Source organism: Stenotrophomonas sp. NPDC047960 (assembly GCF_043204395.1).
Lineage (GTDB): Bacteria > Pseudomonadota > Gammaproteobacteria > Xanthomonadales > Xanthomonadaceae > Stenotrophomonas.
Genome location: NZ_JBIDBX010000007.1, coordinates 114126 through 335353, shown reverse-complemented (window position 1 = coordinate 335353; position 221228 = coordinate 114126). Strand labels below are relative to the sequence as shown.

Sequence of the window (221228 nt, the reverse complement as noted above, 5' to 3'; positions counted from 1 at the left end):
CCCCGGGGCCCTGCGCCGCGCAGGCAGCACTGGAGCGGGGGGTCGATCCCCTTGCGGGTGTGGCGGAGGCGCAGCAGGTAGCGGTCCTAAAGGGTACGCAGGCCGAAGTAATCGAAGTTCAGGTCCAGCGAGATGTCGATGGCATCGTTGAGCTTGCGCGCGTTGGTCTGCACGAAGTTCAGCAGGCGGTCGTTGATCAGGCCCACTTCGTGGCCACGGCCGACCGACTGCGAGAAGGCGTGGATTTCCTGCCCCGACACTTCCTTGGCGATGTAGTTGGCGAGCAGGCGCGCGGCCAGGCGGCCGTACTCGGGCTCTTCACCGATCAGCAGGGCGGCGGTGCGGATGGACAGCTCGTCCAGTTCCTGGGTGGTGGCGCCGTTGTACAGGCCGGAGATGGTGCGGGTGGCCACGCGCATCGGGTCGACCGAGTGCAGGCCTTCAGCCGAACGCTGCACCGCGCGCACGATCTTGTTCAGATCCACCAGCTCGGTCGTGCCGTTGCGCTTGGTCACGCTCATGGCGGTCGCGGTCGGCGGCGAGGTCAACAGGAATTCGCTTTCCTGGTCGGTGGCTGCGCTGGTTTCGGTGCTCACGGCGTTTTCCTCTTGGCGTGATTTGGGGTGGTGCAGGGTCACCTGCGGGGCAGGCGTGGGCCGGTGCGCTCAGCGCTCAGGGTGGACCATCGGTGTCGCATGGGACGCGACCGGCGCGATGGCGCTGCGGACGATCCCCTTGCGTCACCGGTCATCTCCCCCCGGAGACTGGTGCTGCCAGCGCCGCACCCTGTACGGCATGCGGTTGTCGGTGGGCGTTGGCCCCGTTGGACCCTTCGACTTGTGGTCGAAGAGACCGACGGCCACAAGATAGTGGGGGTGTAGGGGGCCGTCAACGCCAAATGTAGGGAATCAGGGCAATCCCTTGCGGCGCAAGGATTCGGTGTCGGGGGTGTCCGACGAACGGTCGCGACCTGTAGAAAGCGAGTGCGCAGTCAAGGGTTGGGGGCGACTTTTCGTGCGATTCAAGCGTTCGAAAAACGGAACGATGGGCGTCACGCGGACGTAACAATTGCGGGCGGTCTGGCACCACGTGGACACGCCTGGCGTGTCCCTGCGACCGGGTGACAGCCGGTTTCCTCGATCACGCCCGGTGGGGCGTGCCGAGGTATTCGGCGCTTTGCATTTCTATGAGGCGCGAGGCGGTCCGCTCGAAGGCACCCTGCAGGCGGGTGCCGGTATAAAGGGCTACCGGCGCGTCGGTGGCGGTGCAGACCAGGTTGACGTGGCGGTCGTAGAGCTCGTCGATCAGGTTCACGAATCGGCGCGCGGCGTCTTCATTCATCCGGTCGAAATGCGGGATGTCGCCCAACAGCACCGTGTTGAACTCGCGGGCGATCTCGATGTAGTCCGAGGGGCCGCGGGGGCCTTCGCACAGGGCCTTGAAGTCGAACCAGACGATGCTCTTGCCACGGGCGCGCACCGGGATCTTGCGTGCTTCGATCTCGATGTTGCCCGGCTTGGGCGGCTGGCCGCCGCTCAGCGCGGCCCAGCGGCTGGCCAGCCAGGCGTCGCTGTGCTCGTCGCGCGGGGCCTGGTAGACCGGCGAGTGGGTCAGCGCGCGCATCCGGTAGTCTTCAGTGCCCTCGGCGTACAGCTCCACGCAGTAGGTCTGCAGCAGGCTGATGGCAGGCAGGAAGCTGTCGCGCTGCAGCCCATTCAAGTACAGGTTCTCCACCGCCGTGTTGGAGGTGGTGACCAGGGTGACCCCTTCGGCGAACAGGCGCTCGAGCAGGCGCGCCAGCAGCATGGCATCGCCGATGTCGGTGACGAAGAACTCGTCCAGCACCAGTACGCGCAGCTTGGCGCGCCATTCCTGGGCGATGCGGGCCAGTGGGTCGCTCTGGCCCTGGTGCTCGCGCAGGCGCTCGTGGATGCCGCGCATGAAGCGGTGGAAATGGGTGCGGTACTTCTGCTCGATCGGCAGCCCGTCGTAGAACAGATCCACCAGGAAGGTCTTGCCGCGCCCTACCCCGCCCCAGAAGTACAGGCCCTTGACCGGGTCCGGCTTCTTCCAGAAGGCCGAGAGGCGGTCCAGCCAGCCGTCCTGGGCGCTGTCGACCAGGGCCAGGTGGATGCGGTCCAGCTCGGCCAGGGCGGCGTGCTGGGCCGGGTCGTTCTGCCATTCGCCCCGGGCCACGCCTTCGGCGTAGCGCTGCGACGGGGTCAGTGCGGTATCACTCATGCGGTGGCGCTTTCCGGGTTCGGCAGCCAGCCCTTGACGCCGTGGAGCACCGCGCCGCGCAGGTCGATCAGCTTGCGGTGGAAGAAGTGGCTGGTTTCGGGCATGCGCACCAGCTCGTGCGGGGCGCCCAGGCTGTCCAGCCAGTTGTAGACGGCCTGCGGATCGACAATTTCGTCGGCCTCGCCCTGGATGACCAGCCAGTTGGCCGGCGGCTGCACGCCGTCGAAGTCCCAGCGCCCGGCGGGCGGAGCAATCGAGACCAGGACCTGCGGCTGCAGTTCGGCGGCCGCGCGCAGGGAGACGAAGGCGCCGAAGCTGAAGCCGGCCAGCCACAGGGTGGCGTCGGGGCGCTGTTCGCGGACCCAGGCCACCACGGCCTTGAGGTCGTCCTGCTCGCCCACGCCCTGGTCGAATTCGCCGGCCGACGTGCCGACGCTGCGGAAGTTGAAGCGCACGGTGGCAATGCCCAGCTCGCGCAGGGTGGTGCCGACCATGGTCACCACCTTGTTGTGCAGGCTGCCGCCCTCCGTGGACAGCGGGTGGCAGATGACCGCCACCACCGGCTGCGCGGGCACATCGGCCTTGGGCAGGTCGACCGCCACGTCCAGCGCGCCGACCGGGCCGGCCAGCTGCAGAGTGGTGCTTTCATTGGGAAAAGGGGGATTGTGCATGGCGTCATAATACCGCTCCCCCGCGGGCTGCACTGCCGCGCCTGCCTGGAACCCCATGTTCTATCTGCTTTTCAGCGTGGTCTGCAGCGTGTTGGTGTCGGTGCTGCTGAAGCTGGCCGCGCGCCGCCAGCTGGATGTCGCCCAGATGGTGACCTGGAATTACCTGGTGGCCGCCGGGCTTACGGCCGGGGTGCTGCGGCCGCCGCTGGAGGCGCTGCAATCAAGCCATGCGCCGTGGCCGGCGCTGCTGGTGCTGGCGGTGGTGCTGCCTTCGCTCTTCCTGGTGCTGGGCCGCACGGTGGCGGTGGCCGGGATCGTGCGCACGGATGTGGCGCAGCGGTTGTCGCTGTTGCTGTCGTTGTTGGCTGCGTTCCTGTTCTTTGGGCAGAGTGCCACCCCGCTCAAGCTGCTTGGCCTCGGGCTGGGGCTGGTGGCGATGCTGGGCATCAGCCTGCGCCCGCGTGGGCCAACGGTGGCCAATGAGGCGGGCAGCTGGCGCTGGCTGCTGGCGGTGTGGGTGGGGTTTGCCCTGGTGGATGTGCTGCTCAAGCAGGTTGCGCTGTCGGGGACGCCGTCGATGGCGGCGCTGCTGGTCTGTTTCAGCATCGCCTTTGTGTTGATGCTGGGGATGCAGCTGTGGCGGCACTTCAGTGGGCGCAGCCGGTTGCGCGCGCGTAACGCGGGTGCGGGGGCGCTGCTGGGGCTGCTCAACGGCGGCAACATCCTGTTCTACGTGCATGCCCACCAGGCCATGCCGGACAGCCCGGCCACGGTGTTTGCCGGGATGAATATCGGGGTGGTGGTGTTGGGAGCGCTGGTGGGGGTGTTTGCGTTTGGCGAGCCGACCACGCGGTGGAACCGCGCGGGGCTGGTGTTGGCGGTGGTGGCGATCGGATTTATCGCCTGGGGCTGAGACCACGCGCAGTGCCGACCAACGGTCGGCACCTACCGGCGCGATGTCGGGGCGTTACTTGTCGAAACCCAGGATCAACGGGTCGTGGTCGGAACTGCGCCACGGGCCGGCTTCGTTGCGGTCGCGGTAGCCGATGTCGTCGGCTTCGTCGGCATTGATATGCCATTCGGCCGCGCCGCGCAGGCGCTTGGCCATGCCCGGGCTGAGCAGGGCGTGGTCGAGGCGGCCGGTCATGCCGTTGTAGACATAGCTGTAGGGACGCTCGACCTTGGCCACGGCGAAGGCGTCGCGCCAGCCGGCGTCATGCAGGGTGCGGATCGGGGCTTCCATCGCATAGGCGTTGAAATCGCCCAGCAGGATCGCGTCGGTGGTGCCGGCGCCGGTCGGGTCGGTACCCAGCCACTGGTTGAGCAGCCGCGCCGATTCGACGCGGGTGGCGTTCCAGCAAGCCTGGCCGTCGTTCTGGTCGGCATCGGCGCCGGCCGCTTCCGAGCAGCCCTTGGACTTGAAGTGGTTGGCCACCACCACGAACGGCGCGCCCTTGCCGGCGCGGAACGCCTGGGCCAGCGGTACCCGGCTGTGCGGGCCGAACGGGGCGGTGTCCAGCACGGCGGGGGCGCCGACCGGGGCCACCCGCGCGCTGCGGTAGATGATGCCCACGCGGATCGGGTTCTCGCCCGGGCCCTTGCCGGCGTCGATGAAGCGCCAGTCCGCGCCCTTGCCAAGGTTGGCATTGAGCGCGGTGACCAGTTCGGCGATCGCCGAATGCGGGCCGTAGCCGTCGTTCTCCAGTTCCATCAGCGCGGCCACGTCGGCGCCGAGCGCGTTGACGGTGGCCACCAGCTTGGCGGTCTGGGCCTGGTGTTCGGCCAGGGTGCGGGCGCCGCGCAGGGTCGGGTAACCGCCGCCCTGGCCGTCGCCGTTGAAGAAGTTTTCCAGGTTGAAGGCAGCCACCTTGAGCGCGCCGGGCACCACCGGGGCGGCCGGTCGGTTCAGCGCCGGCAGCTTCAACGGGGTGGTGACCTGCAGGCGCGGGGTGCCCTTTGCGTCCACGTGGACGATGCCTTCGACGTTGCGCAGCACGGTGCCGGTGCGCAGGGTGGCGCCGGCCGGCAGGTAGGCGACCGGGCCGGGGTCGCGCGCGCTGCTGCCGTCATCGAGCAGCAGGCGGCGGCGCTGGTTGTCGGCGATCACCCTGGCGTGGGCGTCGGTGCCGGGGGCGGCCATTTCGCTGGGCTGCCAGAGGCGGCCATCGAAGGCAACGGTGAGTTCGCCGAAGCGGGCCAGGCCGTCGGTGCCGGCCAGGGTCAGTGGGGCGGCAATGCGCACGTGCTGGCCATCGAGCGCGCGCCAGTCGGCGGGCGCGGCGGTGAGGGTGACGGGGGCGGACGTCGCCGGGGTCGATGCGGTCGGCCGTGCCTGCGGCTGGGCCTGGGCGAAGGCGGTGGCGGGCAGCAGCAGCGACAGGGCAAGAGCGAGGGTGCGACGGCGCATCGACGGCAATTCCGGAAACGGGTGCACAGGGTAATGCGGAATTGTGGCGGGAAGCGGTCGCCGGTGGGATTTGGGCGGGTTTGGCAAAGCCGCGCCGGGTTGGGTCCACGTGGGACACCCATGGGGGCGCGGCGCCCCCCGCCGGTTATTTCAGGTTCGCCAGCATCCAATCCACGGTGGCGTGGATCTGCTCTTCGCTCAAGGCGGGGTTGCCGCCTTTGGGCGGCATGATCCCGCCATCCGGGCCGGTGTAGCCCTCAATGGCGTGCTTGTAGAGGGTGTCCTTGCCCTGGGCCAGGCGTGCATCCCAATGGGCGTGGTCCAGGGTCGGCGCCTGGCCGACGCCGGTGGTGTGGCAGGCGGTGCACAGGTTGTCGAAGATCACCTTGCCATCGGTGGTGCCACCGTAGGCCACCTGCGAGGCGGCCTTGGCCATCGCCGCGGCCTTGGCCGCAGCCTGGTCGGCAGCACCGGTGGCGCCGGCATACACGGCACCGGCCGGGGCAATGCGCAGTTCGGTGCGCTTGGCGGCCTGGGGCGAGACCTCAGGAGGAATGCGGGTGTGCAGGTACGCAGCGAACAGGATCAATCCGAGCGTGATGGCCATCAACAAGGCAATGACCATGGAAAAGCGTTTCAGGAACTCGAGGTCGTAATTCCGCACTCTCTGTTACCCCTGGCTGGTAGTCGTTGGACCACGGCTTGTCGGCCGAGTATGACCAGCGTGTGCGGCGCTCTGCAAGCCGCCTCCCACTACCGCAATGCAGCATCAGACTTGGGGGGCCCCTGCAGCACGCAGGCAGAAAACGCAGATGGATTCGACCAGTGCGGTCTGGTCGCCATGTGCATCGCGGCTGGGCGCGGTCGGCCCGACCAGTGCTTCGGTGAACGCGCCGACGATGCAGGCGGCGGCCACATCGGTGTCCTGCGCAGGGAAACTGCCGGCTTCAATGCCATCGGCCACGATGCGGCGGAACACGTCACCGAACAGGCGGCGGCAGCGGATGCGCTCGGCTTCCACCTCCGGGTCCACCGGTTCGGCGATGAAGGCATAGGCCAGCCCCGGGCCAGCCAGTGCGCGGCGTACGAATGCGGTGATCGCCCGGCGCAGCCGCTCGGGTGCGGGCAGCGGTTCGGCGGCAATGGCCTCGAAGATGCGCAACTCGTGTTCGACCGCGTCGGTCAGCACCTCCACGAACAGCTCAGCCTTGGACGGGAAGTGCCGGTAGATCAGCCCGGTGGACACGCCCGCTTCGGCCGCCACTGCAGTCACCGGGGCATTGCGGTAGCCGCCGGCGGCCACCAGGCGGCGGGTGGCCAGCAGGATCCGCTCGCGGGCTCCGGCCAGGCGTTCTTCCATCAAAGCTGAGCGTTTATAGGCCATTTGTTGATTCTATGTTCAATTTTTGAATTTGTGTTCACTTTTACCTCCGGGAGGACTAGGCTGGGAGCCTTCGATCCCTTCCAGCCGTTGCGGAGCCGCCTCATGCACGTCCCCACCATGAACTTCGACCTCGGCGAAGAGATCGACATGCTCCGCCAGAGCGTGGCCCATTTTGCCTCGGCCGAGATCGCGCCGCTGGCGGCCAGGGCCGACGAGGAAAACCTGTTCCCACACCCGCTGTGGCGCAAGCTCGGCGAACAGGGCCTGCTCGGCCTGACCGTGGAAGAAGAATACGGCGGCAGCGGCATGGGCTACCTGGCCCATGTGGTGGCGATGGAAGAAATTTCGCGCGCCTCGGGCGGCATCGGCCTGTCCTACGGCGCGCACTCGAACCTGTGCGTGAACCAGCTGCGCAAGAACGGCACCGAGGAGCAGAAGCAGCGCTTCCTGCCCGGCCTGTGCAGTGGCGAGAAGGTGGGTGCGCTGGCCATGAGCGAACCGGGTGCCGGTTCGGACGTGGTGTCGATGAAGCTGCGCGCGGACAAGCGCGGCGACCATTACGTGCTCAACGGCAACAAGATGTGGATCACCAACGGCCCGGATGCCGACGTGCTGGTGGTGTACGCCAAGACCGACGTCGAAGCCGGCGCCAAGGGCATCACCGCCTTCCTGGTCGAAAAGGGCATGAAGGGCTTCTCCACCGCGCAGAAGCTGGACAAGCTGGGCATGCGTGGCTCCAACACCTGCGAGCTGGTGTTCGAGGAGTGCGAAGTGCCCGAAGCGAACGTGCTGGGCGCAGTCGGCGGTGGCGTGAACGTGCTGATGTCCGGGCTGGATTTCGAGCGCGTGGTGCTGTCCGGTGGCCCGCTGGGCCTGATGTCGGCCGCGATGGATGTGGTGATGCCGTACGTGCATGAGCGCAAGCAGTTCGGCCAGGCGATCGGCACGTTCCAGCTGATGCAGGCCAAGCTCGCCGACATGTACGTGGGCCTCAACGCCTGCCGCGCGTATGTGTATGCGGTGGCGCGCGCCTGCGACCTGGGCCGCACCACCCGCCAGGATGCGGCCGGTGCGATCCTGTATTCGGCCGAGAAGGCCACCTGGCTGACCGGCCAGGCGATCCAGATCCTGGGCGGCAACGGCTACATCAACGAATACCCGACCGGGCGCCTGTGGCGCGATGCCAAGCTGTATGAAATCGGCGCGGGCACCTCGGAAATCCGCCGCATGCTGATCGGCCGCGAACTGTTCCAGCGCACCAAGTAAGGACGATGCCATGACGGTACTGAGCACCCAGCTGCAACCGGGCAGCGAGACCTTCGAGGCCAACCGCACTGCGTTGCAGGCGGTGGTCGACGACCTGCGCGCCACCCTGGCGCAGACCGCGCTGGGCGGTACCGAAGCTGCGCGGCAGAAACACACCGCGCGCGGCAAGCTGCTGGTGCGCGATCGCATCGATGCCCTGCTCGACCCGGGCAGCGCGTTCCTGGAGATCGCACCGCTGGCCGCGCACGGCATGTACGACGACCCGATTCCCAGTGCGGGCGTGGTGGCCGGCATCGGCCGCGTTTCCGGGGTGGAATGCGTGATCGTGGCCAACGATGCCACGGTCAAGGGCGGCACCTATTACCCGATGACGGTGAAGAAGCATCTGCGCGCGCAGGAAGTGGCCGAACAGAACCGGCTGCCGTGCATCTACCTGGTGGATTCCGGTGGCGCGTTCCTGCCGCTGCAGGACGAGGTGTTCCCGGACCGCGACCATTTCGGCCGGATCTTCTACAACCAGGCCAACCTGTCGGCGCAGGGCATTCCGCAGATCGCCTGCGTCATGGGCTCGTGCACCGCCGGCGGTGCGTACGTGCCGGCGATGAGCGATGAAACGGTGATCGTGCGCGAACAGGGCACCATCTTCCTGGGCGGCCCGCCGCTGGTGAAGGCGGCTACGGGTGAAGTGGTCACCGCCGAGGAACTGGGCGGTGCCGATGTGCACACGCGCATTTCGGGCGTGGCCGACCACATGGCAGACAACGACCTGCAGGCGCTGGCGCGGGTGCGCGCGATCATTGCCCAGCTCAACTGGCGCAAGCCCGAGCCGGCGTTGGCGGTGCAGGCTCCGGTAGAACCGCGCTACGCCGCGCAGGAACTGTACGGGGTGATCCCGGCCGACACCCGCAAGCCCTACGACGTGCGCGAAGTCATCATGCGCCTCGTGGACGATTCGCGCTTCGACGAATTCAAGCCGCGCTACGGCAACACGCTCGTGACCGGCTTCGCGCACCTGCACGGCTACCCGGTGGGGATCATCGCCAACAACGGCATCCTGTTCTCCGAATCGGCACTCAAGGGCGCGCACTTCATCGAGCTGTGCACCCAGCGCGGCATTCCGCTGGTGTTCCTGCAGAACATCACCGGCTTCATGGTGGGCCGCAAGTACGAACACGGCGGCATCGCCAAGGACGGGGCCAAGCTGGTGATGGCGGTGGCCTGCGCCAAGGTGCCCAAGTTCACGGTGGTGATCGGCGGTTCGTTCGGCGCCGGCAACTACGGCATGTGCGGCCGCGCCTATTCGCCCAACTTCCTGTGGATGTGGCCGAACGCGCGCATCGGCGTGATGGGTGGCGAGCAGGCGGCCAGCGTGCTGGCCACGGTGAGGCGCGATGGCATTGAAGCCAAGGGCGGGCAGTGGTCGGCGCAGGACGAAGACACCTTCAAGAGCCCGATCCGCGACCAGTTCGAGCAGCAGGGCCACCCCTACTACGCCAGCGCGCGGTTGTGGGATGACGGGGTGATCGACCCGGCCGACACCCGCCGCGTGCTGGGCCTGGCCTTGTCGGCCAGCCTCAACGCCCCGGCCCGCAAGACCGATTTCGGCGTGTTCCGGATGTGATCCGGCCCCCTGGCATGCGCAACGAGACTTCCATGTTCACCAAGATCCTGATCGCCAACCGTGGCGAAATCGCCTGCCGCGTCATCGCCACCTGCCAGCGCCTGGGCATTGCCACGGTGGCGGTGTACTCCGACGCCGACCGCGACGCACGCCATGTGCGCCTGGCCGACGAGGCCGTGGGCATCGGCCCGGCGCCCGCGCGCGAAAGCTACCTGCGCGCCGATGCGATCCTGGACGCGGCACGCCGCACCGGTGCACAGGCCATCCACCCCGGTTACGGCTTCCTGTCCGAGAACGCGGACTTCGCCCAGGCCTGCGCCGAGGCGGGCATCGTGTTCATCGGCCCCTCCGCTGCGGCGATCCGCGCGATGGGCGACAAGAGCGCGGCCAAGGCGCTGATGGCGCAGGCCGGGGTGCCGCTGACCCCGGGCTACCACGGCGATGCGCAGGAACCGGCGTTCCTGCGCGAACAGGCCGACGGCATCGGCTATCCGGTGCTGATCAAGGCCAGCGCCGGCGGCGGTGGCAAGGGCATGCGCAAGGTGGACGACAGCGCGGCCTTCACCGAGGCGCTGGCCAGCTGCCAGCGCGAGGCGCGGTCCGCATTCGGCAATGCGCACGTGCTGGTGGAAAAGTACGTGGAGCGCCCGCGCCATATCGAAATCCAGGTATTCGGCGACAGCCACGGCAACGTGGTGTACCTGTTCGAGCGCGACTGCTCGGTGCAGCGCCGCCACCAGAAGGTACTGGAAGAAGCGCCCGCGCCGGGCATGACCGCTGAACGCCGCGCCGCCATGGGCAAGGCCGCGGTGGATGCCGCGCGTGCGGTGAACTACGTGGGTGCGGGCACGGTGGAGTTCATCGCCGGGCCCGATGGCGATTTCTATTTCATGGAAATGAACACCCGCCTGCAGGTGGAGCACCCGGTCACCGAGTGCATCACCGGCACCGACCTGGTGGAGTGGCAGCTGCGCGTGGCCAGCGGCGCACCGCTGCCGCTGCAGCAGGAACAGCTGCAGATCAACGGCCATGCACTGGAAGCGCGCCTGTACGCCGAAGATGCCGACAAGGGCTTCCTGCCCTCCACCGGCACCCTGCACCACCTGCGGCTGCCGGCTGGCAGCGCGCACGTGCGTGTGGATGCGGGTGTGGAACAGGGCGATGCGATCACCCCGTTCTACGACCCGATGATTGCCAAGCTGATCGTATGGGACGTGGACCGCCATGCGGCGCTGCGCCGCATGCAGCAGGCGCTGGCCGAGTGCGAAGTCGTCGGCGTGACCACCAACGCGGCGTTCCTGCGCCGGCTGGTGATGACCGATTCGTTCGCCAACGCGAAGCTGGATACCGCGTTGATCGAACGCGAGCAGGCCGCGCTGGCGCCGCACCAGGGCGATACCGATCCTGCCCTGTGGGCGCAGGCGGCCGTAGCTGCGATGGCCACCGACGCAGCAGCTTCGGTGGATGCGCGTGACCCGCACTCCCCGTGGCAGGCGCGCGATGGCTGGCGGCTGGGCCAGCGTGCCGCGCGGCGGCTGACGCTGGAGCATCGTGGCCAGCAGCAGGTGCTGGCCGTTGAAGGCCATGGCGAGGCGTGGTCCATCGAGGTGGGCGGCAGCACGGTATCGGTGCAGGGCCGGATGGAGGGCGAGCGGCTGGCGTTGCAGGTAGGAGAGCGCCTGCACCGCGCCCGCGTGGTACGCGATGGCAGCGAGCTGTACTTGTTCGGCACTGAAGGCGTACAGCGCTTCACCCTGCATGATCCGGTCAGCGAAGCCGACCACGCTGTAGCGGACGCCGGCAGCCTGGTGGCGCCGATGCCGGGCCGCATCGTGGCCACGCTGCTGGCACCGGGCACGCAGGTGGTACGCGGCACCCCGCTGCTGGTGCTGGAAGCGATGAAGATGGAGCACACCCTGCAGGCCCCGGCCGATGGCACGGTGCAGGGCTATCGGGTCAAGGCCGGCGACCAGGTCGCCGACGGCGCGGTGCTGATCGACTTCGACGCCACGTCATGACCGGGCCCAGACCACGCCATTGGGATCGAACTCTGCGGTATCCGGCGTATCACCGCGCCAACCGATGCCCACCACGGCGATGGGACTCTGGGTAACGCCATCCAGGGCAAATACCGCTTCGGTGTCCACCTCATTGATGGCCGCGGTGACAAACGCGGCCAGGCCGCACTCAGTTGCCGCCATGTACACGGCCTGCGAAATGTGGCCCACGTCCAGCAACAGTGCGCGGTAGGCCTTGGCGTGGTTGCGGTACTTCCAGTTGGTACGTGCAAAGCGCGGCACCAGCACAAGGTGGGCGGCCGCGTTGGCGAACCAGTCCTGGCCGGACAGCATGGCCAGAGCCACCTCGTGCAACGGACGCCCGCACTGGCGCGGCAGTGCAACGAGGGCATGCCGTACCGGATGATAGTGGTAGAGGCCCGGCGCCAGTCCGTCCACGCGCTGCACCAGCAGATAGGTTTCGGTAGGGTGCAGCCCACCGCCGGATGGCACGTTCTTCTTCAGAAACGCGGTATCGGCTTCCACCTGCACCACCGCCTGCGCCTTCACCGTGCGCTGCAGCAGCTGCGCCAGCTGTCCGCACGCGATGCTGCGCGCTGCATCGAAGTTGCGGCAGGTGGTGCGGCGTTCCAGCATCCGGTCGTAGTCGGTGGCGTCCACGGCAGGGAGCGGCTGATAGGTGCCCGGGTGGATCTGTACCGCCGGCGGCGGCGCACCCAGCTGCCGGCGCAGATCCCTGGCGGTGACCATGTTGCTGTCGCGCATCTGCGCGGCGCTGTTCACACCACTCCAGCGGGCATGCCGGTGGACCAGCGCCGCCAACGGCCACCAGTGGCCGTCGCGCATGCCTTCGTCGCGGAGGCGATGCGTGGCGTGTTGCTCGTCATCGGCGATCAGCAGCCCGGCCTCGAGCAGCGCCCGCCAGTCACCCGGGGCACCCCGGATGTCGCCTGCGTCGGTCCACTCACTGGAACCCACCGAACCCAGCAGTTCCCGCTGTGCGGCACTCACCGGCACGGGCTGTTCCAGGTGTGCGGCCAGCGCAAACCAGGCAATCGTGGTGGACAGCTCCGTACGCCCGGCAAGCATCGCGTTGAAGTCGACGCTGACCTCTTCGCGCGGCTCGAACATCAGGATGGTGCAACGGCGCAGTTTCATTCGGGGCCGACCGTGGAGGGACCCGGACATTCTAGCCGGGGCACCTTGGCTTCCGTGGTGCGTGGCCGGTTGCCGACGTAACCTGCGTGCTGCTTCGCACCGCGCGTTGGCCGGGCCGGGCGCTACATTCCCGCCCGGCCCGGCCGATAACCCTCACTTCACCCACTGGATCGAGCGCAATGAGCAACGACAAACCGGAAACGAACAAGATTTCCCCTGAAATCGCCGCGCGGCTGGTCAGCAGGTTGATCGACGACCCCGCTTTCCGTGAGTTGTTCCAGCAGGATGCGCAGCAGGCTCTGACCGAGTTGGGGTTGAGCACCGAGGTCCAGCCACTGTGCTGCGATATCCAGCAGCTGGCCAGCGTGGAAGAACTGCGCGCGGTGCAGGCCCAACTGGAGAAGTACCTGAGCACGTCGTACCAGGCGATGCTGGTGCCGCACTGCTTCGAGGCGGGCAAGGCCGCCGACTCGCTGGAGTGACGACCCCGCCAGCCTCGGCCCAACCTAGTTGGAACGCAGGCTGGCGTCGGCCAGCATGTCATGCAGGCTCAGCGGCTGCATCAGCTGCATGGAAGCCAGTTCGGCAATCGCGCGACCCCGGTGGGCATACAGCCATTCGTTCTGCTGGTGGAATGCCTCTGCATTGCCCAGCTTGCGCTGCACCTCCCGCAGTGCCACCCGCGCCTGCACCGGTTCGGTACCGTCCAGGATCGGCCGCAACAGCGCCTCGGCCTGCGCCGGCTGGTTGCGGCCGAGCTGCTGCATGGCGAGCACGATGGCGTGCCACTTGCCCACCACCGGGCTCTTCATCGAGGCGATCAACGCCGCGTGGTCACGCAGCAGCGTATCGGCACGCACGCTATCGCCTTGGCGCTGCGCCAGGTACACCAGCGACAACAGGCGCAGCACCCGGTCGGACAGGTTCGGGTCGTTGCGGTCCTTGAGCAGCGGCAGCAGCTGGCCTGACACAGCGGCCAGTGCAGCGGGATTGCGCTGCTCGCACGCGGTGTCCACCACCGCGTGCATCAGCAGCACATGCGTACGGAAGTCGACCGATTCGGCAGGCGGCTCCTGGCTGGCCAACGCTTCGGTCATGCCGGTGCAGTCGTCCTGATCGGCGGCGAGCAGGACGCGGACGCGCTGGTACATGATGGTCTGCAGCTCATCGCGCGCGGTGGGCAACTGTGCCAGCAGTGCTTGTGCATCCTTGTAACGGCGCTGGGCGATCAGCACGTCCACGCGGGTGTCGCTGGCGCTGCGGTCTGTCAGCTGCTCGGCCTGCTGGAAACTGCGCAGCGCCTCGTCATACCGGTTGGTGGCGAGCTGGACCCAGCCGGTGTAGCCGATGGCGTATGCGCGCAGGGGCGCCTGCGGTACCGACGCTGCGCGCGCGTAGCGCTCCGCCTCTTCGTAGCGGTTGTCCATCAACAGGAACCCGGCGGTATTGGCCTGCCCTGCAAACGAGTCGGGATAGACTTCGGCCAGCACGCGCCAGTCTTCCAGCGGCCAGCCCTCCGGGCGCAGCTCGCTGCTCCAGGCCTTGAGGTAGAGGCGCTCGCGGTGCGGCAGGCGATCCTTGAGGGCCAGTGCCCGCTTCAGGTGAGGCAGGGCGTCGGCACGGCGGTCGATCCGCACCAGCAGCCTGGCCAGGCCCATGTGCGCCATGGCGAAGTCCGGATCTGCATCCAGTGCCGCCTCATACAACTTGGCTGCCTCGGCGAAGCGCGCCCCGCCCACGGCCCGTTCGGCAAGCGCGAACGACTTGAGTGCCTGGAGGTTTTCGGTGGATGCCTGCGGCAGTGGCATCGACTGCTGCAGCGAGGCCACGGTTTCGCCCAGACCTGCGCGCAGGCGCCGCACCACGTCATCGACGGCGGCCAACACGTCGTCAGGGGCGCGGGCGTCGGCGTGGTAGGAACCCACGACTGCGCGGCTGGCCGGGTCCATCAGGTCCACGGCCACCACGTACTGACCTGCGGCACGATGAATGCTGGGCACCAGCACCATGCGCGCGCCCTCGCGCGAGGCGACGTCGCCGGCCACGTCGCGGTCCAGCGCGCGCGCGGGGGGCACCCGCAGCAGTTCGCGCGATTGCTTGACCATGCTGTCCGACAGCACGTTGACGTAGCGCGACTGTTCCAGACCCAGCAGCAGGGCACGCTGCAGGCTGTCGTCGAACAACGCCTCACCACTGGTATTGTCGACGTCGGCCAGCACCACCCAGTCGCGCTCGGCAAAGGCGATGGCCGGCTCGGGGCGCAGCAGCATCCAGCCGCCGATACCCAGTACCGCCAGCAGGGCAACTTCGGCGGCCAGCGCGGCCGGCCGGCGCCAGATCGGCAGTTTGCGCTGCGCCTTGGGATGCGCCTTGGGCATGCGCAGCGGCGCGAAGCCCGGTTCGCCGACCTCGAACACCTCCTGGGCGGTGGGAATGCCTTTGAACAGCCACGGGCCGTGCGCGCGCCACTGAAGCGCTTCAGCACGCTCGCCCAGTTCGCTGCTGGCACGGCGGGTCAGCGATTCGGCCACGGCCGAGAGCAGGATCTGGCCGGGACGCGCCAACCCCATCAGGCGCGCGGCCATCGGCTTGGCCAGGCCTTCCACTTCCACCGGCTTGGCACCGGCCTGGATCGCTTCGCGGCTGTTGTCCCAGATCAGCACCTCGCCCACATGCAGACCGGCGCGGGCGCGCAGCGGCACATTGCGGCGCTTGCCCAGCTCGTGCAGCTCCCGTTGGTAGTCCAGGGCGAAGCCGAGCCCATCGATGGCGCGGTCGAACAGCAGGAACAGGCCATCGGAGCGGTCGATCTGCTGCCCGTTCCATTGCTGCTGGAGCGCGAGCACCAGTCTGTCGTGCTGCTGGAACAGCTCGGCCGCGGCGGCATCGCCGATGCGCTCGACCAGCACCAGCGAGTCGCACAGATCAGTGAACAGCAGCGCCCGCAGCAGCGGCAGCTGGGTCGACGTTCCGTTGTCGCCGTTCATTCGAATACCCCGTCAGGGCGTGGCGGTCGCGGCACGCGACCAGTGCAACCGGTTGCCGCCCAAGCGCTTGGCCTGGTACAGCGCATTGTCGGCGCGGGCGTACCAATCGCTCCAGTCGCTGTTCGGTTCGAGCAGGCTCACGCCGATGCTGACCGGGCAGACATGCGGCTGGCCGCCCGGCCGGCCCATCAGGCCGTGGACCGCGCTGAGGATGAATTCGGCCGCGTGCTGCAGGCTGTCGGAGTCTGCTTCGCGCAGCAGCAGGCAGAATTCGTCACCGCCCAACCGACAGGCCCGGTCGTTCTCAGTGGCCACCGAGCGCAGGATGTTGGCCACGCTCTGCAGGACGCGGTCGCCGGCCTGGTGGCCGTGCTCGTCGTTGACCTGCTTGAAGTGGTCGCAGTCGATCAGCAGCAGGCCCTGCGGCGCACCGTCTTCGTGGCTGCGGCATTCCTGCAGGTACAGCGCCAGGCCGCGGCGGTTGTGCAGGCCGGTCAACTCGTCGGTACGCACCAGTTCGCGCGTGTGGGTGAGCTGGTGGGTGGTGACGTAGAGGTTGTCCAGCGCGGTTTCGAGATCATGGTTGCGGCGGCGCAGCTGGCGGATCAGCACCTGCTCGTTGCTCACCACGCGCATGATCGTGCGGCGCAGGAAGTACGCCACCAGGCCCGGGTCACGGTCGACCAGGCGCTGGAAATCGGTGTGGTCCAGTTCGAGCACCAGCGAATCGGTGGTGGCGCGGGCGTCCGCACTGCGTGGGTGGTCGCCGATCAGCAGGCCCAGTTCGCCGAAGAATTCATGCTGGCCCAGTGTCTTGACCACCAGGTCTTCGCCGAAATCCAGCTCGATGGCACCGGTGACGATGACATACATGGTGCTGCCGGCCTGGTTGCGCAGGAACAGGTGCTCGCCGGCACGCAACGCGCGGTGCTGGCCGAATTCGGCGAACAGGGCGAATTCGCCTGCGCTCAGGACGGCGTGCACGATCTCAGCCATCGCGGTCTGCGCGATGTCTGACGCTCGTTCGCACACATTCGTCGCAAGCTTGCCGGTCATTCCCGTACACCCGCTTCCCAGCGTTCCCCGGTGAGCGAATGAGGATAGCACCCCTTAAAAGTGTGCGCCTCATCCCATTTCCATGCCCCGGCGCCCGGATCTATCCGGCGCTCCGGCCCAAACATCCCCAACGCGGCAACCGGCTGAGACCGGCCATCCCGTACCGCATGGTGCCCTTTTGCGGACCGTAGCATCTGGCGGGGGCATATAAAAGAACGGCCGCCCCTGCCGGGCGGCTCTGGTCGGTTGGAGGGGTGCCCGGGAATCCGGCCAATGGCCGGGGTTACCCGGGCGCCGCCACCGCGCTGCGGGGGCGGCAGCGCCGATTCCGGCCGTCAGGCCGCCCGGAATTGCTCCTCTTCGGTCGAACCGGTCAGGGCGGTGGTGGAAGACTGGCCCTGCTGGATGGCCTGGGTGACCGCGTCGAAGTAGCCGGTGCCGACCTCGCGCTGGTGCTTGACCGCGGTAAAGCCCCGGTCGGCGGCGGCGAATTCGGCTTCCTGCAGTTCCACGAAGGCGCTCATCTGGCGGCGGGCATAGCCGTGGGCCAGGTTGAACATGGAGTAATTAAGGGCGTGGAAGCCGGCCAGGGTGATGAACTGGAACTTGTACCCGTAGCTGGCGATTTCCTTCTGGAACTTCGCAATCGTGGCGTCGTCCAGGTTCTTCTTCCAGTTGAAGCTGGGCGAGCAGTTGTAGGCCAGCAATTTGCCCGGGTACTTCGCATGGATGGCTTCGGCAAACTTGCGCGCGAACTCCAGGTCCGGCTTGCCGGTCTCGCACCAGACCAGGTCGGCGTAGGGTGCATAGGCCAGGCCGCGGCTGATGGCCTGGTCCAGGCCGTTGCGGGTCTTGTAGAAGCCTTCCACGGTGCGCTCGCCGGTGGCGAAGGGCTGGTCGTTGGCGTCGATGTCGCTGGTCAGCAGGTCGGCGGCTTCTGCGTCGGTGCGGGCCACCAGCAGGGTGGGCACGCCCAGCACGTCGGCGGCCAGGCGCGCGGCGTTCAACTTCTCGACGGCCTCGCGGGTGGGCACCAGCACCTTGCCGCCCATGTGCCCGCACTTCTTCACCGAGGCCAGCTGGTCTTCGAAATGCACGCCGGCCGCGCCGGCTTCGATCATGGCCTTCATCAGCTCGAAGGCGTTGAGCACGCCGCCGAAGCCGGCTTCGGCATCGGCTACGATCGGCTGCAGGAAGTCGATGTCGTCCTTGCCTTCGGCGTGGTGCAGCTGGTCGGCACGCAGCAGGGTATTGTTGATGCGCTTGACCACGGCCGGCACCGAATCGGCCGGGTACAGCGACTGGTCGGGATACATCTGGCCGGCCAGGTTGGCGTCGGCGGCAACCTGCCAGCCGGACAGGTAGATGGCATTGAGGCCGGCCTTGACCTGCTGCATGGCCTGGTTGCCGGTGAGCGCGCCGAGTGCGTTGACGAAGTCCTTTTCATGCAGGTACTTCCACAGTTTCTCCGCGCCCAGCCGGGCCAGCGAATGCTCCACGTGCACGGTGCCGCGCAGGCGCACCACATCGGCGGCGCTGTAGTTGCGCTGGATGCCGGCCCAGCGCGGGTCGGTGTTCCATTCGTGCTGGATCTGTTCGGCGGTCGGCAGCTTGCTCATGTCGTTTCTCCAGGAAAGGTCAATCGATCCGGTCGTAGGCCGGCAGGGTCAGGAAATCGGTCAGTTCGTTGCGGCGGCTCAGCTCCCCGAGCAGCGCGATGGCCTCGTCGATGCGGGCCCCGCCCGGCAGCGCGCTGCGCTCGCCCAACCGTGCCGGCAGTGCGGCCAGGGTGGCGTCGAGCAGGGCCAGGTCGATGGCAGTGCCGTCGTCCAGATGCTGGCCGGGCATGTGCAGCCACTGCCACAGCTGGCTGCGGCTGATCTCGGCGGTGGCCGCGTCTTCCATCAGGTGGTGGATCGGCACGCAGCCGTTGCCGTCCAGCCAGGCGGCCAGGTAGCGCACACACACCTCCACGTTGCCCTCGAACCCGGTGCGGGTGATGGTGCCGGTGGGCGCGGCAATCAGCTCGTCGCGGCCCACCCGCACATCGCGGCGCAGCACCGCGTGCTGGTTGGGGCCGGGCATGTGTGCGTCGAAGATGGCCTGCGCCACCGGAATCAGCGCCGGGTGCGCCACCCAGGTGCCGTCGTGGCCGGCGGTGACTTCGCGCAGCTTGTCGGCACGCACCCGTGCCATCGCCTGTTCGTTGGCCGCGGCATCGTGGTTGATCGGGATCTGCGCGGCCATGCCGCCCATCGCATGCGCGCCACGGCGGTGGCAGGTCTGGATCAGCAGTTCCGAATAGGCCTTCAGGAACGGCTGGGTCATGGTCACCTGGCCGCGTTCGGGCAGCACCTTGTCGGCGTGCTTACGGAAGGTCTTGATGTAGGAAAAGATGTAATCCCAGCGGCCGCAGTTCAGCCCGACGATGCGGTCGCGCAGCGCATGCAGGATCTCGTCCATCTCGAACACCGCCGGCAGCGTCTCGATCAGCACGGTAACCTTGATCTGGCCATGCGGCAGGCCGAGCATGCCTTCGATGTGCGACAGCGCGGTTTCCCACAGCGCGGCCTCTTCCATCGACTGCAGCTTGGGCAGGTAGAAGTACGGGCCGCGCTGGCGGCACATCAGGGTACGCGCGTTGTGGAAGGCGAACACCGCCGCGTCGAACAGGCCGCCGGCCAGCGGCTGGCCATCGATGCGCACGTGCTTCTCATCCAGGTGCCAGCCGCGCGGGCGCACGATCAACACTGCCTGTTCGTCGAGCGGGCGCAGCGTGTAGTGCTTGCCGGGCTTGCCGTCCGCGCCGGGCGCGGTGTAGGTGAGGTCGCCGCGCACCGCGCCGATCAGCGCCTGCTGGCCAGCCAGCAGGTTGCGCCAGGCCGGGGCGGTGGAGTCCTCGAAGTCGGCCATGAACACCTTGGCGCCGGAGTTCAGCGCATTGATGACCATCTTCGGGTCGGTCGGGCCGGTGATCTCGACGCGGCGGTCCTGCAGCGCTTCCGGGATCGGCGCCACGCGCCAGTCTTCGCTGCGGATCGCGGCGGTGTCGGTGCGGAAGTCCGGCAGGCCGCCGCCGTCGAAAAAGGCCTGGCGCTCACGGCGGGCCTGCAGGCGGCGCTGGCGTTCGGGTTCCACCGCGCGGTGCAGCGACACCAGCAGCGCCAGTACCCCTGCCGGCAGCAGGGCCGACTGGCCGGCAAGCTGGGTGGTCAGTGCGATGCCCGGTGTGGCCGGAGCATCGGCCGGGGTGGGCTGGGCGGTGGCGAAAGCGGCGACAGCGGACATGTCCAACTCCTGCGTTGCGGGTGATGCCACCGTGCGCCGGAGTGTGGTATTTGACAAAACAGTTATCGCAATGCTTTACATAACTTGCGCTTATATTCGTTACGCCATGCCCACACCCAAGTCGCCAAGTCCCCGTTTTTCCTACAAGTCTGACCGGCTCAAGCCGCTGCGGGCGTTCTGCCAGACCGTGCGCCTGGGCTCAGTCTCACGCGCGGCTGAGGCGCTGTTCGTCAGCCAGCCGGCGATCAGCCAGCAGTTGCAGGCGCTTGAACGGGAGTTGGGGGTGGGTCTGTTCGAGCGCAGCGGGCGGCGGCTGGTGCCCAGCCGCGAGGGCCAGCTGCTGTTTGAAATGGCCCAGCCGCTGGTGGAAAGCCTGGACGGGTTGGAGGCCAGCTTCCGCGACAAGGTGAAAGGGCTGGATGCGGGCGAGCTCAACATCGCCGCCAACAGCTCCACCATCCTCTATCTGCTGCCGCGCATCGTGGAGCGCTTCCGCCAGCGCCACCCGGACGTGCGCCTGACCCTGCACAACGCGATCAGCGCCGACGGTACCGACCTGCTCCGCAGCGATGCGGCCGACCTGGCGGTGGGCTCGATGACCGATGTGCCGGCCGACCTGAGCTATGCACCGGCCTATCGCTTCGAGCAGGTGCTGATCGCCCCGCCCGACCACCCGCTGGCCACCGCGCCGGAGCTGACCCTGCAGGCCATTTCGGCCTACCCGCTGGTGCTGCCCCCCAAGCGCCAGATTACCTACCGGCTGGTGGACCAGGTGTTCCAGCGCCAGCGCGTGCCGTACACGGTGGCGCTGGAGGTCGGCGGCTGGGAGGTGATCAAGCAGTACGTGGCGATGGGCATGGGCATTTCGATCGTGCCGGCGCTGTGCCTCAACGATACCGATCGCGGCCGGCTGGTGACACGCTCGATGAGCGCCTGGTTCCCCGAGCGCAGCTACGGGGTGATCGTGCGCCGGGGCCGCTTCCTGTCGCCGCAGGCACGCGCCTTCATCGAGCTGATCCAGCCGGACCTGTTCAGTCCGCGCAGCTATGATGAAAGCGGTCATTCCGAACGCTGATGCGCTGCCATGTCGATTGAACTGCGCCACCTGCGCTACTTCCTGGCGGTGGCCGATACCCTGCACTTCGGGCGCGCGGCCGAGCGGCTGGGCATGTCGCAGCCGCCGCTCAGCCAGCAGATCCGGCAGCTGGAAACGCTGCTGGGCGCACGCCTGTTCCTGCGCAGCAACCGCCGGGTGGAGCTCACCGAGGCCGGGCGTGTGCTGCAGGTGCAGGCCACCGAAGCGTTGGCGCGGGTTGACCAGGCCATTGAACTCACCCAGCGCGCGCAGCGCGGCGAAACCGGCGAGCTGCGTATCGGGCTCACCCGTGCCACCCCGCTGTCCACGCAGATTCCGCGCGCGATCTTCGCCTACCGCCAGCAGTTCCCGCAGGTGCAGTTGAAGCTGCGCGAAATGAACACGCTGCAGCAGATCGATGCGCTGGTCGCCAACGAGCTGGACGTGGGGCTGATCCGCAAGCGCGCGCTGCCCACGCCGTTGATGTCACGCAAGCTGTTCAGCGATCCGCTGGCGCTGGTGGTGCATGACCAGCATCCCCTGATCCGCGACCTGCCCACGGGTGCGCCGGTGGCGCTGCGCCAGTTCGCGCATGAGCCCTTCGTGGGGTTCCTGCGCGAGGTGGGGGCCGGCATCCACGATCATTTCATCGCGCTGTGCCGTGGGGCCGGGTTCACGCCGCGCATCATCCAGGAGGCTGGCGAGGCGTCCACGCTCATCAGCCTGGCCGCGTCCGGGTTGGGGGTGACGGTGTTGCCGGCCTCGTGCAGCCACATCCATGTGGAAGGCGCGCGCTTCGTGCCGCTGAGCGATCGGGCGGCCAGTTCGGAAGTGCACGTGGCCTACCGGCGCGGCGGGCCATCGCCGTTGATCACCCACTTCACCCGCTTGCTGCAGGGCGGTTTCAGCGGCTGAGTGCCAGCGCGGCCGGCTGCGGTTGTGCGCGGCGGCCCAGCCGCCAGGCGATGCCGGCGCCGATCGCGGTAAGCACGGCGGTGAAGGCACACACGCCCCACCAGTCCCAGTGGGTGTAGAACACGCCGCCGACCGCACCGGCCAGGCTGGAGCCGAGGTAATAAGCGAACAGGTACAGCGCCGAGGCTTCGGCACGCATCATCCCGGCGCGGCTGCCGACCCAGCTGCTGGCGACCGAATGGCCGCCGAAGAAACCGAAGGTGACCAGCGCGATGCCTGCCGCCATGCAGCCCAGCCACGGCAGCGTGAGCAGCACGATGCCGAACGCGATCAACCCGTAGCAGATGCCCAGTACGCGGCCACGGCCATGCCGGTTGGCCTGCTGGCCCATCCACGCCGAACTGAAGGTGCCCACCAGGTACACGCTGAAGATCAGCCCGACCACGGTCTGGCTGAGCCGGTACGGCGGCGCCAGCAGGTGGTAGCCGAGGTAGTTGTAGAGGGTGACGAACACGCCCATCAGCACGAACGCGGTGGCGAACAGCGAGGGCAGGCCAGGATCGGCGAACAGCTGGCGCCAACGCGCGGGCAGTTCGCGCAGGCCACCCCGGCGGCTCTGGAAATGGCGTGACGGCGGCAGCTGCACCCACAGCAGCACGGTGCTGAGCACGGCGATCAACGAGACCACGCCGATGCCCCAGCGCCAGCCCCAATGGTCGGCGACGATGCCGGCAATCAGGCGGCCACTCATGCCGCCGACCGCATTGCCGCCTATGTACAGGCCCATGGCCAGGCCGAGCGCGCGGCTGTCCATTTCCTCCACCAGGTACGTCATCGCCACGGCCGGCACGCCGCTGAGCGCGATGCCGAGCAGGGTGCGCAGGATCAGCAGCGTGGCCCAGTCGTCGACCACGGCGCTGGCGGCCGAGAGTACGGTGGAGGCCAGCAGTGCGGTGATCATCACGCCACGGCGGCCGACCCGGTCGGAGATCAACCCGGCCACCAGCATCGACACGGCCAGCAGGCCGGTGCTGAGCGACAGCGCCAGCGCACTGTTGGCGGCGGACACGCCGAAGTGGCGGCTGAACTCGGGCAGCAGCGGCTGCACGGTGTAGAGCAGGCCGAAGGTGGAGAAGCCAGCCAGGAACAACGCCGCCGCAGTGCGCCGGAAGGCGGGCGTGCCCTGCTCGATATGCTGCGAGCGGGCGGGCATCTGGCTGGAGGAACTGCGCTCGGTCAGCGCTGCGGTGTCGCCGTTCATTGCGTCTGGGCCCGTGGGGCGGGCCGGTGCGTATGGATCAGCGCTCAGGATAGGGAGCAGGTACAGGTCGATCCATAACCTGACGGGTCTGGATTGAGACGTTTTATGTATCAATCAAGGTTTGCGCGAAAGGCGTACCCACCCACGGTGGGCACCTGCCGGATGGATCGCGCTCGTGCTTAGAGCGCCTGCCAGGTGAACCCCTGGCCGCGGCGGTAGTACACGCGCGCTGCCTTGCCATACAGGGCCTTGGCATCGACCAGCCCGAAGTAGCGGCCATCGGCGCTGTTGCCGCGATGGTCGCCCAGCATCAGCACCTTGCCGGCCGGTACGGTCAGGCCGTCGATGTCCGGGCCGCCGCCCTGGCCCAGGTCGAGCTGGGCCAGGGTGCGGCCGAAGTCTTCCACGTCATCGGTGCCCACCTGGCCGAGCGGATGGCCGTTGATGCTGAGGTGGCCTTCATGCAGGTCCACGCGGTCGCCGCCGACGGCGGCGATGCGCTTGATCAGGCGGGTGCCGTCCTGCGGTGAATCGAACACCGCCACCTCGCCGCGCTGCGGCACGCCGGTATGCAGCAGTTCCACCGAGGTGAACGGCAGGCGCAGGCCGTAAGCGCGCATGTCCACCACCACCCGGTCGCCGGGCATCAGGGTGTGCTGCATGGAGCCGCTGGGCACCTGGTAATGGTTGGCCAGGCTGTCGCGCGCGGCGGCGAGCAGGCCGAGCATGACCAGCAGCGGCAGGGCTTCCTTCTTCAGCCAGTAGAGCAGGCCTTTGGAGCGGGGTTCGGCAGCAGCTGCGGTCATGGTGGCGGTCCTTGCGGGCGTGAGTGGGGTCTGACCGTTGCGGCGTTCCGGAGTTCCGAAAAAACTACACGTTGTTTACGCGCCCCGGGCATCCGGGTCATCGCCTCTTTATGGCCGGCGCGCGCATCGTGTCGACACCGCGCCCCCGGGCGCTTTGTCGAGGTGTTCCATGACCATCCTGTTGCTCCGGCGGCCATCGCCGGACCCGCTGCCGGTGCCGGCCCAGCTGGCCGGCCACGCCGTGTACTGCCAGGACTGCGCGACGCTGCCGGCGCTGCTGCAGTGCCTGCGCCAGGCCCGGGAAAGCCAGCCGGCATGGGTGCTGATCGAAGCCGGCGCCGCCGAGCCGGCGCAATGGGCCGCGCATGGCCGCGAACTGTGCGCGGCGCTGGAGGCGTTGCCGGCGCCCTACATCGAGATGGCGGCCAACGATGACGATGGATTGGATGCGCACCTGCACCCGCTGCACGCACCGGTGGCGCGGGTGGTGTGCAGCAGTGGCCGCGAGGATGCGTGCCGGCTGTCGCTGGCGATCGCCGCGCGCCGGTTGCAGACCGTTGCAGGGAGTGCCTGAGCCATGTCCATTTTCATCATTCGTGGCCCGGAGGCGAGCGGGCAGTTGATCCGTACGGCGCAGCCGCTGCCGGCACCGGTGCTCAAGGCGCTGGTGCATCGGGCGATCGATGCGGGCACCACGGTGGCGATCCGTGCGTGTGGGTCGGAGCAGGAGTTGCTGGATGCGCTGCGCGTGGCCGACCACAGCCGCGGCGAGGTGACGCTGCTGGATCCGGGTGCGTGCGTGGGCAGTCCGCGGTTGCAGCGGTTGCTGCCGCATCTGCACAACGTGTACGTGGAGGTGCATGACGATGACGCGGGCGCCCCGGAGGACTGCCTGCCGGCAGACGTGGGCCAGCGCATCGGCGTGGCGCACGGCTACTGCGCGCAGAGTTACATGCATGCATTGGAGATCGCGCTGGATCACCTGGGATGCAGCGAGGTGGGGTGTCGCGTGGGAACGTAACCGGCGTCCAGATACGCGAACGGCGGGGTTTCCCCCGCCGTTCGTTGTTACATCGACCGCATTATTTCAGGCCGCGGTTGACCAGCAGCGGTTCGACCGACGGATCCTTGCCGCGGAATTCGCGGTACAGGTCCGCCAGTTCCACGCTGTTGCCGCGCGAGAGGATCTTGTCGCGGAACACCTGGCCGTTTTCAGCGGTCAGGCCACCGTGTTCCTTGAACCACTCGAACGAGTCGTGGTCCAGCACTTCGGCCCAGAAGTAGGCGTAGTAGCCGGCCGAGTAGCCGCCGCCCCAGATGTGGTCGAAGTAGCTGGTGCGGTAACGCGGCGGCACCTGGGCCAGGTCGACCTTGTACTTCTTCAGCGCGGCCGCTTCAAACGGCGCCACGTCCTGCAGCTTGGCGTCCGCCGGCTGGGTGTGCCAGGCCAGGTCGAGCAGTGCGGCCGACAGGTACTCGGTGGTGGCGTAACCCTGGTTGAAGGTACGCGCCTTGAGGATCTTGTCGACCAGCGCCTGCGGCATCGGCTCGCCGGTCTTGTAGTTCTTGGCGTAGTTGGCGAACACCTTCGGGTCCAGCGCCCAGTGCTCGTTGAACTGCGAGGGGAACTCGACGAAATCGCGCGAAGTGCTGGTGCCGGCGATCGACGGGTACTTCACGTTCGAGAACATGCCGTGCAGCGCATGGCCGAACTCATGGAACATCGTGGTGACATCGTCGAAGCTCAACAGCGCCGGCTGCCCGGCAGCGGGCTTGGTGAAGTTGCAGACGTTGTAGACCACCGGCTTGGTGCCGGTCAGGCCGTTCTGCTCGACGAACACGTCCATCCAGGCGCCGCCGGACTTGCTGTCGCGCTTGAAATAGTCGGTGTAGAACAGCGCCAGCGAGGTGCCGTCCTTGTCGAAGACTTCATACACCTTCATGTCCGGGTGGTAGGTCGGAATGTCGGTGCGCGGCTTGAAGGTGATGCCGTACAGCTGGGTGGCGGCGTAGAAGACGCCGTTCTGCAGCACGTTGTCCAGTTCGAAGTACGGCTTGATCTGCGATTCGTCCAGGTCGTACTGCGCCTTGCGCACCTGTTCGGCGTAGAAGTCCCAGTCCGATGCGGCCAGCTGGAAACCACCCTTCTGCGCGTCGATCACCTTCTGCATCTCGGTGATTTCGCCGCGTGCCTTGCTGGTGGCGGCCGGCACGGTATCGGTCAGCAGCTTGAGCGCGGCGGCCGGGGTCTTGGCCATCTGGTCGGCCAGGCTGTAGGCGGCGTAGTTCTCGAAGCCGAGCAGCTTGGCCTTCTGCGCCCGCAGCTGGGCCAGGCGCTGGACCGTTTCGCGGGTGTCGTTGGCATCGCCGCGCTCAGCGCGGGTTTCCGAGGCCTTGAGCACGGCGGCGCGCTGGTCGCGGTTGCTCAGCGAGGCCAGCACCGGCTGCTGGGTGGTGTTCTGCAGCGGCAGCAGGAACTTGCCTTCCAGGTTGCGCGCCTTGGCATCGGCAGCGGCGGTGTTGATTTCTTCCTCGCTCAGCCCGGCCAGCTTGGCCTTGTCGTCCACCACCACCGCAGCGGCGGCGGTGGCAGCGACCAGACGGGTATGGAACTTGGTGGCCAGCGTGGTTTCTTCCACATTGAGCTTGCGCAGGGCCGCCTTGTCGGCGTCGCTCAGCTGCGCACCGGCGCGGACGAATTCCTGGTAGTCGCGTTCGACCAGGCGGGTCTGCACCGGGTCCAGGCCCAGCGAGGCGCGCTGGTCGTAGATGGTCTTGATGCGCGCGAACAGCTTCGGGTCCAGGCTGATTTCGTCCTGGTGTTCGGCCAGCTTCGGGGCGACTTCTTCCTGGATCTTCTGGCGCGCTTCGTTGGTATCGGCCTGGACCAGGCCGAAGAACACGCGCGACACGCGGTCCAGCGTTTCGCCGCTGCGCTCAAGCGCTTCGATGGTGTTGTCGAAGGTGGCCGGTTCGGCGTTGTCGGCGATCCTGCGCACTTCGGCCAGGTGCTGCTTCATGCCTTCATTGAAGGCCGGCAGGTAGTCACTGTCCTTGATGCGGTCGAACGGCGGGGCCTGGAACGGCAGCGTGCTGGCGCTCAACAGGGGGTTGGTGGAGGCGTCGGCCGGCTGCGGCGCGGCGGGGGTCTGGACGTCGGACACGGGGGTGGACTCCTTGCCGGAACAGGCCGCCAGCGCCAGGCTGATGGCGGCGGCCAAGATAACGGTACGCGACATGAAAACGGGCTCCTGGAATGAGGTGAAGCGGCACACGACCGCAGCCGGTCACCCTACTCCCATTGCCCGCGCCCGGCATGTGCCGGACGTGGCGCCTGGCCTTGCTTCAGACGGTGCCGCGGTTCTTGCCCTGCCAGGGGCGGTAGTACGCGCGGATGGCGGCCATGTCGGCCACATCGTCGCCGGTGGAATAGAACAACGGGCCAATGCCGATGGTCTTTTCCGGGTAGTGGAAGTAGCAGGCCAGTACCGGGACGTCAGCCATCCGGGCGATCTTCAGGAAGCCGGCCTTCCAGTGGGTGACCGCCTTGCGGGTGCCTTCGGGGGTAATGGCATACCACAGGCGATCGGAGTTGCGCAGCAGGCTGACCGCCTGCTCCACCGTGCCCTGCGGCGAGCTGCGATCCAGCGGGATCACGCCCAGGGTGCGCAGCAGCGGCGACAGCGGCCACCAGAACAGCGAGGCCTTGCCGAGCACCTTCACCTGCATGCCGAGCGCGATCTTGGCCGCCATGCCCCAGAAGCCGTCCCAGTTGGACGAGTGCGGGGCGACGATGAAGACCAGCTTGGGCACGTCCGGGAAGGTGCCGGTGACTTTCCAGCCGCCCAGGCGCAGCGTGCAGCGCGCCAGCCAGCGCAGGAAACGGTTCGGTTTGACCTGCGGCATGCTGGGCGGCACGGCCGGCAGCAGCGGACGTTGGTTCTTCAAGCAATCACTCCCAATTGCGTGTGGTACGGCCGCGCTTGATCTGCGCGCGACCCTTCTTTTCATCCAGCCGGCGCAGCTTGGACCCATGCGAGGGCTTGGTGGCCACGCGCGGCTTAGGCACGCTGAGGCTGGCCTGGATGAAGGCGGCCAGGCGCTCGCGCGCATCGTCGCGGTTGCGGTCCTGGGTGCGGAAACGCTGGGCATCGATGACCAGCACGCCCTCGCCGGTCATGCGCCGGTCGCGCCGGGCCAGCAGGCGCGCGCGCAGCGGCTCGGGCAGCGAGGGCGAGCCGGCCACGTCGAATCGCAGTTCAACGGCGCTGGAGACCTTGTTCACGTTCTGTCCCCCGGCTCCGCTGGCGCGCACGAAGCGTTCAACGATCTCCGTGTCCGGAATCGCCAGATGCGCGTTGATGGTGACAGGCCCGTTTCCCATGGGCGGCATTGTAAAGGCAGGACACGCCCCTGAGGTGACCGCAATGTTCACCAATACCGCCGATAACGTGCATAAAAGCACGGCTGCTTGACGGTGTCGCGGGTATGCTCGGCCTTCCACGCAACGCAGGATGCACCTCCATGATGTCGACCCGTTCGCCGGCCCGCCGTGGCCTGACCCGCCTGGCCCTGACCCTCACGCTGGGCTTGGCCGCCATTGCCCCGGCGCTTGCCGCACCGCCGTCGGATGCGGACATCAACCGCCTGCTGGCCGCCTCGCGCGCGCAGAGCATGCTCGACACCATGCTGCCGCAGATCGAAGCGATGCAGCGCCAGCAGTTCCAGCAGGTCGCCCAGCAGCGCCAGCTGGATGATGCCAAGAAGGCGCAGCTGCAGCGCATCGAACAGCGCACCAACCAGACCATCCGCCAAGCGTTGTCATGGCAGCAGCTGCGGCCGATGTACGTGGATCTCTACAAGAAGACCTTCAGCAAGGAAGACGTGCTGGCCATGGCCGAGTTCTACGAGAGCTCGGCCGGGCAGAGCCTGCTCGACAAGACCCCGGCGCTGATGCAGAACGTGATGGTGGCCATCCAGGACAAGATGCAGCCGCTGTTCGTGGACCTGCAGAAGGACCTGGAGGCGATCGTGAACGAAGAAGCCGCACCGGCGGCACCGGCTCCAGCCAGGAAATGATGCGCCATCGGTAGCGCACGACCGTTGGTCGTGCGCCCCCCGCTACCACCCAAAGAGATCCATCGCCTTTCGGAACTCGCCTTCCACCGGCGCGCTGACATCCATCAGCGTGCCGTCCGGATGCGGGAAGCGCAGGCGTTCGGCGTGCAGCAGCATGCGGTGGATGCCCTGCATGCGGAAGCTGCGGTTGTGGCGCCCATCACCATGGCTGGTGTCACCGATCAGGTGGTGTGAGAGGTGCTTGAGGTGCCGGCGGATCTGGCGGAAGCGCCCGGTCTGCGGCTGGCAGCGCAGCAGCGCGTAGCGCGAGGTGGCGAACTCGCCGACCGGCACCGCGATTTCGCCCACGGCCACACGTTGGAAATGGGTGATGGCCTGTTTCTTCACCGGCTTGCCGGGGCCGCCATCCAGGTCGTGGTCGACCGTGAACGCTTCTTCGGCCGGCCAGCCCCGGCAGATCGCCAGGTAGTCCTTGATCACGTCTCCAGCCATCAGCGATTTGCCCAGCCCGCTGGCACTTTCGCGATCAAAGGCGAGCAGCAGGCAGCCACTGGTGGCACGGTCCAGGCGGTGGACCAGGAAGATCGGCCTGCCCAGCTGCTCACGCAGGCGGTCGGCCAGAAAATCATCTTCGCCGCGGGCCAGCTTGCTGTCATGGACCATCAGCCCGGCCGGCTTGTTGACCACGGCCAGGCGCTCGTCCACGTGCAGCAGCTGGAGCGGCGGCAGCGCCAGCGGCGCCTCGACCGTGGCGCCGGCTGGGGTGTCGATATCGGTCACCGCCGCCACCACGCGCTGGCCAGCGAGAACAGGCCCGCTGCCCCGCTCACCCAGCTCCACACCGGCGCATCGCCGAAGTACCAGCCGCCCGGCTGCATGCCGTACAGCACGGCCGCTACGATGAGCAGGCCGACGCCGGCGATGGCGGCCACGGCGCGCTTCTGCAGCTTCTGCAGATTCGTGTTGAGCGCCACCAGGTCCTGCGAGCGCATCGACAGCTCATGCCCGCCTTCCACCTGCTGGCGCAGCCAGGCGTGTACCAGGCGCGGCATGTCAGGGGTGTGGGTCATGATTTCCGGCAGGCGCTTGCGCAGTTCCTTGAACACCCGGCGCGGGCTGTAGCGTTCGCGCAGGATGCGTTCCAGCACCGGCCGCGCCACTGCCCAGATATCCAGTTCCGGATCCAGTTGGCGACCCACGCCTTCGATGTTGAGCAGGGTCTTCTGCAGCAGGATCAGCTGCGGCTGCAGGGTGAGCTCGTAACGCTGGGCCACGCGGAACAGCTTGATCAGCACTTCGGCCAGCGAGATCTGCGACAGCGGGCGGGTGAAGTACGGTTCGCATACCGAACGCGCGGCCGCTTCGAGTTCATCGATGCGCACGTTGTTGGGCATCCAGCCGGCTTCGACATGGAGCTCGGCCATGCGCCGGTAGTCCTTGTTGAAGATGGCCATGAAGTTCTCGGCCAGGTAGTACTGATCTTCTTCGGAGAGCTGGCCCATGATGCCGAAATCCAGCGCGATGAAGCGCGGGTTGTCGCGGCGCGCGGGATCGACATCGACCCAGATGTTGCCGGCATGCGCATCGGCGTGGAAGAAGTTGTCGCGGAATACCTGCGTGTAGAACACGCGCACGCCCTTGGCCGCGAGCGCCTTGCGGTCGATGCCGGCCTTGTCCAGCGCGGCGATGTCGTCTGAGGGAATGCCCCACACCCGTTCCAGGGTGAGCGCGCGTTCGGCGGTGTGGCTCCAGATCACCTCGGGCACGTACAGGTCGTCCGAGTCCACCCAGTTACGGCGCAGGACGCTGGCATTGGCGCCTTCGCGCTGCAGGTCCAGCTCGGCGGCGAGGGTGTTTTCGACTTCGGCCACTACTTCGCGCGGTCGGATCTTGTCGGCGCGCGGGTGGGTGCGTTCGACCAGCGCGGCGGCCGACTGGAGCAGCGCGATGTCGGCGTCGATCTGCTTTTCGATATCCGGGCGCAGCACCTTGACCACCACCTGGCGGCCATCGGCCAGCGTGGCCGCGTGCACCTGGGCGATCGAGGCCGAAGCCAGCGGTTCCAGATCGAAACTGGCGAACGCCTCACTGACCGGGCGGCCGAGCGCGGCTTCGACGATGCGCTGCGCGGTGGCGCCATCGAACGGCTTGACCCGATCCTGCAGCAGGGTGAGTTCGTTGGCGATGTCGGCCGGGATCAGGTCGCGGCGGGTGGACAGGATCTGCCCGAACTTGACGAAGATCGGGCCGAGGTCCTGAAGCGCCAGGCGCAGGCGCGCGCCACGCGACTGCACCGCGATATCGGCCGAGGCACGCGGCACGAACGGCTTGGCCAGGCGCAGCCAGCCTTCCAGCGGGGTGCCGTCAAGCAGGTCATCCAGGCGGTAGCGCAGCACAACCCGACCAATGCGGCTGGCCCGGAACAGCGCCTTCATGCGCGCACCTGGGCAAGGCGCTGCACGCGGGCGGCGATGCGTTCAACGTCGTCGCGCATCACGTCCACATCGTCATGGAAGGCATCCAGTTCGGCTCGGGCTACCACGTCGCGCGACTCCTCGGTGACAAAATCGGCGGCGCTGTGCGCCAGGTCGGACGCGCCACGGCGCGCATGCTGCAGGGCCGAACGCAGGGCGTTGGCGATTTGTACGCCCAGCACTTCGCCGAACACCCGCACGAACGGCTGCTGCCAGTCCGGATCGAAACGGCTGGCCAGCTGCTGCAGGCGGCGCGCCAGTTCGGCGTCGCCCGATACTTTGACCCGCCCGGCCGGGGCATCGCCGCTGCGGCGTGCGTTGGCCAGAAACGGCAGCTGCGCCAGCACCCCACCGAGCGTGCTGCGTACGGCCAGGTCCGGTTCCTGCTGCGGGTCCACCGGGCCCACCGTGAGGCGCTCGCCCTCCACACCGATCCGCATCGCCAGCGCGGGCGATTCCAGGGTCAGGGCGATGTGGCGGCCATCCAGCGCGACCAGCGCGCGGCGGGTGTCGGGATCCAGCGCCAGGGTGCGGTTGAGCGCGAGCTGCAGCGCATTGCCGGCCAGGGGCTTGAGGGAGGAGAGCAGGGAGCGGGGCATCGACGCATTCTACCTCGGCCCGGTTGCGGGCCGATCACGGTGCAGCCACGCAGGGTGGTGGTCTGCCGGACCCATATGCAACGACGGCCCGGCGCTCTTGCGAGCGCCGGGCCGTCGGAGACTGCGCTGGATCCGGCGTGCCCGGAGAGAGGGGGCGCGCAGGACCCTGCGCTACTACCCTCGCTTACGGAACATCGAAATGATCGCCAGGATCAGGAACACCACAAACAGGATCCAGGCAATGTTGCTGGCAGCGCCGGCGATGCCGGAGAAGCCGAGCACCGCCGCAATGATGGCGATGACAAAAAAGATTACGGCGTAGTGCAGCATGTCGATCCTCGCGTCGTGCGTGCCGGATTGGCGTGCTGCCATCTTCACCAACCCCCGGTGTTCAGGAAGTGATGGATTCCTCGCCGCGCGATGAAGCCTTCAGCCTCGTGAGTCCTTCGTCAATGCTGACCTGCGGCACGTAGCCGAAGTCGCGTCGCGCCGGCTCCATGCTGTACCAGTGCGGCGTGCAGAGCTGCTCGGCGAGGAACCGGGTCATCGGCGGTTCGCCGCGCAGGCGCAGCAGCGGCCACAGCCGTTCGGCCACCGCGCCGATGCGGTAAGCAGTCTTGAAGCTGATCGACTTCTCCACCGGCGGCGCGCCGACGGCGGCCATCAGTTTGTTGAGCAGTTCGCGCATCGGCAGCGGTTCGCCGTTGGAGATGAAGTACGCCTTGCCGGCGCACGCTGCGCCCGGGGCCAGGTGTTCGAAGGCCAGGAAGTGCGCCAGCGCGGCGTTGTCGATGTAGGTGGTATCGACCAGGTTGGTGCCATCGCCGACGAAGCGCAGGCGGCCGGCGCGCGCGCGCTCGGCCAGGCGCGGCACCAGCTGCTGGTCGCCCGGGCCCCAGATCAGGCGCGGGCGCAGTGCGACGGTGGCCAGGGTGGCGTCGTTGGCGGCCAGCACGCGTTGCTCGGCGAGGGTCTTGGTGGCCGCGTACGGGGCCTGGAAGTTCTCACCGTAGGGCACCTCGTGGGCGCCCAGCCCTTCCACCGGATGGGTGGCGCGGTGGGTGACGCTGGGCGTGGAGGTGTACACCAGCGTGCGCACGCCGTTGCTGCGGCAGGCGGCAATGACGTTGTCGGTGCCGACCACGTTGGCCAGGTGGTAGCTCTCGTAGCTGCCCCACGCGCCGGCCTTGGCGCCGTTGTGGAACACCGCATCCACCCCGGCCACCGCGTGGCGCACGGCGTCGGCGTCGGCCAGGTCGCCGCGGATCTGGCCCACGCCCAGCGCAGCCAGTGGCGGGTAGTCGCCGCGGTTGAAACTGAGGACCTCATGGCCGCGTGCGACCAGGCCACGGCACAGCGCCTGGCCGAGGAAACCACCACCACCGGTGACAAGGATCTTCATGCGGGTTGTTCCATTCGGGTTGCCGCCCAGAGCGCGAGCTTCTCGCGGCCGATCTTGGCGTTGTGGCGGATATCGACCGGGAAGCCGGGGTGCAGCAGGAAGCGTTCGATGCGCAGCGTGCCGGCATGTGCGGCGGCTTCATCGCGCAGCCGCTGATGCAGGGCCGGTGAATCGGCGGTGCCCGGCTGCAGTTCATAGCAGAGCACCGGCAGCTGCCTGCCAACAGGGCCCACGCCGACCAGGGCGGTGCGGGCGATGCCGTCGAGTGCGTTGAACACCGGTTCCACCTGTTCGGTGTACAGCGGGCCGTGCGCGGTTTCCAGGCGCTGGGTCTTGCGCCCGCAGAACCACAGCCGGCCGTCTGCATCGAAGTAGCCGACATCGCCCATGCGGTGCACCACGCGGGCGCTGCCGTCGGCGCGCGTTTCAGTGATCTTGGCCGCGGCGGTGGCCTGCGGGCGATTGAAGTAGCTGTCGGTGGCGGTCGGGCCGGCCACGGTGATTTCACCGACCACGCCCTGCGCGACTTCGCGCGCCTTCGACCAGTGCGGCAGCGGGGCGTCGTCGATGGCGATGATGCGCACTTCGTTGGGCGCCACCACGCGGCCCACGCAGGTTCCGGCGCCGGCTTCGGTGGCCTGGCGGGTGCTTTCCAGTTCGCGGCCTTCGATCACCGCCACCGGCAGACACTCGGTGGCGCCATAGGGGGTCCAGAACTGGGCGTCGTCGGGCAGCAGGCGGCGAATGCGGGCCACCACGTCCGGCGGCACCGGCGCGCCGGCCGAGGTCACCCGGCGCACGCCCGGCAGCGGCTGGCCATGGTCGGCCAGCACCCGCATCAGCGCGGGCGAGCCGAACAGCTGGGTCACGCCGAAGCGGGCGATGGCATCGTGCAGCCTGCGCGGGTCGGCCTTGGCCGGGCGGGTCGGGTCCATGTCCGGAATGACCGAGGTCAGCCCCAGCGCCGGGTCGAACAGCGCGAACGGCGGGAAGGTGGGCAGGTCGACCCCGCCGGCTTCCATGCCGAAGGCCGAGCGCAGCAGGTCCACCTGGCCGACGAAATGGCGGTGGCGGTAGACCACGCCCTTGGGCACGCCGGTGGAGCCGCTGGTGAACAGGATGGCGGCGACATCCTCGCCGTCGGTGGCGGCCATCGGCTGCGGCTGGCGCGCGCCCTGCGCTTCCAGCTGGTCCAGGGTGGTGCCACCCCAGCCCCAACGGCGGCCGACCGTGACCAGGCGCGTGGCGGCCGGGCACCAGCGCAGCACCAGCCGCGCCACGTGGGCCAGGCCGATGCCGATGAAGGCGTCCGGCTGGGCCTCGTCCAGGCACTGCTTCAGCGCGCGCTTGTCGATGCCCGGGTCGACCAGCACCGGCACCGCGCCGTTCTTGAACAGCGCAAACATCAGCAGGAAGAACTCCGGCGAGGGCCGCACCATCACTACCGCACGCACGCCGCGGCCGATGCCATAGGCGGCCAGACCGGCGGCCATGGCGTCGCTGCGGGCGTCCAGGGTGCGGTAATCGAGGGTCACGTCATAGCGCGCCATCCCCCCGGGGCCGGGCCGGCCGGGGCAGCGGATGGCGATCTGGTCGGGGCGTTCACGGGCCAGTTCGGGCAGGCGCGCGGCGATGTTGATCGGGCTGTTCATCCGTTCATTGTCGCCGCTGCAGAAAATTCTTGCGCGGCGGCCGCAGGCGTGGAAAATTCGCGCCTCGCCTTTCCATCCCCTGCCGCCCGAGGCGGCCCGCCCATGTCCCATCCCTGCATGACGTGCGGCGCCTGCTGCACCCAGTACCGCGTGGCCTTTCACTGGATGGAATCGGACGAGGTCACCCCCGGCGGCGTGCCGCATCAACTGACCGAACCGCTCGACCCGCATCGCCTGTGCATGCGCGGCACCCATTCCAAGCCGGTGCGCTGCGTGGCGCTGGATGCGGAAATCGGGGTGTATTCACGCTGCAGCATCCACCCCAACCGCCCCAGCGTGTGCCGCGAGGTGGATGCGTCGTGGGAGTTCGGCAAGGCCAGCCCTCAGTGCGACAAGGCGCGGGCGATCCATGGGCTGCCGGCGTTGAGCCTGGAGAGCTGGGCCTGGCGGGATGGCGCGGACCACCCCGACGCGGCGTGACCGGTGCGCGTGACGACCAACGGTATGCCCGCCTGCGGCGGGCACGCTTCGGGCCGTCGACGAGCGACGTTGGCAACGGCGTTGCCGCTGCCTGCGTCACCTACCGCCTCGGGGTAGGTACCGACCGTTGGTCGGTACTCCGTTAAATCGGGTTCTGGTCCAGGAAAGCTCGGATTTCAGGCACCAGCACTTCGTGCTTGTCTTCCAGCACGTAGTGCCCGGCATCCTCGAACGCGTGCACCTGCGCCTGCGGCAGCGCCGCCTGGAAGCCTGCCAGGAAGTGGTGGTCGAACACGAAGTCGCGCAGGCCCCAGCCGATGAACGCCGGGCGGTCGGCGAACGACGGCAGCGCCTTGCCGGCGCGTTCCAGCAGCGACCAGGCCTTGTCGGCCGGGCTCAGCGGAATGTCCTGCATGAAGCGGATGGTGCTGATCCGGTTGGCATAGCTGTTGTACGGCGACACGTAGGCACGGCGCACGTCGGCCGGCATCCTGCGCTCCACGCCCAGCCACGAGGCACCGGACGAGAACGCGTTGAAGCTGCGGATGATCCACTCGCCGATCTTCCAGTGCCGGCCCAGCGCGATCTGCCACGGCATCTGCTTGGCCGCCGGCATCGGGAACGCGGCGGTGTTGAGTACCACCAGGCGCTTGACCTGGTCATGGTGCGACAGCGCCCAGCCAAAGCCGATCATGCCGCCCCAGTCGTGCACGGCCAAGGTGACCGGGCCGGTGATGCCCAGGTGCGCCAGCAGCGCGTCCAGGTCGTCCACGCGCGACTGCAGGGTGTATTCGTAGTGCGCGTCATCGGGCTTGTCCGACAGGCCCATGCCGATGTGGTCGGGCACGATGCAGCGGTAGCGGTCCGACAGCCCGGCCACCAGCGTGCGCCAGTAGTAGCTCCACGACGGGTTGCCGTGGACCATCACCACCACCTCGCCATCGCGCGGGCCTTCGTCGAGGTAGCCCATGGTCAGGCCGGGGCGGACTTCGAAGCGCTGGGGATGGGCGGGGTAACCGGGAAGCTTGGGCATGGAAGCGCACCTGTGAAAAGGGCCGGTAGAACCGGCCCTCGAGTATGGGAAGAACCGCGCAGCGGCGCGGAAGTGGCCGCTTACCAGACCACTTCGGCCATCGAGCAGTTCAGGCCCGAACCGATGCCGAGCAGCGCGATGCGGTCGCCCTTCTTCAGGCGGCCCAGCTCCTTGAGCTTGCTCAGCACGATCGGCACCGAGGCCGGGCCGATGTTGCCGTGCTCACCGAAGATGGTCATCACCTTCTTCGGGTCGATCCCGAAGTTCTTGATGAAGGCGGCGGTGTGCGGCTGGCTGACCTGGTGGATGACGAACTGGTCCAGTTCCTCCACCGCCCAGCCCAGTGCTTCGCGGGCGGCCAGGAAGGTCTTCTGGGCCAGCTTGATGCCTTCGATCAGCAGCATGCGGGTGTCGGTGACCATGCGGTCCAGGTTGCCACGGCACAGCTGGTTCCACTCGGTGGCCGAGCGGGTCACGCCACCGCGGTAACGCGGCGCGTCGGGCACCAGTTCGGTGCGCGCCATGACCATGGCGGCAGCGCCGCAGCCCAGGGTCAGGGCGGCCATCTCGTTACGGAAGTCGTCGGCGGTCACGCCCGGCAGGGCCATGCGCTCGAGGGTCTTCTCGTAGACGAGGTTGGCGGTCTCGCCATCGACGATCAGCGCATAGTCGATCTCGCCGCGTTCAAGCATGCGGGCGGCGATGTCCATGCCGTTGATGAAGGCCAGGCAGGCATTGGCGACATCGAAGGTCATGCACTGGTCGCTGACGCCCAGGTTGCCCGAGACGATGCTGGCCGTGGACGGCTCCAGGTAGTCGCGGCTGACCGAGGTGTTGACCAGCAGGCCGATCTTGTCGGCGCCGATGCCGGCGTCGTCCAGCGCCTTGCGCGCAGCCAGGGTGGCAGCGTCGGAGGCGAGCATGTCCGCATCCCACAGGCGACGGGCGTGGATGCCGGCGATATCGCCCAGCACGTCGGTACGGATACCCAGGCGATCCAGCGTCGGCTGCAGACGTTCGTTGATTTCCTTGGACGTCAGCGTGTGCGGCGCGTCGATGTGCGCCAGGCCGGCGATCGATACATTCTTGAAGAGCATCAGTTAGCGCCAAGGCTCAGGCAAAGGGGGCGCTATTGTAAGCCCCCTGCGCCTTCACCGCACCTTTACGAATTCACGTCCGGGCGTATGGTTGCGGCCCGGACCTGACGGGTTCAGCGTGGCGGGCACTGGAAGGCAGCAAAGCGCTGGCTGCCATCAGCCGGCAGGCCCGAGGCCTGGACGGCATTCGCGCCGGCGCTGGGGGCCTCGTTGCGGGCCAGGGTTTCCAGTTCTTCCTGCACCCGCAACGGGTTGCGGTTGTAGAAGCCGACCTTGTCCTTCACGGTGACCACCACCTCTCCCTTGGTCACGCAGCCTGTGGGAACCGGGCCGGACGGCAGCACGCGGACGGTCTTGCCCACCGGTTCGATCGGCACCCAGGTGCAGGCAGTGGCACTGAGGGTCAGAACGGAAAGCAGCAGAAGGCGCATGGCGGGGAGGCTCGTGAAGGTCATTGGGGCGATTCTGCCTGAACAGGCTGAATCGCGGGTGCACAGACACCGAGGAGCCGGGCAGAGCCCGGCTCTACGGGGTGACCTTTATTTCACCGGCTTGCCGTCGGCATCGATGATGGTCACCTCGCCCAGGTTCAGCGCGCGCACCGGGGCTTCGGTCTGCTTCAGGTCGCCTACCACCACCCAGGTCAGGGTCTTGGGATCCAGCGTGGCGGCCGCCTGCTGCACCTGGGCCGGGGTCATCGCTTCGATCTCGGCCTTGCGCTTGAACACGTAATCGTCCGGGCGCTGGTAGCGGACGATGCCGCTGATGGTGCCCATGACGGCACTGGCAGTCTCGTAGGCGCCCGGCAGGCTCAGGTTCTGGATGTTGCGGATGCGGGTGACCTCGGCCGGGGTGATCGTCTCGGCACCGGAGGCGAAGTCGGCAATCTCCTTCTGCATTTCCTTCATCGCCTCGGCGGTCTTGTCGATCTGCACCGGGGCCACGGCCATCCACGGGCGCTGGCCCAGGGTGCTGCTGGCCATGGTGCGGGCGCCGTAGGACCAGTGCTTCTCCTCGCGCAGGTTCATGTTCAGGCGCGAGGTGAAGTCGCCGCCCAGCACGCCGTTGGCAATGTCGAAGCGGGTGGCGCCCGCGTCGATGGTGGACGGCACCACCTGCCCAGCGAACAGGTTGGCCTGCACCGCGCCAGGCTGGTCGATCAGGTAGACGCGGGCCGTGGTCGGGCGCGCGACATCCACCGGCGGCTTGGCCTGAGGTGCCGGGGTGCTGCTCTTCCAGTCACCGAACTGGCGCTCCAGCAGCGGCACGATCTCCTTCAGGGTGGTGTCACCGACCACGATCAGGGTGCCCTGCTCCGGGCGCAGCCAATCGCGGTGGAAGTCAACCAGGTCCGCACGGGTCAGCGACTGGATGTCGGCTTCGTTGCCGCTACCGGTGAACGGAATGGCGTACGGGTGGCCGGCCCCATACAGCAGGGTGGGCAGCACCCGCATGGCCGAGGCGTTCGGGTTGACCTTCTCCTGCTGGATGCCGGCGATCCAGGTGGCCTTGACCCGGTCGATCTCGGCCTGGTCAAAGCGCGGCTGGCGCAGCATGTCCGCGTACAGGGCCAACGACGGGGCCAGGTTTTCCTTCAGCGCCGACAGGTACACGCTGGCGCTGTCCAACGAGGCGGACGCGCCCAGGCTGGCGCCCAGGGCGTCAGCCGCATCGGCAAACGGCAGCGCGCCCAGCTTGCCCGCGCCCTCGCCCATCAGGTCCATGGTGAAGTTGGCGGTGCCCGACTTGCGGCCCTGGTCGGCGGTGAAGCCCCCGGGGAATTCATAGCTGAACTGCACCACGGGAATGTCATGGCGCTCGGCCAGGATCACCTGGGTGCCGTTCTTCAGCGTTGCGCGGTGCAGCTGCGGGAACTTCAGTTCCGGGAAGCTCCGGGTCTGCGGCACGCCAGTGCTGCGGTCCACCCCGGTCGGGCTGGTGCTGAACTTCGGGTCCACGGGCGGCACGGTGAACGGCTTGGGCGTGGCCGACGGCAGTTCGGGCAGCGCCACGCGCGCGCCCGGTTCCACCACGAGGGTATGGTCGCCCACGCCCAGCCACTTGGCGCCGGCCGCGCGCACGTCGGCGGCGCTGGCGGCGTCGATGTTGGCCAGCGAACGGCGGAAGCAGCCCGGGTCACCTTCGAACACGGCGCACTCGGCCAGCGCGTCGGCCTTGCCGCCGAACCCGCCGATGCGCTCGATGCCACGGATGAACCCGGCGCGGAACGCGGTCTTGCCGCGGCTCAGCTCATCGGCGGTGGGGCCGTCCTTGACCAGGCGGCGCACTTCCTCATCGATGATCGCTTCGACCGTGGCCGGGTCCACGCCCTGCTTGACCGTGGCCATGATCACGAAGTTGGAGCCCAGCTGCGAGGTGTAGGCACCGGCGCTGATGTTGTCCACCAGCTTGTCCTGATGCAGCAGGCGCTGGTCCAGGCGCGAGGACTTGGCCCCGCCCAATACCTGCGCGAACAGCTGCAGCTGGTCGATGTCGGTGGTGCCGGTCTGTGCGACGTTCCACACGCGGTAGATGCGCGCCTGCGGCACCTTGTCGGTCATGGTTTCGCGGGTGGATTGCCCGCGCTTGGCCACGTTGACCGCCGGCTGGGCCATGCTCGGGCCGGCCGGGATGTCGCCGAAGTAGCGGGCGACCTTTTCCCTGGCGGTGGCCACGTCGATATCGCCGGCCAGTACCAGCACCGCGTTGTTGGGGCCGTACCAGGTGCGGAACCAGTTCTTGACGTCGTCCAGCGAGGCCGCGTTGAGGTCATTCATCGACCCGATCACGCCGTGGTGGTACGGGTGGCCTTCGGGGTACATGGAGCGGGTGAGCTTGTCCCACACCTGCCCATAGGGCTGGTTCTCGCCCTGGCGCTTTTCGTTCTGCACCACGCCGCGCTGTTCGTCGAGCGCGGCCTGGTCGATCGCGCCGAGCAGGTGGCCCATGCGGTCCGATTCCATCCACAGCGCCATGTCCAGCGCGGTGGTGGGCACGTTCTCGAAGTAGTTGGTGCGGTCGGTGTTGGTGGTGCCGTTCTGGCCGGTCACGCCGACCTGCTTGAACGGTTCGAAGTATTCGCCGGCGTGGTTTTCGCTGCCCTGGAACATCAGGTGCTCGAACAGGTGCGCAAAGCCGGTGCGGCCGGCCGGTTCGTCCTTGCTGCCCACGTGGTACCAGATGTTCACCGCCACGATCGGCGCCTTGCGGTCGGTGTGCACTACCACGCGCAGGCCGTTGGGCAGGGTGAACTCTTCAAACGGAATGTCGACCTTGGCGACCTGCGCCGGCCTGGCCATCGCCGGCGCCGGGACGAAGCTGCCCAGGGCGGCGGAAAGCGCTACAGCCAGCAGCGCGGCACGCGGTCGAAGTTGGGCGGTCATTCCGTTTCCTTGGTCATGAAAGTGAAGGGGGATGCTAGCCCGGGACCACGGGTAAAGGCATCGGCCAACAGTCACTCCCTTTGTCAGGGAACTTTCCAGGCGCGTCGCTGACCGCCGCGGCGCCTTCTGCCGCCACCTGAACCCCTGTCCGGACAGTCGCGCAGCCCCTGATCGGACAGGTGTCCGGACAGCGGACACTCCGAGCACCGCATAAAACCCTTTCAAATCAACAACTAAAAGTTGGCACGGGGCCTGCTTATACCCACGTGCGGAAAGGACACGATCAAACCAAAGCTGACTGATCGCTGAACACAACACGAAATCTGAAAATTTCTCTTGCACTCCCAGATTCGGTGTACTACCTTACTACCACACCACTGCTCACCAACACTAAACAGGCCCCGTCATGAACACCAAGACCATCGCAATTGCCATCGCCCTCGCTGCCGGCTCCGCGTTTGTTTCGAACGTGCATGCCGCTTCCGCCATCACCACCCTGCCGACCGTGCAGGTCCGCCCCTCCGCCGACCAGCTGGCCCAGGCCGAGGTGGAACGCACCAGCAGCATTCCGACGCTGGCGCTGGTGGAAGTCCGCCCGACCGCCGGCCAGATCGCCGAATACCGTGCCGAACTGGCCAACAGCCAGCGCGTCACCACCCTGGCCGCCGTTGAAGTCCGCCCGACCGCCGAACAGCGCGAAGCCCTGGCTGCCGAGCAGAACGACCGCAGCACCGATTACATGGGTGCCCTGGCTTCCGCCGCCGGCACGATCGCCCGTGACGTGATCATCAACCTGCCGACCCTGCAGGTGCGCCCGTCGCCGAACGACCTGCAGGCCTTCGCGGTTGAAACCGCTTCGGTTCTGGTTCGTCCGTAACGGCAGGTATCGACCAACGGTCGATACCTACCAGAGGGTCGCGGCGTAAACTGTACGGATGACCGCCACGCCTACGTTCCATGTTGTGTTGTTCCAGCCGGAAATTCCTCCGAATACCGGCAATGTGATCCGGCTCTGCGCCAACACCGGCGCGCGACTGCACCTGATCGAGCCGCTCGGTTTTGACCTGAGCGACAAGCAGCTCAAGCGCGCCGGCCTGGATTACCACGAGTACGCGCGGCTGCAGGTGCATCCGGACCTGGATACCGCCCTGCAGGCCATAGCCCCCAAGCGCCTGTTCGCCCTCAGTACCCGCGGCAGCGTGCGGTATGACACCCAGCAGTTTGAAGACGGAGATGCGTTCCTGTTCGGCCCGGAAACCCGAGGCCTGCCGCAGGACGTGCTCGACGCGTTGCCGCACGGCCGCCGCCTGCGCCTGCCCATGCAGCCGGACAACCGCAGCCTCAACCTCTCAAACACGGTTGCTGTGGTGATGTACGAAGCATGGCGGCAATCCGGTTTCGCGGGCGGGGCGTGAAGCATATCGACCAACGGTCGATACCTGCCGAACGCGTATCGACCAACGGTCGATACCTACCGAACGCGTATCGACCAACGGTCGATACCTACCGAACGCGTATCGACCAACGGTCGATACCTGCGGGTAGCGCACGACCGTTGGTCGTGCGTCCGTCAGAACGCGTTGATGCCGGTCAGTTCGCGGCCGATCACCAGCTGGTGCACGGTCTCGGTCCCCTCGTAGGTGATCACCGATTCCAGGTTCAGCGCATGCCGGATCGCCACGTGCTCGGTGGTGATCCCAGCGCCGCCAAGCAGGTCGCGGCACTCGCGCGCGATGTCGATCGCCATGCGGCAGTTGTTCCATTTGGCCAGGCTGACCTGCTGCGGCTGCAGCTGGCCGGCATCCTTCAACCGCCCGAGCTGCAATGACAGCAGCTGCGCGGTAGTGATGCGCCGGGCCATGTCGGCCAACTTGATCTGGGCGCTCTGGGTGGCGGCCACCGGGCGCCCGAACAGCACGCGTTCCTTGGTGTAGTTCAGCGCTTCGTCCAGGCAGGCCACGGCCGCGCCGATAGGGCCCCAGCTGATGCCGTAGCGGGCCTGGTTGAGGCAGCCCAGTGGGCCCTTCAGGCCCTGCACGTTGGGCAGCCGGTTACGCTCGGGCACGCGCACGTTGTCGAAGAACAGCGCGCCGGTGAGCGAGGCGCGCAGGCTCATCTTGTGCTTGATTTCCTGCGTGGTGAAGCCGGCCATGCCCTTTTCCAGCACGAAGCCCTGGATGCCGTCTTCGGTATGCGCCCAGACAATGGCGATATCGGCCACGGGGCCGCTGGTGATCCACATCTTGCTGCCGTTGATCACCCAATCGCCGCCGTCGCGCACCGCACGCGTCTTCATCGCGGCCGGGTCCGAACCGCCGTGGGCTTCGGTCAGGCCGAAGCAGCCGATCACCCGCCCGGCCGCCATGTCCGGCAGCCAACGCAGGCGCTGCTCTTCACTGCCGTAGGCAAAGATCGGGTACATGCACAGTGAGCTCTGCACGGAAACGAAACTGCGCAGTCCCGAATCGCCCCGCTCCAGCTCCTGGCAGATCAGCCCGTAGCTGACCGCGTTGAGCCCGCCGCCGCCATAGGTGTCGGGCAGGCTGGAGCCGAGCAGGCCCAGCGACGCGATCTCCGGGATCAGTTCATCGGGGAAGCGGCCCTGGTCAAAGGCGTCACCGATGATCGGCAGCACGCGTTCATCGGTGAAGCGCGCCACCGTGGCCTGCACCGCGCGTTCCTCTTCGGTTAGCAGCGAGCGGACATCAAACAGATCGTACGGATTGAGGGCCATGGCGGCGACGTCGCGGGCAGTAACAGGACCCCCATTGTGATGCCTGGCCCGGAACCGGCCAAGGCACGCCGCAGCACGCCCGTATGATGGCCGCCTACCACCGCACAGGTCACCGCACATGCAGATCCGCAGCGAGCATCCCGGCGACGCCGACGCCATCCATGCCCTCACCCGCAACGCGTTCGCCGATGCGCCGCACAGCAGCCACACCGAGCAGTACATCGTCGACGCGCTGCGCGATGCCGGTGCGTTGGCGGTGTCGCTGGTGGCGGTGGACGCCGAGGGCATCGTGGGGCATGTGGGGTTGTCGCCGGTGAAACTCAGTGACGGCAGCCAGGGCTGGTATGGGCTGGGGCCGATTTCGGTGGCGCCGGGGCGGCAGGGTGAAGGCGTGGGCAGTGCGTTGATGCAGGCCGCGATGGAGGCTCTGGACGCGCGGGGTGCCGCAGGCTGCGTGCTGCTGGGCGATCCGGGCTACTACGGCCGGTTCGGGTTCGAGGCCGTGCCGCACCTGCGGCTGGCCGGAGTGCCTGCGGCGTATTTCCAGGCGCGGTTGCTGCGCGGGGAGTGGCCGGATGCAGAGGTTGAATATCACGCAGCGTTTGGGGCCAGCGGCTGACGGCGGCGGGGCGTGGGCAGGACCACGCGGTGTCGGCGCGCTGGTTTGATGCAATGCAGCATGCGGCAGCCCACGTCTTCGAGCTAGGCGGAAACCGCGCGTGCCGGTACCCTGATGTACTGATCCAGTAGTTGCGCAGTGACACGTCGCGCGATTCCCAGGCAACCGCCGCCGGCTCCGGCCGGGACGGCACTACCCACGAGTTACGCACCCCCATGAGCGAAGAAACCACTGCCCTGCCCCCGCGTGAAGCCATGGAATTCGACGTGGTGATCGTCGGCGCCGGCCCTGCCGGCCTGGCCACCGCGATCCGCCTGCGCCAGCGCGCCATTGAGGCCGGGCGCGAACTGTCGGTGTGCGTGCTGGAAAAGGGCTCCGAACCCGGCGCCCACATCCTGTCCGGCGCGATCATGGATACCCGCGCGCTGACCGAACTGTTTCCGGACTGGGCCGAGCGCGGCGCGCCGCTGAAGCAGAAGGTCACCCGCGACGAGTTCCTGTTCCTCAGCGCCGACGGCGCGCGCAGCACCCCGCATGCGCTGCTGCCGGAGTGCTTCCACAACGAAGGCAACTACATCATCAGCCTGGGCGAGGTCACCCGCTGGCTGGCGCAGCAGGCCGAAGCGCTGGAAGTGGCGATCTTCCCCGGCTTTGCCGCCGCCGAAGTGCTGTACGACGAGAACGGCGCGGTGATGGGCGTGGCCACCGGTGACATGGGCATCCGCAAGGATGGCTCGCACGGCCCCAACTTCGAACGTGGCATGGAACTGCATGCCAGGTACACGATCTTCGCCGAAGGCTCGCGCGGCCACCTCGGCCGCCAGTTGATCGCGCGCTTCCAGCTCGACGCCGGCAAGGACCCGCAGGCGTACGGGATCGGCATCAAGGAGCTGTGGCAGATCGACCCGGCCAAGCATGAGCCGGGCCTGGTGGTGCACACCGCCGGCTGGCCGCTGGACAGCGATACCTACGGTGGTTCGTTCCTGTACCACGCCGACGGCGGCAAGGTCGCAGTGGGCTTCGTGGTCGGGCTGGATTACCGCAACCCATGGATGAGCCCGTTCGAGGAATTCCAGCGCTTCAAGACCCACCCCTCGATCCGCAGGCACCTGGAAGGCGGCAAGCGCATCGCCTACGGCGCGCGCGCGATCACCGCCGGCGGCCTGCTGTCGCTGCCCAAGACGGTCTTCCCCGGCGGTGCGCTGGTCGGCTGCGAAGCCGGCTACCTCAACGCCAGCCGGATCAAGGGCAGCCACGCGGCGATCAAGACCGGCATGCTGGCTGCCGATGCCGCCTTCGATGCGCTGGCGGCCGATCGCCAGCGCGATGAGCTCAGTGCCTACCCGGCCGCGTTCGAAAGCAGCTGGCTGCACGATGAGCTGAAGCAGTCCAAGAACTTCAAGCAGTGGTTCAAGAAGGGCCGCAGCGTGGCCACGCTGATGACCGGGATCGAGCAGTGGCTGTTGCCCAAGCTGGGCATCCGCAACCCGCCGTGGACCCTGCGCCACAGCAAGGCCGACCACGAGTGCCTGGAACCGGCGTCGCAGCACACGAAAATCGTGTACCCCAAGCCGGACAACGTGCTCACCTTCGACCGGCTCAGCTCGGTGTTCCTGAGCAGCACCAACCACGAAGAAGACCAGCCTTCACACCTGACCCTGAAGGACGCGAGTGTGCCGGTGCGGGTCAACCTGGCCGAGTACGCCGGGCCGGAGGCGCGCTACTGCCCGGCCGGGGTATACGAATTCGTCGGCAGCGAAGGCCACGAGCAGCTGCAGATCAACGCGCAGAACTGCGTGCACTGCAAGACCTGCGACATCAAGGACCCCACCCAGAACATCGTGTGGGTGACTCCGCAGGGCGGCGGCGGGCCGAACTACCCCGCGATGTGATGTCGCTGCCGCGCGTTTTCCTGGTGATGCTGTGCGGCCTGCTGCTGGGCGCCTGCGAGCGTGCGCCGCAGACGCCGGAGCAGGCCCGGGAACGGGAGCGCCAGCGCGCGTTCGCGATCTGCGGCGGTTGCCACACAGTCAACGCCGGGGGCGTGCATCGCTTCGGCCCGAACCTGCACGGCGTGATTGGCCGCCGCGCAGGCAGCGTGGCCGGATATCCCTACTCACCGGCGATGCAACGCGCCGACCTGGTGTGGACCGAGCAGACGCTGGATGCGTTCCTGCGCTCGCCGGCAGCGGTGGTGCCAGGGTCGAGGATGGTGAATGCGACGGCAGACCCGGAGCGCAGGCGGCTGGTCATCGAGTACCTGAAGGAACAGCCGTAGAGCCACGCCCTGCGTGGCCCTACGATTCGTCCAGGCTGAGCAGGTACACCTGCAGCGCCTCTTCGAACGCGCGGATGTCGTCGGCGCTTGCCGCCAGCCCCTGTTCCGGAATCCGCTGCATCAACGCACGTGCCTGCGTTGCCAGTGATTCGGCACCCAGCGTGCCCAGCCCACCGACAATACGATGCAGCACCTCCACCGCGGTGTTGCTGTCACCCGCGTCGCGTGCTTCCCAGCCGCGCTGCAGGTCGTCCGCGGTGGCCTTGCGCATGCTGTCGATCAGCACCGTCGCCACATGTTCGGAACCGAAGCGGCGCACGATCGCCGTCCGCGTAGGCGCGGCAGCAGGCGCGGTTTCGACCCGCGGCGTGGCTTCGCGCGCGGCCTCGTCCGCCTCGTCCGAGGGCAGCCACCGGCGCAGTGCCTGGCGCAGCGTGGCCAGCGCCACCGGCTTGGCCAGCAGGTCGTCCATGCCGGCCTCACGGCAACGCTGCACGTCTTCGGCCAGCGCACTGGCGGTCAGCGCCAGCACGGGCATGCGCTGGCCGCTGCCGCGTTCGCGTTCACGGATGTGCCGGGTAAGGGTGTAACCGTCCATCACCGGCATGCGGCAATCGGTGATGACCAGATCGAAGCCGGTCGACGCCAGCAGCCTCAGTGCGGCCTCGCCATCCACGGCCAGCTCATGCTGCAGGCCAAGCTGCTGCAGCCGCCAGCGCATCAATGCCTGGTTGGTGGGATGGTCCTCCACTACCAGCACGCGGCGGCGCGCCTGGCCGGGCGGCAACGGGTCGACATCACCGCCCGGGCCCTGCTCGTCACGTACGCTTTCCTCTCCAGGCACCAGCGGCAGACTCAACTGCACGTCCACGCGGGTTCCTTCGCCTGGCACGCTGTGCATCTCCAGTCGCCCGCGCATCAACCCCACCAGGCGTTGGCAGATGCTCAACCCCAACCCGGTGCCGCCGTAGTGTCGGGTAATGGCGACATCCGCCTGGGCGAACGGCTTGAACAGCCGCTCGCGCTGCTCGGGGGAAATGCCAATGCCGGTGTCGGTCACGGTCAGGCGCAACGCCTGCGCCATCTCATCATCGCGTTCCACGCTCAACGCGATGGTCACCGAGCCTTCGTTGGTGAACTTGATGGCATTGCTGAGCAGGTTGAATACGATCTGGCGCAACCGCATGCCATCGACCAGATGCTGATGGGCAACCGCCGCGTCGACCTCCAGGCTGAGCGACAGGCCCTTGCTGGATGCCTGCGGGGACAACAGTTGCTGCACGTTGTCGAGCAGGCTGCGCAACATCACCGGCTGCGGCTCCAGCGGCAGCGCACCGGCTTCAATGCGGGAGTAATCGAGGATGTCATCCAGGATCTGCCGCAGCATCTGCGCCGAATCTTCGATGACTGCGATGATGCGCCGCTGTTCGCCATCCAGGTCGGTGTGCGACAGCGCTTCGACCATGCCCAGAACGCCGCTCATCGGCGTGCGGATTTCATGGCTCATGGTCGCCAGGAAGTTGGACTTTGCCGCGGTGGCGCGCTCGGCGTCGGACTTGGCGGCCGCCAGTGCATCGGCCTGCGCCCGTGCTTCAGTCACATCCACCCAATAACCGCTCCACAGCACCACGCCGTGCTCGGCGGCATACGGCAATGCGCGGGTGCGCACCCAGCGCACCACGCCGTGGGGGCTGGTGCGGAACTCCATGTCCAATGCGGAGAAATCACGCGCGGCCTCGTTCAGCGCGCGGTTGACGGCGTCGCGGTCGCGCGGGTCGATCTGGTCTACCAGGCGCGTTTCATCGGCAACCACCTCGGCGGTGCTCACCCCGAACATCGACTGCAGGTCACCGGTGATGTACGGGAACGTGACCCGGCCATCGCTGTCACGTCGCGCCTGGTAGACAATCGCCGGCAGGTTGTCGGTCACTTCCACCAGGCGCTGCTCCAGCCGGCGCCGCATGCCGACCTCACGGCGCAGCCGCCAGTAACCCCAGCCGTGCACGATGATGCCGGTGAGCAGCACCAGCGACAGCGGTACCGCCCAGCGCGCGACCGAGCGCCAGTCCAGCCCGGCGCGGTACTCGGCCAGCAACCAGTCTCCGCGGATGGCAGCGTGCTCGCGCGGGGTGAGGTTGGCCAGCACCCGGTCGAAGGTGGTGGCCAACGGCGCGTACTGGCGCTTGACCGCCAACGACAGCTGGTCGCTGAAACCCGCTGGCGCGGCCACGTGCAGCTTGGCCGGGTAAAGCTCGCGCACCACGCGGTCAACCATGGCCAGGTTGCCCACGTAGGCGTCGGCGTCGCCATTGGCCAATCGCGACAGCGCCTGCTCCACGCCGCGCGCCGGCACGATGCGCGCCTTGGGGGCGTACTGAAGGATGTAGCCCCGCAGACGCTCGGGATCTGAAAGCAGGATGCTGCGCCCGTCCAGGTCGCCCAGGCCCAGCACCGAACGGCTGTTGTTCGGGGTGACGATCACGTTGGGCACGCTGATGAAGGGCTGGCTGAAGACCCAGTCATCGCCCAGGTAATGCGCGTCGTTGGGCATGCCCATCACCACATCGACATCGCCGCGGCGCATCTGCTCGCGCACTTCAAACCAGTCGTGCGCCGGCACGCGGTTCAACTGCGCGCCGACCATGCGCAGCTGGCGCAGGTAATCGCCCGCCACGCCACTGGGTTCGCCGGCCGCATCGATGAACGACAGCGGCGCGCCGGTCGGGGCATAGCCCATGCGCAATGGGGTGGCCAGGATGCGGCGTTCGGCCTCGCCCAGGATCAGCCGCGACTGCGCCGACCACTGCAGCGGCGGCAGCCATCGCTTGTACAGCGCTTCACGCTGCGCGGCGGTCACGGTCGACAGCGCGCTGTCGAGCGCTTCGGCCAACGGCTGGCGCGCGTTGGGCACGCCGAAGTGAAGGCGTTCGGGCGGCAGGTCGCTGGGCCGCAGCAGGGCAATGCCGTCAATGCCCTGCTGACGGATCAACGTGCTGGCCACGTGCGCATTGCCGATGTACACATCGGCCTTGCCCTGCGCCACCATCGCCAGCGCGGCGCGCGTGTTGGGTGCGGTCACCTGGCGGGCGGCGGGGAAACGTGAGCGCACCTGGTGGCTGGTGAGGAATTCCTGCTCGGTGACCACGCGCAGCCCGGCCAGGTCCGGGTCGGTCGAGGTGCGGGTATCCCCGATCCGTCCCACCAGCGCCAGCGGCGCATCGGCATAGGAGCCGGTATAGACCATGCAGCGGGTCCGATCCGGGGTCAGGGTGATGTTCATCACCACGTCGACCTCGCCCCGACATGCCGCATCCAGCACGTCGGCCCAATCGCGATACACCCGCACCTTCACCCGTACGCCGAGCTGCCGGGTCAGCAACATCAAGTAGTCGTAGCCAAGCCCATCCGGGCGGCCGTTGTGCATGAATTCGAATGGTGGCCAGCCGCTGTCGTACAGCCCCAGTAAGATGGTAGGGTTCCGGTCGATCCATTCAGCCTGGCGCGGTGAGAGCGACGGTGCAGGCGCCGGCGTCGCGAAGGCGGTGGCGCCCAGCGCGATCACCAGGCCCAGCACGACCAGCCAGCGGACAACCGAGGTACGCATGCTGTCAGTTCTCCCAGGAGTGATCCGCCCACCGCGACGTGCCCCAAGGGGCCGCTGCCTTACCGGCCATACTATTCCATGAGCTTGCGCATAATCATCGCCGACGACCACCCAGTGGTCCGCATCGGCACCAGATCCGTGATCGAATCCAGCGGCGTTGGCCAGGTGGTGGCCGAAGCCAGCAGCGTGGACGAGCTTCTGGCCGCGTTGAAGGCCAACAAGTGCGATGTGCTGGTCACCGACTATTCAATGCCCGGCGGCGCGCAACCTGACGGTTTTGCCATGATCGGACAGGTCCGCCGTCACTATCCGGACCTGCCGGTGCTGATGCTCAGTGTTTCCAACAATCTGGCGATCCTGCGCATGGTGGTCTCCACTGGCGTGTTGGGGCTGGTCGACAAGACCTCCTCGATGGAGGAGCTGCCGGTGGCCATCCAGACCGTACATCGCGGCCAGCCATACGTGAGCCGTACGCTCAAGAATCTCATCGACCGCATCGGCACGCAGAGCCTGGGTGATGAACGCACGCGGGCGCTGTCGCCGCGCGAGGTGGAAGTACTGCGACTGCTCGCCAGTGGCCTGATCGTCAAGGAGATCGCCGCGAAGCTGCACAAGAGCGTGAGCACGATCAGCCGGCAGAAGGGCGATGCGATGCTCAAGCTCGGCCTGAAGAACGATGCGCAGCTGTTCGACTGGTTGCAGCAATGGCCGTTGTGATTTCGCGTGGCACGCCTCCGGGCTGCCACTGAACATTCAGTTTGCATGACGAATTCAGACCATCGCGTACAGGGCCTGGACAACGACGCCGTCGTTGCGGACTGGCCAGCGATCCTCAACCAGGAACTGGCGTGGCTGCGCGGCCAGTACAGCGCGCTCGACGAGGACAGCCACGTGTTGTGGCACAGCCCGCGCCCGTTTTCCGCCGCGGCGTTGTTGGCAGGCGGATCGCGACGCTGCTTTGTCAAACGCCACCATCGCAGCGTGCGCACGGCCGAGGGACTGGCCGAAGAGCATCGTTTCATCGCGCACCTGGCCGCTGCGGGACTGCCGGTGGTGCAGGTGCTGCCCACGCGCGAAGGCGCAACCGCGATCGAACACGGCGACTGGACCTACGAACTGCACGCCGAAGGCGATGGCCACGACCTGTACCGCGACAGTCCTTCATGGACACCGTTGGGCGATGTGGCCCAGGCACGCACGGCGGGTGCGATGCTGGCCCGGCTGCACCTTGCGTCGGCGAGCTACCACGCGCCCCAGCGCAGCGCCCACCTGCTGGTGGCGCGCGATGACCTGATCCGCGCCCACGATCCGCTGGCGCTGCTCGGCCAGCAGCTGACCGACCGACCGGCGCTGGCCAGCTACCTGGCGCGACAGCGCTGGGCACACGACCTGCAGCGCGCGGTGCTGCCCTGGCACGCGGCCGTGGTCGAGCAGCTGGCCGCCGAACCGGTGCTGTGGGGGCACAACGACTGGCATGTGTCCAACCTGCTCTGGCACGGCCACGGCCCCACGGCGACGATCAGCACCGTCTTCGATTTCGGCCTGGCCTCGCCGACCAGCGCTCTGTTCGACCTGGCCACCGCAATCGAGCGCAATGCCATCGCGTGGCTGGATGCCCGCGGCGGGGGCCCGGTGCCGCATGCCGATATCGCGCTGGCGCTGCTGGCCGGCTACCGCCAGGTACGCCCGCTGGCAGCTGCCCAGGTGCACCTGCTGGCCGACCTGCTGCCGGTGGTACACCTGGACTTCGCCCTCTCGGAAGTGGAGTACTTCCAAGGGGTTACCGGCTCCCCGGCCAACGCCGACGTGGCGTACCACACGTTCCTGCTGGGCCATGCCGACTGGTTCACCCGCCGCCCGGGCAGGGCCCTGCTGGATGCCCTGCACGCCGCTGCCTGAACCGCCGGGGTCGCAACGGGGGCCGATTGGTGTGAAAATGGCCACTGAAGCGGGGGTGCCTGGCGTTGCCAGGCTGAGAGAGTCCCTTGGAACCTGATCCGGTTTGCACCGGCGTAGGGAGCTTGAGCAGCGAGCGCACCCCCATTGCGGGCCGGTGCGCCGGCGCGCCGTCGCTTCGTCTCCTCTGGCTGATGACGAATCGAATGAACCGCTGCTACCGCCTCACGCTGTTGACCGCCGCCCTCTGCGCCGCCCTGCCGCTGTACGCCAGTGACGCCGACACCGCCGCGGGCAAGCGCTCGCCCACCGACCTGGCCGGCATCCGCGTACAGGCGCGCAAGCCCGCCACGCCGCTGGCACCGTCGAGCAGCTTCGGCAGCGCCGACTGGAAGAACACGCCGGCCTCGGTCAACGTACTCGACAGCGCCTTCCTGGACCGCCTGCAGGTGCGCACCCTGTCCGAGCTGGCCCGGCACGACGCCTCGCTGGGCGACAGCTACGCACCGGTGGGCTATTACCAGAACGTCGCCATCCGCGGCTTCGCGCTGGACCCGGCCACCGGCTACCGCTTCAACGGGCTGTCCATCGCCGGCGAACAGCGGCTGGCGCTGGAGAACGTGCAGCAGGTGGAGATCCTCAAGGGTGAGGCCGGCCTGGCGGCTGGCGTGATGGCGCCGGGCGGGATCATCAACTACGTCGGCAAGCGGCCCGCCGAGGTACGCAACGTTACCCTGGCCACCGATTCGGAAGGCTCGCGCTACGCGGCGGTGGATCTGGGCGGCTGGCTGACTCCGCGCTTCGGGCTGCGCTTCAACGCCGCCTGGGATGACGCTTCGTCCTACATCGAGCACGCCGATGGCCGCCGCAACTTCTATTCGCTGGCCGCCGACTGGCTGATCGGCGAACACGGCAAGCTGGAGGTGGATGCCAACTACCAGACCAGCGCGCAGCGTTCGGCGTCCGGTTACCAGCTGCTGGGCGGCAGCGAACTGCCGCGCGGCGTGGACCGCAGCCGCATGCTGGGCCACCAGGCGTGGCAGCAGCCGGTGGGCATCGACAGCACCAACCTCACCGCGCTGCACACCTACGATTTCAGCCCTGCCTGGCAGTCACGCGTTTCGGTCGGCCACAGCCGTTCGGTGATCCAGGACAACGTGGCCTTCGCGTACGGCTGCTACTACGCTGCTGGCTGCGCCGATGGCAGCGTGCCGGGCAACTACTTCGCGCCCAACGGCGACTACGACATCTACGATTACCGCAGCCCCGACGACGTGCGCCGCAATGATGAGGCACGCGGCGAACTGCGCGGCCGCTTCAGCACCGGGGCGGTGGAACACGAGCTGTCGGTGGGCCTGAGCGCCTTCCACCGTACCGTGGACAAGCGCCAGAACGTCAACGAGTACGTGGGCACGGCCAACATCGGCGATGCGCAGGTGCCGGTGTTCGATCCCTCCCCGCTGCAGCCGGGCCCGTCGGCGCGGCGCCTGGACAGCTGGCAGCGCGCGGTGTTCGCGCTGGACCGCATGCACATCGGCGATGACTGGCAGTGGCTGGCCGGCGGCCGCTACGTGCGCCTGGATGAGCGCGCATACGACAAGCGCGGTACCCCGCAACGGCACAGCCGCCTGTCGCAGTTCCTTCCGCAGACCGCACTGGTGTGGCAGGCGACCGAACAGCTGAATGTCTACGCCAGTTACGTGGAAGGCCTGTCGCTGGGCCAGGAAGCGCCGTTCTGGACGTCCAACGGCAGCACCTTCCTGCCGGCCCTGCAGTCGCGCCAGCGCGAGCTGGGCGTCAAGTACGCTGCCACCGACGGCCTGATGCTGGGCGCGGCAGTGTTCCGCACCACCCAGCCGTTCCAGTACGCCAAGCCGGACGCCAGCGATGCCGGCTTCACCTTCGTGCAGGAAGGCACCCAGGCCCACACCGGACTGGAGCTGACCGCCAATGGCCAGGTCACCGAACGGCTGGGCCTGACGGCCAGCGCCAGCGTGCTGCAGGCACGTGCGCGCGATTCCGGCACCGCGTTCCATGACGGCCAGCAGCTGGTCAACGTGCCCAAGGTGCGCGCGGCCGTGCACGCGGACTACGCCCTGCCGTTCGCGCCCGGGCTGGCGGTAAGTGGTGGCTGGCGCTATGCCTCGTCCAATGCGGCGACGGTGGATGGCAGCGTCAAGGCGCCTTCGTATTCGGTGTTCGATGCCGGCCTGCGCTTCCAGCACGCGCTGCGCGCGCATCCGGTGACCTGGACGCTGTCGGTGGACAATGTGTTCGACCGCTTCTACTGGCGTGATACCGGCAGCAGCTACGGCGACTACTACCTGTTCGCCGGTGCGCCGCGCCAGGCGCGGCTGTCGGTCACCTTCGGCCTGTGAGCGCGCTCATGCTCGAGTGGAGCGCTGTCGCCGCCAGCCTGCTCGGCGTGTGGCTGATGGCCCAGCGCCGCGTGCTGGCGTGGCCGGTGGGGCTGCTGGCCGTCGCCCTGTACGCGGTGGTGTTCATCGAAGCGCGGCTGTATTCGGACACCCTGCTGCAGGTCGCCTTTGGTGGTTTCCTGCTGTATGGCTGGCTGAGCTGGCACCGGCACGCCGAACAGGATGGCGCGATCGTGATCGTGCCGCTGCCGCGCCGGCAGCTGCTGCGCGACCTGGCCGTGGGCATCGTGTCCGGCATCGCATTGGGCGCGGCCATGCACACCTGGACCGACGCGGCGCTGCCGTGGCTGGATGCCATGCTGGCCGCGCTCAGCCTGGTGGCGCAGTGGTGGCAGGCACGCCGCCACGTGGCCACCTGGTGGCTGTGGATCGTGGTGGACGTGGTCTATGTGGGCATGTACCTGGCCAAGTCACTGGACATCACCGCCGGGCTGTACCTGGTGTTCGTCGGCCTGGCGGTGATGGGCCTGCGCGCCTGGTCGGCGGCGGGCCATGCCGGGGCCGCACTGAAACCGCGCTAGGCGTGCGCGCCGGCACGAAAGCCGGCGCTTGCCATGTCAGTCGAGCAGGAAGCGCATCGCCGCAGTGCCCAGTGCCGGGTCGGTGCTGCCCGGCCGGCCATCTTCGATGCGCCCGGCCAGGCGCTGCATCACGCCGGACTGCTGGATCTCCAGGTCGTACCAGCCCGCCGTGGGAGCGGCGTTCCAGCGGATCTGCATGGCCTGCCCCGGCGCCAGCTGCAGCTCACGTTCGGGCATGCGGCCCGCGTAGACGGCGGCGCGTACGGTGACCGCGCGCCCCGTAGCCACGGTGTTGTGAAGCTGAAGCAACAGCTGCTCATCCTCCCTGCTGACTGACGCCCGCACCGGTACCCCGGCGTTCGCCTCGCCACGGAACTGCCGGTGGAAGCCGTTCGGGCCCAGCAGCCACAGGTCGTAGCCTTCCCCTGTGTGTATCGGCCAGTGATCCCGCAGCGGCGCACCGGGCGCTACGGTGTAGCGGCGCGGAATCGCCTCCAGGCGCAACCGGTCGTAGACATGCAGTACCGCAGCGGCACCTTCACAACCCAAGGTCAGCTGCACGTGGGTGTTGCCTGCATCCAGCGCGATCTCTGCCTGCGGACGGTACGGCAACGGGCGCGCCGGGCGCACACCCGGTTCCTGCTTCGCCGGTTCAAGGTCTGCCGGCAGCGCCGGCACCGTGCGCCTGGGAAGGGCCGCCGCCCGCGCAGCGACGGCAGCGGTCGCCGGCAGCGACGCAATGAAGGGCCGCGTATCGGAGGCAGTGAAATCGAAGGCACCGGTCAAGTCGCCGCACACCGCGCGGCGCCACGGCGACAGTTCGGGTGCAGCCACGCCGAAGCGGCGCTCGATCAGGCGGATCACCGAGGTGTGGTCGTACACCTGCGAATCGACCCAGCCGCCACGGCTCCACGGCGAAATGACGTAGAGCGGCACGCGTGGGCCCAGCCCGTAGGGGCGGCCACGCAGGTCGTGCGGGTCGGCCTTTTCGTTGCCCGGCGACGGCTGCAGGTGGTACTCGCCATCGGTGGGCACTGCGGAAGCACCTGCCCAACCCGTCGCCGCGGCGGGGTCACGCGACGGCGGTGCAGGTGGCGGCATGTGGTCGAAGAAGCCATCGTTCTCGTCGAACATCAGCAGCAGCGCGGTGCGGCTCCAGACGTCCGGGTCTGCGGTGAGCGCATCCAGCACGCGCGCGGTATAGGCCGCGCCCTGCGCGGGGCTGGACGGTCCGGGATGTTCACTGCCGTCGGCATCGGCAATGATGAAACTCACCTGCGGCAGCTGACCTTTCAGCACGTCCTCGCGCAGCTGCGCCAGGCCACGGGTGCTGACCCCGCGCTCGCGCAGCGCTGCGTCATGCCCGGGCGCGCCGCGCCAGGCCTGGCGGAATGGCTCGGAGCCGGCCAGCGGGTTGTCGGTGAAGTTGTCGGCCATGTCCTGGTAGATCCGCCAGTCGATACCCGACCGTTGCAGGCGCTCGACGTAGGTGGTCCAGGTGTAGGAATCGGGGTGGCCGCCCAGTTCCGGGAAGTTGTCGTGCGAGTTGGCTACGGCCGGGCCGCCGCCGCGTCCATGTGGATCGTTGTGGCCGGTCCAGAGGAACAGCCTGTTTGGATTGGTGCCGGCCTGCATCGCGCAGTGGTAGGCATCGCATACGGTGAAGGCTTCGGCCAACGCAAACTGGAACGGCAAGTCAGCACGACGGTAGTAGCCCATCGCATGGTCCTGCTTGGCCGCTGGCCAGTGGGCCATGCGCCCGTGGTCCCACGCGCGCTGCGCATCGGGCCAGGTGTGCGGGGTGCCTTCCACCCGCATATGGCCGAAGTGTGCGGCGGTATCCAGCGGGAACGGGGCGATGCCGTGGGTGCCGGCCGCGTTCGGCTGCAGCCACACGTTGCGGCGTGGCTGTCCCGCGGCGAGCGGGGCCGCCGGCACCACGAAGCGGTCGCCGAAGCCGCGCACGCCCGGCAGCGTGCCGAAGTAGTGGTCGAAGGAGCGGTTCTCCTGCATGAACACCACGATGTGCTGCACATCCTCGAGGCTGCGGCTGCGTGCATGCGGCGCGATCGCCGCCGCACGCGTGATGCTGGGCATCAGCGCGCCGATGCCTGCGGCCAGCCCGGCCTGCAGCAGCCGTCGCCGGCTGCTGTCGGGCAAGGGCGGGCGCGCCGGGCTCACAGGTCGACCCGGACCGAGAAGCCTACGGTGCGCGGCGCGCCGATAAAGGCCGAGTCGCTGCCGTCCACGCCGGCCAGGTAGCGGCGGTCGGTGAGGTTGCTTACCACGAGGTTTGCGCCCACGCCCTTCAGCTTCGGCGAAAGGCTCTGCAGGTCGAAGCCGATGTTGGCGTTGAACACCGTGGCCGAGGGCAGGCGATTGTCGTTGGCCGCATCCAGGTAGCGCTCGCCCAGGTAACGCCCGGACAGGCCGACGTTCCAGCTGTCGCCCTGCCAGTCGGCCGACACCACCAGCACATGCTTGGGCTGTCCGATCACCTGTGCACCATCGACGATGCCCAGCTCTGTGTCGCGCGCCACGTTGCCGCTGCCCAGGTACCTGGAGCGGTTGTAGGTGTAGGCACCATTGATGCGCCAGCCGTTGTCCCAGCCATAGCCGAGCGCGGCTTCCAGGCCCCTGCTTTCCACGCCACCAAAGTTCTCGTAGACGCCATCGGTCTCGTCCAGGTAATCGATGCCGTCAGCCAGCCGCGCGGGCAGGTAGACGATGCGGTTGTCGAACTTGATGTTGTACAGGGTCAGCGAGCCGGTCAAGGGCCAGCGGCTCACGCGCAGGCCGAGCTCGATGTTGTCGGCGGTTTCCGGTTCCACCCGGGAGAAGCGCTGCGCATCGGTTTCGCCGAGTACACCGGAGGGGATGGCGGCAAAGTTCTGCGAGAAACCGCCGAACAGTTCCAGCCCGTCCACCGGCAGGGTCCAGGTGCCGCCGGCGGAGATAAGCGGGTCGGACTTCGAATCCGAGCGCACGTTCTCGGCGCTGCCGATCACGCGGTTGCGCCTCTGGTCGACGAAGAACTGCTTGACGCCCACGCGTGCGCTGAACGGCCCGAAGCGCGCCACGTTCTCCACGTAGTACATCTGCTCATCGGTCTTGTAGCGGTCTTCGAACTGCACCCAGTACGGCGGGTGGTCGAAGCTGATGTCGGTGCCCACGTTGAGCAGGCGGTGCCAGTCGCGGCGCACGCTGCGGTCGAACTGTTCCAGCCACACACCGGCGCGCACGGTGTTGTCGACCGTGCCCAGGGTCTGCTTCCATTCCACGTCGGCGGTGAAGCCGGCGCGGTCGTTGTCGTAGTGCGAATGGCGGTAGGACTGAACGCCCTGCACGCCCGCTGCATAACAGTTGGGGTCGTACTCGGCGCTGAACCCGGCGCGCGGCACGCACCCGGCCCGCATCTGCGCGGCGCTGCCGTCGGGATTGACGAAGTAGAACTGGCCCAGCGCGCTGCCGCCGTATACGGTGCTGCCGCCCAGGTATTCGGATTCCGGCGCGCCCGCGGCGTCGTTGCGCGCCTGCACAAGGTACGGTGGCAGCCAGTCGCCGCGGCCTTCCATCTTGTGCGCGTAGCCGGTGAGCGAAAGCTTGAAGCCATTGCCGCTGTCGAATGCGCCGCGCAGGTAGCCGAAGGTGTTCTCGCGCAGCGCGCGCGAGCCGGAACGGAAGTTCTGGTCCAGGTACGGAATGCCGGTGAGCGTGCCGGTGAGGCCATCACGGTCCGGGTTGGTCGCGAACGCTTCCGGGGTGACGCTGGTGTACTCGGGTTCGTCGGCATCGTTGTACGAGGCGTAGCCGCTCAGCGTCCAGCGGTCGAGCTCGGTGATGAATTTTGCGGCAAGTTGATCGTTGCTGACGTGGCCGCTGCCGTCAATCCAGTCATTGACCCGGGCCGACGAAGCGCTGATCCACGCGCGGGTGTTGCCGCCCAGCACGCCGGTGTCATAGCGCACGTAGTATTTGCGCGCGTCATTGTCACCGCCACCGGCGACCATGCGCAGGCGCGCGTCCTGCAGCGGGTCGCTGGTGAGGAAGTTCAGCGTGCCGCCGAGCGCTTCGTTGGAGCGCGAGGAGATGTCCGCCGTACCTTGGCTGACCTCGATGGTCTCCAGGTCGAGCGTATCGATGTAACGGTTGGCCAGCGAGCCGCCGCCATAGCCGGAGCCGCCGTTGGGCAGGCCATCGATGGTGGTGCCGATCTGCTGGGTGTCGCGGTTGGTCACGAAGCCGCGCATGCTGATCTGGGTGCCCCAGACCGAGGAGCCGGTGGCATCGGCTTCGCTGACCACCACGCCGGGCAGTTCGTTCAGCGCGTTGTTGACGCTGCCCAGGATCTGCTGGCGCTGCAGGGTTTCCTGGCTGACAGTGGTCTTGGCGAAGCTGGTGGCCTGGCCGATGACCTGTACCTGGTCCAGCGTGCGCGCGTCATCAGCGGGTGCCGGTTCGGCAGCGGTGGCCTGCACGGAAGCAGAAAGCAACAGGGCGAGCAGCGATACGCGGGGATAACGGCCAGCAGTGGGCATCGGTCATGGGCGCGGCAGTGGGGTCGGCCGGCAGTATTGGCAGCTGCGGTTACGTGCCCATGACATGCGCGCGACGGCCGCCCCGCCGCGCGCATGTGTCATTCCCTCAATGTGCGCCGTGCGTGGAGCGGTGGCGGAACCTTCGCGACAGCCATTCTCCGAGGTCGTCCATGACGGTAAACGCGGCCGGGATCACGATCAGGCTGAGCAGTGTGGAGGTGATCAGGCCGCCGATCACGGCGATCGCCATCGGTGCGCGGAAGCTGGAATCACCGGCAAAGCCCAGGGCGATCGGCATCATGCCTGCGCCCATCGCCAGGGTGGTCATGATGATCGGCTGCGCACGCTTGCGGCAGGCGTCAATCAACGCATCGTGCTGGCTCATGCCCTGCTCGTCTTCGGCCATCACCGCGTAATCCACCAGCAGGATGGAATTCTTGGTGGCGATGCCGATCAGCATCAGCAATCCGATCAACGCTGGCAGTGACAGCATGTTCTGGGTGATCAGCAGCGCACCGAACGCACCGCCGGCGCACAACGGCACCGCCGCCAGGATGGTGACCGGCATCAGCGCGTGGTTGAACAGCAGCAACAGCACCATGTAGATGCAGATCAGGCCGGCGGCCATCGCCAGCATGAAGCCGATGAACAGTTCCACGAACACTTCGGCATCGCCGGTGTTGAGGAAGGTCACGCCTGGCGGCAGCTGCTTCACGCTGGGCAGTGCCTGCACTTCGGTCATTACATCGCCCAGCGGGCGACCGTTGAGCTCGGCGGTGAGGGTCACGTTGCGCTGGCGCTGGTAGCGCGAGATCTGCGACGGGCCGCTGCCTTGGCGGATCTCGGCAACGGCGGCCAGTGGTACCGGGCCGTCGCGACCGGGCACGCGCAGCTGCCCGATCAGCGCCGGGTTGGCCAGCGTGGCTTCGGCGAACCCGACGCGGATCGGCACCTGGCGGTCCGGCAGGTTGAGCTTGGCAAGCCGCTGCTCGTAGTCGCCGGCGGTGGCGATGCGCGCCGCCTCGGCGATGTCCTGGGTGGCCACGCCGAGGTCTGCAGCGCGCGCAGCGTTGGGTACGATCTGCAGTTCCGGGCGCAGCAGCGAGGCAGTGGAGGTCACGCTGCCCAGGCCCTGGATGCCGCGCAGGTCGCGTTCCAGTGCGGTAGAGGCCTCCTGCAGGCGCTGCGGGTCGTCGCCGGACAGCACCAGCTGCAGCAGGTTTCCCGGTTCGGAGCTGACGTAGCTGACGCGCACGCCGGGCAGGTTGGCCAGGCGTTGGCGGGCATCACGCTCCAGCGCGCGCTGGTCGCGGTCGCGGTCGTCGGCCACGCCCCAATCCAGCACCAGCGTGGCCTTGCGCGCTTCGCCCACGCCGGTGGTGCTGGGATCGCCCAGGTCCAGCACCGCGCCCACGGCGGTATAGACCTGCTTCAGTTCGGGCATGTCCTGGAGCAGCGCGCGGGCGCGTTCGGTCACCGCCACTGTCTCCTGCAGGCGTGTACCAGGCGGCAGTTCCAGGTTGAGGTTGCTGCGGCCCAGGTCGGACTGCGGAATGAAGGTGGCCGGGATGAACGGCACCAGCGCCAGTGAGGCCACGAACAGGCCGGTGGCGATCCACAGCGTGCGGCCGCGGTAGCGCAACGCGGCGTCTACCCAGCCCAGATACCAGGTCATCAGCTTCGATTCGGGCTTCTCTTCGCCGTGCGGCTTGAGCAGGTAGGCGGCCATCATCGGGGTCAGCAGGCGCGCCACCAGCAGCGAGAACAGCACCGCCGTAGCGGCGGTCCAACCGAATTCGCGGAAGAACTTGCCCGCGATGCCCGGCATGAACGCCACCGGCACGAACACCGCCGCCAGGGTCAGCGAGGTGGCGATCACCGCGTTGCCGATCTCACCGGCCGCTTCGCGCGCTGCTTCCAGTGGCGGCTTGCCCATGCGCAGGTGGCGCACGATGTTTTCGATCTCCACGATCGCATCGTCGACCAGGATGCCGACCACCACCGACAGTGCCAGCAGCGTGATGATGTTGAGCGTGAAGCCGAAGAAGTACATCACCGCGAAAGTGGGAATGATCGACAGGGGCAATGCCAGTGCCGATACCCAGGTGGCACGCCAGTCGCGCAGGAACAGCCACACCACCAGCAGCGCCAGCAGCGCGCCCTCCCAGAGCATCGTCATGGACGAGTCGTAGGAGCGGTGGGTTTCGTCGATGGCGGTGGTGACCAGGCGGAAGTCGATGCCCGGGTGGCTGGCCTTGAGCTGGTCCAGCGCGGTATGCACGCCGGCCTCGACCTTCACTTCGCTGGAGCCGCGTGTGCGCGACATCGAGAACGCCACTACCGGCTTGCCGTCCAGCAAGGCGGCTTCGGTCGGGTCGGCGGCAGCGTCGGTGACGTTGGCGAGGGTGGAAAGGCGCACGGCGCGGCCATCCGGCAACGCGATGGAGTAATCACGCAATGCCTGCGCATCGCCGACGGTGCCCAGTGTGCGGATGGTCTGCTGCGCGCCTTCGATCTCGGCCTTGCCGCCGGCGCGTTCGACCTGGATGCGGGCCAGTTGCTGGGACACATCACCGGCGGTGATGCCCATCGCGATCAACGCGTTCGGGTCCAGGTCCACGCGTACCTGGCGCTGCACGCCGCCCACGCGGGTGACCCTGGCCACGCCCGGCACGCCGTACATCGCGCGCGATACATCGCGGTCGACGAACCAGCTGGCCTCATCGGGCGTCATGTGCGGGGCGACCAGCGCATAGGTCATGAGCGAACCGCCGATGTCCACCTTGGAGATCACCGGTTCCTGGATGTCCTGCGGCAGGTCGGTGCGGATGCGGGTGACCGCATCGCGGGTGTCATCCAACGCAGTGGCCAGGTCGGCCTCGAGCTGGAACTCGATGGTGGTGGTGCTGACGCCTTCACTGACCGTGGATATCACGCGCTTGACGTTGTTGACCGTGGCCACCGAGTCCTCGACCTTGCGCGTGACCTCGGCTTCCAGCTGGCTGGGCGAAGCGCCGGGCTGGGTCACGGTCACGGTGGTCATCGGGAACGCGATGTCGGGGAAGCGTGCCACGGGCAGCTGGTAGAAGCCCCACAGGCCGGCCACGCACAACACGAAGAAGATCAGCAGCGCGGGCAACGGGCGCTTGATCGCCCAGGCGGAAAAGTTCATTTGGCGTTCGCCTTGGCATCGGCCACCACGCGCACCCGGTCGCCTTCACCGAGGAACCCGGCGCCGTCGACCACCACGCGGTCGCCCACCTTCAGCCCTTCCAGGATCGCGGTGCGGCCCTGCACGGCCTGGCCGGTGCGCACCCGCAGGCGCGCGGCCTGCTGCTTGTCATTCACCGTGAACACGTAGCTGTGGCCGTCGCGCTGCACGATGGCGGCGGTAGGAATGGTCAGCGCCTGGCCTTCGCCGGTGACGATGCGCCCTTCCACGTACACCCCCGGCTTGAGCGTGCCCGGTTCGGGCAGGTCGGCGAAAATCGTACCGGTGCGGGTCTGTGCGTCCACGCCCGGGGTGACCGCACGGATGCGGCCGCTGACCACGGCGTCGGCGTAGGGCAGCTCCACGGTATTGCCCACGGCCACGCCGGTCAGCTGGTCTTCGGGCAGTTCCGCGCGCCATTCCAGGCGGCCGTCGCGAATCAAGCGGAGCAGTTCGGTACCGGCCGAAACCACCTGGCCCGGCTGGACCAGGCGCTTGGAGATCAGGCCATCGGCCGGCGCGCGCAGGTCGGCGAAATCACGGCGCAGCTTGGCCGCATCGCGCGCGGCGCGGGCGGTGGCGGTCTGCGCTTCGGCGTTGATGCGCGAGGCGCGCAGCTCGTCCAGGCTGCTTTCGCTGATCAGCTGCTGGGCGGCCAGTTTGGCGCTGCGCTCGTAGTTCAGGCGCGCCAGTTCCTGCGAGGCCTGCGCCTGCTTCAGCGATGCATCGGCCTGCGCCAGTTCGCTGTCCAGCGTGCGGTGGTCCAGCTGCAGCAGCACCTGGCCCTGCTTGACCCACTGGCCCACGTCCACCGGCAGTGCCGTCACGCGCTGGCCGCTGATTTCAACGCCCAACTGCATTTCCTCGTACGCGGTGACCGGGCCGGAGACCAGCACGGTGCGCGCCATGGGTTGCTGCTCCGCGCTGGCCAGCGATACCGGCAACGCCGAGGACGCGGCGGCATCGGCGGCAGCCTTGTCGTCTTTGTCACCGCAGGCGGCCAGCAGTGTGGCCATCAGCAGCAGGGAAGTGCAGCGGAAAAATGAGGGGCGCATCAGTGATCTTCCGTGTCGGAACTGCGGTAACAGGGGAAAGGGAAATCAGGGCACGCGGGCCAGGCGGAGTTCGATGCCGTCCAGCATCAGGCCGAGGCCCTGTTCGAAGCGCGTGTCGAAATCGACCTCGCTCCACACCTCGCGGGCATCCCAGCAATGGGGGAAACGCGCTTCGGCCAGCGCCATGAACGCCTCACCCAGCGCCTCCATGCTGCCGTCGCCGGGCCAGGACTGTTCTTCGATCACAAAGCCCATCGCGTAGTACACCAGGTCCATCGAGGCGGTCGCGGCGAACCGCACCGGCGCCCCGGCGCCGACCAGCGCGGCGATGCTGGCCTCGCCCACCCGCAGCACGTTCTCGGTGGCCAGGAAGGTGCCGGCGTAGACCCGCGCGCCGTCGCGGCGGGCCTTGAACGCAACCCGGAACTCACGGGCGATCTGCAGCAGGGTCTGCCGCCAGGGCTGGCCGTCGGGGATGTCGCGGGCCACGTCCACGATCATGGCGTCGGCCATGGCATCGACCAGCGCCTGCTTGCTCTTGAAGTGCCAGTACAGCGACGGCGCGCGGATGCCCAGCGTGCAGGCCACCTTGCGCAGGGTCACGCCCTCCATGCCAGCCTCGTCGAGGATCTTGAAGGCGGCGCCGACGATGTTGTCCCGGGCGATGGGCTGACGCACTGAGGGCTTCTACCTAACGTTGTTAGGGAGCGAATCTAACAGTGTTAGGTTTTCGGCCGCAAGCACTGCTGCCTCGGCCGGCGGGGCCGCTTGCGTTGTGCGTCGCCACGATGCACGGTGCATTCCTTACCGGGACCCTGGCCATGACACTGCGCATCCTGACCATCGATGACCATCCCCTGATCCGCCAGGGCATCGCATCCATGCTGGAGGTGGAACCCGGCCTTGAGCTGGTCGGCGAGGCTGCCGACGCACTGGATGGCATCGGGCAGTACCGACGGCTGCTGCCGGACATCGCGCTGGTCGACCTGCAGATGCCCGGTGTGAACGGCATCGAGCTGACTCGACGCCTGCGCGCGGAGTTTCCCCAGGCATGCGTGGTCATCCTGACCACCTACCGGGGCGATGCCAACGCACGCGACGCGCTCGCGGCCGGTGCCAGCGGTTATCTGCTCAAAAGCTCGCTGCGCCGTGAGCTGGTCGATGCGCTGCATCGGGTCGCGCAGGGCAAGCGCTGCCTGTCGGCGGAGATCTCCGAAGAGATTGCCCAGCACATCGGCGAGGAACCCCTTACTGCACGCGAGCAGTCCATCCTTGCCGCCCTCGCGCAGGGATGGGAGAACAAACGCATTGCCAATGACCTGGGCATTTCGTCGGAAACGGTGAAATCGCACCTCGCACGCATTTTCGAGAAGATCGGCGCCCGCACGCGCACCGAGGCGATCCATATCGCCCTGCGTCGCGGACTGGTGCGACTGGACGACTAGCGCTTCATCATCGGCAGCGGACGCAGCGGATGGCGCAGTCCATGCCGCAGCGAGAACTGCACCAGGCGCAGGTGAAAGCCCAGGCGCGGGAACCGCTGCACCACCCGGGTGAAGTCATCCGGATGCAGTTCGAAGCGCAGCAGCCCCAGCGACACATCGATCCAGTCGGCGCGGCGGAACGCCTCGATGCGGCGGTCCTGGTCCGGCGGTACGTGCGAGATCCGGTGGTGCTCGCTGATCATCGCCACCACCACCGGCACCAGTTCCGGCCGGTCCTGTTCGAGCAGGTACTGCCGGGCCAGCGCTTCGGAAGGCGCCAGGTAATCGAACGTTCCTGCGGTCCAGATGCCCAGGTCATGGAATGCCACGGCCACCGACAGGACGTACAGATCGTGCACCGTGCCCGGCAGCATGCACCAGTGGAAATTGGCCACGCGGTAGGTGTGGTTGCGGTAAGGATGATAGTCCCGGCCCAGCACATCTGCGTGGCGCTCCAGGATCTCGTCCAGCACCGCCAGGTGATCGAGCATGGCGTTCTCCCGATGCACGGCGAGGACGTCGTGCTGCCGGCAAGGGTAGCGCCGGCGCGGGCCGGTGGCCGCCGCCGGCAGGGGTATCCGTAAATCCCCCATGTGGGGGCGACGGCGCCGCAGCCCCCGGATGGGGGAGCACCCGCGCGCCCGAACGACCGATGCCCCGTCCCTCGCGTGCGTGGGAGGCTGCGCACGTCCCTTCTGCCGAGGCTGCCATGAGCTACTTCACCACCTCCGACGGTGCCTCCCTCTACTACAAGGACTGGGGCAGCGGCCCCGTGGTGTCCTTCAGCCATGGCTGGCCGCTCAATGCCCATGCCTGGGAAGCGCAGATGTTCTTCCTGGCCGGCCACGGCTACCGCTGCATCGCCCACGACCGGCGCGGGCACGGGCGTTCCAGCCAGCCATGGAACGGCAACGACATGGATACCTACGCCGACGATCTCGCCCAGCTGTTTGAACACCTTGGCGTAACCGACGTGACACTGGTCGGCCATTCCACCGGCGGCGGCGAAGTGGCGCGCTACATCGGCCGGCATGGCACCGGCCGCGTGGCCAAGGCGGTGCTGATGGGCGCGGTGCCGCCGATCATGCTCAAGACCGCCGACAATCCCGACGGCCTGCCCATCGAGGTGTTCGATGGTTTCCGCAGCGCCTACCTCGCCGACCGCGCGCAGTTCTTCCTGGATGTGGCGACGGGTCCGTTCTTCGGTTTCAACCGCCCGGGCGCGAAGGTCTCCGAAGGCATGATCCGTTCGTGGTGGACGCAGGGCATGCAGTCAGGCCACAAGAACGCCTACGACTGCATCAAGGCGTTCTCGGAAACCGACTTCACCGCCGACCTGGCGAAGTTCGATGTTCCCACCCTGATCATCCATGGCGATGACGACCAGATCGTACCGATCAAGGCCGCAGCGCTGCGCTCGGCGACGCTGATCAAAGGCGCGCAGCTGAAGATCTATCCCGGCGGTGGCCACAGCCTCGGCGACACCGCCAAGGAACAGCTCAACCAGGACCTGCTCGCCTTCCTGCAGAGCTGAGCGCACGTACGTTCGTCCCTCCCCCTGTCTTCGAGGACCTGCCCATGAACAGCGTACCCCCTGCCGCCGCCCTGCATGCCGTGCCCGCCGACGGGCGTGGCACGGGTCCATCGCGCAGCGAAGAGTTGATCAGTGGTGGCGAGCGCGAGCTGTTCATCCGCAGCTGGCGCCCCAGTGGACCGGCGCGTGCAGTGCTGGCGATCGTGCCCGGCTTCAACTCGCACAGCGGTCACTACCAGTGGGCCGCCGCGCAGTTCACCGCGATGGGTCTTGCGGTGTATGCGGTGGACCTGCGCGGGCGCGGCAAATCCAGCGGCGAGCGCTTCCACGTGGAGCACTTCGACGACTACCTGGCCGATGTGCAGTCGCTGTTGAACGTGGCGCGTGCGCGCGAGCCCGGCCTGCCGGTGTTCCTGCTCGGGCACAGCGCCGGCGGCGTGATCGCGTCGGCGTACACACTGGCCCACCAGGGCGAACTGGCCGGGCTGATCTGCGAAAGCTACGCCTTCCAGGTGCCAGCACCGGCGCCGGTGCTGGCGCTGGTGCGCTGGCTCAGCGGCCCGTTCCCGAAGCTGCGCGTGCTCAAGCTGCCCAACAAGGAATTCTCACGGTTGCCCGAGGTGGTGGCCGCGTTGAATGCCGATCCGCTCATCGCCAACGAAAAGCAGACCGCGCTGACCGTGGCGCAGATGCTGGTGGGTATCGACCGGCTGCGCCGCGGCTTCCCCACGCTGTGTCTGCCGGTGCTGATCGCGCATGGCACCGCCGACAAGGTCACCGTGCCGGCCGGCAGCCAGGTGTTCAACGACAACGCCGGCTCTACCGACAAGACGCTGCTGCTGTACAAGGACCATGCACATGACCTGCTCAACGATGCCGGGCGCGAGGGCGTGGTGCGCGATTTCAAGCAGTGGATCGAGCAGCGCCTTGGCGCGACGCGCACGCCCGACGGTGCCCCGCGGGGAGCACATGCTGCTGGACGAGGGCAGGCGCATTCGCCTGGATGCCATCGTGAGTATTGAGGGCCACCTCTGTCAGGTGAAGCTTCAGCTCCTCACAAACGCCAGCAGTGGAGAGACATCTCCGGCATCCGCGCGGCGTATCGCATTCAAATAATCCTGGCGAACCTGTGCACCGTGGGGTGGAGGGCCCCAGGTGAACGGCTTTCCACCATTCCGCAGGAGAAACATGTCAGCCATTACCCGTGAACAACGACCGTTGCCATTTGGGAATGGATGGATGAAGGTCAGCTGGTGGTGGAGCCGCACTGCCTGCTCATCCAGGGAATAGGTCTGGAATTCCTGCCATGCACTGACATTGTCGAACAGTTGTCGAAGCTGCATGGCAACCTGGTACGGCGCAACGCCGATGTTTCGCTCCGTCTGGCGAAACCGTCCAGCCCATTCCCACACTTGATTGAACATGCGTTCGTGCAGCTGGCGCAGAAACGCTTCGCCATGCACGACGACATCCCGCTTCCTGACTTGAGTGTTCGCCCAGCGCATTCCCTGAAGAATGTTCTCACCTTCGGCGTCGTTGAGATCCGCGCGCGTCGCCACCCAACCGAGTTTCAATCCACGCGCCTCATCAGGGTCGAGAGGGGTCTGGCCGGCGTCAAGTGGCTCCTGAAACAGCGGCAGATCAGCCAATTGGTGACTCCCGCCACAAGGTGCTGTCAGGAATGGCGGCTTCAGCCTGCTGCAGCAGGTGCCGTCGCATCGTTTCAGAGATTGACTGGTCTTCCAGGTTCATATGCGTAGCAGCCCGATCCATGTCAGCGCCGTAGAGCTGGAGGCGGCGCTGGTCAACCATGGATTGGAGCGGCTGACGGGGCACCACCAGTACGACCAGTTCGCAGTCCATGGCGCTTGCCGCGCGGCGCAGCGTATCGATCCGGATGGACCCGACACGTTCGCTCATCTCCAGCTTCGTCACGGAGCCCGGTGACACTCCCAGACGGCGGGCCAAGTCGGATCTGGACATGCCCAATGCCTCGCGCGTCCCGGCAATCCAGCCGCCACGGGGTGCGTGTGGAAGTCTGGGTAACAGCGCGCGGAGCGTGTTACCGATTTCGTCTAGTTTCGCCCTGGCCAACCGGCGCATCTGCGAGCCTTGTCTGGACGCCACTTCTCACCTCCAGGGTCTATTTCGATATGCCAAATATACCCTACAGGGTACAAATGTGCAGCGTGATTAGAGCCTGCAGGTAACATTCTTCATTTGCTTTTGTACCTGGAAGGTTCAGCGCCCATGCGTTGGCCTGGCCCCTACCGTAGTTCCCTGAACGCGCGCTTCATTCATGTACCGGTCAGTTCAATATTCAGGGTTGATTAGAGCGCCTAACGGATAATTCACACCTGTCGACCGTCCTTCTCTCTCCCCTCCCCAAGGGGGACGGTCGGCAAAACCAAATAATGAATAGGTGTGTTCCCGATGATGAAGACCTCTCTGCTTGCCTTGGGCCTGATCGCGGCTCTGCCGTTCGCTGCTTCGGCTGCCGATGGCCTGTCGTACAACTACGCTGAAGGCGGCTATGTGAACACCGATGCCCAGGGCGGCTATGCCGACGGCTGGGCCGTGAAGGGCTCGGTGGCCGTCGCACCGAACTTCCACATCTTTGGCGATTACACCTCGCAGGAACTCAACCGCGGCAATGCCGATGTTGACCAGTGGCGCGCCGGCGTCGGCTACAACTACGGCATCGCGCCGACCACCGACCTGGTGGCCCGCGTCGCGTACCAGAAGTTCGATCCGAAGCGCGGCCTTGACTTCAACGGCTATTCCACCGAAGTGGGCGTGCGCACCGCGTTCACCCCGATGATCGAGGGCTACGCGCTGGCCGGCTACGAAGACTTCAGCAAGAAGCACGGCATCAACCCGGACGGCGAGTTCTACGGCCGCGTCGGCGCCCAGGCCAAGTTCACCCCGAACTGGGGCCTGAGCGGCGAAGTGAAGCTGGCCAAGGGTGGCGACCGCGAATGGTTCGTCGGCCCGCGCTTCACCTGGTAAGGCGATCGCTGCACGGTACGTTGTTGGATGGCGTGATCTCTCTCTCCCTCACGCCATGAAGCCCGGCTTAGTAGGCCGGGCTTCACTTATCTGGCCCCACCTCGTCGGGGTGCCACGCACAAACCCAGCGCATGCTGGGTTTGTGCGTTCTGGAGGGCAAAAAAAACCCCGGCAGTGCCGGGGTTTTCATCATCATTTGAACAGCGTGTCCGGGTATTCCGGTTTCTGTTCGCGGGCCAGCAGCGCGCGCAGGCCCTCTTCCGGGGTCTGCTCGCCGTGCAACACGGCGCGGACCCGGTCGGAGATCGGCAGGTCGATGCCGTGGCGACGCGCCTGGCGCATGACCTCGTCGGCCGTCTGCACCGATTCGACTACCTGGCCGATTTCGCGGATCGCGTCCTGCAGGCTCTGGCCACGTCCCAGCGCCAGGCCAAGCCGGCGGTTACGCGACAGATCGCCAGTGCAGGTCAGCACCAGATCGCCCAGCCCGGCCAGGCCCATCAGGGTTTCCGGTTTGGCGCCGATGGCAGCGGCCAGGCGCAGCATCTCGTTGAGGCCGCGGGTGATCAGGCCGGCCCGGGCGTTGAGGCCCAACTGCATGCCATCGGCCACGCCGGTGGCTACGGCCAGCACGTTCTTCATGGCACCGCCGAGTTCGGCACCGACCATGTCATCGCCGGTATAGGCGCGGAACGCCGGGCCGTGCATGGCTTCAGCGACCTGCTGGGCGAACTCGGCATCGTCGCCGTGCACGGTAATCGCGGTGGGCAGGCCCAGCGTGACTTCCTTGGCGAACGATGGGCCGGTCACCACGGCCAGCGGCACCTCCGGTCCGAGGACCTCGCGCGCCACTTCGTGCAGGAAGCGCCCGGAGCCCGGTTCGAACCCCTTGGTCGCCCAGGCCACGCCGGCAGCCGCCGGACGCAGCGGCGCCAGCGCACGCACGGTTTCACCGAACGCGTGCGACGGCACCACCACCAGGATCCACGTGGCGTCCTTGACGGCCGCAGCGAGGTCGGTGGTGGCGCGCAGCGATTCCGGCAGCGGAATGCCCGGCAGGTAACGGGTGTTCTCGTGGCGCTGGTCGATGGCGTCCACCATCGCTGCGTCGCGGCCCCACAGCACGGTCTGGCGACCGTGCCGTGCAAGCAGGCTGGCCAGGGCCGTGCCCCAGGAGCCGGCGCCGAGAACGGCGACCTTGTCTGCGTTGTTGCTCATTGCTGCAGCGCCGATCAGGCGTTGCCGGCCGGCTCGGAATCGGCGAGCGAGGTTTCGCCCTGTTCCTGGCGCTGGCGCAGGGTTTCGGCGTACAGGCCTTCGAAGTTGATCGGCTGCAGGAAGAACGGCGGGAAGCCGCCGGCCTGGATCAGCTCGCTCACCAGCGAGCGCACGTACGGGAACAGGATGTTCGGGCACTGGGTGCCCAGCAGCACGTCGATGGACTGCGGGTCCAGCCCGACCAGGCCAAACACGCCAGCCTGCTGCACTTCGGCCACATAGGCGGTCTTGTCGCCGGCCTTGCAGGTCAGGGTCACGGCCAGGACCACTTCGAAGGCGCTCTCACCCAGGCGCTGCACACGCTGGTTCAGGTTGAGCTGCAGCTCCGGCTGCACGGCTTCGTTGAACACGGCCGGGGCGTTGGGCGATTCGAAGGAAACGTCCTTGACGTAGATCTTTTCGACGGTGAACGCGGGGCCGGTGGCGGCTTCGGCCGGCGCGATGGCGCCGTTGGTGTTCGCTTCGGACATTTCCTGTTGCTCCAGAATGAATGCAGTAAAAACGGATTGTTACATGCCCTGCGATGGGGGCGTGTGGCGGCGCGCACAAGGCATGCCGCGCAATCCGGGCAAAATCAGTTGCGGCCCTTGACCAGCGGCAGCTCGGCCTGCTGCCAGGCGGGCAGGCCGCCGTCGAGCACGTGCACCTGCTCGAAACCGGCCTTCTTCAACGCCTTGGCGGCGGTTTCAGAGGCGGTGCCGGTACGGCACACCAGCACCACAGGGCGCTGCTTGGCGTTGGCCACCAGCTTGTGCTCCGGCCCGAACTGGGCGGGCTGCACGTTGCGGCTGCCGGCGATATGGCCCTTCTCGAAATCGGTACCCGCCGACAGATCCACCACGACCGCGCCGCCGGCATTGATCAGCTGGGTCAGCTCGGCCGGCTTGATCGATTTGTAGCCGCGCAGCAGGCGGCGTACCTCAGTGACGAGGATGGCGACAGTCAGGCCCACGAAGGCCATCGACAACATCGGGTTTCGGCCGGCAAAGGCCAGCAACTCTTCGTAATTCACTTAGATCACGGGTCGATTAGCGGGCGCCGATTGTCGCACATGCGGGCGAACCGGCGTCCAGCCCTGCGGCAGCTCAGGATTCCTGCCAGAGGTCGGGCAGCCCACTGGCCTGCAGCCAGCGCTTGCCTTCGGCGTCCCAGCGCCAGATTTCCTTGACCCGCACCGTCCGCTCGGACTGGGTGTTGACGTTGATCACCCTCACCTCGGCATTGCGGCCAACCCGACCGTCGGGCAGCGGCACGTTGTCGCCGGCGCGGTAGCTGGAGATCTTCACCTGCTCGAACCGGCGGATTTCCAGGTCGGTCAGCGGGTGTTCCTTGGCGTACGCCGGGTCCAGGTAGGGCAGCATGTCGTCCACGGTGCCCCAACGCATGGTCGAGTCGTACTTGACCTGGGTTTCTTCCAGCTGCTTGCGCTGCTTCTTGGTTGTCTTCTGCTCACCGGCGAATGCCGACACGGAGGTCAGGGCCAGCAAGGCCAGCAGCAGGATCTGGATGGTGCGACGCATGCGAATTCCCCAATCGGCAAGGCGCCCATCCTACCGCCTTGCGAAGGCAACGAAACGTCCGGTCAGTTCAGCGGCCGGTTTGCCGGCCTCGCCGGGCTGGCGGGCCACCACCTCGATGCGGGCCTTGCCGCGCTGGGCGAAGGTGGCCAGGAAGGTATCCCAGTCGGCGTCGTCGCCCGCGTGGGCCTGGGCCTGCAGGTCGTCGTAGACCGGCGCCAGGTAGCGCACATGGCTGTCGGCCACATAGACATCGGCATCGAAGCCGGCCAACCGCAGGCGCAGGGTGACCAGCGCCCAACCGGACAGGGTCAGCGCCGAAGACAGGCTGCCGCCGAAGGCATTGCCCTTGTCATTGACGTTGGCGGCCAGCGGCGCGCGCAGGCTCAGCACGCCATCGGCATACGCATCCACGCGGATCTGCATCGCCGCCACCGGCGGCATGCGCTCAAGCACCTGCTGCAGCGCGGCCAGGTGGGCGGGGAGGGAATCATGTTCAGACATCGGTACGGCGACGTTGCAACGAAGGCCTCGCATAATGCCCGCAATGAACAGCCACGCACATGTGCCGGATTGGACCCTGCTGTCGCTGCGCCCGCGCGGCCAGCACGCACCGCTGCGCCGCGCGGCCGCAGCGCTGGGCGCGCAGGTGATCGGCTTGTCGCCGTGGGCGCTGGTGGCCCGCCACGATGCGGCCACCCGCGCGGCCCTGGCCCAGGCGCTGGAGGCCGACCGCGTGGTATTCAGCAGCCCGGCGGCCGTGCATGCGGCCGCCCGGCTGCAGCCGCTGGATGCCCCGCACGCCGGCATCTGGCTGGCCGTGGGCGGCGGTACCGCCGCCGCGCTGCGCGGGCATGGCGCTGCCGACGTGGTGGCGCCCACGCGGATGGACAGCGAAGGCCTGCTCGATCTGCCGGTGCTGGCCCAGCTGCAGGGGCTGCGCGCGGCGTTGGTCACCGCACCAGGTGGGCGCGGGGTCATTGCCGATGCGCTGGGGGCCCGGGGCGCGGTGCTGCAGCGGGTGGATGTGTACCAGCGTGTCGCGCTGCGCCTGCCGCCCCGGCAACTGCAGCGGCTGCGCCACCGCGCGGGACCGTGGGTGCTGGCCCTGAGCAGCGCTGAAGCGCTGTCGCTGCTTATCGACCAGCTGCCAGCCGACCTGCTTGCACGGCTGCGGCAGGTCCATGCGGTCGTGGCCAGCGAACGGCTGGCCGTGCTGGCGCAGCAGGCGGGAATTGCACGGGTGACCCTGGCTGCCGGCCCGATGCCAGCGCAACTGGCGCAGGCCGCACACGCGGCCATCACCACCGCCGCAACTTCCTGAACAGGGGTCGCGTGCGGCCTTGCAGGCCCTGCGGGCGGCGAGCGATGCTGTGCGCTTCATCGATCGCCAGCTCGTGAATGCACCGGCGCGATCGACAAGGATGCCTGCATGAACGACATGGTTCCGCCCCCGCCCCACCGTCCGCTGCGCTGGATCGTGCCGCTTGCCGCATTCGCGCTGGTGGCCGGTGGCGCAGGTTGGGGCTGGACCCAGTGGCAGGCGCAGCAGGCGCGCGTCGCGCAGCGCGAGGCCGATGCCGCCGTGCTGGTGCAGGGCTTGGCCGGCAGCGTTGAGGCGCTGCGCCGCGACCAACGCTCCACTTCGCAACGGGTGCAGGATGCGGCCGCCACCAATCGGGTGCTGCGCGATGAAATGCTGGGCCTGAGCCAGCGCAATGCGTTGCTGGAAGAGAACCTGGCGCGGCTGGCTGACAGCACCCGCCACAACGCCCAGGCGCTGCAGCTGGAAGAGGCCGAACTGCTGCTAAGCCAGGCCGGCCAGCGGCTGGCATTCGCCGATGACGTGGAGGGCGCCAAGCGCCTGTATGCGCTGGCGGCCACGGCGCTGGAAGACGTCCAGGGCACCGAATACCTCAACCTGCGCCAAGCGCTGATGCAGGAACGCAACGCGGTCGATGCCCTCGGCCCTGGCGTACGCGCCGGCATCCAGCAACGCCTTGGCAGCTTCTCGCAATCGCTGCTGGCGTTGCCCGAACAGATCGCACCGGCGGCCGGCGCCGCCGCGCCGCCGTGGTGGCATCAGGTGCTGGCCCCGTTCGTGACCATCACGCCCACGGCCGTACAGGGCCCGCTCACCCGCGCCGAGCGCACTGCCGCCTGGGATTCGCTGCAGCTGGAGCTGACCCTGGCCCGTGCGGCGGTTGAACGCGGCGACCAAGCTGGTTTTGAACAGGCGCTGGATCGGGTGGCACTGTGGATGCCGCGGCTGTGGCCGGATTCACCCGGCCTGCGCGAGCGGCGTGGTGAACTGCAGCAGTTGCGCACCCAAGTGCTACGCCCGCCGCTGCCCGAACTGGGCAGCACCCTGCAGCAACTGCGCGCCATGCGCGATGGGAGTTGATACATGAAGCCGATTCAATCCGTAGTGGTGCTGTTGCTGGCCGTGGTGCTGGGCGTGGTGGCCGCGCAATGGCTGGGCACCGAATCCCTGCGCCAGTACGGCGAGGTGATCTACCGCGTGGGCGGCAATGATTACCGCTCGACCGTGCCGCAGGTGGCCTTGATGGTGCTGGTGGGCCTGCTGGTCCTGTGGCTGTTGTGGAGCCTGGTGGCCTCGCCGTTCCGTGCCTGGGGCCGCTACCGCCGCAAGCAGGGCCGTGCCCGCCTGATCGAAGGGCTGCAGGCGTATGAATACGGCCACTGGCAGCGTGCCGAAAAGCTGCTGGGCACCGCTGCCGAGGATGAGGAAGTGAGCGCGGTTGCCTATGTGACCGCCATCCGCAGTGCCGAAGCGCGCGGGGACCAGGCCGCGGTGGACCCGTACCTGCAGCGCCTGTCCACCACCGACGCCACCGCATACGCGCTGATGCAGGCCGAGCGCCTGCTGCAGCAGGAGCGCCCGGTGGATGCGATCAACGCGCTGGATGCCCCGGGCATCCAGCCGCTGCCGCCGCGTGGCCTGTGGTTGCGTACCGAAGCCCTGGCGCGTGCCGGTCGCGCGCACGAGGCCTACGGACAGCTGGGCGCGCTGCGCAAGCAGAAGGTGCTGCCGGACGACGCGGTGGCCGAACTGGAAGTGCGCCTGGCCGCGCAGTCGCTGTTGGAAGCGGGCGATGTGAATGCGCTCGCCGCGCAGTGGGAAGCCACGCCCAAGGCCCTGCGCAGCGACCCCGATGTGGCGTCGGCTTACGCGCTGCGCGCCGTGGCGCTGGATTGGGATGAGCCGGCTCTGCTCAACCTGGAACAGGCGCTGGATACGCGCTGGGACGAATCACTGGTGACGCTCTACGGCCAGATGCCGGTGGAGAAGCTCGCCACCCGCCAGGCCAACCTGCAGCGCTGGCTGGGCCAGCAACCGTCCAGCCCGGCGCTGCTGCTGGCGCTGGGCCGCATCGCCGCGCGCCAGGGCGAGCACGTCCAGGCCGAAGACTACCTGCACCGCGCCATCGCCGCCGGCGCTGGCTCCCCGGCCTGGGAAGCGCTGGGCGAGGTCTTCACCGCACGGGGCGAGCCCGCCCTGGCCGCGCAGTGCTACACCAACGCCCTGCGCCAGCAACGCGGCGAAGACAGCGTGGTGCTCGCGCGCCCGGTAGCCCCGTTGGCTGCCGTCGTGCCCGAACGCGCCACGGTCGAAGAACAGTCACTCATGAGCGAACCGGCGCCGGTCCGCGATGAATTCGGCAACCCGCTTCGCTGACGCCATCCCAATGGGCCCGTAGCAATTCGTAGTGCCACGCCATGCGTGGCAACCGCGCGCCAGCGGGGCGCAAGTCTCCGAAGCCAACAGAATGTCGTCCCCAAACACCCGCCCGACGTTCAGCCCCGCCGAAGCCGCCCATCAGGCGCCATGACCCCAAAACAAAAGGCCGCCCAACCGGGCGGCCTTTTACATTGCGCGATGCCGATGGCTCAGCGTTCGACGATCGCCACCACGCCCATGCCGCCGGCGGTGCAGATCGACACCAGCGCGCGGCCACCGCCGCGTTCGGCCAGCTGCTTGGCCGCGGTGGCGATCACACGTGCACCGGTAGCCGCGAACGGATGGCCGGTGGCCAGCGACGAGCCCAGCGGATTGATCCTGGCCGGGTCGATCCTGCCCAGCGGCGCATCCAGGCCCAGGCGGTTGCGGCAGTAGTCTTCGCTTTCCCACGCGCGCAGGGTGCACAGCACCTGGGCGGCGAAGGCTTCATGGATTTCGTAGATGTCGAAATCCTGCAGGGTCAGGCCATTGCGCTTGAGCATTTCCGGCACCGCGATGGTCGGCGCCATCAGCAGGCCTTCGCCATGCACGAAATCCACCGCGGCCACCTGCGAATCGCGCAGGTAGGCCAGCGGCTCGTGGCCATGCGCGCGCGCCCATTCCTCGCTGGCCAGCAGCACCGCCGAGGCACCATCGGTGAGCGGGGTGGAGTTCGCTGCGGTGAGCGTGCCACGGCCGGATACCTTGTCGAAGGCCGGCTTCAGGGTGGCCAGCTTTTCCAGCGAGGTATCCGCACGCAGAATGTTGTCGCGCTCGACGCCGCGGAACGGCGCGATCAGATCGGTGAAGAAGCCGCGCTCATAGGCCGTGGCCAGCTTCTTGTGCGAGGACACCGCCCACTCGTCCTGCGAGTCGCGGGAGATGTTCCACTCCTTGGCCATGTCTTCGCAGTGGTCGCCCATGCTCTTGCCGGTGCGCGGTTCGGCCACGCCCGGGAATTCCGGCTTCAGTTCGCCCAGCTTGAAGCCGCGCACGATCGCCTTGATCTTGTCACCGGTGCTCTTGGCGCGATTGGCGGCCAGCAGGCGCGCGCGCAGCTTCTTGCCGTACACGATCGGCACGTCGGAGGTGGTGTCCGAGCCGCCGCCGATGCCCGATTCGATCTGGCCCAGCGCGATCTTGTTGGCTACCGCGATGATGGTGTCCAGCGAAGTGCCGCAGGCGCGCTGCATGGTGATGCCCGGAGTCAGCGGGGACAGGCCCGAGGACAGCGTCGCTTCGCGGCCCAGGTTCCAGTCGCTGGAATGCTTGATCACCGCACCCATCGCCACTTCCCCCAGCTGCTGCCCGTGCAGACCGAAGCGTTCCACCAGCGCGCCGAGCGTACGTACCGACATGCCCAGGTTGCCAACGTCCGAATAGGCGGTGTTCTGGCGGCAGAACGGAATGCGGACGCCACCGAGAATGGCGACGGGACGAGCGTTGGGCATGGAGATACCTGGCATGGGAGGGGTGTCTGCAACATGGCCTGCACGAAGGAGCAGGCATAATGGACCCAAGTGTAGCTGCCGCCCTGTGATGGGCCAACTGTGAACCCATGAGCAAACCCGACCCCGGCATGAATGCCCTTGGCGTACTGGCATTGGAACTGGCCGGAGGAGACGCCCCCCGCCACGCGGCCCTGACCTCCGCGCAGGCGGGCGAACTCGCCGACCGCGTTGGCCGCGACCTGGCCAAGCTGGTGCCCGGCGTGAGCGGACTCGATTTCGTGTTCGCCGGCGCCCATTTCGACCCCGCCGAGGTGCTGCGCCCCGGCTGGCCGATCCACCGCCGCCTGGAAGAACTGCAGATGCGCGCGCCCGGCCGCAACGAGGGCCCGCGCCTGCTGGCGTTCGGCGCCGGTGCCGACGGCGAAGTGCCACTGCCGTTCCAGGCCGATGCCAGCCTCACCGGCGGCGGCCTGCGCGTGGTGCCGTTCCTGCTGACCGGCACCGACGTGGCGCAGACCGCGGCGGTGGCCGAAGCACTGGAAGAAGTGCTGCTGGCCCAGGGCATGGCCCAGGCCGATACCGCCCTGCAGGCGCAGAACGCGTTCGGTGCGCAGATCGAGCACGCGCGGTATTTTACCGTGAACGACCTGGCCGCGATGATGTCGATGCAGTACGACAACCAGGGCCTGGCCGCGTTGTGGCCGCTGATTGAAACAGCGTTGATGGCGCCGCAGGCGGAGCAGTGGTTGGACGACGCACCGGAACCGCTGCTTCGATACGCCGATGGCGAAGTGCGTATGGCGCTGTTCGATCCGGCGGGCTGGTGCAGTTACTACAAGCACGACACCGGCAACTGCGATCGCCTGCAGGGGATCTACGACCAGTACCTGATGCGTCAGCGGCAGATGGCCGCCGTGCTGGAAGCGCACGGGCTGCCGGTGCTGTTCGTGCATTGCGAAGCCGGGCAGGATGCGCGGGAACTGTTGACGCGATAAAAAAACGCCGGCATTGCCGGCGTTTTTCACTACACGGGGCCGGTCAACGGCCGGCGCAACCAGTTACGGTGCGGCTTTGATCACCGCGCAGGCCAGGCGCGCGCCGGCATTGCCGGTCGGCTGGGTCTTGTAGTCATCCGGATCGGCATGCACGATCAGGCCGCGGCCGATGATGTCGTTGTCGTTGCCCTCGCCGATGTTGACGTTGGTGGACACGTCGGCATCGACCACCGCATTGCCCTGGGCGTCCGCCTTGATGTTCGGCATGTCGCCGCCGTGGTGCGGGCTGGTGGCCACGTTGCCGTGGTCTTCCTTGCTCGGGTTGAAGTGGCCGCCGGCGCTGTCGCCGTTCGGCGCGCTGCAGTCGCCCTTCTCATGGATGTGGAAGCCGTGTTCGCTGTTCGGCTTCAGGCCGCTGACCTGGCCCTTCACGTGGACCTTGCCGTCGACGACGCTGAAGGTCACGTTGCCCTTGACGTCATTGCCCTGGGTCGGCGCGAGGTCGGCCACGGCGGTGTGGTTGGCGTGGGCTTCGCTGGTCATGGCCGGCGGCGCTTCGGTGGTGCGCGCGGTTTCGGCGATCGGCGGGGTGGCGGTGGCGGCATCGGCCGGCGCGTCGGCCGGCTTGTTGCAGGCGGTCAGGCCAATGGCGGCAATGGCGGCAAACAATGAGGTGTGGATCAGACGCATGTGGATCTCCTTGCGGGTAACGAGTGGAAGAGCGACGTCGGGGGGCGGCGCGTTCAGCGCGTGACCTTGATGACGCCGCAGGCGATGCGGGCGCCGGCATTGCCTGCCGGCTGACTGCGGTAATCGTCGGCGTTGGCATGCACCACCAGCGCGCGGCCCACGATATCGGTGGCTGCACCGCCGCCGAGGGTAACCGCTGGCAGGCGTACATCGACGGCAACCCGGCCCTGCGCATCCGCGCGCAGGTTGTCCATGTCGCCAGCGTGATGCGCACCCGCGCTGTTGCGGCCATGCGGCTGGTTGGCCGGATTGAAATGCGGCCCTGCACTGCTGGCGTCAACGGCACTGCAGTCACCGCGCTCATGGACGTGGAACGCGGCGGTCTGCAGCGGCTGCAGTCCGCCGATGGTGCCGGTGATGTGCACGCCGCGCGCATCGGGCACCAGTGCCAGGCGACCGCTGACAATGCTTGCCGACGCCGGCGCAAGGTTGGCTTCGGCCAGCTTGGCGGTGCTCGCCACCGGTACGGCGGGCACCGGCGCGCTGCGCTGCTCGGGCGCGGTACCGCAGGCGGCCAGCACCAGCAGTGACGGGATCAGCAGGGCGAGGTGGGAACGACGCATCTGGAACTCCTTCTGTGCAAACTAACGTCATGGTCGTCCACGAACCATGAAAGGCACCGCGACGCGGTGCTGACATGCCATGAACAGGGATTCATCCGCCGCGCCGGCGTCCCGCGCCGAGCTTGCGGGTCAGGGTGTTGCGCCCCATGCCCAGGCGCGCGGCGGCTTCGGCACGGCGACCGTGGGTGATCTGCAGGGCCGCTTCCAGCAGTGCCTGGTCCACCCGGTCGCGCACCTGCGCATGCAGGCCTTCGGCGCCTTCGGCCAGGCGCTGCCGCGCCCACGCCGACAGCATGGCTTCCCACTGGCTGGGGTCGCCCTGCACGCGGGCGCGCGGACCGGCGCCGCGATGCAGCGCGCTGTCCACGTCGGCCACGCCGATGGTGTCCGATGCGGCCAGCGCCGCCATGCGCCAGCACACGTTTTCCAGTTCGCGCACGTTGCCCGGCCAGTCGTGCTCGCGCAGCGCCTGCAACGCCGCGGCGGTAAGCCGCTTGGGTGGCGTATCCAACCTGCGGGCCGCCGCGGCCAGGAAGGTGTCGGCCAACTGGGCGACGTCATCGCGGCGTTCGCGCAGCGGGGGCAGGCGCAGGCGCACCACGTCCAGCCGGTGCAGCAGGTCGGCGCGGAAGCGGCCGTGCGCCACCAGCGTTTCCAGGTTCTGGTGGGTAGCGGCGATCACGCGCACATCCACCCGGATCAGCTCGCGGCCACCAACGCGGAAGAATTCGCCTTCGGCCAGTACGCGTAGCAGCCGGGTCTGCAACGGCAGCGGCATGTCGCCGATTTCATCCAGGAACAGCGTGCCGCCGTTGGCCTGCTCGAAGCGGCCCACGTGGCGGCGCTGCGCCCCGGTGAAAGCGCCGGCTTCATGGCCGAACAGCTCGCTCTCCAACAATTCGGAGGGAATGGCGGCGGTGTTGAGCGCCACGAACGGGCCCTGCACGCGCGGCGATTCGTGGTGCAGCGCATGCGCCACCAGTTCCTTGCCGGTGCCGGTTTCGCCGTTGATCAGCACCGACAGCGGCGCCTGCGCGAGGCGGCCGATGGCGCGGAACAGCGCACGCATGGCCGGCGTGTCGCCGACCAGCTGCGGGCGCTGGTCGGGCGCGGGCTCCACCGGCGGGGGGCTGGTCTCGACGAGGGTGGTGTCCGGCTCCGGCAGCACGCGCTGGGCCAGCGCCACGGCATCGTCCAGATCGAACGGCTTGGACAGGAACTCCTGCGCGCCGCCACGGAATGCACCGGCGGTGCTGGCCACATCGGTATAGGCCGACATCACGATCACCGGCAGCTGCGGGTGCGCGGCCTTGAGTTTGTCCAGCAGCACAAGCCCATCATCGCCGGGCATGCGCACATCGGTGAACAGCAGGTCCGGCGGGGGCTGGCTGGCCAGCATCTCCAGCGCCGCCGCCGCGCCATCGAAACCTTCCACCGCATAACCGGCATCACGAAGCGCGGTGCACAGCACGAAACGCACGGCGCGGTCGTCATCCACGACCCAGACACGCTGGGCGGTGGTCTGGCTGTCATCCGCCATGCGCGGTCTCCTCGGCAGCGGGGGTGCCCTGCCCGATCGGCAGCTGCACGGTGAATACGGTATGGCCGGGGCGCGAGCGGTAGGTCAGCGTGCCGCGGTGTTCGCGCGCCACCTGCTGGGCCAGTGCCAGGCCCAGCCCGGTGCCTTCGGCGCGGCCGCTGACCAGCGGCAGGAACAGATGTTCGGCCAACGTCTCGGGCACGCCGCGGCCGTCATCGGCGATTTCCAGGCGCAGCGCCATCGGCTGCAGCTGGTCGCCGATGCGCACGCCATGTTCCACCCGGGTGCGCAGGGTGACGGTACCGGCTCCGGCCTGGATTGCATTGCGCACCAGGTTCCACACCGCCTGGGTGAGGCGGTCGGCGTCGCCGTCGAATTCGGGAATGCTGGGGTCGTAATCGCGCTGCAGCCGCACCGCCCAGCCGCCTTCGCTTTCGGCCAGGCGCAGCACGCGCTCCAGCGAGGCGTGGATGTTGAGGGGGGCGTGTGGCGCAGCCGGGGCTGGGGAGAGCAGCTGCTCCAGCAGCCCGTTCAGGCGTTCGATTTCCGAGCCGATCAGCTCGATCAGCTCGCGCTCGTCCGGGTCGCGCTGGGCACTGCGACGGGCCAGCAGCTGGGCCGCGCCCTTGAGCCCGGCCAGCGGGTTGCGCAGCTCGTGGGCCAGGCCTTTGAGGGCGGCACTCAACGCGCTGGGCAGGGCCTGGGTCGGGTCCAGCCCGGGGAATTCATCCACCGGGTGCGCTTCCAGCAGCCAGCCGTCTTCCTCATGCCGGCTCAGCCAGCCCTCGGCGAAGCGCGGGGCCTCGCCCGGCAGGGCCAGGGCCAGCCGGTGCAGGCGCAGGGTGTCGCGTTCGCCACGCGCCAGGAAGTGCGCCAAGGCCTCGCCCTGCACCTCCAGCGAGGCCAGCGGCTGGCCCAGCAGGCGCCGCACGCTCACCCCCAGCCAGCGCGCAAAGGCCGGGTTGCAGCCGGCGACGCGGCCTTCGGCATCGGCCCAAGCGACCGGGGTGCCAAGGACTTCAAGGGACGGGGACGGTGGAGCGGTGGTCATTGCACCAATGTAGTGCAAAACGGGGGTCTGTTGCCCCTCCTGCACGGCGCTGCATCTATGGACGCTTTGGCAAAGTCAGTGCTGTAGGCACCAACTATGGCGAATCGCATGAGTACGAACTATGCCGAACTGTAGTTTCAGGGTGGGTTCCCAGATTCGACAGTTCAGGGAACTGCGGAACCAGATGAGAGCGTACGCCTGTTTGGCCAGCCAAGAACGCATTCGTGAGAATGAAGCGTTAAGAGTAGCGGGCCATCTTAGGTGCCGAAGGCTAGCGCCCTTGCTCAGGCCCTCAGATTGCCTCGGTTGCCGCTTCCGCAGCCTCGAGGCACTATCTAGTGGCGGCTGGCTTGGCTGCATGGAAGGCGCTCAGGGGGAGCGAAGATATGCGCTTGGAAGCAATCAGCATTACCAACTTTCGTTGCTATGGGGATGAGATCCGGGTCGAACTGGACGACTTGACTACTTTTGTCGGCCGGAATGACATCGGCAAGTCAGCGATTCTGGAAGCGCTGGAAATATTCTTCAACGCAGACGTGGTGGCCATGGAGCAGGGAGATGCTCATGTTCACAGCGTAGACAAGACCGTTTCGATCACGTGTGAGTTCTCGGAGCTTCCGCCAACACTGACGTTAGACGCGGGGGCAGATACCACGTTGGCCGATGAGTATCTTTTGACCTTGGAAGGCCGGCTGAAAATTCGTAAAACCTACGACTGCACCAGCAAGAAGCCATCCGCAGAAGTGCTGGTGCTTGCGTTTCACCCCACTGCGGCCAATTACGACAACCTGCTGGAATTGAAGGAGAAGGAGCTCCAGAAGAGGGTGAAAGATCTTGGCTTGGCGGTTGCATTGAAGGGCAACCCTGGCATGCGCCGCGCACTTTGGGCGGCCGCTGGCGACCTCAAGCTTCAAGAGGTCGCAATCGCGGTCGGCAAGTCCAAGGAGGACGTCAAACGTATCTGGGACCAGATTGAGCCTCACTTGCCGATGTTCGCTCTCTTCCAAAGTGATCGGAGCAGTCGGGACTCGGACAGCGAGGTCCAAAGCCCGATGAAGGCAGCCGTCGCTGCTGCCATTGCAGAGGTCCAAGATGACATTGCTCGAATCCAAACAAAGGTTCGCGAGAAGGCCGAAGAGATTGCGAAGAACACGCACAGTGCTTTGACCACGATCGATCCCAACCTTGCCAGCGAACTTACACCAGAGTTCAGCCCTCCCACCGCCGCCAAGTGGCAGGGACTGTTTTCGCTCGGCTTGAGCACCGACGGTGGCATACCGTTGAACAAGCGAGGCAGCGGCGTCAGGCGGCTTGTGCTGGTGAGCTTCTTCAAAGCCGAAGCGGAGCGACGGCTCAAAACCAGCACCAAGCGCAGCATCATCTACGCGATCGAGGAGCCAGAGACGGCTCAGCACCCCAGCAACCAACGGATTCTCATCGACTCCTTCAAGGTGTTGTCAGAAGACCCCGGCTGTCAGGTCATATTGACCACTCACAGTCCCGGATTTGCCTCGGCGCTACCCCAGCAGAGCATTCGTTACATCTCTCGCCACTCTGACACGAAAAAGCCGCAGGTTGAGTCGGGGGTCGACGTGTTCGGTAAGGTGGCTGAAGCATTGGGCGTAACGCCTGACAGCCGGGTCCAGGTACTAGTGTGCGTCGAAGGTCCAACCGATGTACTGGCCTTGAAAGCCCTTTCCAAAGCGCTCCACGAGGTCGACTCCAACCTGCCAGATCTTTCATCCGATGAGCGACTTGCATTTGTTGTCCTAGGCGGTGGAACGCTGGAGCACTGGGTCAATCACCACTACCTGCGGGGCCTAGGCAAGCAGGAGGTGCACATCTACGACGGCGATGTCCCGGCATATGCCCTAAGCGCGCAGCAGGTCAATGACCGTGGGGACGGGTCATGGGCTGTCGTCACAACCAAGCATGAGATTGAGAGCTACTTGCACAAGGACGCCATTGCGCTCGCGTTCGGATTTGAGATTGAAGTCACTGATCACCCCATGGCGGGCAAAGCTGTTCCAAAGGTCTTCGGGGAAGCTTTTGTCGCCCACGCTGGCGTAGGCAGTCCGCTTAAAGACTCCAACGCCAAGAGAAAGTTGGCTCAGCATGCGTTCCCTTGCATGACAGCAGCCATGTTGGAAGAGCGTGATCCCGATGGCGAAGTTCATGGTTGGATGCGTCGGCTAGGCGAGATGTTGGCTTAAATGCCCCTTTGGGTCGGAAACTGGCCTTCGTTACCCCCGATAAGAGTCCGTAGATCCAGAATTGGATATCTGCTCCCCAAGCCTAAGCTTTGGCAAATGCCCCCTTCCGGCCAGAAGCGGACATCAGGTTCCGCTGCCGAACCGCTCCTGACCGGCCTGGCGGCGTCATCACGCCATCGTCCAACCCGCCACGGCAGCCAGCAACACGACCAGTGCAGTCGGAGCACGCACAACGACAAGTAGCCCAAACGCAACCAACGCCATCGCGACATCCCATCGGTCATGGATCGCGCTCGTCCACACCGGGTCATACAACGCCGCCAACAGGATGCCGACCACCCCGGCATTGACGCCTGCAATCGAAGCTTGGAGATCCTTGCGGGGGCGCAGAGACTCCCAGAACGGCAGCACCCCCACGAGCACAAGAAGGGCTGGCAGGAAAATGACCACCAACAGCGCAAGGCCGCCTGCCCAGCCACCCAGCGGCCCCTCGGCCATAGCCCCCAGGTACGCTGCAAAGGAGAAGAGAGGGCCCGGCACCGCCTGCGCCGCGCCGTACCCGTCGAGGAGGTCCGCCGTGCTCACGGTGCCGCTCTGGACGACCGCGGTCTGCAGCAGCGGCAGCACGACATGGCCGCCGCCGAAGACCAAGGCGCCAGCGCGGTACACACCCTCCAACAGCGCGGCCAAGGGGGAGCCGCTAGCCACCGCCCACAAGGGCAGCAGAACAAGCGGCAGGACCAGTAGCACTAGTGTCACCGCGCCGGTTCTTCGCGAGACGGAATAGCCGCGGTCTGATTGGCCGGACGCCGGTTCGATATTCAGTATCCAGCGACCGAGCAGTCCGCTGGCGATGATCACCACGATCTGGCCGGCGATCGAGGGCATGGACAAGGTCAACACAGCCGCAAAGACCGCCATCGCTGCCCGTAAACGATCCGGGCACAGGGATCGGGCCATTCCCCATACTGCTTGGGCCACCACAGCAACTGCCACGATCTTCAGGCCATGCAGCCAGCCGGATTCAATGATGGCCTGGTATTTGGCAACGCCCGAAGCGAAGAGGATCATCAGCACGGCCGACTGCAGCGTAAAGCCGGCCCAAGCGGCCAACAGGCCAGGCCAGCCGGCGCGACGCAAGCCCAGCGCCATGCCTACCTGGCTGCTGGCCGGGCCTGGCAGTAACTGACACAGGGCCACCAGATCGGAGTAGCTACAGTCCGTCAGCCAACGGCGGCGTTCGACGAACTCGAGACGGAAGTAGCTCAGGCGGGCGATTGGACCTCCAAACGACGTGAGCCCCAGTCGCAGGAACACCAGGAAGACGCGCCATGCGCTGTCGCTTGTCGTGGGATTCAGCGCCGACATGGGGCATGACCTCCTGTGGTTCTCAGCGGTGGCGAGCCAAGCCTGGCATTGGGATCACGGCGTCGAGCTTCCCGGGTGCCCGGTCACCAACTCTCCATCTTCCTTTCGGAAAGGCCCGGGCAGCGGCGGCAGGATCTCCAGTACCACTTCCGAAGGCCGACACAGACGAGTACCCCTATCGGTCTGTACGAAAGGACGATTGATGAGTATCGGGTGCGCCAGCATCGCATCAAGCAGCGCTTCCTCGCTCAGTGCTGCGTCGCCTAGCCCGAGTTCGTCATACGGCGTTCCCTTCTGCCGGATGGCATCGCGCACGCTCAATCCCGCCGCCGCAATGAGATCGACCAGGCGCGCACGGCTGGGTGGGTTGGCCAGGTAGTCGATCACTTCCGGCTCGATCCCGGCAAAGCGGATCAGCGCTAGGGCATTGCGCGAGGTGCCGCACTTTGGGTTGTGATAGATGACAGCGCTCACGCACTTTCCTTCTGGTTCAAAACGGTCTCCACCACGCCTGCGGCAGCGGCCAGCGCTGCTGCCTCGACGGCCCCCTTGCGCTCGCTGTAGCGGTCCACCAGGTAGTCACTACGCCCGCGCACCAGCAGGGTGAACTTGACCAGTTCCTCCATCACGTCCACCACGCGATCGTAGTACACCGAAGGCTTCATTCGACCGTCGTCATCGAACTCCTACCAGGCTTTGGCCACCGAGGACTGGTTGGGAATTGTCACCATCCCCATCCACCGGCCGAGCACGCGCAGCGCGTTGACCACGTTGAACGACTGGGAACCGCCGCAGACCTGCATCACGGCCAACGTACGGCCCTGGGTGGGGCGAACGCTGCCCTCTTCGGGCGGCAGCCAGTCGATCTGGTTCTTGAATACCGCCGTAAGGGTGCCGTGGCGTTCCGGGCTGACCCACACATGTCCTTCCGACCACAGCGAGGCCTGGCGCAGCTCCTGCACCTTGGGGTGGCTGGCTGGCACCGAGTCAAGCATCGGCAGATCATGTGGATCGAACAAGCGGGTTTCCGCCCCAAACTGCTCCAGCAGCCGCTGCGCCTCCAGCGCCAGCTTGCGACTGAACGACTGCGGCCGCAGCGACCCGTACAGGATAAGGATGCGTGGCCGGTGTGGCTGCGCGGCCGGATCGTTGAGCTTGGCGGCCGTGGGAATGTCCATGGCACCCGGTACCACGTTGGGGATCTGCTGCACAGGGCGGGCACCTTTCGGTGCCCGCTTCGCTCATTCAATGACTCGACGACAGCGCGGCGCCTGGCGTACGGTGCTTTCCCAGGCGATCAACCAAGGTCTCACTTGCATCGTTGAGACCGAACACTTCAACGGTCGCGCCGTGCTCGCGCAGCTTCATCACTACCCTGTCGAGCGCATCAACGGCGGTCAGGTCCCAGAAGTGGGCGTCCTTCAGATCGATTTTGACGTTCTTGGGGACATCCAGATAGTTGAAGCTGCTCACGAACTGTCCGGCAGACGCAAAGAACACCTGCCCCCTCACAACGTAGACGCGCGAGTCGATGTCGACCTGGGTGTCGTCGATGCTCAGCATCTTTCCGACCTTGCGGGTGAAGAACACGGCCGACAGGACCACGCCTGTCAACACGCCCTTGGCAAGGTCGTGGGTAGCCACGGTCACGATGACCGTCCCAACCATCACAATTGAAGAGCTCTTGGGATGAACGGCCAGCTCGCGCAGCGAGCGCCAGCTGAAGGTTCCGATGCTGACCATGATCATCACCGCGACCAGTGCGGCCATTGGAATCTGACTTACCAGGTTTGACCCATAAACAACGAGGAGGAGCAGAACCACGCCGGCCACCAGGCAGGAGAGACGGCCTCGGCCACCGGAAGTGATGTTGATCACCGACTGGCCGATCATTGCACAGCCTGCCATGCCCCCAAAGAAGCCCGTTACGGTGTTAGCCAAGCCTTGGCCCGCACATTCGCGATTCTTCTGGCTCGGGGTATCGGTCATGTCTTCGACGATCTGCGCGGTCATCAGCGATTCCAACAAGCCAACGACCGCCAAAGTCGCCGAAACCGGCAGCAGGATCTGGAGTGTTTCCCAGGTGAATGGCACGTCCGGAATCAGGAACGACGGCAGGCTGTCAGGCAGCGCCCCCATGTCGCCTACGGTGCGTACCTGGAAGCCGAAATACATGGAAGCGGCCGTAAGAACCACGATCGCCACCAATGCCGAAGGAACGGCTTTGGTCAGCAGCGGCAGCAGGTAGATGATTGCCAGACCCACAGCACAGATCGCATACACCATCCACGGCATGCCGATGAGCTCGGGAAGCTGCGCCATGAAAATGAGAATCGCCAGTGCATTCACAAATCCGGTCACCACCGAGCGCGACACAAAGCGCATCAGCGAGCCCAACCGCAGGGCGCCGGCCAGCATCTGCAGCACGCCGGCCAGGATGGTGGCGGCAAACAGATACTGGATGCCGTGCTCGCGCACCAGCGTAACCATCACCAACGCCATGGCGCCGGTCGCAGCCGAGATCATGCCAGGGCGGCCACCGGCGATGGCGGTGATGACGGCGATGCAGAACGAGGCATACAAACCTACCTTTGGGTCGACGCCGGCGATGATGGAAAACGCGATTGCCTCAGGAATCAGGGCTAGCGCAACGACGATGCCCGACAGCAGGTCACCACGGATGTTACCGAGCCATTGCTGGCGCAGGGGATAAATTGCAGACATAGGAAATGATCTCCGCGCACAGCCGTGCGCGCCAAACTAAAGAAACAGGCACCCTTCCAGACCTAAGTGTCTGGATCGCTTCTTCAATCAAGCCTCAGGGTGGAGTCATCGCTAGCCGATCCGTTAGGTATTTGACGGTCTATTGTAGGCCGGCATAGCGCCTGAGGGGAAATCCGGCATTGCGGTCGCCTCGGTGCATTCTCAATGGGTAGCTTCCCAGATCCCAAGATCATTTCGCAGGCGAGGTCGACAAGCTGGTAGGCAGTTGATCAGACTGAATTGAGCTCTGACCGAATCGCCAAAGAACAGGTGGACATTCGCCACGGGTCCTATGTCCCGCTATCGGCCATAAGCAGACATCCACCCCATCCCTGATAAACATCCCTAGACCGCAGCAGACCTCGAGCCTGCTGCGGTCAATTGGTTTTGGGGCAGACTACGCCAATGGCCTAAATTCCCCTAGGTCAGTGAGTCTAGCTCGTCCCTTCTAGGACGCCTTAGGCCACTTCAAGTTGATGCATCGTCCGCACAGAAAATCCCATGCATCGCGCCCAGCAGTGCTGCAACGCGCGGGTCTGCCATGCGGTAGATGATCGACCGCGATTCCCGCCGGGTCGCTACAAGCTTTCGTTGGCGGAGTTCGGCCAGTTGCTGGGAGAGCGCCGGCTGTCGAATGCCAGTTGCGTCCTCAAGTCCGCCCACCGTCATTTCACCTTGCGCGAGCTGGCATAGCAGCAACAGGCGCGAGGGGGTGGCCATGAAGCGCAGCAACTCGGCCACTTCGGGCACGCGCTCCTTCATCGTGGCTAGGTCAGACGGGCTGAATGGGGGGCTGGTCACAGGCAATGGCAACTTGGGCGGCTGAGGTGATGCGAACACCATGGGTGGCCCGTCCAATCTAGCATGCTTCAATAGTTGCACATATTAGGTAACTATGTAATTCTCAGGCCACGAAGCCTCCTGGAGCCAGTCATGATCCCATCCGTAGAAACAGACGCCCCCCTGGAGCAGGCTGTGCGCCTAGTCAGCGATGCGCGTGCCGGCCTGCTTCCCTCGCCTTCCGTGAAGACGTTCTTTGATCCTGCTACGTTTACTGCCAGCCACGTCGTACGCGATCCAACTTCTTCAGCGTGCGCCGTCATCGACAGCGTCCTGGACTTCGACATGGCCGCAGGCCGCACGTCCACTTCCTCCGCATCGGCGTTGGTGGACTACGTGCGTGCCGAGCGCCTGCAGGTGCAATGGTTGCTGGAAACCCACGCGCATGCCGACCACCTGTCCGCGGCTCCATGGCTGCAGGAGCAGGTGGGAGGCGCGCTGGCTATTGGCGAACACATCACCGCAGTCCAAGAAACCTTCGGCAAGGTCTTCAATGCCGGTACTGCATTCAAGCGGGATGGCAGCCAGTTCGATCGCCTGTTCGCCGACGGTGCCTCCTTCCGAATCGGTAATCTGCAGGCTATGTCGCTGCACGTGCCAGGCCACACTCCCGCTTGTCTGGCGTACGTGATCGGCGACGCCGTGTTTCCTGGAGATACGCTGTTCATGCCGGACTACGGCACCGCCCGATGCGACTTTCCAGGTGGTTCGGCTCGCCAGTTGTATCGCTCGATCCAGCGCCTGCTGTCCCTACCCGACGCCACCCGCGTATTCCTGTGCCATGACTACAAAGCCACCGGCCGGGACCATTTCGCATGGGAAACAACCATCGGTGCCGAAAGGACAACAAACATGCATGTGCACGAGGGCGTGAGCGAAGCCATGTTTGTGGAACTGCGGGAGGCTCGTGATGCCACGCTTCCGATGCCACGGCTGATCCTGCCGTCAGTGCAGGTCAACATGTGCGCCGGCCATCTGCCCGAACCCGAGGACAACGGCGTGCGCTACCTCAAGCTGCCGGTGGACCTGCTATGACGCTCTCTCATTTGGCCTGGTACTGGCCGCTCGCTGGCGGTGCCATGATCGGAACAGCGGCCGGTGCCTATCTGGTCCTTCTCGGCCGCGTTGCCGGCATCTCGGGTCTGCTTGCCAAGACACTGGGCATGCCGGGTGACGGCGGACGCGGGAGTGCAGCCCTGTTCATGGCAGGACTTGCCCTGGCGTCAGGCTTGGCATTGGCGGCCAGGCCCATACTATTGCCGGCGCTCTCCGCAAACGGAGCAGTGGTATTGGTGATTGCCGGACTGCTGGTGGGTTACGGAACTCGCCTTGGCGCTGGCTGTACCAGTGGGCACGGTGTCTGCGGCCTGGGCCGGGCATCGCCTCGGTCGGCGATGGCTACCTGCGTGTTCATGCTCATGGGCATGGCCACGGCGACCCTAGTACCGATTGTGGCGGGAGGCACGGCATGACCCGTCTCGCCGCGTTCCTGTGCGGCGCACTCTTCGGACTGGGACTGGTCGTATCCGATATGGCCAACCCAGCCCGCGTGCTTGCTTTCCTTAATGTGAGCGACGCCTGGGACCCTTCTCTGGCGCTGGTCATGCTGGGCGCACTGATCCCATCCAGCGCAGCCTACTTGTGGATACGCGCCCGCAGAACGCCGCTGCTTGCCGCATCGCTGCACATTCCCACCCATCGCATCATCGATCGGCGCCTTGTGATCGGTGCGGCGATATTCGGCCTGGGATGGGGACTGGCCGGAGTGTGTCCCGGCCCTGCCATCGCGTTGCTGGGAACCGGCCAGCCCTTCGCGATCATCTTCACCACGGCAATGATCGCAGGCGTGATCCTGCATGGCCTCATTCATCGCCCCACTGCAACTACGGGACAACCATGAACCTCAAGCCACTCTCTGCCTACCTCAAGGTATCCGGTCAGCTCCTGCCAGAGGATATTGAAGCTCTGAAGGAGCAGGGCTTTGGGAGCGTGATCTGCAATCGGCCCGACGACGAACAGCCGGAGCAGCCCAGTCACCATGCGCTGCAGGCTGCCTGCCAACAGGCGGGCATGCAATTTGCCTATCTTCCGGTAGTGCCTGGTGTCATTACCGATGATCAGGTGCATACCTTTGCCAAGTTGATCGACGCGCTGCCACGCCCTATTGCCGCGTATTGCAGAACCGGCACCCGCGCTGCGATGCTTTGGGCGCTGTCGGAAGTCGTTCACAACGGAGCGGCGTTTGCCCACGTCCTGTCTGTTGCCTCGGACGCAGGCTACGACCTTTCCTCCATCGCAACACGGCTGCAGCAAGGTCCGGCGTCCGCCGACTGACATATGGAAACGCTATCTATGCTGCAGTGGGTGCTGGGCGGCCTGTCTGGCGTCCTGGTCGGCTTCGTCCTCGGCGTGGTTGGCGGAGGCGGATCCATCCTGGCGGTACCACTGATGCTCTACGTGGTCGGAGTGGAAGATCCGCATGTGGCTATCGGTACCAGCGCCCTGGCAGTGGCGGTCAACGCGGTGTCGAATCTGGTGATACATGCCCGTAGAGGGAATGTTCGTTGGCCCTGTGCCTCGGTCTTCGCCCTGGCGGGGATCGCGGGCGCCTACCTGGGTTCCAGCTTGGGCAAGGCGTTCGACGGCAACAGGCTGTTGGCGCTGTTTGCTGTGGTCATGGTCATTGTCGGCATCGCCATGCTTCGCAGGCGCAACACGCTTGGCTTCGCGGACGCTCGGCTCGGCAGACGCAATGCACCCGCACTGATTGGGCTGGGCGCCACTGCCGGTGGGCTTTCTGGCTTCTTTGGCATTGGCGGAGGTTTCCTCATCGTGCCCGCACTTGTGGCCGCGACGGGAATGCCGATCATTGCCGCAGTCGGAAGCTCGCTCCTCGCCGTCGCCGCATTCGGCATGACCACCGCACTGAACTACGCGCATGCAGGCCTGATCAACTGGAAGCTCGCGGCAGTGTTCGTCGTTGCCGGGATGGCTGGCGGTACTGCAGGAGCAGCAATTTCGACGAAGCTTGCCAGCTATCGTGGAGCTCTGAACACGGTATTTGCAGTACTGATCTTCATTACTGCCGCATACATGCTGTGGAAGGTGAGCTGACCGTATGTGTTCCAGACCACAGCCGAGTACTGATAGCCAGCGCAGCGCTTCAAAGGCATTGATAGGAAGATACTACGAACGTTGGTCCACATCTTCCAGAGTCAAATAAGATACGACGGCTCGAAGCGCCTTGCGATCAGCTTCGAAATCCATGCCCAATAGGCCGCGCTCCAACGCAATGCGGGCATGCGCCTGTGATGCGACTCTTGTCGCTTCATTCGAGGACCCTGCCAACGCTACGAAGGCCTTCTGCAGCCGGATGTTGACCTCCAGCGAGCCGGCGGCATCCCTGGAGATTGGTGTGAATGCATCCTCGAACATGTCGCGGACATCGAGGCACTGCACGTGCACACGCGGATAGAGCACTTCACACGTCGCAGCGTCCCCGGTGTGGCTGGCCCATGCACAGAGCAGCCTGACACAGGTCCCGATGACGTCGATGCAGGTGCCAGGGTCGTTCACCGCAGGTGACATGGCTCGCTGGGCAATTTCCGCAAGCACGACCAGCCCGAACCGTGGGTCATTCTCGATGGAGCGCGCGTCACTGAAGGAGATGGCTGAGATCACTTCACTCTGCACGTCCGGAAGTGGATTCCCTTCAATGGCTATCAAGGGACGGGCTGGGGTCGCGAACGTACCCGGCTGGCAGAGCAGATGAACTCGCAGATCATGTTCTTGTGCAATGCCGTCAATCCGGGCGACGTCCACATGTTCAACGTAGGCAATTTGATCGCCAACCAGCAGTATCGCCCCCTTCCCTACCGGGACCGCACTGGCTCCGCCGAGCCGAGGCTCCTCGGCGCGGCGCTTCATTGCTGCTTTGGTCGCCCGCTCCACCAGATCGATGGTTTCGCCAACGCGGCCAAAGCGTGAGAACTGCTCGATAGCCCGGAGCAACGTCACTGTGATGACGATGATGACCGCGATGGTTGCCCCGAACAAGACAAGCCGGCCGCTGTCTCCGTAGATGCCGGTGCTGAGCGCGATGAGGCCGACGATCGAGAACAGGAAGGCACCAATGAAGGTGGCCAGCGCACCTTGGGCCCGGGCGTCTTCGATCAGCAGGCGGGCCGCGCGCGGGGTGGCGCTGCTGGATGCGGAGCCGTATGCCGAGACCATGGTGGACAGCGAGAAGGTGGTGACCGTCAGCATTGACGCGGCAAGTATGCCAAGGATGTTGCCGACGGAATCTGCGCCGATCCGTGCGGCAAGGCCAACGGGAATGAGGAACTTCAGGAACGCGCCGGCCAACGCCGTGATGATGCCTAGGGCGCCATACAGGGTCGAACGGAACCACATCCGCTTGGTAACTTTGCTGGCTGCGAGCCTCAGTCGGCTGAGCATGGGCTACTTCCTGAGCAGTTCGACCATCAATAGCACGGTCGGGTGCCGAGGCCACGTCAAAGGCAGGGTCATGCCCGGCCCAAGGCAGATGCCGCCCCTCCGGGCGGCATCTGTGTACGGATTCTACGAGCGCACCTTGTCCAGGAACTGACGGTGGCGTTCGTACTGATCGAGCACATCGTGGATGAGCTGAACCTTGGTCCACCCCATGACGTCGTAGTCCTGCCCGCCCTCCCGCAGATAGACCTCCGCACGGTAATGACGGGTGCCCTCGCTGACCGGCCGACGGGGATCCTGCAGGGCGAACGTCGGCGGCTCATAGGGCTGGGGCCGTACGGAGTAGAAGAAGTCCATCTCCTCGCCATGGCCAACCTGTAGCCACGCACGACCATCCTCTCCCTTGGAGACCTGGACCGGCAGATCCTGCTTGCGAAGCTCAGCGGCAACCTCTTCCAATGCAGGAATGACGCGCTGCTCGATGAAGCCGGTCACCTCGATCTTCAACGGGTTGTGCGCCAGCAGGCGCAGGCGCGCCCGCCAATCCTCGCTGGTACCCGGTAGGATACGTGCCTCGCGCAGGATCGAGCGCTTGGTGGCATCCAGATGCATGGCCTTCAGCAGTCCCCAGCACATCAGGATCATGACGATCGTAAATGGCAACGCGCTGGCAATGGTGGCAGCCTGCAACGATTCCAGCCCGCCAGCCACCAGCAATGCAATCGCCAGGCCGCCGACCAGCAGCGCCCAGAAGATCCGCTGCCAGACCGGCGATTCCTGCTCACCCTTCGAGGTGAGCATGTCGATTACCAGGGCACCGGAGTCCGCTGAGGTTACGAAGAACAGCGCAACCAGGATGACCGCCAGCGAAGAGGTCAGCATGGTCAGCGGCAGGTGCTCCAGGAACTCGAAGAGCGCCATCGAGCTGTCGGTTGAGACCGCCTGCACCAACTGCTGTATGCCCTCCGCCCGCACCATGTGCAACGCGGTGTTGCCGTAGATGGTCATCCACAGGAATGTGAAGCCAAGCGGTACGAGCAGCACCCCCACCACGAACTCACGGACGGTGCGTCCACGTGAGATGCGCGCGATGAACATGCCAACGAAGGGCGACCACGCAATCCACCAGCCCCAGTAGAACAGCGTCCAGCCACCCAGCCAACCAGTGGGTTCGTAGGCATAAAGGTTGAAGGTCATCGAGAACAGCTGGGAAACGTACATGCCGGTGTTCTGCACCAGCGCCTGCATCAGGTGAACGGTGGGTCCACAGACCAGCACGAAGGCCAGCAGCGCCGCCGCCAGGATCATGTTGAGCTCGGACAACCTGCGTACGCCGCTGTCCAGGCCAGCCACGACCGATCCGGTGGCCACCAGTGTGATGACGGTGATCAAGCCAACCTGGGCGAGCGTACTGACCTCCAGGCCGAACAGGTAGTTCAGGCCGGCGTTGATCTGCATGACGCCCAGCCCCAGCGAGGTGGCAAGGCCGAAGATGGTACCCAGCGCGGCAAACGTGTCTACGGCATGTCCCAACGGGCCGTGGATACGGTCGCCGATGAGCGGATACAGCGCGGAGCGGACACGCAGCGGGAGATTGTGTCGGTACGCAAAGTACGCCAGCGACAGCGCCACCACAGCGTAGATCGCCCATGCGTGGATGCCCCAGTGGAAGAACGTGATGCGCATCGCCTGGCGGGCAGCGGCGGCCGACTCGGGCGAACCAACCGGCGGCGTGGCGTAGTGCATGATGGGCTCGGCAACGCCGAAGAACATCAGACCGATGCCCATGCCGGCAGCGAACAACATGGCGAACCAGGAGCCGTAGCTGTAGTCCGGCGTACTGTGGTCAGGGCCGAGCTTGATGCGGCCGTAACTGCTGATGGCGACGCCGACAACGAAGACCAGGAAGCCGGCTACTGCAAGGATGGTGAACCAACCTGCATCATTGGCTGCCCATGACTTGGCCGCGGTGAACCACCGCGTGGCCATTTCGGGCGCGAAGGCGGCAAGCGCGAGCAGCGCGATGACGATGGCTGCCGTGGGAATGAACACCTGCGGAAGGATCCGCTGGCGAACGGGGGGATGTTGCGGAGCCGTGCTCTGCATGGATACCTCCGTGTTATTGGGTGGAAGAACCTGCGGCTTGCGCGAGGCCGATCAGAAGTAGAAGCCGATATTGAGGTTCAGCCGCGAATGCCAGCTGGAAGGGCCTCCTTCGTCGATGCCGATACCATCACCACCAGCAAACCACATGTTGCGGCCAGCGATCCAGTCGACATAGGTGAGCATGATGCCTTTCTGCAGGCTGCAACCGGTCACGTTCTGCCACGAATCACGAAGGCCCGCGCGGTGCCCGACCGGGCGGGTCATGCTGAGGTTGTTATAGCAGGTGATGTCATCCAGCCAGCCCTTCTGGCCGAACGAATAGGCGATGTTGGCGCTTGGCACATCCGCCTGCGCTGCAACCTGGAAGGGGGATTGGAACGCCGACATTGCGATGCGATCTCCGGGCACGTCATACCGGTACCGCGCCCACTGCAGCTGCGCGGTCCAACCATCGCGCTGCCACTGTGCATGGAGGGCAGCGCCCTGATGACCGTAGTGACGCCGTGTCTGAGTGTTCTGCACCTTGCCAGCAAACGCTGATGCGCCCAGCAACAGTTCGCCGCCGCCCCAGTCGCGCGCGCTCTCCACGCGTGCATGCAGTCGTTGCCGCTCGCGATACGGCAACGCCTCGGTCTGCGCGACATCAAAGGAGTAGCGATCGTAGCGAGCCCCGGACCCGTATTCGTCTCCGGAGAACCAGCCAAGATGCCAGGTTGTGCTGCCGCTGCGGTGAATCACTACAAGGCCCGGATCGTAATCATCCTCGACGCCCAGGTAGTAGCCGGAGCCGAACCAGAAACTCTGCGAAACGGTAGGGAGCAGCCCGAACGGGACTTGCTGGATACCTGCCTTCAGCTGGGTAACATCGGAGAACTGCCAGCCCGCGTACGCGTGATGCACGGCGTCGAAACCATCGTACCAGCGGTACTGGGCAGAGAAGGAAAACGGTCCGGATCCAGCGTCAAGGTCTGCGCGCAGCAGTTCAAGCTGCAGGCGGCTGGTCGGCCCGTAGTCGAGCCAGCCATAGTTGAACCTGACGGCGCCTCCTGGATCAAAGTAAGGATCTCTATGGAGGTTATCCTCAGAAGCATCTGCAGCCAGCGAAGTTCCCGCCAACGCGGCAGCGACAATGAAGGGAATTGATCTCACGGTTATGCGCCTTGCCTCCCTGATCTGCTACGGAAAGCACTTGAGTCTAACGTCGATTGATCCAATGCCTCAAACTGGCGATCTCAAAGAACTCTTGGCGACGCCACAGCAATCACTCACGGCGCGTCTTTAGTCCTCAGTTCCATATGCCACGTAAAAATCATGTGTAGTGAGAAAGTAGCTAACACGATCCACTTTTTAGTAGTCGATCCTGTGATTGAGCGACTCATAGTGGATGTGGAGTGACACGCAATGTCATTTGAGAATAGGCTAGGGCCTCGACAGCGGGGAAGAATTCATGACTATTGATATCAGCGGCCTTTCTGCCAAGGAACTTCGCTCACTGATTGCTCAGGCGGAGAAGCAGCAGTCCAAAGTGCTGTCACGCCCTAAGGCCACAGCGATGCGCGCCAAGATCAACAAGTACGTCAAGGATCATGGATACACGATAGAGGAACTCTACGGCGCTTCAGTGATCGTGCCCTCTGAAACCGCCAAGAAGCGAGGTGATCGGAGGTCTGCCAAATCGACAGTGCCCAACACCGCCCCCAAGTACCGCAATCCTGCAGTGCGCGGCCAGACGTGGTCCGGTCGAGGGCGGCAACCGCGATGGATAGCCGAGCTGGTAGCAAGCGGAAAATCACTGAATGACTTCCTGATCAAGTAGTGATAGCGGGGCAGCCGTACACCGGTACCGCAGCAAGTCCTGAGAATCATTAGTCATCAGATCGAACAGGATGCTGGTGCGCGGAATGCCCTCCCAGGTAGGCGATCAAAGATTTCAGCTAGTCGCAGTTGATGTGACAGCGGGCGAACAGCAGGCGCTCCCCTTGCCTTTGGAGAGTGCGCTCAGGCAGCAATGTTTGCAGTATCCGCTTCTGGCCAGAAGCGGACCTGGATCAGGGCCAATGCGGCCGGGATAGCTTCGGGCCGCTGCGATCCTAGGCAACTCGGTCACTTCACCAAGTTCCAAGAGACGCCGGTGTCGAGCGGTACAGCCTACTAGCGTCACCGAAAGCAACGGCGTTAGGTCAAAGTTGCGTCGGATCCGAAGGATTAGAGCCCTCATGGCAAACCCTCGTCATGTGAACTCTCGCTAGAATCAGCTAAACCTCCGGGGCGGCAATGGCCAGTAGAAGTCAGCTTCGCCAAGCAATCATTGAAGCTCAGGCTTCGCTACGCTTGGAGGGCCTGCCCATCGGAGATCGAGATGATGACATCTATGCCGCAGCCATTGATGGTTCGCTCCGTAGACCGTTGCGCGATCTGGTCTTGAAGCGTATTCGCGCCGAGTTAGGACTGGCTCACGAGACGAATGAAAATTGACAGAGGCCGCGAGGGCTAGGCGACGCTATGTGGTCGCCGGCCACCAGACGGCTGTTTTCGTAAGCGGTTTTCACTTAGCGCCTTCAGCACGTTTCGTGCTCCGAGCATCACCGAGAATCCCACATCCAGCGACACATTGCATCGCTGGCCGATTTGCTTGGCTGCCTGCTGAAGTTTGCGGTGGGATCCTGCTTGGTCTGCATCTCCTTCAACCATCTGTAGCGCAAGATCCATTGCCCTGTTCAAGTGAACTCTTTGACTGTACGGACCTTGCTCTTCGTATCTCAATTTGTACTCCTCGTAGACGTCAAGGTGCATCTCTCTTAGCAACTGCCTATTGAGCCTGAAGCGTCTAAGTACAACTTTCATCTGCGGCACATAGTGGTCTTTCTCGGATGCTTTCAGAACATCTGAAAAGCATTTGGCACATCGCTCGAGCCGCTCCGCATGCCTCCCAACAGGTAGCTTTAACGTTGCATAGCTAAACCAAAGATCCAACAGCGGCTCGGAAGCCGCCGCATCCGGGCTTAGCAAGATGTCGCGTGCTGAGATGGACTGGAGAGCGCAGAGATTGACAATGGCACGAATGGTCGTCCGACCCCTGGTCAAGTTCTTGGTAGCGCGGTAAAATTCCGCCTTGAGAGCGTTAGGATATGCCCGCCTCATCGGATGGCCGTCAACGAGCAGTTTCACGAATCGAACATAGTTTTCGAAGGGAATCTGGGGTTGTGAGGGCGTCGCGCAAAGTTCGATTATGGATGCAAGCTGCTGCTGACCCCATGCCTCGTCGCCAGTAATCGCTGCGGCGGCGCCATCACCGGAAAGCGATTGCTTGCATTTGTGGCATCTTCTGCGCCGCTGGTAGTCTGTTGAGCTCGGCTGGTCCGCGCCACACCTTGAACAGGTGGTTTCGAGCTTGCATTTATGCAGGTCACACTCAGCTTGAATGTCGACGATCCACGATAGCGGCTCATATGAGAGATCATCGTCCCAATCGCGGTAGCACACTGGGCACCAGCGGCGGCGCGTTGTGTCTCGGCCTCCTCCGTAGGTTGCCAGTACGTCCTCCAAAACCCAGAATGTGCCGCACTGCAGGTCGTCCTGGGCGGTCAGCATCTTGAGCGTGCTGATACGGTGACTGAAGTCACGGCTGGGACCGCAATACTTGCCCGAGCCCATGACTTGTCCTCTACGCCCACCAGCAATAGCTGGACCGACTATCGACATCATATTAGCCATGGTCACGCCGACTGTCCACGCTTGCCGTAGAACGTAGTGCTCCAAGGATTCAACTCGCGACGTTCCCACACCCTTCAATTGAAGTGGAGGCAAGGACGACCAGGTAAATCGGTGAATGCTAGACTTCACGGCACACCTCCCCATAAGAGAAGGCCCAACTAGACTTGAGCTGTTTCGCTCTGGCTGTGACGCTTCCAGCCTCCATTGCATCCTCGAATTCCTCGATATCTCGCCAAAGGTTGGCAAGATCGTTGTCTGAATAGTAGGAGGCCTCTATGTGACGTTTAAGGATCCGCTCGCTTCCTTCCTGCTTGGCCGCATCCGCAGCTCGCGACAGAAGTTGAGCCACCTCTCCATAGACACCTCCCGTCGCGACCAGTAGATCCGCCGCCATTCGAATCAATAGGTCCTGTTTAGAGAAATTGTGCCTTTCGCTTAGCGACATAAGGAGGCGCAAGAATGGAGCCCGGTCCTCCTTTCTTCTAACGCTATATGGCGGAACCCATATAGACGTCACACTTCGGCGAAGCTCGGATCCGATCGACCAGAGTTGAACTGCCCTGTGGATTCCGCTCATTATCAGCATCGACCCGGCGGACTCTGCTAACGTCATCAAGTGCAATGCATGGTCTGCAGGTGACTTGTCTTTGTGATTCACCAGAAGCGCTGATATTTGATCGATAGCGACATACTTGCAGTCACGCGCAATCATGGACCGCCTTACAGACGACCAACACTCCGCTTCGGTGAGCCTGAGTTGATACCGTCCAAGCTGAAGGTCTCTGTCGCGCACTTCGGCTTGAATGTCCGAAGGGGGACTTGACCGAGGTGATCTGCCCTCCAGCGCCCAAGTCAGAGTCGGCGCGTTAAGCTCTTGCAACAACTCGCGGGCGAGGTATCGCGAACTGAAATATGCTCCAACTGGCAAGCACGCAAACGTCTCGATGGCAGGAACTTTCCCCTTTTCCCACAGGTTTGGATTCCCAAACATCTCACGCATAACGCTCCGACGCATCGTGGTCTTCCCTACACCGGACGGACCGATGACGCAGACCATATGCCCCGGTCTGTGATTGTCTAGGGCTGCCCTCAGTCGATCTCGCGGCCCTCTGTATGCTGAGTGCTGGAGAAGTTCCATCAGAAATCCTCCGCTTTGTCGAGCGCTTCTACACCTTCCTGCGAAGGGCCTATATGTTGGCCCTCGTGACTGGTGGATTCCGCCAGCTCCGCCAGGTGGGAGAGGAGTGCAATAGCAATGATTAATGCAGCCGCGAACCGCCTCCTGGCGTGCAGTTTTCGCGCGAGATCGTCGCGCCGCCTCCTTGCATCGGCGCCCCACCGGAACTGATTTGAGTCGGTAGTCACCATTTTCTTCCCTCAGGTTGGAGATCCCCAGCGAGCCTTCACATGCTCTGATCGCTCAGTGACACTGCCGGCAACCATGCTCATCTCAAAGGCGTCGATGTCCCGCCATAGATTCCTAAGATCCTCACTTCCGTAGTAGGAGATCTCAATGTGTCGCTTGAGAATTCTGTTGCATCCCTCCTGCTTCGCAGCAATATCTGCCCGCCCCAGTAGTTCGACCACCTCAGCGAATACGCCGCCGGTAGCGGCAAGGATATCGTTGGCCATCCGGATTAGCAGATCATCCTGTGATAGCCCGTAGCGAGTGGCCAATGACTTGAGCAAACGAAGGAACGGCAGTTTGTCATCCCGACGCCTATCACTATATGGAGGCACCCAAACGGTTGTGACTCGGCGTCGCAACTCGGAGTTGACCGACCACAACTGCGTGGCTTTGTGCACCCCAGTCATAACGAACATCACGCCTGTGGCTTCAGCTATCGCCATTAGATGGAGGGTGTGGTCAGCGGGTGACTTGTCCCTGTGGTTGACTAGTAGCGCTGTAACCTGATCGATTGACACATACTTGCAGCTACGCGCTCTCAGGCTTCGCTGCACCATCCCCCAGTACTCGCCTTCTGTCTGCCTTGTTCGCGCTAAGGACGCCCACTCCGATGTTGCTGCGGCGAGCTCGCGTCGTATTCGCAGTTTTGCATCCTCCCCGAGATAGCTTCCGTCCAGTAGCCACGCCAACGTGGGCGCGTGCAACTCTTGGAGAATAGAGACAGCGAGCTGACGCGAACTAAAGTACGCGCCGTGAGGAAGTGTGGCGAATGTCTCGACCAGGGGTATCTGCCCACAATCCCAGCATGCTGGATTGCCAAACATCTCCTGCATTACCGAGCGCCTCATCGTGGTCTTGCCCACGCCCGATGGCCCAATAATGAACACCATATGTCCTGGCCTATGACGGTCGAGCGCCGTTCGCAATTGCTTGCGTGGGCCCTCGTAGGCTGGGTGCTGAACCATCTTCATCAGTAGTCCTCCCGTTCATCGAACGGAACGATGTCCTGTGCGATCGCAGGTGGCACTGGTTCGATATCTAACCTCTCATCGCTGCCGGTCATTGGCACCGGGGCAAGGTGCTCTGTTGCGGGCATTGCCGCTTGGGCCTGCGCTCGGCGCGAATGACGAGCACGGGCAACTTCCTCTTTTCTTTTTGCCGATTGTGAGCGCAACGAGGGTGCCCAGAGCAGATGAAACAGTCGCTCCTGATCCGACAAAAGCGCATCGCTCTGCACTTTGTTGTGGAAGGCCTTGAACCACCTCCCCCGAACCTTCACGTAGATCACATTTGGGTCACAGCAGTCGCTACGAATCTCACTGGCATCCTCAGTTCGCAGCGCTTGTAAAAGCCCGTCACTGGTGAACCAACCGTCGGCAGTGCGTACGCCACGCTGGCGGTCGATTCGCTTCTTGGTCTCCACCTTGATCGCGGTTCTGATTAGGAACCCATCGTTCCATTCGCACGGTGTTCCGACAGCGCCGTAGGCCGCGAGCGCCTCAACCCTCTTCTCAGCTGGCGTTGTATCATCTGGCCCCGGTGTCATAGGAAGGTCGTGATAGACGAACTTCAGGAACTCCTCGTGCACACGGACAAAGTCCGTCCTCGCATTGTTTCGGCTCTTGAATCTGCCGTCGACCTTACGTCCCATCTGATCGGGCCGCGTGCTTCCCGGGAATCGCTGTGCTACTTGTTCGTTGACCTGCTTGATGGCGTTCTCAGCAATGCCGTTCCAGGCGCTGCCTGCCGTTGGGGAGAACCTTAGACTGATCTCGCCATGGCAGAAATCTTGTAGCCAGCGGGAAGTGTTCTCCGGCCCTCGATCCAGATGGATCAACTTGGGCAGGAAGCCCTGCCTTTTGACGTACTCACGCATAAGCAATGCCAAGGCGTCGGTTCTTGCTGAGCCAAATACCAATGCATGAGCCATCGGATAGCCCGTCGCTCCGTCTATGCCGATATAGAACTTTGCTTTGCTTGCTGGGAAGCAGTGAATCAGGTTCGGAGCGCAGCGAACATCCAGATCCGACGAATCTACGTGCAGTGTGTGGCCATATCCGATCGGAGGTAGCGAGCGATGGCGAGGATCGGTGCGTGTACGCGTCGCGTGGTAGGCGCGAAAGCCGCCCGTGGATAGCGCATGGCGCGTTGGGCTCTCGCTTCTTCGTCTGGCATCCAGTCGGCCCCTACCGCAAGGCTCAACTCCTAACCGAAGGCACTCCTCTTCGAACACATAGAGCAAGTCCTTCGGTCTATGTACCCTCCCGGTGTTCCAGTGCAGCGCGATGACGGTCTCTATGGCTTGCTCGTGTTCCGGAAGCAGGCGCGATGCTCGGTTTCCGCTAAAGGCATATTTGGTAAGACAAGCCGAAAGCGCGGATCTTCCTTCGGCAACAGCCTTTCGAACCTGTCGCTGCAGAGCGCCCATCCGTCGTGTTGCGGGCAGACTTCCGGCCTCAATCAGCGCAAGCCTACTGAGTCGCTGGCGTGCCCGCTGGAGGTCGGTAGCGGTTGCGACCAGCAATGGATCGTCCACAGCTGGTTGCGACTGACCTTTGACAATGGCTCCAAACAGTAGCTCGTCCGCCTCCTTGGCCTGCTCCTTCGTGCCATACAGATGGAAGCGGTCAGTCCTAGCCACGGGAGTGCTCTGCCATGGACCGAAGGCCGCCGATCTTCCCAGCATCCAAAGCGCTAGGCGCGGTGTGAATCCGGGCACCTCGGCGAGGAGACAGTCCAGCAGAAGCGGGCGCTTGGCGATTAGCCCAGCTGCCTTGGATACTGCGGTAGTTTCATGTTGCTGAAGGGCATCACCGGCTACCGCGTAGCACGCTTCAAGGTTCTGGAGGTACACACCGGTTGGAGTGGGCGGTACCCAGACTCTGAACACCAGGCCATGCTGCTGTGCCCATTGGGCGTAGGGGGAATAGGTCCACACCGCGTCCTGCTTGACCCAAAGGGAGTCCGGAAGGCCCAGTTGGCTCTCCAGCCACGATAGCGGCTTGCACTCCACTAGCTCTACGTGGTCCCTGCGAAAAACAAGAAAATCCACATGTGCAGTGCTGATGTGATTGCGCCCGGACGCCGTGGTGCGCTGCACGCGGCGGCATGGTACTTGTACGTAGTAGCCCAGCACCTCGGGATCAAGCTCAAGCTCATAGGCAAAGACCAACTCGCACGTGTGGCTTTCAACTGTTCGCGCACTACCGTTCTTGATTGAGTTGTGCCTAACACGAACGTTTCTTAGCGCCGCCTTGCCTACAGTCTTTGTTCCGCTGCCGGTAACCATGCTCTCGATCTGCCGGATACTGAGCTCACTTGCCTTTATGCGGGTGTAAAGCTGGTGACGGTCTTCAAACGATAGGCCACCAGATTGAGCGTCTGTGGACATGCCGATTCCTCATGCGCACCCCACGGGAGCACCGTCCAAAATGCCTGGGCGAGCCTTACCAGGCGAGTCGGACATAGGTGCCCGTGACAGGCCTGCGCAGGCTTGACAGGGGAGTCAGGGAAGGGGAAAGTATCGGCAAGACCTGCAAAGTCGCCGACCTGAAAACCCGTGAGTCCTACCTCACGGGTTTTTTCTTTCCAACTTCCGGCGAGGGAAGTTTAGATTGGGCTAGGTCATGGGCTGCCTGCCTCCCTCGGAAATTGAGGTGCCTGAGATCGAAGGTATGCGCTGACATCGGCGGCGTGAGCGAACCACCCGCGACGACCTTGTGGACGAAACAGCGTCACTGGCAAACGACCTGTGGCGGCTGCCCGCCTAAGTGCTGCCGGGCTATTGAATCCGAGCAGTCGCGACAGGTCTTTGGCCGGCACCAGCCCGCCATAGGTTTGCGCCACCCAAGCCACAGACAATGCATCCGGCTCTTTACTTGGTAGGCTCACGTACGCTCCAGTGATGCTAGGTTCCAGGTAACCCTAACGCTCTACCGTAGCCTTTTCATCCAGCAAAACTACCCTTCCAACGTCTACTTTTTTTGGAGGTTTCCGATGGGGGAGTTGCACGAAGCTTGCCAAGCACTCCAAGCGATGCAGTGCTCCAATATAGGTCGTCCTGCCTCTGATGCATCGGACAGGCTGCACTCCAGGATTCTCTGGAATACATGGTCTCTGGTGGAAGGCGGGGAGGAGGAGCTGAGGGCACGCTATGTTCTTCGGCGCCAGAGCCTAGATGGTCCGTTAATGATGCGCAGCGATGAGTTCAGTGCATATCGGCAGGGATTGCGGTCGCTATCACCCAAGCGGCGCAAGCACCTTGCCCTGCAGCATCCCCAGCTTGAAGAGGTGGTTAAGTGGCCCTTTGCAGCCCTCAGCCATCGAGAGTGGGATATGAGGACAGTTGTTGGCTGGAATCGCCTATTTACGTCCAGCGCCGGACTACTCGGAGACCGCTATTCATTCCCGGGCGATAGGACCAGCACTGATGAGAACCGCGTGCCTGTGATGGCATATGACCTGGATGGCCTTTACCAACGAGGTGACATCTATGGCTTTCTCATGCTGACGTGCACGTATCGGCTGTTCCACTTGCAGCGGTTGGCTGATCGCCAGTGGTATGCGGCAAGCCACATGATACGAGCGCTATCTGGAGCATGCAGAGATCCCAGAGTGCGTCCATTCGCTCATGAGTTGATCACACAGACGAAGCAACTTCTTCGCCTGCTGCCGGACACGAGCTTTCCAATTCACGTGAATGACGACGTGATCTGGGATCAGATCCGGAACAACGTCCACGAGCCCTCCTACTTGATGAGGCGGGCTGCTGAAAGGCGTGGCGTTCACATCCCAGAGCCTGTGAGCCCAATCATCTCCTACCGATACCAAAAGTGCGGCCCTCATCAACGGCCTTTGCTGTTCGCGCGTAACGGGTAGTCTTCTGATCCGACCAGGCCAAAGATCTGCGGCCGGGGAGCGGGGCCGGGAGGTTGGCAGTATCCGCGATCGCCTTCTATTCGAAAGATACCCTCTGGCAATGGGCTATAGGCTGATCCAAATCCAGCTTTCGAAATGCGCCCATCGCTGCAGCGTTCACCACGGAGGGAGCCTTGCTCCCGCAAATCCAGCGCATCGCCTGCATCAATTGGCCGTGGCTAAACACGACCACCTGCTCATGCGCGGAGTAGGATTTAAGAATGCGCAGCGCTCGCGCAGCGCGGGCAACTAGCTGGGCAAATGACTCGGCACCAGGTCCATCCACATAGTTTGGATCGCAACGGGACCAGTAGTCCTCTACCCACTGCCTGCGGTCTGCTGCCGAGGTGCCCACGCACCGCTCAGGCGACAGGTAAGTGAACTCGTGGACCCCCAGGGGCGCAACGACCATCTTGAAGCGTTCGGCGAGTGGTTGTGAGGTCTGCCTCGCCCGGAGGAATGGTGAGGTAAAGATTCGGTCAGGCGCAGCCGACCAGGTCATTGCCAATGCGCGAGCCTGCTCCTCCCCTGCGGCAGTAAGGGCAATGGATTCCGGATCGGCGGTTACAAATCCCGCATTAGCCATGCTTTGCGCATGCCTAACTACCACTAGCATATCCCCTCTCCTCTGTTCTGCTTTTCTCCTGGACAGGTACCTGATGTGAGTCGCCTCAAGCCAGTCTCTAGCATGTGGCACTTAGCACTCGACGCTGGCCGAGCTGCGGCAGGCCTCGCAGCGATGTGCCACAGTGGCCGAAGCAAGCGGCGCTGATATTCGAAGCGCTGCACCCGTTCGGGTGGAACGGCCGAAGGACTGGGGTGTGAACGACAAGGACGCTTGAGGAGTTCGGCAAGACGCTCGTCAAAAAAGCTTGCCTGCAGCTTGTAGGCGGCGCGCATACTGACGCCTGCACCAAGGCTCGCGTTTTTGCTAACAGCACTAGACTAGCACCGGAACAGCGGGGCGTATTCGATCACGGATTTCTTGATAGATGTCGATTCCGGATTCAATGCCAACTTCCAAGGTGACACATAGGGCGAATTTGATCTCGTCGGTTAGACCGGGGGCATCTTCCATACAATTCACCTTGCACTCGAACATCTGCCCATCAACGATGGGCAGCGCTTTGCGTTCGCCCTCCCAGACCTCGTGTTGAACGGTGCCGCGCTTGACAGTCATGTGGAAGGGTGTGTTGATGCGGCTGGTGCCGAAATCCTCGGGTGGCTGTATCCACAGCTTGGCCTGACGATAGCGCTGCAGCGAAGATTTTGTGGGCGACATCCAGGCCAAGGTCACGGTCATTCGACGCATTGTCACGACGCGTCCAAGCCCTGGCGGCATGGGGGCGGTGAATGATACTGCCCTGTCTTTCTTGACCTCCCCCACGCCGATCAGTGTGGCGCGATTGCTCGCGCACCTGAGCGCTCGCTCTTCGTCGACTGGACCGTAGCCGAGCCAGCTTGAAATGAAGTCCTTCTCCCGCATGTGTCGCGAGTTGAGCGGAGTGATGTGAGCAAAGCTCGGGCCATGATCGAGCACGGTTTTCGATAGCGAACCCCACTGAGCTCCATGGACAAGCAATGCCTTGATCAACGCAGCATCGTGCGTTTTGGGGATGGCCGCACCGCTTGCACGCAAGGCTTCGATAACCTCAAATGCTCTTGCCGCCATGCCACTGGCCAATGCTGTTGCGTTACTGGTCCCGCGAGAATATTCGGTATCACCGACAGGTCCGCCGGCCGCGGATGGGCGAGCCACCAAATGTCCAGGTGCCAACCCGGTGGGTGCCATCTGCACGGTCGTGCTCTCTGGCTTGGATAGGACATGCTCTTTGAAAACGATCCGGCCGCCGGGCATCAAGATGTCGGGCTTGATGGAGCGCCCCATCCCCATGCCAATGCGTGAGACTGGGCTCAACCCTCCTCGGGCAAAGAGATCATGAAGGTTGGGATGAGCTGGGCCGGGGGCCCCGTCACTATGATGCGCTCCCACCGTGATTGCGTTGATCGATTCGCTCGGCGACATAAGCCTGCGCCGGACTGAGGTCTGTAGCAACGCTCTTGTTGCAGCTGCCTGCTTATGATCCTCAGAAAGGTTGCTGAGCGTGTCACGCCTAACTTGAAGTTCAAGATCTTCTGACTGGTTGCCGGCGCTAATTACAAAGAGCACGTTGTACTTGAAGGACAGCCAGTCGATCAGCCTGGCCCAGGGAGAAATTTCTCCGGTAAAGATGCGGTGCTCGTTGCCTACCGAAAGGTTGATGACCTTGATTGAAGGTCCAACCGGAGGCTCTTGACCGTCTTGCTCGAACAGGCGCCGTACAGCACGGTGAACTAGGTCGATCAGCAGCTGATTATCCGGCGTGCACTCCGCCCGCCGGGCCCGCCCGTCGTTCGGGTCAGGGCGCATGATAGGTCTTACGTAAAGCGGACGATTGGCAGGCGGCGCGCGATTATTCAAATCGCCATGGAGGATTAGCGAGGCCATGGCGGTCCCATGCACGCGATCCTTGGCTGGATATTCGAGCGCCCAGTTGTCTGGGTCGTCGATCAGTAGGCGACGCTGCAGTACGGCGTGGTTGGCGAGCGGCAGTCCGTCAAACAAAGCAACGACCGGATCGCCTAGGACTTCCCCTTGCGCCCCAACCAATTGCTGGACTGGCCCTACTTCAGAGCCTGGGTTGACGCTTTGAGCTCGTGGCCGGAAGAACATGACGCGATCGGAGAGGACGAACGATGGGTAATCGCCTTTCAGAATTGAAGATACAACAGGTGTAGGTAGCTCGACGAGAAAGCCGTGGTAGGCGATCTCAGGAATTAGCGCCCTTTGAAGGACCTGACCGCCGGACGCTCTAATGAAGGTAAGTAGGTCGCGCACAACTGCAATGTTCTTTGCCGGGGACCCGAAGTACCAGGCCTCCAACTCAAAGCGAGTTGTCGCACGACCACTTTCGACTTCATCTTGCCAGTACAATCGCATGTCCGCATCGATGCGATCCTCGACACCCCATCGTCTGATGTCATGCAGATGGACGAAGACTTCTTTCAGCGGCGCCAAGCCCCGGTCAAACTTTGCGCGTGGATCAGCCTGAAAGCGCTGCCAAAGGGAAAGCAACTCAGCTAAAGCTCGCTGGTTGGTGCCTACTAGGTACATGCGTCCATTCAGAGGCTCGTCGGCTTCGGCTCCGGCCTCCAGACGATGAAAATCTTCGTCTTGCACGAACTCGTCAGCGAATTCGAACAGCCATTCGGCCTGCAGCTTCTGGACGGCCTTGAAGAACTTTTCGTGAGATCCAACCGTCTCCAGTACTAGGACAAACTCTGGATCCTGTTCTGGCGCGTTCTCAGAGATGGTCAACCGATGCGCTTCTAGTGTCTCAAACAGTTCAGTGAACTTTGGGGTAAGTCGCTCCCCTTGGCGCTGAGGTGTTGGAAGCTGAATGGGCTTTGGGGCCCCACCCGCCCCGTCATTCCTATCTTCGATATTCGCCCGTTTCGGGAAAAGGAGAAGCGGAAATTCCTCATTAGCCATTGAGCGCTCACGTCATCCTGTTGACTTGGTAGCGAGCATGCCACTGATTCAAGCGTTCGGTCACAATTTTCTTCAGGTTTGGCTCTGGCATTGCCAAGATGAAGCGGCGATGGACGTCTTCGCAGAACTGCTCCAGATCCGAAAAGCTGGTGGCATGCAGCTTGGCTGCCAAGGTCTTCGGAGAGACACCCAGCGGTGCATCTAGGCGCTGTTGGAGCTTAATGAACCAGGCTTCCTTCTGCGCCGCAGTCGGCGGTTCAAGCTCAAGTCGGAGCTGGAACCTGCGCCAAACTGCACGGTCGAGCAGCTCAGCATGATTAGTGGCAGTCACGACGACAACATGGCTAGGCAATGCATCGATCTGCAGGAGCAGCGAGCTCACCACGCGCTTAATCTCGCCAGTTTCATGCGTATCGCCACGTTCTTTACCTAGAGTGTCGAACTCATCAAAAAACAGTACGCATTGGTGGGTTCTAGCGAAGTCGAAGAGCTTCTTCAGACGACCACTGGTCTCCCCTAAGAAGCTGCCGATAACTGCTTCATAGCGCACCACGAACAGTGGGACCATCAGCTCGGTGGCCAGCGCCTCTGCCAAAGACGTCTTTCCATTGCCTGGCGCGCCTGACAGCAGGATGCGGTGCCGCGGCTCCAAGCCGTACGACCTCAAAAGATCACGTCTGTGGTGCTCTTCAATGATCTCTTCGCATGCGCCGCGCACCATCGGATCGATGAACATCTCCGACAGAGTACGGCGAGGCTCGATTTCATATAGCAATCCGCCGTGACCGCCATCGTAGGAGCGCACCACCTCGGGCGTAGGCGCGCGCGCGCGCGCTTCGCCCAAGTTCTTCACTAGGCGATCGGCCAATTGATGGTGGCTCTTTGCGCGCTCCTCTGCGGCCATTGCCTCGACCGTGCTGCGGAGCAATCGCTGGTCACCTTCGCTTCCTGCCTTGACTAGGCTGACGAGTAGATCTGCTCGTGACATGTGCTCACCGTGCTTGAAGTGATATTGGCTCAACGCCTTCGAGCTGTCTACGTGGCCCAGGCACCTATTTCTTAGGCAGCGAATCACTTCGTCTCGTGCTCAGTTGAGACAAAGTTCATTTGCGAATAAATAATACCATATATAAGATATTATTGTATGGTGAACGTACTGTCGAAGATCAGCTTTTGCCTCACCGATGAGGACCTACAGACTGTGGAGGAGACTCGGCGGCGGATTGCCATGGGTGGAAGAAATAGCAATCGCAGCGAGATCCTGCGTGCGGCGATCGCACAGCTCAGTCGTCTTTCTGATACAGAGCTGCTGGATGCAGTCGCGCTTATGCCTCGGTTGCCACCAGGAAGGCGGCCCGGCAAGCCTTAAGTCGCGCACCAAGGCGGCCAACTGGCTTAAGTGTCCCCGCACGGGAGAGGACGCGCATGCGTATGTCTTAGCTCCAACACGCGGCCGTCTTCCAAGCTGACAGCGCAGAGCACCAAGGCCACTGGCCTGCTTATCGCCTTGGTTCTGGTCCTGCTGAGCCGCAGCGTATGTGTGCCTTGAGTACACGCTCTTTGCTGTTCAACGACTGGCAATGCATGGACCGGAGCCCCCGGCTCACACCATCTATGACGTCTCGGCGAGCACGCACTTTGGTCATCCGCCCATCTATTCGGCGAGCGGCGACGTACCTTCCATGTCCTCAATCCGAGGACCGAAGAATCCCGGAGACACACCATGCGCGCCATTGCCCAACGCATTACCGCCATTGCCGGTTTCACCGTGCTGTTGACCAGCGCTTCGTTCAGCTACGCCGCCGACACGGTCATGGTCGGCGGTGCAGCCATGTACCCGAACAAAACCATTGTAGAAAACGCCGTCAACTCCAAGGACCACACCACCCTGGTCGCCGCCGTCAAAGCTGCTGGCCTGGTAGATACACTCAACGGCAAGGGACCCTTCACCGTCTTTGCACCGACCAACGCAGCCTTTGAGAAGCTCCCCGCCGGCACGGTCGAGACCCTGCTCAAGCCCGAGCACAAGGCGGACCTGACCAAGGTGCTGACCTACCACGTGGTGCCCGGTACCTACACCTCGACGCAGCTGCTCACCGAAGCAAAGATGCACAACGGCGCGACCACCCTGAAAACCGTGCAGGGCGAGCCGCTGACCATCAAGCTGCATGAAGGCAAGCTGTGGGTGGTGGATGCGAAGGGTGGCAAAGCAGGTGTTTCAATTGCCGACGTGAAGCAGTCCAACGGCGTGATCCATGTCATCGATACGGTACTGATGCCGAAGTGACGTAACCGCATTGGCGGGCATCCATCAGGATGTCCGCCAGTGGCTCGCGTTCGGCCAGCTCAACGGGAGTTTCGCCGCAACTGCATGATGGCCTCGGGCAGCTCGATGCGCATCTGCTCACGCAAGGCTTCGGCAATGCCGTGGTAGCGGCGACGCTGGATGAAGTAGCAGTACACGAACATCGCCAGCATGAGCAACATCGGCCAGGTGGACGCGACCACCATGGGCATGGACACGCAAAGCACCGCAATCCCGAGGGTCATCCAGTTGCAGATGCCTTCCACCCGTACCTGGTTGCGCTTGGCATCCACCACGACCATCCCACGCATCACCGGGTAGTAGCGCCCGGTGAAGCCGGCAAAGAAGCTTTCGCGGAACGCCATGCGGCCGTCTGGCAGTGGGCGGAACACCAATGGCGTCCACTGCTGCGTGGCCACGTCGCGCTCCAGGCAGTTGAGCACCAGCCGTTCGCGCATCTCCGCCGAGGCCGGGATCCGCTCGTTGAACATCCGGATACCCAGCCCGAAGTAGGTGGGGTTCCACGCAACCTGCAGCACGATTTCCAATGCCATCACGCCGACAATTGCGTACCAGAACAACATATTCAGTCCTCGGGCCGGAGGCCGCAGTGGGCAAGGCCGCGTTCGGATGGCGGTCGTTTCACCAATGTAGTACGAAACGGGGACCTGGCGCGCAGCTGACGCGAACCAACAGGTCATAGCAGGCCCGCCCCCGGTAGGACCACAGCCTGCGTGGCCTAATCGACGAAGACCTTGGCCCAGTCATCGCGGACGCTGACCAGCGGCCAGCCGCGCTCCTTCGCCAGTGCCACGGACTTCTGGGCGCCGGAGGTGTAGGCGATATCGCGCTCGTCATCATCATGGGTAACCAGCAGCGCCAGCGAGGGCCCCTCGCCCTGCGTGGCGAACTGCAGCATCTGGATGTCGCCATTGGAGTTGCCGGCGGCGAAGATCGGCCGCGCGCCAATCCGGCTCCAGATTCGCACCACCTTGTTGGGGCCGTCATCGAACACCTCCAGTTTCGAGGTGTGCACTACCTTGCCGATGCCGTTTTCTTCCCGGTATTCCAGCAGGACCGTAGTGCCTACCACGCGCTCGGGCGGAATGCCGTACAGCTCGTGGGTGATGGGCCGCATGAAATCGCGCCCGCCACCGGAGACGATGTAGTTCGTGAACTGGTTGGCTTCCAGGTAGTGCAGCAGTTCGCGCATCGGCGCGTACGCGGTCTTGAGGTAGGGCCGCTTCAGTACCGGGTTGTGCTCGGTGCGCAGGAAGTGTTCGGCCTTTTTCGCGAACCCGCCGACTTCATCATCCACGTAGGCCGACAGCAGGCCAGCGGCCATCTGCTTGAGCTGGGTGTCATCGCCTTCGTAATGCTTGGTGATGACATCGCCCAGCCAACCCTGGTCGCGACCGTGTACGGCCTTCCACGGTTGTCTGTCGCGCAGGGACGGATCGGCCTCGGCCTGCTCGGCGATGCGGCGCAGCAGGAAATCGGCCTGGATGGGCATGGGCTTTTCGCACCACAGGCAACCATCATTGTCGAAAACTGCGATGCGTGCGGCGGGGGCGACGTAGTCCGGGCCGCTTTCCAGCGTGACCCGCGCAACGAAGGAGATGATGGCCTGGCGGGTGGCGCCGTGGTTCCAGCTTTTGAGCAGTCCTTCGTGCATGGTCCAGTCTCCGCTGCATGAGCGGAGATGCTAGCCCGGACTTGGTGGGGAGGCCTGCGCAGAATCACTGTGTGGGATGCAGTAGTTGTACTGGCCCACCGAATGGTCGCGCGGCATCAACCGCCGGAAGAAGTCGCCGCCGGCAATGCGGCGCCCTTCGGCCACAGCAGCCAGAGGTTGCCCTTCTGCTTCATGTCCCCGGCCAGCTTGCCGGCCGCATCGCCGGTGCCCCAGTAGAGATCGGCGCGGACTTCGCCGGCGATGGCGCCGCCGGTGTCCTGCGCTGCCACCGGGCGCACCACCGGGCTGCCGTCCGGGCGCGTGGTCGACAGCCACAGCAGGCTGCCCAGCGGCACCACGGTGCGGTCCACCGCGACGCTGTAGCCGGCGGTGAGTGGTACGTTCAACGAACCGCGCGGGCCTTCGTCGCCATCCGGCCCCTTGGTGAAGAACACATAGCTGGGGTTGCTGGCCAGCAGCTCGGTCACGCGCTGCGGGTGTGCGTCGGCCCAGGCGCGGATGGCGTCCATGGTGACGTCTTCCTTCTTCAGCTCGCCCTGCGCCACCAGCCAGCGGCCAATCGGGCGGTAGGGATGGCCGTTCTGGTCGGCGTAGGCGATGCGCAGCTGGCGCCCGTCGTCCAGGCGAATCCGGCCCGAGCCCTGGATCTGCAGGAACTGCAGGTCCATCGGGTTGGACAGCCAGGCCAGTACGGGTGCGTTGACGCCCTTGGCGGAAATCTTCGCCGCGTCGTCGTAGGGGCGGAGCACGCGGCCTTCCACGCGGCCGCGCAGGCGCTTGCCCTTGAGTTCGGGGTAGAGCTCATCGAGCTGCACGCTGACCATGTCGGCCGGTACGCCGTAGACGGGTACGGGCGTTTTCGCGGTGCGGGTGAGGCTGCCGCTGTACACCGGCTCGTAGTAGCCGGTGATCAGGCCATCGGCGCGGTGGCCGCCGGCACGCAGCGAGTAGACCTCGAGATGCTCCTGCAGGAACTGGCGGATGGCGGTTGGGGTGTTGGCGATATTGGCGGCGGCCGCGCAGGTGGGCGCCCAGGTGCCGTCGCTCTTCAGGCGCGGGCAGGCGCTGCGCCAGGCGCTGAAGCCAGCTTGGAGATCGCTGTCGCTGACGGCGGGGAGTGCCTTCCAGTCGGCCTTGGCGTAGGTGGCGGGACTGGCGGGCGGCGGCGCATCGGGCTTGGGCGTGCTGACGCTGCAGGCGGTGAGCACGGACAGGCCGAGGAGGGTCAAGGCGGGGTGCTTGGGTGCGGCGGTGATGCGCTTGGCCTTCATGGATGCTCGTTCTGGGCGGTGTCAGCGGTTGATTGTAGGTAGGCGTTGCTGAAGCAGCGAATGCAGGATGCGGGCGTCTTCGGCATCGAGGGTGCCCGGCAGGTCGTCGCGGCCACGGAAACGGCGGTGGAAGGCTCCGGCTGCGGCGGCACGGTCGTCCAGCGGGTAGCCGAACGCCTCCAGCGCCAGCCACGGGTCGAAGCCTTCCGGCGCAGGACCATCACTGACGCGCGGCCACACCCCGAAACCGGCCTCGGCCAGCTGCTGCCACGGGAAGTAGCGGCTGGGGTCCTGCTTGCGGGCCGGTGCCAGGTCGGCGTGGGCGATGATCTGGCTGCGCGGGATGTTCAGGCGGGTACAGACATCGTTGAGCAGACGGATCAGCGCGGCGATCTGGGCCGGCGCGAACGGGCTGCTGCCGTCGTTGTCGATCTCGATGCCGATCGAGGCCGAGTTGAGATCGGTGATGCTGCCCCAGCGCCCGCCGCCGGCATGCCAGGCACGGCGGTTGTCGGCGACCAGCTGATAGATGTGCCCATCCGCCCCCACCAGATAGTGCGAGCTGACCCGGCCACCGCTATTGGCGGTACGCAGCGTGCGCAGACTCTGCTGCACGTTGTCCTGGTCGGTGTGGTGCAACACGATGATCACCGGGTTGCGCACGTTGTGGTTTGGCGAAGGCACCCACGTGGCGAGTGGGCTGCGCACGTCGGTGCTGGCGCATGCGGCGAGCAGGAGGGTGGCGAGCAGCACGAGCGGGTGGCGGACTTGGCGCATCACCCGATTGTGCTTGATTCCACGACAGCATGCGCGGGACCGCATTCCCGATGACATCGAGCCTGAGGTCGGCGGCCCCGCCCCCCTAGCTGCTGAGAAACGAAAGGTTGTACAGCAGCATGCACCAGGCCGCCACCGCTACCAGGATCTCCGCGTAGAAGACTTTCGAGGTGCGGCCTATATGGACCGCGACTACCGCAGTGAACACCGGAACTCCGAACAGGGTCAGCCAGAATGCCACGTCGAAGTGCGTGGCGTATGGGCCCAGAAACAGCGGTCGGAGATCCGGTCCATCCACCGGCAATCGCGCATACGTTGACAATGACAGGTAGCCAAGGAAAAACGCCCATATGAGCAGGTGTGCCACATCCGCAGCTTTGCGCAGTACCTGCCCCACGGAAGATCGAGAATCGCCCGCACCCTGATCAACCACGAACGAACGAGAAGTTGTACAGAAATGGGGCCCATGCAAGCACAGAGAGCGCAATCTCAAGTATCCGCTCCTTCTTCCAGCGCGTAATCCTGACAATGATCGCAATGGTCTGCACCAACAACAGCACCACGCCCACCTGCATCACTTGCATGACAGCTTCAGGATTGACGTCATAGAGCTCAAACAAGCCCAGAGCGCCCGACGTGTAGCGGTTGTAGGCCACCGCCCCAAACAGGGCAGCGCAGACGATCCACCCCACGTAATAGAGGATGTTGACTAGATGTCGCATGCCTTCGCCTCGGCGTGGAGAAAAGTCTGCATGTCACCGCATCGGCAGGTTGTTGAGTTTTGACCAGTCCACGACGGGAGCCGGCGTGGTACTCGGTGGGCGACCAATTCCGTAGATGCCATCGATCACTGGATTCACAGTATTGCTGGGCAAGCGAACCGCACAGTTGTTCCACTTGCCGCACTCCGGGACGGAACTGTTCACCAACCCCGTGGGCCACCCTCCGTTCAACAACTCCATTGAGTTGGCCAGAATGTCCTTTTGGTGCTGCTCGCTCTCGTAGGCGGTCATCTTACGCGCCATCTCATCCACATACTCCGCGTCGCGGCGAGGCTGGCTGGACGTGCTGGAGGCCGCCTTGTAAAGAGCGGAGACATAATTGATGAAGGCCTCCTTGTTCGTGTAAGGATTATCGGGTTCTTTGCCGAACAGGGAAGCCATCAGGTGACCCTTTTCCGGACCAAAATGCTCGCCATTTTCCTTCACGTGCGCGAAGGAATCGCCGAGTGCGTGGAGCGCCCGCTGCGTCTCCGGATCTTTGAGCAGGTCCGCCTTCTTGGCCGGATCGTTCTCGAACTGCTTCATCTTGACCAGGATGTCGCCAACCTTTCCGGCCCAGTACTCCTGCGCCGCCTTCACTTTCACCGGGTCAGTCTCGCCGTCGAGAAGATGGTTGTATTGCTGCGGCAGGACCGTCACAGTTCCGAGGGTGACGTTGGTTACCGTGATGGCATTTCTCCGATCGGTGTCGGGCGACCACGCCGCCAGCGCGACGGCCTTTGCATCGTCCTCGCTGAAGCCCGCCAGATAGAGGATGGTAGCCATGGTGGAATAGTGCCCCACCTCGCCCCAGTTGTTGTCTACTGCATTTCTCGCTGCGTTGCTGCCTACCGCTGCGCTGAGCAGACCCTCCTGGAACGATCCCACCAGCCCACCCCCCATGCTGGCGATGGAGCTTACGGTTTCTTGCTCAGCTGCGGTCAAGTCCTTGCTCTCCTTGCCGAACAGGAACTTGGCTATCGAAGGCGCGGCCGCTTCGGCACCGCCAGCGGCCAACGCGCCGATCAAGGCACTGTCGCCACCAGCCGACGCCACCGCAGCGCCAAGCAGGGCATGGGCGAGCAGATGCGTGGCGCTTCCCTGCTCGCCGCGGCTTCCGTTATCCATCTCGTTCCGCGCAGCATTCTCCTTGAAGTACTGGCCAATCTGGTACGAGATTGCTGGCGCAAGCGTACCGGCCACGATCTGCCCGGTACTGCCGGAGGATGCGGCAATTCCGTTGGTGATCGCTCCCACCAGCACTCCCACTTTCTGCAGGCGTTCGATCTCTCGATCGGACTCCACCGCCGTTGCCATGAGCATCGCCTGCTGTTCTGCGCTCAGTGAATCACGGACCGTAGGATCGGCCAGCAGCTTCTTGGCTTCTTCCTTTCGTGCGTTTGCCTCATCAATGGACGAATTGATGTCAGCACGGATGCGCTTGCTCGCATCCACCACGGTGCCGGTGGCCTGTGCCATGGCCCTCTGTTCCTGCAGCATCTTCTGCAGGTCCGGCAGCGCCTCCAGCGCCTGGTGCGCGGCGTTGGCGTCGGTGTTCACGCCCAGATCGGCAGCGTCTACCTTCTTGCCACCGATGGTGATGTTGCCGCCGGTCAGGGTTGCGTATGTGGTGGAGCTGTCGTGGCCGCTTTCGGACATGGGGATGCCCGGGTTGAAGGACGTGCTGTTGGCGGCGCCGTACTCGCCGTTTGCGATGGTGTTTCCGATATCCTTCATCTGACCGGCGGCGCTGGGGGCGGCGATCGGTTTGCCGCTGGCATCGGTGGCCGCCTTGCCCGTGCATCCAAAGCCGCCACTGACGCCGGCCGAGCTGGCCCGGTAATCCATCTCGTTCTTCAGATCGGTGAAGGTGAAGGTCTCTGCGGCCAGTTCACTGTTGGCCGCATTGGTGCTGGCGATGGCACCACCCACCAGGTTCACGTGGCCGGCGTCCACATGGTAGCCGCCGTCGCCTGCAAACAGGCCGGATTGTTGGCCCACGCCCTTGTAGCTGCCGTTCGCCTTCCCGGCGCTGGCATATCCGCTGACGTCCCACGCGGTGCCGAACGAGACCTGCACGCGCCCGCCCACCTGGCTTTCCTTGGACAGGCTTTCGGCAATGTCCTGCAGGGACTCGATGGTGAGGGTGCCACCGGTCTTGACGTCGATCCGTTCGGCGGTCGCGGTGGCGCCGCGCAGCGTCGTGTCACCCTCGGCCTTCAGCGAGATGTTGGTGCCGGTCAGGGTGGTGTTCTGCCAGGTGCTGCTTTCTGCGTTCGACTTGCTGCTGCCGACACTGGCTTCTGCATAGACGTAGACACCGGTCTGCGCACCCACCGATACGCCCACACCTACCTCGGCACCGGCGTTACTGCTCTTGCTCCTGTTCTGCAGGTTGGCCTGACCGGCTTCCAGCAGGATGTCGCGCGCCGAGTCCAACGCCAGCGTGTTGCCTGCGCTGAGGTTGCCCTGGACGACATGGATGTCGCCACTGGTGCTGGTCAGGTTGACGTTACCGCCGCCCTGGATCGTGGACCCGCGCGACACGGTGCTGCTGCCGTCGGCGCTGCTGCTGGCGGACTTGAACCCGATGCCCGCTTCAGCACTGAACAGTGAAGCGCCACCGCCCTTGGCCGCACTGGCGATGGCGCTGCCGGCCTGGTACGCGTTCGCGCCAGCCGCCATGCCCTGCATCGCCTGCAGGCGACCGTCGGACTGGCGCGCCGCATCCACGTTGTTGATCAGATCGATGAAGGGCGACTTGATCCGCGCGAACACGCCGATCTTCAGGTCCTTGTCGCTCTGCGAGTTGTAGCCGGTCTCATCGGCCGTGAGCAGCTCTATCTCGGCTGCGGTGATGTCCACGTCCTGCGCGGCCACCACGTTGCTGGCGATCTGGGTGTACTTGCCGCCCGCGCCCAGGTTGACGTTGCCGCTCAGGCTGCCGATGGTGCTAGCGACCTGCGACACCATGCCGCTGTCGTCCTCGTGCTGCTGGCGGTGCCAGCCGGCGAACTTCTCGGTGTCGGAAATCTGCACCGTGCCGATGGCCTTGCTGTCGGCGGTGTTGGCGTTGCTCACGGTATCCTGGCCGCTCTGCACGGTCAGGTTGCCTGCCGCGCGGATGGTGACGTCTCTTTCCGCGGCAATGTTGGCGGCAGTGAGTGTGATGTCGCCTTCGGTGGTCGCCATGCGCACACCGCCGCCCACCGACAACTGCGTACCGGTGATGGTGTCGCTCTGGCCGGCACCCTGACCACGCGAATTATTGGTGCCGAACGGCAGGCCGCTGGTGTTGTTGGCGAAGCCCCAGCCCTTGCCGCTGCTCTGGTTGGTACTGGATTCGGTGTTATGAGCCACATCGAACACGATGTCCTTGGTGGCGAGCAGCAGGGCGTCGCCTTCGGCCGACATCTGCGCGCCCTGGCTGGTGATCGAGCCGCCGTTGGCGATCAGGGTCAGGTCACCGCCCGCGCTCAGCTGGGCCACGCGGGCGTCGCTGGTGGAGTGGGTCTGGTTGCCGCTCGCACGCTGGCTGCCCCCACTCACTACTACGGACGTCGTGGCGGCACGCACGCCGGCGGCGGTGCCTTCGGCATTGCGGGTGATGTCGCCCATGGTCGAGCCACTGTCGGCCATGCCGTCGGTGGTGGAATCGCGGGCGCTGCGGTAGGCCTTGGTGGGGTCGTAAGTGACGCCCATCGAGAAGCCGCTGGATTTGCTGGACTGGCTGTTCTGCGTGTCCACCGTGTCCTGGCGCGCGACCAGGTTGATGTCCTTGCCGATCAGGGTCAGGTCCTGCCCGGCGGCGACGTCGGAGGCGGCGAGGGTCAGCTGGTTGCCCGCGCTGATCTGCACATTGCCGTTCATCGACCCCACGGCCGAGCCCACCTGCGTGGTGGACTGCAGCGCGCTTTCGGTGTTGCTGCGGGCGCTGCTGTAGCCCACCGACGCGACGCCGTTGGCGAAGCCGCCGGTGATGCCGGACTTCTTCTGGTTGAAGCTGTGCGCCTCGTTGAAGGTGTCCTGCGCCGATTCGATGGTGACATTGTTCGCAGCGGCGATGCGCAGGTCGTTGTCGGCCAGCACGGTGGAGCCGCTGATGCCCACGTTGTTGCCCGCAAGGATGTCCACGGTCTTGCCAGTCACGGTGGTACCTACGGCATAGCTGGTCGAGCTCTGGTCGTGGGTGGTGGTGGCCGTGGTGGACAGTGTCTTCTTCTTGCGGGTGAACCCGTCCACCACCAGGTCATGGGTCTCCTGCGCGGTGCTGAGGGTCACGTCGCGACCGGCCGACAGCACTACGCCGACGTCGCTACTGGCCACCGTGGTGGCCTGCAGGGTCAGGTCACGTCCTGCCTGCAGGGCAACGCCTTCACCGCCGCTGAGCTGGTTGCCCAGCACGTAGGCGTCAGCCGCGCTGACCTCGCGCGAATGGTTCCTGCTTTTGGCGCTGCTGTCGATGCTCTGCGTGTCCAGCACGGCAATACTGTTGATGTCACGCGCCGCCTGCGCCACCAGCGCATTGGCGGCCGACACGCTCGCTGCGGCCAGGTTCAGATCGTTGCCCGCGCGGAGCGCCACATCGCCGGCACCGGTGATGGTGGTGCCGATGTGGGTGACCTGGCTCTGCTTGTTGAAGTTGCCGCTGTCGTGGGTGAGTGCGACGCTGCTCTGCTGGGTTACCGCGGTGAGGTTGATGTCGCCCCCCGCCACGATGGCGGTGAGGCCGTCGGTACCGGCGTTGGCCAGCTGTGCGGCACGCAGTTCCACGTTGCCGCCAGCGTTGACACTGAGCACGCCGGCGCCGTCTGCGTTGGTCACGTACAGGCCGGCCACGCGGTCCAGTGTGGTGGTACGCTGGGTCAGCAGGTCGCCCTTGTCCTGCCACTCGTAGGTGGTGGAAGCCACGGTGATGTCACCGCCGGCCTTGAGCGCCAGCACGTCGGTGGCGGCGACGGTACTGCCGATGATGTCGATGTTTCCGGCGGCCTTGAGGCCGACCTGCTGGCCGCTGATCTGGCCACCGCCAATGTTGCGGATGTTGCCGGCGTCGATGCTGACCAGCTGGCGGCCGGCGATGGCGCCGTTGCTGACCAGGTCGCCGCGCAGCTTGATGTCCACATCGGCACCGGCCAGCAGTGCGCCGTTGGTATCGAGGTCGCCTGGCATCACCCGCAGGTACACCTGCGGCACCAGCGCGCGCGCCACCGAGCCGTCGGCCAGGGTCACGTCCTGTTCGACCAGCCACACGATGTCGCTGGTGAGCCGGGCCATCTGTTCGGCGGTGAGCGCGACGCCGGGGCGCAGACCCCATGCGCCAGCCACCGTGGCGCCAGCTTCGAGCAGCGCGCGGTACTGGTCTTCGTCGGTGGCATAGCCGTCGAGGAAGCGGCGGCCGGTGAGCTCGCCGATCTGTTCGCGCACCAGCTTCTGTTCGTAGAAGCCATCGCCGAGGCGTTTCTGGGTCTGCGCGGGCTCGTAGCCGGCGCGCTGCAGCAGGTAGTCCGAACTGAGCCAGTTGCGGTAGTTGGCGAACTTGGGATCGGTTTCGACCAGGAAGCTGCCGCGGTTAGCATCGACGTTGAACAGGCTGGCGCTGGGGGCGCTGGCATTCGGCGTGGTGGTCACCACCAGGTGCGGGTCGTTGCCGGCGGCGGCCACTGCCTGCTTGCGGTCCAGCGCGGCGTTGGCGCCGCTGCCGGCGTGGCTGCCGCCCTGCGCGGCCGTCGGGCCGGTGGCGGTGGCCTGCGAAGCCTGTGCCGCGCCGATGTCCTGCACGCTGCCATTGCCCGGGCCGGCCGAGCCGACCTGGCCCGGCCCCTGCGCGGTGGCGCTGTCGGCCAGCTGCCCACCGGTATGGCCGGGGCCTTGGACGGCCGTGCCGCTCTCGCCCTGGGTTGAGGAGGCGGCCTGGGGGCCCTGTGCGGACACCGTGCCGGCGCCTTGGCCTGCGGCGTGGCCGGGGCCCTGTACCGTGCCGGCACCGGGGCCGACCGAACCCGCACCGGGTCCGCCGGTGTTGAGGTTGGCGATGCCGGTGCCATCGCGCACGCTGGGGCCGTTGCTGCCCACGTTCTCGTTGCGCAGGTTGCCCACGTCGATGGTGAGCTTGCCGCCCGCCGTGATTCCGGCCCCGAGTACGCCGAGCGTTTCCTTGATCGGCGCGGCGCTCCAGCTGCTGGACCGGTTGTTGTAGGTGTAGGAAACGTTGTTGAAGGTGTTGATGCGCTCCAGTGTCCGCGACCTGCTGATCACCGAAGACGTCTGCAGGTTCAGCCCGCGGATGGTGTAGTCGCGACCGGCGGCGATGCTGGCGTATTCGTTGAGCAACGCGTCGGTGGCGATGGTGATGTTGCCGCCGGCGGTGATCACCGCGTCGGCCCCGGCAGAAACCAGTATGTCTTCCACCGTGGTGCGGGTAGCGACGCGGCGCTCCTCGTTGCCGCTGGTGTCCTCCGGGTGGCGCTGCATGTTGATCAGCATCGCCTCCGGGTTGTCGTAGTCCGGGTAGGTGATCAGCTGCACGCAGGTGGTGGTGCAGGTCCCGTAAGCAGAGCTGTACGTCAGGGTGTCCGATTCGTAACGCAGCGCGGGGCTGCCCGGCTGGCTCTTGGAGAGATCGCGGAACGGATCTTCCGCCGCGCCGCCAAGCTGGTCGGGGTTGTTGCGGTTGTCCGCGCGGAGCACGTAGTAGATCACCATCGTGCCTTCCTGCGGGTCCAGGCGCGCGCGTTCGGCGCGCGCGGCGTACAGCCCACCGCGCGCGTAGTAGTACGCGCTGGTGGTGGAGGTCATATTGACCACCGCCCTGCGGATCTGCTGGCCGTCGGGCGTGATATAGGCCGAATCCTCCAGGATATCGGCGGGGTTGAGGTAGTACACCTCGTAGGGCTGGAAGTTGGAGGTGTTGCGCAGGCTGCCGGTGTTGTTTCCGTTCTTGAACCAGCCCGGCTGGCTCAGCGTGACCGGCGCGTGCACGGTGGTCTTCTGCTCGACCACCACGTTTTCGCGGATGTTGTTCACCGCCAGCGCGTTGATGTCCAGATTGTTGGCGATGTCGATGGTGGAACTAATGTTGTCGATGCGCTGCGCGGTGCCCGCAGCATCCAGGCCGTTCAGCCCGCCGCCGATGAACGCGTCCCCATCGCTGAACACCAGGCTCTGGCCGCTGTTGGTCAGTACGCCCACGCCCAGGTCAAGGCGCTGGCGGGCTGCGATGGTGGCCGAGCGCTGCACGCCGCCGACGTTCTCGGCCACGTTGTTGAGCGTGCCGGCGTTGATGGCGATACGGTCGCCATAGATGCGGCCGGTACCGATGTTGATGAGCGTACCGGCGTCAATATGGGTAGTGCGCCCATCCAGCACACCGCGGTTGACCAGCTCACCCGCAGTGACCAGCCGGGTGAGACCAACGCTGCTGATCTCGCCGGTGGCCGCGTTATGGATGTTCCCGGCGGTGATGTTCACCCCGGCACCCTGCAGCTTGCCCTGGTTGTCCAGGTTGCCCTGGATGGCCAGGGTGAGCGTGCCGTTGGCCGCCAGCTCGCCGGTGTTGGTGTGGCTCTGCCGGAGCTCCAGGGTCATGTCGCCCTGCGACAGCACCTTGCCGATGCCGGTGATCTCGCGGGTACGCACGATCTGGTGGGTGCCGGCCACCAGCGTGCCGCCCGTATTGGCGATGCTGTCGGCGCTGATGTCCGACACTTCCGACGCGGACACCTGCCCCCCGGTATTGTCGAGCTGGCCGCTGAGCTGCAGCGTCAGGTTGTCGGCGAGCACCTGGCCCTGCTGGTTGTCCAGGCTGCCGCTGGTCAGCCGCAGCTGTTCGCCCTGCAGGCCCAGTGCCGGGCCGTTCGGCGCGCTGAGGGTGTTGCGGTTGTCGACGCTGGCGGCCTGCACGGTCAGGGCGCCGCCGGCGGCGACCAGCCCGCTGCGGTTGTCGAGTGCGCCGGGCAGGGCGAGGTCCGCGTTGCGGCCCACGCTGATCGCGCCGCCCACGTTGTTCAGGGTCTGGGCGCGCAGGGTGAGGTCGCCTGCACCCTTCAGCGAGCCGCCGCCGGAATTGTCCACGCTGCTGGCGTTGAGGGTGATGGCGCCTTGGCCGAACACCGCTCCGGCGCGGTTGTCGAAGGCGCCACTGGTGATGTCGAGGGTGCCGCTGCTGTTGATGCCGTTGCCATTGGCGTTGGCATTCAGCAGCGCCTGGCCGGCAGTGTTGATGCTCAGGTTGCCCGCGGACTGCAGCAGGCCGCCACTGTTGTCGAGCAGCCCGGTGCGCAGCACGTTGCCGCCGGTCAGGCTGGCCAGGGTGCCGGCGCGGTTGTCCAATGTCAGCCCACGGGTATCGATATCCACGCTGCCGGCGATGACCCTGCCGGACTGGTTGTCCATGCCCGACGTGCGCAGGTGCAGGTCGGTTCCCGCCTGGATCAGGCCGGCGGCGTTGCCGAGCTGGGTGGCCGAATCGAGCTGCAGCACGGCACCGGCGGCAAGGATGCCGGCGGCGTTGTTCAGCGACTGTGCGCTGATCCCGGCGTTGCCGCCGGCGTTGATGGTGCCCTGCGCGCTGTTGTCCAGCAGGCCGTCGACGGTAAGGGTCAACGACGCGCTGCCATCGGTGTGCAGGATGCCGGCGCGGTTGTCGACCCGGGCAGCGGTGACGGTGGTGGCGCCACCGGTGAGGATGCGGCCGCCATGGTTTTCGAGCGTGCCGCTGATGGCCAGCTGATGGGCAGCGGTGCCTGCCGCCTGCACGGTGCCCTGGTTGTTGAACAGCTGCGCGGCGCGCAGGTCCAGCGAGCCGTTGGTAGCCAGCGTACCGGCGGTGTTGTCCAGGGTGCCGCGGACCCCCAGCACCAATGCGTCGGTGCCGGCGGCGGTGAGCGTGCCGCCTGCGGTGGTCAGCGCGCCGGTCTGGACACTGATGCGCTGCGCAGCGGTGGTGCCGTTGCGCAGGTCGGTGGTGTCGCCCACCAGGTCGAGGCTGCCATTGCTGAGCAGCTTGCCGCCCTGGCCGTTGAGGGTATGCGCGTGGATTGCCAGCGTGCCGGTGCCGGCCTGCTGCACGTTACCGCCGGCATTGCCCAAGGTGGCCGCGGTGATCTGCAGATCGCCATTACCGGCCAGGGTACCGTTGTTGCCGTTGTCCAGGGTGCCCTGCACCAACACAGTGCTGGGGCCGGTGCCGCCGGACACCACGGTGCCACCGCGGTTGTCGAAACCGGTGGCGACGATGTCCAGCTGGTTGGCGCTGAGCGTCGCGTTGCGGTGATCGACCTCGCCCGCGCGCAGGGTGAGTGTTCCTGCGGTGGCGATGGTGCCCTGCTGGCCGGACAGGCTGCCGGTCTGCACGGTCAGGCCGCCCGCGCCCGCGTGGGCCACTCGCCCCGCTTCGTTGAGCAGACTGCCGGCCTGCAGCTGCAGGGCGTTGGCGTTGCTGGCCACGGTGCCGCGGCTGTTGTCGAACTGGCCGGCCACCTCGATGCGGGTGTCGGCGCTGCCGGCCGAGCTGAGCGTACCGCCCACGTTGGAGAGCGCGCCGGCGGTGATCTGCTGGGCGCCATTGGCGGCGATGGTGCCGCCATCGTTGCCGAGCGTATCGCGCACCTGCACCACCATGGCCTGCTCACCGGTGGCGCTGAGCGTGCCGCCGGCGTTGTTGAGGCTGCCGGCGGTGACGTGGACATCGCGCGCGGCGGTGGTGCCGCCGCTGATGTCCAGTGCCTCGCCTTCCAGGCTCAGGGCACCATTGCTGACGATGCGGCCGCTGGCGCCCTGCAGGGTCTGCACGTCGATCTGCAGCTGGCCGTCGCCGGCCTGTTCGATGCTGCCGCTGCGGTTGTCCAGCGTGCCTGCAGCCACGCGGGCATCGCCGCCACTGGCGATCAGGCCGGCGTGGCTGTTGTCCAGCAGGCCGTCCACGCCCACGCGCAGGTCTGCAGCGCTGTGCAGGGTGCCCCCCTGGTTGTCCATTGCGGCGGCGGCAAGCGTGAGATCGCCGGTGGTCAGGATCTTGCCGCCGCGGTTGTGCAGCGTCTGCTCGATGCTGAGCTGGCTGGCGGCGGTGCCGGCGGCCTGCACGGTGCCGCCGGTGTTGCGCAGCGTGCCGGCACGCAGATCCAGTGCGCCATTGCCGGCGAGGGTACCGCCGGTGTTGTCCAGCTGGCCGCGCGCATGCAGCACCAGTGCGTCGGTGCTGGTGGCGGTGAGTGCGCCGCCCGCCGTGGTGAGGGTATCGGCGTCGATGCGGATGCGCTGGGCGGAGGTGGTGCCATCGCGCAGGTCGATGGTGTCACCCTGCACGAGCAGGCTGCCATTGCTGACCAGCGTACCGCCGGCACCGTTGACGACGCCCGCCGTGAGGTCGAGCAGGCCCGTGCCAGCCTGCTGCACGGTGCCGCCGGCGTTGCCGAACACCGCGGCGTTGATGGCGAGATCGCCATTGGTGGCGATGAGGCCCTTGTCGCCGTTGTCCAGCCCGCCGGTCACGGTGAGGCGGTTGGCGCCGGCACCTGTGGCCACCAGCTTGCCGCCGCGGTTGTCGAACGACTGCGCGTCGAGCGCGATCTGTGCAGCCTGCAGGGTCGCGCCCCGATGGTCCACCGCAGCCGCAGTCAGCCTGAGGTCGCCGGCGGTCACGAGCGTGCCGTTGCGGCCGTCGAGCTCTCCGGTGATCAGGGTAAGGCCCTGGGTACCGGCGTGGTTGAGGGTGCCGTCCACGTTGACCAGTTTGCCGCTGCTCACTGCCAGCGCGGCGGCATTGCTGGCAATGACACCCTGGGTGTTGTCCAGTTCGCCGCCAACGGTGATGTGGCTGTTGGCGGTGCCGGCCGAGCTGAGCGTGCCGTCGCGGTTGGACAGCGTGCCCGCTTCAATGCGCTGGGCGCCATTGGCGGCAATGGTGCCGCCATCGTTGCCCAGGCGGTCGCGCACGTTCAGCAGCATGTCGTTGCTGCCGGTGGCGCTCAGTGTGCCGCCGCTGTTGTCCAGGCTGCCGGCCTGAACGGTGATGTCGGTTGCACCCACGGCGCCATCGCGCAGGTCCAGTTCCTCACCCTGCAGCTGAAGCGCGTCGCCGGCCACCAGGGTGCCGCCGGCATTGCGCAGCAGCGTGGCGTCGATGTGCAGGCTGCCGTTGCCGGAAATCGAACCGCTGCGGTTGTCGAGCATGTTGGCCACGCGGATCTGCGTGGTCGCTTCGCCGGCGGCGATCAGCTTGCCGTGGTCGTTCATGAGGCTGCCGGCGGCGATGTTGAGCGCGCCGTTGCTGCCGAAGGTGCCGCCGCTGTTGTCCAGCAGGGTGCGCGCCTGCACCTGCAGCATGCCGTTGCCCATTGCACTGAGCTGGCCGCCGGCGGTGGTCAGGCGCTCGCTGTCGATCTGGATCTGCTGCGCGGAGGTGGTGCCGTTGCTGAGGTCGAGGGTGTCGCCCTGCAGCACCAGCGCACCGTTGCTGAGCACGGTGCCGCCCTTCCCGGCCAGGGTGTATGCGTCGATGGCGAGCGTGCCGGTGCCGGCCTGCTGGATCGTGCCGCCGGCGTTGCCCAGGGTCTGCGCGGTGATGGCCAGATCACCGTTGCTGGCCAGCGTACCGCCGTCGCCGTTGTCCAGCGTATCGGCTACCTGCAGCGTGTTGGCCCAGGTTCCGGTGGCGACGATGCTTCCGCCGCGGTTATCCAGCGATTGTGCGGTGAGGTCGAGCTGCGTGGCCGCCAGCGACGCACCGCGGTGATCCACCGCGCCGGCGTTGAGCGTGGCGGTGCCGGCGGTACCGATCCGGCCGCCCTGCCCATCCAGGCGGCCGGTATCGATCGACAGCCCGCCGGTGCCTGCGTGGCTGATCGCGCCGTCCGCATTGACCAGAGCGCCGGTCTGCAGCTGCAGGGCCGATGCGTTGCTGGCCAGGCTGCCCTTGCTGTTGTCCAGGACGCCGGCCACGGCGATGCGGGTATCGCCGGTGCCGGCCGAGTTCAGCGCGCCGCTGCGATTGCTCAGCGCGCCGGCCTCGATCTGCTGCGCACCGTTGGCGCTGATCGTGCCGCCATCATTGGCCAGGCTGCCGCTGACGCGCAGCTGCATGTCCTGTGCGCCCAGTGACAGCAGGGAGCCGCCGCTGTTGTCCAGCGAACCGGTGCGGATATCCACCTGCTGGCCACGGGTGCTGCCCTTGTTCACGTCCAGCGTCTGCGCATGCACCTGCAGCAGGCCGTTGCTGGCGAGGGTGCCCTGGCCGCCGTTCACGGTGGTGGCGGTGATCTGCAGGGTGCCGGTTCCGGCATGGTCGATGCTGCCTGCCGTATTGAGCAGGCCATCGGCGTCGATGCGCAGATCGCCATTGCTGGATACCGTGCCGCCCTGGTTCTGCAGCAGACCGGTGGCGCGCAGGGTGCTGGCGTCGGTGCCGGCGGCCACCAGCTTGCCGCCGTTGTTGACCAGGGTGGTGCTGTCGATGGCCAGCGCGCCATTGCTGCCGAGCTGGCCACCGGTGTTGTCCAGGGTGCGGCCGACCTGCAGGCGCAGCACGTCGGTGCTGGCCGAGGTGAGCGAGCCGCCGGCGGTGATCAGGTCGCCGGTACGGATGTCGATGCGCTGCGCGGCGGTGGTGGCGTCGCGCAGGTTGGTGGTGGTGCCCTGCAGGAGCAGGCTGCCGTTGCTGAGCACGCTGCCGCCCTGGCCCTGCAGGGTGGCAGCGTCGATGCGCAGGCTGCCGGTGCCGGCCTGCTGCACGGTGCCGTTGGCATTGCCGAGCTGTGCCGCGCTGACGTGCAGGTCGCCATTGCTGGCCAGGGTCCCGCCATCGCTGTTGTCCAGCGTGCCCTGCACGCTGAGGGTGCTGGCCTGCTTGCCGGTGGCAAGTACGCTGCCCCCGCGGTTGTCGAAGGAGGCGGCGGTCAGGCGGATCTGGTTGGCGATGAGGTCTGCACCGCGGTGGTCGGCGGTGCCCAGTTGCAGCACGAGGTCCCCGGCGGTGGCGATCGCGCCGTCCACGCCATCCAGGCGATCAGCGCGCACGCGAAGGCCGCTGCTGCCAGCGTGGCTGATGCTGCCACGCGTGTTGACCAGGGTGCCGATCCCCAGCCCGAAACTGGCCGCATTGCTGGCGATGCTGCCATCGCTGTTGTCGAGTTTGCCGATCGACCAGGCGGTGGCGGCGGTGCCACCGTGCGCCAGGGTGCCGCCGCGGTTGAGCAGGGTCTGCGCATGCAGTTCCGCGGCCTGGGCGAGAGCAAGGCGACCGCCACTGTTGTCCAGCGTGTTCACGCGGGCGCTGGTGGCGCCCTGCACCTCCAGCGTGCCACCCGCGTTGCGCAGTGCCTGGCCCTGCACCTTCAGGGTGTCAACGCCGAGCGTGCCACCGCTGTTATCCAGGCTGTTGCTGGCCGCCAGCTGCAGCACGCCGGTGGCATCGATGGCGCCGCCGTCGTTGTCCAGCGTGCGGCCGATGTTGAGTGCGCCGGCAGCCAATGGCGCGCTCGGCGCAGGCGAAGTGGTGCTGCCGCCCTGGCCCGGGGTTGGGGTTGGTGTTGGGGTGCCGGTACCGGTACCCGGCTGCTGCGTTCCACCCGTGCTTCCGCCGCCACTGCCTTCGCCCGGCGTTACGCCGGCCACCGTCCCGATCCGGCCCTGCTGGTTGCTGACATCGGTGCCCTTCAACTGCAGCGCCTGCGCGCCCACCTGCTCGATGCTGCCGGCGCGGTTGCGCAGCGCATCGGCATTGAGTTCAAGCCGGCGTGCGTTGAGCGTGCCGCCGCGGTTGTCGATATCGGCCGGGGTATCCACGCGCAGTTCGCGTTCGGCGCTGAGCGTGCCGGCATTGGCCACGCCGCCTGCGGCGGTGATGCGGGTGTCCTGCTGAGCATGCAGCGCACCGGTGTTTTCCAGCCGCCCCTCGGCGGTAACCACCAGTTCGCCGGCCTGCGCACCGATCTTTCCGGCGTTGCGCATGCCCACGCCCTGTTCGTTGCCGACCAGCCAGATGCGGTTGGCGTACATGCCACCGAGTGCGCCCACGTCGAGCGCGAAGGCCGGAGCGCCACGGTCACCGGCCTGCTTTGTCACTGCGCTGTGGTCGGCGCTGACCACGTTGTTGCCCAGGCTGGCCTGCAGCTGGTTGGCCCAGATGCCGGCGTTGACCTGCAGCGAGCGGGTGATGATGTCGGTGTAGTCGGTGCGGCTGGCATCCAGGCCGGCACCGGCAATGCGGATGGCGCCCCCGGAGACGCGGTAGCCTTCCAGAGCACCGTTGCTGACAATGGGCGTGCCAGTGGTCAGGGTGACGCGGCTGGCGTTGAGGAAGCCGGCGCCGTCGACCTGGATGCCGGCCGGATTGGCGATGATCACCTGCGCGCGGGCGCCGGCCACTTCGATGTAGCCGTTGAGCTGGCTGGGATTGCTGCCGTTGATTTCATTGAGGATGACGCGCGCGGTGCCGGTGGCCAGCCACGGGTTGGCCTGCACCCAACCGCCGATCTGGGTCTGGGTATCGACGCGCGAGTTGTTGAGGATCGCGCCCTGCGCGCCGACATCGAACTGCTGGTACTGGTTGCGCGAGACACCCGCTGCGCTGGGCGTGGAGATGTTGACCTGCGGGGTACCGTTGGCCGAGCCGACCACGGTGGGGCGCTGGTCGGCCGGTGCGTTCGGGTCGGCAATGATGCGGCCGGCATTGGGCGATTGCTGCGCCGACAGCGGCTGCACCACGCCTACCCAGCCCAGCGCCAGCCACAGCGCGAAGCTCACCGGCCGCAGCGTGGCCATGGTGTTGCCAGCACGCGCATCACAACCCCCGCGTGGCGCCGTGACCAGCTCGGAGGCAACCTGCATGACACCCAGCGTGCGGTTGAAGACCAGACGGTAGACTCGATTCACGGCGTTGCTTCCTTTCAATGCGGTGTAGGGGGCGCGCGCCGGGCAGGCGTGCGCGGCCATGCAGCAGGCGTCAGAACGACACGCCCAGGTTCATGCCAAAGGTGGTGTAGGCGGTCTGGAAGCCATCGGGCTTCTTCAACGGGCTGCCAATGAAGCCTTCCCACTGCAGGTGGCGGGTGCCACCGCGCAGGCCCAGCGCCATGCCGGTCAGGCGGTCGCCCAGCAGCCATTCGGTGGAGGGGCCGCTGACCTGGCCGTGGTCGACGGCGACGTAGCTTTCAACGCCACCGCCGAGCGCGAACGCCAGCTCGTTGCGCAACAGCCAGCCGCGTTCGCCGGTGAGCGATACTTCGCCGTCGAATCCACGCACGGTGTAGCGGCCGCCGATGGAGAAGCGGTCCTGCGGCACCAGCCGCGAACGGTTCCACTGCGCGCGCCAGCTGCCGGTGTAGCGCAGCGCCTGGCTGCCCCACTGCAGGGGCACGGTGAGCTGGGCATCGGCGGTGACCACCTTGCCGCGCGCCGTGCCTTCGCCGAAGCCTTCTTCCGGTGCCTGCAGCGCATCGAATGCGCCGGTGCCACGGCGGTAGGCCAGGTTCGCATCCAGCGTGGCCTTGCCGAGGAAGTGCCGGTGGGCCAGCCCCAGTTCCCACCCGCCCATGCGCCGGCGCTGGACCAGGATTTCGGTGTCGTCGATGTAGTTGTTGGAATCGCGGTACCAACCGCGCCCATACATGCTGGTCTTGGCGTGCGCGTTGCGGAACAGCATGCGGGTCAGGCGCAGTTCGGCGTTGCGGCTGGAGCCGCTGTACTCGTAGGTTTCGTAGGCGCCGGCCACGGTCTGCCGGTAGTCGTACTCGCTGGCGTTGGCACCCAGCAGCCACCAGCCCATGGGCACGCTGTAGTGCGCGGCCCAGCTGTCGGTGCCGCGGTCGCTGCCGTTGAAGACCGATCTGCCGGCGTTGAGGTAGAACAGGTCGCTCAGCCCGGCCAGGTTGTCCAGCGACAGCGTGGCGCCGACCTGCAGCTTGCCGGTGGACTGGCTGCCGGCGTCGTCCAGGGTCACGCTGACACGCACCGGAACGCGCTGGGTCCAGCTGATGACCAGGTCGCTCTCGCCGGGCCGCGCCTGCGCGGTGTCCTGCGGCGGGGCGATCTGGATGTCGACGCTGGCCGTTGGGACGCGCTGCAGATTCTCCAGCGCCTGTTCGATGTCGCGCAGGTTGAGCAGGTCGCCAGGGCCCACTGACAGGGCATTCCACAGCGCCGGCGTGCGACCTGCGTCGCTGGCGAAACGCACCGCGTGGATGCGGCCGGGCACCACGGTCAGGGTCAGGGTGCCGGTCTTCAGGTCCTGTGGAGCGGCCAGGATGCGCGTGGTGACGTAGCCGCGCGCGATGATGGCGTTCTGCACGCGCTTCATCACGATGTCCACGCCGGCGGTGCCGAGGCAGCGGCCGGTGGCACGGTCGTGGCGCGGGTCGGCGGCCTCCAGCGCCCAGCGGAAGCGCTCAGCGAGGTCGCCCTCGAGCGCGATGTGGTCGATGGTGAAGCACGGGGTTTCGTTGGCGGGCAGGCGGCCCACCACATCCTCCGGTGCCGCCTGCAGGCGTACATCGGGCGTGGTTTCCTGCTGCTCGCGCAGGACGCGCTCGCGCTCCTGCTGGCGCAGCAGTTCCTGGTCTGGCGGCGCGGCCACCTGTGCAGCCACTGCGGTGGGCACGCAGGCCATCGCCACAGCCACGGCCAGTCGCCAGCGCAGCCCGCGGCTGCGTTCGATACGTCCCTGTCTCACGTTTACGCGCTTCCTTCGCAGAAAAATCCGGGCCTACCGACCAGAGAACGGCCTGCGGGCGCGGAACTTTAAACGAATCGCGGAGTTCGAAACAGCTCCGGAATTTCTCTTTCGATAGTAGGAAAAGTACTCACTGCTTGTGAAAGTGAGACTTCGCCCACGTTGGCTTCTGGCATAAAAAAGCCGGCGGTCCGAAGGCCGCCGGCAGTGACGTCAAGGCGCAACGTCGTCTACAGCAAGTGTAAAGCCCCGAAGAAAACGTGAAGTCGATCAGACCTCGTATGCGGACTCGCCATGCGAGGTGACGTCCAGGCCGGTGCGCTCGGCTTCCTCGGTCACGCGCAGCCCGAACACCAGACGCACGACCAGCAGGATGGCTACGGTAACCACGGCGCACCAGACGATGGTGAAGCCGACGCTGACCAGCTGCACCCAGACCTGGTGGCCGATATCGAGGTCAGCCTTGGTGCCGCCCAGCGACTGCGCGCTGAATACCCCGGTGAGCAGTGCGCCGACGATGCCGCCGACGCCGTGCACGCCGAACACGTCGGCGGTGTCATCGACCTTGAGCAGGCGCTTGAGACCGGTGACGCCCCACACGCAGACCACGCCGGTGACCAGGCCGATCACGATCGCACCCAGCGGGCCCACGGTGCCGCAGGCCGGGGTGATGCCGACCAGGCCGGCGACCGCGCCGGAGGCCGCGCCCAGTGCGGACGGCTTGCCCTTGCTGACCGCTTCCACCAGGGTCCAGCCCAGCACCGCTGCGGCGGTGGCGAGAATGGTGTTGATGAAGGCCAGCGAGGCCACGGTGTCGGCGGCGGCGGCGGAACCGGCGTTGAAGCCGAACCAGCCCACCCACAGCAACATCGCGCCGATATAGGTGAACGGCACGTTGTGCGGCTTCAGGGCGGTCTGGCCGTAGCCGATGCGCTTGCCCACGAAGTACGCGGCGACCAGGCCGGCCACGCCCGCGTTGATGTGCACCACGGTGCCACCGGCGAAGTCGATCGCGCCCATCGCGCCCAGATACCCGCCGCCCCATACGATGTGGGCCATCGGGATGTAGCTCAGGGTGAACCACAGCGCCGAGAACAGCAGCACCGCCTTGAACTTGATGCGTTCGGCAAACGCACCGACGATCAGTGCGGTGGTGATGCCGGCGAAGGTGGACTGGAAGGCAACGAACAGATAGTCGGGCAGGCCCTTGATCGGAGTGTTGCCGACCGAATCGGGCGCAAAGCCCTTGAGGAAGGCGAACTGGGTGAACGAGCCGAAGAACTGGTTGCCTTCGCTGAACACCGCGCTGTAGCCGTAGGCCACCCACAGCATCAGCACCAGCGAGAACACCACCAGGATCTGGCTGAGCACGGACAGCACGTTCTTGGAGCGGACCAGACCGCCGTAGAACAGCGCAAGGCCCGGCACCACCATCAGCAGCACCAGCAGGGTGGAGGTGAGCATCCACGCCACGTCGCCACGGTCGTAGGCAGGTGCCGCTTCGGCTTCGGCGGCGGCTGCGGCAGGTGCGGCGGCCTCGGCAGTGGGCAGCGGTTCAACGGCCACCGTTTCCGACGGTGCCGGGCTGACCTGGGCCTGGGCGTGGGCGGTGCCGGAGAACGCGCCGACGGCGAGTGCGCTGAACAGCATCAGCAGGCACACGGCGTGGAACCGGGCTTGCCACCCGGTGAACAAGGAAGTCTTCATTGTGGGCTCCGAGTGGGGTTAGAGCGCGTCCGCGCCGATTTCGCCGGTGCGGATGCGGATGACCTGTTCAACGGCGGTGACGAAGATCTTGCCATCGCCGATCTTGCCGGTGCCGGCGGCGTTCTGGATCGCTTCAACCACCGCGTCCAGGCGTTCGTCGGTCACCACGGTTTCGATCTTGATCTTGGGCAGGAAATCCACGACGTACTCGGCGCCGCGATACAACTCGGTGTGGCCCTTCTGGCGGCCAAAGCCTTTTACTTCGGTCACGGTGATGCCCGACACGCCCGCATCGGAGAGGGCCTCGCGGACCTCGTCGAGCTTGAACGGCCGGATGATGGCGGAGATCAGTTTCATGCGCATGTCCCGATGGTGGATGGAACCGGCCTGCCGGGCAGGCCGATGTCAGGTCAACCGGCGACCACTTGCACATGGCCGCCGGTTGGTGCGCCGAACGTTGCATGGACCACGCCGGTGACGCGGGAGGGAGGAAGGGCCCATGCTGCGCGTCCGGTCTCTCTTGCCCCTGGTGTTGCATGTAGCAGATGCGTCGCGGCTCCCCAGCCCAGACGCATGGGTGAAGCGGTGGCGATGACGAAGGTGGGAGGGAAGTCCTTCGGCATCGCCACCTGTTGCTCAGTTGGCGTAGTACATCTGGTATTCGAGCGGGTGCGTGGCGGCGCGGAAGCGGGTCACTTCCTGCATCTTCAGTGCGATGTAGCCATCGATGAAGTCGTCGGTCATCACGCCGCCGGCCTTGAGGAACTCGCGGTCCTTGTCCAGCGCTTCCAGGGCCTGGTCCAGGCTGGAGCACACCTGCGGAATCAGCTTCTCTTCTTCGGGCGGCAGGTCGTACAGGTCCTTGTCGCTCGGTGCGCCCGGATCGATCTGGTTCTTGATGCCGTCCAGGCCGGCCATCATCAGTACGGTGAAGGTCAGGTAGCCGGACTGGATCGGATCGGGGAAGCGCATTTCAATGCGGCGTGCCTTCGGGTTGGACACCCACGGGATGCGGCACGAGGCCGAACGGTTGCGGGCCGAGTAGGCCAGCATGACCGGGGCTTCGAAGCCCGGCACGAGGCGCTTGTAGCTGTTGGTGCCCGAGTTGGCGAAGGCGTTGATGGCCTTGGCATGCTTGAAGATGCCGCCGATGTACCACAGCGCCAGCTGGCTCAGACCGCCGTAACCGTCGCCGGAGAACAGGTTGGTGCCGCCCTTGGAAAGCGACTGGTGCACATGCATGCCGCTGCCGTTGTCGCCGACGATCGGCTTGGGCATGAAGGTGGCGGTCTTGCCGTTGCGGTGGGCCACGTTCTTGATGACGTGCTTCATGCGCAGCAGTTCATCGGCCTTCTGCACCAGGGTGCTGAACTTGGTGCCGATTTCGCATTGGCCCGCGGTAGCCACTTCGTGATGCTGCACTTCGACTTCGATGCCGACCTGGGCCAGCGTCTTGCACATTTCAGCGCGCAGGTCGTGCAGCGAGTCGGTCGGCGGAACCGGGAAGTAGCCGCCCTTGACGGCCGGGCGGTAGCCGCTGTTGGCGCCGTCGAACTTGTCGCCGGTGCTCCAGGCCGCTTCTTCGGAGGAGATCTTGAAGAAGGTGTTGCCCATGTCGTTGGCGAACTGGACCGAGTCGAAGATGAAGAACTCCGGCTCCGGACCAAAGAAGGCCTGTTCGGCAATGCCGGAGGACTTCAGGTAGGCCTCGGCGCGCTTGGCGATGCCGCGCGGGCAGCGGCCGTAGGGCTGCATGGTGGCCGGGTCAAGGATGTCGCAGCTGATCACCAGGGTCGGGTCGGCGTAGAACGGGTCGACGTAGGCGCTGGCCGGATCCGGCAGCAGGACCATGTCGGACTCGTTGATGCCCTTCCAGCCGGCAATGGAACTGCCGTCGAACATCTTGCCTTCTTCGAACAGCGACGGTTCCACGATGCTGACCGGGAAGGTGACGTGCTGTTCCACGCCGCGCATGTCGACAAAACGCAGGTCGATGAATTCGATCTGGTTGTCCTTGATCAGCTTCTCAACATTTTCCACGGACATCGGTGAAACCTCAGATGGGTGATTGCCTGTGTGGATACAGCAATCCCCGTGCCAACTTTTAATGGCCCCCAAGTAGTTGATTTCACACGACGTGCACCCGGATGGACGCTGAACGTGGCGCACCATTGCGGTGCAATGGCCGCACCATGCACACATTTGGTGCGGCGTCTGATGTCTTATGATTTCATCGCACCGGCCGGGCAGTGCCCGGCTTTACCCCTCTCAGCCGGCGGCGCCCGGCTCTACCATTGAGCTTTCGATGTCCGATCTGTTTTCCGCCCTGCTGTTGGGCATCCTTGAAGGGCTTACCGAATTCCTGCCCATTTCCAGCACCGGCCACCTGCTGATTGCCCAGCACTGGCTGGGCGCACGCTCGGACTTCTTCAACATCGTCATCCAGGCCGGCGCGATCCTGGCCATCACCCTGGTGTTCCGTCAGCGGCTGTGGGCGCTGGCCACCGGTCTGCACGACCGCGCCAACCGCGATTACGTGCTCAAGCTGGGTACCGCGTTCCTGGTCACCGCCATCGTGGGCCTGCCGGTCCGGCTGGCCGGCTGGGAGCTTCCCGAAACGGTGACTCCGGTGGCCTGGGCCCTGATCATCGGCGGCATCTGGATGATCCTGGTCGAGGCACGCACCGCGCGCCTGCCCGACCGCGACGAGGTGACCTGGAAGGTGGCGGTGCTGGTCGGCCTGGCGCAGGTGGTGGCGGGCGTGTTCCCGGGCACTTCGCGTTCGGCCGCAGCGATCTTCATCGCCATGCTGTTCGGCCTGAGCCGGCGCGCGGCTGCTACTGAATTCGTGTTCCTGGTGGGCATTCCCACCATGTTCGCCGCCAGTGGCTACGCGTTCCTGGAGCTGGCCAAGGACGGCGCGCTGGCCAGCGAGAACTGGACCGATGTGGGCGTGGCCTTCGTTGCCGCGGTCATCACCGGCTTCGTCGTAGTGAAGTGGCTGCTGGGCTACATCAAGGCGCACCGCTTCACCGCCTTTGCGTTCTACCGGATCGCACTCGGGGCGGGCCTGTTGCTGTGGTTGCCTGCCGGTAACTGAACAGCGCCGCGCCGCCGCAACCCCAGGCGGGGTGCTCCAGCGTTCTTCCCCGGGTTCCCAAGGAGATGTTCATGAAAAAAACCACCCGCACCCTGATGCTGATCCTGCCGCTGGCCCTGCTGGCCGCGTGCAGCAACCCCTCCAGCCAGGCGCCCGCCGGCCCCGGCCGCGACGATCTGGCCCCGGCGCCGACCGCCGCTGCCGACCAGAAGGCCATCGCCCAGCTGGACGCGCAGCGCCTGCAGGGCAACCACTGGGTGCTCGACAGCGCCACCGACAGCGCCGGCAAGCGCATCAATGCACTGTTCGCGCGCGCCGACAAGCCGGTCACGCTGGACTTCATCGATGGCCGCCTGGCAGTGAGCAACACCTGCAACCGCATGGGCGGCGGCTACACCTTGGCCGATGGCACGCTGACTGTTTCCCCGATGGCCTCGACCATGATGGCGTGTACCGACAAGGCGCTGATGGCGCTGGACCAGGCGGTGGGTTCGCGTCTGGAAGGTGCGCTGAAGACCGAACTGGGCGGTGAAGGCCAGTTGACCCTGCGCACCGCCAGCGGTGACGTGCTGGTGTTCAGCCCGCAGCCGACCGCCGAAACCCGCTTCGGCGGCCCGGGCGAGACGATTTTCATCGAGGTGGCTGCGCAGACCAAGCCGTGCCCGCACCCGATGATCCGCGACAAGCAGTGCCTGCAGACCCGTGAGATCCACTTCGATGACAAGGGCATCAAGCAGGGTACGCCGGGGGCGTTCGAGAACTTCTACGACGTGATCGAGGGCTATACGCATGAAGCGGGCACGCGCAACGTGCTGCGGGTGAAGCGCTTCAACGTGGCCAACCCGCCGGCCGATGCGTCGTCGAAGGCGTATGTGCTGGATATGGTGGTGGAATCCGCGATCGAGAAGTGATCGCAAGGGTCCCGACCAACGGTTGGCACCTACCGGCAATGCAGGGTAGGTACCGACCGTTGGTCGGTACTTCGACCCATCACGCCAACGCCGGGTTGAGCGTGTACGTGCCGTGCAACGCGGCTTCGGCCAGCACGTGGCCGTGCATGGCCCTGTGCACGTCGGCGGCGGTGAACGGCGTGGGCAGATCGAGCGTGGCTACGTCCAGCGCGAACAGGCGGAAGAAATAACGGTGCACGCGCTCGTCGTTGAACGGCGGGTACGGACCGTCGTAGCCCAGGTACTGGCCGGCCATGTCCGGGTTGCCGGCGAACCAGCCGGTGAAATCGTTCAGGCCCTGGCGCGCACCAGACGGGCCGGCCGGCTGCGGCTTGCCCTTGGCGGTGAAGCCGTCGCTGCAGCTGCCTTCTTCGATCCCGCGCAGGTCTGCGGGAATGTCGGCCATCGCCCAATGGGTGAAGTCGGCACGCGGCTGGTCGGCGGGCACGCTGCGATCGTGGCGGCCGACCGTGTCGGGCACGGTCGGCACGTCCGGGTCGATGCACAGCAGGGCGAACGAGCGGGTGCCCTCGGGCACATCGCTCCACGCCAGCGGCGGGTTGCGGTTGGGGGCAAAGCCGTTGGCGTCGCCAGCGGCGAAACGGCGATCGATCGGGGCGCTGTTTTCCAGGGCGGTGCTGGTCAGCTTCATCGGGCTCTCCTCATGCTTCGGCATAACCCAGCCGCACCGCTACCGGGGTGAGCTGGGCGAACGCGGCGGACAGGACATCGCTGTACTGACGCCAGTGGTTGGCGGGGAAGCGGGCCGGGCCGAGGGTCTGTGCGGGCGGGAAATGCACGCCGAACAGGCGGCCCAGATGGTCGGCCATGGCGGCCGGGTCATTGCCGATCTCGTCAATGCGCACCACCGCGTGCGGGTACAGGTCCTGCTCGTGCAGCGTCGCGATCTGGGCCAGTGCACGCGCCAGCCACTCGGCCACTTCATGCACCGAGTTCACCGCGAACGGCGCCGGGGCGCCGTGTGCCAGCCACTCCAGCAACATGTCACGCGGGTCGCGCAGCACCAGCAGCAGGCGACCTTCGGGCAGCTGCGGGCGCAGCGCCCACAGCAGCGCGTTGTCCCACCACAGCAGCCAGTCGATCACATTGCCATCCGCCAGGCCGCGTGCGGGCAGCGCTGCGCGCCACTGCGCCACCAGCTGCTCCGGCGCCAGCTTGCCGGTAGAAAGGTCCTGCAGGGCGTGGTAGCTCTGGAATGCATCGTTGGGTGGGTTGGGGCTGAAGCGATCACCCCGCACCACCGGGCTGGCTGCCGCGATGGCGGCGACGACGCGCTCCACGCCCGAACCCGGCGCGCCCCAGACGAACATGGGGCGGCTCGCAACGTCGGCGGCAACCTCGCCCAGCGCCGGCCAGCTCAACGGGGCTTTGGCCTGTGGCGGCAGCGGCAGGCGTGTTGCAGCTTCACTGGCGTGCAGGCTGGTCCAGGTGGCCAGCGCGGCGGCGTGCTGCCCGGCACGGTCCTGCACCGAGCCCAGCCAGGCGCGGAGCGCCGGCTTGGCCTCGGCCGGCACCTGCTCGATCAGCTGCTCCACATGCGCCACAGCCGCGGCCGGATCGCGCGCCAGCAGGGCCTCGACCACGCGCATCTCGCCGCTGCTGCGGCCTGGCTCCAGTGCAATGATCTGGCGCGCGATGGCTTCGGCCGCGTCGGGCTCACCGGCCATGTCGTGCAGGCGCAGGCGCGTTTCCAGTGCCGGCAGGTGACCGGGCATGGCTGCGATCCAGCGCTCGGCCACAGCGACGGCCTCCGCACTGCCGACCCCTTCAATGGCCAGGCGGGCCATCCACAGGTTGTGTTCCTGCGGGTGTGTTTCCAACGTGGCGTCCAGGATGTCGCGGGCCTGCTGTTCGCGGCCCAGGCGCTGCCAGGCCATCAGCAGCAGTTGCAGGATCTGCCGGTCGGCCGGCGACTTTTCCAGCAACGGCAGCAGGTGTTCGAGCGCCTGCAGGGGCTGGCCCGCCTGCAGGGCCAGTTCGCCGGCCAGCCGGCGCATGGCCGGGGTGTCGGTGTCGGGCCGGGACAGCACCTGTCCCACGATCGCGGCGGCGTTTTCGGTGTTGCCCTGGCGCAGCGCCAGCTGCACCAGCAGGCCCTGCAGCGAGGTGATCGCCGGGTTGATCTCCAGCACGCGGCGGAAGGCCTGTTCGGCAAACGCCAGCAGGTCCTTGCCCAGATAGGCAAAGCCCAGCGCGTAGAGGATGCGCCCATCGTTGGGCAGCGCCTGGCTGGCGGCCGAGAGCAGCGCCAGCGCGCGGTCCGGATCATTACGGCGCAGCGCGATCATGCCCTGCAGCGCCACCACTTCCGCGTTGTCCTCTTCGACGCGCGCAGCGGTCCGGGTGATCCGTTCGGCTTCGTCCACATCATTGCGCGACAACGCCAGGTGGGCCTGCATCAGGTAGGCCGACAGTTCGTTCGGATTGAGTTCGGCCGTGCGGTCCAGCGCGGTGTTGGCGGCGTCGAACTGGCGCAGGGCCAGCAGCAGGCCGGCATGCTGCAGATGCAGTTCGGCGTTGTCCGGGGCCAATTCCAGTCCGCGTTGCAGGCTGGACAGTGCTGCGTCGTACTGGCCCTGCTGCTGCAGCGCCAGGGCCAGCCAGCGGTGCGCCTGCGGCTGCTCCGGCTCGGTGCGGGTCCATTCGCGCGCCAGCTGCGCGGCTTCTTCCACAGCATTTCGGCGCAGGGCTTGGAGAATCGTGTCTTGCATGACGGTCCAGCTTGGGGTCAAACCCCGATTGTAGAACACCGGCGGCGGCGCGCCGGGCCGGCCCTCAGCGCAGCGCTTCCAGGCTCAGGCGCTGGGCCACCCAGCGCTCGGAAAAGCCATCGCCGCGCCAGTTTTCCAGGAAACCGCAGTGGCCGCCCCACGGGGCGATCTCCAGCCGGGCGTGGGCGGGCAGGCGCCAACCGTTGAAGGTGGCGTAGGGAATGACCGGGTCATCCTGGGCCATCAGGATGTCGGCGGGCACTTCCAGCCCGGCCAGACGATCGCCGGCGATGGAATAGCCGTCGAAGTAGGCCTGCAGGGTGCCGAATTCGGTGTGGTGTTCCACCAGCCAGGCGGTCAGCGCGCGGATGTCCAGCTTCAGCACGCGGTCGTCCCAGTCGCTCAGCTCCGGAAACAGGTCACGCTTGCGGCGCAGCGAGCCGGCCCACTTGCGGCGGAAATACCAGTCGTACATCGCCGGGCCGTTCTCGATGCTCTCCATGGTGATCGCCGGGTCCAGCACCGGGCAGACCGAGGCCACCCGGCGCAGCGGCACCCCGGCCGAAGGCGCGCGCAGCGCCAGCCGCAGCACGAAGTTGCCGCCCAGCGAATAGCCGGCGGCCACCAGCGGCAGCTGCGGCCAGCGCCGGGCGATGTCGCCGGCCGCCTGCACCACTTCGTCGATGCGGTTGGAGTGGAAGATGCCGGGGTTGAGGTGGTGGGTGTTGCCGTGATCGCGGAAGTTCAGCCGCACCACTTCGTAACCGGCCTCGAGCATGCGCGCGGCGGTCATGCGCATGTAGCTCGATTCGGAACTGCCTTCCCAGCCATGCAGCAGCAGCGCCATGCCGACCGGCTCACGGCCTTCGATGCGGCTGTGCCAGCCTTGAAGGCGCACGCCATCGCCGCCGTCCAGGAGCAGCTCCTCGGTCACCGCACCGGTGGCGGCCAGCAGTGCCAGGCCGCGCTGCATGCGCATGCGGCTGGAGCTGAGCATCGACTGCAGGTGCGGGTTGCGCAGCCAACGCGGCGGACAGTAGTCGGCAGCGGTCAGCATCGCGCTAGTCGGCGTTCATGGCCGCCACGATGCGCGCGCGCGAGGTTTCCGCGATGCGGCGGCGGCCTTCCAGATCATGGGTGCCAATGGGCGCGAGGAAATGTACCTCGGCCCGCCGCGCCGGTTCCCCCAGCAGGCGCAGGAAGTTGGCGAAGAAGCTCTCCCGCTCGCCGAACGCCACCACGGTCTGCGCGTCGCCGCGCACGCCGTAGCGCAGTGCCACCGGCTGTACCGGCACCTGGGTTTCCACTGCAGCCTGGAAGATGCGGGCGTGGAACGGGCCCACTTCGTGACCACCGCGGGTGCGCCCTTCCGGGAACACGCCCACCGCCTTGCCCTCCTGCAGGCGCTCGACCATCAGTTGCATCACGCCGCCCAGCGACTCCGTGCTGCCGCGCTGGTGGAAGATGGTCTGCCCGCGTGCGGCCAGCCAGCCCACCACCGGCCAGCCGGCGATTTCGCGCTTGGCCACGAAACCCATCATGCGCTGGCTGTGCAGCATGGAGATGTCCACCCAGCTGACATGGTTGGCCACGAACAGCACCGCCCCCGGCAACGGCGTGCCGATGCGGCGCAGGCGGAAGCCGAAGATCCACATCAGCCCGCCCGACCAGGCATTCACCAGCAGGTGCTCAAGCGTACGACCGCCCACGCGCAGGTTTCCCCACGGCGGCAGCATGCCGATCAGGAGCAGCGGCAGGAACACCAGCAGGTGGATCAGCAGCAGGGGGACGCGGTACAGGTAACGGCACACACGCGCCACGCCGCCACGCGGGGCCGAAGGGGGGGAAGTCATCCGCGAACGATACCCGAGCGCTGCGGGGTCTGCCAGCTGATCGGGGACAAATGCCTGTCAGCGGCCAGCCATCCGCCACAGACGGTCAAGCCGGGGATCAGCCCGGGCGGACCGCCGGAACCACGGCCAGGGTCAGCCGCGAAGTGCAGACCAGCTTGCCGGCCTCGTCCTCGATACGGATGTCCCACACATGGGTGCTGCGACCGACGTGTACGGCGCGCGCGGTGCCGGTGACGGTGCCACCACGCTGGGCCCGGATGTGGTTGGCGTTGATCTCAAGGCCCACGCAGACCTGCTCGCGGGTATCCACGCAGAGGTTGCCGGCGCTGCTTCCCAGGGTTTCGGCCAGCACTACCGAAGCGCCGCCGTGCAGGATGCCGTAGGGCTGGCGGGTGCGCGCGTCGACCGGCATGGTGGCCTGGATCCAGTCGTCACCGGCGTCGGTAAAGACGATGCCAAGGTGTTCGATCAGGGTGTTGCGGCTGAGCGCGTTGAGCGCCTCGATCGACACCGGCTCGCGGAATACCTGGGACATGCAGCGTCTCCGTGGAACGAAAGGAATTACAGAATGGGCACCAGGCCGGCGCCGAACGCGGTGAGCATGCGCACCAGCAGCCACTTCGGGCCGACATTGACCTCGGGGAAGTCGCCCACGGCGGTGTAGCAGCTGTGGAAATCCGGGTCCTGGCGACGCAGCGGCTCGGGGCAGTCCGGGCCGGGCTGGAATTCGTAGTCGGTGGCGTAGCGCCAGGGCCAGAAGTCCAGCACGGGCAGTGCTTCGGAGGCCTTGCCCACGCTGTAGTTCAGGCCTGACAGCACCGGCGGCTTGATCCGCGGCGCCACCACCCAGGAGTTCCTGGGGTGGATGTCGCGCAGGATGCTCTGTGCCAGCGCTTCGGCGAAAGCCGGGTCATCAATGATCACCGCGCCTTCGGTGTTGTAGTTCTCGCTGCGCGGGTCGAAATTGTGGGTACCGATCACGCCGATGCGGCGGTCCACCACCAGCGATTTGGCGTGCAGGCCCATGCGTGCGCCGCTGCGGGTCACCGGCAACGGCTTGTTCACCGCCTTGGTACCCAGGAACGAGGGGCGCGTTTCGGCACGCAACACGCGGCGCTCCACCACGCTGCCATCGGTACGGCGGCGCGCGGCCGGGCCGGGGGTGGGCTGGGGCGCGGCGCCGGCGTCAGCTGCGCTGCGCCGGTTGTTGCCGCTGCCGCGCGCGTTGCTGCCCGCCGCGCTTCCTCCCAGCAGGCTGCTGCGCCCGCTGTCGCTGCTGGGTGCGGTCCCCAGCGGGGCCGGTACCAGGTTGCGGTAGTCGACCGGGGCATCCAGCGGGAACGGCTTGAACTCGTAGATGTTGAAGCCCAGTTCACGCAGGTTGCGGCGCTTGTACTTGTAGGAGAGCGCGTAGACGATCGGGTTGTCGGTGGCCGCCAGGCTGTTGGTGGATACCACGATGCGCGGTGGCTGCTCGCGCTTGCGTAATGCCTCGAACAGCTTGCGCGCCGGCTTGGACAGCACAAGGTAGGGAGTCTGCAACAACACTTCGGTCTGCGCGCCGGCGATCAGTGAATCCAGCTGCGGCTCGGTGACATGCTGGCCGTTGGCCGGCTGGCTGGCGCGTTCGCGACGGTGTTTGCGCGGCAGGTCCGCCACATAGCGCACCGAGGACACCGGCAGTGCGGTATCGACGAACATGCGTTGGATATACGCCGGGTCCACCGCTTCATCGATCACCTGCTCCACCCGCGCCGGGCGGCGATAGTCGGCCGGCGGCATGGCCGGCGCCCCCTGCCTGAGCAGGGTGCGGCCGACATCGTTCAGGCGCTCGGCCGGGACACTGCGCTGGGCCCGCCAGAAGGCATCGAAGTTGGCGGCCATGCCGCGCGCTTCGGGGCCGGCCAGCAGCACGTCGCGATCGCGGAAGTTGTATTCGCTGTCCCAGTCGTAATAGTCGTCCTGGTAGTTGCGCCCGCCCACCACGCCCAGCGCATCGTCGATCACCAGCAGCTTGTTGTGCATGCGCTGGTTGAAGCGGCGGAAGCAGCAGATCACGCTGCCGGCATAGTCAGCGTAGTTCAGCCGCGCCTTGCCGAAGGTCGGGTTGTAGACGCGGAGCTCGAAATTCTGATGGCTGCTGGCCAGCGCGGCCAGGATCTCAAGGTCGGAGATCGCCGAGAGCTGGTCGATCAGCACCCGTACCTTCACCCCGCGCCGGGCGGCGGCCAGCAGTTCGTCCAGCACCAGCCGGGCGCTGTCGTCCTTGTCGAAGATGTAGGTCTGCAGATCGATGCTGCGGGTGGCGCTGCGGATGAGGTTGATGCGCGCCACCAGCGCGGTCTCGCCCTCGTCCAGGATGGTGGCGTAATGGCGCGGGGCCGCTTCCGTGGATTCGCTGAAGGCCTGCCCGCCCAGTGCCCGCAGTGGCGAATCAAGTGCGCAGCGGTCGGGCTGATCGCAATCCACCACATGCGAGCGCGCCTGTGCCGCAATGGCGACCGCGCGCTCGCGCTGCGCGTTGGACAGCGACGCGCAGCCGCTGCCCAGCAACAGGATTGCCAGCACTACCACCCGCAGCAGGGAATTCACGGTTTCGGCGCCTCGTTGAGACGCGCACGCAGGACAAAGGTCACTCGATCACTCAGGGCTAGCTGCCAGCTGTCCATTCCATACCGGCCACGCTGGACGGTACCGCGGCTGACCACGTCGCAATCATACCCGGCCCGGGGGCAGGACGCCGCCTCGACCTGCAGGGTCTCCGGGTGGGACACCCCGCGCAGGATCAGCCGCCCGTGGATGCCGCCCCCCTTTTCGACCAGGTCCGGCGAATAGGGCACCGAATCGAACTCCACCACCGGGTAGCGCCGGGCGTCGAAGAACTCCTCGCCGCGCATCCAGGCGGTGTAACGGTCCTTGCCGGGAATCTCCACATAGCCGGTGAACATGCGCAGGTGGACCTGGTGGCGACCGTCGGACAGCACGTCGATGCGGCCTTCAAAACGCGGGAACACCCCTTCGATGCGCTGGCCCAGCCGGGTGCGTATCTCGAAGCCCAGGCGCGAGCGCGCGGTGTCCAGCTCCATCACCTTCTGCGGTGTGGACTGGGCCGGGGGCAGGGCCGGTACCGGGGGTTCGGCACGCACCGCCCCCGCCGCCAGCCCGAGCAGACAGCACAACAGGGTCCGTACTGCTGTCACGGCTTACGGCCACCAGAACTGGGTCAAGGTCGCCGCGCCGGGTTCGATGGTGGAATCACCCTTGAAGGTAAGGACTGCGATACCACCCGGCGCCATGCCACGGTAATCGCTGCTCGATCCCTCGGTCAGGAACGGCACCAGCTGCTCCAGGCCGGGGTTGTGCCCGACCACCAGCAGCCGGTCTACGTCCCAGCGCTTTTCGATGACGTCGGTGAGCGCCCCGGGGGTAGCGTCGTAGATCCGGTTTTCCAGCATCTTCTCAACAAATCCGGTTTTGCCGAGCACCGCTTCCAGGGTCTCCCGGGTACGCCGCGACGGGGAACACACCACACAATCAGGCAGCAGGTTGTTTTCGGTCAGCCACTTGCCCGCAGCCTCGGCTTCGGCCAGGCCCACCGGCGAAAGGGGGCGGTCGATATCTTCTTGCCCGTTGGCCGCAGGTTCGGCATGAGCGTGGCGCAGCAGGATCAGTTCTCGCATAAGGCTCTCTTCTTGCTCAGGCAATCTTCAACCACTTCAACAGTGGCTCCCAGTCACTCTGGTGCTCGCGCACCTGCGCGGAGCGGTAATCGAACAAGCTTCGGCCCAGGCCCGTCATGACCACGTAGCCTTGGGTATCGCGCAGCTGCGTGACCACCGGGTAAGGCCATTCCGCCAGCATCCCCAGCGCCTGGCGCGAGGTCTGGGTCCACGGCTTGGTGCGGTTGAGCACCAGCCCCACCGGCAGCTTGCGCTTGTGCACGCGCGGGACCTTGGACAGGCTGTTGAGGAAACCGACGATGGCCTCGATATCCAGCGCCGAGGGCAGCACCGGCACCACCACGGCGTCGGCCACGTCCAGGAAGGCGTCCAGCTCACCGGCCCGGGCACCGGCGGGGGCGTCGATGACCAGTACCTCGGTATCGTCGGGCACGTGCTTGAGCGGGTGCTTGCCGCTGGCGTCGATGGGCAGCACCGCGCTTTCCAGCCCGGCACGGCGTTCGGCCCAGCGGGTGCTGGAGCCCTGGGGGTCGGCGTCGGCCAGCACGGTCCGTTTGCCGGCCAGGGCGGCCTGCGCCGCCAGGTGGGTGGCAATGGTGGTTTTACCCACCCCACCCTTGGAACCGGCTACCAGGATCGTCTTCATGCCAGCCTCGCTTCCGGGGAACGTGACCCGAGCGTACACCGCCCTCCGTGATGGAGATAGTCGCGCCGCTGAACCCCCCTGCATCCCCCGTCGCTTTGCTATCGTGCGCGATCCAATGGACTGCATGCCGGCATGAGCGAGTTACAGGACCTCAGCGCGTTGATCCGCGCCAATACCCCGCTGATCGTGATCGAAACCCAGGACGAGGGGCGTGTGGTGGAGCTGTTCCGGCAGACCCTGATGCATGTCTGGCGGGCCCTGCACCGCTGGTCCATCACCGAAGGGCTGCGCCGGATCGACATGGACCGCGAGGACGACGCGGTCGGCCCGCCCGATGCCAGCTCGGCCCTGCAGATGATCCGCCAGGCCGACCAGCGCGGCATCTACCTTCTGCTCGATTTCCATCCCTACCTGGGCTACGCCAGCCACCAGCGCGCGCTGCGCGACCTGATCCAGCGCCGCCACTGCGAAGCCCATGTGCTGGTGCTGATCGGCGCGAAGGTGGAGCTGCCGGCCGAGCTGGAGGCGCTGGCCACCCGCTTCAACCCGCGCCTGCCCGACCCCAACGCGCTGCTCAAGATGCTGCGCGAGGAAGTGGCCGCCTATGCACGCGAGAACGGTGGCCGCCGGGTCGAAGTGGACAACGATGCGGTCAAGAAGATCCTCCACAACCTGCGTGGACTGAGCCTGGTGGATGCGCGGCGGATCGCCCGCCAGCTGATCTTTGCCGACGGCGCGATCAGCCAGGATGACCTGCCGCAGCTGGCCAAGCTGAAGTTCGAGCTGCTCAACCGCGCCGGGCACCTGCATTACGAGTACGACACCACCCGCTTCGCCGACGTGGCTGGTGCCAACCGTCTCAAGCGCTGGGTCAACCAGCGCCGTGCCGTGTTCCTGGGCGGACAGGGCCCGGCCGGGCTGGACCCGCCCAAGGGCATGCTGCTGCTGGGCGTGCAGGGCTGCGGCAAATCGATGCTGGCCAAGGCCACGGCGGCCGGCTTCGGGGTGCCGCTGCTGCGCCTTGACTTCGGCAGCCTGTACGACAAGTTCCACGGCGAAACCGAGAAGAACCTGCGCGAGGCACTGGCCTCGGCGGAGCAGTTGGCGCCCTGTGTGTTGTGGATTGACGAGATCGAGAAAGGCCTGGCCAGTGGTGGCGAAGATGGCGGCGTGTCCCGGCGCGTGCTGGGCCACCTGCTGACCTGGCTGGCCGAGCGCAAGAGTCAGGTGTTCATCGTGGCCACCGCCAACCAGGTGCATGAGCTGCCACCGGAGCTGCTGCGCAAGGGCCGCTTCGACGAGATTTTCTTCGTCGACCTGCCCGACGCCAACACCCGGGTCGAGCTGCTGCGCCTGCACCTGGGCCGGCGCACGCTCAACGCCGACGACTTCGCCCTGCCGGCGCTGGCCGCGGCGTGTGATGGCTTTTCGGGGGCGGAAATCGAACAGGCCGTGGTGGCCGGGCTGTACGCGGCACATGCCGATGAGCGTGCGCTGGACACCGAGCTGCTGATGAACGAGATCCGTGGCAGCCGCCCGCTGTCGGTGCTGATGGCCGAACAGGTGAACGGCCTGCGCGACTGGGCACGCGGGCGTACTGTCAGCGCGGACGAATAGACCACGCTCCAGCGCGGTGCGGCGACCGGCTTCGACCATGGTCGAAGCCGGCATGACCTGCGGGTGTTACGGCCAGGCCGGCGGGTGCGCCGCCCACGCCTGCTGCACTTCGGCCAAGGTGGCACGTTCACTGTCGCGCCAGTTCGGCAGCGCCTGCGCGTAGCCGTCGCTGGTGGTCCAACGCTGCGGCTCGGTGCGCACGGCGGCGGCATACCACTTCACCGCTTCGTCCTTGCGACCCAGCGTCCACAACGCCAGCGCGTAGGTCGGCGGCACCCACGATGCGTTGCCGCGAAGGCCCTGCTGGGCGCTGTGCCACTGCACCAGGGCCGCCTCGGCGTCACCTTGGCGGAACAGATCCCAGCCATGGTTCCAGCGCACCATGCGACCCGGCACCGAGGTGCCCGGCGCGTTCTTTTCCGCATCGGCATACAGCTCGCGGCCCAGCTCCGGGCGGCCCTGTGCATAGGCCACGCTGGCCAGCTGCACGGTGGCTTCCAGTGCCTTGCGGCCCCGTTCGCGTTGTTTCATCAGCTGGTCGACGACATCGCTGCTGTCGGCCGGCACGACCACCGGCGTGACCGCAGCCACGTCGTCGTCGAAGTAGAACTCCTGCAATGCCGGCAACGATTGCGCTGCCGCCCCGAACACGGTCATCCCCGCCGCCAGCACCATGCCGGTCAGCATCTTTCTTGCCACTGCCATACAAACTCCCCCAGGTTGTCACAACAACCTCCCTCCCCGATCCTAACCGCAGCCCGGCCCGGGTGCGAGTCCCGAAGGCCAGAAAATGCCCGGCTGATACAATTCCGCCCTTTCCGGCCGCCCTCGCGGTGGCCGTGCCAGCCGTCAGCACGGGCCAGCCATGACCAGTACCGCCGAACTCACCTCGCCTTCGTCCGCCAACCTGCCTGCCGGGCCGCTGGACGACAGCTACACGCTGGACCACAAGTACACCCGTACCGACGGTCGCATCTACCTGAGCGGGGTGCAGGCGCTGGTACGCCTGCCGCTGATGCAGCAGCTGCGCGACCAGGCGGCCGGGCTGGACACTGCCGGCTTCATCAGCGGCTACCGCGGCAGCCCGCTGGGCGGCTTCGACCTGGAACTGTGGCGCGCCCGCCAGCACCTGGACGCGGCGCGGGTGAAGTTCACCCCCGGCCTCAACGAGGACCTGGGCGCGACCATGGTCTGGGGCACCCAGCAGACCAACCTGTTTCCCGGCGCCAGGGTCCAGGGCGTATACGGCATGTGGTATGGCAAGGGCCCGGGCGTGGACCGCTGCGGCGATGTGTTCAAGCATGCCAACGCCGCCGGCACCTCCGTGCACGGCGGCGTGCTGGCGCTGGCCGCCGACGACCATGCCTGCCGCAGCTCCACCCTGCCGCACGGCAGCGAAGATGAATTCGTCAGCGCGATGATGCCGGTGCTCAATCCGGCCGGCGTGCAGGACATCCTGGACATGGGCCTGCTGGGCTGGGCCATGAGCCGCTATACCGGGCGCTGGATCGGCTTCAAGACCATCGCCGAAACGGTGGAATCGTCCGCGTCGGTGCAGGTGGACCCGTTCGCGCGCCGGATCGTACTGCCCGAAGACTTCGAGATGCCCGCCGGCGGGCTCAACATCCGCTGGCCGGACCCGCCGCTGGACCAGGAAATGCGCCTGCACCGCTATGCGGTCAAGGCCGCCCAGGCGTTCGCGCGGGCCAACGGCATCGATCGGGTGGTGATGGATTCGCCGCGCGCGCGGCTGGGCATCGTCACCACCGGCAAGAGCTACCTGGACGTGCTGCAGGCTCTGGAATACCTGGGCCTGGACGAGCGCGCCTGCGCCGACATCGGCATCCGCGTGTACAAGGTCGGCATGACCTGGCCGTTGGAGCCGGAAGGCATCGCGCGCTTCGCCCAGGGCCTGGAAGACATCGTGGTGGTGGAGGAGAAGCGGGCCTTCATCGAGCGGCAGATGAAGGAACAGTTCTACAACTGGCCGGCCAGCGCCGGTCCGCGCCCGTCGATCGTGGGCAAGTACGACGAACAGGGCACGTGGATCCTGCCGTCCACCAATGAACTGACCCCGGCCACCATTGCCGGCGTGATCGGCCGGCGCATCCAGCGTTTCTTCACCAATGACTCCATCGAACAGCGCCTGCGCTGGATGGATGCCAAGGAAGCCGAACTGGCACTGCCGCGCGCCAGTTTCCCGCGCGTGCCGCACTACTGCTCGGGTTGCCCGCACAACACCTCCACCCGCGTGCCGGAAGGCTCGCGCGCACTGGGCGGCATCGGTTGCCATTACATGGTCACCTGGATGGACCGCAGCACCGATACCTTCACCCACATGGGTGGCGAAGGCGTGACCTGGGCCGGGCAGGCTGCGTTCACCGACACCGAACACGTGTTCCAGAACCTGGGCGATGGCACCTATTTCCACAGTGGCTCGCTGGCGATCCGCCAGGCCATCGCTGCCGGGGTCAACATCACCTACAAGATCCTCTACAACGATGCGGTGGCGATGACCGGCGGCCAGCCTGTGGACGGCACCCTCACCGTGCCGCAGATCGCCCACCAGATGCGCGCCGAAGGCGTGCAGACGATCGTGCTGGTGAGCGATGAGATCGGCAAGTGGAACAAGCGCGAGCTGTTCCCGGAGGGCGTGGAATTCCATGACCGCGCCGAGCTGGATGCCGTGCAGAAGAAGCTGCGCGAGGTAAAGGGCACCAGCATCCTGATCTACGAACAGACCTGCGCCACCGAAAAGCGCCGCCGCCGCAAGCGCGGCAAGCTGGTCGACCCGCCCAAGCGCGTGGTGGTCAATTCGCTGGTCTGCGAAGGCTGCGGCGATTGCGGCCAGAAGAGCTTCTGCGTGTCGGTGCTGCCAAAGGAAACCGAGTTCGGGCGCAAGCGCGATATCGACCAGTCCAACTGCAACAAGGACTATTCCTGCACCACCGGTTTCTGCCCCAGCTTCGTCACCGTGCACGGCGGCACGCTGCGCAAGGGCTCGCGCAGCGAGCGCAGCAGCCTGCTCGACAACCTGCCCGCACCGACCTTCCGCAGCACGCTCGAGCAGCCCTGGAACATCCTGATCACCGGCGTCGGCGGCACCGGCGTGGTGACCATCGGTGCGTTGCTCGGCATGGCCGGGCACCTCGAAGGCAAGGGCGCCAGCGTGCTCGACCAGACCGGCCTGGCCCAGAAGGGCGGTGCGGTGACCACCCATATCCGCATTGCCAAGCGCCCCGAAGACATCCATGCGGTACGCATCGCCGCAGGTGAAGCCGACCTGGTGGTGGGCTGCGACATGGTGGTGGTGAACGATTACTGGGCGCTGTCGAAGGTGCGCGCCGAACGCTCGCAGGTGGTGCTCAACACCTATGAAGCGATGCCGGGCACCTTCACCACCCGCCCGGACATGCAGTTCCCGTCTGCCGACATCATTGCCGGTATCCGCGTGGCGCTGGGCGGCCGCGAGCCGCTGCTGCTGGATGCCACCCAGCTGGCCACCGCGCTGCTGGGCGATGCGATTGCTTCCAACCTGTTCATCCTGGGCTACGCCTGGCAGCAGGGCCTGGTCCCGATTTCCTTCGAAGCGCTGATGCGCGCGGTCGAGCTCAATGGCGCGGCGGTGGCGATGAACCAGCAGGCGTTCGCCTGGGGCCGGCTGGCCGCGGTGGATCCGCAGGCGGTGCAGCAGGCCGCAGGGTTGGTCCGCAACGGCCATACCGATGCCGAGCGCACCCCGGGTCCGCTGCATGATCTCCCGCCGGGCGAATGGGAAGGCAACGAATGGGGCGCCACCGCGGCACCGCGCGAAACCGGCGACGAACGCGAACTGCGTGGCCTTCCCGGGCATGGCGGCGGCAGCGACGTGGCGTTCCTGCCGCTGGATGACGAGCGCCTGTCGCGTTCACTGGATGAGCTGGTGGAACGCCGTGTGCGCTTCCTCACCGACTACCAGGATGCGGCCTATGCCGCGCGCTACCGCACGCTGGTCGACCGCGTGCGCACGGCAGAGTGGGACAAGGCCGGCAGCACCGCGCTGACCGAGACCGTGGCGCGTTACTACTTCAAGCTCATGGCCTACAAGGACGAGTATGAAGTGGCACGCCTGTACACCAGCGGCGAATTCCAGCGCCGCCTGCAGCAGCAGTTCGAAGGCGATTTCGAAGTGCGCTTCCACCTGGCCCCGCCGCTGTTTGCGAAGAAGGACGAACAGGGCCGCCTGATCAAGCAGGAATACGGCCCGTGGATGCTCAAGGCGTTCGGCCTGCTGGCCAAGCTCAAGTTCCTGCGTGGGGGCACCTTCGACATCTTCGGCCGCACCGAAGAACGCCGTGGCGAGCGCCAGCTGATTGCCGACTACGAACAGACCGTGGCACTGCTGCTGGACGGGTTGAGCGATGAGCGCGTGGCCCTGGCGGTGGAAATTGCCAGCATTCCCGAGCACATCCGCGGCTACGGGCATGTAAAGGAAGCGCACCTGCAGAAGGCCAAGGCGCGGGAAGCGGTGCTGCTGGCGCAGTGGCGCAACCCGAAGGCGCTGCATATCGTGCAGGTGGCGTAGCCCGCTACCGAAGGCAATCCATGGGTTGCCCTCGGCAATCGACCCCCTGGAGTCAAAGTCACCGAGCGCCAACATTCATAAAATGTCGTCGTTCGGTGACTTCCATGAAGCGCCCCAGTCGTACGCCGGCAAGCATCGGAAACCGAAATGAGCCTCCACGTGCTGATGCAGGGTGTACCCATGGGCACGTTGCGTCAGGATGCACACGGCAACCCGCACTTCGCGTACACCCCGGCATGGCAGAACGCGGCCGGCGCCTTCCCGCTGTCGCTGTGCCTGTCACTCAGCGCAGCCACCCACGCGCCCGGCGCAGTGGCGGCGCGGACGCCGTCCAGTTCGTTGCGTCCGAACGCGTTGAAGCGGTCATCGCAGGCGAGGCCGATGGCATCGAGGCCCTGAGCAATGCGCAGGTTGCCGCGCGCCTTTCGCAGGTCCGGCGCGATGTCGGCAGTGGGCGCTGGCTTGGGGATATTGGCCAGTTCAGTCTCGCCGGCGCGCAGGCCAAGATTGCACTGCTGAGAACGGATGACGGCTGGGCGGTGCCCAGCGGACGCATTCCCACAACGCACATCCTCAAGCCACCCGGCAGTGACTACAACGGCTTCGTCGAGAACGAAATGTTCTGCCTTCGCCTTGCCCGCGCGATGGGCATGCCGGCGGCATTCTCCGAGAAGATCGAGATGGACGGAGAATCCGCCATCTGTGTGGAACGCTATGACCGCAAACGTACCGCCGACGGATGGATCCGCATCCACCAGGAGGACTTCTGCCAGGCGCTGGGCGTCATGCCGCAGATCAAATACCAGAACCAGGGCGGACCGGGCGCGGGACCGATGCACACGCCAAGAACTATTCGCTGCTTGTGGACAGCGAGCAGGTCCGCTTGGCGCCGCTTTACGACATTTCCAGCGCACTGCCCTACCCGCAGCTGCAGAAGCGCAAGATCAAGCTCGCCATGAAAGTCGGCAGCCACTATCGCTGGTGGGACATCACGCTGCGCGATTGGCAGGCTACCGCCACGGCCATGCGCCTCGCCCCCGCCATGGCGATGGAGATGCTGGCCGGCATGGCGCTCGAACTTCCCCTCGTGGCCGAGGAGCAGCGCCTGCAGTTGGAAGACGAGGGTATCGAACATCCCATTCTGGAAACACTGGTCCAGGAGATCGCCTCCAGCTGCCTGCGCTGCCTGGCCAAATTTTCCAGCGAAAGCTGATCACCCGTGCCGCCACGCGCAGGGGCACATGAGCTCGAATACGTCAGCCAGGAACACCGGCACCCGCAGGCTCGTCTATGATCGGGCGACGACAGGGACGATCGGAGGCGGGCGATGGACGACGACAGGAAACTGCGCGGGCCCCGGGTACTGAGGGTTAAGGACCCCTTCCACGACGCCCAGCTGCTGCGCGACGTGGCGATCATCAACACACAGACGACAGAAGCGCTCGGGCCGTTGCCATCGGGTGGCTTACCGATCCTGCGCAAACGCAGGCCGCTTCCGCTGTTGCCGGAAACACCGATGCCCACCGGGCGCGATGATGAGGAAAGTGCGATGCCGAAGATCCCCATGCAGGTTGTCGCCGTCGCCAGCCTGGCGCTGGCCGCCTGCGCCACGCCCGGGGCGGCAACGCCCACGGCCACACAGATGCAGGAGAACGTGCCGGTGTCCGCTGCCCGCTATACCTATCCTGAGACGCCGGTACTGACCAGCGGTGAGTTGGTGCCCGAAGGTGATCCTGCCATCGCGGCGAAGATGAACTACAGGCCGGTGGAATGGCCGTTGCGGTTTGAGAAGCATAGCTTCGAGCCGCGCTGCTACGACACGCTGGAATGCCAGGTTGTTTATGACGGCTTCGCCTTTGGCCGTGACAAGCCGACCAAGTCTTCTGCGTCGTACGGTGACGATTACCTCAAGGGATGGAACGGGAGCTACGGAGCTGTCCCTAACTTCGTTTCGCCAGCAAAGGTCACCTGGAGGTCGAAGGACGGAACATTGCACGAAGCCGAGGTTGATATCGGGGCCATCTTCAAAGACGAACTGGTTCACCACTTCGTCCCGCGTGAAGAAGCCGCTGATCTCCCCAATGGAAAGAACGAAAGTGTTCCTTCCATCCTGCTGGAGGTCAATGACCGCACCATTCGCGTGTACATGAAGGCCTCGATTCCAACGAAGCATCTTCAGGATCCTGGAAATCGCTACAGCACTTCGCGCCGTGATCTTGTGCTGGTGAAAACTTATACCTATTGAGCAAAGGGAGCATTGCCATGGGCAAGATTGGTTCCAACGCGGGCGGTCGACCCGTTAGCGCAGATGACCTGCGGATGGAGCTCGATGTGCGCCACCAGCTACAACGAATGTCGGTGCCGATGCTTCAACGCGGCGACACTGCGAACGAGTATGTGTTCTTCGCATTTCTGGATGGAACGGGTCAAGACGCCAGGAACCCCAAGCTCGGCCCGAGCACGACTGTAGGCGAGTTGTATGGCCAGGCATTTGAGCTCTCTAAGGATCCACAGAGTCGGATCGGTACCCACTATGCTGCGGGCATCGGCACCCAACACAACGCAGTGAGCCGTGCCGTTGACGGCATGCTTGCGCGCTCTTGGGAAGATGGAATAACACGCTCTTACCGAGAGCTCGCCGAGCAGGTGAGTATCTGGAAGGATGCCAACCCCGAGGCAGAAATCCGGGTCGTTGGCATCGGCTACAGTCGCGGCGCGGTACAGACAGCCGGCCTGCTCCGGTTGATTGATGAGTACGGCATCGTTCCTGAAGAAGGCCTCGGGTTCGGCCATGACAAGAACGGCAACATCAGCGTCATCAGCCCATTACCACCGCTGGTACCGCCAGGCCAGACCGCACAGGCCACCCTGCTGCTGGATCCGGTGGCAACCAACATGCCCGCCAACTACGACGCCCGGCTGCCACCGAGCGTGATCTCGCGCGTGGCGATCATGGCCGCTCACGAGCGGCGCGAGCTGTTTCCGCACCAGGCCATCAACGATCCCGGGATTACGCCGGATGGGCGTGCGATCAATGTAGCCGCGCCCGGTGGCCATTCCAACGTGGGCGGCGGGAACCGCGATGCAGGCCTGGAGATCCTGACCGGCAACGCTGCCATCGACTATCTGAACACGTTGCGCGACCAGCCACTGTTCGAGAAGCGCGCCGTGCCGATGGACCTGGATACGATGACGCTGTACCAGGCCGGCGGCGCGACTGCGTTGTACGGGCTGAAGATCGACGGCGATGGCCAGCGGAATCTGCGCGAGGCGCTGGCCAACTGCAAGATCGTCGACCCGTGCAACGACTCCGAGCCGATTGACCAGGCGCTGGCGGCACGGTTCGAACACCGCTCCATCCAGCCCGATCCGGTGGAGCAAGCGCAGCTGCAGGCCCTGGTGGCGCTGGCGGCGCAGCGCGATCAGCGGAGGGTGCCGGACGTTCCCACGAACGCGGACAACCCGACGCTGGCCCGCATCCGCGAAGGCGTGCAGGCCGCCGAGGACAAGGGGCAGGTAAGCTTCGCGAACGGGCTGGAACGGGAACAGTTCTGCCACTCGGCGCTGGGCTGCGCGATGGACAACCGGGAAACGCACCGGGCGTTGTACCCCGGCAGCGTCACCGGCCCGCTGCAGGGGAGCGAGATCTCCCGTGTCGATGAGGTTGTGTTTGGGTCGAAGGGCTACGCCTTCCTCGTCCAGCATGGGAGCGGACCGCATGACCAGCAGCGGGTGCCGTTTGATATCGAGCTGGCCAAACAGACGCCGGTGGCGGTGTCGGACCAGAAGCGGGAGGCTGCCGCCAGTGAGATCGAGCAGCAGGCGTGGCAGTTGCAGCACGTCGGTCCGCAGCAGGCCCAGGAGCCTGCGCTGGGTGGGTTTGCGCGGTAACCGGCGTAGGGACACGCCACGCGTGTCCGCGGCGGGCCCGCCCCACCTGTCACCGCCGCCAGATACGCAATCGGTTGTTGGCCGGCATCGCCACGTCTTCCACCAGCGTCAACCCCTGCGCGGCGGCCAATGCATCCACCGCCTCGGCATCCCGGATGCCTGATTCCGGGTCGCGCGCCTTCAGCCATGCATCAAACTGCCGGTTGCTGTCGCTGCTGTAGTTGCCGTTGTAATTGAATGGGCCATACACGCACAGCAGCGCATCGTCGGCCATCACCGCCGGCAGCCCGGCGAAGAGTGCCTGTACATGCGGCCAGCTCATGATGTGCAGGGTGTTGGCGCTGAACACCGCATCGAAGCCCAGCGGGCCCTCCGGCAGCGGGGCCAGGCCAGGGACCGGCGCAAGCACCGCCTGCAGCGGCCACGGCGCCGGTGCGTTGGGCAGCCCCGCCTCGGCAAGGCGCTCGGTAATGCCCGGCAGGTAGTCGGGATGATCGCTGGCCTGCCACATCAGGTGTGGCAGCTGGGCGGCGAAGTATTCAGCATGCTGGCCGGTACCGCTGCCAATCTCCAGCACGCGGTGGCGGTCGTGCAGATGGCGGCGCAGCACGGCCAGGATCGGGTCGCGGTTGCGCTCACAGGCCTCGGACCAGCGTTGTTGGCTCATAACCATGCAAAAAAGTGATGACAGTGCACATCCAACCATGACCGCAGTCACTTGTGCCACTGGCGGCGGCCACCGAAAGTCGGAGGCTTGACCGACCCCGGGGAATCGCAAGCTGTGCAACGCCGTGAGTTTCTGACGCTGTCTGGAGTGGGCCTCGCCGGCCTGATGTTGCCGCACTCCCGCCTGATCGCCGCCGAGCAGCTGCTTGAGCCCGGCAACGTGGTCCGCAACAAGGCGCTGTCCGAAGCCGCCCTCGCCGCGGCCAAACGGGCCGGGGCCAGCTACTGCGACGTGCGCATCGGCCGCTACCTCAACCAGGCAGTGATCACCCGCGAAGCGCGGGTGCAGAATGTCACCAACAGCGAATCCTCCGGGATCGGCATCCGGGTGATCGTCAACGGTGCCTGGGGCTTTGCCGCCACCCACCAGCAGACCCCGGCCGCGATCCTGGCCGCGGTGGAGCGGGCGGCCGCCATTGCCCGCGCCAACGCCACCATACAGACCCGGCCGGTACAGCTGGCCCCCGTTACCGGGGTGGGCGATGTGAGCTGGAAGACGCCGATCCGCAAGAACGCCATGGCGGTGCCGATCCAGGAGAAGGTCGAGCTGCTGCTCAGCCTGAATGCGGCCGCGATCAACGCCGGTGCCGACTTCATCAACTCCACCCTGTTCCTGGTCAACGAGCAGAAGTACTTCGCCTCCAGCGATGGCTCCTTCATCGACCAGGACGTGCACCGGATCTGGCTGCCGTTCACCGCCACCGCCATCGACAAGAGCACCGGCAAGTTCCGCACCCGCGCCGGTCTGTCCTCGCCAATGGGCATGGGCTACGAATTCCTCGATGGCCAGGCCAGCGGCAAGATCCAGCTGCCGGACGGCATCACTGCCTATCGTGACTCCTACGATCCGGTCGAAGATGCCATCGCCGCCGCCCGCCACGCCCGCGAGAAGTTGAAGGCTCCCTCGGTCAAGCCGGGCAAGTACGACCTGGTGCTGGACCCGTCCAACCTGTTCCTGACCATCCATGAGAACGTCGGCCACCCGCTGGAGCTGGACCGCGTGCTCGGCTACGAGGCCAACTACGCCGGTACCAGCTTCGCCACGCTGGACAAGCGCGATGCCGGCTACCGCTGGGGCAGCGAGCGGGTCAACTTCTTCGCCGACAAGACCGCCCCGGGCAGCCTGGGCGCGGTGGGCTACGACGACGAAGGGGTCAAGACCAAGCGCTGGGACCTGGTCAAGGACGGCATCCTGGTCAACTACCAGGCCACCCGCGATGAAGTGCACCTGTTGGGCGAAACCGAGTCGCACGGCTGCAGTTACGCCGATTCCTGGTCCAGCGTGCAGTTCCAGCGCATGGCCAACGTGTCGCTGGCACCGGGCAAGACCCCGCTGAGCGTGGCCGACATGGTCAAGGACGTGGAGAACGGCATCTACATCCACGGCCGCGGCTCGTATTCCATCGACCAGCAGCGCTTCAACGCGCAGTTCGGCGGGCAGCTCTACTTCCAGATCAAGAACGGGCAGATTGCCGGGATGGTCGAAGACGCGGCCTACCAGATCCGCACGCCGGAGTTCTGGAACGCCTGCAGCGCGATCTGCGACGAGCGCGATTTCCGCTTCGGCGGTTCGTTCTTCGATGGCAAGGGCCAGCCCGGCCAGGTCTCGGCGGTGTCGCACGGCTCGGCGACCACGCGCTTCGATGGCATCAACATCATCAACACCGCACGCAGCCTGGGCTGAGCCGCCCGGCCACCGTGCCAAACGTCACTACCGTTGGACCGCCGCGCCCGCAAGAATCGATGCACCGCTGTACCCGTGATCCCGCCTTGTTCCTGCCACCCCCACACCGACGTGGAGAGCTGCCTTGCAAAGACGTGACTTCCTCGCCCTGACCGGGCTTACCGCTGGCGGCCTGATCGTGCCGGCGTTCTTCGGCAAGGTGATTGCCGCCGAGCAGCTGCACAGCACCCTGGACCCGGCGCTGAAGAAGCGCCTGGCCGATGCGGCGCTGGCCGCCGCCCGCCAGGCCGGCGCCACCTACTCCGATGTGCGTATCGGCCGTTACCTGCGCCAGTTCGTGATCACCCGCGAAGACAAGGTGCAGAACGTGGTGAACACCGAATCCACCGGTGTGGGCATCCGCGTGATCGTCAATGGCGCGTGGGGCTTTGCCGCCACCAACCAGCTCAACCCCACCGACGTGGCGCGTGCCGCGCAGCAGGCGGTGGCCATCGCCAAGGCCAACGCCGGCGTGCAGACCGCCAAGGTGCAGCTGGCCGCCACGCCCGGCGTGGGCGAGGTGAGCTGGAAGACCCCGATCCGCAAGAACGCGATGGAGGTGCCGATCAAGGAAAAGGTCGAGCTGCTGCTGGACGTCAACGCCGCGGCGATGGGCGCGGGCGCCAGCTTCGTCAATTCGATGCTGTTCCTGGTCAACGAGCAGAAGTACTTCGCCTCCACCGATGGCTCCTACATCGACCAGGACGTGCACCGCATCTGGGCGCCGATGACGGTCACCGCCATCGACAAGGCCAGCGGCAAGTTCCGCACCCGCGAAGGCCTGTCCGCGCCGATGGGCATGGGCTACGAGTACCTGGATGGCGCCGCGAGCGGCAAGGTGCTCACGCCGAACGGCGTGGTCAACTACGGCGCGTCCTACGACATGAAGGAAGACGCCATCGCGGCGGCCAAGCAGGCGCAGGAGAAGCTGAAGGCGCCGTCGGTCAAGCCGGGCAAGTACGACCTGGTGCTGGACCCCTCGCACACCTGGCTGACCATCCACGAATCGGTCGGCCACCCGCTGGAACTGGACCGCGTGCTGGGCTACGAGGCGAACTACGCCGGCACCAGCTTCGCCACCCTGGACAAGCGCGAACAGCACTTCCAGTACGGCAGCGACCTGGTCAACATCTTCGCCGACAAGACCCAGCCCGGCAGCCTCGGCGCGGTGGCCTACGACGATGAAGGCGTCAAGACCAAGCGCTGGGACCTGATCAGCAACGGCAAGCTGGTGGATTACCAGACGATCCGCGACCAGGCCCACATCCTGGGCAAGACCGAGTCGGACGGCTGCTGCTATGCCGATTCCTGGTCCAGCGTGCAGTTCCAGCGCATGGCGAACGTGTCGATGGCGCCGGGCAAGACCCCGCTGAGCGTGAGCGACCTGGTCAAGGATGTCGAGAACGGCATCTACATCATCGGCGACGGCTCGTTCTCCATCGACCAGCAGCGCTACAACGCGCAGTTCGGCGGCCAGCTGTTCTATGAAATCAGGAACGGCCAGATCACCCGCATGCTTGAAGACGTGGCCTACCAGATCCGCACGCCGGAGTTCTGGAACGCCTGCAGCGCAGTGGCCGATGAACGCGATTACCGCCTGGGCGGTTCGTTCTTCGACGGCAAGGGCCAGCCGGGCCAGGTCTCGGCGGTCTCGCACGGTTCGTCCACCGCGCGCTTCAACGGCATCAACGTCATCAACACCGCGCGCAGCCTCGGCTGACCGGTCAGGAGCCCTTATTCCATGAGTATCTTCACCGAAGCCCAGGCCAAGGCCATCCTCGACAAGGTCATCGCGCTGTCCAAGGCCGATGAGACCACTGCGGTGCTGGCCGGCTCGATCAACGGCAACATCCGTTTCGCGCTCAACAACGTCTCCACCAGCGGCATCGTCGACAACACCGAACTGGCCGTCACCGTGGCCTTCGGCAAACGCGTGGGCACCGCCTCGATCAACGAGTTCGACGACGCCGCGCTGGAACGCGTGGTCCGCCGCGCCGAAGACCTGGCCCGCCTGGCCCCGGAAAACCCGGAGTTCCTGCCCGCCATCGGCAAGCAGACCTACACCGCCAGCCCGACCTTCAGCGAATCCACCGCCGCCATCGACCCGGCCTTCCGCGCCAAGGTCGCTGCCGATTCGATCGCGCCCTGCCGTGGCAACGGCCTGATCGCCGCCGGCTTCCTGGAAGACGGCCAGGGCTTCCAGGCCACCGCCAACAGCAACGGCAATTTCGGCTACCAGCGCACCACCAACTTCGACTACACCTGCACCGTGCGTACCGAAGACGGGCGCGGTTCGGGCTGGGTGGGCCGCAACCTGAAGGACGCCGTCGACTTCAAGGCCGACCAGGACGTGCGCATCGCCATGCGCAAGGCCACTGAATCGTCCGAAGCCAAGGCGCTGGAGCCGGGCAAGTACACCGTGATCCTGGAGCCGGCCGCCGCTGCCGGCCTGATCAGCTTCATGATGAACTTCTTCGATGCGCGCTCGGCCGACGAAGGCCGCAGCTTCCTGTCCAGGAAGGGCGGTGGCAACAAGCTCGGCGAGCAGGTCTACGACCCGCGCGTGAACATGTACGCCGACCCGTGGCACCCCGAGGCACCGGTGCTGCCGTGGGACCAGCAGGGCCTGCCGCGCAGCAAGCTGGCCATCATCGAGAACGGCAAGGTCGCCAACCTGGACTACTCGCGTTTCTGGGCGCAGAAGCAGGGCAAGACCGCCAACGCCACCCCGGGCAACCTGCTGATGAGCGGCGGCGACAAGAGCACCGCCGAGCTGGTCCGCGGCACCCAGAAGGGCATCCTGGTCACCCGTACCTGGTACATCCGCATGGTCGACCCGCAGACCGTGCTGCTCACCGGCCTGACCCGCGACGGCACCTTCTACATCGAAAACGGCCAGATCAAATACCCGGTGAAGAACTTCCGCTTCAACGAATCGCCGGTGATCATGCTCAACAACATCGAAGAGCTGGGCAAGCCGGTGCGCGTGGCCGGTGATGAATCCAGCTTCGTAATGATGATCCCGCCGATGAAGCTGCGCGATTTCACCTTCACGTCGCTGTCCGACGCGGTCTGATGACGCGCGTGCGGCAATGAACCGCGCGCAGTTCCTGCGGTTGATGCTTGGCGGGGCCGCCCTGGCGGCCCTGCCCTCGTTCGCCCGCGCGCAGGCCGGGCGGTACGACTTCTGGTTCACCCGCCTCAAGTACGACTCCGGCGACTGGGACGTGGACGCGCGCATGCCGTCCAACGTGATCACCTCGCTGATCGACTACACCACGCTGCGGGTGGACCCGACCGAACATGTGGTCGCGCTGTCCGACCCGCGTATGCTGGAAGCGCCGTTCTGCTACCTGGCCGGACACAAGCTGGTGGAGTTCAATGCCGCCGAGCGGCAGAACTTCGTGCGCTACGTGCGCAATGGCGGCTTCGTGTTCGTGGATGACTGCAACCATGATATCGACGGGTTGTTCGCCAAGTCGTTCGAAGCGCAGATGGCCAAGCTGTTCGGACCTGCCGCGCTGAAGAAGCTGCCCAACACCCATGCACTGTATCGAAGTTTCTTCAGGTTCCCGGACGGGCCGCCGGCCACCGGCTTCGAGCTCAATGGCTGGGGCGATGATCTTGTGCACGATTACCTCAAGGGCATCGAGGTCGATGGCCGGCTGGGCGTGCTTTACAGCAACAAAGACTACGGCTGCGAGTGGGACTACGACTGGCGCAACAAACGGTTCCTGGCCGAGGACAACACGCGGTTTGCGGTGAACATCGTGATGTATGCGTTGAACAATTAGGCTTTGTTGATTTCTTCAGCCACGCAGGGCGTGGCTCTACATTCATTGCTGCGAGCGTGCCATGCAAAACGATAGCCCCATTGATGCCCTTCTTTCCAAGCTGCAGCCCCTGCGCGATGCGCTGGGCAAGGCCGTGGTGGGCCAGCATGATGTGGTGGAGCAGCTGCTGATCGGCCTGCTTGCCGGTGGCCATGTGCTGCTGGAAGGCGCGCCGGGGCTGGGCAAGACCCTGCTGGTGCGCTCGCTGGGGCAGGCGCTGGAACTGCAGTTCCGGCGCGTGCAGTTCACTCCCGATCTGATGCCCAGCGACATCCTTGGCACCGAGCTGCTGGAAGAAGACCACGGCACCGGCCATCGCCATTTCCGCTTCCAGCAGGGGCCGATCTTCACCCACCTGCTGCTGGCCGACGAGCTCAACCGCACCCCGCCCAAGACCCAGGCAGCGCTGCTGGAAGCCATGCAGGAACGCACCGTCAGCTACGCCGGCACCACCTATGCGCTGCCGGCACCGTTCTTCGTGCTGGCCACGCAGAACCCGATCGAACAGGCCGGTACCTACCCGCTGCCGGAGGCCCAGCTGGACCGGTTCCTGCTGCACGTGCGGGTGGATTACCCCACCGAGCAGGAAGAGCGCGACATCCTGGTGCAGACCACCGGCAGCAGCAGTGGCGCCGTTCCCAAGGTGATGCACGCCGAGGATGTGCTGGCCCTGCAGGCTGCGGTGCGCCAGGTGCATGTCAGTGATGACGTGCTGAGCTGGATCACGCGTCTGGTCCGTGCCAGTCGGCCGGGCGCAGGCGCCCCGGAGGCGGTCAACCATTGGATCAAGTGGGGCGCAGGCCCGCGTGCGGGACAGTCGCTGGTGCTGGCGACCAAGGCGCGCGCATTGCTGCAGGGGCGCTTTGCGGCGACCCGCGATGATGTGCAGGCGCTGATCGCGCCGGTGATGCGCCACCGCCTGCTGCTCTCGTTCGCCGCCGAAGCCGAGCAGAAGGGCGCCGACGATGTGATCGCCGCGTTGCTGCAGGCCGTGCCTTTCCCCGCCTGAGCCTCTCGTGAGCCCGCACGTCCCGATCCCCATTCCCGCCGATGTCCGCAGCCGCCTCAAGGCGCTGCGGCTGTTGCCGCGGCGTGCGGCCGGCGCGCAGGGCATCGGCCAGCATGCCAGCCGCAACCGTGGCGCAGGTTTGGAATTCGCGCAGTACCGCGCCTACGAGCCCGGCGACGAGCCGCGCCAGATCGACTGGAAGCTGTACGCACGTTCGGACCGCTTCTTCGTTCGCGAGTCCGAGCGCGAAAGCCCGGTCACGATCTGGATCCTGATCGATGCCACTGCATCGGCCGGGCAGGTCGACCGCGCACAACCTGCTGTGTCGCGGCTGGACCATGGCTGCGCCACCGCCGCCTGCATCGTGGAGCTGGCGCTGCAGCAGGGGGACCGCTTCGGCCTGGTCGCCGTCAATGGTGAGGGCGTACAGCTGGTGCCGGCCGGCAGTGGTGCGCGCCAGCGCGACCGCGTCCACCTGCTGCTGCACCGCCTGCGTGCGCGTGGCGCATGGCCCGCTGCAGACGCGCTGCGCCCGGTCTGGGAGCGGGTGCAGGCCAATGACATGCTGGTGGCGTTGGGCGATGGCTTCGACGAGGCCGGCACCGTGCTGCTGGAGCGGCTGGCCGCCGCCCGCCGTGACGTGATGCAGCTGCAGATCCTGACCGCCGACGAGCGTGATTTCCCCTTCCACGACGGCCACCGCTTCCGTGACCCGGAAACCGGTGAGGAGCTGCTGGGCGATGGCCGTGCGATCCGCGACGATTACCTGGCCCGCTTCGCCGAGGCGCAGCGCGTGCTGCAGGCGCGACTGCAACGCGGCGGCGTTGCCCATGTCGTGACCCATACCGACCAGCCGCTGGATGCGCCGCTGCGGCTGCTGGCGGGGAGCGCGCGATGAGCCTGTCGCTGCTGTTCCCGCTGGGCCTGCTGGCGCTGGCGTCACTGCTGGTGCCGTTGCTGATCCATCTGGCGCGCCGCCACCACTACGCGCCGCTGGAGTTCGCCGCGCTGCGCTGGCTGCGCGCGAAGGCCCGCCCGCGCCAGCGGATCCGCTTCGACGAATGGCCGCTGCTGCTGGTGCGCCTGCTGCTGCTTGCGGCGCTGGCCGTATTGCTGGCCCGGCCGCTGCTGCATGGGGCGCCGGTACAGACACCGCCGTGGGTGGTGGTGGCGCCGGGATTGAGCGCGCCGATGCTGCCTGCGGGCAGCGAGGGGCGCTGGTTGGCCCCCGGGTTCCCGCCGCTGCAGGACACTGCGCCGGCCGGCCAGCAGCCGCTGTCCAGTCTGCTGCGCGAGCTGGATCAAACCCTGCCGGAGGGCACGGAATTAACGGTGTACGTCCCGGATCCGATGGCCGGCCTCGACGGTGAGCGGCCACGGTTGTCGCGTGCGGTGATCTGGCGTCCGGTTGCCATACCGGTGGGCGCGACGGTGCAGGACACCTCACCGCAGCTGCGCGTGAGTGGCACGGATCAGGATCCGGCTGCACTGCGCGTGCTGAACGCCCTGCAGCGCGCGTGGAGCGGGCAGTCGTTGCCGGCAGCGCTCGCCCCGGATGCCGTGCCGGAACAAGGTCAGGTCGGCGTGTGGCTGGCCGATGCACCCCTGCCGGCCACCTGGCAGGCCTGGGTGCAGGCCGGCGGCAGCGTGTTGGCTGTCTCGACCAGGGTAACCACCGGCTCAGGTACGACGGTGCTGCAGGATGCCAGCGGCAAGGCAGCGGTCATGCGCCATGCGCTCGGTCGCGGACAGGTCCTGCGTTTCACCGCCGCGCTGTCACCCGATGCACTGCCGGCCCTGCGTGAACCGTCTTTCCCGCGCCGCCTGCTGGAGCAGGTGCGGCCGTTGCCGCCACCGCAACTGGCGCCCGCTGCCGTGCAGGCGCCGCTGACCGGTGCCACCCCGCCGCTGGCACAGCCGCGTGATCTGGCGACCTGGCTGCTGGCGGTGATCGTGCTGCTGTTCGCCCTGGAGCGCTGGATGGCCACCGCACCGCGACGCGGGGCAAGCGCATGAACCGCGTTCACCAGGCATGGCAGCGCGCGCGTCGCCGGCGCTGGTGGATCACCGCATTGCTGCTGGTGCCGCTGGCGCTGGCCCTTACCGCCATCGCCACGCGCGTGGCGGGCATCAACATCGGCTCCGTCGTGCTGCTGGCAACCCTGATGGTCGTCGCCGGTACCGCCACCTGGCGCGCGCGACGGCTGGACCGGCACTGGCTGGTACGCCAGCTGGACACGCATGCCATCGCGCAGGACAGCGCCGACCTGCTGTTCGCCGATGCCGCCGCACTCAATCCCCTGCAGCAACGCCAGCAGGCACGCATCACCGCCGCACTGCAGGCCGCGCCGCCGGATCTCCGCGCCGCGTGGCCGACGCGCTGGCTGGCCGTGTCGTGGTGTGGCGGAATGCTGGTGGCCGTGCTCGCCGCAGGCTGGCCTGCACCGGGCGCACCGCTGCCGGCCCTTCCCGGCCGTGCCACGCCTGCCGCCAGCGCGGCGCAGCCGCCCAGCCTGCAGTCGTCCCGGCTGCAGATCCAGGCACCGGCCTACACCGGCGAGGCCCTGCGCACCCAGACTGCACTGGACGCCAAGGTAGTACACGGCAGCGCGCTGGACTGGTCGCTGCGTTTCAGCGCACAGCCCACACTCGCCGCATTGCAGCTGCACGACGGCACCCGCATCGCGCTGCGCCGTGAGGGCGAGGCGTGGGTGGCGCAATGGAAGGCGGCCAAGCCCACGCTGTACCGCCTCGTGACCGAGCCGGCGCTGACCGCACCCCGGCTGTATCGCCTGGATGTGGTGCCCGACCGACCGCCCAGCGTGCGCGTGATCGCGCCGGACCGCACCCTGGTCCTGGCCACGCCCGGCCAACGCCAATGGACCCTGCAGTTCGAGGCCAGCGATGACTTCGGCGTGGCGGCCAGCGCCGAACTGCACCTGACCCTGGCCCAGGGCAGCGGCGAGAACATCACGTTCCGCGAGCAGCGCATCGCGCTGACCGGCACGGGCCCGGCCACCCAGCGCCGCTTCGCGCGCACGCTGGACCTGGCCACACTTGGCGCTGGGCCTGGCAATGATGTGATCGCGCAGCTGCAGGTGCGCGACAACCGCACACCTACCGCACAGACCGCGCAAAGCACCAGCCTGATCCTGCGCCTGCCCAGCGAAGAACAGGTGCTGGGCACGGACCTGGAAGGGATGGTCAAGAAAACACTGCCGGCGTACTTCCGCAGCCAGCGCCAGATCATCATCGACGCCGAAGCGCTGATCAAACTGCGCCGCCAGCTGCCGGCCGAGGAATTCGTGAAGCGCTCCGATGCGATCGGCGTGGACCAGCGCATCCTGCGCCTGCGCTATGGGCAGTTCCTGGGTGAGGAGAGCGAAGGTGGTGCGAAGCCGCCGCCGACCAGCGACAGCCTGCCCACCAGCGATGCACCGGCCGCCGATCACGATGAGGATCACGCGCACGACAGCGCCAGTACACAGGGTGGCCACGAGGATCACGATCACGATCACGGCGCGGCCCAGGCCGGTACCGCCCCGGTGTTCGGCGCCGCCACCGACGTGCTCTCCGAGTACGGCCACACCCACGACCATGCCGAAGCAGCCACCCTGCTCGATCCGCAGACCCGCGCGATCCTGAAGGCGGCACTGGACCAGATGTGGTCGTCGGAAGGCGAACTGCGCCAAGGCCGCCCCGAGCGCGCCCTGCCGTTCGCCTACAAGGCGCTGGGTTTCATCAAGCAGGTGCAGCAGGCCGAGCGCATCTACCTGGCCCGGGTAGGGCCGGAGCTGCCGCCCATCGACGAGAGCCGCCGCATGACCGGCGACCGTACCGATCTGGGCAGCCGCACCTTCACGATCACCCCGGTGGACACACCCGATCCCGCCATCGTGGCGGTCTGGCAGCAGTTGGCCGACACCCGCACCACGCCCGACCTGGATGCAGTGAGCCAGTGGCTGGGCCGCCATCAATCGCGGCTGTCAGATCCGCTCAGCCTTGCCGCAGCCGTTGAGGAACTGCGCCTGGCACCGGGCTGCGCCCCCTGCCGCACCACATTGCGCGCACAGCTGTGGCGGGCGTTGCAGCGCCCGTTGCCGCAGCTGGAACGGCGCAGCGCGCCGGACCCGATGGCGCAGCGTTACCTGGATGCTCTGGAGGGCACGCGATGAGCACGGCCGCATGGATCGCCATCGCCTTGGCCCTGATCACCATCGCAGGCAGCGTACGCATCCTTCGCGTAGCGCCACGTCCTGCGTGGCTGCCTTCCCCCAGACGCACTGCATTGCTCGCGTTGCAGGCCCTGTCCGCCCTGTTGCTCTACTTCACCCTCGTACCCCCACAGCGCAGCGTGGAAGCGGGCCAGCTGACCGTACTGACCGCCAACGCCGCATCGGCAGGCACCGTACCCGCCGGTGCAAGCGTGATCGCGCTGCCGGAAGCAACGCCCAGTGCGGGCGCGATGCGCGCCCCCGACCTGGCCACCGCGCTGCGCCAGCATCCGGGCAGCACCGCGGTGTTGCTGATCGGCGATGGACTGTCCGCGCGCGATCGCGACACCGCGTTGCCGCTGCGGACAACGCTGCAATCCCCTGCCGCGCCCCGCGGCTGGCTGGAGCTTCAGCCGCCATCGATCACCGCCCCCGGCGCGCTGTTCGAGGTAGTCGCACGTGCCGGCGGTGTCGACGACGCGCGGGCCGAACTGCTCGACCCGGCCGGCGTCGTGGTCGACCGCGCGCCGCTGGACGCGCAGGGCAATGTGCGCCTGCACGGCAGTGCGCGCGCCGCAGGGCGCAGTGAGTTCACCCTGCGCCTGCTCGACGCCCGGCAGCACGTCGTGGACAGCCTCCCGGTACCGCTGCAGACCGTGGCGGCAGCCCCACCGCGCGTGCTGATCCTGGCCGGCGCACCCGGTCCGGAACTGAAGTACCTGCGCCGCTGGGCCACCGACACCGGCCTGGACGTGCAGGCGCAGGCCAGCGCCGGTGGTGGCGTGACGCTGGGCGATGCGCCGGTTGCCTTGAGCGCGGACCGCCTGGCCGCCACCGACGTGCTGGTGCTGGACGAACGCAGCCTGGCAACGCTTGGCGCGGCGCAGCGCACGCTGGTGCAGCAGGCACTGCGCGATGGGCTGGGCGTGGTGGTACGCAGCAGCGGGCCACTCAACAATGCCACCCGCCAGGCACTACGCAGCTGGGGCATGCCGGTGAGCGGCGGCACCCGCGTAGCACCGCTGCAGCTGCCGGCCGATCCGGAAGCGGCGCTGCTGCAGGCACGGCGCGGCCCGCAACGGCCGTCCACCGACAGCACCGCGTGGACAGACGAAGCCGACGCCGCATCGCACAGCGCCGCACCACCTGCGTTGGAGCGGTTCGACGCGGAGCTGACCGCTGCCGATGCGTTGCTGCTGGACGCCAAGGGCAACGCTGTCGGCGGCTGGCGCAACATCGGTCGCGGCCGCGTTGCCCTGCTCCCGGTAACCGACAGCTACCGGCTGGTCCTGTCCGGCCGAGACGACCGCTACGCAGAACTGTGGTCGGGCGTGCTGGCCAAGGTGGCCCGCGCGCTGCCGGGTGCGCCCGCCATCCGCCTGCAGACGGCCACGCCCTGGTCGGGCGAGCGCATGACCGTGTGCGAGGTACCGCGCGGCACCCGTGTCCGCGATGCAGAAGGCCACACGGTCGCCCTGCAGGTCGATCCGGCCAGTGGCAGCCAGCACTGCGCCGGCTACTGGCCCCAGCAGCCCGGTTGGCACCAGCTCCAGCACGGCGCCACCGTGCAGGCGTTCTACGTGTTCGACCCGGCCGCCGCGCAACCGCTGTACCGGCAGCAGCTGCGCGACGCCACCGCGAACCGCCTGGCCGAAACGAATGCCGCCACAAGCGGAACGCCCGGCAAGGTCCCCGGCCCCCGCTGGCCGTGGCTGCTCGCCTTCATCGCCGTCGCCGGCCTGCTGTGGTGGCTGGAGCGTCGCAGATCCGGCCCAGTGACGCCTCCCTCCGCCAGCTGATGGAGGCTAGGGCTGCTTCAACCGATACACCCCATTGAAGCGCACGTTCATGCCGCCGCATTCGGCGTTGTCCGCCACCAGCAGGGTGTCGCCGAGCCAGTGCGCGCGCACCTCGCACATGTCGTCGCTGAAGACGACCTTCTCGCCCTCGGGTACAGCGCGTGCCGCCACCTGGCCCAGGTTGGGTCCGCCCGGCCGCTGTTCCGGGCTGGGGTTGGCCGAGGGCCAGTAGGCATCGCCTTCCACCGACAGCGCATTGCCCTGCACGCGGATGACAAGGCTGTCGTCGCCGCTGCGCCAGTGCCCGGCCCAATCCGTCAACACGGGGATACGCGTGGGAAGCGTCTGCAGCCGTGCCTTGTCCACCCAGCCCGCGCTGCCACCCACCTTGTTGGGGAAGAAGACGCAGCGGTAGCGGCCCAGGTCGCGGCCGCTGTAACGGTGTCCCCGGTCACGACGTAGGTCCCGTGGCGGCAGGCGGCTTCGCCCTTGCCAGGACATCCGTTCATATCATCGAGCAGGTAGAGGCGCTGTGCGCCAATCACTTTGGCCTGCGCGAAATTGCTCTGATCCGACGGAAACGCACCGTTGCGGCAACTGCCACCATCGGCCATGTCGCTGGCTGGTGCGGGCAGCGGAAGCAGCAGGGCGAGGCACAGGGAGCGCAGCAGCATGGCGTCAGCATTGAAGAGGCGATGCTGAGAGGATAGCGGCTCACTCCCTCGCCGGCGCCGTGCAGCCCTGCTGCGGATCACAGAACTGTTGCCATTCCCGTGCGTAATGCCATGTGTCGTCCTGTCAGCAGCGTCCTGCGCGCAGGATACGGAGGCGACCTTCAGATTTCGCTGGCCGGGGAAGGGCGCTGAATCATTCACCCGCCGGCGCCACGATGTCTCAACCACTGAGACGCGTTTGTGCTTCCATGGCGTCCTTTGCAGACCGTTGTTCCCATGGCCTACGAACTTGCCAAGCGCACCGAGGACGCCGAGCGCCGCCTCGCGACCACCGACGGGCTGCCCTCGCGCAACGGTGCACTGCTCACCGCACGGCTGCAGCAGCGCTATGCCGACCGCATCACCGGCAGCTTCACCATTCCGGGCCGCGAAGGCCGCTACGCGCCGATCCCGGCCGATGTGCCGGCCGCGCTGACCGCCGCGCTGAAGGCGCGGGGCATCGAGCAGCTGTACAGCCACCAGGCCGAAGCATGGGACGCCACCCAGCGGGGCGAGCACGTGGCCATCGTCACCCCCACCGCCAGCGGCAAATCGTTGTGCTACACCCTGCCGGTAGTCAGCGCCGCCATGCAGGGCAAGGCCAAGGCGCTGTACCTGTTCCCGACCAAGGCGTTGGCGCAGGACCAGGTGGCCGAGCTGCTGGAGCTCAACCGCGCCGGAGACCTGGGGGTGAAGGCCTTCACCTTCGACGGCGACACCCCCGGCGATGCGCGCCAGGCGATCCGCCTGCATGGCGACATCGTGGTGTCCAACCCGGACATGCTGCACCAGGCGATCCTGCCGCATCACACCAAGTGGGCGCAGTTCTTCGAGAACCTGCGCTATGTGGTGATCGATGAGGTGCATACCTACCGCGGCGTGTTCGGCAGCCATGTCACCAACGTGCTGCGCCGGCTCAAACGGATCTGCGCCTTCTACGGCGTGTCGCCGCAGTTCATCCTGTGCTCGGCCACCATCGGCAACCCGCAGGCGCATGCCGAAGCGCTGATCGAGGCGCCGGTCACCGCCATCACCGAATCCGGCGCGCCGACCGGGCCCAAGCATGTGCTGCTGTGGAACCCGCCGGTGGTCAACGCCGACCTGGGCCTGCGCGCCTCGGCGCGCTCGCAGAGCAACCGCATTGCCCGCATCGCGATCAGATCCGGGCTGAAGACCCTGATCTTCGCGCAGAGCCGGTTGATGGTCGAAGTGCTCACCAAGTACCTCAAGGACATCTTCGACCACGACCCGCGCAAGCCCCCCCGCATCCGCGCGTACCGCGGCGGCTACCTGCCCACCGAACGCCGCGAGACCGAACGTGCCATGCGCGCCGGTAACATCGATGGCATCGTCAGCACCTCGGCGCTGGAGCTCGGCGTGGATATCGGCAGCCTGGACGTGGTGGTGCTCAATGGCTACCCCGGCAGCGTGGCCGCCACCTGGCAGCGCTTCGGCCGTGCCGGCCGCCGCCAGCAGCCCGCCCTGGGCGTGCTGGTGGCCAGCTCGCAGCCGCTGGACCAGTACGTGGTGCGGCACCCCGACTTCTTCGCCGAGGCCTCGCCCGAACACGCGCGCACCGCCCCGGACCAGCCGCTGATCCTGTTCGACCACATCCGCTGCGCCGCCTTCGAGCTGCCCTTCCTGGCCGGCGACCCGTTCGGGCCGATCGATCCGCTGGTGTTCCTGGAAGCGCTGGCCGAAACCGAGGTGGTGCACCGCGAAGGCGACCGCTGGGAGTGGATCGCCGACAGCTACCCGGCCAACGCGGTGAGCCTGCGTTCGGTGGCCGATGGCAACTTCGTGGTGGTCGACCGCAGCGACGGCAAGCAGCAGATCATCGCCGAGGTGGACTACTCCGCCGCCGCGCTGACCCTGTACGAAGGCGCCATCCACATGGTGCAGTCCGCCCCGTACCAGGTGGAGCGGCTGGACTGGGAAGGCCGCAAGGCCTACGTCACCCGCACGCACGTGGACTACTACACCGACAGCATCGACTTCACCAAGCTCAAGGTGCTGGACCGCTTCGACGGCTGCATGGCCGGCCAGGGCGATTCGCATCACGGCGAAGTGCACGTGGTGCGGCGCGTGGCCGGATACAAGAAGATCCGCTACTACACCCACGAAAACATCGGCTATGGGCCGGTCAACCTGCCCGACCAGGAACTGCACACCACGGCGGTGTGGTGGCAGCTGCCGCAGGGGCTGCTGCTGACCGCGTTCGATTCGAAACAGGAAGCTTTGGATGGCTTCCTGGGCGCAGCCTATGCGCTGCACATCGTGGCCACGGTGGCGGTGATGGCCGATGCGCGCGACCTGCAGAAGGCGGTGGGCAATGGTGATGGCGCGTGGTTCGCGGTGGCCGACCAGAGCGGGCGCGGGCAGCTGCGTGGCGCCGAGTTCGATGCCAGTGCGATCGAGCTGCAGCAGCAGTTCGTGCCCACGGTGTATCTGTACGACAACTTCCCCGGCGGCGTGGGCTTGAGCGAGCCACTCTGGCTGCGCCAGGCCGAGCTGCTGCAGCGCGCGCAGGAACTGGTGCAGCGCTGCGACTGCAAGGCCGGTTGCCCGGCCTGCGTGGGCCCGGTGCTGGCCGGCCAGGAAGACGATGCGACCACGCCCAAGGCGTTGGCATTGAAGGTGCTGGCACTGTTTGACGAACACGCGCTGCCCAGCGCCGCCGAGCGCGAGCGGATCGACGCCGACGTGGTGCCGTTTTGAGCCTGAGCCTGGACAAGCTGCGCCTGTTGCGGCGCCAGGCTGGTGATGCCACGCCGCGCCCGGCGGCGACCGAACCCGCTGCTATGCCCGCGCCCGCCGTGCCGGTGGCGGCCAACGATGCGCAGGCGCGCCGACCTGCGCCGGATTCGGTGTTCGCCTGGGTGGAGCAGGAGATCCGCCACAAGCCAACCGGCGTGACTGCGTCGACGCCTGCCCCGGCACCGCTGCGCAGGCCCGACGTGGGTGGCCTGCACAGGTTGCTGGGCCTGCGTGATCGCGGCACGGCCGCGGCGCGCCCGCGCGCGAACGCTCAGGACCGCCACGTGCCCGGCGAGGAGATCGCACCCGGGTTGTTCCTGATCGAATCGTTCCTGGCCCAGCCCATTCCCACCCAGCCGCTGTCGCTGGCCTTCGCCAAGCGCGACGGCGACCGGGTGCAGCCGCAGGACCTGATGTTCTTCGATACCGAAACCACCGGCCTGGCCGGCGGCACCGGCACCCGCGCCTTCATGATCGGCGCGGCCGACTGGCACCGCGATGCCACGCGCGGCGACGGCCTGCGCATCCGCCAGCTGCTGATGACCACCATGGCCGCCGAGACCGCGATGCTGGCCGAGTTCGCCCGCTGGCTGCAGCCGTCCACGGTGTTTTCCAGCTACAACGGCCGCTGCTACGACGCGCCGCTGCTGAAGACCCGCTACCGGCTGGCCCGGCAGCGCTGCCCGATCACTCCGCTGGACCATGTGGACCTGCTGTTTCCCACCCGCCGCCGCTACCGCGGCACCTGGGAAAACTGCCGGCTGGCCACCATCGAGCGCCAGTTGCTGCAGATCGTGCGCGAAGACGACCTGCCCGGCTCCGAAGCGCCGGCGGCGTGGCTGAACTACCTGCGCGGTGGCAGCGCGGTGAACCTGCGCCGCGTAGCCGAACACAACCACCAGGACGTGGTCACCCTGTCGCTGCTGATGCTGCGGCTGGTGGCCGAAGAACGCCGCGAGCGCGAAACATTGGCACTGGAAGGCGGCCCCGTCCGCGGCTGAGCGGGCGTTGACACCCCGTGCAGCCTGCGCGGTGCAAGCTGGCCGCACTTACCCGCTCACGGAGACTGGCCATGCGTATGTCCCTGCTGTTGCTTGCTTGTGCCCTGCCGCTGACCGCGTGCAGCACCCCGCCCAAGAGCAGCACCGATCCGGCCGTGGTCGATCCGGTGCCGCATGTCGCTGATGGAGGCACGATGAAGTGCAATCCGAACGTTCTTGAGCAGTTCAATGGACAAAAAGCGACGGAAGAGCTGGTGAAGCAGGCGGTGGCCGCCAGCGGTGCGAAGAATGCCCGCGTTGTGAAGCCCGGCATGGCCGTCACCATGGACTTCCGCGAAGACCGCTTGACGATCAACGTGGATGCAGACAACAAGATCGAGCGCATCGGTTGTAATTGACCCGCGACGGGGTGCCCGGGCATACGCCCGGGCATTACCGTTACCTCAGGCGCTGCACGGTGCCATCGGCCAGTGCCTTGTCGAACGCCTTGCGCACGTCACGGGCGATCTGGGCCGAGGCGATGCTCTGCTGCTGCGCCAGGCCTGACTGCTGGCGGGCCAGCTCGGCCTGCTGGCGGGCAATCTCGGCAATACGGCGGTGGTCCACTGCCGCCGCCGCGTCCGCCTTGGCGCGTTGCGCGGCGCGTTCGGCCAGCGCTGCATCGCCCTTCGTGGTGCGCGCGGCATGGTTGGCCATTTCCGCTGCGTCCATCGATTCCATCGCATCGCGGCTGGCGCGCATCGCCACCTCTGCAATGCGCTCGCCCAGCTCACCCTGCTGCTCGCCCAGTGCGCCCATGCGTTCGCCCAGCGCGCCCTGCTGCTCGCCCAGTTTGGCGACCTGCTGCTGGGCCTTGGACAGCGACTGCAGCAGCGCCGGGTCACGCACCAGGTAACGCTCGTTGCCGACGCGCACCCACAGCGCCGGGTCCCGACCCTGCACGTCACGCTGTGCCTGCTTGAGGTCGGCCATCGAGGCATCGACGAAGTTGTCGCCGCCGCCCATCAGCACGAACGCCTGGCGTGGCTGGTGCGAAAGATCCAGACGACCGTGGGTGATGGTGGTGGTGTTGACACTGTCCGGGTGCGACGGCGACGCGGGCGCGGCCGGGGCTTCGGGGGGAAGCGGTGCAGTGACCGGGCGAGGTGCCGGCGCAGGCTTCGGCACCGCAGGCGTTGCCGGGGCCGCGACGGCCGGCGTGGCAGCCGGCGCAGCCGGAACGGCGGGGGCAGCGGGCGCCGCGAGCGCTGGCGGTGGCGGCGGCGGCGGCGGTACTGCGGCCACCAGGCGCATCGGCGCCACGCCGATCACCATGAACAGCGCGGTGATCGCCATCGAGGCCACGCGCGGGAAGCTGCCGGTCTGCTGCAGGGTGAGCAGCCGGCGCTTGAGGCTGCGGAAGTTGGGCGAGGCACTGGCCACGCCTACCGCCGGCCGCGGCGCCACGCCCAGCTGCACCAGCAGGCGGCCGTAGTCGTGGCGGCAATGCCCGTGCCCGGCCACCACCGCGCTGTCGCACGCCTCTTCCCGGGCCAGCGCGTATTCGCGCACGGCCACGTGCAGCAGCGGGTGGAAGAACAGCAGGTGCTGCGCCAGCGCAGGCAGCAGCCCCAACCACAGGTCGCGGCGCTGCAGGTGCACCAGCTCATGGGTGAGTGCCATGTCCAGGTCATCGGCCGCCATCGCCGGCAGTTCACGTGCGGGCAGCAGCAGCGCCGGGTTCCACGGGCCGATCAGCTGCGGCGAACGGATCTGTGCGGACAGCTTCAGCTGCGGCGCGCGGGCAAGCCCATGGGCCTCGGCGGCCAGCTGCAGCGCCTGCTGCAGGCCGGCGTCGGTGCAGGGCACCGCATTGCGCACCAGCGCGCGGCTCTGCCGATAGGCGCGCAGGCTATGCGCCATCATCAGCAGCACGCCGGCCGCCCACAGGGCGAACAGCACGCTCTGCCACGACAGCGACGCACCGGTCGCAGCGGCGGTCATGGTATCCACGGCTACCGGCGCCAGCGTCGTTGGCGCCTGCATCATCGTCTGGGTGACGAAGGTGGTGTCGTCGATGCCCGGGGCCGGCAGCACCGCCAGTTCCAGCGGGCTGCTCCATACCAGGCCCAGCACGGCCTGCAGGGCCACCAGCCACCACAGGCGGCAGCGCGTGGCCGCGGGCAGCCGGGGCAACAGCCGGCACACGCCCCACACCAACGCCACCAGCAGCGCGCTCTGCACGCTGGTCCAGGCCAGGCGGGTCAGCAGTTCCATCATCAGGGTGTCCATGGCTCAGCCCTCCCGCTTGCGTGATTGCAGCTGTGCGACCAGCGCTTCGAGTTCGGCCAGTTCGCTGTCGCTGACCTCGGCCTTCTGCGACATGAAAGCCACGAAGGGCGACACCGAGCCCTGCAGCGTCTTCTCCACGAAGCTGGCCACCGCGCCCTGCACCACGCTGTCCTGCTCGCCGGTGGCCGAGTAGCGGTACACGCCCTCGACCTGTCGGCGCTGCAGGTAGGCCTTGCCGCGCAGGCGTTCCATCATGGTCAGCACCGTCGAACGCGCCAACCCGCGCGCCTCGCCGAAGCCGGTCGCCACTTCGCCGACGCTGGCGTCATCCTGTTCCGCTATGTACTGCAGCAGGGCCAGCTCCTGGTCCCCGATCGTCTTGCCGCGCATGGCACACTCCGTTGACTACACGTGTCGCCACCATGCCCGTGACTACACGTGTCGTCAAGTGCCGGACGGCGCGCGCCGACGAACGGTCGGAGGCGGTCACGACCGAAGGTCGTGACCTACCGGCTGCATGTCTCGGGGTAGGTCACGACCGTTGGTCGTGACCGCAACGGTGCTACCCGCGTGGGCCGCCCATGACCGGCAGGATCACGCCGCTGATGTAGCTGGCAGTGACCGGCGAGGCCAGGAACACATACGCCGGCGACAGTTCCTCCGGCTGCGCAGGGCGGCCCATGTCGCTGTCCTTGCCGAACTCGGCTACATCCGGCGCCTGCTTGTCGGCCGGGTTGAGCGGGGTCCACACCGGGCCCGGGGCCACCGCGTTGACGCGGATGCCACGCGGCAGCAGCTGGCTGGCCAGCGCCTTGGTGAACGCATGGATGGCGCCCTTGGTGGACGAATAGTCGATCAGCGCCTTGCTGCCGAACAGCCCGGTTTCCGAGCCGGTGTTGATGATGCAGTCCCCCTCTTCCAGATGCGGCAGCACCGCGCGTGCCATCTGGATATAGCCGCCGATGTTGGTCTGCAGGGTTTCCTGCAGGTGCGCGTCTTCCAGATCTTCCAGCCGTTCGCAGTGCAGCTGGAACGCGGCGTTGTTGACCAGGATATCGATGCCGCCGAACGCCTTGGCCACCTGCTTGACCGCCTTGTTGCAGAATTTCGGATCGCGCACGTCGCCGGCGATCACCACGCAGCGGGTGCCTTCGGCTTCCACATGCTGGCGGGTGACCTCGGCATCCTCGGCCTCATCCAGGTGCAGCACCGCCACGTCCGCACCTTCGCGTGCGAACAGCACCGCGACCGCGCGGCCGATGCCGGAGTCGGCGCCGGTGATGATGGCGCGCTTGCCCTGCAGTTTGCCGCTGCCCTGGTAGTCGGGCGCGAGGAAACGCGGCGCCAGCTGCAGTTCGTGTTCATTGCCCGGCTTGGCGATGTGCTGGGCGGGCATGGTGTCAGGTTGCTTGCGGGTGCCAGCCTGGGTCGCCTTCTTGGTGGCCTTTTTGGCGGCTTTCTTCTTTGCGGCGGCACGCGCGTCCTTGGCCTTTTCCTGGTCCTGCAGGCGGCGCTGGCGGGCGGCCACGCGCGCAGCGCGCGGATCGCTGGCGGCGGCCTTGCGGGTGGCGGTCTTGACCACTGGCGTGCGCGCGCGGGCCGGCTTCTGGTCGGCGGCGGGTGCGGCAGCGGTGGGGGTGCGCTTACGGGTCTTCTTGGCCGTGGCCATGCTGAACTCCTTCGTTGCGGTTGCCTCGATGCGGGTGGAGGGCGAGGCAAGAGCAGTGTGTCGCTGGCGGCGGTCGCATACGGTGAATGCCATGTGGGCGCGCCGTGCAGGGCTTCATCCCCTGCATACGCCGGCGGCGGCATCGTGGGCACCAGAATCCCCCCGGAGTAGCACCATGTTGCGTCCCCTTTTTGCCGTTGCCGCATTGACCGCTCTTACCGCCTGCAGCAGCACCCCGGTGGCCCAGGTACAGCCCATCGACGGCGTCATTTCCGGCCAGTGCCATGTGGACAAGGTACGCGGCGCGGTCGGCCTCGCCGCGTCGGCAGCGACGGTGGAGCGTGCCCGCGTGGACAGCGACAGCCTCGAGGTCGTGGTACTGCGCAGCCAGCGGGCCGAGAGCGGCGCCACTGCGAGCGGCGCGGCCAACCCGAGCCCGGGCGCGGAAAGCGGTGGCGAGCGGCTGACCATCGAGAAGGGCCGCACCAACAACATCACCGCTATCTACTGCGGTTGATCGCCCCCGGCACGGCCGCGCTTCAACGCGCGGCTTTGCCTTTCACCACGCGTCGCGCCGAGCGCAGGAATTTCAGCGTGGCCTGCTCCCACTGGCGCTGGCCACGCAGCCCCGCCAGCTTGGCCAGCGAGCCATCGCGCCAGCCATCGAAGACGCTGGGGTCGATGTAGGCCTTGCGGCACACCGCTGGGGTGTTGCCCAGCAGCGTCGCTACTTCGCACACCACCTCTTTCTGCAGCGCGGCCAGCGCCCGTTCGCTCGGTGCCTCGGGCAGCGCGGTGGCAGCGAACTGGCGCAGGGCCGCCACGGTGCCACCCCAGGTACGGAAATCCTTGGCACTGAAGTCGGTGCCCATTGCATCGCGCAGGTAAGCGTTGACCTGGCCCGAGTCCACCGGCTGCAGGGTGCCGTCGTCATCACGGTACTGGAACAGGGCCTGCCCCGGCAGCTGTTGGCAACCCTTGATCAGGCCCACCAGGCGCTTGTCGTCGATATCCACTTCGTGCTGCTGGCCGGACTTGCCGCGGAAGCGCATGCGCGCGCGCCCGCCCTTCACCAGTTCCAGGTGGCGGTTGCGCAGCGTGGTCAGCCCGTAGGAGCGGTTGTCGCGGGCGTACTCGGTATTGCCCACCCGCACCAGCGTTTCGGCAAGCAGGGCGACCACGATCGCCAGCACCTTGTCCTGTGGAAACCCGGGCAGCTTCAGATCACGGCCCAGGCGGCGACGCAGCGCCGGCAGCGCCTCGCCGAAGGCGATCACCCGGTCGAACTTGCCATCACCGCGCACCCGCGCCCAGTCCGGATGGTAGCGGTACTGCTTCCGCTTGCGCGCGTCGCGCCCGGTAGCCTGCAGGTGACCGTTGGCCAGCGCACAGATCCAGACATCGGTGTAGGCCGGCGGAATGGCCAGCGCGCGGATCCGCGCCAGGGTGGCGGTATCGCGCACCGGCTGACCATCGGGGTCGCGGTAGCTGAAGCCCTTGCCGGCGCGGCGACGGGCAATGCCGGGCTGCTCGTCAGTGACATAGCGAAGGCCGGCGTCGCGGGCGGCGGCAGCTTCAGGGGTGGCAGGACGTGCGGGCATGGAAGCGGTGGCGATGGAGCGGGCCTGCAGTGTGCTGGGCGGGGTGACGGCGCCGCGTCAATAACGCAACACAAACACCTCACACCCGCCCTTGGCGATATGCTCCATGGTTTACCGCCTGGAACTCTGGAGTCGCGATGTCGTCCTTGTCCTTCCGCCGCCTGCGGCGTCCGTCTGGTCCCGCCCTGCTGGCTGCGGCCCTGGTCCCCACCCTGCTGTTGCTTGGCGCCTGCAAGGCCCCGCCGATGGACGAGCAGGAAGCAGCGGGTACCCACGCGCAGAAGGCTGCCGAGGAAGTCGCGGCCGCCCCGGCCGACACCACCGCCAAGGCCACCGAGGCACCGCCGGTCGGCAACTGCGATGCCAACCAAGTGCAGAGTCTGGTCGGACAGGCTTACAGCGACGCCATCGGTGCCCAGGCACAGCAGGATGCCAGCGCGCGCGAGCTGCGCGTACTCAAGCCCGACGACATGACCACCATGGAATTCGTCGGCGAGCGGCTGAACATCGAAGTCGATGAAAAGGGCGTGGTCACCGGCCTGCGCTGCGGCTGAATTGGGCGCACCGGGCGCGGGTTTTGCGTGGGTTTGGTTGCGCGTGCAACCGTGTATTGCGGCGTTGCAGCAACTGTGATCTAGTCGAAGCATCCGGTGCCTCCAGATGCGCTCGACGGATTGAGCGGGGACGAGTGTCGCCGCTCACCCGACATCGAGGCAGAAATGGCCCCCCGCAACCGCCAAGGGCTTTACGACCCACAAGACGAACGCGATGCCTGTGGTTTCGGCATGGTGGCGCAACTGGATGACCAGCCGTCACGGCTGCTGGTCGACACCGCGATCGCCGCGCTCTCGCGCATGACCCACCGCGGCGGCGTCGCCGCCGACGGTGTCACCGGAGACGGCTGCGGGCTGTTGCTGCGCCGCCCGGACGCGTTCCTGCAGGCGCTGGCCACCGAGGCCGGTCTCACCCTTGGCAAACTGCATGCGGCCGGCGTGGTGTTCCTGCCGCACGACGATGCCGCTGCCCAGGCCTGCCGCGACATCCTCGAACAGCAGCTGCGCGACGCCGGCTGCCAGCCGCTCGGCTGGCGCGTGGTGCCGACCGATCCCAGCGTGTGCGGCCAGCTGGCACGCGACACCCTGCCGCACATCGAACAGGTGTTCGTTGATGCCGGCCACGGCCAGGACGAAGCCGCCTTCACCCTGGCGCTGTTCCTGGCCCGCCGCCGCAGCGAACAGCAGCTGCGCGACCATGCCGATTACTACGTCACCACGCTCAGCCCCAACGCGATCAGCTACAAGGGCATGGTGCTGCCGGACAAGCTGAGCCGGTTCTACCCGGACCTGCAGCGCAACGACCTGGCCTCCAGCGCCATCGTGTTCCATCAGCGCTTTTCCACCAACACGCTGCCGCGCTGGCCACTGGCGCACCCGTTCCGGATGCTCGCGCACAACGGCGAGATCAACACCATCGAAGGCAACCGGCGCTGGGCGCAGGCGCGCAGCAAGGTGTGGAAGACCCCGCTCTTCGACATCGGCGAGTTCGATCCGGTGATCTCCATGCACGGCTCGGATTCGCAGAGCCTGGACAACATGCTGGAGCTGATGGTCAGCGCCGGCATGGAGCTGATCCAGGCGCTGCGCATACTGGTGCCGCCGGCAACCCAGTCGCTGGAGTTCAAGGACGCCGACCTGGCCGCGTTCTACGAGTTCTACGGCCTCAACAGCGAACCGTGGGATGGCCCGGCCGGCATCGTCGCCTGCGACGGACGCTATGCCGCCTGCACGCTGGACCGCAACGGGCTGCGCCCGGCGCGCTGGATGCTCACCTCCGACCGCCACTTCCTGGTGGCGTCCGAAGCGGGCGTGTGGGAAGTACCGGCCGAGCGCGTGGTGCGCAAGGGCAAGTTGGGCCCCGGCGAGATGATGGCCATCGACCTCAAGCGCGGCGACCTGCTGGATTCGGATGCCATCGACCGCATCAACCGTGGGCGCGCCCCGTACAAGCAGTGGTTGCAGCAGGGCGTGACCTACCTGCAGACCGAGCTGATCGATCCGTCGCTGGTGGAAGAGCCGTTCGACGAACGCACCCTGCGCAGCTACCACAAGCTGTTCCAGCTCAGCACCGAGGAAGTGGAGCAGATCCTGCGCCCGCTGGCCGAAACCGAGCAGGAAGCCACCGGGTCGATGGGCGATGACACCCCGATGGCGGTGCTCAGCCAGCAGAGCCGGCCGCTTTACGATTACTTCCGCCAGGCGTTCGCACAGGTCACCAACCCGCCGATCGATCCGCTGCGGGAAGACTGCGTGATGTCGCTCACCACCCAGCTCGGCAAGGAGACCAACATCTTCCATGCCGGCGCGGAGACGGTGAACCACGTCATCCTCAATTCGCCGGTGCTCAGCCAGCGCAAGCTGCGCCAGCTGATCAAGATGCCGCAGTACGTGGACCGCAACCGGCTCATCGACCTCTCCTACAGCCTGGACGAAGGGCTGAAGGCGGGCATCGAGCGCATCTGCGCCGAAGCCGAAGCGGCCGCACGCGAGGGCATCGTCATGCTGCTGCTCAGTGACCGCTACCCGGTGGCCGACCGGCCGATGGTGCATGCGCTGCTGGCCACCAGTGCAGTGCACCACCACCTGTCCAACGCCGGGCTGCGCTGCGACGTCAACCTGATCCTGGAAACCGGCACCGCGCGCGACCCGCACCACATGGCCTGCCTGCTCGGGTTTGGTGCCACTGCGGTGTATCCGTACCTGGCCTACCAGACCCTGTTCGACCTGGGCCGGCGCGGCATCCTGCAGCTGAAGAAGGGCGGCGAGCAGTCGCAGATCGGCCGCAGCTACCGCAAGGGCATCTACAAGGGCCTGTCCAAGATCATCTCCAAGATGGGCATCTGTACCGTGGCCAGTTACCGCGGCGCGCAGTTGTTCGAGATCGTCGGCCTGGATGATGAAGTAGTCGACCTGTGCTTCCCGGAAACGCCGTCGCGCGTGTCCGGCGTGGGCTTTGCGCGGCTGGATCACGAAGCGCGCGAACTCACCGTACGCGCCTGGAACGACCTGCTGCGCCCGGAGGTGGGCGGCGTGCTCAAGTACGTGCACGGCGGCGAGTACCACATGTACAACCCGGACGTGGTCATGACCCTGCAGCGCGCCGCGCGCAGCGGCGATGCCGCCGATTGGCAGCGTTACTGCGAGGCGGTGCACGGGCGGCCGGTGTCGGCGCTGCGCGACCTGCTGCAGCTCAAGGCCGCCCCCACGCCGACCCCGCTGGAACAGGTGGCGCCGGCCGAGGACCTGTTCCGCCGCTTCGACACCGCCGCCATCAGCCTGGGTGCGTTGTCGCCCGAAGCGCATGAAGCGCTGGCCATCGCCATGAACAGGTTGGGTGGGCGCAGCAATTCCGGTGAGGGTGGCGAAGACCCGGTACGCTACGGCACCCACAAGCGCAGCAAGATCAAGCAGGTGGCCTCGGGCCGCTTCGGCGTCACCGCCGAATACCTGGTCAATGCCGAAGTGCTGCAGATCAAGGTCGCCCAGGGTGCCAAGCCCGGCGAAGGCGGGCAGCTGCCCGGGCACAAGGTCAACGAACTCATCGCGCGGCTGCGTTATGCCAAGCCGGGCATCGGCCTGATCTCGCCGCCGCCGCACCACGACATCTACTCGATCGAAGACCTGGCCCAGCTCATCTACGACCTCAAGCAGGTCAACCCGGATGCGCTGGTGTCGGTGAAGCTGGTCTCGCATGCCGGCGTGGGCACCATCGCCGCCGGCGTGGTCAAGGCCGGTGCGGACTTGATCACTGTGTCCGGCCATGATGGCGGCACCGGTGCCAGCCCGGTCAGCTCGATCCGCTACGCAGGCGTGCCGTGGGAGCTGGGCGTGGCCGAATCGCATCAGGCGCTGGTGGCCAACGACCTGCGCGGGCGCACCCTGCTGCAGACCGACGGCGGGCTGAAGACCGGCCTGGACGTGATCAAGGCCGCGCTGCTGGGTGCGGACAGCTTCGGCTTCGGCACCGCGCCGATGATCGTGCTGGGCTGCAAGTACCTGCGCATCTGCCATCTCAACAACTGCGCCACCGGCGTGGCCACCCAGGACGAGCGCCTGCGCGCGCAGTACTTCACCGGCCTGCCCGAGCGCGTGGAGAATTTCTTCCGGCTGCTGGCCGAGGAAGTGCGCGGCTGGCTGTCCTACCTGGGCGTGCGCTCGCTGGACGAGATCGTGGGCCGCACCGACCTGCTGCAGCAGTTGGAGATCGCCCCGCGCCCGGGCGTCAAGGTGGATCTATCGCGCCTGCTCGACCCGGCCCGGTACGGCGGCAGCCACTGTGCCGCGCAGCGCCTGTACGAATCACCCGACAGCCTGGCCACGCAGATGGATGGCCTGCTGGCTCCGGCCATCGCCGGCAAGCTGGGCGGCGAACACCGTTTCCTGATCCACAACACCGACCGCTCCATCGGCACCCGCCTGTCCGGCGCCATCGCGCGCGCGCATGGCAACCAGGGCATGAGCGATGCGCCGCTGACGCTGCGCTTCCGTGGCACGGCCGGGCAGAGCTTCGGCGCGTTCAACGTGGGCGGCCTGCAGCTGGAAGTGGAAGGCGAAGCCAACGATTACGTGGGCAAGGGCATGGCCGGCGGCCGCCTGGTGGTGCGCCCGCCGCGCGGCGCACGCTTCGAAGCGCGCAACACCGCCATCATCGGCAACACCTGCCTGTACGGCGCCACCGGCGGTGAGCTGTTCGCCGCCGGCCGGGCCGGCGAGCGCTTCGGCGTGCGCAACTCCGGTGCGCTGGCGGTCATCGAAGGCGCCGGCGACCACTGCTGCGAATACATGACCGACGGCATCGTGCTGGTGCTGGGCAAGGTGGGTCTGAACTTCGGTGCCGGCTTCACCGGCGGGCTGGCCTATGTGCTGGATATCGACCGCGACTTCGTGGACCGCTACAACCACGAACTGATCGACATCCACCGCATTTCGGCCGAAGGGTTCGAGAACCACCGCCAGCACCTGCACACCCTGATCAGCCGCCACCGCGAGCTCACCGGCAGCATCTGGGCCCAGCAGATCCTCGATGAATTCCGCGATTACGTCGGCAAGTTCTGGCTGGTCAAACCCAAGGCCGCCAGCATTGAATCGCTGACCGAATCGCTGCGCCGCGCCGCCTGATTTCCTGGATGCCCCTTACATGAGCCGCAAGCACGCCTTCCAGTTCCTCGACCTGCCCCGGACCATGCCGCAGCGCATTCCGGTGGAGCTGCGCACCTCCGGCGACTGGGGTGAGCTGTACGGCAAGTTCGGCAAGGAAGATGCCCAGTACCAGGCCGGTCGCTGCCTGGACTGCGGCAACCCCTACTGCAGCTGGAAGTGCCCGGTGCACAACGCCATTCCGCAGTGGCTGCAGCTGGTGCAGGAAAACCGCATCCACGAAGCGGCCACGCTGTGCCATTCCACCAACCCGCTGCCGGAAGTGTGCGGCCGGGTGTGCCCGCAGGACCGCCTGTGCGAAGGCAGCTGCACGCTGGAAGAGTTCGGTGCCGTCACCATCGGCGCGGTGGAGAAATACATCGTCGATACCGCGCTGGCCACCGGCTGGCGGCCGGACATGGCGGCGGTGGAAAGCACCGGCAAGCGGGTGGCGGTGATCGGTGCCGGCCCGGCCGGGTTGGCCTGTGCCGACCGGCTGGCGCATGCAGGCGTGCAGGCGGTGGTGTACGACCGCTACGAACAGATAGGGGGCCTGCTGCAGTTCGGCATTCCCAGCTTCAAGCTGGACAAGTCGGTGATCAGTCGCCGTCGCAACGTGCTCGAAGGCATGGGCGTGCAGTTCCGGCTGGGCGTTGAGATCGGCCGCGACGTGACCCTGGAAACCCTGCTGGCCGACTACGACGCGGTGTTCGTCGGCACCGGTGCCTACCGCTACACCGACGGCGGGCTGCCCGGGCAGGATCTGAAGAACGTGCTGCCGGCGTTGCCGTTCCTGGTCCAGAACAGCCGCATCGTCAGCGGCAGCGATGCCCACGGCCGGCCGATTGCCGGCTGGGAAGACACGCTTGCCCTGCCCGACCTGGAGGGCAAGCGCGTGGTGGTGCTGGGCGGCGGCGATACCGGCATGGACTGCGTGCGCAGTGCGGTGCGGCTGGGTGCGGCCCGGGTGACCTGCGCCTACCGCCGCGATGAAGCCAGCATGCCGGGCTCGGCCCGCGAAGTGGCCAACGCCCGCGAAGAAGGCGTGCGCTTCCTGTTCAACCGCCAGCCGCTGTCGATCGAGGCCGGTGCCGACGACGAAGCAATCGGCGTCACCGTGGTGGAAACCCACCTGGGCGAGCCCGATGCGCAGGGCCGGCGCAGCGCGGTGCCGATCGAGGGCAGCGAATCGCTGCTGGAAGCCGACGTGGTGATCATTGCATTCGGCTTCTCGCCCACGGCACCGGAATGGCTGACCGCGCAGGGCGTGGAAGCGGGCCACAACGGCCGCATCCTGGCCGGCGGCCAGGGCCGCCTGCCGTTCCAGACTGCCCACCCGCGCCTGTTTGCCGGTGGCGACGCGGTGCGTGGTGCGGACCTGGTGGTGACCGCCGTGGCCGAAGGGCGCGATGCGGCGGCGGCGATCGTAGCGCTGATCACCGCCTGACACCGGCCACGGAGCACGGTAGCGCCGGCGTCAAGCGGCGGCCCGTAGCCCGGCGCGTTCGATCTCCAGCGCCAGCAACAGCTGGATCTCATCCAGCTGGTCGCGGATGCGGGCATTACCGGCGTCGTCGGCATGGTCGCACTCGATATGCGCATCCAGCATGCGCGCCAGCCCAACCAGCAGTACGTCGGCATCGCCGTGGGCAGCGTGGCGCAGCAGGCGGCCCAGCGTACGGATGCGGGCGCCGCGGTCGTGCGCCAGCGTCGGCACCGACGGCGCGGTGCGGGAAGCGGAAAGGGGCATGAGGGGCTGTCCTGATTGACCGGGTGACAGCCGTCAATGTCGGTTATGGCCCCAGTGGCCGGCTATGCAACTTTTACGAATTGGCGTGAAGGGCTGGTAATGTCGCTGATGCCCCCACTCGTTCGGATGATTCCCATGCGCATCGGCCTGGCCGCCAATCGGCTGCACCACCACGACAAACACGCTGCACTGTTCCGCTGGCTGCGCGCCAGCGACACCGGGCTGCGCGAGCTGGGCGTGGAGCTGCATGCGGTCGGCCGCACCTATGACGCCATCCGGCGGCTGGGTTTCCTGCCCGATTTCGCCCCCCTGCGCCGCTACCCGAACGGCCGCGAGGGCGGGCTGATGAAGCTGGTCGCCGAAGTGGTGGGCATGGGCACGCCCGAGCGCACGCTGGATGGGGCCATCTATCTGATGGACCCGGTCGATCCGTCCTCGGTGTTCCCCGAAGCCACCGCGCTCAAGCGCCAGTGCGTGATCCACGGCAAGCCCTTCATCTCCACCGTGGCCACCGCGCGCGACTGGATCGAAGTGGAACGCGTGCACGCCGGCCTGCCCGCTGATCCCGGCGCCGATGACCTGCATGCATTCGAGCAGCACACGCTGGCGCTGATCGCGCACGATGCGATGAAGCCGGCCATGCTGGCCTTTGCCGACGAACATTTCGCCCTGCTCTCGCGCTTCCGCAGCCGCGTGGGCACCGGCACCACTGGCCAGCGCCTGAACGAACTGGCCTGGAGCCGTGGCTGGCCGAAGGACCAGGACTGGGTGACCCGATACCAGAGCGGTCCGATGGGCGGTGATGCGCAGATCGCCGACCAGGTGCTGGAAGGCCGCTGCCAGCGCGCGATCTTTTTCGAAGACCCGCACGTGGCGCGCCAGCATGAAGCCGACATCCAGCTGCTGGAGCGCGCGGTCACGACCGTGACCGATCAGGCGGTGTGCATCACCGCCCCGCGCGTGGCCGCACGCTGGGCGCAGGCGGCCACACTGCGCACACGCGCGTCGCCCTGATCACAGGGTGGGTACGCATCGCTGGCCACGGCGAAATCATGCGCGCCCTCCCCCGCCGACGGGCTACAGCAGCTGCCGCAGCATCGCTTTGAGCCGCCGCCCCTCCAGCTGGAAGTAATCGCGCTCCTCGCGCCAGGCCGGGAAGCGCTGTTCCACTTCGTCCCAGAACGCCGGCGAATGATTGGCCTGGATCAGATGGCAGAGCTCATGCACCAGCACGTACTCGAACGCCGACGGCCGCCCCAGCACCAGCGCCAGGTCCAGCGCCATGCTGCCATCGGGGGCCAACGAGCCCCATTGCGAGGACATTACCTTCAGCCGCAGGCGCGCCGGTGCGCGCGGCAGGCCGGGCAGGTAGCGCGGCAGCCACTGGCCGACATCGGCGCGGGTCTGCGCTTCGTAGAATTCGCGCAGCGCACGCTTCACGGTCGTATCTGTAGCGCGCGCCGGCAGGTGCATGCACACGCCAGTATCGTCGAGCACCAGGCGCGCATAGCGTCCGGCATCCCACCGCACTGGCAGCAGTTCGCCGCGCAGCGGCAGCACCCCGGGCTCGCCGATCACCAGCGGCGGCGGCAGGTTCTGGGCCTGGTAATTGCGCAGCTGCGAGGACAGCCAACCGCGGTGCTCTTCCAGGAAACGCTCGCCCATCAGCAAGCTGGCGCGCGGCGGCAGGGTCAGCCGTACGCCACGCTCGTCCACGCTGAGCTTGATCCGGCGCGCACGCGGATCGCGCACGCGCAGCACGTCGATCTCGGCATCCTCCAGGCGCAGGCGAACGGTGTCGCGCTGCAACGTGGGGGCAACGGCCGGGGAGATCAGGCGGCGGAGGAATCCGGGCATGGCTACAGCATAGCGCCGGCAGCGGCCCGCACATGACTGCGGGCCCCGCCCGGTGCCTCAGTCGGCCTTGCTCAGCTTGAAGGCCTCTTCCAGCAGCAGGAACAGGCGGCGCACTTCGCCGCTCTGCAGGGCGAAACGGGCGTCCAGCTCGGCGCGGCGGCCGTCTTCGTCGGCGTGCTCGAGCTGGTCCAGGGCGCCGTCCAGGAACTTCAGCTTGCGCACGATCAGGTCGTCGCCCAGCACGAAGGACAGGTTGTCCTCGAACACCAGGGCCAGCTTGGTCACCTGCTTGCCGGCGTCCAGGTGCTTGTCGATCTCGTCGCAGCGCAGTTCCTGGTGCTGGCACTTGACCACCGCACCGCCCTCGGCCGGGTCCTTCATCTCGCACTCTTCGCCCAGGCTCAGTCCGGTCGGGAGCGGCTCGCCGGCGATCCAGCCGGTCAGGATCGAGCGCGGCGCCACTTCAGCGTTCAGCGGCATGGCCGGGAAGCTGCCGAGCAGGCCACGGATGTCGGACATCATGTTCTCGCCCTTCTTGCTGCTCGAGCAGTCCACCGCCACATAGCCGTGGGTCAGGTCGATCAGCGCGTCAGTGCGCGAGCTCTTCACGAAGGCACGCGGCATCAGCTCATGCAGCAGGTCGTCCTTCAGGCGCTTGCGCTCGCGCCCGCCGGGCTTGCGCCCCTCCTTCTCTTCGATCTCTTCCAGCTTGCGGGCCAGCAGATCGTTGACCACCGCGCCCGGCAGGATCTTGTCCTCACCGCCTACGGTCAGCCACAGCGCGTCGCCGACGCGGTGCGAGAACACGGCCTTTTCCTCACGGCCGAACGGGGAGATGAAGCCACGTGAACTCATTTCGAGCGGGCCCACCGGCTTGAGCAGCACCTGCGGCAGCAGGGTGTCGACTTCGGAGAAATCAGTGGCAGTCGGGAAGCGGAACAGCGTCAGGTTGCGAAAGAACATGGAAATCCGGATGGGAAGGCGTGGAAGGGAAGGTCAGGGGGTGCCGTCGGTCCAGGCCGACGGCGGGCTGGGCGCGACCGCGGTGCGGCCCAGCGCCATGAAATCGAACAGGGCCGGGTCGGCCAGCTGCGACGGGTGGATGTTGCCCAGCGCGCGTGCGATCTGGTCAATCCGCCCGGGGTGCTGATCCTCCCACTGCTGCAGCATCTGCGCCACCTGGCGGCGCTGCAGGTTGTCCTGGCTGCCGCACAGCGTGCACGGAATGATCGGGAAGCCGCGCGCCTGCGCATGCTGTGCGATGTCCCGCTCGCTCACATAGGCCAGCGGGCGGATTACTACATGCCGGCCGTCATCGCTGCGCAGCTTGGGCGGCATCGCCGAGAGCTTGGCGTGGTGGAACAGGTTGAGGAAGAACGTGGCTACGCTGTCGTCGCGGTGGTGGCCGAGTGCGATCTTGCTGAAGCCGTTTTCCGCCGCGTGCCGGTACAGCGCACCGCGACGCAGCCGCGAACACAGCGAGCACATCGTGCGACCTTCGGGAATCACCCGGCTGACCACCGAATAGGTGTCCTGTTCGATGATCTGGTAGGCCACGCCGATCGAGGCCAGGTACTCCGGCAGCACGTGTTCGGGGAAGCCCGGCTGTTTCTGGTCCAGGTTCACCGCCACCAGTTCGAAGGCCACCGGCGCCCTTTTCTGCAGCTGCAGCAGCACGTCCAGCAGGGTGTAGCTGTCCTTGCCGCCGGACAGGCAGACCATGATGCGGTCGCCATCCTCGATCATGCCGAAGTCGGCGATCGCCTGGCCCACCTGGCGGCGCAACCTGCGCGCCAGTTTGTCCTGCGCGGCCGCGTCCGTGCGCGGGGCGCGGGGAAGCGGATCGGGCAGGGGCAGGACGGCAGGCATCCGAACATTCTACCGGCTCGCACTGGTCGCCATCGGTGCGGGGAAGTGACTGCGTTCACTCCCGGGCGTCATGCCGGGTGTGTATGCTCAACCCCTGTGGATACCTTGACGCCCGAACAGATCAGCGCCCTGCTTGCCGACCTTCGGCAGGAACATCGCACGCTGGATGAAGAGATCCAGCGCATGGCCGCCAACGGCGAGGATGAGCTGGAGGCCAAGCGCCTGAAGCGGCGCAAGCTGCAGCTCAAGGACCGCATCGCGAAGCTGGAGGACATGTTGATTCCGGACGAGCCGGCGTGACGCGTGCCGACCCGCGGTCGTCACCTGCCCATTGCCGCACCGGCAGGTGACGACCGTTGGTCGTCACCCGCGGTCAATCCGCGGCCACCGGTTCTTCCGGTTTTGCCGCTTCGGGACTGACGCGTTCGATGGTGTGGCGCAGCTCGCGACCCAGGATGAACTTGGCATCCTTGGCCCACAGGTCCAGGCGTTCGTCGAACAGCAGCTTGCTGTTCTCGTCCGGCCACACCAGGCGCAGCTCGCGCATCTTCTGGATGAAGCCGCGGAACAGGGTGCGGTCGAAGAACTCCGGTGCCGCCGGAGCGTAGAGCAGGCTCAGGCGCTGCGCGGCCTGCTGGCACAGGCTTTCCAGTTCGGCCGCGCCGAGCGTGCCCGGGCCGTTCTTGACCAGCACCGAAATGGCGATGTAGTAACGCTCGAACGCCTGCTGCAGTGAATGGCCAATCGCACGCAGGCGGAACACCTCGTCGGTCTGCCCGGTGTTGCGCGCCAGGATGCCGCCGTCGTCATCATTGACGTTCTGCAGCAGGCCCTCGCGAACGAACACCGCGATGGTCTGCTCGATGCGCTGGGCGAACTCGTCCTCGGTCCAGGGCAGGAACAGCTCGGCCTGCAGGAACGGGTACACGGTACGGCCCAGCTGCACCAGGCCGGTGCGGCTCATGCGGCGGTTGTTCTGGAAGCAGCACGCCACCCACGAGGAAGCGGTGAACAGGTGGATGACGTTGTTGCGGAAGTAGCTGAGCAGCACCGCGGTATCGCCACTGACGCTGAGCACATCGCCCAGCGGGTGCTTGACCCGGGTCAGTACGTTGATTTCCTCGGCGTGGGCGATGATCCGCTCCGGCGAGTGCGGCGTGACCGTGACCCGATCCGAATACGGCATTTCCACCAGCAGGGTCTTGCACAGCTCGATCTGCGCGATCAGGTCCGCCTCGCCCATCGCGTGCTTGGGCGTGGACAGCAGCGCCAGCGCCAGCAGGTTGATCGGGTTCACGTCGGCCGCGCCGTTGATGTGCACCTGGATGCGTTCGGCCAGATGGTCCACCGTGCCCGACAGCCATGATGGCTTCTCGTCCTCGCCTACCGGTGCCCCGTCCCACTCCGGTGCCTGGCGGGCCAGCACGTCGTTGAGCGCGATCGGCTCACCGAAGTTCACCACCACCTGGCCGTAGTTCTGCTTGAGCACCTTGGGGATCGACCACAGCAGCTGCCAGATCGATTCCTTTTCCTTCGGCCGTCCGGACAGTTCGTCCAGATAGCTGCCGCCTTCCATCAGCTTTTCATAGCCGATGTAGACCGGCTGGAACAGCACTGGCTTGCGCGGCTGGCGCAGGAAGGCGCGCAGCGTCATCGAGATCATGCCGCCCTTGGGCTGCAGCAGGCGCCCGGTACGCGAACGGCCACCCTCGACGAAGTACTCGATCGAATAGCCACCGGCCACCAGCTGCGCCACGTACTCGCTCAGCACTGCCGAATACAGCGCGTTGCCGCGGATCGAGCGGCGGATGAAGAATGCACCGCCCTTGCGCAGCAGGGTACCCACCACCGGCAGGTTGAGGTTGATGCCGGCGACAATGTGCGGCGGCACGATGCCGCGGTCGTACAGCAGGTAAGACAGCAGCAGGTAATCCATGTGGCTGCGATGGCTGGGCACGTAGACCACTTCATGGCCCGGCGCGGCGGCCTTGAACTTGTCCAGGTGGTGCACCAGCACGCCGGCGTAGATGCGGTTCCACACGTGGCTGAGCATGAAGCTGGCCGATCGCACCACCGGGCTGGAGTAGTCCGCGGCGATTTCCCAGGCATAGGCATGCGCCTTTTTCCAGGCATCGGCAGGCTTGGTGTTGTCACGCTTGGCCTGCGAGGCGATGGCTTCGCGGACGGTGTCGGCCTCCAGCACCTTGTCCACCAGCAGGCGGCGGGTGGACAGGTCCGGGCCGATCACCGATTCGCGGATACGGCGGAAGTGGGTACGCAGCACGCGCTGCAGCTTGCGCACCGTGCGCTCGGGGTCCAGCCCTTCGTCCACGGTGGCGCGCAGCGATATCGGCGGGGCGAACCGCACAATGGTGCTGCGACCGTTGAGCAGCACCGCCAGCAGGCGGCGGAAACGCCCCACCAGCGCCCAGTTTTCCGAGAACAGCACCGCAAACCAGCCGCTCTGCTTGTCCGGCGCGCGGCCGACAAAGATCGACACCGGCACCAGGTTCACGTCCAGCTCGCCGCGCGCGCGATGGGCCTGCAGCACCTTGGCCAGTGAATCGGAATGGGTCTTGGCGCCGCGCTGCTCGGGAATCAGCGAGTTGCTGCTGCTCCGCCGCGACAGCGCCAGGTATGCGCGCCGGCGCCCGGTCGGGTCGCCGGCGATGGGGACCAGCGGCGAGGGCAGGCCGGCTTCCCGGCAGGCCTTGTCCAGGATCAGCGCGTTGGACAGACCGTAGTCTTCCAGCACGTAGACCACCGGGCGGCCGTCATCGTACTGGCCGGGCTGTTCGGGTTCGATCTTCAGCGACAGCCAGGGTTCGACCAGGCGGCCCAGCAGACGGGCCCACCACGGGCGGCGCCCGAACGAGGTGCGGGCCGCCGCGCTGACCGGGCTGGGCACGATCGCCGCCGGGTCGGTTGCGCCCGCGGCCGGGGCGTCCGCGCCGGGCACGGTGTCGGGCGACGCGGACGGGGCGTCCGGCGTCTTGGGCGGCTCTTCGCCGGGGAAAGGCAGGGGATTCTGGTTCGGCATCGGCTTCATTATGGCTTAGCCGGTGCAGAAGCACCGTCCTTGACCTGCGCGGCGGCCTCTGCTTCAGCTGCCCGCTGCGCGTCATGTTCAGCTTGCGCGGCCACCGCCTCGTCTGCCGCCTTGAGCAGTGCGTCGGTCTCTTCCAGGGTGCGTGCCAGATACCAGTGGCCGTCGCGGCGGGTCATGCGCACCTGGGCTTCGATCTGTTCACCGGCCAACGGGTACTGGATCCGCAGCAGGGCGGTGTCGCCCTGCTGCGACACCAGCTCGCCGCGCAGCCCGGTCATGGCCGCGTCGAGCGACAGCCCATAACTGGCCAGCGCGGTCTTCAGCGCCTTGGCGAACGGCCCCAGCCGGCGCAGGCTCCCCTCCATGCCGGCCGCCTGCAGCTCGGCGTCGGTGGACAGCCCGGCGGTGCGCGCGGTGGCGGTCAACAGGGTGATGGTGGTCTTCGCCCGCTGCCGGTCGGTCAGCGGCGCGGCGGCAGCCCAGCGGCTCAGTGCATCCACTACCTGGCTGTAGTGCGCCCGCTCGTCCTCGCTGTAGTCGGCCTGGTTGCGCAGGTACTGCACGCCGAACAGCCCCATCGAATGGGCTGCCTGGCGCACTCCGGCGGCCTGGCCGGCAATCTGGGTATCGAAGGAGCGTTGGAGGCGCTTGGGCGCGTCCGGCGCGGACAGCGCCGCCAGCATCGGCAGCAGCTGGCCGTCCAGTGGCAGGTCGGTCAACGGCCAGCGGCTGTGCCCGTCGCTCCAGGCCACCCGCAGGCGGTTGTACTGGGCCGGCGGCACCGACGCGCGGGCGTACCCCACCAGGTCGTTGTCGGCCAGGTTTTGGGCGATCTGCTGCAGCGCGGCTACCGGCTCGGCGGCGGGTGCGTCCGGGTCGATCGTGTCGCGCTTGCACGCCCCCACCAGCAGCAGGCCGCACAGCGACAGCGACATCACCCAGGGTCGGTAGCGCCCTGTCATCAACGGCATGGACATGAATTCGGACTTCCCCGGACCGGTCCGCATCTTGCGGCCTGCGCCCCCGCAGCGGCAACCCATCCTGCCCGCCACGCCGGCAGGATGGGCGCAAGCCCTTGTTTCTACTGGATATCAGTCGCGCATCCAGGTGGCCTGGATGAAGTCGCGCACATAGCCCTGCGACAACCGCGCATATACCCCGGGACGCCCCGGCAGCGCACAGCCTTCCCCCCAGCTGACCGTGCCCAGTACTGTCCAGGCCTGCTTCCGGCGCACCAGCAGCGGCCCACCGGAGTCACCACTGCAGCTGTCGATGCCCTCGGCGCCGGCGCAGATCACCGTGCCGGCCTGCAGGTTCGGGTAGGCCTGCTGGCACGCGGCGAACGAAACGAACGGGGTCAGCACCGTCTGCAGGGTGGTCGGCAGCGCCTCCCCGGGAAATTCGGTGACACCCCAGCCGATCACCGTGAAGTCGCGGCCAGGTCGCAGGTACGCGCCGTCCCGGCCCAGCATCACCTCGGCCGGCTCGGCCTTGGGTACCGGCCGCTTGAGCTGGATCAGCGCCACGTCATTGACCAGGTCGCGCTCGTCGAACGCCGGATGCACATGGATCGCCTTGACGTTGGACACGCGGCGGCGCGGCGTGGTTTTCAGCTCGGTCTGCCCGACCAGGACCGCCAGGCCTGCTGGCCGCAGCCCCTCTACGCAGTGCGCGGCGGTAAGCACCCACGAGGGCGAGATCAGGGTGCCGCCGCAGCCGTGCCGGGCGTGGTCCGAATCGCCGCGGCCCAGCCGCTGCAGGCTCGCCATGAACGGATACTGGCCGGGTTCGGCGTCGACCCCACCGATGATGCGGGGAACGCTGTCTGGTCCGGGCTGGGCCAGCGCGGGAAGAGAAACAGCAGAGAGGATCAGGCCGAACATCCAGGCCGGCCGGGAACAGGTACGCATGCAGCAACTCCTTTGCGGAAAAGTGGAAACGACAGGCACGGCGCCGGGGCGCGTGCCAGGTCGATTCGACGGCAAAGAAGGGGGGTCAACTGCGTGGCCGGTCGCGTTTCAGCGGCAGCAACGATTGATGGATCCGTTTATGCGAACGGGCGCAACAATACACCGGGATGCAGTTCCATCCCGGTGCGTGCAACCCTTACATCACGCCGCGGCGGGCGCTGCGGATTTCGTCCTGGATCGCCAGCGCGGCCGCGCGCGGGTCGGCGGCCAGGCGGATCGGGCGACCGACCACGATGGCATCGGCGCCGTCGGCGAAGGCCTGGGCCACGCCCACGGTGCGCTTCTGGTCATCGCCGACCGGGCCGCCGGGACGGATGCCCGGGCACACGATCGAAAATCCGGCGCCGGTGGCGACGCGGATCGGGCCGGCTTCCTGGCCGGAGGCGATCACCCCGTCGATGCCGGCGGCCTGGGCGGCCAGCGCGCGCTCCACCACCACCTCCACCGGCTCGCGGTCGATGCCCATGCCGCGCAGGTCATCGCGCCCCATCGAGGTCAGCACGGTCACCGCCAGCAGGCGCATGTCGCTGCTGTTGGCGGCCGCGCAGGCCTCCATCATGGCCGGGTGCCAGCCGTGGATGGTGGCGTAGCTCACCGGCCACTGCGACAGCCGGCGGATCACCGCTGCGGCGGTGGCCGGGATGTCGAAGAACTTCAGGTCCACGAACACGCGCTTGTCGCGCGCGGCCAGCGCATCGAGCACCTCGAAGTACTCGCCCGAGGCCAGCAGCTCCATGCCGATCTTGTAGAAGGAAACCGCGTCGCCCAGCCGGTCCACCCAGGCCAGCGCGTCCTCGCGGCCCGGCACGTCGAGCGCGAAGATCAGGCGTTCGTCATCGCGCAGCGGCAGCGGGGCCCGGCTCACGGCGCGTAGTCCAGCGCAGCGCGCTTGGCGTCATGACGGGCCTGGCGCGACTGGCTGTAGTCGTTGTTGAACTGGGCCGGCTCGAAGCCACCGTAGGTCGGGTTGGGCAGCATCCACCAGCGTTCGCCGAACCAGTCGTGGTACTGCTGCAGCAGCGCGTCGCGGCCGTCGTTGGTGTTGGCGGTGACTTCCACGAAATCGCCCAGCTGGTCGCCGAACTGCATCAGCACGCGGTAGTTCTGCCCGGCCAGGCGGCGGCGGCAGTTCTTTTCGCTGCCGGCCTGCTCGCAGTCCTTCACCACCGTGCCCAGGCCCAGGAACACGCTGTCATCGGCCACCGGCAGGCCTTCGGCACGCAGGTTGGCCAGGGTGGCCTCCTTCAGGTGCACGGCGCGGTTGGAGATGTACAACAGGGTGACGCCCTTGGCGTTGGCCGCCTTCGCGAAATCGACCACGCCTGGAATGGCCTTGGCCTTCTTTTCGGCCACCCACTGGTCCCAGCTCAGTTCGTCGTACTCGCCGCCGTCGCGGACCAGGCGGGCCTGGTAGGGCGAGTTGTCCAGCACGGTTTCATCCACGTCCAGCACCACGGCCGGCTTCAGGCCCTTGGCGGCATTGCCGCGCTCTTCGGGCACGAGCGCATCCCAGTTGGCTTCCTTCAACGCCTTGTCCAGGTGGTCGGCGGCGGCGCGGTAGGTCTGCTCGGTGATCGCCCGGTATTCCTGCGAACGCTGCATCCACAGCACGGCATTGAGGTTGTCGTTGGCGGCCACGGCTGCGTCGCCCTTCGCGGCAGGCGCCGCAGCGGCGGCAGCAGGGGCCGGGGCAGCGGCTTCGGCAGGGGTTTCGGTGCGCTTGCACGCACCCAGTGCCATCACGGCACAGGCAAGCACGGACAGGGAAACAGCGGTACGACGCATGGGAATCACCAGTACTGAGTGGCGCCAGTTTACCGGCTTGCCCGCCGCGGTTCATGCCGGTCGCAGGGCTCGGCTATGCTGCACGCCCCAGAAACACCCGGAGCGCGACATGACCGATGACATCCAGACCCCTGCCCTGCCCGTGCTCAACGCGGCCCAGGCCCGTGCCCTGGGCTGCCTGATCGAGAAGGAAGCGACCACCCCGGACGCCTACCCGCTCACGGTCAACGCCACCCAGGTGGCCGCCAACCAGAAGACCGCCCGCGAGCCGGTGCTGCAGCTGTCGGCCGGCGATGTGCACCACGCGCTGCGCCAGCTGGAAACCCTGGGCCTGGCCCGCCAGCAGTTCTCCTCTCGCGCCGAGCGCTACGAGCACCGTGCCGGCAGCGCACTGGACCTGACCCGCCAGCAGCTGGCCATCCTGGGCCTACTGCTGTTGCGCGGCCCGCAGACCGTGAACGAGCTGCTGACCCGCAGCGAGCGCCTGTTCCAGTTCCAGGATGCCGATGAGCTGCGCCACCACGTCGAGCGCATGATCCAGCGCGGCCTGGCCGTGCAGCTGCCGCGCGCCGGCGGCCAGCGCGAGGACCGTTACATGCACCTGCTGGCTGGCCCGGTGGATGTGCAGGCGTTGGCGGAGCAGTACAGATCAGCGCCGTCCAGCGGCGGTGGCAACGCCGCGCTGGAAGCGCGGGTACAGGAGCTGGAAACGACGGTGGTCGCGTTGCAGCAACAACTGGCGGAACTGCGCGCTCAGCTGGGCGGGTAACGGCAGCCACGCAGGGCGTGGCGCTGCGACCTCAGGCGATCATGCCCCTGTTACGGCTGGGGCGCCGGGCGTGGCGAACAGCAGCAGCACGTCTTCATCGCGCGGCGCCGGCAGGCGCACATCGCCACGGTCTTCCATGCCCAGCTTGCGCAGCAGCGCGGCCGAACGCAGGTTTTCCGGGGCGACGATGCCGTACAGATCGGGGTGGCCCAGAACGTCACGCGCGTAATGCATCACACCGCGCGCGGCCTCGAATGCGTAGCCATGGCCTTCGTACCGGGCCAGCAGCGCATAGCCCACATCCGGCGCGGGCAGGCCATCGCGGCGCACCAGCCCGGCATTGCCCAGCCACGCGCCGTCGCTGCGGCGGATGATGGCGTACATGCCGAACCCGTTGAGCGTGTAACTGCCGAGCACGCGTTCGGCGGTGTAATCGCGCGCCTGTGCGAGCGTGCGCACGCCACGGTCGGCGATATGCCGGATGAAGCCGGGCTCGTTGAGCAGCGCCAGCATATCGGCCGCATCATGGTCGGGATCGATCAGGCGCAGGTGCAGGCGGTCGGTCTGGATCACGGCGGACATGGAACCCCTCGCAGGCAGGAATGGGCCGATTGTGCGGCCGATCGACTCAGTCGAACAACGCTTCGATCGCCGCCAGGCCGGCGCTGGCACGCTCCTTCTTGCGCGCCGCATCAGCCACCGGGTCGGCGCCGTCGCGCTGCATTTCCTCCGCGGGGATCTCCTCGAAGAAGCGACTGGGCTTGAGCCGCACGTGCTCGCCGAACTTGCGGGTGAGCTTGCTGTAGCTCATCCACAGCTGCACCTTGGCGCGGGTGATGCCAACGTACAGCAGGCGTCGCTCTTCCTGCAGGTTGCCTTCGTCCAGACTCACCTGGTGCGGGAGCACGCCATCCTCGCAGCCGACGATGAATACATAGGGGAATTCCAGGCCCTTGGAGGCGTGCAGGGTCATCATGCGCACCTGGTTGCCGCCGTCATCCTTGTCGTTGCGCGACAGCAGCGCCAGCTGCGCGGCCAGGTCGGCGGTGCTCGCGCCGCGCGGACCGCCTTCAAACCACTGCGCCAGCTCTTCCAGATTGCCCAGGCGGCGCTGGTACACCGATTCTTCCTTGCACGCGCCACGCAGCTCGGACACCAGCCCGGAATCTTTCACCAGCTTGCGCACCAGGTCGCCCGAGCTGAGTTTGGGCATGTCCGCGCGCAGGTCGCGCAGTATGTCGGTGAAACGGCTCAGACTGTTGGCCGCGCGCGGCGGGAGTTGCGACAGGGCGCCGATCGCTTCGGCCGCGTGCGCCATCGGCAGCTCTTTTTCCGACGCCAGCTCGGCCAGCTTGGCCAAGGTGCCGGCGCCAACTTCGCGCTTGGGCGACTGCACCGCGCGCATGAAGGCCGTATCGTCATCGGGATTCACCAGCAGGCGCAGCCACGCCAGCGTGTCCTTGACCTCCTGCCGTTCCAGGAACGCGGTACCACCTGTGATGTGGTACGGCGCACGCACCAGCTGCAGTGCCTTCTCCAGCGGGCGCGACTGGAAGTTACCGCGGAACAGGATGCAGAAATCGCTCCACGGAATCTGCTTTGACGTGGCGAGGTAGGAAATCTCAGCGGCGACCTTCTCCGCCTCGTGCTCGCTGTTGCGGCACTCCCACACGCGGATGCGTTCGCCGTCGGCCTGGTCGCTCCACAGCTTCTTCAGGTGTTCGTGCGGGTTGTTGGCGATCAGCGCGTTGGCCGCGCGCAGCACGCGGTTGGAGCAGCGGTAGTTCTGCTCCAGCTTGATGATTTCAAGCGCCGGGTAATCGCGCGCCATCTGCTGCAGGTTTTCCGGGTTGGCACCACGCCAGGCGTAGATGGACTGATCATCGTCGCCCACGCAGGTGAAGTTCCCCGCGCTGCCGGCCAGCTGCTTGAGCAGCCGGTACTGCGCATCGTTGGTGTCCTGGCATTCGTCCACCAGCAGGTAGCCGATGCGTTCGCGCCACGCCAGCGCAATCTCCGGGTTCTCTTCCAGCACCTGCACCGGCAGGCGGATCAGGTCGTCGAAATCCACCGCGTTGAACGCGGTCAGGCGCAGCTGGTAGCGCTCGTAGACGCTGGCCGCTTCCTTCTCGCGGTTGCTGCGTGCTTCGGCCATGGCCTGTTCGGGCGACAACCCGGCGTTCTTCGCACGCGAAATGAGGTTCTTCACGTCCTCGATGTCGTCCGGCTTGGCGCCGTACATCAGGTCTTTCACCTGCGAGGTGGAATCGTCGGCGTCGAAGATCGAAAAGCCGCGCTTGAGGCCCACCGCGGCATGCTCGATCTGCAGGAATTTCAGGCCCAGCGCATGGAAGGTGCAGATGGTCACGTCTTCGGCGTCGCCGCCCTGCAGTCGCTTGGCCACGCGCTCGCGCATTTCCTTGGCGGATTTGTTGGTGAAGGTGATCGCCGCGATGCGCTTGGCCGGGTAACGCCGGGTGCTGATCAGCTGGGCGATCTTTTCCACGATCACGCGCGTCTTGCCGCTGCCCGCGCCGGCCAGTACCAGCAGGGGACCTTCGCAGTGCAGGACTGCCGCGCGTTGGGGGGGATTGAGACCGTGCATGCCTTCTCCGTGGGTGCCGCATTGTAACGGGCGGCCGTCCCGACGGCCGGCTTGGGCGGCGAGTATGGCGCGCGCCCGGGGTCCTGGTCGGTGAACCGGTTCACGATCCAGCGGCCGGGCCGGGGTGCGGATTAGAATGGCCCGATGGCCAAGCTCTATTTCTATTATTCGGCAATGAACGCCGGCAAGACCACCACGCTGCTGCAGTCGGCGCACAACTACCGCGAGCGCGGCATGCGCGTGGCCATCCTCACCCCGCGCCTGGACGACCGGGCCGGGCGCGGCGTGGTGGCCTCACGGATCGGGCTCAAAGCCGACGGCATCGCCTTCGACCGCAATACCGACCTGGAACAGCTGATCCGGGCCGACATCGCCAGCCACGGACCGTTGGGCTGCGTGCTGGTGGACGAGGCGCAATTCCTCAGCCGCAGCCAGGTCTGGCAGCTCAGCGAAGTGGTCGACCAGCTGCGCATTCCGGTGCTGTGCTACGGGCTGCGCACCGATTTCCGCGGCGAGCTGTTCGAAGGCAGCCAGTACCTGCTGGCCTGGGCCGACGAGATGCAGGAGATCAAGACCATCTGCCACAGCGGCAAGAAGGCCACCATGACCGTGCGCGTGGACGAACACGGCCACGCGGTGCAGGACGGCCCGCAGGTGGAGATCGGCGGCAACGAACGCTACGTCTCGGTCAGCCGCGCGGAGTTCAAGAAGATCACGCGCGGCGAAGGCCGGATCGAGCCGTTGCAGGCATCCCTTCCGCTCTGATCAATAGAGCGTGCGTTCCGGCGCCCCCGGCGGCGGCGGGGAGTATTGGTACAGCCAGGTTTCCGTCAGGGTCTTGCCACCGCTGCGCAGGTACAGGCGGATGTCGATCTGCTCGGTGCTGTCATCCGGCGGCACCAGATCGAACATGGCGCGGTAGCCCTTGATCTCGCGCAGCGGTCGCGCCGAAACGATCTCGGTGCGGCCGCGGCTGGCCTGTACCACCGCCTCCACTTCGCCCTTGTCGATCAGCGCCGCCAGTTCGCCGCCCTGGAAATCCACGGCGAAGCGCCAAGAGAAATACTCGCGCTTCTTGCCGATCACCCCGCCCAGGCCGGTGCGGGTGGCCACGCACTGGGCCAGCGGCGGGCGCGCGGGCGGCTCGGCGCCCCAGTACAGGCGGTAGCCCAGCAGCATTTCCTGGCCCGGCTGCGGCTTGGCTTCCGGGTTCCAGAACGCCACGATGTTGTCGAAGGTCTCGTCCACCGTGGGAATTTCCACCAGCTGCACCGAGCCCCTGCCCCACTGCCCCTTCGGTTCCACCCACAGGCAAGGGCGCTTCTCGTAGAACACGCCGTCGTCCTGGTAGTGGTCGAAGCTGCGGTCGCGCTGCAGCAGGCCAAAGCCCCTCGGGTTGTTGTCCACGAACATGTTGAAGCGCAGCTGGCGCGGGTTGGACAGCGGGCGCCAGATCCACTCGCCCGCGCCGTTCCACATCGACAGGCCGTCGGTGTCGTGGATCTCCGGGCGCCAGTCCCAGGCCATACGGCGGTCGTTCTCGCCGACCTGGTACATGCTGGTGCACGGCGCGATGCCAAGCCGTTCGATGGCCTTGCGCGGATACAGCGCCACGTCCACGTCCATCAGCAGCACATCGCCGTTGGTGATGGCGAAGCGGTAGGCGCCGGCCACGCTGGGCGAATCCAGCAGCGCGTACACCACCAGGGTGTTGGAGTCGGCGGCCGGCTGTTCCAGGAAGTAGGCGATGAAATCGGGGAATTCTTCCGGGCGGTCCATGCCGGTGTCGATCGCCAGGCCGCGGGCGGACTGGCCGTACTGGCCCTCCTTGCCCACCGCGCGGAAGTAGCTGGCGCCCAGGAAGGCGGCAAAATCGCGGTCGGTGTCGGCACGGGTGTTGAGCCGGAACCCGGCAAAACCCAGATCAGCCGGCAGGTGGCCGTTCTTCAGCCCGCTCTTGCCGTAATCGAACGCGGCCGGGTCATAGGCCAGTTCCTGCGCCTTGCCGTCAACGACGTCGAACATGCGCACCGGTGAATGGAAGTACAGGCCCAGGTGGAAGAACTTGGCCTGGAAGCGACCGGGCTGGTCGGCCCACAGTGCGTGGTCCTGGCGGTAGCGGATCGACTGATACTGGTCCCAGTCCAGCGCCTCCAACGGTCCCGGCAAGGTCCGCCGGTGGCTTTTGTAGGCGGCCTCGGACAGCGCGCGCGCCTGACCCTTGAGGGAGGCGAAATCGAACGGTTGCGGCTGGCCCAGCCGGCGCAGGCCCACCTGGCTGCCCTGCGCGGCACAGGCCGGCAGCGCGGGAAAACCAATGGCGGCAAGGGCCAGGGAGGCGTTGCGGATGAAGTCGCGTCGTTGCATGCAGGCAGCGATGGGCAGGAAAGGGTCGGCCATCATAGGCACGTGGACGTTAATTCGCCGCTGTGGCGCGCGGATCGCGTTCAGGCTTGCCGGCGCGCGCCTGCAGGGTCTTGCTGCCACAGGCGCTCAACGCCTGCGCAATCTGACGTGGAATGCGCCCCCCCTGCGGGCGCTGCGCGCGCACCTCGGCCTGCAGCTGCGCCAGCGCCTCGCGCCCGCGAGCGGGTGCCTGCGTGCAGCCCAGCTCGCCCAGCGCGGACCGTGCCAGCCAGCGCAGGTTGACGCTGCGAGGGTCCAGTGCCCCGCCCTGGGTGAGCGGCTGCAGTGCAAGCTGCGCCTCCACCGGCTGGTCCATCCGCATCAGATTGCGCCCCCAGGCCAGCTGTACCGCCTGCTGCTGCAGGCGCGCCTCCGGTCCGCCGCGCGCGGGCTGGCGCATCAGCCTTGCGAGACGGTCGCCGGCCTGCCAGGGGTCGACGTGCTCGCCGATGATCTCGGCCATGCGCCGGTCGCCGCGCTGCACCTCAGGGTCATCATCGCCACGCTGGGCGGCCTGCCATTGCCTGCCCTCGTGGAAGGCGGCCAGTGCATCCTGCCAGCGGCCGACCTCCGCGAGCGCGTTTCCGTAGTCGTACAGGCCCTGCGGCAGCAGCCCGATACAGTCGGGCTGGCGCCAGATCGCCACCGCCCTGCCGAATGCATCCACCGCCGCCGCCGCATCGCCCCGTTCGAGTGCCGAACGGCCAAGCGCATGCCAGGTCTGGCCAGTGTCGCGGTGCTGCTCGCCCAACGCCTTGCGGGTGAGCCGGTGCACCTGCTGCAGGGCGGCTTCGGCTCCTGCAAGGTCGCCGCGCTGCAGCGCCAGCGTGGCGCGCAGGCGGCGGATCGTCAGCGTTTCGGGGTGGTCGGCGCCGTACAGCGTCACCGCAGCGGCGGCGGCCTCCTGCAGGGCCTGGGCGGCGGCATCCAGATCACCCTGCGCGGCCAGCGTCTCGCCCAGCAGGCGCTGCAGGGTGATCAGCTGCGGGTGGCGGTCGCTGGTGCGGACCTGCAACAGCGCCAAGGCCTGGCGGTAGCCGGCCAGCGCGCCCTGTGCATTGCCATCGTCGTTTTCCAGCGCCGCCAGGTCCACCAGGCTTTCAGCCATGCCGGTGGCGTCGTGGGTGATGTCGCGGCGAAGTGCCAGTGCACGTTCAAACGCTTCGCGCGCTTCATCGCGGTAGCCGAGCAACTGCTGGCAGCGGCCCAGCTGGGCGTGGAACTCGGCCACGATCGACGGCATTGCCTGGCGCTGTTCGGTGGCCAGCGCCTGCACCGGCGCCATGTGCGCCACGCACTCGCGTGAGCGGCCCAGCATGCGCAGCGCGCGGCCACGTTGGGTGACCGCTTCCAGCTGCAGCGCGGGTGGCACCTCCTTGACCTGCTGCAGCAGCGCACGCTGCCGGTCCAGGGTTTCGAGCGCCAGCGCGTAATCGCCGATGCCGATCCGCAGCCGGCCGATCACCCCTTCAAGGTTGGCCAAGGGCAGCGGCTGGTCGGCCAGTTCCGCCTCGCCACGCTGTTGCCCGGTGGCAAGCAGCTGGCGCACATCAAAGCTGCCATGGCGCACGCTGGCGGCACGGTCGAACAGGCCGATGGTGAAATCCTGCATGGCCTGCGCACGCGCGATCTCGCGCCGTGCCTGTTGCATCTGCCACACCGCCAGCGCCGCCAGCGCCGCCAGCGCCAGCACCGCCACCGCAGCCAGCGCCACGCCCCAGCGGTGCCGCCCCAGGTACTTGCGCAGGCGGTACAACGGGCGCTGCGGGCGCGCGTGGATCGGCCGCCCTTCCAGGAAGCGCTGCAGGTCCTGCGCCAGCGCCTCCACCGATGCGTAGCGCTGCGCCGGCTCCTTCTGCAGCGCCTTGAGCAGGATGGTATCCAGGTCGCCGCGCAGGCGCCGGGCCAGCCGTCGCGCGGCCGGGGTGGCAGCCGCATCGGTGATGTCGCCGCGCATCAGCACGCTCGACGCGCGTGGCGCATCCACTTCCAGGATCGAGCGTTCCCATTCGGCATCGCTGTGCCGACGCAGGCGGTACGGCTTGCGCCCGGTAATCACCTCGAACAGCACCACACCCAGCGAATACACGTCGGTCAGCGTGGTGACCGGTTCACCCCGCACCTGTTCGGGTGCGGCGTAGTGCAGGGTGAAGGCACGCACTTCGGTCGGCGGGTGCGCGGCGCTGGTGCGCGTGTGCTCATCGTCGAGCAGTTTGGCGATGCCGAAGTCCAGCAGCTTCACCTCGCCGTTGGCGGTGACCAGGATGTTGGACGGCTTCAGGTCGCGATGCACGATCAGGTTGGCGTGTGCGTGGCTGACCACCGCGCATACCTGCAGCATCAGCTGCAGGCGCCGTTCAAGCGGCAGCTGCAGGCGTTGGCAGTAATCGGTGATCGGCTCGCCTTCCACATACGCCAGCGCCAGGTAAGGCTGGCCCTGCAGGTCCACGCCGGCATCGAGCAGCTGCGCCAGATGCGGGTGCTGAAGCCGCGCCAGGATTTCGCGTTCACGGCTGAAACGCTGGCGCAGGCCAGGGTCGGCGTAGCCGCTGCGCAGCAGCTTCAGCGCCACCTGGCGCTGGTACAGCCCATCGGCGCGCTCGGCCAGCCACACTTCGCCCATGCCGCCTTCGCCCAGCTGTCGCAGCAAACGGTACGGGCCGACAGCGGTACCAGCGCGGCTGTTTTCGGGTGCCGCGGTCCATAGCGGCTGTTCGAGGAACTCGCGGCTGTCCTGCTCATGGTCGAGCAATCGTTCCAGGTCGTCGGCCAGGCTGGCGTCGGCCACGCGCAGCTGTACCAGGCGCGCGGCGCGCTGGTCGTGCGGCATCTCCAGCAATTGATCCAGCAGCGTCGACAGCTGCCGCCAACGCACTGCGTCCATCGTCCTTCCCCGGAGCGCTGCATGATTCCTGCCCGCGCGCGCCACGGCGCGGGTCCCTGACCGCGGCGCTCAGTCCTCGCGGACCGACGCCAACAGGAACATCCGTGCCTTCTGCCAGTCGCGCCGGATGCTGCGCTCGGAGCGCTGGCACAGGTCGGCGATCTCCTGCTCGGACAACCCGGCGAAGTAACGCAGCTCGACTACCTTGGCCAGGTGCGCGTCCACCGCCTGCAGTCGCGCCAGGGCCACGTCCAGCGCCAACAGGTCCTCATCCAGGCGCACGCCGCTGCTGCTGTTCTCGGGAATTTCGGCCACGCGCTTGAGATCCCCGCCACGCTTGCGCGCCAAGCGGTTGCGCGCGTAATCAACCACCACGCTGCGCATGGCCGACGCGGCGTAGGCAAAGAAATGCGCGCGGTCTTCGAACCGGGCCGCGCCGCGCGCGCCCAGCAGCTTCAAGTACGACTCATGGACCAGTGAGGTGGCATCCAGCGTGCGCCCCTGCTGCCCGGCCAGCTGGCGCCGGGCCATGCTGTGCAGTTCCTGGTACAGCAGGGTCAGCACCCGGTCGAGTGAGGCGCGGTCGCCCGACCGGGCCGAATCGAGCCATACGGTGATATCCGGGCTTTCGTCCATCGCACACCCCGCCGGTGACGTTTGGCCGACTATAGCGCCGCTTCCTGCCTGTGCGTAGGACAGTTCATCGCTGGCAGTGGCCGCACCACACGCTGGCACGCTGGCCAATGATGGCGTGGCGCAGCGCTCGCCCACACTGGCGGCACGGTTCGCCTTCACGCCCGTACACCAGCAGTTCCTGCTCGAAATAGCCCGGGGCGCCGTCCGGATTGATGAAATCACGCAGGGTGGTGCCGCCGCGGGTGATGGCGTAGCCCAGGATCTGCTTCACCGCCGTGGCCAGCCGCTGGTAGCGGTCGCGCGATATCTTTCCGGCCTCGCGCAGTGGGTTGATGCCGGCCATGAACAGGCTTTCGGCGGCGTAGATGTTGCCTACCCCGACCACGATGGCCTGGTCCATCAGGAACGTTTTCACCGAGGCGCTGCGGCCCCGGCTGCGCTGGAACAGGTGGTCGCCATCGAACACCTCATCCAGTGGCTCCGGTCCCAGCCCAGCCAGCAGCGGATGGGTTTCTCCGGCCGGCTGCCAGAGCAGGCTGCCGAACCGGCGCGGGTCGTTGAAGCGGAGCAGGCGACCATTGTCCAGGCTGATGTCGACATGGTCGTGCGCGCGAAGTGGGGTGTCTCCCGGTAGTACACGGAGGCTGCCGGACATCCCCAGGTGCAGCACGGCGCTGCCGATGGGCGTATCCAGCAGCAGGTACTTGGCGCGGCGGCGCACCCCGTCAATGGGCTGGCCGGGCAGCAGCGCGCTGATTTCGTCGGGAATCGGCCAGCGGAGATCCGGCCTGCGCAGGATCACGCCGTGCACGCGGCGCCCTTCCAGGTGCGGGGCCAGGCCGCGGCGGGTGGTTTCTACTTCGGGAAGTTCAGGCATGGGGACAGTCTACGTGCGCTTCAGCGGGGCAGAGCCCCCTCTACGAAGGTGGCAGGCATGTGCGCGGTGTCAGCGGGGTGGGGCCGAGAGTTCCTTCGCGCTCAGGAAGCCATCGCCGTTGGCGTCCTGCTTGTGGAAGCGTTCGACGATCGACTGCCGCTGCTGGTCGCGGGTGACCGGCCTGCCCTTGCCGCCGGGCAGTTCATCGGCGCTGAGCACGCCGTTGCCGTCGCGGTCCATGCGGTCGAACGCGTACATCATCCACTGCACGTATTCGTCAACGCTGACCTTGCCATCCCCATCGGTATCCATGCGCTGCAGATAGCTGCCGGTATCGGTGACCTGGGCCTGCGCGGAAAACACAAGCAGCAGTGCCGCGCAGGGAAGGCCCCGCACAAGGCGGCGCCTTCCGGTGGTGCAAAGGGCAGGCCGCACCGGTCAGTGCGCCGTCAGCGCGTAGCCCTTCAGGCGCGCGGCGTAGTTCTGCAGCGCGGCGATGCCGCTCGCCTCGGCTTCGTGGCACCAGGCCTGCAGCAACTTGAGGCGTTCGGCAGCATCGTTGCCACGGGCTTCCAGCAGGGCCGCCAGGCGCGCGCGGTGTTCCACCAGCACGCGGATGCGCGGGCGCTGTTCGACCCAGGTGCTGAGCTCGGCGCGGCAATCGGGCTTGAGCCAGCGTCCGTCGTTGACCAGGCCACGACGCATGCGGCGCGGCAGCAGCTTGCGCAGCTTCGCGCCGGCAAAGGCCGCTTCTTCGCGTAGCGCCGGCACGAACACGTTGCGCTGGTAATCGGTCATGGCCTGGAAGCGGTGCGAGAGCAGCGCCTTCAGGGTTTCGGCATCGGGCACGGCGATGTTCGGGCGCACGTCCATGCTGGGCGCCACGCGCAGCACCTTGGCCAGGCCCACGGCCTGCAGGCCGCGGATGGCCGCCCAGCCGATATCGAACTCCCAGCGGCGCATCGAGAAGCGGGCCGAACTGGGGAAAGCGTGGTGGTTGTTGTGGAGCTCTTCGCCGCCGATCCAGAACGCCCAGGGGGTGAGGTTGGTGGAGGTGTCAGCCGATTCAAAGTTGCGGTAGCCCCACCAGTGGCCCAGGCCGTTGACCACGCCGGCGGCCCAGAAGGGAATCCACGCCATCTGGATCGCCCACAGGGCCACGCCGGGCAGGCCGAACAGCAGCAGGTTCAGCGCGAACAGGACCACCGGGCCCAGGTTGGCGTGCGGGGTATACAGGTGGCGCTCGATCCAGTCTTCCGGAGCGCCGCGCCCGTACTGTTCGATATCCGCGCGCATGCCACGGGCTTCGCGGTACAGCTCCACGCCGCGCCAGAACACGGTGCCGATGCCCTTGGTCACCGGGCTGTGCGGATCCTCCTCGGTTTCCACCTTGGCGTGGTGCTTGCGGTGGATCGCTACCCACTCCTTGGTGATCATGGAGGTGGTGAGCCACGTCCAGAAGCGGAAGAAGTGCGCGATGGCCGGGTGGAAATCCACCCCACGATGCGCCTGGCTGCGGTGCAGGTAGAGGGTGACGGCAAAGATGGTCAGCTGGGTGAACACCAGCAGCACCAGGCCCATGCCCCACCAGCCGAGGCCGACTACACCGCCGGTCAGGAAGTTGATGAGGGTATCGAGCATCGCAGGACTCCGGGCCGAGATGGCCAGCAGGGAAACGGGTACGGTTGGAACCATGATGGGGCCAGACGTTGCAAACTTCATCCGTCTGATGCGATTTTTGCGCAGTCATTCAGTTGTTTTCCCCCTTCGTGAGCATTGCCCCCGCATTCATGACCGTTGCCACCCCGCCGGCCGTTGCCAACGCCGCCCCCCTGATCGAACTCGACCGCGCATGTGTCATCCGTGGACAGGTCCGCGTGCTGCATGACCTGAGCCTGCGCATCGCCCAAGGCCAGCACACCGCGCTGCTGGGTCCCAACGGCTGCGGCAAATCCTCCTTCATCAAGCTCATCACCCGTGAGCTTTACCCGCTGGCGCATGCCGACGGCAGCGTGGCCGTGCGCGTGCTGGGCCAGAACCGCTGGCAGGTGGACCGGCTGCGTTCGCAGCTGGGCATCGTCACCGGCGACCTGAGCAGCAACCTGGCCGACATGCCCGGACTGACCGTGGAGGAAGCGGTGCTGTCGGGGTTCTTCGCCAGTTTCGTGGTACCGGCGTTCCGCGAGGTCACCGACCAGATGCGCGCGCGGGTCCGTGAAACGCTGGCTCTGACCGGCGCGCTGGGGTTGCTGCAGCGGGGCTATGCCGAACTTTCGGCCGGCGAAACGCGGCGCGTGCTGATCGCCCGGGCGCTGGTGAACCGGCCGCAGGCGCTGTTGCTGGATGAGCCGTCCACCGGGCTGGACCTGGTGGCGCGCCAGCACCTGATCGCCAGCATGCGCACGCTGGCCGCGCAGGGCATCACGCTGGTGCTGGTGACCCACCACATCGAAGAGGTGATTCCGGAGATCGAACGGGTGGTGCTGCTGCGTGGCGGCCGGATCGCAGCCGATGGCACCCGTGCGGAACTGTTGCGGGACGGGCCGTTGTCGGACGTGTTCGGCGGCCCGATCCAGGTGGTGGAGCACGAAGGCCGGCTGACCGCCTTCGCAGGCTGAGGGCGCTGCGCACGGCAGGGGACGGGGGTTGCCCGTCCCCTGCGCTGGTCAGAACCGCACCGCTACCGCGCGGCTTTCAATCGGCGCCATCCGGCCCTGGTCCTGCAACTGCAGGTCGCGCAGTTCGAAGGGGGCCGAATAGCCTTTGGGCAATGGCGCGGTGTCGAACGCGAGCAGCAGCTCACCGGCGCCTGCCGCATCGAACCACGCCGCACTGTGCGCCTGCGCCACCGGGTGCAGCCTGCCGTCGGGGCCGGTGGCGTGCAGCGTGCCGCGCGCCTCATAACGGCCCGGCGCGCCGATCTGCAGCGGCAGCCGCACCTGGCGCTGGGCGGCATCCACCTCGACCTGGCCGCTGAAGCGCGCCGTCGGCCGGGCCACGGCGAACGCCACCTTGGCGTCGCGCTGCACCCCCTGCGCGGTAACGAAGGCCTGCAGTTCCCACAGCCCCTGTGCCTGCCCCACATCCTCGGGAATGGTCACCTGCGCGCGCAGGCCATCCTTGCCTGCCACCAGCGGCACCGGCCAGCTGCGCCCGTCCGGTGCCACCAGCAGTGCTTCGCCGCCCGCCGGCAGCGTGCGCGCTACCGAGCGCCCCGCCGCCCGCGCCGCGCTGCCGCCGTCGTGCTGCAGGCGTGCATTCAACAGCACGCTGCCACCGGCCAGCACCTGCTGGCGGTCAGCCTGCAGGGTCAGCGCGATCGGGCTGTTGGGCTCCAGCACCTGCACCACGTAGCGGCCCTGGGCCTGCGGTGCCTGCAGGCGGTAGGTGCCCACCGCCGTACTGGCGCCGGTCCGCGCCATCGCGCTGCCCTCGCCCACGCCCATGCCGGCGGCGCGCAGCTGCTGGGCATCGACCACCTTGTCCAGCGCCACCGCGCCGGACGGGTCGCGCACCTGCAGCTGCGCCACGTCCAGCGCGCGGGCGCCCTGCACCGGGCTGACCTGGATCACCGCATCGGGTGCGGTCAGCGGCAGCTCCAGGCCGCGCTGCAGCGTGGCCGCATCCACGGTGTCCCAGTAGCTGCGGCTCCGTGCAACGAACGGGGCCGGCGCGCTCAGCGCCCGGGTCGGGTCCAGCGCCCAGGCAAAGCGCACGGGGGCACGTTCCACCGTGGCATCGGGCATCGGCGCGCGTTCCACGCGTGGGGCCACCTGGTCGGTGCCGCGCGCGGCCTGCAGCGGTTGGGCGGCGTGCAGCGGCAGCGCGGACAGCGCCGAGGCTACGGCCATGGCAAGCATCAATCGTGACGTCATGGCATGCTCCTCAGAGGGTCAGGTCGTTGCGCAGGATCGCGCCCAGGCCGAAGCATTCGCGCCGGCTCTGGTTGTGGCTGAGCGGTTCGGCGCCGTCGGTGCGCGCCTTGTCAGTGAACAGCACGCTGCCGGCCGCCTTCTGGCTGCTGCATTCCAGGAAGCCATCGGAACAGCTGTCGAGCCAGTTCCGGGTAAGTTCCAGCCCCACGTTCTGCGCATACCCGCCGCAGTAGCTGCTGCTGTCCCACACTGCCGATTCCACATCTGAACCCACCACCGCGCGGAACGGCCTGGGCAACGCAGGCCGGCCTGCGCTGCCGTACAGGTTCTGCGCATTGTAGGTGGCCATCCAGCCCACCTGCTGCATGCGCACCGCATCGTTCTGGTAGCCCAGCAGCCAGCCGACCGAGGCTTCGAACGCGTTGCCGTTGAGCACCGCATCAGCCAGCGGCGTGCCGGCCGACGACGGCGCCAGCGCGGTGACCTTGCTGATGGTCTGGATGAGTTTCGGGTAGCGGCTGTCGTAGGTGGGGTTGGACAGGATCCAGCGCACCACGTTGCCGCCGTTGGAATGGGTGATCACCACCAGCTTGGTGATGCCACGCGTGTTGATGAACGTGGTGAGCTGGCCAGCCAGGCAGCCGGCTGCTTCCGGCTTCCACATGTACTGCTCGAAATCGCAGTTGACCACCGTGTAATTGGCGCTGTTGGGCAGGCCCTGGCGAACGGTGTCGATGATACCCGGCTGCCAGTAATCGGCGCGCGCATCGGTCTGCTTGCCGGTGCCGTGCACGAACGCCACACCCACCACGTCGGCCGCGTGCGCGCTTGCGCAGGCCAGCATCATTCCCAGGGCCAGGCCAGCGCCCTTCCCCACTGCAGTGCTTCGCATCCTGTCACTCCCTCTACCGGTGATCCCCCTGATTGCCGACAGAAGCTATGCCGCCTGCGAATCGGTTTCCGTGAACCAGTAGAGATTTCCTATCATTTGAAACCACTCCCAATGGTGCGCTGCAGTGGATCGTGCCGGTTGTGGCGGCATGACCAGTGGCTGCTGGCAGCGCGCGCCCAAGCTGCGATCATGCGCACTTCACGCCTTCGAGTCCTGCCGATGCAAGCTGCCGCTTCCACCACCGTCCTGCGTCCCTTGCTGGCCACCGCGCTGCTGGCGGCGGCGGCCGGCTGCACCACGGTGGCCGCACCGACCACACCGGTGGAGGCGTCGGTCGTGACCAAGGCGGTGGGTTACCTCGCGGCGGACGCGGTGCCGGACAGCCTGAACCTGGTGCCGGCCCCTCCGGCCAGCGGTTCAGGCAGCTTCGCGCTGGATGAGCAGGTCAGCCGTGAGGCGCGCGCCCTGCGCGACACCCCGCGTTTTGCCCAGGCCCACCGCGATGCCGAACTGGGCTTCCCGGAAGGGGCAAACCAGTTCGCCTGCGCGATCGGGCTGGACGTGGATGCGCAGAAGACCCCCGCGCTGTATCGCCTGCTCGAGCGCAGCCGGATCGATGCCAGCGCCGCCACCCGCGCGGCCAAGCACCAGTACCAGCGCCCGCGCCCGTTCATGGTTAACGGCGAACCCACCTGCACGCCGGAAGATGAAGAAGGCCTGCGCAGGAATGGCTCCTACCCGTCCGGCCACACCTCGATCGGCTGGGCGTGGGCGCTGATCCTGTCGGAGATCGTCCCCGAGCGCGCCGATGCCATCCAGGCACGCGGCCGCAACTACGGCGAGAGCCGCCTGGTATGCAACGTGCACTGGCAAAGCGACATCCTGGAAGGCCGTTTCATGGGCGCGGCAGCCGTGGCGAGGCTGCACGACAACGCCGACTTCAACCGCGACCTGCTGGCCGCACGCAAGGAAATCGCGGCAGCCCGAAAGGCGGGCGCAACGGTAGACCGCGACTGTGCCGCAGAAGAGACGGTCCTGAAGACCCGACCTGCCAGCGCACTGTGATGTCGGGTCGCCCGCGCTGACGTATCCGGTTCTCACCACGTTCGCCAGCGATTTGTAGTGCCACGCCATGCGTGGCAACCGCGCAACGCGCGGCTCAAGCATCCGGAGCCTCGACACTGACGCGTCCGGTGAAATCACCGACGCTGACATCTGTCCGAAGACGTCCGTCAGATGTGCATGACGCCGGAACGAAGCGCCGTTTTTCACCACAGGTCATGCGTTACCGGGCGTTGAAGCGTTATGGGCGGTCGTTCGGGAACCGACCCTACCGCGCCGGCAACAGCTCGAAACGGAATGGAAAACGGCGCGGATCTCTCCGCGCCGTTGTTGATTCAACCCGTCATCCGCACCATCAGAACTTCGCGGTGAACTCCACGCCAAACGTACGCGGCTCGTTGAGGAAGCCGGTCAGGTTGTTGAAGTCGATCGCACCCACCACGCGGGTCTGGTTGGTCAGGTTGCGACCGAACACCGCAACGTCGTACTGGCCATAGTCCCAGTTGTAGCCCAGGCGCAGGCCGCCTTCCAGCGACGAGCGGCTGCGGAATTCCGGCGACTCGTACAGGAAGAAGTTCACCGGGCTGCGGTAGGCCCAGTCGGTGTAGACGTAGAGTTCGCTGGCATCGTTGAGCGGGAAGCCGGCGCGCAGCGTCAGGTTGTGGATCCACTTCGGCGCCTGCGGCAACGGGTTGCCGTTGACCAGCGCGTAGGTGCCCCCGTTGATCACCGTGGTCGGGTCGGTGATGGTGCAGCCGCCACCGCAGATCGCCACCGCCAGGTCGCGGTCCTTGATCTCGGTGTCGTTGTAGCTGCTGCCCAGGGTCAGCAGCACGTGGTCGGTCAGGTAGGCTTCGAAGTCCAGCTCCGCGCCCTGGCCGATGGTCTTGTCCGCGTTGAGCAGGGTGGCGGTGTTGTTGCTGCCGCCCACTGCGATCAGCTGCTGGCCATCGACGTTGTAGCGGAAGATGTTGAAGCCCAGGCGCGCGCGGCGATCGAAGAGGTCGGCCTTGACCCCGATCTCATAGGAAATCACCTTTTCCGAATCGGCCTGCGACACGCCACCAAAGGCCAGCCGGCCCTGGATCGACGGCGCGCGGAAACCCTTGGCTACACGTGCATACGCGTTGAAGTTGTCGGTGACCTGGTACACACCACTCAGGTCCCAGCTGACATCGTCGACGTCGGTGTTGGCCACGTACGGGCCGCTGACCGGGGTACCGCCCGGCACCGCCTGCAGCACGCTGGCGGTGAAGTCCTTCTTGTCCTGCGTGTAGCGCACGCCGCCGCGCAGCTTGAACTTGTCGGTGACGTCGAAGTCGCCGGAAGCGAATGCCGCCCACGCCTTGTTGCGCTGGCTCTGCACGGCGTGGCCGGTCTGCGGGTTGCCCGGGGTCAACGAGTCGTAGTTGAAGCTGTCGATGGTGACGTCTTCATCGAAGTAGAACACGCCCGCCTGCCAGTCGAAGCGGCCCCATTCGTTGGATTCCACGCGGAATTCCTGGGTCCACTGGCGGTGGTGCGGCAGGCCGTCGGCCGATTCGGACGGGAACGGAATGAAGCCCGGGCCGTAGTTGCCCGCGCCCAGGAAGCTGGCGCCGTAACCACCGTCGATATCGCCATGGTTGAGCGATTCGGCGGTTTCATAGCCGGTGATCGAGTGCAGCGTCACGCCGCCCAGGTTCCACTGCAGGCGCGCGCTGCCGCCCCAGGTTTCCAGCTCGGAGAAGTTCTCGCCGTCGTTGGAGACCTTGTCGCGGTCGAAGTTTTCCACCAGCGCATTGCTGCCCGGTTGGATGATGTTGGCGCGGAACAGGCGCGCGGTGCCGTTGAGCTTGCGCTTGTGCAGGTTGAACAGCGCTTCGAACTCGTCGCCTTCGTACAGGAACTGCACGCGGCCCGCGGCTTCGTCGTAGCCTTCGAAGCCTTCCGCCGGTGCGTTCGGGCGGGTGTTGTCCACGTAGTTGTCGCGGCGCTGGTACAGCGCCGACACGCGCGCGGACCAACGGTCGGTCAACGGCCCACCGTAGGCGGCCTGGGTATTCCAGGTGTCGTAGGTGCCGTAGGAGACCTTGACGTAACCGTCGGCATCCTGCGACGGACGGGCCGAATCGAACTTCACCACGCCGGCCGGCGTGTTGCGCCCGAACAGCGTGCCCTGCGGGCCGCGCAGTACTTCCACGCCGGCAAGGTCGAACAGCGGGAAGCCCTTCAGCAGCGGGCTCTCCTGCACCACATCGTCATACACCAGCGACACCGGCTGCGAGGCATTGAGATCGAAATCGGTGTTGCCCAGGCCGCGGATGTAGAAGCGCGGGAAGGCACGACCGTAGGACGATTCGATGTTCAGGCTCGGCACGCGGGCCGACAGGAAGCGGATGTCGTCGCCGGCCGAACCAAGCACGTCGAGCTTTTCGCCCTGGATGGCCGAGATCGAGACCGGCACGTCCTTGGCGTTTTCGACGCGGCGCTGGGCCGTGACCTGCAGGGTGTCGAGGGCTACCGGATCCTTGGTGGCAGGGGCGTCCTGGGCTGCGGCCGTCAACGGCAGCAGGGCGGCAAGCGCGACAACGAGGGGATGCACGGACGGAGTACGGCCGTGGGCAGTGCGGTTCGGGAACATGGCGATTAGGCTGTGTTGGGAAGGGTGGTGGACCGGCGCTACCAGACAATTGTTGCAGTACAACAACAGCGTCGCAAATGCAGGTCACTCATTACCAAGATCCGGGAGCGCAGATGTGAAGGCACTTGGCCGCGCCCTCGCCCCTCCCTGTGCCAGGATGAATATCTTCAGCCAGGCCCTGCTGACGCCACGCGGATGCTGCAGTGCTGCTCTACCTGTGTGGCTGGCACCTCCGCCAGGCATGTGGACCGACAGGCAACCTCGCATAACCACCAGGCGCGAGATCGCCCGCCATGGCCCGGCACTACCGGTATGCTATCGCCCATTCACATTTCGCCACGCCCATGACCGCCTTCCGCCGCACCCGTCTCACGCTGTCCGTTGCCCTGCTCGGCCTGCTGGCTGGCTGCGGCGGTGAAGCCGTTCGCCCGACCCCGCCGCCGGTGGCCACCACGGTGGTGCCGGCCAAGCCGGTGAAGATCGGCATCGCGCTCGGCGGTGGTGCGGCCAAGGGCTTTGCGCATATCGGCGTGATCAAGATGCTGGAAGCCAATGGCTTCGAACCGGTCGTGGTATCCGGAACCAGCGCCGGCAGCGTGGTCGGCGCGCTGTATGCCAGTGGCATGGATGCGTTCCAGATGCAGTCCAAGGCCGTGGCCCTGGATGAGGCCAGCATCCGCGACGTGCGCCTGTTCTCCGGCGGCCTGGTGCAGGGCCAGAAGCTGCAGGATTACGTCAACGCACAGGTGAACAACAAGCCGGCCGAAAAGCTGAAGAAGCCGTTCGCCGCCGTGGCCACCAACCTGGATACCGGCGACCGCGCGGTGTTCGTGCGTGGCAACGTGGGCCAGGCCGTGCGTGCCTCGAGCAGCATCCCGGGCGTGTTCGAACCGGTGAAGATCGGCAGCAACCTGTTCGTCGACGGCGGCGTGGTCAGCCCGGTGCCGGTGGATGCCGCGCGCCAGCTGGGCGCGGACTTCGTCATCGCCGTGGATATTTCCAGCAAGGCCAGCGGTAAATCGCCGACCGGCATGCTGGGCATCGTCAACCAGTCCATCTCGATCATGGGCCAGCGCCTGGGCGAGCAGGAGCTCGCGCGCGCCGACATCATCATCCGCCCCAAGGTGCTGGACATCGGCGCGGCCGATTTCAGCCAGCGCGGCTACGCGATCCTGGAGGGCGAGAAGGCCGCGATGGCCGCGATGCCGCAGATCCGCGCCAGGATCCAGCAGCTGCAGAAGGCCCGCGCCGCTGCGCTGGCCCCGCCGCCGCCGCCGAAGTGCGAGGAGCCCTCGCGCGTGGGCAAGCTGATGGGCCGCAAGGAAAAGTGCGCGTAACCCGCGTTATTCCAGTTGAGACAACGGTAACGCCCTGAAGTCCTTCACCGTGCGCAGCACGAAACTGGAATTCACGTCGGCCACGCCTGCGGCATTGAGCAGCTTGTCCAGCAGGAAGCTGGAGAAGTGCTCCAGGTCGCGCACGTAGATGTGCAGCAGGTAATCCATATCGCCGGTCAGCGCATGGCAGGCCACCACTTCATCCCAGTCCACCACGCTGTCGGCGAACACGCCGATGGCGTGCTGGTCGTGCTTTTCCAGCTGCACGCGCACGAAGGCCTGCAGCCCCAACCCAATCCGGCGCGGGTCCAGCCGCGCGCCGTAGCCGGCGATGACCCCCTCGCTCTCCAGCCGCTGTACCCGCCGCAGGCAGGCTGACGGGGACAGGTTCACCCGCGCCGCCAGTTCGGCGTTGGTGGCGCGGCCATGTTGCTGGATCTCTGCCAGGAGACGCAGATCCGTGCGGTCGAACTGGGCATCTCCGGACATTGCTGCTCCGCAACATTGATTGGACGCAACGATATTGCGCCAGACCGGCAGATCGGTGCAACTTTGCAATCCTCTTGCGCGCGCCCTGCCCTAGCATCAAGGGGTCACTTCCCAGGAGTCCACCTCGATGGAGACCGCCACCGCCCCCCGCCGCGTCGAACACCAGCAGACCGACAAGGGCTACGTGCCGGTGTACACCACCGCCGTGGTGGAACAGCCGTGGGCAAGCTACACCGCCGACGACCACGCCACCTGGAGCACGCTGTACCAGCGCCAGCGTGAGCTGCTGGTGGGCCGCGCCAGCAGGGAGTTCCTGCAGGCGCAGGACGAGATGGGCATGAACGCGCACATGATTCCGCGCTTCGACCAGCTCAACGAAGTGCTGGGCGCCGCCACCGGCTGGACCCTGGTCGGCGTGGAAGGCCTGCTGCCGGAACTGGATTTCTTCGACCACCTGGCCAACCGCCGTTTCCCGGTCACGTGGTGGATCCGTCGCCCGGACCAGATCGACTACATCGCCGAACCGGACATGTTCCATGACCTGTTCGGGCACGTGCCGCTGCTGATGAACCCGGTGTTCGCCGATTACATGGCGGCCTACGGCCGCGGCGGGGTCAAGGCGCACGCGATCGGCCCCGAAGCGTTGCAGCACCTCACCCGCCTGTACTGGTACACGGTGGAGTTCGGCCTGATCAACACGCCCGAAGGACTGCGCATCTACGGCGCGGGCATCGTGTCGTCCAAGGGCGAATCGCTGTATTCGCTGGAATCGGCCGCGCCGAACCGGATCGGGTTCGACCTGGAGCGCATCATGCGCACCCGCTACCGCATCGACACCTTCCAGAAGACCTACTTCGTCATCGACAGCTACGAGCAGTTGATGGAAGCGACCGCACCGGACTTCACCCCGATCTACGCCGCGCTGGAAACGCAGGAGCACCTGCCGGCCGGTGAGGTGCAGGAAGGCGACCGCGTGTTCCAGAAGGGCACCGGCGAAGGCTGGGCCGAAGGCGGCGACGTTTGAGGCAGGAGCGTCACGACCAACGGTCGTGACCTACCGGTGGTCCGAGCGGTAGCGCACGACCGTTGGTCGTGCGGCGTAGAGCCGGGCGCTGCCCGGCTGGCTTCACCGCGGATACGCCAACAGCACCACCAGATCCTGCTCCCCGCGCTGCTGCAGCGCATGCAGGCTGCCCACCCGGGTCAGCAGGGCGTCGCCGGCCGCCACGTCGTACTGCTTGCCATCGAGCACGTAGCTGCCCTGCCCGCTGACGATGTAATAGATCTCATCC

Annotated in this window: 176 protein-coding genes, 5 pseudogenes and 1 riboswitch (1 of these 182 only partly in view); of the genes and pseudogenes, 69 read left to right on the top strand and 112 right to left on the bottom strand. The window is 66.5% G+C overall.

From position 1 onward, the window contains the following. The 3 genes and pseudogenes from ACGFZ3_RS16655 to ACGFZ3_RS16645 all read right to left on the bottom strand — a co-directional run. Positions 1-596: pseudogene (locus tag ACGFZ3_RS16655) on the bottom strand (ATP cone domain-containing protein); the annotation flags it as partial. Between the two features lie 544 nt (positions 597-1140). Next, positions 1141-2241, bottom strand: a complete 1101-nt coding sequence (zapE, locus tag ACGFZ3_RS16650) for a cell division protein ZapE (RefSeq protein ID WP_184126211.1) — start codon at positions 2239-2241, stop codon at positions 1141-1143. Then, a complete protein-coding gene (locus ACGFZ3_RS16645; RefSeq protein WP_392923576.1) occupies positions 2238-2912 on the bottom strand; it encodes an alpha/beta hydrolase in 675 nt (224 codons plus the stop codon). The genes zapE and ACGFZ3_RS16645 overlap by 4 nt, the downstream gene beginning before the upstream one ends. A 55-nt stretch (positions 2913-2967) precedes the next feature. On the opposite strand from ACGFZ3_RS16645, the gene ACGFZ3_RS16640 reads away from it, so the two are divergent. Further along, entirely contained in the window at positions 2968-3825 is an 858-nt protein-coding gene (locus tag ACGFZ3_RS16640) for an EamA/RhaT family transporter (protein ID WP_392923573.1), read from the top strand. Positions 3826-3879: 54 nt separating this feature from the next. Here ACGFZ3_RS16640 and ACGFZ3_RS16635 read toward each other — a convergent pair whose 3' ends face one another. The 3 genes from ACGFZ3_RS16635 to ACGFZ3_RS16625 form a co-directional block, all read right to left on the bottom strand. Beyond that, entirely contained in the window at positions 3880-5319 is a 1440-nt protein-coding gene (locus tag ACGFZ3_RS16635) for an ExeM/NucH family extracellular endonuclease (RefSeq protein WP_392923570.1), read from the bottom strand. Between the two features lie 145 nt (positions 5320-5464). Continuing rightward, a complete protein-coding gene (locus tag ACGFZ3_RS16630) occupies positions 5465-5983 on the bottom strand; it encodes a c-type cytochrome (protein ID WP_392923567.1) in 519 nt (172 codons plus the stop codon). A gap of 105 nt (positions 5984-6088) precedes the next feature. After that, positions 6089-6703 (bottom strand): TetR/AcrR family transcriptional regulator, encoded by a 615-nt coding sequence (locus tag ACGFZ3_RS16625; protein WP_392923564.1) that lies wholly within the window; start codon positions 6701-6703, stop codon positions 6089-6091. A 102-nt stretch (positions 6704-6805) separates the two neighbouring features. Between ACGFZ3_RS16625 and ACGFZ3_RS16620 the strand changes: the two genes are divergently transcribed. The 3 genes from ACGFZ3_RS16620 to ACGFZ3_RS16610 are packed head-to-tail and all read left to right on the top strand — an operon-like array spanning position 6806 to position 11608. Beyond that, positions 6806-7969 (top strand): isovaleryl-CoA dehydrogenase, encoded by a 1164-nt coding sequence (locus ACGFZ3_RS16620; RefSeq protein WP_392923561.1) that lies wholly within the window; start codon positions 6806-6808, stop codon positions 7967-7969. A gap of 10 nt (positions 7970-7979) precedes the next feature. After that, entirely contained in the window at positions 7980-9590 is a 1611-nt protein-coding gene (locus ACGFZ3_RS16615; protein ID WP_392923559.1) for a carboxyl transferase domain-containing protein, read from the top strand. A gap of 32 nt (positions 9591-9622) precedes the next feature. Then, entirely contained in the window at positions 9623-11608 is a 1986-nt protein-coding gene (locus tag ACGFZ3_RS16610) for an acetyl-CoA carboxylase biotin carboxylase subunit (RefSeq protein WP_392923556.1), read from the top strand. Here ACGFZ3_RS16610 and ACGFZ3_RS16605 read toward each other — a convergent pair. Further along, positions 11603-12766 carry a putative peptide maturation dehydrogenase gene (locus ACGFZ3_RS16605; protein WP_392923553.1) on the bottom strand — a complete coding sequence of 388 codons (1164 nt, stop codon included), beginning with the start codon at positions 12764-12766 and terminating at the stop codon, positions 11603-11605. The two genes, ACGFZ3_RS16610 and ACGFZ3_RS16605, sit on opposite strands and share 6 nt — an antisense overlap. A gap of 179 nt (positions 12767-12945) precedes the next feature. On the opposite strand from ACGFZ3_RS16605, the gene ACGFZ3_RS16600 reads away from it, so the two are divergent. Continuing rightward, the gene (locus tag ACGFZ3_RS16600) at positions 12946-13248 is read left to right on the top strand and encodes an NHLP-related RiPP peptide (protein ID WP_392923550.1); all 303 of its coding nucleotides are present in this window, start codon (positions 12946-12948) and stop codon (positions 13246-13248) included. Positions 13249-13272: 24 nt separating this feature from the next. On the opposite strand, the gene ACGFZ3_RS16595 is transcribed toward ACGFZ3_RS16600, so the two are convergent. The 4 genes from ACGFZ3_RS16595 to aceB form a co-directional block, all read right to left on the bottom strand. Beyond that, a complete protein-coding gene (locus ACGFZ3_RS16595; RefSeq protein ID WP_392923547.1) occupies positions 13273-15753 on the bottom strand; it encodes a putative peptide modification system cyclase in 2481 nt (826 codons plus the stop codon). Positions 15754-15765: 12 nt separating this feature from the next. Next, positions 15766-16809 (bottom strand): diguanylate cyclase domain-containing protein, encoded by a 1044-nt coding sequence (locus ACGFZ3_RS16590; protein ID WP_392923545.1) that lies wholly within the window; start codon positions 16807-16809, stop codon positions 15766-15768. Between the two features lie 335 nt (positions 16810-17144). Then, positions 17145-18428: an isocitrate lyase gene (aceA, locus tag ACGFZ3_RS16585; RefSeq protein WP_392923541.1), complete on the bottom strand. Its 1284-nt coding sequence runs from the start codon at positions 18426-18428 to the stop codon at positions 17145-17147. Positions 18429-18447: 19 nt separating this feature from the next. Then, the gene (gene aceB, locus ACGFZ3_RS16580) at positions 18448-20097 is read right to left on the bottom strand and encodes a malate synthase A (protein ID WP_392923538.1); all 1650 of its coding nucleotides are present in this window, start codon (positions 20095-20097) and stop codon (positions 18448-18450) included. Positions 20098-20203: 106 nt separating this feature from the next. Between aceB and ACGFZ3_RS16575 the strand changes: the two genes are divergently transcribed. Together ACGFZ3_RS16575 and ACGFZ3_RS16570 are read left to right on the top strand one after the other, a co-directional pair. Continuing rightward, on the top strand, positions 20204-21172 hold the full coding sequence (locus ACGFZ3_RS16575; protein WP_392923534.1) for a LysR family transcriptional regulator: 969 nt from the start codon (positions 20204-20206) through the stop codon (positions 21170-21172). Between the two features lie 9 nt (positions 21173-21181). Continuing rightward, a complete protein-coding gene (locus ACGFZ3_RS16570; RefSeq protein WP_392923531.1) occupies positions 21182-22087 on the top strand; it encodes a LysR substrate-binding domain-containing protein in 906 nt (301 codons plus the stop codon). Here the strand turns inward: ACGFZ3_RS16570 and ACGFZ3_RS16565 are convergent. Together ACGFZ3_RS16565 and lepB are read right to left on the bottom strand one after the other, a co-directional pair. Further along, the gene (locus tag ACGFZ3_RS16565; protein ID WP_392923529.1) at positions 22077-23348 is read right to left on the bottom strand and encodes an MFS transporter; all 1272 of its coding nucleotides are present in this window, start codon (positions 23346-23348) and stop codon (positions 22077-22079) included. The two genes, ACGFZ3_RS16570 and ACGFZ3_RS16565, sit on opposite strands and share 11 nt — an antisense overlap. A 179-nt stretch (positions 23349-23527) precedes the next feature. Next, positions 23528-24154, bottom strand: a complete 627-nt coding sequence (gene lepB, locus ACGFZ3_RS16560) for a signal peptidase I (RefSeq protein ID WP_392923527.1) — start codon at positions 24152-24154, stop codon at positions 23528-23530. A 169-nt stretch (positions 24155-24323) separates the two neighbouring features. Here lepB and ACGFZ3_RS16555 point away from each other — a divergent pair, with 169 nt between their 5' ends. Both ACGFZ3_RS16555 and ACGFZ3_RS16550 read left to right on the top strand, forming a co-directional pair. Continuing rightward, a complete protein-coding gene (locus ACGFZ3_RS16555) occupies positions 24324-24728 on the top strand; it encodes a hypothetical protein (protein WP_392923524.1) in 405 nt (134 codons plus the stop codon). Between the two features lie 3 nt (positions 24729-24731). Continuing rightward, the gene (locus tag ACGFZ3_RS16550; RefSeq protein WP_392923521.1) at positions 24732-25175 is read left to right on the top strand and encodes a 3-dehydroquinate dehydratase; all 444 of its coding nucleotides are present in this window, start codon (positions 24732-24734) and stop codon (positions 25173-25175) included. Between the two features lie 61 nt (positions 25176-25236). Here ACGFZ3_RS16550 and dcp read toward each other — a convergent pair whose 3' ends face one another. From dcp to arfB, 3 genes are all read right to left on the bottom strand, one after another. Beyond that, positions 25237-27393, bottom strand: a complete 2157-nt coding sequence (gene dcp / locus ACGFZ3_RS16545; RefSeq protein WP_392923518.1) for a peptidyl-dipeptidase Dcp — start codon at positions 27391-27393, stop codon at positions 25237-25239. A gap of 106 nt (positions 27394-27499) precedes the next feature. Next, entirely contained in the window at positions 27500-28060 is a 561-nt protein-coding gene (locus tag ACGFZ3_RS16540) for a lysophospholipid acyltransferase family protein (RefSeq protein WP_392923618.1), read from the bottom strand. A 46-nt stretch (positions 28061-28106) separates the two neighbouring features. Beyond that, the gene (arfB, locus tag ACGFZ3_RS16535; RefSeq protein ID WP_392923515.1) at positions 28107-28538 is read right to left on the bottom strand and encodes an alternative ribosome rescue aminoacyl-tRNA hydrolase ArfB; all 432 of its coding nucleotides are present in this window, start codon (positions 28536-28538) and stop codon (positions 28107-28109) included. A gap of 143 nt (positions 28539-28681) precedes the next feature. Here arfB and ACGFZ3_RS16530 point away from each other — a divergent pair, with 143 nt between their 5' ends. After that, the gene (locus ACGFZ3_RS16530; protein ID WP_392923616.1) at positions 28682-29233 is read left to right on the top strand and encodes a DUF2059 domain-containing protein; all 552 of its coding nucleotides are present in this window, start codon (positions 28682-28684) and stop codon (positions 29231-29233) included. A 42-nt stretch (positions 29234-29275) separates the two neighbouring features. Here ACGFZ3_RS16530 and ACGFZ3_RS16525 read toward each other — a convergent pair whose 3' ends face one another. The 6 genes from ACGFZ3_RS16525 to oleC all read right to left on the bottom strand — a co-directional run bounded on the left by ACGFZ3_RS16525 (position 29276) and on the right by oleC (position 35360). Next, positions 29276-30013 carry a pseudouridine synthase gene (locus ACGFZ3_RS16525; RefSeq protein WP_392923513.1) on the bottom strand — a complete coding sequence of 246 codons (738 nt, stop codon included), beginning with the start codon at positions 30011-30013 and terminating at the stop codon, positions 29276-29278. After that, complete coding sequence (gene ubiB, locus ACGFZ3_RS16520; protein WP_392923510.1) at positions 30010-31668, bottom strand: ubiquinone biosynthesis regulatory protein kinase UbiB; 1659 nt, start codon at positions 31666-31668, stop codon at positions 30010-30012. Before ubiB ends, ACGFZ3_RS16525 begins: the two co-directional genes overlap by 4 nt. Next, a complete protein-coding gene (locus ACGFZ3_RS16515) occupies positions 31665-32306 on the bottom strand; it encodes an SCP2 domain-containing protein (RefSeq protein ID WP_392923508.1) in 642 nt (213 codons plus the stop codon). Before ACGFZ3_RS16515 ends, ubiB begins: the two co-directional genes overlap by 4 nt. Positions 32307-32480: 174 nt before the next feature. Next, a complete protein-coding gene (locus ACGFZ3_RS16510) occupies positions 32481-32636 on the bottom strand; it encodes a DUF1328 domain-containing protein (protein ID WP_068854496.1) in 156 nt (51 codons plus the stop codon). Between the two features lie 61 nt (positions 32637-32697). Further along, a complete protein-coding gene (gene oleD, locus ACGFZ3_RS16505; RefSeq protein WP_392923505.1) occupies positions 32698-33708 on the bottom strand; it encodes a 2-alkyl-3-oxoalkanoate reductase in 1011 nt (336 codons plus the stop codon). Next, entirely contained in the window at positions 33705-35360 is a 1656-nt protein-coding gene (oleC, locus tag ACGFZ3_RS16500) for an olefin beta-lactone synthetase (RefSeq protein ID WP_392923502.1), read from the bottom strand. The genes oleD and oleC overlap by 4 nt, the downstream gene beginning before the upstream one ends. 102 nt (positions 35361-35462) lie before the next feature. On the opposite strand from oleC, the gene ACGFZ3_RS16495 reads away from it, so the two are divergent. Further along, a complete protein-coding gene (locus tag ACGFZ3_RS16495; RefSeq protein ID WP_068848335.1) occupies positions 35463-35840 on the top strand; it encodes a YkgJ family cysteine cluster protein in 378 nt (125 codons plus the stop codon). 142 nt (positions 35841-35982) lie between these two features. Here the strand turns inward: ACGFZ3_RS16495 and ACGFZ3_RS16490 are convergent, their stop codons facing one another. From ACGFZ3_RS16490 to ACGFZ3_RS16475, 4 genes are all read right to left on the bottom strand, one after another. Then, positions 35983-36873 (bottom strand): alpha/beta fold hydrolase, encoded by an 891-nt coding sequence (locus ACGFZ3_RS16490; RefSeq protein WP_392923497.1) that lies wholly within the window; start codon positions 36871-36873, stop codon positions 35983-35985. 80 nt (positions 36874-36953) lie between these two features. Next, complete coding sequence (locus ACGFZ3_RS16485) at positions 36954-37970, bottom strand: 3-oxoacyl-ACP synthase III (protein ID WP_282244530.1); 1017 nt, start codon at positions 37968-37970, stop codon at positions 36954-36956. 113 nt (positions 37971-38083) lie between these two features. Continuing rightward, entirely contained in the window at positions 38084-38401 is a 318-nt protein-coding gene (locus tag ACGFZ3_RS16480) for a DUF4156 domain-containing protein (protein ID WP_093535545.1), read from the bottom strand. A gap of 108 nt (positions 38402-38509) precedes the next feature. Next, positions 38510-41353 (bottom strand): M16 family metallopeptidase, encoded by a 2844-nt coding sequence (locus tag ACGFZ3_RS16475; protein ID WP_392923492.1) that lies wholly within the window; start codon positions 41351-41353, stop codon positions 38510-38512. A 406-nt stretch (positions 41354-41759) separates the two neighbouring features. Here ACGFZ3_RS16475 and ACGFZ3_RS16470 point away from each other — a divergent pair, with 406 nt between their 5' ends. Further along, the gene (locus ACGFZ3_RS16470) at positions 41760-42230 is read left to right on the top strand and encodes a hypothetical protein (RefSeq protein WP_392923489.1); all 471 of its coding nucleotides are present in this window, start codon (positions 41760-41762) and stop codon (positions 42228-42230) included. A gap of 58 nt (positions 42231-42288) precedes the next feature. Further along, entirely contained in the window at positions 42289-42768 is a 480-nt protein-coding gene (gene trmL / locus ACGFZ3_RS16465) for a tRNA (uridine(34)/cytosine(34)/5-carboxymethylaminomethyluridine(34)-2'-O)-methyltransferase TrmL (protein ID WP_282244541.1), read from the top strand. Between the two features lie 155 nt (positions 42769-42923). Here trmL and ACGFZ3_RS16460 read toward each other — a convergent pair whose 3' ends face one another. Further along, positions 42924-44087 (bottom strand): acyl-CoA dehydrogenase family protein, encoded by a 1164-nt coding sequence (locus ACGFZ3_RS16460; RefSeq protein ID WP_392923485.1) that lies wholly within the window; start codon positions 44085-44087, stop codon positions 42924-42926. A gap of 118 nt (positions 44088-44205) precedes the next feature. On the opposite strand from ACGFZ3_RS16460, the gene ACGFZ3_RS16455 reads away from it, so the two are divergent. From ACGFZ3_RS16455 to ACGFZ3_RS16445, 3 genes are all read left to right on the top strand, one after another. Further along, entirely contained in the window at positions 44206-44706 is a 501-nt protein-coding gene (locus ACGFZ3_RS16455) for a GNAT family N-acetyltransferase (protein WP_392923482.1), read from the top strand. A 215-nt stretch (positions 44707-44921) separates the two neighbouring features. Next, entirely contained in the window at positions 44922-46598 is a 1677-nt protein-coding gene (locus ACGFZ3_RS16450; protein WP_392923480.1) for an electron transfer flavoprotein-ubiquinone oxidoreductase, read from the top strand. After that, positions 46598-46984 carry a c-type cytochrome gene (locus ACGFZ3_RS16445; RefSeq protein WP_392923477.1) on the top strand — a complete coding sequence of 129 codons (387 nt, stop codon included), beginning with the start codon at positions 46598-46600 and terminating at the stop codon, positions 46982-46984. The genes ACGFZ3_RS16450 and ACGFZ3_RS16445 overlap by 1 nt, the downstream gene beginning before the upstream one ends. Before the next feature lie 19 nt (positions 46985-47003). Here ACGFZ3_RS16445 and ACGFZ3_RS16440 read toward each other — a convergent pair whose 3' ends face one another. Continuing rightward, the gene (locus ACGFZ3_RS16440) at positions 47004-50588 is read right to left on the bottom strand and encodes an ATP-binding protein (RefSeq protein ID WP_392923474.1); all 3585 of its coding nucleotides are present in this window, start codon (positions 50586-50588) and stop codon (positions 47004-47006) included. Between the two features lie 78 nt (positions 50589-50666). Here ACGFZ3_RS16440 and ACGFZ3_RS16435 point away from each other — a divergent pair, with 78 nt between their 5' ends. The 4 genes from ACGFZ3_RS16435 (at position 50667) to pnuC (ending at position 55443) form a co-directional block, all read left to right on the top strand. Continuing rightward, the gene (locus ACGFZ3_RS16435; RefSeq protein ID WP_392923471.1) at positions 50667-51305 is read left to right on the top strand and encodes a response regulator; all 639 of its coding nucleotides are present in this window, start codon (positions 50667-50669) and stop codon (positions 51303-51305) included. A gap of 45 nt (positions 51306-51350) precedes the next feature. Next, entirely contained in the window at positions 51351-52487 is a 1137-nt protein-coding gene (locus ACGFZ3_RS16430) for a phosphotransferase enzyme family protein (RefSeq protein ID WP_392923468.1), read from the top strand. A 41-nt stretch (positions 52488-52528) separates the two neighbouring features. Continuing rightward, positions 52529-52624: riboswitch (TPP riboswitch) on the top strand. 66 nt (positions 52625-52690) lie between these two features. Next, positions 52691-54862 (top strand): TonB-dependent siderophore receptor, encoded by a 2172-nt coding sequence (locus ACGFZ3_RS16425; RefSeq protein WP_392923465.1) that lies wholly within the window; start codon positions 52691-52693, stop codon positions 54860-54862. Between the two features lie 8 nt (positions 54863-54870). Beyond that, positions 54871-55443 (top strand): nicotinamide riboside transporter PnuC, encoded by a 573-nt coding sequence (gene pnuC / locus ACGFZ3_RS16420; RefSeq protein ID WP_392923463.1) that lies wholly within the window; start codon positions 54871-54873, stop codon positions 55441-55443. A 36-nt stretch (positions 55444-55479) separates the two neighbouring features. Here pnuC and ACGFZ3_RS16415 read toward each other — a convergent pair whose 3' ends face one another. The 5 genes from ACGFZ3_RS16415 to ACGFZ3_RS16395 all read right to left on the bottom strand — a co-directional run bounded on the left by ACGFZ3_RS16415 (position 55480) and on the right by ACGFZ3_RS16395 (position 64925). Continuing rightward, on the bottom strand, positions 55480-57603 hold the full coding sequence (locus tag ACGFZ3_RS16415) for a phosphocholine-specific phospholipase C (protein WP_392923612.1): 2124 nt from the start codon (positions 57601-57603) through the stop codon (positions 55480-55482). 17 nt (positions 57604-57620) lie between these two features. After that, positions 57621-59981, bottom strand: coding sequence for a TonB-dependent receptor (locus tag ACGFZ3_RS16410; protein ID WP_392923461.1), 2361 nt, complete (start codon positions 59979-59981; stop codon positions 57621-57623). A gap of 106 nt (positions 59982-60087) precedes the next feature. Beyond that, positions 60088-63153, bottom strand: a complete 3066-nt coding sequence (locus ACGFZ3_RS16405) for an efflux RND transporter permease subunit (RefSeq protein WP_392923459.1) — start codon at positions 63151-63153, stop codon at positions 60088-60090. Beyond that, the gene (locus ACGFZ3_RS16400) at positions 63150-64247 is read right to left on the bottom strand and encodes an efflux RND transporter periplasmic adaptor subunit (RefSeq protein ID WP_392923457.1); all 1098 of its coding nucleotides are present in this window, start codon (positions 64245-64247) and stop codon (positions 63150-63152) included. Before ACGFZ3_RS16400 ends, ACGFZ3_RS16405 begins: the two co-directional genes overlap by 4 nt. A 45-nt stretch (positions 64248-64292) precedes the next feature. Further along, complete coding sequence (locus tag ACGFZ3_RS16395; RefSeq protein WP_392923455.1) at positions 64293-64925, bottom strand: TetR/AcrR family transcriptional regulator C-terminal domain-containing protein; 633 nt, start codon at positions 64923-64925, stop codon at positions 64293-64295. A 143-nt stretch (positions 64926-65068) separates the two neighbouring features. On the opposite strand from ACGFZ3_RS16395, the gene ACGFZ3_RS16390 reads away from it, so the two are divergent. Further along, a complete protein-coding gene (locus ACGFZ3_RS16390) occupies positions 65069-65692 on the top strand; it encodes a response regulator (protein ID WP_392923452.1) in 624 nt (207 codons plus the stop codon). Here the strand turns inward: ACGFZ3_RS16390 and ACGFZ3_RS16385 are convergent. Beyond that, complete coding sequence (locus tag ACGFZ3_RS16385) at positions 65689-66222, bottom strand: hypothetical protein (protein WP_392923449.1); 534 nt, start codon at positions 66220-66222, stop codon at positions 65689-65691. The two genes, ACGFZ3_RS16390 and ACGFZ3_RS16385, sit on opposite strands and share 4 nt — an antisense overlap. A gap of 161 nt (positions 66223-66383) precedes the next feature. Here ACGFZ3_RS16385 and ACGFZ3_RS16380 point away from each other — a divergent pair, with 161 nt between their 5' ends. Next, complete coding sequence (locus ACGFZ3_RS16380; protein WP_392923446.1) at positions 66384-67265, top strand: alpha/beta fold hydrolase; 882 nt, start codon at positions 66384-66386, stop codon at positions 67263-67265. A 44-nt stretch (positions 67266-67309) separates the two neighbouring features. Next, positions 67310-68287 carry an alpha/beta hydrolase gene (locus tag ACGFZ3_RS16375; protein ID WP_392923443.1) on the top strand — a complete coding sequence of 326 codons (978 nt, stop codon included), beginning with the start codon at positions 67310-67312 and terminating at the stop codon, positions 68285-68287. Positions 68288-68311: 24 nt separating this feature from the next. On the opposite strand, the gene ACGFZ3_RS16370 is transcribed toward ACGFZ3_RS16375, so the two are convergent. Beyond that, entirely contained in the window at positions 68312-68914 is a 603-nt protein-coding gene (locus ACGFZ3_RS16370; protein WP_392923440.1) for a mobile mystery protein B, read from the bottom strand. Then, positions 68907-69368, bottom strand: coding sequence for a helix-turn-helix domain-containing protein (locus ACGFZ3_RS16365; RefSeq protein ID WP_392923610.1), 462 nt, complete (start codon positions 69366-69368; stop codon positions 68907-68909). Before ACGFZ3_RS16365 ends, ACGFZ3_RS16370 begins: the two co-directional genes overlap by 8 nt. A gap of 333 nt (positions 69369-69701) precedes the next feature. Between ACGFZ3_RS16365 and ACGFZ3_RS16360 the strand changes: the two genes are divergently transcribed. Next, positions 69702-70274 (top strand): Ax21 family protein, encoded by a 573-nt coding sequence (locus ACGFZ3_RS16360; RefSeq protein ID WP_392923607.1) that lies wholly within the window; start codon positions 69702-69704, stop codon positions 70272-70274. 192 nt (positions 70275-70466) lie between these two features. Here the strand turns inward: ACGFZ3_RS16360 and ACGFZ3_RS16355 are convergent, their stop codons facing one another. From ACGFZ3_RS16355 to ACGFZ3_RS16335, 5 genes are all read right to left on the bottom strand, one after another. Beyond that, the gene (locus ACGFZ3_RS16355; protein WP_392923438.1) at positions 70467-71492 is read right to left on the bottom strand and encodes an NAD(P)H-dependent glycerol-3-phosphate dehydrogenase; all 1026 of its coding nucleotides are present in this window, start codon (positions 71490-71492) and stop codon (positions 70467-70469) included. Positions 71493-71506: 14 nt separating this feature from the next. Continuing rightward, positions 71507-72022, bottom strand: coding sequence for a protein-export chaperone SecB (secB, locus tag ACGFZ3_RS16350; RefSeq protein ID WP_392923435.1), 516 nt, complete (start codon positions 72020-72022; stop codon positions 71507-71509). A 104-nt stretch (positions 72023-72126) separates the two neighbouring features. Beyond that, entirely contained in the window at positions 72127-72564 is a 438-nt protein-coding gene (locus ACGFZ3_RS16345; RefSeq protein ID WP_184126254.1) for a rhodanese-like domain-containing protein, read from the bottom strand. 73 nt (positions 72565-72637) lie between these two features. Next, positions 72638-73072: a hypothetical protein gene (locus ACGFZ3_RS16340; RefSeq protein ID WP_392923431.1), complete on the bottom strand. Its 435-nt coding sequence runs from the start codon at positions 73070-73072 to the stop codon at positions 72638-72640. 30 nt (positions 73073-73102) lie between these two features. Next, complete coding sequence (locus ACGFZ3_RS16335; RefSeq protein ID WP_392923428.1) at positions 73103-73573, bottom strand: YiiD C-terminal domain-containing protein; 471 nt, start codon at positions 73571-73573, stop codon at positions 73103-73105. A 43-nt stretch (positions 73574-73616) separates the two neighbouring features. Here ACGFZ3_RS16335 and ACGFZ3_RS16330 point away from each other — a divergent pair, with 43 nt between their 5' ends. The 3 genes from ACGFZ3_RS16330 (at position 73617) to ACGFZ3_RS16320 (ending at position 76769) form a co-directional block, all read left to right on the top strand. After that, complete coding sequence (locus ACGFZ3_RS16330; RefSeq protein ID WP_392923426.1) at positions 73617-74393, top strand: uroporphyrinogen-III synthase; 777 nt, start codon at positions 73617-73619, stop codon at positions 74391-74393. A 108-nt stretch (positions 74394-74501) separates the two neighbouring features. Next, positions 74502-75473 (top strand): uroporphyrinogen-III C-methyltransferase, encoded by a 972-nt coding sequence (locus tag ACGFZ3_RS16325; RefSeq protein WP_392923423.1) that lies wholly within the window; start codon positions 74502-74504, stop codon positions 75471-75473. Between the two features lie 3 nt (positions 75474-75476). Next, positions 75477-76769 carry a heme biosynthesis protein HemY gene (locus ACGFZ3_RS16320; protein ID WP_392923421.1) on the top strand — a complete coding sequence of 431 codons (1293 nt, stop codon included), beginning with the start codon at positions 75477-75479 and terminating at the stop codon, positions 76767-76769. A gap of 212 nt (positions 76770-76981) precedes the next feature. Here the strand turns inward: ACGFZ3_RS16320 and ACGFZ3_RS16315 are convergent, their stop codons facing one another. Continuing rightward, positions 76982-78277: an acetyl-CoA C-acetyltransferase gene (locus ACGFZ3_RS16315; protein ID WP_392923418.1), complete on the bottom strand. Its 1296-nt coding sequence runs from the start codon at positions 78275-78277 to the stop codon at positions 76982-76984. A 92-nt stretch (positions 78278-78369) separates the two neighbouring features. On the opposite strand from ACGFZ3_RS16315, the gene ACGFZ3_RS16310 reads away from it, so the two are divergent. Next, positions 78370-79257, top strand: a complete 888-nt coding sequence (locus tag ACGFZ3_RS16310) for a hypothetical protein (protein ID WP_392923415.1) — start codon at positions 78370-78372, stop codon at positions 79255-79257. Between the two features lie 63 nt (positions 79258-79320). On the opposite strand, the gene ACGFZ3_RS16305 is transcribed toward ACGFZ3_RS16310, so the two are convergent. The 4 genes from ACGFZ3_RS16305 to ACGFZ3_RS16290 all read right to left on the bottom strand — a co-directional run bounded on the left by ACGFZ3_RS16305 (position 79321) and on the right by ACGFZ3_RS16290 (position 83161). Further along, positions 79321-79947, bottom strand: a complete 627-nt coding sequence (locus ACGFZ3_RS16305) for a superoxide dismutase family protein (RefSeq protein WP_392923412.1) — start codon at positions 79945-79947, stop codon at positions 79321-79323. Between the two features lie 53 nt (positions 79948-80000). After that, positions 80001-80570, bottom strand: a complete 570-nt coding sequence (locus ACGFZ3_RS16300) for a superoxide dismutase family protein (protein WP_392923409.1) — start codon at positions 80568-80570, stop codon at positions 80001-80003. A gap of 91 nt (positions 80571-80661) precedes the next feature. After that, complete coding sequence (gene ntrC / locus ACGFZ3_RS16295; RefSeq protein ID WP_392923406.1) at positions 80662-82110, bottom strand: nitrogen regulation protein NR(I); 1449 nt, start codon at positions 82108-82110, stop codon at positions 80662-80664. Then, positions 82100-83161: a nitrogen regulation protein NR(II) gene (locus ACGFZ3_RS16290; protein ID WP_392923403.1), complete on the bottom strand. Its 1062-nt coding sequence runs from the start codon at positions 83159-83161 to the stop codon at positions 82100-82102. The genes ntrC and ACGFZ3_RS16290 overlap by 11 nt, the downstream gene beginning before the upstream one ends. A gap of 386 nt (positions 83162-83547) precedes the next feature. Between ACGFZ3_RS16290 and ACGFZ3_RS16285 the strand changes: the two genes are divergently transcribed. Beyond that, positions 83548-85374, top strand: a complete 1827-nt coding sequence (locus ACGFZ3_RS16285; protein ID WP_111105525.1) for an ATP-binding protein — start codon at positions 83548-83550, stop codon at positions 85372-85374. 168 nt (positions 85375-85542) lie between these two features. Here the strand turns inward: ACGFZ3_RS16285 and chrA are convergent, their stop codons facing one another. From chrA to ACGFZ3_RS16260, 5 genes and pseudogenes are all read right to left on the bottom strand, one after another. Then, complete coding sequence (gene chrA / locus ACGFZ3_RS16280) at positions 85543-86742, bottom strand: chromate efflux transporter (RefSeq protein ID WP_392923399.1); 1200 nt, start codon at positions 86740-86742, stop codon at positions 85543-85545. 54 nt (positions 86743-86796) lie between these two features. Continuing rightward, positions 86797-87216, bottom strand: coding sequence for an arsenate reductase (glutaredoxin) (gene arsC, locus ACGFZ3_RS16275; RefSeq protein WP_049441725.1), 420 nt, complete (start codon positions 87214-87216; stop codon positions 86797-86799). Continuing rightward, positions 87213-87920: pseudogene (gene arsH / locus ACGFZ3_RS16270) on the bottom strand (arsenical resistance protein ArsH). The gene arsC and the pseudogene arsH overlap by 4 nt, the downstream one beginning before the upstream one ends. Positions 87921-87987: 67 nt before the next feature. Continuing rightward, on the bottom strand, positions 87988-89466 hold the full coding sequence (locus ACGFZ3_RS16265) for a SulP family inorganic anion transporter (protein ID WP_049441724.1): 1479 nt from the start codon (positions 89464-89466) through the stop codon (positions 87988-87990). 507 nt (positions 89467-89973) lie between these two features. Beyond that, the gene (locus ACGFZ3_RS16260; protein WP_049441866.1) at positions 89974-90267 is read right to left on the bottom strand and encodes a metalloregulator ArsR/SmtB family transcription factor; all 294 of its coding nucleotides are present in this window, start codon (positions 90265-90267) and stop codon (positions 89974-89976) included. 171 nt (positions 90268-90438) lie between these two features. Here ACGFZ3_RS16260 and ACGFZ3_RS16255 point away from each other — a divergent pair, with 171 nt between their 5' ends. Genes ACGFZ3_RS16255 through ACGFZ3_RS16235 form a run of 5 tightly spaced genes read left to right on the top strand, consistent with a single transcriptional unit; the run spans position 90439 to position 93459 of the window. Then, positions 90439-91380, top strand: a complete 942-nt coding sequence (locus tag ACGFZ3_RS16255) for an MBL fold metallo-hydrolase (protein WP_239683842.1) — start codon at positions 90439-90441, stop codon at positions 91378-91380. Beyond that, the gene (locus ACGFZ3_RS16250; protein WP_080355804.1) at positions 91377-91817 is read left to right on the top strand and encodes a YeeE/YedE family protein; all 441 of its coding nucleotides are present in this window, start codon (positions 91377-91379) and stop codon (positions 91815-91817) included. The genes ACGFZ3_RS16255 and ACGFZ3_RS16250 overlap by 4 nt, the downstream gene beginning before the upstream one ends. Beyond that, complete coding sequence (locus ACGFZ3_RS16245) at positions 91814-92245, top strand: YeeE/YedE family protein (RefSeq protein WP_049441722.1); 432 nt, start codon at positions 91814-91816, stop codon at positions 92243-92245. The genes ACGFZ3_RS16250 and ACGFZ3_RS16245 overlap by 4 nt, the downstream gene beginning before the upstream one ends. Then, complete coding sequence (locus ACGFZ3_RS16240) at positions 92242-92679, top strand: TIGR01244 family sulfur transferase (RefSeq protein WP_049441720.1); 438 nt, start codon at positions 92242-92244, stop codon at positions 92677-92679. The genes ACGFZ3_RS16245 and ACGFZ3_RS16240 overlap by 4 nt, the downstream gene beginning before the upstream one ends. A gap of 18 nt (positions 92680-92697) precedes the next feature. After that, positions 92698-93459: a sulfite exporter TauE/SafE family protein gene (locus tag ACGFZ3_RS16235; RefSeq protein WP_049441719.1), complete on the top strand. Its 762-nt coding sequence runs from the start codon at positions 92698-92700 to the stop codon at positions 93457-93459. Between the two features lie 72 nt (positions 93460-93531). On the opposite strand, the gene ACGFZ3_RS16230 is transcribed toward ACGFZ3_RS16235, so the two are convergent. From ACGFZ3_RS16230 to ACGFZ3_RS16220, 3 genes are all read right to left on the bottom strand, one after another. Beyond that, positions 93532-94803: a DUF2254 domain-containing protein gene (locus ACGFZ3_RS16230; protein ID WP_049441718.1), complete on the bottom strand. Its 1272-nt coding sequence runs from the start codon at positions 94801-94803 to the stop codon at positions 93532-93534. 123 nt (positions 94804-94926) lie between these two features. After that, the gene (locus tag ACGFZ3_RS16225) at positions 94927-96906 is read right to left on the bottom strand and encodes a choline BCCT transporter BetT (protein WP_049441717.1); all 1980 of its coding nucleotides are present in this window, start codon (positions 96904-96906) and stop codon (positions 94927-94929) included. Between the two features lie 51 nt (positions 96907-96957). Further along, positions 96958-98055, bottom strand: a complete 1098-nt coding sequence (locus tag ACGFZ3_RS16220; protein WP_049441715.1) for a hypothetical protein — start codon at positions 98053-98055, stop codon at positions 96958-96960. A gap of 298 nt (positions 98056-98353) precedes the next feature. Between ACGFZ3_RS16220 and ACGFZ3_RS16215 the strand changes: the two genes are divergently transcribed. Next, on the top strand, positions 98354-98722 hold the full coding sequence (locus ACGFZ3_RS16215) for an H-NS family nucleoid-associated regulatory protein (RefSeq protein WP_075675701.1): 369 nt from the start codon (positions 98354-98356) through the stop codon (positions 98720-98722). Positions 98723-99396: 674 nt separating this feature from the next. Here ACGFZ3_RS16215 and ACGFZ3_RS16210 read toward each other — a convergent pair. The 9 genes and pseudogenes from ACGFZ3_RS16210 to ACGFZ3_RS16170 form a co-directional block, all read right to left on the bottom strand. After that, positions 99397-100560, bottom strand: a complete 1164-nt coding sequence (locus ACGFZ3_RS16210; RefSeq protein ID WP_146256390.1) for a hypothetical protein — start codon at positions 100558-100560, stop codon at positions 99397-99399. 178 nt (positions 100561-100738) lie between these two features. Next, positions 100739-101677, bottom strand: coding sequence for an ATP-binding protein (locus ACGFZ3_RS16205; protein WP_258390958.1), 939 nt, complete (start codon positions 101675-101677; stop codon positions 100739-100741). Positions 101678-101997: 320 nt separating this feature from the next. Further along, complete coding sequence (locus ACGFZ3_RS16200) at positions 101998-102252, bottom strand: hypothetical protein (RefSeq protein ID WP_229302317.1); 255 nt, start codon at positions 102250-102252, stop codon at positions 101998-102000. 168 nt (positions 102253-102420) lie between these two features. Next, positions 102421-102918 (bottom strand): annotated as a pseudogene (locus ACGFZ3_RS16195) (AAA family ATPase); the annotation flags it as partial. A gap of 80 nt (positions 102919-102998) precedes the next feature. Continuing rightward, complete coding sequence (locus tag ACGFZ3_RS16190) at positions 102999-105419, bottom strand: DDE-type integrase/transposase/recombinase (RefSeq protein WP_080355801.1); 2421 nt, start codon at positions 105417-105419, stop codon at positions 102999-103001. 1563 nt (positions 105420-106982) lie between these two features. Further along, positions 106983-107561 carry a histidine phosphatase family protein gene (locus tag ACGFZ3_RS16185; protein WP_049441709.1) on the bottom strand — a complete coding sequence of 193 codons (579 nt, stop codon included), beginning with the start codon at positions 107559-107561 and terminating at the stop codon, positions 106983-106985. Next, positions 107555-107863: pseudogene (locus ACGFZ3_RS16180) on the bottom strand (leucine zipper domain-containing protein); the annotation flags it as partial. The gene ACGFZ3_RS16185 and the pseudogene ACGFZ3_RS16180, both read right to left, overlap by 7 nt. Before the next feature lie 22 nt (positions 107864-107885). Next, complete coding sequence (locus tag ACGFZ3_RS16175) at positions 107886-110303, bottom strand: S8 family peptidase (RefSeq protein ID WP_049441708.1); 2418 nt, start codon at positions 110301-110303, stop codon at positions 107886-107888. Between the two features lie 181 nt (positions 110304-110484). After that, a complete protein-coding gene (locus tag ACGFZ3_RS16170) occupies positions 110485-111465 on the bottom strand; it encodes an AAA family ATPase (protein ID WP_049441864.1) in 981 nt (326 codons plus the stop codon). 735 nt (positions 111466-112200) lie between these two features. Here ACGFZ3_RS16170 and ACGFZ3_RS16165 point away from each other — a divergent pair. Beyond that, positions 112201-112764: a fasciclin domain-containing protein gene (locus tag ACGFZ3_RS16165; RefSeq protein ID WP_392923382.1), complete on the top strand. Its 564-nt coding sequence runs from the start codon at positions 112201-112203 to the stop codon at positions 112762-112764. A gap of 59 nt (positions 112765-112823) precedes the next feature. Here the strand turns inward: ACGFZ3_RS16165 and ACGFZ3_RS16160 are convergent, their stop codons facing one another. The 11 genes from ACGFZ3_RS16160 to glnA form a co-directional block, all read right to left on the bottom strand. Beyond that, the gene (locus tag ACGFZ3_RS16160) at positions 112824-113366 is read right to left on the bottom strand and encodes a hypothetical protein (protein ID WP_392923379.1); all 543 of its coding nucleotides are present in this window, start codon (positions 113364-113366) and stop codon (positions 112824-112826) included. Between the two features lie 155 nt (positions 113367-113521). After that, the gene (locus ACGFZ3_RS16155) at positions 113522-114457 is read right to left on the bottom strand and encodes an HAD family hydrolase (protein WP_392923376.1); all 936 of its coding nucleotides are present in this window, start codon (positions 114455-114457) and stop codon (positions 113522-113524) included. A 116-nt stretch (positions 114458-114573) separates the two neighbouring features. Then, positions 114574-115749: a murein transglycosylase A gene (locus ACGFZ3_RS16150; RefSeq protein ID WP_392923374.1), complete on the bottom strand. Its 1176-nt coding sequence runs from the start codon at positions 115747-115749 to the stop codon at positions 114574-114576. Positions 115750-115770: 21 nt separating this feature from the next. Beyond that, positions 115771-116526, bottom strand: coding sequence for an N-acetylmuramoyl-L-alanine amidase (locus ACGFZ3_RS16145; protein ID WP_392923372.1), 756 nt, complete (start codon positions 116524-116526; stop codon positions 115771-115773). An 85-nt stretch (positions 116527-116611) separates the two neighbouring features. Further along, positions 116612-116923, bottom strand: a complete 312-nt coding sequence (locus ACGFZ3_RS16140; RefSeq protein WP_392923369.1) for a hypothetical protein — start codon at positions 116921-116923, stop codon at positions 116612-116614. 28 nt (positions 116924-116951) lie between these two features. Then, positions 116952-117248: a hypothetical protein gene (locus ACGFZ3_RS16135; RefSeq protein ID WP_392923366.1), complete on the bottom strand. Its 297-nt coding sequence runs from the start codon at positions 117246-117248 to the stop codon at positions 116952-116954. 33 nt (positions 117249-117281) lie between these two features. Next, positions 117282-132158 (bottom strand): hemagglutinin repeat-containing protein, encoded by a 14877-nt coding sequence (locus tag ACGFZ3_RS16130; RefSeq protein ID WP_392923363.1) that lies wholly within the window; start codon positions 132156-132158, stop codon positions 117282-117284. A gap of 70 nt (positions 132159-132228) precedes the next feature. Then, positions 132229-133890: a ShlB/FhaC/HecB family hemolysin secretion/activation protein gene (locus tag ACGFZ3_RS16125; RefSeq protein ID WP_392923603.1), complete on the bottom strand. Its 1662-nt coding sequence runs from the start codon at positions 133888-133890 to the stop codon at positions 132229-132231. A 333-nt stretch (positions 133891-134223) separates the two neighbouring features. Beyond that, a complete protein-coding gene (locus tag ACGFZ3_RS16120; protein WP_392923360.1) occupies positions 134224-135660 on the bottom strand; it encodes an ammonium transporter in 1437 nt (478 codons plus the stop codon). A gap of 18 nt (positions 135661-135678) precedes the next feature. After that, positions 135679-136017: a P-II family nitrogen regulator gene (locus ACGFZ3_RS16115; RefSeq protein ID WP_068854487.1), complete on the bottom strand. Its 339-nt coding sequence runs from the start codon at positions 136015-136017 to the stop codon at positions 135679-135681. A 279-nt stretch (positions 136018-136296) separates the two neighbouring features. Beyond that, the gene (gene glnA / locus ACGFZ3_RS16110) at positions 136297-137706 is read right to left on the bottom strand and encodes a type I glutamate--ammonia ligase (RefSeq protein WP_392923356.1); all 1410 of its coding nucleotides are present in this window, start codon (positions 137704-137706) and stop codon (positions 136297-136299) included. A gap of 259 nt (positions 137707-137965) precedes the next feature. Here glnA and ACGFZ3_RS16105 point away from each other — a divergent pair, with 259 nt between their 5' ends. Together ACGFZ3_RS16105 and ACGFZ3_RS16100 are read left to right on the top strand one after the other, a co-directional pair. Further along, positions 137966-138760: an undecaprenyl-diphosphate phosphatase gene (locus tag ACGFZ3_RS16105; RefSeq protein ID WP_392923353.1), complete on the top strand. Its 795-nt coding sequence runs from the start codon at positions 137966-137968 to the stop codon at positions 138758-138760. Between the two features lie 65 nt (positions 138761-138825). After that, positions 138826-139671, top strand: a complete 846-nt coding sequence (locus ACGFZ3_RS16100; protein WP_392923351.1) for an META domain-containing protein — start codon at positions 138826-138828, stop codon at positions 139669-139671. Positions 139672-139750: 79 nt separating this feature from the next. Here the strand turns inward: ACGFZ3_RS16100 and ACGFZ3_RS16095 are convergent, their stop codons facing one another. The 9 genes from ACGFZ3_RS16095 to ACGFZ3_RS16055 form a co-directional block, all read right to left on the bottom strand. Next, complete coding sequence (locus ACGFZ3_RS16095) at positions 139751-140362, bottom strand: YbhB/YbcL family Raf kinase inhibitor-like protein (protein WP_392923348.1); 612 nt, start codon at positions 140360-140362, stop codon at positions 139751-139753. A 10-nt stretch (positions 140363-140372) separates the two neighbouring features. Continuing rightward, the gene (locus ACGFZ3_RS16090; RefSeq protein ID WP_392923345.1) at positions 140373-142442 is read right to left on the bottom strand and encodes a tetratricopeptide repeat protein; all 2070 of its coding nucleotides are present in this window, start codon (positions 142440-142442) and stop codon (positions 140373-140375) included. A 64-nt stretch (positions 142443-142506) separates the two neighbouring features. Continuing rightward, positions 142507-143499, bottom strand: a complete 993-nt coding sequence (locus tag ACGFZ3_RS16085) for a YheT family hydrolase (protein WP_392923343.1) — start codon at positions 143497-143499, stop codon at positions 142507-142509. A gap of 4 nt (positions 143500-143503) precedes the next feature. Next, positions 143504-144295 (bottom strand): lysophospholipid acyltransferase family protein, encoded by a 792-nt coding sequence (locus tag ACGFZ3_RS16080; protein WP_392923340.1) that lies wholly within the window; start codon positions 144293-144295, stop codon positions 143504-143506. A gap of 97 nt (positions 144296-144392) precedes the next feature. Next, positions 144393-144830, bottom strand: a complete 438-nt coding sequence (locus ACGFZ3_RS16075; protein WP_392923337.1) for a hotdog fold thioesterase — start codon at positions 144828-144830, stop codon at positions 144393-144395. A 26-nt stretch (positions 144831-144856) separates the two neighbouring features. After that, positions 144857-146887, bottom strand: coding sequence for a phospholipase D family protein (locus ACGFZ3_RS16070; protein ID WP_392923334.1), 2031 nt, complete (start codon positions 146885-146887; stop codon positions 144857-144859). Next, a complete protein-coding gene (locus ACGFZ3_RS16065) occupies positions 146884-147381 on the bottom strand; it encodes a YceI family protein (RefSeq protein WP_392923600.1) in 498 nt (165 codons plus the stop codon). The genes ACGFZ3_RS16070 and ACGFZ3_RS16065 overlap by 4 nt, the downstream gene beginning before the upstream one ends. A gap of 117 nt (positions 147382-147498) precedes the next feature. Continuing rightward, complete coding sequence (locus tag ACGFZ3_RS16060; protein WP_392923331.1) at positions 147499-147975, bottom strand: SixA phosphatase family protein; 477 nt, start codon at positions 147973-147975, stop codon at positions 147499-147501. 16 nt (positions 147976-147991) lie between these two features. Continuing rightward, positions 147992-148621 carry an AAA family ATPase gene (locus tag ACGFZ3_RS16055; protein WP_392923328.1) on the bottom strand — a complete coding sequence of 210 codons (630 nt, stop codon included), beginning with the start codon at positions 148619-148621 and terminating at the stop codon, positions 147992-147994. Between the two features lie 132 nt (positions 148622-148753). Between ACGFZ3_RS16055 and ACGFZ3_RS16050 the strand changes: the two genes are divergently transcribed. Next, positions 148754-150238 (top strand): AAA family ATPase, encoded by a 1485-nt coding sequence (locus tag ACGFZ3_RS16050; RefSeq protein ID WP_392923325.1) that lies wholly within the window; start codon positions 148754-148756, stop codon positions 150236-150238. A 66-nt stretch (positions 150239-150304) separates the two neighbouring features. On the opposite strand, the gene ACGFZ3_RS16045 is transcribed toward ACGFZ3_RS16050, so the two are convergent. Then, positions 150305-150943: a tetratricopeptide repeat protein gene (locus ACGFZ3_RS16045; RefSeq protein ID WP_392923322.1), complete on the bottom strand. Its 639-nt coding sequence runs from the start codon at positions 150941-150943 to the stop codon at positions 150305-150307. Between the two features lie 160 nt (positions 150944-151103). Here ACGFZ3_RS16045 and ACGFZ3_RS16040 point away from each other — a divergent pair, with 160 nt between their 5' ends. The 6 genes from ACGFZ3_RS16040 (at position 151104) to ACGFZ3_RS16015 (ending at position 158693) form a co-directional block, all read left to right on the top strand. Beyond that, positions 151104-154802 carry an indolepyruvate ferredoxin oxidoreductase family protein gene (locus tag ACGFZ3_RS16040; protein WP_392923319.1) on the top strand — a complete coding sequence of 1233 codons (3699 nt, stop codon included), beginning with the start codon at positions 151104-151106 and terminating at the stop codon, positions 154800-154802. A 147-nt stretch (positions 154803-154949) separates the two neighbouring features. Continuing rightward, a complete protein-coding gene (locus ACGFZ3_RS16035; protein WP_392923316.1) occupies positions 154950-155201 on the top strand; it encodes a HipA N-terminal domain-containing protein in 252 nt (83 codons plus the stop codon). A gap of 140 nt (positions 155202-155341) precedes the next feature. Further along, positions 155342-155761 carry a HipA domain-containing protein gene (locus ACGFZ3_RS16030; protein ID WP_392923597.1) on the top strand — a complete coding sequence of 140 codons (420 nt, stop codon included), beginning with the start codon at positions 155342-155344 and terminating at the stop codon, positions 155759-155761. Continuing rightward, entirely contained in the window at positions 155686-156015 is a 330-nt protein-coding gene (locus ACGFZ3_RS16025) for a hypothetical protein (protein ID WP_392923313.1), read from the top strand. The genes ACGFZ3_RS16030 and ACGFZ3_RS16025 overlap by 76 nt, the downstream gene beginning before the upstream one ends. 114 nt (positions 156016-156129) lie before the next feature. Further along, positions 156130-157047, top strand: a complete 918-nt coding sequence (locus tag ACGFZ3_RS16020) for a hypothetical protein (protein ID WP_392923310.1) — start codon at positions 156130-156132, stop codon at positions 157045-157047. Between the two features lie 17 nt (positions 157048-157064). After that, positions 157065-158693: a phospholipase effector Tle1 domain-containing protein gene (locus ACGFZ3_RS16015; protein ID WP_392923307.1), complete on the top strand. Its 1629-nt coding sequence runs from the start codon at positions 157065-157067 to the stop codon at positions 158691-158693. Between the two features lie 49 nt (positions 158694-158742). On the opposite strand, the gene ACGFZ3_RS16010 is transcribed toward ACGFZ3_RS16015, so the two are convergent. Continuing rightward, positions 158743-159360 (bottom strand): DUF938 domain-containing protein, encoded by a 618-nt coding sequence (locus ACGFZ3_RS16010; RefSeq protein WP_392923304.1) that lies wholly within the window; start codon positions 159358-159360, stop codon positions 158743-158745. Between the two features lie 114 nt (positions 159361-159474). Between ACGFZ3_RS16010 and ACGFZ3_RS16005 the strand changes: the two genes are divergently transcribed. From ACGFZ3_RS16005 to ACGFZ3_RS15965, 9 genes are all read left to right on the top strand, one after another. Further along, positions 159475-161103 carry a TldD/PmbA family protein gene (locus tag ACGFZ3_RS16005; protein ID WP_392923301.1) on the top strand — a complete coding sequence of 543 codons (1629 nt, stop codon included), beginning with the start codon at positions 159475-159477 and terminating at the stop codon, positions 161101-161103. Positions 161104-161227: 124 nt separating this feature from the next. Next, positions 161228-162862 carry a TldD/PmbA family protein gene (locus tag ACGFZ3_RS16000; RefSeq protein ID WP_392923298.1) on the top strand — a complete coding sequence of 545 codons (1635 nt, stop codon included), beginning with the start codon at positions 161228-161230 and terminating at the stop codon, positions 162860-162862. A gap of 21 nt (positions 162863-162883) precedes the next feature. Then, positions 162884-164218, top strand: a complete 1335-nt coding sequence (locus ACGFZ3_RS15995; protein ID WP_392923295.1) for a TldD/PmbA family protein — start codon at positions 162884-162886, stop codon at positions 164216-164218. Between the two features lie 16 nt (positions 164219-164234). After that, positions 164235-164936, top strand: a complete 702-nt coding sequence (locus ACGFZ3_RS15990; protein WP_392923292.1) for a DUF4159 domain-containing protein — start codon at positions 164235-164237, stop codon at positions 164934-164936. A gap of 61 nt (positions 164937-164997) precedes the next feature. After that, positions 164998-165984 carry an AAA family ATPase gene (locus ACGFZ3_RS15985; RefSeq protein ID WP_392923289.1) on the top strand — a complete coding sequence of 329 codons (987 nt, stop codon included), beginning with the start codon at positions 164998-165000 and terminating at the stop codon, positions 165982-165984. A gap of 7 nt (positions 165985-165991) precedes the next feature. After that, entirely contained in the window at positions 165992-166882 is an 891-nt protein-coding gene (locus tag ACGFZ3_RS15980; protein ID WP_392923286.1) for a DUF58 domain-containing protein, read from the top strand. Then, positions 166879-168000 carry a BatA domain-containing protein gene (locus ACGFZ3_RS15975; RefSeq protein WP_392923283.1) on the top strand — a complete coding sequence of 374 codons (1122 nt, stop codon included), beginning with the start codon at positions 166879-166881 and terminating at the stop codon, positions 167998-168000. Before ACGFZ3_RS15980 ends, ACGFZ3_RS15975 begins: the two co-directional genes overlap by 4 nt. Next, positions 167997-170159, top strand: a complete 2163-nt coding sequence (locus ACGFZ3_RS15970; protein ID WP_392923280.1) for a hypothetical protein — start codon at positions 167997-167999, stop codon at positions 170157-170159. The genes ACGFZ3_RS15975 and ACGFZ3_RS15970 overlap by 4 nt, the downstream gene beginning before the upstream one ends. Next, the gene (locus ACGFZ3_RS15965) at positions 170156-171997 is read left to right on the top strand and encodes a hypothetical protein (RefSeq protein ID WP_392923277.1); all 1842 of its coding nucleotides are present in this window, start codon (positions 170156-170158) and stop codon (positions 171995-171997) included. The genes ACGFZ3_RS15970 and ACGFZ3_RS15965 overlap by 4 nt, the downstream gene beginning before the upstream one ends. Positions 171998-172003: 6 nt before the next feature. Here ACGFZ3_RS15965 and ACGFZ3_RS15960 read toward each other — a convergent pair. After that, positions 172004-172671, bottom strand: a pseudogene (locus ACGFZ3_RS15960) (hypothetical protein). A 276-nt stretch (positions 172672-172947) separates the two neighbouring features. Here ACGFZ3_RS15960 and ACGFZ3_RS15955 point away from each other — a divergent pair. The 3 genes from ACGFZ3_RS15955 to ACGFZ3_RS15945 all read left to right on the top strand — a co-directional run bounded on the left by ACGFZ3_RS15955 (position 172948) and on the right by ACGFZ3_RS15945 (position 176866). Beyond that, positions 172948-175428 carry a DEAD/DEAH box helicase gene (locus tag ACGFZ3_RS15955; protein WP_392923275.1) on the top strand — a complete coding sequence of 827 codons (2481 nt, stop codon included), beginning with the start codon at positions 172948-172950 and terminating at the stop codon, positions 175426-175428. After that, a complete protein-coding gene (locus ACGFZ3_RS15950) occupies positions 175425-176468 on the top strand; it encodes a ribonuclease H-like domain-containing protein (protein WP_392923273.1) in 1044 nt (347 codons plus the stop codon). Before ACGFZ3_RS15955 ends, ACGFZ3_RS15950 begins: the two co-directional genes overlap by 4 nt. A gap of 71 nt (positions 176469-176539) precedes the next feature. Then, positions 176540-176866: an I78 family peptidase inhibitor gene (locus ACGFZ3_RS15945; RefSeq protein WP_392923270.1), complete on the top strand. Its 327-nt coding sequence runs from the start codon at positions 176540-176542 to the stop codon at positions 176864-176866. A 40-nt stretch (positions 176867-176906) separates the two neighbouring features. Here the strand turns inward: ACGFZ3_RS15945 and ACGFZ3_RS15940 are convergent, their stop codons facing one another. The 3 genes from ACGFZ3_RS15940 to ACGFZ3_RS15930 form a co-directional block, all read right to left on the bottom strand. Next, positions 176907-178739, bottom strand: coding sequence for a M56 family metallopeptidase (locus ACGFZ3_RS15940; protein ID WP_392923267.1), 1833 nt, complete (start codon positions 178737-178739; stop codon positions 176907-176909). A gap of 3 nt (positions 178740-178742) precedes the next feature. Then, positions 178743-179129 (bottom strand): BlaI/MecI/CopY family transcriptional regulator, encoded by a 387-nt coding sequence (locus ACGFZ3_RS15935; RefSeq protein ID WP_392923264.1) that lies wholly within the window; start codon positions 179127-179129, stop codon positions 178743-178745. Positions 179130-179301: 172 nt separating this feature from the next. After that, positions 179302-180408, bottom strand: coding sequence for an SDR family oxidoreductase (locus tag ACGFZ3_RS15930; protein WP_392923261.1), 1107 nt, complete (start codon positions 180406-180408; stop codon positions 179302-179304). 175 nt (positions 180409-180583) lie between these two features. Between ACGFZ3_RS15930 and ACGFZ3_RS15925 the strand changes: the two genes are divergently transcribed. Continuing rightward, positions 180584-180925 carry a hypothetical protein gene (locus ACGFZ3_RS15925; RefSeq protein WP_392923258.1) on the top strand — a complete coding sequence of 114 codons (342 nt, stop codon included), beginning with the start codon at positions 180584-180586 and terminating at the stop codon, positions 180923-180925. Between the two features lie 22 nt (positions 180926-180947). On the opposite strand, the gene ACGFZ3_RS15920 is transcribed toward ACGFZ3_RS15925, so the two are convergent. After that, a complete protein-coding gene (locus ACGFZ3_RS15920) occupies positions 180948-182009 on the bottom strand; it encodes a DNA topoisomerase IB (protein WP_392923255.1) in 1062 nt (353 codons plus the stop codon). A 137-nt stretch (positions 182010-182146) separates the two neighbouring features. Here ACGFZ3_RS15920 and ACGFZ3_RS15915 point away from each other — a divergent pair, with 137 nt between their 5' ends. The 3 genes from ACGFZ3_RS15915 to ACGFZ3_RS15905 all read left to right on the top strand — a co-directional run bounded on the left by ACGFZ3_RS15915 (position 182147) and on the right by ACGFZ3_RS15905 (position 188648). Next, a complete protein-coding gene (locus tag ACGFZ3_RS15915) occupies positions 182147-182563 on the top strand; it encodes an I78 family peptidase inhibitor (protein WP_392923252.1) in 417 nt (138 codons plus the stop codon). 165 nt (positions 182564-182728) lie between these two features. Continuing rightward, positions 182729-187183, top strand: coding sequence for a glutamate synthase large subunit (gltB, locus tag ACGFZ3_RS15910; protein ID WP_392923250.1), 4455 nt, complete (start codon positions 182729-182731; stop codon positions 187181-187183). A 19-nt stretch (positions 187184-187202) separates the two neighbouring features. Further along, positions 187203-188648 carry an FAD-dependent oxidoreductase gene (locus ACGFZ3_RS15905; protein WP_392923247.1) on the top strand — a complete coding sequence of 482 codons (1446 nt, stop codon included), beginning with the start codon at positions 187203-187205 and terminating at the stop codon, positions 188646-188648. Between the two features lie 30 nt (positions 188649-188678). Here ACGFZ3_RS15905 and ACGFZ3_RS15900 read toward each other — a convergent pair whose 3' ends face one another. Then, a complete protein-coding gene (locus ACGFZ3_RS15900; RefSeq protein WP_392923244.1) occupies positions 188679-188951 on the bottom strand; it encodes a hypothetical protein in 273 nt (90 codons plus the stop codon). 135 nt (positions 188952-189086) lie between these two features. Here ACGFZ3_RS15900 and ACGFZ3_RS15895 point away from each other — a divergent pair, with 135 nt between their 5' ends. Next, complete coding sequence (locus ACGFZ3_RS15895; RefSeq protein ID WP_392923594.1) at positions 189087-189965, top strand: methylglyoxal synthase; 879 nt, start codon at positions 189087-189089, stop codon at positions 189963-189965. Positions 189966-190028: 63 nt separating this feature from the next. On the opposite strand, the gene ACGFZ3_RS15890 is transcribed toward ACGFZ3_RS15895, so the two are convergent. From ACGFZ3_RS15890 to ttcA, 3 genes are read right to left on the bottom strand one after another with little or no spacing between them, the layout of a single operon-like run. Further along, positions 190029-190808, bottom strand: coding sequence for a M48 family metallopeptidase (locus tag ACGFZ3_RS15890; protein WP_392923241.1), 780 nt, complete (start codon positions 190806-190808; stop codon positions 190029-190031). A gap of 57 nt (positions 190809-190865) precedes the next feature. After that, positions 190866-191771 (bottom strand): recombination-associated protein RdgC, encoded by a 906-nt coding sequence (locus ACGFZ3_RS15885; RefSeq protein WP_068848158.1) that lies wholly within the window; start codon positions 191769-191771, stop codon positions 190866-190868. A 33-nt stretch (positions 191772-191804) separates the two neighbouring features. Continuing rightward, entirely contained in the window at positions 191805-192677 is an 873-nt protein-coding gene (ttcA, locus tag ACGFZ3_RS15880; protein WP_392923237.1) for a tRNA 2-thiocytidine(32) synthetase TtcA, read from the bottom strand. A gap of 96 nt (positions 192678-192773) precedes the next feature. Between ttcA and ACGFZ3_RS15875 the strand changes: the two genes are divergently transcribed. After that, positions 192774-192977 carry a YdcH family protein gene (locus ACGFZ3_RS15875; RefSeq protein ID WP_392923234.1) on the top strand — a complete coding sequence of 68 codons (204 nt, stop codon included), beginning with the start codon at positions 192774-192776 and terminating at the stop codon, positions 192975-192977. Positions 192978-193050: 73 nt separating this feature from the next. Here the strand turns inward: ACGFZ3_RS15875 and plsB are convergent, their stop codons facing one another. From plsB to ACGFZ3_RS15850, 5 genes are all read right to left on the bottom strand, one after another. Further along, positions 193051-195726 (bottom strand): glycerol-3-phosphate 1-O-acyltransferase PlsB, encoded by a 2676-nt coding sequence (gene plsB / locus ACGFZ3_RS15870; RefSeq protein WP_392923230.1) that lies wholly within the window; start codon positions 195724-195726, stop codon positions 193051-193053. Next, the gene (locus tag ACGFZ3_RS15865; RefSeq protein ID WP_392923228.1) at positions 195726-196703 is read right to left on the bottom strand and encodes a hypothetical protein; all 978 of its coding nucleotides are present in this window, start codon (positions 196701-196703) and stop codon (positions 195726-195728) included. The genes plsB and ACGFZ3_RS15865 overlap by 1 nt, the downstream gene beginning before the upstream one ends. Before the next feature lie 114 nt (positions 196704-196817). Beyond that, positions 196818-197636: a S1 family peptidase gene (locus ACGFZ3_RS15860; protein ID WP_392923225.1), complete on the bottom strand. Its 819-nt coding sequence runs from the start codon at positions 197634-197636 to the stop codon at positions 196818-196820. 196 nt (positions 197637-197832) lie between these two features. Continuing rightward, entirely contained in the window at positions 197833-198561 is a 729-nt protein-coding gene (pyrF, locus tag ACGFZ3_RS15855) for an orotidine-5'-phosphate decarboxylase (RefSeq protein WP_392923222.1), read from the bottom strand. Continuing rightward, positions 198558-199481, bottom strand: coding sequence for a 5'-nucleotidase, lipoprotein e(P4) family (locus tag ACGFZ3_RS15850; protein WP_184126310.1), 924 nt, complete (start codon positions 199479-199481; stop codon positions 198558-198560). Before ACGFZ3_RS15850 ends, pyrF begins: the two co-directional genes overlap by 4 nt. 109 nt (positions 199482-199590) lie before the next feature. Here ACGFZ3_RS15850 and ACGFZ3_RS15845 point away from each other — a divergent pair, with 109 nt between their 5' ends. Beyond that, entirely contained in the window at positions 199591-200250 is a 660-nt protein-coding gene (locus tag ACGFZ3_RS15845; RefSeq protein WP_392923218.1) for a YceH family protein, read from the top strand. 39 nt (positions 200251-200289) lie between these two features. Here ACGFZ3_RS15845 and ACGFZ3_RS15840 read toward each other — a convergent pair whose 3' ends face one another. Both ACGFZ3_RS15840 and ACGFZ3_RS15835 read right to left on the bottom strand, forming a co-directional pair. Beyond that, positions 200290-200832 carry a GNAT family N-acetyltransferase gene (locus tag ACGFZ3_RS15840; protein WP_392923216.1) on the bottom strand — a complete coding sequence of 181 codons (543 nt, stop codon included), beginning with the start codon at positions 200830-200832 and terminating at the stop codon, positions 200290-200292. A 46-nt stretch (positions 200833-200878) separates the two neighbouring features. After that, positions 200879-202855: a UvrD-helicase domain-containing protein gene (locus ACGFZ3_RS15835; RefSeq protein ID WP_392923213.1), complete on the bottom strand. Its 1977-nt coding sequence runs from the start codon at positions 202853-202855 to the stop codon at positions 200879-200881. 144 nt (positions 202856-202999) lie between these two features. Here ACGFZ3_RS15835 and ACGFZ3_RS15830 point away from each other — a divergent pair, with 144 nt between their 5' ends. Continuing rightward, the gene (locus tag ACGFZ3_RS15830) at positions 203000-203620 is read left to right on the top strand and encodes a thymidine kinase (protein WP_392923211.1); all 621 of its coding nucleotides are present in this window, start codon (positions 203000-203002) and stop codon (positions 203618-203620) included. On the opposite strand, the gene ACGFZ3_RS15825 is transcribed toward ACGFZ3_RS15830, so the two are convergent. The 6 genes from ACGFZ3_RS15825 to ACGFZ3_RS15800 all read right to left on the bottom strand — a co-directional run bounded on the left by ACGFZ3_RS15825 (position 203621) and on the right by ACGFZ3_RS15800 (position 211299). Next, positions 203621-205222: a glucan biosynthesis protein gene (locus tag ACGFZ3_RS15825; RefSeq protein WP_392923592.1), complete on the bottom strand. Its 1602-nt coding sequence runs from the start codon at positions 205220-205222 to the stop codon at positions 203621-203623. It abuts the gene before it with no gap. A gap of 49 nt (positions 205223-205271) precedes the next feature. Beyond that, positions 205272-208145, bottom strand: a complete 2874-nt coding sequence (locus tag ACGFZ3_RS15820) for a protein kinase (RefSeq protein WP_392923209.1) — start codon at positions 208143-208145, stop codon at positions 205272-205274. A gap of 69 nt (positions 208146-208214) precedes the next feature. Beyond that, positions 208215-208781, bottom strand: a complete 567-nt coding sequence (locus ACGFZ3_RS15815; RefSeq protein ID WP_392923207.1) for an ECF-type sigma factor — start codon at positions 208779-208781, stop codon at positions 208215-208217. A 64-nt stretch (positions 208782-208845) separates the two neighbouring features. Next, complete coding sequence (mutM, locus tag ACGFZ3_RS15810) at positions 208846-209658, bottom strand: bifunctional DNA-formamidopyrimidine glycosylase/DNA-(apurinic or apyrimidinic site) lyase (protein ID WP_392923204.1); 813 nt, start codon at positions 209656-209658, stop codon at positions 208846-208848. A gap of 69 nt (positions 209659-209727) precedes the next feature. Further along, positions 209728-210054: a hypothetical protein gene (locus ACGFZ3_RS15805; protein ID WP_392923201.1), complete on the bottom strand. Its 327-nt coding sequence runs from the start codon at positions 210052-210054 to the stop codon at positions 209728-209730. A gap of 42 nt (positions 210055-210096) precedes the next feature. Continuing rightward, on the bottom strand, positions 210097-211299 hold the full coding sequence (locus ACGFZ3_RS15800; protein ID WP_392923198.1) for an acyl-CoA desaturase: 1203 nt from the start codon (positions 211297-211299) through the stop codon (positions 210097-210099). Positions 211300-211448: 149 nt separating this feature from the next. Between ACGFZ3_RS15800 and ACGFZ3_RS15795 the strand changes: the two genes are divergently transcribed. Next, complete coding sequence (locus tag ACGFZ3_RS15795) at positions 211449-212276, top strand: ABC transporter ATP-binding protein (RefSeq protein WP_392923589.1); 828 nt, start codon at positions 211449-211451, stop codon at positions 212274-212276. 48 nt (positions 212277-212324) lie between these two features. Here the strand turns inward: ACGFZ3_RS15795 and ACGFZ3_RS15790 are convergent, their stop codons facing one another. Together ACGFZ3_RS15790 and ACGFZ3_RS15785 are read right to left on the bottom strand one after the other, a co-directional pair. Next, on the bottom strand, positions 212325-213533 hold the full coding sequence (locus ACGFZ3_RS15790) for a DUF4785 domain-containing protein (RefSeq protein ID WP_392923195.1): 1209 nt from the start codon (positions 213531-213533) through the stop codon (positions 212325-212327). Between the two features lie 10 nt (positions 213534-213543). Next, positions 213544-214425 carry a hypothetical protein gene (locus ACGFZ3_RS15785; protein ID WP_392923192.1) on the bottom strand — a complete coding sequence of 294 codons (882 nt, stop codon included), beginning with the start codon at positions 214423-214425 and terminating at the stop codon, positions 213544-213546. 219 nt (positions 214426-214644) lie between these two features. Between ACGFZ3_RS15785 and ACGFZ3_RS15780 the strand changes: the two genes are divergently transcribed. Then, positions 214645-215490 (top strand): phosphatase PAP2 family protein, encoded by an 846-nt coding sequence (locus ACGFZ3_RS15780; RefSeq protein WP_392923190.1) that lies wholly within the window; start codon positions 214645-214647, stop codon positions 215488-215490. Between the two features lie 352 nt (positions 215491-215842). On the opposite strand, the gene ACGFZ3_RS15775 is transcribed toward ACGFZ3_RS15780, so the two are convergent. Beyond that, the gene (locus ACGFZ3_RS15775) at positions 215843-218110 is read right to left on the bottom strand and encodes a TonB-dependent receptor (protein WP_392923188.1); all 2268 of its coding nucleotides are present in this window, start codon (positions 218108-218110) and stop codon (positions 215843-215845) included. Positions 218111-218454: 344 nt separating this feature from the next. Between ACGFZ3_RS15775 and ACGFZ3_RS15770 the strand changes: the two genes are divergently transcribed. Then, a complete protein-coding gene (locus tag ACGFZ3_RS15770) occupies positions 218455-219447 on the top strand; it encodes a patatin-like phospholipase family protein (RefSeq protein ID WP_392923185.1) in 993 nt (330 codons plus the stop codon). A 6-nt stretch (positions 219448-219453) separates the two neighbouring features. On the opposite strand, the gene ACGFZ3_RS15765 is transcribed toward ACGFZ3_RS15770, so the two are convergent. Next, entirely contained in the window at positions 219454-219936 is a 483-nt protein-coding gene (locus ACGFZ3_RS15765) for an Lrp/AsnC family transcriptional regulator (RefSeq protein WP_392923182.1), read from the bottom strand. Between the two features lie 127 nt (positions 219937-220063). Between ACGFZ3_RS15765 and phhA the strand changes: the two genes are divergently transcribed. Next, positions 220064-220960 (top strand): phenylalanine 4-monooxygenase, encoded by an 897-nt coding sequence (gene phhA, locus ACGFZ3_RS15760; RefSeq protein ID WP_392923179.1) that lies wholly within the window; start codon positions 220064-220066, stop codon positions 220958-220960. A gap of 102 nt (positions 220961-221062) precedes the next feature. Here the strand turns inward: phhA and ACGFZ3_RS15755 are convergent, their stop codons facing one another. Next, on the bottom strand, positions 221063-221228 hold the 3' end of the coding sequence (locus ACGFZ3_RS15755; RefSeq protein ID WP_392923176.1) for a GDSL-type esterase/lipase family protein. It continues 941 nt past the right edge of the window; 166 of the gene's 1107 nt are visible here — the last part of the coding sequence; the start codon falls outside the window, past its right edge — the gene reads right to left on this strand; its stop codon occupies positions 221063-221065.

Coding starts and splice junctions, on each gene's coding strand:
- zapE (WP_184126211.1), bottom strand. CDS start 2,241: ATGAGTGATACCGCACTGACCCCGTCGCAGCGCTACGCCGAAGGCGTG.
- ACGFZ3_RS16645 (WP_392923576.1), bottom strand. CDS start 2,912: ATGCACAATCCCCCTTTTCCCAATGAAAGCACCACTCTGCAGCTGGCC.
- ACGFZ3_RS16640 (WP_392923573.1), top strand. CDS start 2,968: ATGTTCTATCTGCTTTTCAGCGTGGTCTGCAGCGTGTTGGTGTCGGTG.
- ACGFZ3_RS16635 (WP_392923570.1), bottom strand. CDS start 5,319: ATGCGCCGTCGCACCCTCGCTCTTGCCCTGTCGCTGCTGCTGCCCGCC.
- ACGFZ3_RS16625 (WP_392923564.1), bottom strand. CDS start 6,703: ATGGCCTATAAACGCTCAGCTTTGATGGAAGAACGCCTGGCCGGAGCC.
- ACGFZ3_RS16620 (WP_392923561.1), top strand. CDS start 6,806: ATGCACGTCCCCACCATGAACTTCGACCTCGGCGAAGAGATCGACATG.
- ACGFZ3_RS16615 (WP_392923559.1), top strand. CDS start 7,980: ATGACGGTACTGAGCACCCAGCTGCAACCGGGCAGCGAGACCTTCGAG.
- ACGFZ3_RS16610 (WP_392923556.1), top strand. CDS start 9,623: ATGTTCACCAAGATCCTGATCGCCAACCGTGGCGAAATCGCCTGCCGC.
- ACGFZ3_RS16605 (WP_392923553.1), bottom strand. CDS start 12,766: ATGAAACTGCGCCGTTGCACCATCCTGATGTTCGAGCCGCGCGAAGAG.
- ACGFZ3_RS16600 (WP_392923550.1), top strand. CDS start 12,946: ATGAGCAACGACAAACCGGAAACGAACAAGATTTCCCCTGAAATCGCC.
- ACGFZ3_RS16595 (WP_392923547.1), bottom strand. CDS start 15,753: ATGAACGGCGACAACGGAACGTCGACCCAGCTGCCGCTGCTGCGGGCG.
- ACGFZ3_RS16590 (WP_392923545.1), bottom strand. CDS start 16,809: ATGACCGGCAAGCTTGCGACGAATGTGTGCGAACGAGCGTCAGACATC.
- aceA (WP_392923541.1), bottom strand. CDS start 18,428: ATGAGCAAGCTGCCGACCGCCGAACAGATCCAGCACGAATGGAACACC.
- aceB (WP_392923538.1), bottom strand. CDS start 20,097: ATGTCCGCTGTCGCCGCTTTCGCCACCGCCCAGCCCACCCCGGCCGAT.
- ACGFZ3_RS16575 (WP_392923534.1), top strand. CDS start 20,204: ATGCCCACACCCAAGTCGCCAAGTCCCCGTTTTTCCTACAAGTCTGAC.
- ACGFZ3_RS16570 (WP_392923531.1), top strand. CDS start 21,182: ATGTCGATTGAACTGCGCCACCTGCGCTACTTCCTGGCGGTGGCCGAT.
- ACGFZ3_RS16565 (WP_392923529.1), bottom strand. CDS start 23,348: ATGAACGGCGACACCGCAGCGCTGACCGAGCGCAGTTCCTCCAGCCAG.
- lepB (WP_392923527.1), bottom strand. CDS start 24,154: ATGACCGCAGCTGCTGCCGAACCCCGCTCCAAAGGCCTGCTCTACTGG.
- ACGFZ3_RS16555 (WP_392923524.1), top strand. CDS start 24,324: ATGACCATCCTGTTGCTCCGGCGGCCATCGCCGGACCCGCTGCCGGTG.
- ACGFZ3_RS16550 (WP_392923521.1), top strand. CDS start 24,732: ATGTCCATTTTCATCATTCGTGGCCCGGAGGCGAGCGGGCAGTTGATC.
- dcp (WP_392923518.1), bottom strand. CDS start 27,393: ATGTCGCGTACCGTTATCTTGGCCGCCGCCATCAGCCTGGCGCTGGCG.
- ACGFZ3_RS16540 (WP_392923618.1), bottom strand. CDS start 28,060: ATGCCGCAGGTCAAACCGAACCGTTTCCTGCGCTGGCTGGCGCGCTGC.
- arfB (WP_392923515.1), bottom strand. CDS start 28,538: ATGGGAAACGGGCCTGTCACCATCAACGCGCATCTGGCGATTCCGGAC.
- ACGFZ3_RS16530 (WP_392923616.1), top strand. CDS start 28,682: ATGTCGACCCGTTCGCCGGCCCGCCGTGGCCTGACCCGCCTGGCCCTG.
- ubiB (WP_392923510.1), bottom strand. CDS start 31,668: ATGAAGGCGCTGTTCCGGGCCAGCCGCATTGGTCGGGTTGTGCTGCGC.
- ACGFZ3_RS16515 (WP_392923508.1), bottom strand. CDS start 32,306: ATGCCCCGCTCCCTGCTCTCCTCCCTCAAGCCCCTGGCCGGCAATGCG.
- ACGFZ3_RS16510 (WP_068854496.1), bottom strand. CDS start 32,636: ATGCTGCACTACGCCGTAATCTTTTTTGTCATCGCCATCATTGCGGCG.
- oleD (WP_392923505.1), bottom strand. CDS start 33,708: ATGAAGATCCTTGTCACCGGTGGTGGTGGTTTCCTCGGCCAGGCGCTG.
- oleC (WP_392923502.1), bottom strand. CDS start 35,360: ATGAACAGCCCGATCAACATCGCCGCGCGCCTGCCCGAACTGGCCCGT.
- ACGFZ3_RS16495 (WP_068848335.1), top strand. CDS start 35,463: ATGTCCCATCCCTGCATGACGTGCGGCGCCTGCTGCACCCAGTACCGC.
- ACGFZ3_RS16490 (WP_392923497.1), bottom strand. CDS start 36,873: ATGCCCAAGCTTCCCGGTTACCCCGCCCATCCCCAGCGCTTCGAAGTC.
- ACGFZ3_RS16485 (WP_282244530.1), bottom strand. CDS start 37,970: ATGCTCTTCAAGAATGTATCGATCGCCGGCCTGGCGCACATCGACGCG.
- ACGFZ3_RS16480 (WP_093535545.1), bottom strand. CDS start 38,401: ATGCGCCTTCTGCTGCTTTCCGTTCTGACCCTCAGTGCCACTGCCTGC.
- ACGFZ3_RS16475 (WP_392923492.1), bottom strand. CDS start 41,353: ATGACCGCCCAACTTCGACCGCGTGCCGCGCTGCTGGCTGTAGCGCTT.
- ACGFZ3_RS16470 (WP_392923489.1), top strand. CDS start 41,760: ATGAACACCAAGACCATCGCAATTGCCATCGCCCTCGCTGCCGGCTCC.
- trmL (WP_282244541.1), top strand. CDS start 42,289: ATGACCGCCACGCCTACGTTCCATGTTGTGTTGTTCCAGCCGGAAATT.
- ACGFZ3_RS16460 (WP_392923485.1), bottom strand. CDS start 44,087: ATGGCCCTCAATCCGTACGATCTGTTTGATGTCCGCTCGCTGCTAACC.
- ACGFZ3_RS16455 (WP_392923482.1), top strand. CDS start 44,206: ATGCAGATCCGCAGCGAGCATCCCGGCGACGCCGACGCCATCCATGCC.
- ACGFZ3_RS16450 (WP_392923480.1), top strand. CDS start 44,922: ATGAGCGAAGAAACCACTGCCCTGCCCCCGCGTGAAGCCATGGAATTC.
- ACGFZ3_RS16445 (WP_392923477.1), top strand. CDS start 46,598: ATGTCGCTGCCGCGCGTTTTCCTGGTGATGCTGTGCGGCCTGCTGCTG.
- ACGFZ3_RS16440 (WP_392923474.1), bottom strand. CDS start 50,588: ATGCGTACCTCGGTTGTCCGCTGGCTGGTCGTGCTGGGCCTGGTGATC.
- ACGFZ3_RS16435 (WP_392923471.1), top strand. CDS start 50,667: ATGAGCTTGCGCATAATCATCGCCGACGACCACCCAGTGGTCCGCATC.
- ACGFZ3_RS16430 (WP_392923468.1), top strand. CDS start 51,351: ATGACGAATTCAGACCATCGCGTACAGGGCCTGGACAACGACGCCGTC.
- ACGFZ3_RS16425 (WP_392923465.1), top strand. CDS start 52,691: ATGAACCGCTGCTACCGCCTCACGCTGTTGACCGCCGCCCTCTGCGCC.
- pnuC (WP_392923463.1), top strand. CDS start 54,871: ATGCTCGAGTGGAGCGCTGTCGCCGCCAGCCTGCTCGGCGTGTGGCTG.
- ACGFZ3_RS16410 (WP_392923461.1), bottom strand. CDS start 59,981: ATGCCCACTGCTGGCCGTTATCCCCGCGTATCGCTGCTCGCCCTGTTG.
- ACGFZ3_RS16405 (WP_392923459.1), bottom strand. CDS start 63,153: ATGAACTTTTCCGCCTGGGCGATCAAGCGCCCGTTGCCCGCGCTGCTG.
- ACGFZ3_RS16400 (WP_392923457.1), bottom strand. CDS start 64,247: ATGCGCCCCTCATTTTTCCGCTGCACTTCCCTGCTGCTGATGGCCACA.
- ACGFZ3_RS16390 (WP_392923452.1), top strand. CDS start 65,069: ATGACACTGCGCATCCTGACCATCGATGACCATCCCCTGATCCGCCAG.
- ACGFZ3_RS16385 (WP_392923449.1), bottom strand. CDS start 66,222: ATGCTCGATCACCTGGCGGTGCTGGACGAGATCCTGGAGCGCCACGCA.
- ACGFZ3_RS16380 (WP_392923446.1), top strand. CDS start 66,384: ATGCCCCGTCCCTCGCGTGCGTGGGAGGCTGCGCACGTCCCTTCTGCC.
- ACGFZ3_RS16375 (WP_392923443.1), top strand. CDS start 67,310: ATGAACAGCGTACCCCCTGCCGCCGCCCTGCATGCCGTGCCCGCCGAC.
- ACGFZ3_RS16365 (WP_392923610.1), bottom strand. CDS start 69,368: ATGCGCCGGTTGGCCAGGGCGAAACTAGACGAAATCGGTAACACGCTC.
- ACGFZ3_RS16360 (WP_392923607.1), top strand. CDS start 69,702: ATGAAGACCTCTCTGCTTGCCTTGGGCCTGATCGCGGCTCTGCCGTTC.
- ACGFZ3_RS16355 (WP_392923438.1), bottom strand. CDS start 71,492: ATGAGCAACAACGCAGACAAGGTCGCCGTTCTCGGCGCCGGCTCCTGG.
- secB (WP_392923435.1), bottom strand. CDS start 72,022: ATGTCCGAAGCGAACACCAACGGCGCCATCGCGCCGGCCGAAGCCGCC.
- ACGFZ3_RS16340 (WP_392923431.1), bottom strand. CDS start 73,072: ATGCGTCGCACCATCCAGATCCTGCTGCTGGCCTTGCTGGCCCTGACC.
- ACGFZ3_RS16335 (WP_392923428.1), bottom strand. CDS start 73,573: ATGTCTGAACATGATTCCCTCCCCGCCCACCTGGCCGCGCTGCAGCAG.
- ACGFZ3_RS16330 (WP_392923426.1), top strand. CDS start 73,617: ATGAACAGCCACGCACATGTGCCGGATTGGACCCTGCTGTCGCTGCGC.
- ACGFZ3_RS16325 (WP_392923423.1), top strand. CDS start 74,502: ATGAACGACATGGTTCCGCCCCCGCCCCACCGTCCGCTGCGCTGGATC.
- ACGFZ3_RS16320 (WP_392923421.1), top strand. CDS start 75,477: ATGAAGCCGATTCAATCCGTAGTGGTGCTGTTGCTGGCCGTGGTGCTG.
- ACGFZ3_RS16315 (WP_392923418.1), bottom strand. CDS start 78,277: ATGCCAGGTATCTCCATGCCCAACGCTCGTCCCGTCGCCATTCTCGGT.
- ACGFZ3_RS16310 (WP_392923415.1), top strand. CDS start 78,370: ATGAGCAAACCCGACCCCGGCATGAATGCCCTTGGCGTACTGGCATTG.
- ACGFZ3_RS16305 (WP_392923412.1), bottom strand. CDS start 79,947: ATGCGTCTGATCCACACCTCATTGTTTGCCGCCATTGCCGCCATTGGC.
- ACGFZ3_RS16300 (WP_392923409.1), bottom strand. CDS start 80,570: ATGCGTCGTTCCCACCTCGCCCTGCTGATCCCGTCACTGCTGGTGCTG.
- ntrC (WP_392923406.1), bottom strand. CDS start 82,110: ATGGCGGATGACAGCCAGACCACCGCCCAGCGTGTCTGGGTCGTGGAT.
- ACGFZ3_RS16290 (WP_392923403.1), bottom strand. CDS start 83,161: ATGACCACCGCTCCACCGTCCCCGTCCCTTGAAGTCCTTGGCACCCCG.
- ACGFZ3_RS16285 (WP_111105525.1), top strand. CDS start 83,548: ATGCGCTTGGAAGCAATCAGCATTACCAACTTTCGTTGCTATGGGGAT.
- chrA (WP_392923399.1), bottom strand. CDS start 86,742: ATGTCGGCGCTGAATCCCACGACAAGCGACAGCGCATGGCGCGTCTTC.
- ACGFZ3_RS16265 (WP_049441724.1), bottom strand. CDS start 89,466: ATGTCTGCAATTTATCCCCTGCGCCAGCAATGGCTCGGTAACATCCGT.
- ACGFZ3_RS16260 (WP_049441866.1), bottom strand. CDS start 90,267: ATGAAGGAGCGCGTGCCCGAAGTGGCCGAGTTGCTGCGCTTCATGGCC.
- ACGFZ3_RS16255 (WP_239683842.1), top strand. CDS start 90,439: ATGATCCCATCCGTAGAAACAGACGCCCCCCTGGAGCAGGCTGTGCGC.
- ACGFZ3_RS16250 (WP_080355804.1), top strand. CDS start 91,377: ATGACGCTCTCTCATTTGGCCTGGTACTGGCCGCTCGCTGGCGGTGCC.
- ACGFZ3_RS16245 (WP_049441722.1), top strand. CDS start 91,814: ATGACCCGTCTCGCCGCGTTCCTGTGCGGCGCACTCTTCGGACTGGGA.
- ACGFZ3_RS16240 (WP_049441720.1), top strand. CDS start 92,242: ATGAACCTCAAGCCACTCTCTGCCTACCTCAAGGTATCCGGTCAGCTC.
- ACGFZ3_RS16235 (WP_049441719.1), top strand. CDS start 92,698: ATGCTGCAGTGGGTGCTGGGCGGCCTGTCTGGCGTCCTGGTCGGCTTC.
- ACGFZ3_RS16230 (WP_049441718.1), bottom strand. CDS start 94,803: ATGCTCAGCCGACTGAGGCTCGCAGCCAGCAAAGTTACCAAGCGGATG.
- ACGFZ3_RS16225 (WP_049441717.1), bottom strand. CDS start 96,906: ATGCAGAGCACGGCTCCGCAACATCCCCCCGTTCGCCAGCGGATCCTT.
- ACGFZ3_RS16215 (WP_075675701.1), top strand. CDS start 98,354: ATGACTATTGATATCAGCGGCCTTTCTGCCAAGGAACTTCGCTCACTG.
- ACGFZ3_RS16210 (WP_146256390.1), bottom strand. CDS start 100,560: ATGGGCTCGGGCAAGTATTGCGGTCCCAGCCGTGACTTCAGTCACCGT.
- ACGFZ3_RS16205 (WP_258390958.1), bottom strand. CDS start 101,677: ATGGTCTGCGTCATCGGTCCGTCCGGTGTAGGGAAGACCACGATGCGT.
- ACGFZ3_RS16200 (WP_229302317.1), bottom strand. CDS start 102,252: ATGGCCAACGATATCCTTGCCGCTACCGGCGGCGTATTCGCTGAGGTG.
- ACGFZ3_RS16190 (WP_080355801.1), bottom strand. CDS start 105,419: ATGTCCACAGACGCTCAATCTGGTGGCCTATCGTTTGAAGACCGTCAC.
- ACGFZ3_RS16185 (WP_049441709.1), bottom strand. CDS start 107,561: ATGCTAGTGGTAGTTAGGCATGCGCAAAGCATGGCTAATGCGGGATTT.
- ACGFZ3_RS16170 (WP_049441864.1), bottom strand. CDS start 111,465: ATGTCACGAGCAGATCTACTCGTCAGCCTAGTCAAGGCAGGAAGCGAA.
- ACGFZ3_RS16165 (WP_392923382.1), top strand. CDS start 112,201: ATGCGCGCCATTGCCCAACGCATTACCGCCATTGCCGGTTTCACCGTG.
- ACGFZ3_RS16160 (WP_392923379.1), bottom strand. CDS start 113,366: ATGTTGTTCTGGTACGCAATTGTCGGCGTGATGGCATTGGAAATCGTG.
- ACGFZ3_RS16155 (WP_392923376.1), bottom strand. CDS start 114,457: ATGCACGAAGGACTGCTCAAAAGCTGGAACCACGGCGCCACCCGCCAG.
- ACGFZ3_RS16150 (WP_392923374.1), bottom strand. CDS start 115,749: ATGAAGGCCAAGCGCATCACCGCCGCACCCAAGCACCCCGCCTTGACC.
- ACGFZ3_RS16145 (WP_392923372.1), bottom strand. CDS start 116,526: ATGCGCCAAGTCCGCCACCCGCTCGTGCTGCTCGCCACCCTCCTGCTC.
- ACGFZ3_RS16135 (WP_392923366.1), bottom strand. CDS start 117,248: ATGCGACATCTAGTCAACATCCTCTATTACGTGGGGTGGATCGTCTGC.
- ACGFZ3_RS16125 (WP_392923603.1), bottom strand. CDS start 133,890: ATGGCCTGCGTGCCCACCGCAGTGGCTGCACAGGTGGCCGCGCCGCCA.
- ACGFZ3_RS16120 (WP_392923360.1), bottom strand. CDS start 135,660: ATGAAGACTTCCTTGTTCACCGGGTGGCAAGCCCGGTTCCACGCCGTG.
- ACGFZ3_RS16115 (WP_068854487.1), bottom strand. CDS start 136,017: ATGAAACTGATCTCCGCCATCATCCGGCCGTTCAAGCTCGACGAGGTC.
- glnA (WP_392923356.1), bottom strand. CDS start 137,706: ATGTCCGTGGAAAATGTTGAGAAGCTGATCAAGGACAACCAGATCGAA.
- ACGFZ3_RS16105 (WP_392923353.1), top strand. CDS start 137,966: ATGTCCGATCTGTTTTCCGCCCTGCTGTTGGGCATCCTTGAAGGGCTT.
- ACGFZ3_RS16100 (WP_392923351.1), top strand. CDS start 138,826: ATGTTCATGAAAAAAACCACCCGCACCCTGATGCTGATCCTGCCGCTG.
- ACGFZ3_RS16095 (WP_392923348.1), bottom strand. CDS start 140,362: ATGAAGCTGACCAGCACCGCCCTGGAAAACAGCGCCCCGATCGATCGC.
- ACGFZ3_RS16090 (WP_392923345.1), bottom strand. CDS start 142,442: ATGCAAGACACGATTCTCCAAGCCCTGCGCCGAAATGCTGTGGAAGAA.
- ACGFZ3_RS16085 (WP_392923343.1), bottom strand. CDS start 143,499: ATGCTGACCGCTGCCGACTACTGTCCGCCGCGTTGGCTGCGCAACCCG.
- ACGFZ3_RS16080 (WP_392923340.1), bottom strand. CDS start 144,295: ATGACTTCCCCCCCTTCGGCCCCGCGTGGCGGCGTGGCGCGTGTGTGC.
- ACGFZ3_RS16075 (WP_392923337.1), bottom strand. CDS start 144,830: ATGTCCCAGGTATTCCGCGAGCCGGTGTCGATCGAGGCGCTCAACGCG.
- ACGFZ3_RS16065 (WP_392923600.1), bottom strand. CDS start 147,381: ATGGAGCTGGACACCGCGCGCTCGCGCCTGGGCTTCGAGATACGCACC.
- ACGFZ3_RS16060 (WP_392923331.1), bottom strand. CDS start 147,975: ATGCGAGAACTGATCCTGCTGCGCCACGCTCATGCCGAACCTGCGGCC.
- ACGFZ3_RS16055 (WP_392923328.1), bottom strand. CDS start 148,621: ATGAAGACGATCCTGGTAGCCGGTTCCAAGGGTGGGGTGGGTAAAACC.
- ACGFZ3_RS16050 (WP_392923325.1), top strand. CDS start 148,754: ATGAGCGAGTTACAGGACCTCAGCGCGTTGATCCGCGCCAATACCCCG.
- ACGFZ3_RS16045 (WP_392923322.1), bottom strand. CDS start 150,943: ATGGCAGTGGCAAGAAAGATGCTGACCGGCATGGTGCTGGCGGCGGGG.
- ACGFZ3_RS16040 (WP_392923319.1), top strand. CDS start 151,104: ATGACCAGTACCGCCGAACTCACCTCGCCTTCGTCCGCCAACCTGCCT.
- ACGFZ3_RS16035 (WP_392923316.1), top strand. CDS start 154,950: ATGAGCCTCCACGTGCTGATGCAGGGTGTACCCATGGGCACGTTGCGT.
- ACGFZ3_RS16020 (WP_392923310.1), top strand. CDS start 156,130: ATGGACGACGACAGGAAACTGCGCGGGCCCCGGGTACTGAGGGTTAAG.
- ACGFZ3_RS16015 (WP_392923307.1), top strand. CDS start 157,065: ATGGGCAAGATTGGTTCCAACGCGGGCGGTCGACCCGTTAGCGCAGAT.
- ACGFZ3_RS16010 (WP_392923304.1), bottom strand. CDS start 159,360: ATGAGCCAACAACGCTGGTCCGAGGCCTGTGAGCGCAACCGCGACCCG.
- ACGFZ3_RS15995 (WP_392923295.1), top strand. CDS start 162,884: ATGAGTATCTTCACCGAAGCCCAGGCCAAGGCCATCCTCGACAAGGTC.
- ACGFZ3_RS15990 (WP_392923292.1), top strand. CDS start 164,235: ATGAACCGCGCGCAGTTCCTGCGGTTGATGCTTGGCGGGGCCGCCCTG.
- ACGFZ3_RS15985 (WP_392923289.1), top strand. CDS start 164,998: ATGCAAAACGATAGCCCCATTGATGCCCTTCTTTCCAAGCTGCAGCCC.
- ACGFZ3_RS15975 (WP_392923283.1), top strand. CDS start 166,879: ATGAGCCTGTCGCTGCTGTTCCCGCTGGGCCTGCTGGCGCTGGCGTCA.
- ACGFZ3_RS15970 (WP_392923280.1), top strand. CDS start 167,997: ATGAACCGCGTTCACCAGGCATGGCAGCGCGCGCGTCGCCGGCGCTGG.
- ACGFZ3_RS15965 (WP_392923277.1), top strand. CDS start 170,156: ATGAGCACGGCCGCATGGATCGCCATCGCCTTGGCCCTGATCACCATC.
- ACGFZ3_RS15955 (WP_392923275.1), top strand. CDS start 172,948: ATGGCCTACGAACTTGCCAAGCGCACCGAGGACGCCGAGCGCCGCCTC.
- ACGFZ3_RS15945 (WP_392923270.1), top strand. CDS start 176,540: ATGCGTATGTCCCTGCTGTTGCTTGCTTGTGCCCTGCCGCTGACCGCG.
- ACGFZ3_RS15940 (WP_392923267.1), bottom strand. CDS start 178,739: ATGGACACCCTGATGATGGAACTGCTGACCCGCCTGGCCTGGACCAGC.
- ACGFZ3_RS15935 (WP_392923264.1), bottom strand. CDS start 179,129: ATGCGCGGCAAGACGATCGGGGACCAGGAGCTGGCCCTGCTGCAGTAC.
- ACGFZ3_RS15930 (WP_392923261.1), bottom strand. CDS start 180,408: ATGGCCACGGCCAAGAAGACCCGTAAGCGCACCCCCACCGCTGCCGCA.
- ACGFZ3_RS15925 (WP_392923258.1), top strand. CDS start 180,584: ATGTTGCGTCCCCTTTTTGCCGTTGCCGCATTGACCGCTCTTACCGCC.
- ACGFZ3_RS15920 (WP_392923255.1), bottom strand. CDS start 182,009: ATGCCCGCACGTCCTGCCACCCCTGAAGCTGCCGCCGCCCGCGACGCC.
- ACGFZ3_RS15915 (WP_392923252.1), top strand. CDS start 182,147: ATGTCGTCCTTGTCCTTCCGCCGCCTGCGGCGTCCGTCTGGTCCCGCC.
- gltB (WP_392923250.1), top strand. CDS start 182,729: ATGGCCCCCCGCAACCGCCAAGGGCTTTACGACCCACAAGACGAACGC.
- ACGFZ3_RS15905 (WP_392923247.1), top strand. CDS start 187,203: ATGAGCCGCAAGCACGCCTTCCAGTTCCTCGACCTGCCCCGGACCATG.
- ACGFZ3_RS15900 (WP_392923244.1), bottom strand. CDS start 188,951: ATGCCCCTTTCCGCTTCCCGCACCGCGCCGTCGGTGCCGACGCTGGCG.
- ACGFZ3_RS15895 (WP_392923594.1), top strand. CDS start 189,087: ATGCGCATCGGCCTGGCCGCCAATCGGCTGCACCACCACGACAAACAC.
- ACGFZ3_RS15890 (WP_392923241.1), bottom strand. CDS start 190,808: ATGCCCGGATTCCTCCGCCGCCTGATCTCCCCGGCCGTTGCCCCCACG.
- ACGFZ3_RS15885 (WP_068848158.1), bottom strand. CDS start 191,771: ATGTTCTTTCGCAACCTGACGCTGTTCCGCTTCCCGACTGCCACTGAT.
- ttcA (WP_392923237.1), bottom strand. CDS start 192,677: ATGCCTGCCGTCCTGCCCCTGCCCGATCCGCTTCCCCGCGCCCCGCGC.
- plsB (WP_392923230.1), bottom strand. CDS start 195,726: ATGAAGCCGATGCCGAACCAGAATCCCCTGCCTTTCCCCGGCGAAGAG.
- ACGFZ3_RS15865 (WP_392923228.1), bottom strand. CDS start 196,703: ATGTCCATGCCGTTGATGACAGGGCGCTACCGACCCTGGGTGATGTCG.
- ACGFZ3_RS15860 (WP_392923225.1), bottom strand. CDS start 197,636: ATGCGTACCTGTTCCCGGCCGGCCTGGATGTTCGGCCTGATCCTCTCT.
- ACGFZ3_RS15850 (WP_184126310.1), bottom strand. CDS start 199,481: ATGCGTCGTACCGCTGTTTCCCTGTCCGTGCTTGCCTGTGCCGTGATG.
- ACGFZ3_RS15845 (WP_392923218.1), top strand. CDS start 199,591: ATGACCGATGACATCCAGACCCCTGCCCTGCCCGTGCTCAACGCGGCC.
- ACGFZ3_RS15840 (WP_392923216.1), bottom strand. CDS start 200,832: ATGTCCGCCGTGATCCAGACCGACCGCCTGCACCTGCGCCTGATCGAT.
- ACGFZ3_RS15835 (WP_392923213.1), bottom strand. CDS start 202,855: ATGCACGGTCTCAATCCCCCCCAACGCGCGGCAGTCCTGCACTGCGAA.
- ACGFZ3_RS15830 (WP_392923211.1), top strand. CDS start 203,000: ATGGCCAAGCTCTATTTCTATTATTCGGCAATGAACGCCGGCAAGACC.
- ACGFZ3_RS15825 (WP_392923592.1), bottom strand. CDS start 205,222: ATGCAACGACGCGACTTCATCCGCAACGCCTCCCTGGCCCTTGCCGCC.
- ACGFZ3_RS15820 (WP_392923209.1), bottom strand. CDS start 208,145: ATGGACGCAGTGCGTTGGCGGCAGCTGTCGACGCTGCTGGATCAATTG.
- ACGFZ3_RS15815 (WP_392923207.1), bottom strand. CDS start 208,781: ATGGACGAAAGCCCGGATATCACCGTATGGCTCGATTCGGCCCGGTCG.
- mutM (WP_392923204.1), bottom strand. CDS start 209,658: ATGCCTGAACTTCCCGAAGTAGAAACCACCCGCCGCGGCCTGGCCCCG.
- ACGFZ3_RS15800 (WP_392923198.1), bottom strand. CDS start 211,299: ATGCTCGATACCCTCATCAACTTCCTGACCGGCGGTGTAGTCGGCCTC.
- ACGFZ3_RS15795 (WP_392923589.1), top strand. CDS start 211,449: ATGACCGTTGCCACCCCGCCGGCCGTTGCCAACGCCGCCCCCCTGATC.
- ACGFZ3_RS15790 (WP_392923195.1), bottom strand. CDS start 213,533: ATGACGTCACGATTGATGCTTGCCATGGCCGTAGCCTCGGCGCTGTCC.
- ACGFZ3_RS15785 (WP_392923192.1), bottom strand. CDS start 214,425: ATGCGAAGCACTGCAGTGGGGAAGGGCGCTGGCCTGGCCCTGGGAATG.
- ACGFZ3_RS15780 (WP_392923190.1), top strand. CDS start 214,645: ATGCAAGCTGCCGCTTCCACCACCGTCCTGCGTCCCTTGCTGGCCACC.
- ACGFZ3_RS15775 (WP_392923188.1), bottom strand. CDS start 218,110: ATGTTCCCGAACCGCACTGCCCACGGCCGTACTCCGTCCGTGCATCCC.
- ACGFZ3_RS15770 (WP_392923185.1), top strand. CDS start 218,455: ATGACCGCCTTCCGCCGCACCCGTCTCACGCTGTCCGTTGCCCTGCTC.
- ACGFZ3_RS15765 (WP_392923182.1), bottom strand. CDS start 219,936: ATGTCCGGAGATGCCCAGTTCGACCGCACGGATCTGCGTCTCCTGGCA.
- phhA (WP_392923179.1), top strand. CDS start 220,064: ATGGAGACCGCCACCGCCCCCCGCCGCGTCGAACACCAGCAGACCGAC.